The 230686-nt window shown below is 51.3% G+C and carries 210 protein-coding genes, 5 tRNA genes, 2 pseudogenes and 1 other annotated feature (2 of these 218 cut by a window edge); of the genes and pseudogenes, 129 read left to right on the top strand and 88 right to left on the bottom strand.

Annotation, left to right across the window (positions count from 1 at the left end; genetic code table 11):
• The 5 genes from modB to H70357_RS05370 form a co-directional block, all read left to right on the top strand.
• Window positions 1–61, top strand: partial view of a molybdate ABC transporter permease subunit gene (gene modB / locus H70357_RS05350; protein ID WP_038586608.1) — the 3' end only. Its footprint begins 602 nt before the window's first position; 61 of the gene's 663 nt are visible here — the last part of the coding sequence; the start codon falls outside the window, past its left edge; the stop codon is at window positions 59–61.
• Window positions 62–241: 180 nt separating this feature from the next.
• Entirely contained in the window at window positions 242–808 is a 567-nt protein-coding gene (locus tag H70357_RS05355; protein ID WP_038586611.1) for an RNA polymerase sigma factor, read from the top strand.
• A complete protein-coding gene (locus H70357_RS05360; RefSeq protein WP_038586614.1) occupies window positions 808–1119 on the top strand; it encodes a hypothetical protein in 312 nt (103 codons plus the stop codon). The genes H70357_RS05355 and H70357_RS05360 overlap by 1 nt, the downstream gene beginning before the upstream one ends.
• A gap of 64 nt (window positions 1120–1183) precedes the next feature.
• A complete protein-coding gene (locus H70357_RS05365; RefSeq protein ID WP_038586617.1) occupies window positions 1184–1567 on the top strand; it encodes a hypothetical protein in 384 nt (127 codons plus the stop codon).
• A gap of 5 nt (window positions 1568–1572) precedes the next feature.
• Window positions 1573–1959 carry a hypothetical protein gene (locus H70357_RS05370; protein ID WP_038586619.1) on the top strand — a complete coding sequence of 129 codons (387 nt, stop codon included), beginning with the start codon at window positions 1573–1575 and terminating at the stop codon, window positions 1957–1959.
• Window positions 1960–1984: 25 nt separating this feature from the next.
• Here the strand turns inward: H70357_RS05370 and H70357_RS05375 are convergent, their stop codons facing one another.
• A complete protein-coding gene (locus tag H70357_RS05375) occupies window positions 1985–2992 on the bottom strand; it encodes a substrate-binding domain-containing protein (protein WP_038586621.1) in 1008 nt (335 codons plus the stop codon).
• 121 nt (window positions 2993–3113) lie between these two features.
• Window positions 3114–3887, bottom strand: coding sequence for a polysaccharide deacetylase family protein (locus H70357_RS05380; RefSeq protein WP_038586623.1), 774 nt, complete (start codon window positions 3885–3887; stop codon window positions 3114–3116).
• A gap of 195 nt (window positions 3888–4082) precedes the next feature.
• Between H70357_RS05380 and H70357_RS05385 the strand changes: the two genes are divergently transcribed.
• The 3 genes from H70357_RS05385 (at window position 4083) to H70357_RS05395 (ending at window position 12249) form a co-directional block, all read left to right on the top strand.
• Window positions 4083–5492: a deoxyguanosinetriphosphate triphosphohydrolase family protein gene (locus tag H70357_RS05385; protein WP_038586625.1), complete on the top strand. Its 1410-nt coding sequence runs from the start codon at window positions 4083–4085 to the stop codon at window positions 5490–5492.
• Between the two features lie 418 nt (window positions 5493–5910).
• Window positions 5911–10203, top strand: coding sequence for a glycosyl hydrolase (locus tag H70357_RS05390; protein ID WP_052091839.1), 4293 nt, complete (start codon window positions 5911–5913; stop codon window positions 10201–10203).
• A gap of 270 nt (window positions 10204–10473) precedes the next feature.
• Entirely contained in the window at window positions 10474–12249 is a 1776-nt protein-coding gene (locus H70357_RS05395) for a methyl-accepting chemotaxis protein (protein WP_038586627.1), read from the top strand.
• Between the two features lie 140 nt (window positions 12250–12389).
• Here the strand turns inward: H70357_RS05395 and H70357_RS05400 are convergent, their stop codons facing one another.
• Window positions 12390–13346: a D-2-hydroxyacid dehydrogenase gene (locus H70357_RS05400; RefSeq protein ID WP_038586632.1), complete on the bottom strand. Its 957-nt coding sequence runs from the start codon at window positions 13344–13346 to the stop codon at window positions 12390–12392.
• Window positions 13347–13472: 126 nt separating this feature from the next.
• Between H70357_RS05400 and thpR the strand changes: the two genes are divergently transcribed.
• From thpR to H70357_RS05415, 3 genes are all read left to right on the top strand, one after another.
• Complete coding sequence (gene thpR / locus H70357_RS05405) at window positions 13473–14042, top strand: RNA 2',3'-cyclic phosphodiesterase (RefSeq protein ID WP_197073654.1); 570 nt, start codon at window positions 13473–13475, stop codon at window positions 14040–14042.
• 82 nt (window positions 14043–14124) lie between these two features.
• A complete protein-coding gene (locus H70357_RS05410) occupies window positions 14125–15015 on the top strand; it encodes a cell wall hydrolase (protein ID WP_038586635.1) in 891 nt (296 codons plus the stop codon).
• A 121-nt stretch (window positions 15016–15136) separates the two neighbouring features.
• The gene (locus H70357_RS05415) at window positions 15137–15820 is read left to right on the top strand and encodes a metal-dependent hydrolase (protein WP_038586637.1); all 684 of its coding nucleotides are present in this window, start codon (window positions 15137–15139) and stop codon (window positions 15818–15820) included.
• Between the two features lie 105 nt (window positions 15821–15925).
• Here H70357_RS05415 and H70357_RS05420 read toward each other — a convergent pair whose 3' ends face one another.
• Window positions 15926–17113 (bottom strand): UDP-N-acetylglucosamine--LPS N-acetylglucosamine transferase, encoded by a 1188-nt coding sequence (locus H70357_RS05420; RefSeq protein ID WP_038586640.1) that lies wholly within the window; start codon window positions 17111–17113, stop codon window positions 15926–15928.
• A 394-nt stretch (window positions 17114–17507) separates the two neighbouring features.
• Between H70357_RS05420 and H70357_RS05425 the strand changes: the two genes are divergently transcribed.
• From H70357_RS05425 to H70357_RS05445, 5 genes are all read left to right on the top strand, one after another.
• A complete protein-coding gene (locus H70357_RS05425; RefSeq protein WP_038586643.1) occupies window positions 17508–18089 on the top strand; it encodes a TetR/AcrR family transcriptional regulator in 582 nt (193 codons plus the stop codon).
• Window positions 18090–18316: 227 nt separating this feature from the next.
• A complete protein-coding gene (locus tag H70357_RS05430; protein ID WP_038586645.1) occupies window positions 18317–20671 on the top strand; it encodes a YhgE/Pip domain-containing protein in 2355 nt (784 codons plus the stop codon).
• A 472-nt stretch (window positions 20672–21143) separates the two neighbouring features.
• Window positions 21144–25739, top strand: a complete 4596-nt coding sequence (gene gltB / locus H70357_RS05435; RefSeq protein WP_038586647.1) for a glutamate synthase large subunit — start codon at window positions 21144–21146, stop codon at window positions 25737–25739.
• 159 nt (window positions 25740–25898) lie between these two features.
• Complete coding sequence (locus H70357_RS05440; RefSeq protein ID WP_038598699.1) at window positions 25899–26816, top strand: ABC transporter ATP-binding protein; 918 nt, start codon at window positions 25899–25901, stop codon at window positions 26814–26816.
• Window positions 26809–27591, top strand: a complete 783-nt coding sequence (locus H70357_RS05445; protein ID WP_038586650.1) for an ABC transporter permease — start codon at window positions 26809–26811, stop codon at window positions 27589–27591. Before H70357_RS05440 ends, H70357_RS05445 begins: the two co-directional genes overlap by 8 nt.
• A 75-nt stretch (window positions 27592–27666) precedes the next feature.
• On the opposite strand, the gene H70357_RS05450 is transcribed toward H70357_RS05445, so the two are convergent.
• Window positions 27667–28116 carry a bactofilin family protein gene (locus H70357_RS05450; protein ID WP_038586653.1) on the bottom strand — a complete coding sequence of 150 codons (450 nt, stop codon included), beginning with the start codon at window positions 28114–28116 and terminating at the stop codon, window positions 27667–27669.
• A 13-nt stretch (window positions 28117–28129) separates the two neighbouring features.
• The gene (locus tag H70357_RS36865) at window positions 28130–29368 is read right to left on the bottom strand and encodes a M23 family metallopeptidase (protein ID WP_052091841.1); all 1239 of its coding nucleotides are present in this window, start codon (window positions 29366–29368) and stop codon (window positions 28130–28132) included.
• 315 nt (window positions 29369–29683) lie between these two features.
• Between H70357_RS36865 and cls the strand changes: the two genes are divergently transcribed.
• Together cls and H70357_RS05465 are read left to right on the top strand one after the other, a co-directional pair.
• Window positions 29684–31114, top strand: a complete 1431-nt coding sequence (gene cls, locus H70357_RS05460; RefSeq protein ID WP_038586656.1) for a cardiolipin synthase — start codon at window positions 29684–29686, stop codon at window positions 31112–31114.
• A gap of 167 nt (window positions 31115–31281) precedes the next feature.
• Window positions 31282–32190: a YitT family protein gene (locus H70357_RS05465; protein WP_038586659.1), complete on the top strand. Its 909-nt coding sequence runs from the start codon at window positions 31282–31284 to the stop codon at window positions 32188–32190.
• Between the two features lie 181 nt (window positions 32191–32371).
• Here the strand turns inward: H70357_RS05465 and ligD are convergent, their stop codons facing one another.
• Genes ligD through ku form a run of 3 tightly spaced genes read right to left on the bottom strand, consistent with a single transcriptional unit; the run spans window position 32372 to window position 35283 of the window.
• Entirely contained in the window at window positions 32372–33256 is an 885-nt protein-coding gene (ligD, locus tag H70357_RS05470; protein ID WP_038586661.1) for a non-homologous end-joining DNA ligase, read from the bottom strand.
• A 56-nt stretch (window positions 33257–33312) separates the two neighbouring features.
• A complete protein-coding gene (locus tag H70357_RS05475; protein ID WP_038586664.1) occupies window positions 33313–34278 on the bottom strand; it encodes an ATP-dependent DNA ligase in 966 nt (321 codons plus the stop codon).
• A gap of 36 nt (window positions 34279–34314) precedes the next feature.
• Complete coding sequence (gene ku, locus H70357_RS05480; RefSeq protein ID WP_038586667.1) at window positions 34315–35283, bottom strand: non-homologous end joining protein Ku; 969 nt, start codon at window positions 35281–35283, stop codon at window positions 34315–34317.
• A 152-nt stretch (window positions 35284–35435) separates the two neighbouring features.
• Here ku and H70357_RS05485 point away from each other — a divergent pair, with 152 nt between their 5' ends.
• The 7 genes from H70357_RS05485 (at window position 35436) to H70357_RS05515 (ending at window position 42094) form a co-directional block, all read left to right on the top strand.
• Complete coding sequence (locus tag H70357_RS05485) at window positions 35436–35624, top strand: hypothetical protein (RefSeq protein WP_038586670.1); 189 nt, start codon at window positions 35436–35438, stop codon at window positions 35622–35624.
• 357 nt (window positions 35625–35981) lie between these two features.
• Window positions 35982–36167 (top strand): H-type small acid-soluble spore protein, encoded by a 186-nt coding sequence (locus H70357_RS05490; RefSeq protein WP_038586673.1) that lies wholly within the window; start codon window positions 35982–35984, stop codon window positions 36165–36167.
• Window positions 36168–36471: 304 nt separating this feature from the next.
• On the top strand, window positions 36472–36963 hold the full coding sequence (tsaE, locus tag H70357_RS05495; protein WP_038586676.1) for a tRNA (adenosine(37)-N6)-threonylcarbamoyltransferase complex ATPase subunit type 1 TsaE: 492 nt from the start codon (window positions 36472–36474) through the stop codon (window positions 36961–36963).
• Complete coding sequence (gene tsaB / locus H70357_RS05500) at window positions 36960–37793, top strand: tRNA (adenosine(37)-N6)-threonylcarbamoyltransferase complex dimerization subunit type 1 TsaB (RefSeq protein WP_038586679.1); 834 nt, start codon at window positions 36960–36962, stop codon at window positions 37791–37793. Before tsaE ends, tsaB begins: the two co-directional genes overlap by 4 nt.
• A complete protein-coding gene (gene rimI, locus H70357_RS05505; protein WP_038586681.1) occupies window positions 37790–38314 on the top strand; it encodes a ribosomal protein S18-alanine N-acetyltransferase in 525 nt (174 codons plus the stop codon). The genes tsaB and rimI overlap by 4 nt, the downstream gene beginning before the upstream one ends.
• On the top strand, window positions 38311–39360 hold the full coding sequence (tsaD, locus tag H70357_RS05510) for a tRNA (adenosine(37)-N6)-threonylcarbamoyltransferase complex transferase subunit TsaD (protein WP_038586684.1): 1050 nt from the start codon (window positions 38311–38313) through the stop codon (window positions 39358–39360). Before rimI ends, tsaD begins: the two co-directional genes overlap by 4 nt.
• Window positions 39361–39807: 447 nt before the next feature.
• Window positions 39808–40100 (top strand) — a binding site (T-box leader).
• Window positions 40101–40519: 419 nt separating this feature from the next.
• Complete coding sequence (locus H70357_RS05515) at window positions 40520–42094, top strand: 2-isopropylmalate synthase (RefSeq protein ID WP_038586686.1); 1575 nt, start codon at window positions 40520–40522, stop codon at window positions 42092–42094.
• A 478-nt stretch (window positions 42095–42572) separates the two neighbouring features.
• Here H70357_RS05515 and H70357_RS05520 read toward each other — a convergent pair whose 3' ends face one another.
• Complete coding sequence (locus tag H70357_RS05520; RefSeq protein WP_038586689.1) at window positions 42573–44528, bottom strand: ABC-F family ATP-binding cassette domain-containing protein; 1956 nt, start codon at window positions 44526–44528, stop codon at window positions 42573–42575.
• Window positions 44529–44806: 278 nt separating this feature from the next.
• Here H70357_RS05520 and H70357_RS05525 point away from each other — a divergent pair, with 278 nt between their 5' ends.
• From H70357_RS05525 to H70357_RS05565, 10 genes are all read left to right on the top strand, one after another.
• Window positions 44807–45448: a 5-formyltetrahydrofolate cyclo-ligase gene (locus H70357_RS05525; RefSeq protein WP_052091842.1), complete on the top strand. Its 642-nt coding sequence runs from the start codon at window positions 44807–44809 to the stop codon at window positions 45446–45448.
• Window positions 45439–45912 (top strand): cyclic pyranopterin monophosphate synthase MoaC, encoded by a 474-nt coding sequence (moaC, locus tag H70357_RS05530; protein ID WP_038586692.1) that lies wholly within the window; start codon window positions 45439–45441, stop codon window positions 45910–45912. Before H70357_RS05525 ends, moaC begins: the two co-directional genes overlap by 10 nt.
• A 175-nt stretch (window positions 45913–46087) precedes the next feature.
• Window positions 46088–46573, top strand: coding sequence for a MogA/MoaB family molybdenum cofactor biosynthesis protein (locus tag H70357_RS05535; RefSeq protein WP_038586695.1), 486 nt, complete (start codon window positions 46088–46090; stop codon window positions 46571–46573).
• Between the two features lie 128 nt (window positions 46574–46701).
• A complete protein-coding gene (gene tatA, locus H70357_RS05540) occupies window positions 46702–46944 on the top strand; it encodes a twin-arginine translocase TatA/TatE family subunit (protein WP_038586698.1) in 243 nt (80 codons plus the stop codon).
• 111 nt (window positions 46945–47055) lie between these two features.
• Window positions 47056–47820: a twin-arginine translocase subunit TatC gene (gene tatC, locus H70357_RS05545; protein ID WP_038586700.1), complete on the top strand. Its 765-nt coding sequence runs from the start codon at window positions 47056–47058 to the stop codon at window positions 47818–47820.
• A 495-nt stretch (window positions 47821–48315) separates the two neighbouring features.
• Window positions 48316–48597, top strand: a complete 282-nt coding sequence (groES, locus tag H70357_RS05550) for a co-chaperone GroES (RefSeq protein WP_038586703.1) — start codon at window positions 48316–48318, stop codon at window positions 48595–48597.
• Between the two features lie 189 nt (window positions 48598–48786).
• Complete coding sequence (gene groL, locus H70357_RS05555) at window positions 48787–50418, top strand: chaperonin GroEL (RefSeq protein WP_038586705.1); 1632 nt, start codon at window positions 48787–48789, stop codon at window positions 50416–50418.
• Between the two features lie 233 nt (window positions 50419–50651).
• Complete coding sequence (locus H70357_RS05560; RefSeq protein ID WP_156130816.1) at window positions 50652–50960, top strand: hypothetical protein; 309 nt, start codon at window positions 50652–50654, stop codon at window positions 50958–50960.
• Window positions 50957–51133 (top strand): hypothetical protein, encoded by a 177-nt coding sequence (locus tag H70357_RS35690; protein ID WP_156130817.1) that lies wholly within the window; start codon window positions 50957–50959, stop codon window positions 51131–51133. Before H70357_RS05560 ends, H70357_RS35690 begins: the two co-directional genes overlap by 4 nt.
• Window positions 51120–51449, top strand: a complete 330-nt coding sequence (locus H70357_RS05565) for a hypothetical protein (protein ID WP_038586712.1) — start codon at window positions 51120–51122, stop codon at window positions 51447–51449. The genes H70357_RS35690 and H70357_RS05565 overlap by 14 nt, the downstream gene beginning before the upstream one ends.
• Before the next feature lie 29 nt (window positions 51450–51478).
• Here the strand turns inward: H70357_RS05565 and H70357_RS36225 are convergent, their stop codons facing one another.
• From H70357_RS36225 to H70357_RS05580, 3 genes are all read right to left on the bottom strand, one after another.
• A complete protein-coding gene (locus H70357_RS36225; RefSeq protein WP_038586715.1) occupies window positions 51479–51670 on the bottom strand; it encodes a hypothetical protein in 192 nt (63 codons plus the stop codon).
• Window positions 51671–51884: 214 nt separating this feature from the next.
• Window positions 51885–53171, bottom strand: a complete 1287-nt coding sequence (locus H70357_RS05575) for an ATP-binding protein (RefSeq protein ID WP_038586719.1) — start codon at window positions 53169–53171, stop codon at window positions 51885–51887.
• The gene (locus H70357_RS05580; protein ID WP_197073655.1) at window positions 53168–53902 is read right to left on the bottom strand and encodes a LytR/AlgR family response regulator transcription factor; all 735 of its coding nucleotides are present in this window, start codon (window positions 53900–53902) and stop codon (window positions 53168–53170) included. The genes H70357_RS05575 and H70357_RS05580 overlap by 4 nt, the downstream gene beginning before the upstream one ends.
• A gap of 185 nt (window positions 53903–54087) precedes the next feature.
• Between H70357_RS05580 and H70357_RS05585 the strand changes: the two genes are divergently transcribed.
• The 3 genes from H70357_RS05585 (at window position 54088) to msrA (ending at window position 56830) form a co-directional block, all read left to right on the top strand.
• Window positions 54088–55008: an ATP-binding cassette domain-containing protein gene (locus H70357_RS05585; protein WP_038586724.1), complete on the top strand. Its 921-nt coding sequence runs from the start codon at window positions 54088–54090 to the stop codon at window positions 55006–55008.
• Window positions 55005–55802, top strand: a complete 798-nt coding sequence (locus H70357_RS05590) for an ABC transporter permease (RefSeq protein WP_038586727.1) — start codon at window positions 55005–55007, stop codon at window positions 55800–55802. The genes H70357_RS05585 and H70357_RS05590 overlap by 4 nt, the downstream gene beginning before the upstream one ends.
• A gap of 62 nt (window positions 55803–55864) precedes the next feature.
• Window positions 55865–56830 (top strand): peptide-methionine (S)-S-oxide reductase MsrA, encoded by a 966-nt coding sequence (msrA, locus tag H70357_RS05595; RefSeq protein ID WP_038586730.1) that lies wholly within the window; start codon window positions 55865–55867, stop codon window positions 56828–56830.
• Between the two features lie 734 nt (window positions 56831–57564).
• Here the strand turns inward: msrA and H70357_RS05600 are convergent.
• On the bottom strand, window positions 57565–60537 hold the full coding sequence (locus tag H70357_RS05600) for an S-layer homology domain-containing protein (RefSeq protein WP_052091843.1): 2973 nt from the start codon (window positions 60535–60537) through the stop codon (window positions 57565–57567).
• Window positions 60538–60889: 352 nt separating this feature from the next.
• Here H70357_RS05600 and H70357_RS05605 point away from each other — a divergent pair, with 352 nt between their 5' ends.
• Window positions 60890–61405, top strand: coding sequence for a GNAT family N-acetyltransferase (locus H70357_RS05605; protein ID WP_038586734.1), 516 nt, complete (start codon window positions 60890–60892; stop codon window positions 61403–61405).
• Between the two features lie 85 nt (window positions 61406–61490).
• Entirely contained in the window at window positions 61491–62222 is a 732-nt protein-coding gene (locus H70357_RS05610; RefSeq protein ID WP_038586738.1) for a ZIP family metal transporter, read from the top strand.
• A gap of 107 nt (window positions 62223–62329) precedes the next feature.
• On the opposite strand, the gene H70357_RS05615 is transcribed toward H70357_RS05610, so the two are convergent.
• The 4 genes from H70357_RS05615 to H70357_RS05630 form a co-directional block, all read right to left on the bottom strand.
• Window positions 62330–63238, bottom strand: coding sequence for an aldo/keto reductase (locus H70357_RS05615; RefSeq protein ID WP_038586740.1), 909 nt, complete (start codon window positions 63236–63238; stop codon window positions 62330–62332).
• A 127-nt stretch (window positions 63239–63365) separates the two neighbouring features.
• A complete protein-coding gene (locus H70357_RS05620) occupies window positions 63366–64322 on the bottom strand; it encodes an aldo/keto reductase (RefSeq protein WP_052092451.1) in 957 nt (318 codons plus the stop codon).
• Window positions 64323–64629: 307 nt separating this feature from the next.
• The gene (locus H70357_RS05625; RefSeq protein ID WP_052091844.1) at window positions 64630–65478 is read right to left on the bottom strand and encodes an AraC family transcriptional regulator; all 849 of its coding nucleotides are present in this window, start codon (window positions 65476–65478) and stop codon (window positions 64630–64632) included.
• Between the two features lie 143 nt (window positions 65479–65621).
• Window positions 65622–65933, bottom strand: coding sequence for a (2Fe-2S) ferredoxin domain-containing protein (locus tag H70357_RS05630; protein WP_052091845.1), 312 nt, complete (start codon window positions 65931–65933; stop codon window positions 65622–65624).
• A gap of 344 nt (window positions 65934–66277) precedes the next feature.
• Here H70357_RS05630 and H70357_RS05635 point away from each other — a divergent pair, with 344 nt between their 5' ends.
• Complete coding sequence (locus H70357_RS05635) at window positions 66278–67453, top strand: YsnF/AvaK domain-containing protein (RefSeq protein WP_038586747.1); 1176 nt, start codon at window positions 66278–66280, stop codon at window positions 67451–67453.
• Window positions 67454–67583: 130 nt separating this feature from the next.
• Here H70357_RS05635 and glpX read toward each other — a convergent pair whose 3' ends face one another.
• The 4 genes from glpX to H70357_RS05655 all read right to left on the bottom strand — a co-directional run bounded on the left by glpX (window position 67584) and on the right by H70357_RS05655 (window position 71361).
• Window positions 67584–68579, bottom strand: coding sequence for a class II fructose-bisphosphatase (glpX, locus tag H70357_RS05640; RefSeq protein ID WP_038586750.1), 996 nt, complete (start codon window positions 68577–68579; stop codon window positions 67584–67586).
• A 14-nt stretch (window positions 68580–68593) separates the two neighbouring features.
• Window positions 68594–69436: a pyruvate, water dikinase regulatory protein gene (locus H70357_RS05645; RefSeq protein WP_038586753.1), complete on the bottom strand. Its 843-nt coding sequence runs from the start codon at window positions 69434–69436 to the stop codon at window positions 68594–68596.
• Between the two features lie 17 nt (window positions 69437–69453).
• The gene (locus tag H70357_RS05650) at window positions 69454–70074 is read right to left on the bottom strand and encodes a helix-turn-helix transcriptional regulator (RefSeq protein ID WP_052092453.1); all 621 of its coding nucleotides are present in this window, start codon (window positions 70072–70074) and stop codon (window positions 69454–69456) included.
• A 336-nt stretch (window positions 70075–70410) separates the two neighbouring features.
• Window positions 70411–71361 (bottom strand): DMT family transporter, encoded by a 951-nt coding sequence (locus H70357_RS05655; protein ID WP_038586760.1) that lies wholly within the window; start codon window positions 71359–71361, stop codon window positions 70411–70413.
• Window positions 71362–71547: 186 nt separating this feature from the next.
• Here H70357_RS05655 and H70357_RS05660 point away from each other — a divergent pair, with 186 nt between their 5' ends.
• Window positions 71548–72984, top strand: a complete 1437-nt coding sequence (locus H70357_RS05660) for an aminotransferase-like domain-containing protein (RefSeq protein ID WP_038586764.1) — start codon at window positions 71548–71550, stop codon at window positions 72982–72984.
• Between the two features lie 271 nt (window positions 72985–73255).
• Here the strand turns inward: H70357_RS05660 and H70357_RS36870 are convergent, their stop codons facing one another.
• The 22 genes from H70357_RS36870 to H70357_RS05770 all read right to left on the bottom strand — a co-directional run bounded on the left by H70357_RS36870 (window position 73256) and on the right by H70357_RS05770 (window position 96018).
• Window positions 73256–73390: a hypothetical protein gene (locus H70357_RS36870; protein ID WP_269322466.1), complete on the bottom strand. Its 135-nt coding sequence runs from the start codon at window positions 73388–73390 to the stop codon at window positions 73256–73258.
• Window positions 73391–74125: 735 nt separating this feature from the next.
• A complete protein-coding gene (gene cysC / locus H70357_RS05670) occupies window positions 74126–74851 on the bottom strand; it encodes an adenylyl-sulfate kinase (RefSeq protein ID WP_231578378.1) in 726 nt (241 codons plus the stop codon).
• Window positions 74848–75720 carry an STM4011 family radical SAM protein gene (locus H70357_RS05675; protein WP_038586769.1) on the bottom strand — a complete coding sequence of 291 codons (873 nt, stop codon included), beginning with the start codon at window positions 75718–75720 and terminating at the stop codon, window positions 74848–74850. Before H70357_RS05675 ends, cysC begins: the two co-directional genes overlap by 4 nt.
• Window positions 75717–77108 (bottom strand): STM4012 family radical SAM protein, encoded by a 1392-nt coding sequence (locus tag H70357_RS05680; RefSeq protein ID WP_038586771.1) that lies wholly within the window; start codon window positions 77106–77108, stop codon window positions 75717–75719. Before H70357_RS05680 ends, H70357_RS05675 begins: the two co-directional genes overlap by 4 nt.
• A gap of 39 nt (window positions 77109–77147) precedes the next feature.
• Complete coding sequence (locus tag H70357_RS05685) at window positions 77148–77933, bottom strand: STM4013/SEN3800 family hydrolase (protein ID WP_038586773.1); 786 nt, start codon at window positions 77931–77933, stop codon at window positions 77148–77150.
• Window positions 77934–77995: 62 nt separating this feature from the next.
• The gene (locus H70357_RS05690) at window positions 77996–79300 is read right to left on the bottom strand and encodes an STM4014 family protein (protein ID WP_231578379.1); all 1305 of its coding nucleotides are present in this window, start codon (window positions 79298–79300) and stop codon (window positions 77996–77998) included.
• Window positions 79273–80118: an STM4015 family protein gene (locus tag H70357_RS05695; protein ID WP_038586775.1), complete on the bottom strand. Its 846-nt coding sequence runs from the start codon at window positions 80116–80118 to the stop codon at window positions 79273–79275. The genes H70357_RS05690 and H70357_RS05695 overlap by 28 nt, the downstream gene beginning before the upstream one ends.
• 220 nt (window positions 80119–80338) lie before the next feature.
• Window positions 80339–81748, bottom strand: coding sequence for a nucleoside recognition domain-containing protein (locus tag H70357_RS05700; RefSeq protein ID WP_038586777.1), 1410 nt, complete (start codon window positions 81746–81748; stop codon window positions 80339–80341).
• Window positions 81726–82457 carry a FeoB small GTPase domain-containing protein gene (locus tag H70357_RS05705; protein ID WP_038586779.1) on the bottom strand — a complete coding sequence of 244 codons (732 nt, stop codon included), beginning with the start codon at window positions 82455–82457 and terminating at the stop codon, window positions 81726–81728. The genes H70357_RS05700 and H70357_RS05705 overlap by 23 nt, the downstream gene beginning before the upstream one ends.
• Entirely contained in the window at window positions 82454–82708 is a 255-nt protein-coding gene (locus H70357_RS05710) for a FeoA family protein (protein ID WP_038586782.1), read from the bottom strand. Before H70357_RS05710 ends, H70357_RS05705 begins: the two co-directional genes overlap by 4 nt.
• A 259-nt stretch (window positions 82709–82967) precedes the next feature.
• Window positions 82968–83426 (bottom strand): SRPBCC domain-containing protein, encoded by a 459-nt coding sequence (locus H70357_RS05715; protein ID WP_038586786.1) that lies wholly within the window; start codon window positions 83424–83426, stop codon window positions 82968–82970.
• 127 nt (window positions 83427–83553) lie between these two features.
• A complete protein-coding gene (locus H70357_RS05720) occupies window positions 83554–84510 on the bottom strand; it encodes a helix-turn-helix transcriptional regulator (RefSeq protein WP_038586789.1) in 957 nt (318 codons plus the stop codon).
• 112 nt (window positions 84511–84622) lie between these two features.
• Entirely contained in the window at window positions 84623–86569 is a 1947-nt protein-coding gene (locus H70357_RS05725) for an FtsX-like permease family protein (RefSeq protein ID WP_038586792.1), read from the bottom strand.
• Entirely contained in the window at window positions 86544–87314 is a 771-nt protein-coding gene (locus H70357_RS05730; protein WP_038586795.1) for an ABC transporter ATP-binding protein, read from the bottom strand. The genes H70357_RS05725 and H70357_RS05730 overlap by 26 nt, the downstream gene beginning before the upstream one ends.
• A gap of 157 nt (window positions 87315–87471) precedes the next feature.
• Window positions 87472–88569, bottom strand: a complete 1098-nt coding sequence (locus H70357_RS05735; protein WP_038586798.1) for a GerAB/ArcD/ProY family transporter — start codon at window positions 88567–88569, stop codon at window positions 87472–87474.
• Between the two features lie 10 nt (window positions 88570–88579).
• Entirely contained in the window at window positions 88580–88813 is a 234-nt protein-coding gene (locus H70357_RS05740) for a hypothetical protein (RefSeq protein ID WP_038586801.1), read from the bottom strand.
• 12 nt (window positions 88814–88825) lie between these two features.
• Window positions 88826–90109, bottom strand: coding sequence for a Ger(x)C family spore germination protein (locus H70357_RS05745; RefSeq protein ID WP_081965700.1), 1284 nt, complete (start codon window positions 90107–90109; stop codon window positions 88826–88828).
• Window positions 90106–91209, bottom strand: a complete 1104-nt coding sequence (locus tag H70357_RS05750) for a GerAB/ArcD/ProY family transporter (protein ID WP_038586804.1) — start codon at window positions 91207–91209, stop codon at window positions 90106–90108. The genes H70357_RS05745 and H70357_RS05750 overlap by 4 nt, the downstream gene beginning before the upstream one ends.
• Window positions 91206–92825, bottom strand: a complete 1620-nt coding sequence (locus H70357_RS05755; protein WP_052091846.1) for a spore germination protein — start codon at window positions 92823–92825, stop codon at window positions 91206–91208. Before H70357_RS05755 ends, H70357_RS05750 begins: the two co-directional genes overlap by 4 nt.
• Window positions 92826–93032: 207 nt before the next feature.
• Window positions 93033–94034 (bottom strand): sensor histidine kinase, encoded by a 1002-nt coding sequence (locus H70357_RS05760; RefSeq protein ID WP_038586806.1) that lies wholly within the window; start codon window positions 94032–94034, stop codon window positions 93033–93035.
• On the bottom strand, window positions 94031–94729 hold the full coding sequence (locus tag H70357_RS05765; protein WP_038586809.1) for a response regulator transcription factor: 699 nt from the start codon (window positions 94727–94729) through the stop codon (window positions 94031–94033). The genes H70357_RS05760 and H70357_RS05765 overlap by 4 nt, the downstream gene beginning before the upstream one ends.
• 140 nt (window positions 94730–94869) lie before the next feature.
• The gene (locus H70357_RS05770) at window positions 94870–96018 is read right to left on the bottom strand and encodes a phosphodiester glycosidase family protein (protein WP_038586811.1); all 1149 of its coding nucleotides are present in this window, start codon (window positions 96016–96018) and stop codon (window positions 94870–94872) included.
• A 251-nt stretch (window positions 96019–96269) separates the two neighbouring features.
• Here H70357_RS05770 and H70357_RS05775 point away from each other — a divergent pair, with 251 nt between their 5' ends.
• Window positions 96270–96848 carry a histidine phosphatase family protein gene (locus H70357_RS05775; RefSeq protein WP_038586815.1) on the top strand — a complete coding sequence of 193 codons (579 nt, stop codon included), beginning with the start codon at window positions 96270–96272 and terminating at the stop codon, window positions 96846–96848.
• A gap of 122 nt (window positions 96849–96970) precedes the next feature.
• Window positions 96971–97825: a GGDEF domain-containing protein gene (locus H70357_RS05780; RefSeq protein ID WP_052091847.1), complete on the top strand. Its 855-nt coding sequence runs from the start codon at window positions 96971–96973 to the stop codon at window positions 97823–97825.
• On the opposite strand, the gene H70357_RS05785 is transcribed toward H70357_RS05780, so the two are convergent.
• Both H70357_RS05785 and H70357_RS05790 read right to left on the bottom strand, forming a co-directional pair.
• Complete coding sequence (locus H70357_RS05785) at window positions 97822–99054, bottom strand: SLC45 family MFS transporter (protein ID WP_038586818.1); 1233 nt, start codon at window positions 99052–99054, stop codon at window positions 97822–97824. The two genes, H70357_RS05780 and H70357_RS05785, sit on opposite strands and share 4 nt — an antisense overlap.
• Window positions 99055–99058: 4 nt before the next feature.
• Window positions 99059–99796: a glycerophosphodiester phosphodiesterase gene (locus tag H70357_RS05790; RefSeq protein WP_038586821.1), complete on the bottom strand. Its 738-nt coding sequence runs from the start codon at window positions 99794–99796 to the stop codon at window positions 99059–99061.
• Window positions 99797–99994: 198 nt separating this feature from the next.
• Here H70357_RS05790 and H70357_RS05795 point away from each other — a divergent pair, with 198 nt between their 5' ends.
• Window positions 99995–100519, top strand: a complete 525-nt coding sequence (locus H70357_RS05795) for an NUDIX domain-containing protein (protein WP_038586824.1) — start codon at window positions 99995–99997, stop codon at window positions 100517–100519.
• A gap of 152 nt (window positions 100520–100671) precedes the next feature.
• Here the strand turns inward: H70357_RS05795 and H70357_RS05800 are convergent, their stop codons facing one another.
• The 3 genes from H70357_RS05800 to H70357_RS05810 form a co-directional block, all read right to left on the bottom strand.
• Window positions 100672–102276 (bottom strand): type 2 periplasmic-binding domain-containing protein, encoded by a 1605-nt coding sequence (locus H70357_RS05800; RefSeq protein WP_052091848.1) that lies wholly within the window; start codon window positions 102274–102276, stop codon window positions 100672–100674.
• A gap of 209 nt (window positions 102277–102485) precedes the next feature.
• Window positions 102486–103379 carry a carbohydrate ABC transporter permease gene (locus H70357_RS05805; protein ID WP_038586830.1) on the bottom strand — a complete coding sequence of 298 codons (894 nt, stop codon included), beginning with the start codon at window positions 103377–103379 and terminating at the stop codon, window positions 102486–102488.
• Between the two features lie 44 nt (window positions 103380–103423).
• Entirely contained in the window at window positions 103424–104287 is an 864-nt protein-coding gene (locus H70357_RS05810) for an ABC transporter permease (RefSeq protein WP_038598724.1), read from the bottom strand.
• Window positions 104288–104600: 313 nt separating this feature from the next.
• Between H70357_RS05810 and H70357_RS05815 the strand changes: the two genes are divergently transcribed.
• The 3 genes from H70357_RS05815 (at window position 104601) to H70357_RS05825 (ending at window position 109207) form a co-directional block, all read left to right on the top strand.
• Window positions 104601–106181 carry a response regulator gene (locus H70357_RS05815; protein ID WP_038586833.1) on the top strand — a complete coding sequence of 527 codons (1581 nt, stop codon included), beginning with the start codon at window positions 104601–104603 and terminating at the stop codon, window positions 106179–106181.
• A gap of 20 nt (window positions 106182–106201) precedes the next feature.
• Window positions 106202–107974, top strand: coding sequence for a sensor histidine kinase (locus tag H70357_RS05820; RefSeq protein ID WP_038586836.1), 1773 nt, complete (start codon window positions 106202–106204; stop codon window positions 107972–107974).
• Between the two features lie 105 nt (window positions 107975–108079).
• Entirely contained in the window at window positions 108080–109207 is a 1128-nt protein-coding gene (locus tag H70357_RS05825) for a family 10 glycosylhydrolase (RefSeq protein WP_038586839.1), read from the top strand.
• A 193-nt stretch (window positions 109208–109400) separates the two neighbouring features.
• On the opposite strand, the gene H70357_RS05830 is transcribed toward H70357_RS05825, so the two are convergent.
• Window positions 109401–109988 (bottom strand): hypothetical protein, encoded by a 588-nt coding sequence (locus H70357_RS05830; RefSeq protein WP_156130818.1) that lies wholly within the window; start codon window positions 109986–109988, stop codon window positions 109401–109403.
• A gap of 296 nt (window positions 109989–110284) precedes the next feature.
• Here H70357_RS05830 and H70357_RS05835 point away from each other — a divergent pair, with 296 nt between their 5' ends.
• The 5 genes from H70357_RS05835 (at window position 110285) to H70357_RS05855 (ending at window position 114963) form a co-directional block, all read left to right on the top strand.
• Window positions 110285–110737 (top strand): NanQ anomerase/TabA/YiaL family protein, encoded by a 453-nt coding sequence (locus tag H70357_RS05835; RefSeq protein ID WP_038586844.1) that lies wholly within the window; start codon window positions 110285–110287, stop codon window positions 110735–110737.
• Window positions 110738–110885: 148 nt separating this feature from the next.
• Complete coding sequence (locus H70357_RS05840) at window positions 110886–111803, top strand: AraC family transcriptional regulator (protein WP_038586847.1); 918 nt, start codon at window positions 110886–110888, stop codon at window positions 111801–111803.
• A 39-nt stretch (window positions 111804–111842) separates the two neighbouring features.
• On the top strand, window positions 111843–112919 hold the full coding sequence (locus H70357_RS05845; protein WP_038586849.1) for a Gfo/Idh/MocA family protein: 1077 nt from the start codon (window positions 111843–111845) through the stop codon (window positions 112917–112919).
• 343 nt (window positions 112920–113262) lie between these two features.
• Window positions 113263–113994, top strand: coding sequence for a ThuA domain-containing protein (locus H70357_RS05850; RefSeq protein ID WP_038586852.1), 732 nt, complete (start codon window positions 113263–113265; stop codon window positions 113992–113994).
• A complete protein-coding gene (locus H70357_RS05855; protein ID WP_038586855.1) occupies window positions 113995–114963 on the top strand; it encodes a sugar phosphate isomerase/epimerase family protein in 969 nt (322 codons plus the stop codon).
• Between the two features lie 392 nt (window positions 114964–115355).
• Here the strand turns inward: H70357_RS05855 and H70357_RS05860 are convergent, their stop codons facing one another.
• Window positions 115356–115865 carry a GNAT family N-acetyltransferase gene (locus H70357_RS05860; RefSeq protein ID WP_038586857.1) on the bottom strand — a complete coding sequence of 170 codons (510 nt, stop codon included), beginning with the start codon at window positions 115863–115865 and terminating at the stop codon, window positions 115356–115358.
• A 144-nt stretch (window positions 115866–116009) separates the two neighbouring features.
• Between H70357_RS05860 and H70357_RS05865 the strand changes: the two genes are divergently transcribed.
• Complete coding sequence (locus H70357_RS05865) at window positions 116010–116705, top strand: copper homeostasis protein CutC (protein WP_038586860.1); 696 nt, start codon at window positions 116010–116012, stop codon at window positions 116703–116705.
• A 24-nt stretch (window positions 116706–116729) separates the two neighbouring features.
• Here H70357_RS05865 and H70357_RS05870 read toward each other — a convergent pair whose 3' ends face one another.
• Window positions 116730–118391 carry an AraC family transcriptional regulator gene (locus H70357_RS05870; RefSeq protein ID WP_052091850.1) on the bottom strand — a complete coding sequence of 554 codons (1662 nt, stop codon included), beginning with the start codon at window positions 118389–118391 and terminating at the stop codon, window positions 116730–116732.
• A 144-nt stretch (window positions 118392–118535) separates the two neighbouring features.
• A complete protein-coding gene (locus H70357_RS05875; RefSeq protein ID WP_038586862.1) occupies window positions 118536–119564 on the bottom strand; it encodes an ABC transporter substrate-binding protein in 1029 nt (342 codons plus the stop codon).
• Between the two features lie 281 nt (window positions 119565–119845).
• On the opposite strand from H70357_RS05875, the gene H70357_RS05880 reads away from it, so the two are divergent.
• Together H70357_RS05880 and H70357_RS05885 are read left to right on the top strand one after the other, a co-directional pair.
• On the top strand, window positions 119846–120901 hold the full coding sequence (locus H70357_RS05880) for an SPFH domain-containing protein (protein ID WP_038586865.1): 1056 nt from the start codon (window positions 119846–119848) through the stop codon (window positions 120899–120901).
• Complete coding sequence (locus tag H70357_RS05885; protein ID WP_038586868.1) at window positions 120898–121866, top strand: diacylglycerol kinase catalytic domain-containing protein; 969 nt, start codon at window positions 120898–120900, stop codon at window positions 121864–121866. Before H70357_RS05880 ends, H70357_RS05885 begins: the two co-directional genes overlap by 4 nt.
• Window positions 121867–121966: 100 nt before the next feature.
• Here the strand turns inward: H70357_RS05885 and H70357_RS36490 are convergent, their stop codons facing one another.
• On the bottom strand, window positions 121967–122428 hold the full coding sequence (locus H70357_RS36490) for a hypothetical protein (RefSeq protein WP_063848017.1): 462 nt from the start codon (window positions 122426–122428) through the stop codon (window positions 121967–121969).
• A 206-nt stretch (window positions 122429–122634) separates the two neighbouring features.
• On the opposite strand from H70357_RS36490, the gene H70357_RS05895 reads away from it, so the two are divergent.
• From H70357_RS05895 to abc-f, 4 genes are all read left to right on the top strand, one after another.
• Complete coding sequence (locus tag H70357_RS05895; protein WP_038586871.1) at window positions 122635–123546, top strand: L,D-transpeptidase family protein; 912 nt, start codon at window positions 122635–122637, stop codon at window positions 123544–123546.
• 329 nt (window positions 123547–123875) lie between these two features.
• Window positions 123876–124325, top strand: coding sequence for a DUF4362 domain-containing protein (locus tag H70357_RS05900; protein ID WP_038586874.1), 450 nt, complete (start codon window positions 123876–123878; stop codon window positions 124323–124325).
• A 5-nt stretch (window positions 124326–124330) separates the two neighbouring features.
• Window positions 124331–124822, top strand: coding sequence for a GNAT family N-acetyltransferase (locus tag H70357_RS05905; RefSeq protein WP_231578380.1), 492 nt, complete (start codon window positions 124331–124333; stop codon window positions 124820–124822).
• A 467-nt stretch (window positions 124823–125289) separates the two neighbouring features.
• Complete coding sequence (gene abc-f, locus H70357_RS05910) at window positions 125290–127131, top strand: ribosomal protection-like ABC-F family protein (RefSeq protein WP_038586877.1); 1842 nt, start codon at window positions 125290–125292, stop codon at window positions 127129–127131.
• 144 nt (window positions 127132–127275) lie between these two features.
• Here the strand turns inward: abc-f and H70357_RS05915 are convergent, their stop codons facing one another.
• From H70357_RS05915 to H70357_RS05925, 3 genes are read right to left on the bottom strand one after another with little or no spacing between them, the layout of a single operon-like run.
• On the bottom strand, window positions 127276–129600 hold the full coding sequence (locus H70357_RS05915) for a carboxypeptidase-like regulatory domain-containing protein (RefSeq protein ID WP_038586880.1): 2325 nt from the start codon (window positions 129598–129600) through the stop codon (window positions 127276–127278).
• Window positions 129590–129928, bottom strand: a complete 339-nt coding sequence (locus H70357_RS05920; RefSeq protein ID WP_038586882.1) for a hypothetical protein — start codon at window positions 129926–129928, stop codon at window positions 129590–129592. The genes H70357_RS05915 and H70357_RS05920 overlap by 11 nt, the downstream gene beginning before the upstream one ends.
• Window positions 129912–130586, bottom strand: a complete 675-nt coding sequence (locus H70357_RS05925) for an RNA polymerase sigma factor (protein ID WP_379144298.1) — start codon at window positions 130584–130586, stop codon at window positions 129912–129914. The genes H70357_RS05920 and H70357_RS05925 overlap by 17 nt, the downstream gene beginning before the upstream one ends.
• A gap of 159 nt (window positions 130587–130745) precedes the next feature.
• Between H70357_RS05925 and H70357_RS05930 the strand changes: the two genes are divergently transcribed.
• From H70357_RS05930 to H70357_RS05950, 5 genes are all read left to right on the top strand, one after another.
• The gene (locus H70357_RS05930) at window positions 130746–138584 is read left to right on the top strand and encodes a chitobiase/beta-hexosaminidase C-terminal domain-containing protein (RefSeq protein ID WP_038586885.1); all 7839 of its coding nucleotides are present in this window, start codon (window positions 130746–130748) and stop codon (window positions 138582–138584) included.
• A gap of 160 nt (window positions 138585–138744) precedes the next feature.
• A complete protein-coding gene (locus tag H70357_RS05935) occupies window positions 138745–139422 on the top strand; it encodes a YjgB family protein (protein WP_038586888.1) in 678 nt (225 codons plus the stop codon).
• 170 nt (window positions 139423–139592) lie between these two features.
• Window positions 139593–140744, top strand: coding sequence for a winged helix-turn-helix domain-containing protein (locus tag H70357_RS36875; protein ID WP_038586891.1), 1152 nt, complete (start codon window positions 139593–139595; stop codon window positions 140742–140744).
• Window positions 140745–140827: 83 nt separating this feature from the next.
• Window positions 140828–142102: an MFS transporter gene (locus H70357_RS05945; protein WP_052091852.1), complete on the top strand. Its 1275-nt coding sequence runs from the start codon at window positions 140828–140830 to the stop codon at window positions 142100–142102.
• A 636-nt stretch (window positions 142103–142738) separates the two neighbouring features.
• Window positions 142739–143308, top strand: coding sequence for a histidine phosphatase family protein (locus H70357_RS05950; protein ID WP_038586894.1), 570 nt, complete (start codon window positions 142739–142741; stop codon window positions 143306–143308).
• Between the two features lie 61 nt (window positions 143309–143369).
• Here H70357_RS05950 and H70357_RS05955 read toward each other — a convergent pair whose 3' ends face one another.
• A complete protein-coding gene (locus tag H70357_RS05955) occupies window positions 143370–144149 on the bottom strand; it encodes a TatD family hydrolase (protein ID WP_038586897.1) in 780 nt (259 codons plus the stop codon).
• A gap of 53 nt (window positions 144150–144202) precedes the next feature.
• On the bottom strand, window positions 144203–145336 hold the full coding sequence (locus tag H70357_RS05960) for a stalk domain-containing protein (protein WP_038586899.1): 1134 nt from the start codon (window positions 145334–145336) through the stop codon (window positions 144203–144205).
• A gap of 270 nt (window positions 145337–145606) precedes the next feature.
• Between H70357_RS05960 and H70357_RS05965 the strand changes: the two genes are divergently transcribed.
• The 4 genes from H70357_RS05965 (at window position 145607) to H70357_RS34985 (ending at window position 147985) form a co-directional block, all read left to right on the top strand.
• Window positions 145607–146023, top strand: a complete 417-nt coding sequence (locus H70357_RS05965; protein ID WP_038586901.1) for a MarR family winged helix-turn-helix transcriptional regulator — start codon at window positions 145607–145609, stop codon at window positions 146021–146023.
• Window positions 146024–146266: 243 nt separating this feature from the next.
• Complete coding sequence (locus H70357_RS05970) at window positions 146267–146851, top strand: sigma-70 family RNA polymerase sigma factor (protein WP_038586903.1); 585 nt, start codon at window positions 146267–146269, stop codon at window positions 146849–146851.
• Window positions 146841–147590, top strand: a complete 750-nt coding sequence (locus tag H70357_RS05975; RefSeq protein WP_052091853.1) for a DUF3600 domain-containing protein — start codon at window positions 146841–146843, stop codon at window positions 147588–147590. The genes H70357_RS05970 and H70357_RS05975 overlap by 11 nt, the downstream gene beginning before the upstream one ends.
• A gap of 233 nt (window positions 147591–147823) precedes the next feature.
• Entirely contained in the window at window positions 147824–147985 is a 162-nt protein-coding gene (locus tag H70357_RS34985; protein ID WP_081965701.1) for an aspartyl-phosphate phosphatase Spo0E family protein, read from the top strand.
• Window positions 147986–148021: 36 nt separating this feature from the next.
• Here the strand turns inward: H70357_RS34985 and H70357_RS05980 are convergent, their stop codons facing one another.
• Window positions 148022–148201, bottom strand: a complete 180-nt coding sequence (locus H70357_RS05980; RefSeq protein ID WP_052091854.1) for a hypothetical protein — start codon at window positions 148199–148201, stop codon at window positions 148022–148024.
• 152 nt (window positions 148202–148353) lie between these two features.
• On the opposite strand from H70357_RS05980, the gene H70357_RS05985 reads away from it, so the two are divergent.
• The 4 genes from H70357_RS05985 to H70357_RS06000 all read left to right on the top strand — a co-directional run bounded on the left by H70357_RS05985 (window position 148354) and on the right by H70357_RS06000 (window position 151765).
• A complete protein-coding gene (locus tag H70357_RS05985) occupies window positions 148354–148920 on the top strand; it encodes a sigma-70 family RNA polymerase sigma factor (RefSeq protein WP_052091855.1) in 567 nt (188 codons plus the stop codon).
• Entirely contained in the window at window positions 148917–149885 is a 969-nt protein-coding gene (locus tag H70357_RS05990) for a DUF4367 domain-containing protein (protein ID WP_038586905.1), read from the top strand. The genes H70357_RS05985 and H70357_RS05990 overlap by 4 nt, the downstream gene beginning before the upstream one ends.
• Before the next feature lie 37 nt (window positions 149886–149922).
• Window positions 149923–150900: a helix-turn-helix domain-containing protein gene (locus H70357_RS34190; protein ID WP_081965702.1), complete on the top strand. Its 978-nt coding sequence runs from the start codon at window positions 149923–149925 to the stop codon at window positions 150898–150900.
• Window positions 150901–151300: 400 nt separating this feature from the next.
• The gene (locus tag H70357_RS06000) at window positions 151301–151765 is read left to right on the top strand and encodes a GNAT family N-acetyltransferase (protein WP_038586908.1); all 465 of its coding nucleotides are present in this window, start codon (window positions 151301–151303) and stop codon (window positions 151763–151765) included.
• A gap of 91 nt (window positions 151766–151856) precedes the next feature.
• Here the strand turns inward: H70357_RS06000 and H70357_RS06005 are convergent, their stop codons facing one another.
• The 6 genes from H70357_RS06005 to H70357_RS36500 all read right to left on the bottom strand — a co-directional run bounded on the left by H70357_RS06005 (window position 151857) and on the right by H70357_RS36500 (window position 156416).
• Window positions 151857–152525 (bottom strand): hypothetical protein, encoded by a 669-nt coding sequence (locus H70357_RS06005; RefSeq protein ID WP_038586911.1) that lies wholly within the window; start codon window positions 152523–152525, stop codon window positions 151857–151859.
• A gap of 140 nt (window positions 152526–152665) precedes the next feature.
• Window positions 152666–153085 (bottom strand): MarR family winged helix-turn-helix transcriptional regulator, encoded by a 420-nt coding sequence (locus tag H70357_RS06010; RefSeq protein ID WP_052091857.1) that lies wholly within the window; start codon window positions 153083–153085, stop codon window positions 152666–152668.
• A gap of 76 nt (window positions 153086–153161) precedes the next feature.
• Window positions 153162–154130: a hypothetical protein gene (locus H70357_RS06015; protein ID WP_038586914.1), complete on the bottom strand. Its 969-nt coding sequence runs from the start codon at window positions 154128–154130 to the stop codon at window positions 153162–153164.
• A 50-nt stretch (window positions 154131–154180) separates the two neighbouring features.
• Window positions 154181–155173, bottom strand: a complete 993-nt coding sequence (locus H70357_RS06020) for a hypothetical protein (protein ID WP_231578382.1) — start codon at window positions 155171–155173, stop codon at window positions 154181–154183.
• Window positions 155163–156071 carry a helix-turn-helix transcriptional regulator gene (locus H70357_RS06025; RefSeq protein WP_038586920.1) on the bottom strand — a complete coding sequence of 303 codons (909 nt, stop codon included), beginning with the start codon at window positions 156069–156071 and terminating at the stop codon, window positions 155163–155165. The genes H70357_RS06020 and H70357_RS06025 overlap by 11 nt, the downstream gene beginning before the upstream one ends.
• A gap of 156 nt (window positions 156072–156227) precedes the next feature.
• On the bottom strand, window positions 156228–156416 hold the full coding sequence (locus tag H70357_RS36500) for a hypothetical protein (RefSeq protein ID WP_076111252.1): 189 nt from the start codon (window positions 156414–156416) through the stop codon (window positions 156228–156230).
• A gap of 195 nt (window positions 156417–156611) precedes the next feature.
• Between H70357_RS36500 and H70357_RS35695 the strand changes: the two genes are divergently transcribed.
• The 5 genes from H70357_RS35695 (at window position 156612) to H70357_RS06045 (ending at window position 161912) form a co-directional block, all read left to right on the top strand.
• Window positions 156612–156776, top strand: coding sequence for a hypothetical protein (locus H70357_RS35695; RefSeq protein WP_156130819.1), 165 nt, complete (start codon window positions 156612–156614; stop codon window positions 156774–156776).
• A 276-nt stretch (window positions 156777–157052) separates the two neighbouring features.
• Window positions 157053–158366 carry an ABC transporter substrate-binding protein gene (locus H70357_RS06030; RefSeq protein ID WP_038586923.1) on the top strand — a complete coding sequence of 438 codons (1314 nt, stop codon included), beginning with the start codon at window positions 157053–157055 and terminating at the stop codon, window positions 158364–158366.
• Window positions 158363–160060 carry a methyl-accepting chemotaxis protein gene (locus tag H70357_RS06035; protein WP_038586926.1) on the top strand — a complete coding sequence of 566 codons (1698 nt, stop codon included), beginning with the start codon at window positions 158363–158365 and terminating at the stop codon, window positions 160058–160060. Before H70357_RS06030 ends, H70357_RS06035 begins: the two co-directional genes overlap by 4 nt.
• A 171-nt stretch (window positions 160061–160231) precedes the next feature.
• Window positions 160232–161074 (top strand): methyl-accepting chemotaxis protein, encoded by an 843-nt coding sequence (locus H70357_RS06040; protein WP_038586928.1) that lies wholly within the window; start codon window positions 160232–160234, stop codon window positions 161072–161074.
• A gap of 184 nt (window positions 161075–161258) precedes the next feature.
• Window positions 161259–161912: a M48 family metallopeptidase gene (locus H70357_RS06045; RefSeq protein ID WP_038598751.1), complete on the top strand. Its 654-nt coding sequence runs from the start codon at window positions 161259–161261 to the stop codon at window positions 161910–161912.
• 48 nt (window positions 161913–161960) lie between these two features.
• On the opposite strand, the gene H70357_RS06050 is transcribed toward H70357_RS06045, so the two are convergent.
• Window positions 161961–162836, bottom strand: a complete 876-nt coding sequence (locus H70357_RS06050) for a GNAT family N-acetyltransferase (protein ID WP_038598754.1) — start codon at window positions 162834–162836, stop codon at window positions 161961–161963.
• Between the two features lie 192 nt (window positions 162837–163028).
• On the opposite strand from H70357_RS06050, the gene H70357_RS06055 reads away from it, so the two are divergent.
• The 8 genes from H70357_RS06055 (at window position 163029) to H70357_RS06090 (ending at window position 171743) form a co-directional block, all read left to right on the top strand.
• Entirely contained in the window at window positions 163029–164114 is a 1086-nt protein-coding gene (locus H70357_RS06055) for an outer membrane lipoprotein-sorting protein (protein ID WP_038586931.1), read from the top strand.
• A 228-nt stretch (window positions 164115–164342) separates the two neighbouring features.
• Window positions 164343–165524 (top strand): alanine racemase, encoded by a 1182-nt coding sequence (gene alr, locus H70357_RS06060; protein WP_038586934.1) that lies wholly within the window; start codon window positions 164343–164345, stop codon window positions 165522–165524.
• 212 nt (window positions 165525–165736) lie between these two features.
• Window positions 165737–166018 (top strand): CopG family ribbon-helix-helix protein, encoded by a 282-nt coding sequence (locus H70357_RS06065; protein ID WP_038598756.1) that lies wholly within the window; start codon window positions 165737–165739, stop codon window positions 166016–166018.
• A 3-nt stretch (window positions 166019–166021) separates the two neighbouring features.
• A complete protein-coding gene (locus H70357_RS06070; RefSeq protein ID WP_038586937.1) occupies window positions 166022–166372 on the top strand; it encodes a type II toxin-antitoxin system PemK/MazF family toxin in 351 nt (116 codons plus the stop codon).
• A gap of 166 nt (window positions 166373–166538) precedes the next feature.
• Entirely contained in the window at window positions 166539–167147 is a 609-nt protein-coding gene (locus H70357_RS06075) for a TetR/AcrR family transcriptional regulator (RefSeq protein WP_197073656.1), read from the top strand.
• A 278-nt stretch (window positions 167148–167425) separates the two neighbouring features.
• Window positions 167426–168634 (top strand): MFS transporter, encoded by a 1209-nt coding sequence (locus H70357_RS06080; protein ID WP_038586944.1) that lies wholly within the window; start codon window positions 167426–167428, stop codon window positions 168632–168634.
• Window positions 168635–168819: 185 nt separating this feature from the next.
• The gene (locus tag H70357_RS06085; RefSeq protein ID WP_179091766.1) at window positions 168820–171018 is read left to right on the top strand and encodes a Tex family protein; all 2199 of its coding nucleotides are present in this window, start codon (window positions 168820–168822) and stop codon (window positions 171016–171018) included.
• A 185-nt stretch (window positions 171019–171203) separates the two neighbouring features.
• Window positions 171204–171743, top strand: coding sequence for a hypothetical protein (locus tag H70357_RS06090; protein WP_038586950.1), 540 nt, complete (start codon window positions 171204–171206; stop codon window positions 171741–171743).
• Window positions 171744–171918: 175 nt separating this feature from the next.
• On the opposite strand, the gene H70357_RS06095 is transcribed toward H70357_RS06090, so the two are convergent.
• Complete coding sequence (locus H70357_RS06095; protein WP_038586953.1) at window positions 171919–172842, bottom strand: ketopantoate reductase family protein; 924 nt, start codon at window positions 172840–172842, stop codon at window positions 171919–171921.
• Between the two features lie 148 nt (window positions 172843–172990).
• On the opposite strand from H70357_RS06095, the gene H70357_RS06100 reads away from it, so the two are divergent.
• Window positions 172991–173542, top strand: coding sequence for a TetR/AcrR family transcriptional regulator (locus tag H70357_RS06100; RefSeq protein ID WP_038586956.1), 552 nt, complete (start codon window positions 172991–172993; stop codon window positions 173540–173542).
• 137 nt (window positions 173543–173679) lie between these two features.
• On the opposite strand, the gene H70357_RS06105 is transcribed toward H70357_RS06100, so the two are convergent.
• Window positions 173680–174708, bottom strand: a complete 1029-nt coding sequence (locus H70357_RS06105; protein WP_038586959.1) for a polysaccharide pyruvyl transferase family protein — start codon at window positions 174706–174708, stop codon at window positions 173680–173682.
• Window positions 174709–175052: 344 nt separating this feature from the next.
• On the opposite strand from H70357_RS06105, the gene H70357_RS06110 reads away from it, so the two are divergent.
• The 4 genes from H70357_RS06110 (at window position 175053) to H70357_RS06125 (ending at window position 179469) form a co-directional block, all read left to right on the top strand.
• Window positions 175053–175805 (top strand): TetR/AcrR family transcriptional regulator, encoded by a 753-nt coding sequence (locus tag H70357_RS06110; protein ID WP_038586962.1) that lies wholly within the window; start codon window positions 175053–175055, stop codon window positions 175803–175805.
• Between the two features lie 27 nt (window positions 175806–175832).
• Complete coding sequence (gene map / locus H70357_RS06115) at window positions 175833–176579, top strand: type I methionyl aminopeptidase (RefSeq protein WP_038586964.1); 747 nt, start codon at window positions 175833–175835, stop codon at window positions 176577–176579.
• 430 nt (window positions 176580–177009) lie between these two features.
• Window positions 177010–178305, top strand: a complete 1296-nt coding sequence (locus tag H70357_RS06120) for a GntP family permease (RefSeq protein WP_038586967.1) — start codon at window positions 177010–177012, stop codon at window positions 178303–178305.
• Window positions 178306–178326: 21 nt separating this feature from the next.
• Complete coding sequence (locus tag H70357_RS06125) at window positions 178327–179469, top strand: glycerate kinase family protein (RefSeq protein ID WP_038586970.1); 1143 nt, start codon at window positions 178327–178329, stop codon at window positions 179467–179469.
• A gap of 89 nt (window positions 179470–179558) precedes the next feature.
• Here H70357_RS06125 and H70357_RS06130 read toward each other — a convergent pair whose 3' ends face one another.
• Window positions 179559–180587, bottom strand: a complete 1029-nt coding sequence (locus tag H70357_RS06130) for a CdaR family transcriptional regulator (protein ID WP_038586973.1) — start codon at window positions 180585–180587, stop codon at window positions 179559–179561.
• Between the two features lie 234 nt (window positions 180588–180821).
• Between H70357_RS06130 and H70357_RS06135 the strand changes: the two genes are divergently transcribed.
• Both H70357_RS06135 and H70357_RS06140 read left to right on the top strand, forming a co-directional pair.
• Window positions 180822–181142 carry a carboxymuconolactone decarboxylase family protein gene (locus H70357_RS06135; protein ID WP_038586976.1) on the top strand — a complete coding sequence of 107 codons (321 nt, stop codon included), beginning with the start codon at window positions 180822–180824 and terminating at the stop codon, window positions 181140–181142.
• Between the two features lie 129 nt (window positions 181143–181271).
• Entirely contained in the window at window positions 181272–181994 is a 723-nt protein-coding gene (locus H70357_RS06140; RefSeq protein WP_038586979.1) for a hypothetical protein, read from the top strand.
• 388 nt (window positions 181995–182382) lie between these two features.
• Here H70357_RS06140 and H70357_RS06145 read toward each other — a convergent pair whose 3' ends face one another.
• The 3 genes and pseudogenes from H70357_RS06145 to H70357_RS06155 all read right to left on the bottom strand — a co-directional run.
• Entirely contained in the window at window positions 182383–185982 is a 3600-nt protein-coding gene (locus H70357_RS06145; protein ID WP_052091858.1) for a M14 family metallopeptidase, read from the bottom strand.
• A gap of 551 nt (window positions 185983–186533) precedes the next feature.
• Window positions 186534–187505, bottom strand: a complete 972-nt coding sequence (locus H70357_RS06150; protein ID WP_052091859.1) for an S-layer homology domain-containing protein — start codon at window positions 187503–187505, stop codon at window positions 186534–186536.
• Window positions 187506–187587: 82 nt separating this feature from the next.
• Window positions 187588–187893 (bottom strand): annotated as a pseudogene (locus H70357_RS06155) (SDR family oxidoreductase); the annotation flags it as partial.
• A 236-nt stretch (window positions 187894–188129) separates the two neighbouring features.
• On the opposite strand from H70357_RS06155, the gene H70357_RS06160 reads away from it, so the two are divergent.
• A complete protein-coding gene (locus H70357_RS06160; protein WP_038586981.1) occupies window positions 188130–190109 on the top strand; it encodes an elongation factor G in 1980 nt (659 codons plus the stop codon).
• A gap of 438 nt (window positions 190110–190547) precedes the next feature.
• Window positions 190548–191042 carry an HIT family protein gene (locus tag H70357_RS06165; protein WP_063848018.1) on the top strand — a complete coding sequence of 165 codons (495 nt, stop codon included), beginning with the start codon at window positions 190548–190550 and terminating at the stop codon, window positions 191040–191042.
• Between the two features lie 100 nt (window positions 191043–191142).
• On the opposite strand, the gene H70357_RS06170 is transcribed toward H70357_RS06165, so the two are convergent.
• Both H70357_RS06170 and H70357_RS06175 read right to left on the bottom strand, forming a co-directional pair.
• Window positions 191143–192195: a sensor histidine kinase gene (locus H70357_RS06170; protein ID WP_231578383.1), complete on the bottom strand. Its 1053-nt coding sequence runs from the start codon at window positions 192193–192195 to the stop codon at window positions 191143–191145.
• The gene (locus H70357_RS06175; protein ID WP_038586984.1) at window positions 192192–192920 is read right to left on the bottom strand and encodes a response regulator transcription factor; all 729 of its coding nucleotides are present in this window, start codon (window positions 192918–192920) and stop codon (window positions 192192–192194) included. The genes H70357_RS06170 and H70357_RS06175 overlap by 4 nt, the downstream gene beginning before the upstream one ends.
• A 165-nt stretch (window positions 192921–193085) precedes the next feature.
• Here H70357_RS06175 and H70357_RS06180 point away from each other — a divergent pair, with 165 nt between their 5' ends.
• The 3 genes from H70357_RS06180 (at window position 193086) to H70357_RS06190 (ending at window position 197680) form a co-directional block, all read left to right on the top strand.
• The gene (locus tag H70357_RS06180) at window positions 193086–194984 is read left to right on the top strand and encodes a serine hydrolase (protein WP_052091860.1); all 1899 of its coding nucleotides are present in this window, start codon (window positions 193086–193088) and stop codon (window positions 194982–194984) included.
• A gap of 120 nt (window positions 194985–195104) precedes the next feature.
• Window positions 195105–197210, top strand: coding sequence for a molybdopterin-containing oxidoreductase family protein (locus H70357_RS06185; protein ID WP_052091861.1), 2106 nt, complete (start codon window positions 195105–195107; stop codon window positions 197208–197210).
• A 227-nt stretch (window positions 197211–197437) separates the two neighbouring features.
• Complete coding sequence (locus H70357_RS06190) at window positions 197438–197680, top strand: hypothetical protein (protein ID WP_052091862.1); 243 nt, start codon at window positions 197438–197440, stop codon at window positions 197678–197680.
• 223 nt (window positions 197681–197903) lie between these two features.
• Here H70357_RS06190 and H70357_RS06195 read toward each other — a convergent pair whose 3' ends face one another.
• A complete protein-coding gene (locus H70357_RS06195) occupies window positions 197904–198182 on the bottom strand; it encodes a hypothetical protein (protein ID WP_038586987.1) in 279 nt (92 codons plus the stop codon).
• Between the two features lie 141 nt (window positions 198183–198323).
• Here H70357_RS06195 and H70357_RS06200 point away from each other — a divergent pair, with 141 nt between their 5' ends.
• The gene (locus H70357_RS06200; RefSeq protein ID WP_038598778.1) at window positions 198324–198497 is read left to right on the top strand and encodes a hypothetical protein; all 174 of its coding nucleotides are present in this window, start codon (window positions 198324–198326) and stop codon (window positions 198495–198497) included.
• Window positions 198498–199259: 762 nt separating this feature from the next.
• On the opposite strand, the gene H70357_RS06205 is transcribed toward H70357_RS06200, so the two are convergent.
• Window positions 199260–199841, bottom strand: coding sequence for a CGNR zinc finger domain-containing protein (locus tag H70357_RS06205; RefSeq protein ID WP_038586990.1), 582 nt, complete (start codon window positions 199839–199841; stop codon window positions 199260–199262).
• Between the two features lie 166 nt (window positions 199842–200007).
• On the opposite strand from H70357_RS06205, the gene H70357_RS06210 reads away from it, so the two are divergent.
• Entirely contained in the window at window positions 200008–200499 is a 492-nt protein-coding gene (locus tag H70357_RS06210) for a DinB family protein (RefSeq protein ID WP_038586993.1), read from the top strand.
• 363 nt (window positions 200500–200862) lie between these two features.
• Here the strand turns inward: H70357_RS06210 and cmpA are convergent, their stop codons facing one another.
• Together cmpA and H70357_RS06215 are read right to left on the bottom strand one after the other, a co-directional pair.
• The gene (gene cmpA / locus H70357_RS35700) at window positions 200863–201000 is read right to left on the bottom strand and encodes a cortex morphogenetic protein CmpA (protein WP_144024341.1); all 138 of its coding nucleotides are present in this window, start codon (window positions 200998–201000) and stop codon (window positions 200863–200865) included.
• Window positions 201001–201077: 77 nt separating this feature from the next.
• Entirely contained in the window at window positions 201078–201437 is a 360-nt protein-coding gene (locus tag H70357_RS06215; protein WP_038586996.1) for a hypothetical protein, read from the bottom strand.
• Between the two features lie 119 nt (window positions 201438–201556).
• On the opposite strand from H70357_RS06215, the gene H70357_RS06220 reads away from it, so the two are divergent.
• The gene (locus H70357_RS06220) at window positions 201557–202042 is read left to right on the top strand and encodes a SprT family protein (RefSeq protein ID WP_197073705.1); all 486 of its coding nucleotides are present in this window, start codon (window positions 201557–201559) and stop codon (window positions 202040–202042) included.
• On the opposite strand, the gene H70357_RS06225 is transcribed toward H70357_RS06220, so the two are convergent.
• A complete protein-coding gene (locus tag H70357_RS06225; RefSeq protein WP_038587002.1) occupies window positions 202035–202673 on the bottom strand; it encodes a pentapeptide repeat-containing protein in 639 nt (212 codons plus the stop codon). The genes H70357_RS06220 and H70357_RS06225 overlap by 8 nt on opposite strands.
• A gap of 232 nt (window positions 202674–202905) precedes the next feature.
• On the opposite strand from H70357_RS06225, the gene H70357_RS35705 reads away from it, so the two are divergent.
• Entirely contained in the window at window positions 202906–203094 is a 189-nt protein-coding gene (locus H70357_RS35705) for a hypothetical protein (protein ID WP_156130820.1), read from the top strand.
• Here H70357_RS35705 and H70357_RS06230 read toward each other — a convergent pair.
• A pseudogene (locus H70357_RS06230) lies at window positions 203087–203516 on the bottom strand (Lrp/AsnC family transcriptional regulator). The gene H70357_RS35705 and the pseudogene H70357_RS06230 overlap by 8 nt on opposite strands.
• Window positions 203517–203642: 126 nt before the next feature.
• Here H70357_RS06230 and H70357_RS06235 point away from each other — a divergent pair.
• From H70357_RS06235 to H70357_RS06285, 11 genes are all read left to right on the top strand, one after another.
• Entirely contained in the window at window positions 203643–204407 is a 765-nt protein-coding gene (locus H70357_RS06235; RefSeq protein ID WP_038587005.1) for an MBL fold metallo-hydrolase, read from the top strand.
• 128 nt (window positions 204408–204535) lie between these two features.
• Window positions 204536–204611: transfer RNA gene (locus H70357_RS06240), tRNA-Asn, on the top strand.
• A gap of 7 nt (window positions 204612–204618) precedes the next feature.
• A tRNA-Ser gene (locus H70357_RS06245) sits at window positions 204619–204707 on the top strand.
• Window positions 204708–205159: 452 nt separating this feature from the next.
• Window positions 205160–206065, top strand: a complete 906-nt coding sequence (locus H70357_RS06250; RefSeq protein WP_038598781.1) for a branched-chain amino acid ABC transporter permease — start codon at window positions 205160–205162, stop codon at window positions 206063–206065.
• Window positions 206066–206083: 18 nt separating this feature from the next.
• On the top strand, window positions 206084–207046 hold the full coding sequence (locus H70357_RS06255; RefSeq protein ID WP_052092460.1) for a branched-chain amino acid ABC transporter permease: 963 nt from the start codon (window positions 206084–206086) through the stop codon (window positions 207044–207046).
• A complete protein-coding gene (locus H70357_RS06260; protein ID WP_038587007.1) occupies window positions 207015–207797 on the top strand; it encodes an ABC transporter ATP-binding protein in 783 nt (260 codons plus the stop codon). The genes H70357_RS06255 and H70357_RS06260 overlap by 32 nt, the downstream gene beginning before the upstream one ends.
• 5 nt (window positions 207798–207802) lie before the next feature.
• A complete protein-coding gene (locus H70357_RS06265; RefSeq protein WP_038598786.1) occupies window positions 207803–208504 on the top strand; it encodes an ABC transporter ATP-binding protein in 702 nt (233 codons plus the stop codon).
• Between the two features lie 74 nt (window positions 208505–208578).
• The gene (locus H70357_RS06270) at window positions 208579–209778 is read left to right on the top strand and encodes an ABC transporter substrate-binding protein (protein ID WP_038587010.1); all 1200 of its coding nucleotides are present in this window, start codon (window positions 208579–208581) and stop codon (window positions 209776–209778) included.
• 159 nt (window positions 209779–209937) lie between these two features.
• The gene (gene ald, locus H70357_RS06275; RefSeq protein WP_052091864.1) at window positions 209938–211068 is read left to right on the top strand and encodes an alanine dehydrogenase; all 1131 of its coding nucleotides are present in this window, start codon (window positions 209938–209940) and stop codon (window positions 211066–211068) included.
• Window positions 211069–211239: 171 nt separating this feature from the next.
• A tRNA-Glu gene (locus tag H70357_RS06280) sits at window positions 211240–211311 on the top strand.
• Between the two features lie 5 nt (window positions 211312–211316).
• Window positions 211317–211399: transfer RNA gene (locus H70357_RS06285), tRNA-Leu, on the top strand.
• A 91-nt stretch (window positions 211400–211490) separates the two neighbouring features.
• On the opposite strand, the gene H70357_RS06290 is transcribed toward H70357_RS06285, so the two are convergent.
• A complete protein-coding gene (locus H70357_RS06290) occupies window positions 211491–212126 on the bottom strand; it encodes a nitrogen regulation protein NR(II) (RefSeq protein ID WP_038587013.1) in 636 nt (211 codons plus the stop codon).
• A 36-nt stretch (window positions 212127–212162) separates the two neighbouring features.
• Window positions 212163–212360, bottom strand: a complete 198-nt coding sequence (locus H70357_RS06295) for a transcriptional regulator (RefSeq protein WP_038587016.1) — start codon at window positions 212358–212360, stop codon at window positions 212163–212165.
• A 143-nt stretch (window positions 212361–212503) separates the two neighbouring features.
• Here H70357_RS06295 and H70357_RS06300 point away from each other — a divergent pair, with 143 nt between their 5' ends.
• The 3 genes from H70357_RS06300 (at window position 212504) to H70357_RS06310 (ending at window position 214067) form a co-directional block, all read left to right on the top strand.
• Window positions 212504–212869 (top strand): helix-turn-helix domain-containing protein, encoded by a 366-nt coding sequence (locus tag H70357_RS06300; RefSeq protein WP_038587018.1) that lies wholly within the window; start codon window positions 212504–212506, stop codon window positions 212867–212869.
• 83 nt (window positions 212870–212952) lie between these two features.
• Window positions 212953–213035, top strand: a tRNA-Leu gene (locus H70357_RS06305).
• Window positions 213036–213125: 90 nt separating this feature from the next.
• On the top strand, window positions 213126–214067 hold the full coding sequence (locus H70357_RS06310) for a polysaccharide deacetylase family protein (RefSeq protein WP_052091865.1): 942 nt from the start codon (window positions 213126–213128) through the stop codon (window positions 214065–214067).
• Between the two features lie 21 nt (window positions 214068–214088).
• Here the strand turns inward: H70357_RS06310 and H70357_RS06315 are convergent, their stop codons facing one another.
• The 3 genes from H70357_RS06315 to H70357_RS06325 form a co-directional block, all read right to left on the bottom strand.
• Window positions 214089–214736, bottom strand: a complete 648-nt coding sequence (locus H70357_RS06315) for a GyrI-like domain-containing protein (RefSeq protein ID WP_038587020.1) — start codon at window positions 214734–214736, stop codon at window positions 214089–214091.
• Window positions 214737–214748: 12 nt separating this feature from the next.
• Window positions 214749–216086: a helix-turn-helix domain-containing protein gene (locus H70357_RS06320; RefSeq protein ID WP_038587023.1), complete on the bottom strand. Its 1338-nt coding sequence runs from the start codon at window positions 216084–216086 to the stop codon at window positions 214749–214751.
• Between the two features lie 192 nt (window positions 216087–216278).
• Entirely contained in the window at window positions 216279–216758 is a 480-nt protein-coding gene (locus tag H70357_RS06325) for a glutathione peroxidase (RefSeq protein WP_038587026.1), read from the bottom strand.
• A gap of 172 nt (window positions 216759–216930) precedes the next feature.
• On the opposite strand from H70357_RS06325, the gene H70357_RS06330 reads away from it, so the two are divergent.
• From H70357_RS06330 to H70357_RS06340, 3 genes are all read left to right on the top strand, one after another.
• The gene (locus tag H70357_RS06330) at window positions 216931–217350 is read left to right on the top strand and encodes an organic hydroperoxide resistance protein (RefSeq protein WP_038587029.1); all 420 of its coding nucleotides are present in this window, start codon (window positions 216931–216933) and stop codon (window positions 217348–217350) included.
• Between the two features lie 192 nt (window positions 217351–217542).
• Window positions 217543–217821, top strand: coding sequence for a hypothetical protein (locus tag H70357_RS06335; RefSeq protein ID WP_038587032.1), 279 nt, complete (start codon window positions 217543–217545; stop codon window positions 217819–217821).
• Between the two features lie 87 nt (window positions 217822–217908).
• Window positions 217909–218328: a thiol-disulfide oxidoreductase DCC family protein gene (locus H70357_RS06340; protein WP_038587034.1), complete on the top strand. Its 420-nt coding sequence runs from the start codon at window positions 217909–217911 to the stop codon at window positions 218326–218328.
• A gap of 105 nt (window positions 218329–218433) precedes the next feature.
• Here H70357_RS06340 and H70357_RS06345 read toward each other — a convergent pair whose 3' ends face one another.
• Entirely contained in the window at window positions 218434–219621 is a 1188-nt protein-coding gene (locus H70357_RS06345; RefSeq protein ID WP_038587036.1) for a copper amine oxidase N-terminal domain-containing protein, read from the bottom strand.
• A gap of 312 nt (window positions 219622–219933) precedes the next feature.
• Here H70357_RS06345 and H70357_RS06350 point away from each other — a divergent pair, with 312 nt between their 5' ends.
• From H70357_RS06350 to H70357_RS06395, 10 genes are all read left to right on the top strand, one after another.
• Window positions 219934–221106, top strand: coding sequence for a P-loop NTPase family protein (locus tag H70357_RS06350; protein ID WP_038587039.1), 1173 nt, complete (start codon window positions 219934–219936; stop codon window positions 221104–221106).
• On the top strand, window positions 221099–222364 hold the full coding sequence (locus H70357_RS06355; RefSeq protein WP_038587042.1) for a TadA family conjugal transfer-associated ATPase: 1266 nt from the start codon (window positions 221099–221101) through the stop codon (window positions 222362–222364). The genes H70357_RS06350 and H70357_RS06355 overlap by 8 nt, the downstream gene beginning before the upstream one ends.
• Window positions 222365–222468: 104 nt before the next feature.
• Window positions 222469–223209 (top strand): type II secretion system F family protein, encoded by a 741-nt coding sequence (locus H70357_RS06360; RefSeq protein ID WP_052092462.1) that lies wholly within the window; start codon window positions 222469–222471, stop codon window positions 223207–223209.
• A gap of 13 nt (window positions 223210–223222) precedes the next feature.
• Window positions 223223–224095: a type II secretion system F family protein gene (locus H70357_RS06365; RefSeq protein WP_038587047.1), complete on the top strand. Its 873-nt coding sequence runs from the start codon at window positions 223223–223225 to the stop codon at window positions 224093–224095.
• 13 nt (window positions 224096–224108) lie between these two features.
• The gene (locus tag H70357_RS06370) at window positions 224109–224300 is read left to right on the top strand and encodes a Flp1 family type IVb pilin (RefSeq protein ID WP_038587051.1); all 192 of its coding nucleotides are present in this window, start codon (window positions 224109–224111) and stop codon (window positions 224298–224300) included.
• The gene (locus H70357_RS06375; protein ID WP_038587053.1) at window positions 224297–224959 is read left to right on the top strand and encodes a TadE/TadG family type IV pilus assembly protein; all 663 of its coding nucleotides are present in this window, start codon (window positions 224297–224299) and stop codon (window positions 224957–224959) included. Before H70357_RS06370 ends, H70357_RS06375 begins: the two co-directional genes overlap by 4 nt.
• A 49-nt stretch (window positions 224960–225008) precedes the next feature.
• Window positions 225009–227264 (top strand): hypothetical protein, encoded by a 2256-nt coding sequence (locus H70357_RS06380; RefSeq protein ID WP_052091866.1) that lies wholly within the window; start codon window positions 225009–225011, stop codon window positions 227262–227264.
• A gap of 14 nt (window positions 227265–227278) precedes the next feature.
• Window positions 227279–228337, top strand: coding sequence for a TadE/TadG family type IV pilus assembly protein (locus H70357_RS06385; protein ID WP_038587056.1), 1059 nt, complete (start codon window positions 227279–227281; stop codon window positions 228335–228337).
• Window positions 228338–228362: 25 nt separating this feature from the next.
• Window positions 228363–228875: an A24 family peptidase gene (locus H70357_RS06390; RefSeq protein WP_038587059.1), complete on the top strand. Its 513-nt coding sequence runs from the start codon at window positions 228363–228365 to the stop codon at window positions 228873–228875.
• A gap of 17 nt (window positions 228876–228892) precedes the next feature.
• Window positions 228893–230560 carry a DUF6382 and FHA domain-containing protein gene (locus tag H70357_RS06395; protein ID WP_038587062.1) on the top strand — a complete coding sequence of 556 codons (1668 nt, stop codon included), beginning with the start codon at window positions 228893–228895 and terminating at the stop codon, window positions 230558–230560.
• Window positions 230561–230595: 35 nt separating this feature from the next.
• On the opposite strand, the gene H70357_RS06400 is transcribed toward H70357_RS06395, so the two are convergent.
• On the bottom strand, window positions 230596–230686 hold the 3' end of the coding sequence (locus H70357_RS06400) for a TIGR01777 family oxidoreductase (RefSeq protein ID WP_038587064.1). The gene runs 812 nt beyond the window's last position; the window shows 91 of its 903 coding nt (coding positions 813–903); its start codon lies beyond the right edge, outside the window — the gene reads right to left on this strand; the stop codon is at window positions 230596–230598.

Raw genomic sequence — 230686 nt, forward strand, 5'->3', positions numbered from 1 at the left:
GGTATGCTCGATTATCGTAATCTCAGCCGTTATGCTGATGTTTGTCAATCGCCGTTCTTGAATGTAAGTATGCGGATAACCTCCGGTTTTGCCATCAAGCATCATGGCGAGACCGGAGGTTATTTACTATGATCATAGAGAAAACAGAACATTTGAGGACGGCTAATAAATGATTATGTGAAATTTCGAACAAAGCCTGGAGTTCATTCGTAATGTTAATTGAAAGGGTGGGCGGGGGCACATGATTACCGATAAACAACTCATTGAAGGGTGCCGGTCCGGCCGCCGTGAAATGCTGGGACTGCTCGTCGACAGATACAAGGATGATTTGTACCGGTTTTGCCGCCACCTTACCCTGAATGCCCAGGATGCCGAGGACCTGTTTCAGGAGGTGTGGGTCCGGGTCATCCGCAAGCTGGAGAAATATGATTGTGAGCGTTCCTTTAAAGCCTGGCTGTTTCAGGTTACGGTCAATCTGCATAGGGACCGCTACCGCAGATGGAAAAAATTCCAGCACCGTTTTCTGGGTGAGGCATCTTTCCAGGCGGATTTCCTGAACATCCGGGATTCCTCGCCTCTCACGGAAGAGGCCTTGCTGCGGAATGAACGGAACGCCGAGCTGGAGCAGGGGCTGCGTGCGTTATCCAAGCGGTATTTGGCGCCGCTGGTTCTCTATTATTACAACGAATTCAGCTATGAGGAGATTGCGGAGATGCTTGGCATTCCCGTGGGAACGGTCAAGTCAAGGCTCAATCAAGGGAAGAAGCTGCTGCAAACCTCCATGCAGCATGTAAAGGAGGGAACGTAATGAATGAAGAGGAAGTGCAGGATCAGCTGCTAAGCCAATATTTTAATGAACCGGCCCTGGCTCCTCCCCGGCTTGTTGCGGATACGCTCCGGAAAATAACGGCTGCAGAAAGATTGGGAAGAAGCATTATCGCTGTCGTGGGGATTCAAGTTATTGTGCTAATGCTGCTGGGAGCCTGCGTGCTGACGGGTCCTCTTCCCCTGCTATGGAAGCTGGCCCTGCTGCTGGCCTTCGGTCTCGTTCAGACATCTGCTGCCGCAGCGCTGCTGTTCTGCCTGTCCGGCAGATCGGGTGCAGCAGCCCGGGCATGATTTTTCAGGTATATGGGGCAGGCGGACACCAGACATCCGCATTATTCTCAAAGGAGGACGGCATATGAAGAGACATAAGCCGCTTGGCAAATTGCTTTTTTGGGTGCTTACAACCGGCTTCTTGCTTACTCTGGCCTTAATGGGATATTGGATGTTTCCCTATATGTCGGATGTCCTTAGCGAGGAACGTGGCTGGTTTTTGTTTATGGGGCTGGCCGTGCTGCTGCTCATTGGTTTGAATGGAGCTATAGCCGTATTCATCTACAGGGATGCTTCGCGTATGGGGATGAACACATGGTTGTGGATGACTGCTGTAATCTACATTCCCAATTTAATCGGGCTGCTGATCTACTTTGTGGTCAGACAGCAACACAAAAGAGACGGCGGCGTGAGTGCTAAAGAGGAATATTGCCCGCATTGCGGGCACATGATTAGAACCGGGGAGTGAATGAAATGAACAAAAAGTGGAGCTTGCTGATACTCGCAGTACTGACATCAGCTTTGCTGCTTACGGGCTGCGAAAAAAGGCTGATGTTCGTTGGATCAAGCAGTGGTAAACAAATTAAGGCATCCTATAAGCTGCTGTCAGGTACGGAAACGAAGACGCTGAAGCTCAAAGAAGGGGAAACTTTGCTGCTGGATTATACCTCCAAAGTGGATAAAGGCAAGCTGTCCATGAAGCTGTATGATCCCGATCATGAGCTTGTGAAAGAGCTTCGTACGAATGAGGCTGCAGAAGAGAAGGTGGAGATTGAAAAGGACGGCAAATACAAGCTCGAAATTGTCGGTACCGCGACCAAAGGAAGTTATAAAATCCTATATTCCACTGAAGCCGAGTAGGAAGGGCCGTCTGGCTGCGTTCTAATTAAGTCTCGTAAATGACCCTTCCGGTATCGGTAAGGTCATAGCCGTGAATGGAGCTGAGTTCGTTCTTGAAAGCCGATGACCGTAAAATGTCGATGACTGTCCCGATCCATTGCTCATGCTCCGGCTTCTTGATCATTACAAGATCATAACGCTCCTGAATGAGCGGAATGAATTCAATGCCGTCAATAATCTTGGCGGCTTTTTCTGTGCCGATGCCGACGTCAGCCTCACCCCGTGCCACCATTCCGGCTACAGCCAAATGGCTGTTCTCTATAGTGTCATAACCGCTTAACTGGGCGGGTTGGATACTGTGCAGGCGCAGCTGCTCGTCCAGCAGCACCCGCGCACCGGAGCCGCGCTCGCGGTTAATCAGCCGGAGGCCCTTCTGCTGGAGATCCGACCAGTCACAGATGCCCTTCGGATTGCCCTTTAGCACGTAAAATCCTGCACTTCGCGCCAGCATATGCACCACTACATAGGAGAAGCCGACAAGCAGCTTGCGGATATAGGGCAGGTTATATTCTCCTGTATCTCCGTCTAACAGGTGGGTGCTGACAATGTCAGACTCCCCATGATACATCGCAATCAGGCTGTCCAGACTGCCGGCATAGGAACGAAGCGGCCGGGAAGAGGGCTGGCTGCGCTCCAGGTGGGTAGCCAGAATGTCCAGCGACATATCCTGTCCGGTAATGACCACATTGACTCCGGCGGATTTACCGGTAAACGCAGGCGGCTGGGAAAAGTGCAGCGGTGCTGTAAAAGTGGCTGGCGGCAGCGCAAAGGGAGTATGGGGTAATGCGGTTGCATCACCAGCAGGAGGACCGGCCGAAGCTCCGCTGCGCGAATTCTGCTTGTAGGCCTCCAGATCGGAGAGGTCGACACGCATTTGCTTACCGACACGGTAAGAGGGCAGCTCGCCCTTTTTGATCAAATCATAAACCTTGAGCTTGGATATCTTCAATAACCGGGCGATTTCCTCGGTAGTATAGGAAGTGTTCTCAGACATGGATAAAGCCTCCTAAAGGATGGACTGCAGCAGCGATCATAAAGTCATAATAATAGCTCAAGACTACCTTATTTTGAGGTCAATCGCAATTAAAGAGCCACGGAGAGGCCGGCAAAAGTATTCAAAAAGCAAGATGTTGGCCTTGCTTCACCTGCTGTGCATCGGATAATTCAATCAGTTCGGAAACGGTGACGAACCGGAAGCCCCGTTTTGCAAGCTCGGGCAGGATGATTTTGAGCGCTTCGCCCGTCTGCGACTGTCCGTGTACATAATCATGGAACAGTACGATATCGCCGTTTTTTGCATTGCGGATGACTTTGCTGTAGATACTCCACACGCCAGGACGGTTCCAGTCGCGGGTATCCTGATGCCAGGACCACAGCACCGGCTTGAGGCCCATATTGTTGGAAACATCAATCAGCGTATCATCATACATGCCGCCAGGCGGTCTAAACAGGCTGCTGTGTTTGCCTGAGATCTTTATGATTTCCTTTTCGGTCAACTCCAGCTCCTGCAGAATCTGCTGCTCGGAAATAGGCTTCTTGAAATACACATGGTTGTAAGTATGGTTAGCCAGCTCATGCCCCTCGGCAATCACCTGCTTGGCTACCTCGGGATAGGCGGCGATTTTTTTGCCGATAGCAAAAAAGGTGCATTTGGCATTGTATTTATGCAGTACATCCAGAATCTGAATGGTCTCGGAAGGATCGGGTCCGTCGTCGAAGGTCAGTGCTATTACTTTTTGACTGGTGGGAACTTCCCAGATCATGTCTCCTCGCTGCTCATAATAATAGCGGTTTTTAATATTTGGACTGGCTAGTGCGATGTTAGTAAGCCCAAGCAGAAGCATGAATGCTGTTATTGTGGTATAGGTTATTCTGCGGCCTGTTTTCATAAGATTCACCTTTCACTCCATACATGACCCCTGGCAAAGGTACCGGGTTATTTTGCTTTAGAATGCTCCATGCACCTTACAAACTATTCACTGCGGCCGGGCAGTTGCTTAACTTTCTATTTTAGAGTGAAAGTTCTGCCGAAAATGACTTATAATGAAGTACTAAATACAGATCAATGGATAGGGGCAGCGGATATGACACTTATTGAGAAAAGAGAGCATCGGCAATATCCGGAGATTACCCGACTGGAAACCTCTAGAGCCGCATATGAGCGCGATTATTCGCGCCTGATTCATTCGCCGACTTTTCGCCGGCTGCAAGGCAAATCACAGGTGTTCGGCGCCGGAACCGGCGATTATTACCGCACGCGCCTGACTCATTCCCTGGAAGTAGCACAAATTGCCCGTGAAGCCGCCAAGAGCCTGCTGCGCTCTTACCCGGAGGTGGAAACGGGGCAGGCGGACAACCCGGGTCTTGTAATCGATCCCGAAGTGGTGGAATGTGCAGCCATCGCGCATGATTTCGGCCACCCGCCATTCGGCCACAAAGGGGAAGAAGTGCTCGATAATATTTTGGAGCAGCTTGTGGCCAAAAAGACTGAGGAGGAAGCGCTGAAATCCGGCGCGGGTCCGCTGCAGAGGCAGACGATCCACGAAAATCTGAAACGGCAATATGAGCATTTTGAGGGCAATGCCCATAATTTCCGGCTGATCATGTTTCTGGAGAAGCGCGAGAACATCGACGGCCTGAACCTTTCCGACGCAGTGCTGCTGGGTATCAACAAGTATCCTTTTCCCGGCACGGTACTCAAGAAAGGCATGTATCTTCATGAATGGGATTATATCAGGGAAGTCCGCAAGGAATGGGGGGTGCCGGAAGGCAAGAAGACGCTGGAAGCCCAGCTTATGGACCTCTGCGACGACATCGCCTATTCCGCCCATGATTTGGAGGATGGCATAAAGGCCGGCAAAATCGAGGTCCATGAGCACTTTATGCATGATGCCTATATCCAGCGGCTGATCGTCGAGAAGATTACCACGCTGGAGGATTTGTTCTGGGAAGGCTGGAAGTCAGAGGCTATCCATGCCAAAGTCGAAGAGGTGCTGAGCTCATTCCTGCGGGTATGGATGGAGAAAATGCCGACCTGTGAAAATGATTACTCCCGCACCCGGCGTGAGGTTAAAGCCTACTGGGTCAGCACCTTTGTCGCCAGCTTAGGCGTGATTCACGACGGAGACTGGAAGAAGGTCACCTTTATCAAGGAGGACAAAGAGGATGAGGACATGCTGCGGACGGTCAGTGTGCTCAAAAGCTTCGCCTGGGTCACGATGATTCGCGACCTGCGTGTGCAGCGGCTGCAGAAACGCAGCGAGTGGATTTTGCGGCGGCTTTGGGGCGCATTCCTCGATCCTGAAACGTCGAAGGCGATTATCCCGAGTGACTGGCTGCAGCGTTTTGAGAAGGATCAGCGGTCGCAGAGGCCGATCTGGACGTGGGAGCATATGGTGATTGATTATATTGCCGGAATGACAGATGCTTTTGCCGAGAAAATCTACAATGAGCTTTATGGTCTGAAGGTCGGTTCTATTTACGATCTGGACTAGGACAGGCAAAGCTTGGATAAGAAGACTAAGAAACGCTAAGAATGCTACCTTTTAACATAAACAGGGCTCTCCAGGGAGTCCTGTTTATGCGTTTTCTGGTCTTTGCTTTTGATTTCTGGTCCCTGTTTTAGAATTCTGGTCTTTCGTTGCTGTATGTTGTTATTTTTTTGTTATTATATATTTGGTGATGATATGAATGAGTGTAGTTGATTTTTAATTTCTGGAGTACCTAAATAATCCTTGTTAATTAAGGTTTTTTGTTTATGTGGTGTGAGAAAAAGTTTTGGATTGAAAGAATCAAGATTAAATTTAAAGTATTTATTTAATTTTGTTATTGTTTATTTATTATAATAATGCTAATATTACCGGGGAGTTATCGTTATAATTGAAAGCCCTTACACAAAAGGAGGATGAAGTCTTGAAGAAGTTTAAGAAGAGTTTCCTGCTGTTTCTTACGGCCCTCATGATGTTTTCGATGGCTGTACCTGCACTGGCCGGCAATGCCCGCCAGGAAAAACTTGCAACCCACTGGGCCAAAGAGAGCATCGCGAAATGGCAGGGGAATGGAGTGCTGCAAGGATATCCGGACGGCAGCTTTAAGCCCGATAACAATGTTACCCGCGCTGAGATGACGAGTATTATTAACAAGCTTTTCGGATTTAGTGCCTTGCCCGAATCCAATTTCTCGGATGTGCCGGCAGGCGCATGGTATGCCAAAGATCTGGCTGTAGCGAAGCAGGCCGGTTATTATAAAGGCTTCCCGGACAACAAAGCGAAAGCGGATACAAAGTTGACCCGCCAGGATACTGCTGTATTGCTCGCTTCGGTCTTTTCGCTTACACCGGGCAATGGCGCTGCTGCTCTTGCTTTTACGGACAGTGCCGGCATCAGCCTGTATGCGAATGAGGCGATCCAGGCGCTGCAGGGGACTTTGAATGGTTATCCGGACGGATCCTTCCGGCCTGACCGCCTTATCACAAGAGCAGAATTGCTCAGCATTGTCGACAGGCTGGTCAGCCGCTACTATCACGAGGCTGGAACGGTTGCCGGGGGCGACATTCAGGGCAATGTTCTGATCAACCGCAGCGGAGTACTGCTAAAGGATGCCCGTATCTCGGGGAATCTGTATTTGGCCCCTGGCATTGAGAGCGGAGAAGCCACTCTGGAGAATGTAACTGTTCAAGGCGCGGTTTATATTTCCGGTGGTGAGAATTCGATTCATTTCAACAACTCCAAGCTGGCGTTGGTCAACCTGAATCGTCCGGGCGGGAAAGTCGGCATCATTGCTGAAGGCCATACAACGATTGCTCAGCTGGCTGTTGAAAGCGCTGCAATTCTTGAGGTGGGCGCAGAAGCGGAGATTGCTGAGGTTGTCATCGGCAGCGGTGCTTCCGGTACGGCGGTAACAGGCAAGGGGACAATCAGCAAGCTTGATGTTCGTGCTTCTTCTGTCAGTTTTAACGGGCAAGCATTGACGACTGGAACCTTCTCGGTAATGAATGGCGGATTTACGACCTCTGGCAGTACAACAAACGGAGCCGCCACCGGAACCGTATCCGGCTCTAATGGTTCAGGCAGCACTGGAGGAGGTGGAACTGGGACGCCTGCCGTTACCGTCAACATTGCTGACCCGGCTGCATCCGCCGCAACGAAATCCCTGTTCGCTTATCTGGATGAAACCAGCGGCAAACAGATTATGTTCGGGCATCAGCATGATACGACCGTATCTTTTGCCGGCAAGGATAAAGCGGGGACTGTAATCTCGGATGTGTACAGCTCGGTAGGCGATTATCCGGCTGTGTTTGGCTGGGATACGCTCAGCCTGGACGGATACGAAGCTCCTCCCGGAGTGAGCGGGAATCATGAAGCCAGCAGGCTGGGTCTCACCGCTGCGATGAAGCAGGCACATGAGCTGGGCGGTATCTTGACGCTGAGCACGCATCCTTATAATTTTGTGACTGGCGGAAGCTTTAATGATACGGGCAATTCCCCCGGGGCAGCCTCATCGGTAGTGGCACGTATTCTGCCGGGCGGTGATAAGAACAGCGGATTCAATACCTATCTCGACCGGATTGCCGACTTCGCGAGCAATCTCAAAGATGACGACGGCAACCTGATTCCGGTGTTGTTCCGTCCGTTCCATGAGCAGAATGGAGGCTGGTTCTGGTGGGGGGCGGCAACGACTACAAAAAGCGAATATGCTGAGCTGTACCGATACACCGTTGAATATCTGCGGGACATTAAGGGAGTCCACAACTTCCTGTATGTATTTTCCCCGAATGGTCCGTTTAACGGCAACGAAAGTGAATATTTGACGACTTATCCGGGCGATCAATATGTGGATATTCTCGGTATGGACCAATACGACAACAAGGACAACGCAGGTTCCGAGTCTTTTCTGAATGGCCTTGTGAAAGATTTGAAGATGATTTCCGGCCTGGCTCAGGATAAGGGTAAGATTGTGACCCTCTCGGAATACGGATACAGCGCCGCAGGAATGAAAACAACGGGAAATAATGAGCTGCAGTGGTTTACGAAGTTATTGAACGCCATCAAGGCGGATCCGGATGCGGCGAAGATTTCCTACATGCTGACCTGGGCCAACTTTGGCGAAGGCAATAATCTGTATGTTCCTTACAAGAATGTTCCGAATAAAGCCGATCACGAGCTTCTTCCGGACTTTGTGAATTTCTATAATGATGCTGCTACTGCCTTTGCGGGGGATGTGAAGGATGACAACAAGTATTCCCGTGCGGTCAATGCTGCAGTGAAAGAACCGTTTCTGCATATCGTTACACCGAATAATATCGGTACAGTAACTGAGGGCACGACAGTCATCCGTTCGAAAACGGCTAATTTCACACCGGTTAAGGTCACTTATACAATCGGAAAGTCCACAGTTGAACAAGAAATGACACTGGGAGCGGACGGCTATTGCGCTGCGGTCTGGCAGCCGGATTCCAGCTTGAACGGCAGTTCCACCGACATTACGGTAAAAGCTTATGGACCGGGTGACACGCTGCTTACGCAAAGCATCTCCGTATTTGTGAAGATCGGCGAGGTGCCGGTAAAAGAGATCAAGTTCAACACGGCTGATGATCTGCAGCTCATCCAGAACAATGGCAGCTGGTCCGGTCTAGCTGGAAACGGCGAGACGATCAAGACGGAGTTCAAGCATGCGGTTCTGGACGGAGACGGAAAGCTGAATCTGAATATCTCGGAAGGATTGGCCTCCGGGGATACCTGGCAGGAGCTGAAGCTGCAGCTTACATCTGCGGCACTGGACGGGGTAGACCTGGCCAAAGTGGGCCGTGTGAAATTCAATCTGCTGATTCCTGAATCTGCCCAGAATGAAACCGGAAATGCCGCTATCCGCGGCGTTGTTCAACTTCCGGAAGATTGGAATACCAAGTATGGCATGGATTCCAGTTATAAAACGTTATCCAGCCTGGAAAAAGTAACGGTGGACGGCTCGTCATACTACAGGTTTGCTGCCTCTATTGACTTAGATAATGCCGAGAAGTCTGCAGCGGCAGCCGGTCTGGCCATTTCCATTGTAGGGAGCGGACTGGTCTCTGAAGGAGCTCTGCCTATTTATGTAGATGATATCAGCCTTTACAATACCTACCGTGCGCCGGTAGCAGACCATGCGCTGGTGGATGATTATGAATCCTACGGTGCAAGCGATGATGCACTTGCGGCAAAATATCCTAAAGCCGGCGGCGACGATGTCAGCGTAGCTTTAAGCGCGGAACGCAAAAATACCGGCGGTTATGGATTGAAAATGCACTATAGCATTGATAGTGCCGGTTATACGGGAATCGGTAAGAACCTTGGTTCCCTGGATTGGTCCACTTACAACGCGGTCAGTCTGTGGGTTGCTTCCGACGGCAGCAGCTCTTACGCGGAAAAGGGAGAGCCGCTCAAGCTGGTTGTCCAGCTGGTCATTGACGGCGGATATTTCGAAGCTTATCCCGTGATTACTCCGGATCAGAACGGACAGGTTGTATTAAGCCTGAAGAATTTGACCGAAATGAGCTGGGGCAAAGGCGGTGCGCTCACAGAGGAAAGACTGAAGCAGGTGCAAAACTTCAATCTGTATGTGAACGCTATGGATGGGCAGTCCCATAAAGGTGTTCTATACTTTGATGACATTAAAGCGGTATATGACCCGGCACTTCCGGATATGTCCGGGGAAACTGGCGGACAGCCGGATGCGCATGCGCCTGGAGTTCTGTACCAGTTCAGAAGCGCTGAAGATATCACAGGCTGGGTGACGGCAAATGATGATCAAGCGGGCGCCAAAGCTCCGGAATTTTCGGAGGAGGAGCAGGCGGTTGGCGTTCAGTTCGATCAGGTTGACAACGGCTCCTTTGAACTCGCTGTAGATCCGGTGAAGCTGAATATTGCGGGTCTCCATACGATAAACGCAAAGGTCAAACTGTCGGGCGGCGCGGCTAAAGCGCGCTTGTTCATCAAGACAGGAGCTGGCTGGGTATGGTCGGACAGCGGAGCGCCCCTAACAGTGGACTCCAAAGGGTATACAACTTTGAGTATTTCGTTGCCGTCCGCCGCTGAAGCAGCAGGGGTTGACCTGACTGCCGTAAAGACGATCGGCATCAAGCTTGAAGGGATCACAAACGGCGAAGGAACGGCGGAGTTGTATCTGCAGGAAGTGATGCTTGCCGCAGCCGGGGCAGATATTGATTAACCGGTTTCAAATGAATAAGGCTAAAGACTCAAGGTGAAAGCCAGCAGACTCAGCGGCGTTGCAGAAGACCCGAAGCCCCTATACGGTGCGCTTTGGGTCTTTTGGTATGTTCTAAAGAGACAGCAATGAATATCTTACATTATATAAATTTCTCATTTCAATCTGCCGAAATAAAAGGTAGATCTGTTTGTTTGCCCATTCTTGAAAATGAAATGTAACAGATTGGAATTACATGTAAGGTTTTCGGAAAAGTTTGAGGAGGATGCGCAAATGAGAAAGGATCTGGGACTTAAGGGATCTGTACACAAATTCGTTAATGGGACATTGAAGGGGGTAACATCCAGGGGGAAGCAAAGCATAGGCTTCAAAATAGCTTCCGGGTACGTTGTTTTGGCTTTGCTGGTCTTGATTATCGGAGGAACCTCCCTCTATTTAATGAACGGTATGCAAAAGAATACCGGAAATATTGTTGAACAAATGGTCCCTGCGCTGGAAGAAATACATAATGTCAATTATTACACCGAACATATCATGGCGGTCAGTATGCAGCATATTTTAAGCACCGATGCTGCACAGAAAAAGAAGCTGGAAGCAGAACGTGACCAATTTATCCGTAAAGTGGCCGAATCTATGACCAACTATAGAAATACGCTGCGGGACAAGGATCAGAAGGAGCTGCTGCAGTCGCTGAATCATAAATGGGATGAATTTATGACTATTAACAACCAGGCGATCAAGCAGAGCGGTGCAGGCGACGAAGAACTGGCACTGGAGGTCTCGCAAAAAGGGATTACGGCGTTTAATTCGATGCAGACCGATATGGATGCTCTGGTTGATCTCAGCCAGAAAGCCGCATCTGAAGAGGGCGAGCGTTCCGTTGAGATTTTTCATACTTCCATTATTGTGAATCTGATTACTGTAGTGGTAGTGCTGGTTGTGATCGGTCTGATTAATATGGTTATCCGGCGCACAATCATCAATCCGCTGAAGCAGGTAACCGTTCATTTGCAACAAATATCAGGCGGTGATTTGACGTCAGAGGATACCTTGATCGCAAATCAGGATGAAATCGGTTTGCTTGCCAGGACGGTAAACGATACGAACCGGACATTGCTGGAGATTGTGAGTCAGATCCGTAGTGTTTCCAGTATTATCGCGCGGCAGGGGGATGAGCTGGTCCGCAATATTTCCGATACAAAGGAGGGCAGCCAGCAGATTGCCCTTACCATGGAGGAGTTGGCCAAAGCTTCTGGAAGCCAGGCGGAGGCAGCTGTAGAAGCATCCAAAGCGATAGAGGATCTGAATATGCTGATTGAGGCCTTTGCAGTCAAAGGAATGGATCTGTCGCTTCATTCCGGGCAGGTGCGGACAAAGGGTGACAGAGGCAAGCAATTAATGGAGAGCTCAGTGGCACAAATGGGGCAAATCGCCGAAGCCGTATCACAATCCATGGAAACGGTGGAGGAGCTGAACCGCAAGAATGAGGGGATCTTCCGGCTGGTTGGCTCGATCCGCAGCATTTCCGAACAGACGCATCTCCTGGCAATCAACGCTGCGATTGAAGCAGCCAGAGCCGGAGACAGCGGGCGCGGATTTGCGGTTGTGGCGCAAGAGGTGCGGAAGCTTTCGGAGGAAGTGCAGCGGACGGTATCGGAAATCACCGGGATTACGCAAGGCATTCAGCTGGACTCCAAAGAGGTGGTCGAGCATTTGCGCATGGGGGTCATGAGGACAGAAGAAGGCAGCCGGCAAATTGCTGAGACAGGCGAAGCTTTGGATGACATCAACAAATCGGTGCATGTGATGTCCGGCACCATTGAAGAGATGGGCGGTAATCTTCAGCAGATGACCGCAGCAAGCGAAACGATGAACGAGTTCAGCCAGCATATTTCAGCCCTAGCCCAGCAATCGGCGGCAGGTGTGGAAGAAACCTCAGCTTCGGCCCACGAGCAGCTCAGCGCCACCAATGAAGTTGCAGCTGGCATAGGGCAGTTGAAAACACTGCTGACCGAGCTTAGTGAATCGGTAACTCGTTTTCAGGTATAAGAAGACAGCCCCTCACGGGTTCATTTACGCAAGGAGTAAATGTGCCTGTGAGGGGCTGTTTGTGCTTGTACTTGTTATAAATGTGACGGCAGAAGCTTGCTGCACGTTGTTTGGCCGCCAGTCAATAGAGTGAGCTGCCGTCAGTACTGGCGGCTATAGTCAACCCTATTGCGCGAAGGGGCGCCATCTTGCAGATAGGACTGCAGGTTGTCTGTGAAAATATCAACAACGCGGTCGGCATACCGGTCTGTTGTGCCGGCACAGTGCGGGGTGATTACCACCTGCTCCATTCCCCATAACGGATGATCCTGCGGCAGGGGTTCGGTCTCAAAGACATCCAGCCCCGCTCCGGCCAACTGGCCGCTCTTCAGCGCGGCCATCAAGTCTTCGGTATGGGTGGTGGCTCCCCGGCCGATGTTGATATAATAAGCGCCTTGCTTGCAGTTGGAGAAGATTTCCGCATTAAACAACCCTTGTGTTTCGTCGGTGAGCGGCAGCGTGTTGATCACGAAATCGCCTTGGCGGACTGCGTCAGGCAGCTCGTCAGTGGTGTAGACCTGGTCAAAATCGGCAACCGGTTTACCGGAACGGCTTATGCCGATGGTCTTCATCCGGAAAGCCTTGGCGATTCTTGCCGTTTCACTGCCGATGGAGCCGGTGCCGGCAATGACGGCTGTTTTGCCGGTTAATTCACTTTCATTGCCTTCCGAATGCCAGCGGCGGTTCTGCTGGTTGCGTACGGCTGTATGCAAATTACGGGTGAAGAGCAGCATAAAGCCAAAGATTACAGCTGTGATCGGCTCGGCGTGAACGCCACTGGCGTTCGTGAGCAGGATTCCGCGCTCCTCCAAACGATCAAGCGGGAGTTTCTCTACACCTGCCGACCAGGTCTGAACCCAACGCAGCGGTGAATCCGGCCGCAGCAGCGTGTCGCTGATGCCCTTGCCCCAGCCGATTACAATTTCTGCATTGGCCAGAAGCTCCAAATCCGGATTTTTGGCGTTTCCCAGTGTGAGGGTATAACCTGGGGCGGCATCGAGAATGAGCTTCTGCTGCTGGGATGTAAGGGGCTGTAAACAAACAATGGATTTCGTCATGATGGTTCCCTCCCGTTATACTTTTTTATAGGATTGGCTGATAATGTATAGAATAAGGATAACAAATCTGTCTGGAAAGGTGAAATTTTTATGGAGCGTAATAGGTCTGAGCGAGATATGGAGCGCTTGTTTATTGCCGTAAAAGTCCCTTCAAACCTGAGTGGATTATTGGAAAAAGAGTCTGAAAAATGCTCCGCAAAGCTGAAATTTGCAAAATGGACACATTCTGAAGATTATCATATTACCCTGCAGTTTCTCGGTGACACACCCAGAAAAGAAATTCCTGCACTTCTCAAAGCGCTCGAGGAAATATCCGGAAAGAGCAAGCCGTTTCGATTAAGCTTGGAGAACTGGGGGACCTTTGGTCTTCCGCATGCGCCTAAGGTGCTCTGGGCAGGGGTTTCCGGCGAGCTTGCGAGACTTGCGGAACTGCAGCGGGACGTGGTTAATGCGACTTCTGGCTTGGGTTTTAAAGCCGAGACAAGGGAGTACAATCCCCATATTACCCTGGCCCGGAAATACCGGGGCGAGCAGCCCTTCAGCGCCGAAGAGCTGCCGGATTTACGTGACTGTGGAGGAGAAAAGGAGAACAATTGTTCGGAAAAGGACTGGACGGTAGATGCTTTTGTGGTGTATGCTACTAGAATGCATGCCATTCCTATGTATGAAATGATTGAAAAATTGACATTTTTCTAAATTAAAATCGACAAGAAAGTTTTCAAAGCTTCCATTTTCGGTTACATACAATAGGAATGTGCCGTAAAATAGGAGGTAAAAAATGGTTATTTTTAAACAAAATCGCTGTATTGCGCTGCTCGTTGGCGTTATTCTAGTGTGTTTCTCTTCAATAAGCCTGATGAACTCCGAGCGTGTATCAGAGGGCAAAAATACAGTACCAATGAATAAATTACAGACAACCCATGCATCTGCCGCATCTGTCCTGTCGCATCCTGCCACAACCGGCGCCAAGAGGATAACCGAAACACCCAAACCCATGCTCTACACCACAGTTGCTGGTCTGAGGCTTAACTGGAACAGCAACCCAGCCGTGAATTGGTTCACTCCCGATAAGCTGAAGCCGCAAAGCGCAGCCAAGAAGGTAACCATTCAGACTAAGGCTACTGTGGTGAAGGCACCGCCGGCAACAGCGCAGAAAGCGCTCGGACAGGCGGCAGCCAAGGGGAGCCAGACCGTAAAACAATCGAAAACGGCATCTCAGCAACATCCCCCCGCTAAATTGTTCTTCTCCCGGACGCAGTTATTAAGCCAGGAACAGCAAGCGCAAGCAACCTGGAGCTACGCCGTATCCGATGAAGACCTGCTACTGCTGCAAAAAATCGTTATGGCAGAAGCAGAAGGCGAACCGTACCAGGGCAAGGTGGCAGTTGCCAACGTTGTTCTGAACCGGCTGCGGTCAGCCAATTTTCCCGACACCATTTATAAGGTCATTTATCAGAAAAGCCAGTTCAGTCCTGTGGCAAACGGGCGTCTTAAACGTGTCAAACCTAATAAGGACAGCATTAAAGCGGTAAATGCTGCGCTCTCTGGAGTTAAAGAGGTGACGGATGATACGTATTTCTTCCTGTCGCTGAAGCTGGCACAGGATCTGACGGTCCACCATTCGCAGGAGTACGCCAAGACCATCGGCAATCATACCTTTTATAAATAATTTGATTTCAAAGAACGAGAAGCATAATTCCGCAAAACTTAGCGAATGCTTTCGAAGCCAGTTTTGCTGCACAGCCATTCCAAGAAGTATAATTCCGCAAAACTTTTAGGAGGATCACTCTATGAAAATCACCTATTACGGTCATTCGGCGCTGCTTGTTGAGACGGAGGAAGTCAAGGTTATTATTGATCCTTTTTTGTCGGGAAATCCGAATTCGGGGATCTCACCCGATGAGCTTTCGGTCGATGCTGTTCTGCTCACCCACGGACATTCCGATCATTTTGGAGATGCGCTGGAGATTGCCGCGAAGAATGACTGTCCGATCTTTGCTGTCTATGAACTGGCAGAATATTGCCGCATCAAAGGTGCGCAGGTCAAACACATGAATACCGGCGGCAGCCATACCTATAAAGGAATCACCGTGAAATATACCCAGGCCTTTCATTCCTCCTCCATTACAGAAGGGGATACCTGGATTTATGCCGGACAACCGGCGGGCATTCTGCTCACCATCGGAGGCAAAACCTTATTTCATGCCGGAGACACAGCATTGTTCGGAGATATGCGTCTGATCGGAGAACGAAACGCCATTGATATAGCGGCGCTGCCTATCGGGGACATGCTTACGATGGGGCCTGACGATGCGCTGCTGGCGGCAAGATGGCTTCGTGCGGACAAAGTGATTCCGCTGCATTACAATACATTTCCGGCGATTGCCCAGGATGGCGCAGAGTTCTGTGACCGGCTGCGGCAGGAGGGGATTCAGGGCTATCCGCTGCAAGCAGGGGAAAGTATGGAAATCTAAACTCCCGCTGACGGTATAATAAAAGAACCCCCAATCCATACTTTAACGGATTGGAGGTTCTTTTGGCTTTGCAGTTCAGGCAGAGCTGGCGGCAAACATTCGAGCTTAAGGGGTAACATAGACGGCCTCTTCATTGCGGGCCGGTGTCCGCGCTCCCCGCAAATCGGTTCTTCCATCAGCCGGTTTGCCCAGCAGCTGCAGTACCGTAGAGGCGCAATTATGCGGTTGCTGGCGCTCTGGAGCCAGCCGGCGCTTCCGCAGCTCCTCCAGTCCGGCATATTCACGCAGCAGGAGGGAGAACCATTTGTCCACGACATTCGAATCCAGCACCTCGGCTAAGCCAAGCTCCACGAAATACTGGCAATTCTTCTCTTCCTGGCCGGGAATAGCGCTGTAGAAGAGCATCGGTATTCCTTTGGCCTGGCCTTCCGTGCAGGTCATTCCACCGGGCTTCGTAATCAGCAGATCGGAGGCGTCCATCAGCTTGTTGATTTCACTGCTGTAACCAAGTATCCTCACGTTGGGATGGTTCAGCAGGGGATTGGCCTGCATCTTGGCCACAAGCTTGTCGTTGCTGCCCATGCAGAAGATCAGCTGGATATCATCCATTCGGGCCGTGAGCGAGTCCATAACATCCTTGCCGAACATGAGTCCCCAGCCTCCGCCCATAATGAGCACGGTAGGAATATCGGCGAGCCCGAGTTCCTTGCGGAGCTGCGTCTTGTTGGAACGCTCCCAGAACTTCGGATGCACCGGTATGCCGGTGACCGTCACAAGCTCGGGAGATACCCCGCGGCCGGTCAGAATTGATTTTACCCGTGGAGTAGAGACTAGATACCGGTCAGCTTCAGCGTTGACCCAGGTGGCGTGTGCGTCATAATCCGTTATGAGTGTAAAGAGCGGGACATTCAGCCCTTGCCGCTTCAACCTCGAAATGACGGCTGCGGGAATGGGATGTGTGCAAATAATTAAATCCGGCTTAAGCTGCTCGATAACCTGTAAGGCATGTGTATAAAAAACCCGGTGAAGCGCAAGCTTCGTCAACCGGTTCAGTGATTTATTGTATTGGGTCTTATACATCATGCCAACCAGCTTGGGCTGGCTGCTGACTGTTTTACGGTAAGCGGAAAGAATCCAAGGAGCGACCGTAGGATTCAGGAATTTTCCCAGCTCGATGACCCGGCATTGTACATCCGGATTCAACAGCTTTATTCCTTCGGCGAGAGCATAGGCTGCCCCTGTATGGCCCGTGCCGAAGCCTTCCGAAAACAGCAGTACTCTTTTCTTTCGCATAAGTTCACCTGCTACTTTCCTTCATAGGTAGAATTGCGGGTTCTCTTCTTTGGCGGATTGGAGATACCTCTATATAATCATCTCTTCTATTATACAGCGAAATTAGCTGTTAATCTCATAATATAAGACTATGTGTGTCCGGCCATTCTATTCTTCCATTTCCCGCAGGGAAACCGCCCTTTTTCAAAGACGAGACAGATGTTTCTTCTTACATTATACAGATAAGACGTAAATAGAAAGTTAAATCACTGCAATAAATTAAAAAAATATACATTGGTTAAAGTATTGCAAACGCGGAGGCATCATGTTAAAGTAAGTAATGACCGAATGACCGGATTAGTAAAATGGTCAAAATGCGGTTACAGCGATATTTCCGAGGAAAGGGAGTGTACGGGTGGCTGTGGTAGATCGAAGGCAGCAGGTGCTTAAAGCCGCGACGAAATGTTTTTCATTATTTGGCTATAAGGCAACTACAATGGATCAAGTCGCCAAGATTGCGAATGTGGGAAAAGGAACGATTTATACCTTTTTCACGAATAAGGAGCAGCTGTTCGATGAAATCCTGCGTGATGTCATTGTCGAAATGAAAAAAATCGCCGAGCGGGAAATCAAAAAGGATAAGCCTTTTTTTGATAACCTGCACAGGGTTCTGGATGCTTTGCTGGAATTTCGAAGCGAACACGAGCTGTTCATTAAGCTTTCCCAGGAAAGTCGCGATTTCGGAACGCCGCAGGCTGGTGAAGGACTCGACAAGATCGAGAGTGTTGTGCTTGACTATTTGAAACGGGAGGTGGAACAGGCGATTCGTCAAGGCGAAATCAAACCTTGCGACCCCAAGATCGTATCTGTTGTAATGTTTAGACTTTACATTGTGCTGACTGCTGAACTTAACAAGGTGCATGTGCCCTTGAACAAAGAGCAAATCAAACATTATTTTCACTTGTTCTTGTCCGAAGGGCTGGCAACAGCAAAGTAAGGTTTGGAGCTGGAATAGGGATGGCATCGTCAACCGTCTGCTTTCCCTGGATGTTCTTTTATTTAGGCGGCAGTGGTAACAAAAACCGGAAAGGTTTTTTTTTACCCCGGACTGACCAATTGGGGAAAATAGTCATATGGTATTACTGTAACTTTCAATACAATAGCAAGAATTGAAGATTCATAGCATTTTAAAAGAGAGCAAACGATTATAAGGAGAGAACCAGAATGAAATCTTTATCCGTGTTTTTCAAGGACCTTGGGGCAGTGCTGAAGAATCCTAAAGTGCTGATCCCAATGTTTGTTGTCCTATTCGTTCCGGTGCTGTACAGCGGGTTGTTCCTGAAAGCATTCTGGGATCCCTACGGTAAAATGAATGAACTGCCGGTCGCTGTCGTAAATGAAGATAAAGGTGCCGACTACGAAGGCTCAAAGCTAACTGCCGGGAATGACCTGATAGAAGAACTTAAGAAAACCGACGGGTTCGAATGGAATTTCGTAACCCGTGACCAGGCAGAAGCGGGAATTGACGACAGTACTTATTATATGGCGATCATTGTGCCTGAAGATTTTTCAGCAAATGCAACAACCCTGCTGGGTACTGATCCCCAGCCGGCCAAAATTATTTATGAACCGAACGAAGGCTTCAATTTCCTTGCCGGCCAAATTGGCGGAACTGCGGTAAAGGATATTAAGACAAAAGTATCGGCCAAAATAACAGAAGCTTATACAGAATCCGTATTCGATAAAATTACCAAGATCGCCAGCGGGCTTGGCGACGCCGGAGACGGCGCAACAAAAATTGCCGATGGCGCAAGCAAGCTGGATGACGGCGCGCTGAAGCTGAAGGATAATCTGGTAGTACTGACTGAGGGCACAGGTAAACTGCTCGATGGTGTAGCGCCGCTTACGAAAGGTGTGAGCGATCTGAACACGGGTGCCGCCGCCATACACAACGGCAGCAGCACACTGGCAGGCGGACTCCAGCAATTGTCTGCTGCACACAAGAAACTGCAGGCTGGTGTATCACAGACTGCAGCAGGCAGCAAGCAACTGAGTGAAGGTCTTAAGAAGACGGAAACCGGAGCAGCTTCACTTCAGGCTGGTACAGCATCAGCTGTAGAAGGTACGACTAAGCTTCAAGCTGGCACGAAGTCGGTTGTCGATGGCAGTGCTAAGCTGGAAGCGGGACTTACTTCTTCCGTCGAAGGCAGCGCCAAGCTGGAAGCCGGTCTGAAGGCTTCCAAGGATGGCAGCGCGAAAGTGAGCGCAGGAGCCAAAGCAGTGGCCGATGGCCTGCAGCAGCTGGCCAAATCGAATCCTCAGCTTGCAGCCAGCCCTGAGGTGCAAAAGCTGCTGGCTGCAAGTACGGCAGTCGCTCAAGGCAGCGCGCAGCTGGATCAAAGCCAGCAGCAACTCGTGGAAGGCGCATCAGCGCTCCACAGCGGGCAGGAGCAGCTTGTGCAGGGTGCAGGACAGCTGCATACCGGTTCTGAGCAGCTGGATGCTGGAGTCAGTCAGCTGCATGACGGAGCGCAGCAGCTGAATGCCGGTAGCACGCAGCTGCTGGAAGGACAAAAACAGCTCGTGGCCGGTGCAACGAAGCTGGAAACCGGCGGCACTACACTTGCCGCAGGAATGAAGCAGTTCGGCGCGAAGCTGGATGAAGCTGCAGCTGGCGGTGCGAAGCTGGCCGATGGCGGCAAGGCGCTGGAAGCCGGAACTTCGAAGCTGCTGAACGGAGCCGGACAGCTGAGCAGCGGTCTGACCTCTGTAGCCGATGGCTCGAAGAAGCTAAGCGCTGGAGCAGGCCAGCTGAAGGATGGTCTTGATGATCTGAAGGCCGGTTCAGGAGAACTTGCAACGAAGCTTGGCGATGCCGCATCACAGACCAGTTCGGTGAATAAGACCGACGCGTTGGTATCGATGTTCGCCCAGCCTGTGGAGATTGAAGAAGTTAAAGTGAATGCCGTGCCAAACTACGGCACAGGCTTTGCGCCTTACTTCCTGTCCCTTGGACTGTTTGTAGGTGCACTGATCAGCACGATTATTATTCCAATGCGCGATTCCGAAGTGATCGGTGCCAGCCGGTTCAACCGGTTTGTCAGCCGTACGCTTACATTCACGATGATGAGTGTGCTTCAGGCGCTGCTCGCTGCAGTTATTGTTCTGTACGGATTGGGTCTTGAAGTGCAGAATGTACCGCTCTTCTATGCATTTATCTTCATTACCAGTCTTGCCTTCATGTGGATGATCCAGGCGATTGTAACCTGGCTGGATCAGCCGGGACGTTTTGTGGCTATTGTCATCCTAATCTTCCAATTGACGACAAGTGCAGGTACGTTCCCGCTTGAATTGATTCCGAACTGGATGAAATTCTTCAATCCGCTTCTTCCTATGACCTACAGCGTCAGAGGATTCAAGGCAGTAATTTCCACGGGAGATACGGGTGTAATGTGGAACGATGCAGGACTGCTTGCGATCTACGGCCTTGTATTCCTGGCCCTTACGTTCACCTATTTCATGACCCGCAGTCATGAAAGTGAAGCTGCTATGAAAAGTGAACAAGTTTTGACTGTATAATCGGTTAATAGCAATAATATAACAATAAGCAGAGGACGCTCCTTAAGGGGGCGTTCTTTGCTTATTGCGGAAATGATATGCGACATTAAAATGACATGTTATGGAAAGAAAACGGAATAAGCGTTTTCATTGCATAAGAACTTATTCGGTTTTAATGCATAATTATACATTGTAAAGATTTTTTACGCTTTTATTCACTAAAGCTGTACCGCAAAAGCAATTGTTAATCAAACTCATAAAAAAGTTTAAATTGCGCTCATGTCAGGTCGATGATAAAATAATATAACCAATCTGCCTTGAATAATTATTAAGATTTTTCTCTGAAATATTTTCCTGTAAATATAATGTAAGTAGAGCTTTGCGCTTTGCTTTTTCCTTATATTTTTTGTGAAAGTGATGCCGCCATTATGCAGATCGGCAAGCGGGTTCTTCCGATGATAACTTCTACTTTATTATAGAAAGGTTGCGTACAATGAGACACACTGAACTGCCCGGCAAACAGGGCCTTTATGATCCCCAGTTCGAAAAAGATGCATGCGGCATGGGATTTGTTGCCCATATTAAAGGCACACCGTCCCATGATATTGTAAGTAACGCTTTGACTATGCTCTTCAATATGGAGCATCGGGGGGGCCAGGGTAGCGAGCCGAACTCCGGTGACGGAGCCGGCATCATGCTGCAAATTCCGCACCGTTTCTTTGCAGGGGAAGCCGCTAAGCTTGGCTTTGAACTGCCGGAGCAGGGCCGCTATGGCGTGGGTATGATCTTTCTGTCTCATAACGAGGAGATCCGGGCCCGCCACGAGGCGCTCTTGAGCGACATTATTGCAGAAGAAGGCCAAGAGGTGCTTGGCTATCGCGATGTGCCTACCTTTGACGAAATGCTGGGCAAAACTGCCAAGGCAGCGAAGCCTTATGTCCGTCAGGTATTCATCGGCCGTTCCGCAGGCGTCAAGGATGAATTGGCTTTTGAACGCAAGCTGTATGTAATCCGCAAACGCGCAGAACTTGCAATCCGCTATGGCGGTACCGAAGAGGGTGAGTCCTTCTACGTGCCAAGTATGTCCTGTCGTAAGATCGTATATAAAGGCATGCTCACAACTGAGCAGGTAGGCCAGTTCTATCTGGATCTGCAGAACAAAGAGCTGGAATCCGCGATTGCGCTTGTCCACTCCCGGTTCAGCACCAATACGTTCCCGAGCTGGGAGCGTGCCCATCCCTACCGTTTCATGATCCACAATGGTGAGATCAACACCCTGCGGGGGAATGTGAACTGGATGCACGCCCGCCAGTCTCTGTTCAAGAGTGAAGTATTCGGAGAAGACCTCAGCAAGATCAAGCCGGTTGTTAATCCGGACGGTTCCGATACCGCCATGTTCGACAATACGTTCGAGTTCCTGTATCTCAGCGGACGTTCCTTGCCGCATGTGGCCATGATGATGGTACCTGAGCCTTGGAGCAACCATGACAGCATGGATGAGCAGAAGAAGGCATTCTATGAATACCACAGCACCTTGATGGAGCCGTGGGACGGGCCTGCCGCGATGGGCTTCACCGACGGTGTGCAAATCGGAGCCATTCTTGACCGTAACGGCCTGCGTCCTGCCCGTTATTATGTAACCAAAGACGATATGATTATTTTATCCTCTGAAGCAGGAGTTCTTGATATTCCGGCAGAGAATGTACTATATAAAGACCGCCTGAGACCAGGCCGGATGCTGCTCGTGGATACGAAGCAGGGCCGGATTATTTCTGACGAAGAAGTGAAAGCGTCCATTGCTTCCGAGCAGCCTTACCGCCAATGGCTGGATGAGCATCTGATCGGACTTGACGAGCTTCCGGATGCACCTGAGCTGCCGAACCCGAAACATGACAATGTGCAGCAGCTGCAGCAATCCTTCGGCTATACCTTTGAGGATTTGCGCAAGGTGCTGGAGCCTATGGCTTCAACCGGCGCCGAAGCTGTCGGCTCCATGGGCTATGATGCTCCGCTGGCTGTGCTGTCGGATCGTCCGCAGCGTCTTTACAACTACTTTAAACAAATGTTCGCACAGGTAACCAATCCGCCGATTGATGCAATTCGCGAAGAATTGGTAACGTCAACTGCTACGACAATCGGACCGGAACGCAACCTGCTGAAACCAGAACCGGAGAGCTGTCGACAGATCTCCCTGGAATCGCCGATTTTATCGAATGAGGATTTCGCCAAGATCCGCCATGTCCGCCGTGCGGGCTTCAAATCGATGTCCATTCCGATTCTGTTCCCGGCTGAGCTTGGAGCGGAAGGACTGCGTATCGCACTTGAGCGCATGAATGAGGCTGCAGACCGCGTAATGGCCAAAGGACATAATATTCTTATTCTGTCCGACCGCGGTGTGGACCGCGAGAATGCGGCTATCCCGGCGCTGCTGGCTGTATCCAGCCTGCATCACCATCTGATCCGCTCGGGAACACGTACGAAGGTCAGCATTTTGCTGGAGTCCGGCGAACCCCGTGAAGTCCATCATTATGCGCTTCTTCTGGGCTATGGCGTAAGTGCGGTCAATCCGTATCTGGCCTTCGAAAGTCTGGATGACATGATCAGCCAGGGCCTGCTGCGCGGAATTTCGCATGAGAAGGCTGTGAAGAACTACATTAAGGCTGCGACAAAGAGCGTAGTGAAAATACTGTCCAAAATGGGTATCTCTACTATTCAATCGTACCGTGGCGCACAGATCTTTGAAGCTGTCGGACTGAATTCGGAATTCGTCGACCGTTACTTTACCTGGACGCCTTCCCGTATTGGCGGTATCGGCCTTGAAGAAGTGGCGGCAGAAGCGCTGATTCATCATAACCGCGCCTTCACCGACAAAGACGGCAACGATAAAGTGCTTGATTCCGGCGGCGAGTACCAATGGCGCAGCGACGGGGAAGAGCATCTGTTCAACCCGCAGACCATCCATCTGCTTCAGCACTCTGTGCGGAGCGGCGATTACAATATGTACAAGAAATATGCAGCACTTGTTCAGGGTGAAAGCGAGAAACATCAGACGCTGCGCTCCATGCTGCAATTCAAATCGACAAATCAGCCAGTTCCGCTGGAAGAGGTGGAACCGGCAGAATCAATTATGAAACGGTTCAAGACCGGTGCGATGTCCTTTGGTTCGATCAGTAAGGAAGCACATGAGACGCTGGCAATCGCCATGAACCGCATCGGCGGCAAGAGCAACACCGGTGAGGGCGGCGAAGATCCGGCACGCTTTATTCCGGACAGCAACGGTGATTCCCGCCGCAGTGCAATTAAACAGGTGGCATCGGGACGTTTCGGGGTGACTTCGAACTATCTCGTGAATGCGGATGAAATTCAGATCAAAATGGCACAGGGTGCCAAACCTGGTGAAGGCGGACAGCTGCCGGGCCGCAAGGTATATCCATGGGTTGCAGAAGTGCGCGGCTCCACAGCAGGCGTAGGTCTGATCTCACCGCCGCCGCATCATGATATTTATTCCATTGAGGATTTGGCAGAGCTGATCTACGATCTGAAGAATGCCAATCCGCGTGCCAGCATTAACGTGAAGCTCGTGTCTGAGGTAGGCGTTGGAACCATCGCTGCCGGTGTAGCCAAAGGCCGTGCCGATATCATTCTGATCAGCGGTTATGACGGAGGAACCGGCGCATCGCCGATGAACTCTATCCGCCATGCTGGTCTGCCTTGGGAGCTTGGTCTCGCTGAGACCCATCAGACACTGATGCTGAATAACCTCCGCGACCGTGTCGTGCTCGAGACAGACGGCAAAATGCTTAGTGGCCGTGACCTGGCAGTAGCAGTATTGCTGGGTGCTGAAGAATATGGATTCGCTACTGCGCCGCTTGTAGCTGTAGGCTGCATCATGATGCGGGTGTGCCAGATGGATACCTGTCCGGTCGGTGTAGCAACACAGAATCCGGATCTGCGTAAGAACTTTACAGGCGATCCACAGCATGTTGTTAACTTCATGACGTTCGTGGCGCAGGATCTGCGTGAGATTATGGCTGAGCTTGGTTTCCGCACCATTGAAGAAATGGTTGGACGCACCGATTGCCTCGACGCCGTACGCGCTTCGAGTCATTGGAAGAAGAAAGGCGTCGATCTGAGCAGCCTGCTTCATACTCCGGCAATGCCGGAAGGAAGCACACGTTTCCGCAGCAAACGCCAGAACCATGGTCTTGAAGAAACGCTCGACGTTTCGAAGCTGCTGGAGCTGGCCGCACCTGCATTGGAATTCGGTACGGTGGTTGAAGCTTCACTGCCAATCACGAACGTGAACCGTGCGGTAGGAACGATTCTGGGCAGCGAACTGACGCGCAAATATGGTGCGGCAGGTCTGCCAGATGATACGATCCGCCTGCATTTCAGCGGATCTGCCGGACAAAGTCTGGGCGCGTTCATGCCGAAGGGGATTACGATTACAGTCGAAGGCGACTCCAATGACTATGTGGGCAAAGGGCTGTCCGGCGGCAAGCTGATTATTAAGCCATCGCCGAAGGCAACCTTCGCTGCTGAGGACAATATTATTATCGGGAATACGGCGCTTTACGGAGCGACCGGCGGCGAAGCTTACATCAGCGGCATCGCCGGCGAACGGTTTGCCGTCCGCAACTCCGGTGCGAATGTCGTCGTTGAAGGCGTGGGCGACCATGGCTGTGAATATATGACCGGTGGACGCGTAGTTGTGCTCGGTGAAACCGGCCGCAACTTTGCAGCGGGGATGTCAGGCGGTATCGCTTATGTATACGATCCGAACAACAACTTCATCAAACGCTGCAACCTGGAAATGGTGCTTCTGGAGCGGGTCGAAGAACCGGACGAAATCGCTGAACTGCACAGTCTGATTGCCCGTCATACGGAGCTTACTAACAGTGCTGCGGGAAGACGGATTCTGGATGGCTGGGAAGCGGCTCTGCCGAATTTTGCCCGTGTGATTCCAAAGGATTACAAACGGATGATGGAGCAAATTCGCAAAGTTGAGCAAACCGGCTTGACTGGCGAAGCTGCCCTAATGGCAGCCTTTGAAGCCAACATGCGTGAGCTTGCCCGTGTCGGTGGCTAATCTTTAAGCAATTGTCGAAGAACAAGGGACCGTATCCTTTTGTAATGAAGGGGTACGGTCCTTTATTATGTAATGTATTTTTCTTGATTTTCATGAAAAAGGTAAGTTGTGGTAATATAGTAATGCAAACTAATGAAAGGAAGTGAAATAATGCCAAATATGGCAGAAGTGTCGAAGCCTGTAGCCAGCCTAATGGGCGTCACCAAAAAAATAGGTTCCAAAACGCTGGTCAGCAATTTAACGCTGGACATTCCGTCCGGTCAAATTTTTGGGTTTCTTGGACCGAACGGCGCCGGGAAAACGACGACGATTCGCATGATGGTAGGGCTTATTTCGATCAGCCAGGGAGACATTCTGATCTGCGGCCGCAGCATCAAGGATCATTTCGAAGAAGCGGTAGCCAATATCGGTGCCATTGTTGAGAATCCTGAGATGTATAAGTTCTTGACCGGATACCAGAATTTGCGCCAGTATGCGCGCATGGTGCCGGGTGTAGACAAGCAGCGGATCAATGAGGTTGTGGAGCTCGTCGGGCTTGGACAGAGAATTCATGATAAAGTAAAAACCTATTCTCTGGGCATGCGCCAGCGGCTTGGTGTCGCTCAGGCCCTGCTGCATCGGCCGAAGCTGCTGATTCTGGATGAGCCGACAAACGGGCTTGATCCGCAAGGGATCCGTGAGCTTCGCGATTATTTGCGCCGTCTTTGCCAAGATGAGGGAACAACGGTGTTTGTCTCCAGCCATTTGTTGTCCGAAATGGAGCTGATGTGCGACAGTGTCGCAATTATCCAGAATGGCCGGCTTGTAGATGTGAAACAGCTGAAGACAGTGGGAGACGCAGTGATGCCAGCTGGGGAAACACTGTTTGAGGTGAGCGATCCGGAAGCGGCGTTTAGCCTGATTGGCCGTGGAGTATTGAGAGAAGGCGGTCTGGCCGTCGTGGCGAGCCGTGAGGAAGTGGCCGAACTGAATGCGAAGCTAGTGGCAGGCGGCATCAAGGTCTACAGCATCAAGGCGCTGTCCCGCTCACTGGAAGATCAATTCTTGGAAATTACAGGAGGTGAAGGCATTGGGTGAGTTCGCTGCTCTCATACATAATGAGAATATCAAGATTTACAGCCGTGTTCGTACATGGATTATGTTGTTCATTCTGGCTTTAATGAGTGCGCTGTTTCCGGCACTGTTCTATTTTACCAGCAGTGGTGATATGTCCAGGATGGGACTATGGGAGAGCTTTCAGACGACCGTGAGCGTTGCCTTTTTCCTGAATACGATCTTCACGGTTGTAGTTGCATCCGACTCCGTGGCGGGCGAATTTTCCTGGGGAACAATCAAGCTTTTGCTGATTCGCCCGTGGAGCCGCTCCAAAATACTGCTCTCAAAATATATTTCCATGATCCTCTTTAGTCTGCTCAGCACAGCAATATTAATTGCTTTCGCTTATGGTTCGTCATTGATCTTCTCCTCTTCAGCGGAAGCGTCTAACTTCGGAAATTGGAGTCCGGTTGAATACTCCTTCCTCGATGTGCTCTGCCGCTATGTTGAGCTGTTTCTAACCGCTGCGCTTGCCTTTATGGTATCCAGTGTCTTCCGGGCAAGCGGACTGGCGATCGGTCTGTCTTTGTTTATTATGTTTACCAAAAATTTATTTATCGTCATCTTTAGCCCGGAAAGGTATGAGTGGGCTAAGTATCTGATCTTTACCCACATGGATTTGCGGGGATATATATTGAGCGATGCCGGTCCTGGCGGTGTAACCCTTGGGTTCTCTGCCGCCGTGCTGGCTGTATATTATCTGCTGTTTCTGGCGGTTTCCTGGATCGTGTTCCGTAAAAGGGATGTCGCCGCTTAAGACCGTACGTAGATGGAATGTGAGGCGGGTGCACATGGGAAGCTGCGGGAATGAGCCTAGACAGGTTCAAACCGTTTAGCCGGCTTCCAGCTTGCTCTGCGCCTTGGAGGCACGTTTACCTGCCTTGCCCTTATTCTTATCCTCCTGCAGTCCGCCCGCTTTCTCCGGGGCGGGCTGTTCTGCCATGCCTATGGAACCGTTAAGCACACTTCCCTCCATAATGCTGAGCGTCCCTGCAAGGATGTTGCCGTGGAGTTGTCCGGTTCCAGTCATGGTGAGGCGGCGGTCGGCGGTAACATCGCCGAACACTTTGCCGGCTATAATGATCTCCTGAGCTTTAATGCTGGAACGGACCGTTCCTTGTTCACCTACGGTCACTGTCCCCTGGCACTGAATTTCCCCGCTGAAATTGCCTTCAATCCGCAAGTTGGTATCACACTGCACCTTGCCCTCCAGTGTACCTCCAAGACCGATCAGCGAGTCAGTAGACTTAAAGGATGCCTGCTGCTTTGGTTTATTCCACACTATTAATTCCTCCTTAGGGTTTTACATAATTGAGCGGATTCACCGCCTTGTTCTGTTTTACCACCTGAAAATGAAGATGGGGACCTGTACTGCGCCCCGTATTGCCCAGCATTCCGATTTGCTCGCCTTTGTTCACCTTGTCACCGGCTTTGACGGTCATTCCGTTCAAATGCATATACCAGGTCTCCAGCCCGTTCGGATGCTCGATAATAATGTATTTTCCTCTTGCACCCATCTGATCGGAGGCGGTGACCACACCGGCCATTGCTGCATAGACAGGATCACCGATATCACCGGCAATATCAATGCCGGAATGATAGGCGGAAACGCCCTTGAAAGGGTCGGAGCGGTAGCCGAAGCTTGAGGTGATCACATTGGAATGGGTGGGCCAGATCACGGCCGGTGCCAAGCGGGCTTTTTCGGCGAGCGCTTTTTTGGCCTGAAGGTTGGCTTGAACGCTGTTTGCCCTCTCGGCCTGGGTAATCGTGGTGGAGATGCTGTTCACCATCTCTTCAAGCATGCTGCGGATTTCGGCAAAATCGTCTTTAGTTTGCCGGACCAGCTCCAAGGGATCCTCCTGATAGACCGCGATATATTCACCGCCTACCTGTGGGGTTACCTTACTGCCTAGTACCGATGAAAGCGCACCGATCCGGTAGCTTACACCGGACAGCGAAGAAGGATTGGAAGCCGCTGCAGCAGCCGTGAAATTCACACCTTTTAGCGCTGTTGCAACGGCTGGAGCAGATCCGTCTACGGTATCCAATGAAGCAGTGGCATGAGAGAGCGTCCCTGATGACGCATTGGAGGAGGATGTCTTTTCGGTATCGGAGTCTGTGCCTGTACCTTTACCTGAGTCTGTTCCAGTGGTAGAACTGCTCTCCTTGTCAATCAGCGACTGGAGCTGCGCTTCCAGCTCACTGACACTTTTTAGCTTGTCTTTGATGTTCTCGGCCTCCTCCGACAGCTCAGTCAGCTGACTGCGGAGCTGCTGGAGTGTCTGGTCCTTGTCGGCGACCTTCATTTCCATTCGAAGATTAGTCAGGGATAGCGCTGCTGCTTCCGATTCCAGCTCCGCAATCGAGCGGGAGGCATGAAAATGCATGGAGGTGACCAGACTGGAGATAGACAGGGCGGCTGCGGCCGGGAGGGCCAGGGCAAGCGGCCTCGATAGCTGAAGTTGTCTGACCGGACGTCCGGCTTCGCGGACGACGAGCAGTGTAATCCGGTTATGATCGGGCTGACTCTTCATAGCTACTCCTTTCTGCGGCTTGTGCAGCCGCCTCGTGGTAACTAAAACTCCGTGCCTGCGAGTGTTGGCTATTAAATGGGCTCATCCGAATTGTCCTACTACTCTATGTATTCCAGGCCTTTGGTGAACATGACAACGGTTTGGTTGAATAAAGAAGGAGAGTTACGGCAAAACCTGTACTAGAATTGGCTTGGGTGCAGCTAATTCCCGGTTTTTCATGGTGAACAAAGTGATGCGGGTACCAAAGCCCGAAACCCGGCTTGTACGAAGCTCAGGCAGGAGACAGCTATTATAGACTTTCAGGAGGTGTGCGCCTTGAGAATATTTGCAATTATTTTATGCCTTTTTATTCTGCAGATTGCCGTAATACTGCTGCTGGAGCACCGCCGTCCGCAAAGAGCGCTGGCCTGGCTGTTTATTACATTCTGTTGTCCGCCTGCCGGGCTGTTGTTCTATTATTTTTTGGGCCATGATTATTGGCAGAACCGCAGGATCGGCAAACGCTGCACGCCGCTGCTTCGTGAAATTCGCGCCCATGTCTCCGGCAAAATTCAGATCGTGAAAAATACGTCAGATATCGGCAACCCGGAGTTTGAAGGCTGCGATGAACTGCTGCATCTGCTCTCCGGGCTCTCGGAAAGTCCAGTTACCGGACGCAATAAGTGCCGGATACTTTCCAGCGGCCAAGAAGCCTATGAGGATATGCTGGAAGCGATGGAAACGGCGCGGGAGAATATCCATCTGGAGTTTTATATTTTTCGGGATGATGTCACCGGTGAGCGGTTTCAAGAAGTCATGATCCGTAAGTGCCGCCAGGGGGTTAAAGTGCGTCTGCTATGCGACGGTCTCGGCAGTCATAAGCTGAGCCGCAGATTTATCCGCACCTTAAAAAATGCGGGCGTAGAGGTCCATTTCTTTCTGCCGCCACTGACCTCACTCATGGACCGCCGCTTTAATTACCGCAATCACCGCAAAATTCTGGTTGTTGATGGTCTAATAGGATATACGGGCGGATTGAATGTCGGGGATGATTATCTGGGCAAGGATCCCAAGCTGGGCTACTGGCGGGATACCCACCTGCGGCTAGAAGGAGATGCAGTTTATAATCTGCAATACGTGTTCCTCAAGGATTGGAGATTGGCGGCAGGAGACGCCCTGAGCCATCCCCGCTTTTTTCCAAAGCACAGCTGTGAGGAACAGGAGTCTGTGCTGATTGTGGCAAGCGGGCCGGATGGAGCAATAGATGCCTCACTGGAGATGTATTTTGCCGCATTGTGTGCAGCCAGGCAGCGAATCTGGATTGCTTCACCGTATTTCATTCCCGATCCGACGATTTGCCGGGCCCTTAAGAATGCTGTGCTCAGCGGTGTGGATGTGAGAATTATCATTCCTGCCACACCAGACAACAGGCTGGTTTATAATGCTTCTTTATCCTATCTGGAGAATCTGCAGGATGCCGGGGTGAAATTCTACCGCTACAAGAAGGGATTTATGCATGCCAAAGTCATGATCATAGACGATCTGCTGGCTACTGTGGGCAGTGCCAATCTGGACATGCGCAGCTTCTACTCCAACTTCGAGCTTACCGCGGTGCTGCTCCAGCCGGAGATCATTAATTCGCTTAAGTCAGCGTTCCAGAATGATCTCAAGCATAGCGAATTTATTGACCCTGCAAAATTTAGCAGGAGGGGACGAAATGTCAAGTTGATTCAAGGGCTCTGTCAGCTGCTTTCGCCGCTATTATGACGGAAAAAGGGTCAAAACCCTAACTTTTCGAAGGCGCGAACATGTTCCGTTCCTTATTTTAGCTTCTTTTATGATATAATATAGGTATAAGAAGAAATTTAAGAAAGTATAGCTTAACAATTATGCTTTCGATTATTCTTGTTTATACTTTTTATAGGGGGAGTTCTATGACTGTAAGCCAAAAAGTCTTTACGAGTGAGGAACAGAAGAAACCGCAGAAGTCGGGGGCTTTGAAGACCGCCAGACTGGCCCAGCGGATTATTATGATGGTGCTCGGGGCGGGTATGATGTCTGTTGCACTGGAGATTTTTCTTGTTCCCAATCAGTTGATTGACGGCGGAATTACGGGTATTTCTATTATGCTGTCCGATATTTTTGACATCCCGCTCGGGATTTTGCTGACGCTGCTTAACTTGCCGTTTCTGGTTATAGGTTATAAGCAGATTGGCAAAACCTTTGCCTTATCCACATTATTTTCCGTAGTAGTAATGTCCATCGGTACTCAGCTGCTCCATCCTGTAAATCCCATAACGGTGGAACCGCTGCTTGCCGCAGTGTTTGGGGGCGTCATTCTCGGCGTGGGTGTAGGACTCGTTGTACGTTACGGGGGATCACTTGATGGTACAGAGATTGTCGCCATTCTCGTGTCTAAGAAGCTGCCGTTTTCCGTAGGTGAGGTAGTTATGTTTTTCAACCTGTTTATTCTTTCAAGCGCAGGTTTCGTGTTCGGCTGGAATAATGCGATGTTTTCTCTAATTGCTTACTATATTGCGTTTAAGCTGATTGATATTACGCTTGAGGGGCTTGATCAATCCAAGTCGGTATGGATTATCAGCGATAAATTCCGTGATATCGGCGAAGCGCTGACCGAGCGTCTGGGACGCGGCGTTACCTATCTTGATGGGGAAGGCGGCTTCTCCGGTGAGAACAAGAAAGTGATCTTTGTGGTAATCACCCGTTTGGAAGAAGCCAAACTGAAGTCGATTGTTGAGGATTGGGATTCCGATGCCTTTATCGCAATTGGCAATATCCATGATGTTAAAGGCGGCCGCTTTAAGAAAAAATCAATCCACTAGCGATTCTCACAACCTGAACGCTATCCGAAGGAAGGTATATTTACGAAAGTCAGAGTAATCAATAGGGCGGTTGCGTTTGGCAGCGCCGTATTCTCATATATAATACCTTCCGTCCAAAAGCTGGACGCCTGATAAGCCCGCAGCCTGAAAAGGCAGTTGCGGGCTTATTGCTGTTTCAGAATCAAGGGAGCCGGGAGATAATGTTCTCTACCGGCTGAGGCGGTACACCAACAATTAAATCGCCCATGCGGCTGAGGCGTTCCTCAATATTCAGCAGATGAAAATCTGCAGGGGAGACATTGCGCTGCACCTCTTCCCATAAGAGGGGAGTAGAAACAGTGGCCAGCGGTCTGGCACGCGGTGTATAAGGAGCGGCAAGGGTTTTGCCTCCGTAGTGCTGAAGATAATCAAAATAAATTTTGTCGCCGCGGTGTTTCTTCAGCCGCTCCAGGGTGAACAGATCGGGACGTTTCTCGGTGACATAACGTCCCACAAAATGCCCGATCTTGCGCAAGTCATCGAAAGTAACACCAGGCCGGATAGGAATGATGATCTGCACACCTGTGGCCCCCGAAGTCTTCGGAACGGAAGCCAGTCCCAGCGATTTCAGCACTTCACCGACAGTGGCGGCCGCTTCCATGATCCGCGGCTCCACCTCAAGGGAGGGATCAAGATCAATCATCCATTCACAGGGAAGCCCGCTTCCCGCATAATGCAGGGAAGGGTGAAACTCCAGTGCAGCCAGATTGCCCAGCCAGAGCAGCTCCGGCAAGCCCTGAAGCACGATATAGTTGATTTTGTCCTGTACCGCCGTTCGGACAAAGTCCGGCAGGGGGTCCGGGGCGTTTTTTTGATAAAACGACATGCCGGAAATGCCGTGGGGGTAGCGAATTACCGTCAGCAGCCGGTCCCGGCAATAGCGCAGTAAATAAGGGGAGAGTGCGGCCAGCTTTTCCAGATAGATCCGTTTGGTAATCCCTGCCTCGGGCCATAATGGTTTATCGGGGTTCGTTATCGTAATTTCTTGTCCGGCTACAGTAATGGAGCCTTTGATTGTTGCCGGCATGCCGGATCTCCTCCCTTCCCTTCCTCGTACATAGCTGCAGCGCACACTTTTTGCGCTTAATCCCTTGTTTCTAATTGCCCCTTCTGCTCTATCCGGCAAGACTGCGGCGGCAAATCCACTTGTGCCTGAATGACTGGTTGGCGAAAGGTACCCGAGCTGTTCCATTCCAAAAAATGAAGCTTGAAGACCAGCTCGGGCTTGATCCATACCGCATCCTTGCTGCGCTGGGGCAGGGCTGCAAAAGGCATCTTCGGGACGGTGAGGCGGTGGGCTGCCGCAGTCACGTTCCGCCAATCCGCCGCCGTCATTCTGCCCGCACCGGCATGACCGATGTAATGCAGCTTACCTTCGTCGTCGTACAGGCCGAAGAGCAGCGCATTTACAATCCCGTCACGAAAGGTTACCCCGCCGGCGACAGCAGTTACATCGGAAATGATTTTCCGCTTCTGCCAGCGTTTGTCCTTCCCTCCCGGCGCGTAAGTACTATTCACGTCCTTGCATACGATGCCTTCCAGACTGCCGCTTTGGGCTGCGGAGAACAGCTCCGCCGGATTGGCATAGCTCGGCACATTCTGGACATGGGGATGGGGCAGCAGCATTTCATTTAAGTACTGCTGCCTCCGGGATAGGGGCTGATCAAGCAGCCATAGTCCGTTGCAATATAGGATGTCAAACACCATATATAGAACCGGAACCTGCGGTCTAACCGCCCGGATGGCAGCTTCATTCTTCAGGCTGTCGCGGCGCATGACCTCATGAAAGGAAGGTTTGCCGGCACTGAGCGCAATGACTTCTCCGTCCAGGATAAAAGAGCCGGCCCGGCAATAGCTGCGGGGCTCGGCCAGCTCGGGATACTGCGGCGTGCGGCGGTTGCCCCGGCGGTTAATGAGCTCTGCATGGCTGCCATCGTAATAAGAAAGCATGCGCACACCGTCCCATTTGATTTGTGCGATCCACTCGCCGCCGGACGGAAGCTGCGCGGCCAGTACAGGCTCAAATGGAATGACTGGCTGCAGCTTCATAGCAACCCCTCCTAAAGGAAATATAGGCTAATAAGCTTAGGAAACTGTGTCTTTGCTCTTGGCGCTGCGGCGTTTCGGCTTAGGTGAAATGACCGGAATCGGTCCGGTTGCTTCGTTAAGCACAGCGGCTGCAGGAGCGGCGGCTGTTGTTTTGGCCTTGGCGGTTTTTTTCCTGGCAGCGGCTGTTTTCGGTTTGGCCGCAGCACCGGACGGGGAGGGTCCGGGGTCTGTCGGGATATGCTGAACCGCTTCGATACTGGCCTGCAGCGCGGCCATCAGGTCGATTACATTGCTCTCCTGCCGCGCCGGAGCAATATGGAATTCTTCACCGGCAATTTTATGGGAGATCAGATCCAGCATCCGCTGGCGGTAATCATCGGTGTATTTTGCCGGCTCGAAGGGTGTAGACAGCTGGGATATGAGCAGTTTGGCCATATCCAGCTCCTTGTCATTGACCATGCCGGCTTCCGGCAGGCCTGGAACCTGGGAGACGGGCCGCACCTCGTCGGGATAATAGATGGTTTCAATCGCCAGGCAGTCCGACAAGACGCGGATGGCGGCGAGACTGCTTTTAGAGCGGATGGAAATTTTGGCAATGCCGATCTTTCCGGTCTGGCGCATTGCTTCCATCAGCAGCCGGTAGGCGTTCATCCCGGCTTGATCGGGAGAAAGATAATAGGTCTTTTGAAAATAAATCGGGTCGATCTCCGTTAAATCCACAAAGTCTAAAATGGTGATGCTTTTGCTGCTCTCCTCGGTAAGCTGATCCAGCTCCTCTTTGTCGAAGAGGACAAACTTTCCCTTCTCATACTCATAGCCTTTGCCGATTTCTTCCCAGGCTACTTCCTTGTCACACACGGGACATTTGCGCACGTATGACAGCGGACTGCCGCATTCCTTGTGGATATAACGCAGGGAAATGTCCTTATCCTCCGTGGCGGAGAACATTTTGACCGGAACATGTACAAGCCCGAAGCTGATGGCTCCTTTCCAAACGGTATGCATGGATATCGCCTCCTGATAATAAGTGCTTTGGCTTAGTATGGAGCGGCGGGGCTTTTTCTAGCCGGATGCATTTTTTGCGAAGCATGGGAAAAAATAAAGTCAGCAAACCTTGAAGGATGAAAAAAGAATCAGGAACGCAGCGGAGGTATTATATGGGGCGTGGACCAAATGATTGGATTGACAGCTTATCGGAGCAGGATATCCCGGCAGAGGTTGTGGACTGGGAGAATATTATTGCGGTACGGGAGGACAATGGGTTAAGTGATGAGTCAGAGCACCTCGATGCCGTGGCGACGATTGGTGAACCGCCTACTGCCGAGGAGGAGACAGAGGAACATTGACGTGTGATGTTGTGAAGGAATGGAATCAAGCTAGGGTGCAAAAAAGCGTATATTTACAAAAATAAAGCGCAAGCTTCCCGAAGCTATATTAGTTGAACTAAAGAACTACCTAGAGGCAAAAGCAGCGGAGGGGAATTTTGGAACTGTAGGAGCGATAGCGACCGCCTTTGTCTACGGATTTCAACCGCAAATAGCGGTAAAAATCAAGAAATCTGTAGACAACAGCGGCCGGAAGTCCAAATATTCACCGCAGTTGCGTTCTATGCCGGCTCGGTAAATCTAAAGTTCAACTTATATAGTTGTGTACGATGATAATCAATGGAGCATATGCTCACAAAACTTTAAGGAGCCAAAAAAATGGATGTACAACGGGCGAAGGCTATTTATGCCTCCAAAGATATGATCTCCGTGCATTTGGATGGAGAGCCGGTATGGATTGAGCATGTTGATGCGGACAATGGCATGGCTACGGTGCAGGTCGGCTCTCGTCCGACCAATACGCATACCGTCGGTGTGGAACGGCTGGAGGAGCAGGGAAGTTAGAATTAATGACAGGCAATGAACCCAACCGGTTGAAGGGATAACCCCCTATTCAATCGGTTTTTTGTATTTGCCAATTGTCGCTGCATTCGGATTATGAAACCGTTAGAATAAGTGGACTCGCATAACCTGCTCTCCCTGCGCCCGGGAAAGGATAACTGCACTTGCAGCATAGGAAAGACCGGCAACGGGGGCTTTGCTGCCGAGGGAAAGGAGTAGAGCGGGTTGTTGCGGTAGCAGTACCATACCGATATAATTAAGAGTATTGTTACCGGCAAGGTATATTCTAAAAGGTGGTAGTTGCAGCTTGGACAATAATGTTGAAACGGTGTTTACTTACCGTTCTTACAGCTTGCAGGATACGGAGCTGCTCGCTGCCGCTGTCGCTGCTGCTTCAACGGCGGGGATGGTTATCGGCCTGGACGGCGATTTGGGTGCGGGCAAAACGGCATTCTCGCAGAGGTATGCCCGCCATTTGGGCGTACAAGGGATTGTAAACAGTCCTACTTTTACAATTATTAAAGAATATGAAGGCAGATTGCCGCTGTATCATATGGATGTATACCGGATTTCGCTTCAGGAAGCGGACGAGCTGGGGCTGGATGAATATTTTTACGGACAGGGCGTTTGCCTGGTGGAATGGAGCAGCATTATACAAGAGTTGATGCCGCCGCGGCATCTGCATATATACATGGAAACAGCCGGGCCGGACGAACGACTGATCACGGTTACCGGAATCGGAGAGCCTTACGGCGAGGTCTGCCGGGCTCTGATCCAGAAGTGGGGTAAAGAAAGATGACGAATGAAAATAAAGAGCCGCGCAAGCGGTTTTTGTCGCTGGATACATCAACGGCTGTCCTGGGTGTGGCTATCACCGGAGACGGCAGGCTTTTGCATGAAATTAATGCATCCGGGGAGCGGAACCATTCGGTTCATCTGCTGCCGATTATTCAGGAGGCGCTGCAGGCTTCGGGGACTACCTCAGATATGCTGGCTGGAGTCTCCGTCGGAGTCGGGCCCGGTTCGTATACGGGAACGCGCATTGCGGTTACAGCAGCGAAGACGCTGGCCTGGGCCTGGAAGGTTCCGGTAGCGGGCGTGTCGAGCCTGCATGCACTGGCCTGGGGAGGCCTGGGCGCCGCTCTTGCGCAGCAGCACCCGGAAGCCGGAGGACAGATGCCGGAGAAGGCCGGGACCGGCCCGGACTGGATTATTCCGCTGCTCGACGCGCGCCGGGGCCAAGCCTATACGGCGTTGTTTGCCGCCAATGGCGATGAGGCCCCGAAGCGGCTTGAGCCCGATGCGATCCGCCTTATGGCAGACTGGGTGCTGCAGCTGGAAGTACGGCTTAAGCAGGCAGCGGCAGAGGGTGTAAAGCCGCGTATCCTGTGGTTTGTCGGGGAGACCGAGCTGCACGGCAGTGAGGACAGCCTTCGTACATTGATGGAAGAAGGTTGTGTGCGGGCCGTGCCTTATGAGCTGGAAGGCCGCTGGACAGGCTACCTCGGTGAGGAACGGCTGCTGGCGGGAAGTGATGATATTCACGGGTTAATCCCGAACTATACCCAGCTTTCCGAAGCGGAAGAGAATCTGCGCCGGAGCAGTGAAGGGAGCCTGAACAAAAGATGACGGAATCGGAGCCAATTAGAGACCAGGGTAGCGAGCTAATTTTCCGCCTGATGAAGCTGGAGGATATTCCCGAAATTCTTGTAATTGAGCGGGAAGCCTTCACTATGCCATGGACCGAGGAAGCGTTCCGCAACGAGCTGACGCATAATCATTTCGCTAAATATATGGTTATGGAGCTGGAGAGCCATATTATCGGGTACGCCGGAATGTGGGCAATTGTGGACGAAGCCCATGTGACAAACATCGCCCTGCTCGAGGCCTACCGGGGACGCAAATGGGGGGACAGGCTGCTGGATGAACTGATGAAGACAGCTGCTTATTTAGGCATGAAGTCGATTACGCTGGAGGTGCGGGTCTCCAACGAGGTAGCCCAGAATTTATATCGAAAAAAAGGCTTCCGGCCCGCGGGTACCCGCAAGGGCTACTATTCGGACAACCGTGAGGATGCACTTATTATGTGGGCGGATCTGCCGGAGTACGAGGAGCATGGAATGATGGAAGGAAGCGTGGATCTGAAATGAAGACAGAAACGGGCGGAGCTCAGCCTGTACTTATATTAGCCATTGAAACCAGCTGTGACGAGACATCGGTCGCGGTCATCAAGGACGGCAGCGAGGTGTTGTCGAATATTATTTCAAGCCAGATTGAGACACACCGCGCGTTCGGCGGGGTAGTTCCTGAGGTGGCTTCACGCAAGCATGTCGAGGTTATAACGCTGGTCATCGAAGAAGCGCTGGCAGCGGCGGGTGTTGAGCCGCAACAGCTGACCGCAGTTGCCGTAACGCAGGGTCCTGGGCTGGTCGGCGCGCTGCTGGTTGGCGTAGTTGCGGCCAAGAGTCTTGCGCTGGCCTGGGGCAAGCCGCTGATCGGTACGCATCATATTGCCGGGCATATTTATGCCAACCGGCTGGTCAAGGAATTGCAATATCCCTGCATGACTCTTGTTGTGTCCGGGGGACACACTGAACTCGTGAACATGGAACGGGAAGGGGAATTCCGGATTATTGGACGCACCCGGGACGATGCAGTAGGCGAGGCTTATGACAAAGTGGCGCGGGCGCTTGGTTTTCCTTATCCCGGCGGCCCCCATGTAGACCGGCTGGCCCGGGAGGCGGAGGAAGCTGTGCCGCTGCCGCGGGTCTGGCTGGAGCCGGATTCCTATGATTTCAGCTTTAGCGGTCTGAAGTCGGCTGTGCTGAATGTAGTCAACCAGAGCAAGATGAAGGGGCTCACACCGGATGTTGCCGGCATCGCCCGCGGTTTCCAAGAGTCGGTTGTCGAGGTGCTTGTAGAGAAAGCCGTCCGTGCCGTAAAAGCCTGCGAGGCCAAACAGCTGCTGCTGTGCGGCGGGGTTGCCGCGAACAAGGGCTTGCGTGAAGCGCTGATTGCCCGTTGTGACAGGGAAAAGATCGAACTGATCATCCCGCCGCCGGTGTACTGCACCGACAATGCGGCGATGATCGGCGCCGCGGCCTATGTCAAATGGGTGCATGATGGAGACACACCGCTGGACATGGTGGCCGATCCCGGCTTGTCGCTGGAGAAGTGGTCGGTAGCCGCCTATTGACAGCATCTGGAGCCGCGGGTATAATCAAGGGCAATTAAACGAAACAAACGCGATGAATGGAAGCAGTAAGGAAACTCCGGGATAAGAGAGCTGCGGGCAGGTGCGACGCAGTCGAAGGAGCCCTGAACTCGTCCGGGAGCGGAGCGGTGGAAGCAGGGGCCTCCTGTTCACAGGAGTGTTGAACGGCGTGCAGGATTGCCGTACCTTTCGTACACCGTTACGGGTTACCTCCGTGAGAGGGTGGTCGGGTAAGACAGGCGGAATTATTATGAGGCCGGATGATCTTACTTGGCTGTAAAGTGGATATCTTAGGATGGCAGAGGTTTGGCTGATCCGTGATATCAACAAGAGTGGTACCGCGAAGGTTAACAGCCTGTCGTCTCTTGAATGAGATGGCAGGCTTTTTTGTATGGATTTTCAGGGATTCAGAGGTCAAAATCAATATCAATACACGCAATGAACGGGAGCAGTAGATGACGAAGGTGAACAGAGAGCTGCGGGGTGGTGCGACGCAGTCACCGGAAAACATTGAATCTCGCCCGGGAGCGGAGCGGCGGAAAGGCAAGAGGTACGCCGCAACGGTTGTCCCCGTTAACGGACCTTCATGTATCGTGGTCGGTTCCTTATGAAACCGGTACGGGATACATGGGGAAGAGCTGGACGCAGCTGGGCTTGGCATTACCAGGAGCCTATGCGTCAAAAAGAGTGGTACCGCGGAGGGGTGACCCGCCGTCTCTTTATTGAGACGGCGGGTTTTTGCGTTGTTCAGGAGGTGAACGGGGGACCGGACACCTCCGGTAACGGCGTTTGAGAGTGACGGCTTTCCGCATGCTGCGGGAGGTCCACTCTCTACTTGCTGCCGGCAGCAGTGGGCGGGAAATCAGCAGGGCCGCAAGTCGACGTGTGGTTCTGCGCAAGAAGTGCCAGGGAAGAAAACGTAAGACCAGACTGGAAGACAAAGTATGAGACAGACAGGATGACAATGTGTTAGACAGACTGTAATACAAACTGTAATACAAGCGGAAATACAAAAATGTAATCCAAAATGTAATACAAAATGTAATACAAAAGCTCAGACCACTACGCTGACCAACTCAGCAAAATGCATACTCACACTAAGGGGATGCGGTCAATCAACCCACTTTCAGGAGGTTATTCCATGATTATTCCGGTGAAGAAACGTATACAGATTTTTGACACGACACTGCGAGACGGTGAGCAGGCCCCCGGTGCGAGCCTGACTCCCGAGCAAAAGATAATATTGGCCTACAAGCTCGCCGAACTGGGTGTCGATGTGCTGGAGCCGGGTTTCCCGGTCTCGAGTCCGGGTGATTTTGCAGCGGTGGAGACGATTTCCCGCAAGGTGGAGGGCGTAGAGATTTGCGGCTTCGCCCGCGCGGTCAAAGGTGACATCGATGCCGCAGTCCGGGCAACCCGGGACGCGCAGCGCCGGCGGATTCACCTGTTCATCTCCTCTTCCGACATTCACCTGCGCCATCAGCTGCGCAAAAGCAGACCCGAGGTGGTTGCTGCCGCCCGCGAAATGACAGCCTATGCCCGCCAGTTCTGCGATGTCGTGGAATTTACCGCCATGGATGCCGCACGGACAGGGATCGACGATCTGATCGAGATGGTGGAAGCGGTCATTGAAGAAGGGGCGACTATTATTAATCTGCCGGATACAGTCGGCTATGCGCTGCCGCAGGAATACGGAGAGATGTTCCGCCGGGTGCGGCTGGGTGCCAGAGGCGGCGGGAACGTGAGCTACAGTGCCCATTGCCACAACGATTTGGGCCTTGCTGTAGCGAACAGCCTGGCAGCGATCGAGGGCGGCGCGACCCAAATCGAGGTCACGGTCAACGGCGTTGGTGAACGTACTGGCAACTGTGCATTGGAGGAATTGGTTATGGCTCTGGAAACCCGCGGGGACGTCCTTGGCGCAGAGACGGGAATCGTCCTCGAAAAGCTGTACGATACTTCCCTGATCATCAGCGGGGCGATGCATTTTCCGATTGCCTACAATAAGCCGGTTGTCGGCAGAAACGCCTTCCAGCATGAATCGGGGATTCATCAGGACGGCCTGCTGAAGGACCGCAGCACCTATGAGATCATGGACCCTGAACGGCTGGGCATTCCGCGCAGCATGATCATTCTGGGTAAGCACTCCGGCAGACATGCGCTGAAGGACCGGGCAGCGAAGTACGGCATTGCCTTGGATTCGGCAGAGCTTGATGCGCTCTACGAATCCTTCAAGGAGACCGCTGACCGTCAAAAGGCCGTCAGCGACGACGAACTGCTGCGGATGGTCAGCAGCACAACAGGGCAGCAGGCGCAGGTCTACGGGCTGGGCGAGGTTCAGGTGCTGGCCGGCAGTGCGCCGCGCCGTGTAGCTGCCGTTACGGTGCATCACCTGAAAAGCGGCAAGGAGACCTCGCATACCAGCACCGGCAACGGTCCGCTGGAGGCAGTCATTGCAGCGATCGCCCAAGGCATCACTGAAGAGATCCGCTTTGACGGTCTGGAGCTGCATTCGCTCGGCAGCGGTGAGAACGCTCAGGCTGAGGCTGCTGTTATGGTGGAATGGGCAGGCTGCAAATTCCGGGGGACAGCGATCCATCAGGATATTGTAATGGCGGCGGGGATTGCCTACATTGCTGCGTGCAATTCGGCGCTGCTGTCTGCCGGGGAAGAGGCTGATCCGGTGGCAGCGGAATTTCAGGCCGCGGAATCCTAAAGGAGCGCGAAGAATCCTCCTCAGGCCGTTGAGTTTTCTGACTGAAGAGTACATGGAAAGGCCCTCATCCTGTGCACAGCAGGATGAGGGCTTTTTACTGCTGGAGCACCTCTGATTTTTTTGGCGAAAAAGGTAGAAAATTAGCGAATGCATCTTTTGTCAAGATGTGGACAACGTTATCCACATATTCTGTCCGAGTTGTGTAAAAACCGTGTAAAATCAGCAATAACGCCCTTTTTTTGAAGCCTCAAAATGCTGATTTCTCCAGAGGACATTTCTTGTGGAAATTGTGGATAATGTGGATAATTCGGTGGATAAAAAGTCCTTGACAACGAAAATAGCGATTTTACGCCTAAAAAAAGGCCCCAAGGGCCTTTTTGAAGCGTGAGTTATACACGAAATCTGTGGATGAGCTTGTGGATAAGTATTTTTGAACAAATCAGAAACACTTAAAAAATATTTATTTAACGCATTTACATTATTCGTCAGCAAGGTTTTCCCATTCGCTAAATAATTCTGTAAGAGTTGCTTTCTTGCTCTTCAGGTCGCTTTCATGTTCTTGAAGCGCCATATAGTCCTGATAAACTTCAGGTTTGGTCATTTCATTTTCGACACGGGCGATGTCTTCCTCAAGCCGGGCAATGTTCTCTTCCAGCTCGGAAATCCGCCGCTGGCGGTTGCGTTCCTCGCGTTTGGCCTGTTTGTCGGCTTCATAAGAGGAAGCGGTGCCTTTTTCCGCTGCTGAAGCTTCGATGTCAGCATTCCGGGACGCTTTGGCAGAGGCAAGTTCGGCTTCCTCCAGTGCGATGTCTTCAAGCTCCTTTTTCTTCTCGACATAGTCGTCATAATTTCCGAGATATTGGTCAATGCCGCCGGGGTGAAGCTCCAGAACGCGCTCGGCCATTTTATTAAGAAAATAACGGTCATGGGAGATAAAAAGCAGCGTTCCCTCGAAATCGATTAGCGCCGATTCCAGCACTTCACGGCTCACCAGATCCAAATGGTTGGTCGGCTCATCGAGAATGAGCATGTTCGCACCGCGCAGCATGAGCTTCGAGAGTGCTACCCGTGCTTTCTCGCCGCCGCTGAGGGAAGCGACTTTCTTCAGGACATCCTCGCCGCTGAACAGGAAGTTGCCGAGGATAGTGCGGATTCGCGCTTCTTCCAGCATCGGGTACTCGCTCCATAACTCTTCCAGCACCGTATTGCGCGGATTCAACCGGGTCTGTTCCTGGTCGTAGTACGCGATTTTCACTTTTGTTCCCCAGTTGACCGTTCCGGCCGAAGGTTCGCGCGTGCCAGTCAGGCACTGCAGCAGCGTGGATTTACCGATCCCGTTCGGGCCAATCAGCGCCGCAGTTTCGCCGCGCCGCAGCTCGAAGGAAGCGTGCTGAAACAGCGGTGCCGATTTTTCGCTGAAGGCCACAGCGACGTCACGGAGCTGAAGCACCTCTTTGCCCGACATGAAATCAGGCTCGAAGGAGAAGCTGGCCTTCTTGAGATCCCCCAGCGGCTTGTCGAGGCGGTCCATTTTGTCGAGTGCTTTGCGGCGGCTCTGCGCACGCTTGGTGGTGGAGGCGCGCACGATATTACGCTGCACGAAATCCTCCATCCGCGAGATTTCATCCTGCTGTTTCTCATATTGCTTCATGCGGATTTCATACTCTGCAGCTTTCAGCTCCATGTAGCGGCTGTAGTTCCCGGTGTATCTCCGGGACTGATGCCGTTCGATCTCAACGATGGTCGTAACCAGCCGGTCGAGGAAATACCGGTCATGGGAGACGACCAGGATGCCGCCGGCATAGCCGCGCAGGTAATCCTCCAGCCAGGTGAGCGTCTCGATATCCAGATGGTTGGTCGGCTCATCCAGCATAAGCAGATCCGGAGCCTGAAGCAGGATACGGGCCAGTGCCAGCCGAGTCTTCTGGCCGCCGCTTAACGTCGCGATAGGTGTCTCCGGTGCAAATTCACCGAAGCCCATACCATGAAGCACGCTGCGAATCCGCGTATTCATCTCATATCCGCCGTGGTCCTTGAACCAATCCGAGCGTTTAGCATACCGTTCCAGCAGGTCCTCATACCGCTTGGGATCCTCCGCGAGCCGGGGATCGGCGATACTGGCTTCCAGCTGCCGCAGCTCGGCTTCCGCTTCAATCAGCGGAGCAAAGACAGCCAGCATTTCCTCCTGAATGGTCTTGTCCGACTGGAGGCCGCTGTTCTGGGCCAGGTAGCCGATTGTGGTTTCCTTGGATTTATGAATTTGCCCGCTGTCAAAAGACATCTCGCCTGCGAGAATCTGCAGAAAGGTGGATTTGCCGGCGCCGTTGACGCCGACGAGCCCCACTCTTTCCTTCTCGTTTACTTGCAGACTTATGCCGTCCAGCACGCTTTGTATCCCATATGATTTCGTAATTCCTGTCGCTTGAAGAAGCATACCGATGAAACCTCCGCCCTTGCTTATTTCGCCTCGGCTTTGAACGCTTCGGCCATATTACATACTTATTCTATAGTTTACATGAAAAGCGTTTGCGGCGCGAGAGGTGCACCCCAGCGTCCGAAGGGGAAATCAAGGTGCTGGAGCGAAAAATAGTTGGGCATTGGTTCGTTTAACAACGTGATTCAAGCTACCTTGGCGAACCGGGGAGAAGAGTGGTAAACTGAGTTTACAAACTATGATAAGCTAGGTATATGAACAAGAGGAGGCGGCTGCCTATGACGGGCCAAAAGCTCCCGCTAGCTGAGTGGAAGCGGGAGCTTCGCGCGGAGAAAGCCGCCCTCCGTGACAGTCTGTCCTTGGATCAGAGGACGTCCTGGTCTTCTCTGGCCTGCAGTCATGCATCAGAATGGCTCCGGCAGGAAGAAGCATCTTCATTCATGGCCTATGTTTCGTTCCGCTCGGAGCTGGATACACGTCCGCTCATCACCGCGGCTTGGGCGCAAGCGCGTAAGGTATTGCTGCCCCGGGTAATTCAGGCCAGCGGAAGGATGAGCCTGCATGCGGTAGCTTCCTGGGAGGATTTGGCGCCGGGAGCCTACGGGATTCAAGAGCCGATTACCGGCGCTATAGAGCTCCCGTGCCCTGAGGGAGTGCCGGATGTTGTATTCGTGCCGGGGCTGGCCTTCGACTCTCGGGGCGGACGGCTCGGTTACGGGCGCGGCTACTATGACCGCTTGCGGGCAGCTTGGGAAGCGGAGCTTCCGGAATCCGCCAGACCGCCGGTATGGGCCGGACTGGCGTACGGACTGCAGCTGGTGCAGGAAGTGCCGATGGATGACCATGATGCCTATATGGACATGCTGATTACGGAAGACGGCATTATTCATTGCCGGAAGGAGAGAAAGCTGTGGAGTTAACCCATTTCAATGAGCAGGGCAGAGCGCGCATGGTGGATGTCAGCGACAAGGATATTAGCAAGCGGACAGCTGTCGCGCGGAGCAAGGTGCAGATGGACCCGAACACGCTTGCGGCCATTAAAGCGGGCAAGATCGGCAAAGGCGATGTTATGGCTGTTGCCCAGGTTGCCGGAATTATGGCCGCGAAGAACACCTCCAGCTGGATACCAATGTGCCACCCGCTGCCGCTTACCGGTGTTGATATCAGCTTCTCGGATAACAGCGAAGATGAACTCTATATAGAAGCAACCGTCAAGACGACCGGAAAGACCGGAGTGGAGATGGAGGCGCTGACTGCGGTTTCTGCGGCGGCGCTGACTGTATATGACATGTGCAAGGCGCTGCAAAAGGACATGATTATCGGTCCGACGATGCTGGTATCCAAGAGCGGCGGGAAAAATGGAGATTACGCGCTGGAAGCTTAGCAGTGGCAATAGGCTTAGCTCAGTAGCAGATACCTGAGTGACATTCACAGTATCACCCGCAGGCGTAAGCATTTGCTAAAAAGGGCGGCGCAGCCGTTCTTCTTGGCGGAAAGTGCGAGAAGGCAGCACATTGCAGGCCTTCCATACATAATACATAGAGAGGGAGGGACAACCTATGGCGTGGAAAACAGCAATCCTGACGGCCAGCGATAAAGGGGCCAGGGGCGAACGGGAAGACACGAGCGCCCAGGTTATTCGGGAACTGGTGGAAGAGGAGCTTGGCGGTGAGATTATTGAGTACCGGATCGTGCCGGATGAGCAGGATGAGATCATTGCTGCTTTGATTGAACTTACGGATTATTTTCAGGCGGATCTGGTGCTGACTACCGGAGGGACTGATCTGGCGATTCGTGATGTTACGCCGGAAGCTACACGGCGTGTGATTGAGCGGGAGGTGCCCGGCCTCTCTGAGGCCATGCGCAGTACCGTCATGCAGAAGAACCGCGCGGTTATGCTGTTCCGCGGTATTTGCGGCATTCGCGGGAGAACGCTGATCGTTAATTTGCCGGGTACACCGAAGGGTGTCCATGAGAATCTGGCAGCGATTATGGATCAGCTGCCTGAAGCACTGCTCATGGTAACCGGCCAATACCGTCAATAAACTTGTCAATTCCAGTAATGTCACAGGAATCACCCCGGATAACAGATGGATGTGTGACATAAGTTATGGTATTATTAATTTATTGTTAACGATATCATGAACGGACAAAGTGACAAGGAGGAATGACTATGCTAAACGGTATTGGTGCTCCCGGAATTATTTTACTGGTTATTTTAGCGCTATTGCTCTTTGGCCCCAACAAGCTTCCTGAGCTTGGCCGGGCAGTCGGGCGGACCTTCCGCGAATTTAAGGACGGGGCGCGTGAAATTATCAGCGAACCTGAGCCGGCCAAGAAGAGTGAGGCTCCTGTTCCGCCGGCCCCGCACATATTAGCAACAGAACTCCCGCAGGACAGACGCCTGCCGGAGTAATACCATCCATTACGCGGGGGCGTTTCTCTCAGTTCTGTTTCAGACTGGGAAGACGCCCTTTTTTTCTGCCATTAATCATGCTATACATATGTCAATTGGGTGGTGTCTGTCATGACTCTGGAACCGGAAGAAATGTCGGTAGTTGAACATCTCACCGAACTGCGTAGGCGGATTATCTACGTGCTGATTGTTTTTGTAGTCGGTCTCATAGGCGGACTGTTCGTCGCCAAACCGATCTATTTATACCTGATCCATGCGGACCATGCCCAGGGTTTTGTACTGCATGCCTTCTCTTTCTGGGATGGCATTGGCATGTACATGAAGATTGCCATGGCAGTTTCGCTAACGGTATCCCTGCCTTTCATCGTCTATCAGCTGTGGGCTTTCATCAGTCCCGGGCTGCGGCAAGTGGAGCGGAGTGCGGCTTTGCGGTATGTGCCCTATGTGTTTATCCTTTTTCTGCTGGGCATTGCCTTTGCCTATTACATTGTATTTCCCATGGCGCTGTCGTTTACCATCTCGATTACCCGCGGTATGGGACTGGAAGAAACCTACGGAATCGCACAGTATTTCAGCTTTATGTTCAGCCTGGTGATTCCGCTGGCTCTGCTCTTTGAGCTGCCGCTGCTTGTTATGTTCCTGACGAAGCTGAGAATTCTCAATCCGCTGCGGCTGCGTAAGATGCGGAGATACGCCTATTTTGCGCTCGTCTTCATCGCAGTGGTCATCACACCACCCGATTTCATCTCGGACTTTTTGGTGACGATCCCGCTGCTGGTGCTGTATGAGTTCAGCGTGTTTCTGTCTGCGTTCGTTTACCGCAAGCAGCTGGCTATGGACAACGAGCGGGAGGCGCGCTACGTCAGGAAAGAGTAGGCCCGGCGGGGAGAAGACTCCCGCAGGGCTGCTCTGCGGCTGTGGCCGGCTGCTGCAGTTGGGGCTGGCTTCTGCCCAGCGGGATCTAGTGCATATCCTATTGAAACTCCATACTAACAGCAGATTGGCGAGGCTCAGTATCCGAATGGCGGAGAAACGTTCGTTGCCCTGGCAATCCGCAGCATATTTTATTTTCTGCTGGATAGAATGTAAGAGAGTATGTGTCGGACAACCTCTGAAACCATATTTTTCCCAAAAACAGATCACAATTTACGTAAAAGGACTTGAAATCCGTCCTCAAGTTGAGTATCATAAAAATTGTTGTTAGCACTACAGAGGGTTGAGTGCTAATGCTGCTCGAAAATATGGGATTAGCGCTTAAAAGCTGCGCTTAAGACGATATTTTCATAACTGCCGCATGAATCCTTGGGATTCACCGGTACCCTATCTATGTTTTCAAGGTAAACAACATAATTTCAAAGGAGGCTATTTTTCATGATCAAACCACTAGGTGAACGCGTATTGGTAGAACCAAGCGAGCAAGAGGAAACCACTTCTTTCGGGATTGTGCTTCCGGACTCCTCTAAGGAGAAACCGCAAGAGGGTAAAATTATCGCTGTAGGCAGCGGTGTATTGAAAGACGGAGTGCGTGTACCACTCGAAGTTAAAGAAGGCGACCGCGTGATTTTCTCGAAATATGCCGGAACTGAAATCAAATACGAAGGCAAAGAATATTTGATTATGAAAGAAAGCGACATTCACGCGATTCTTGACTAAGAAGACCGTTCATAAGTTATAGCTAAATTACTTACACAAAACTAAGCGATGCTTTCAAACGCCAGTTTTGCACGATACCGATTCAAGAAGTAACGCTCACATAACTTAAGCGTGTGTTTTCGAAGTGATTTTTGTCGAAGCCAATTCAGTGAGGTAACGTTCACAAAAATTTAGGAGGTTAATTACACAATGGCAAAAGAAATTAAATTCAGTGAAGACGCCCGCCGCTCGATGTTGCGTGGTGTTGATGCTTTGGCAAATGCGGTAAAAGTTACACTCGGACCTAAAGGCCGCAACGTGGTGCTTGAGAAGAAATTCGGCAGCCCGCTGATCACCAATGATGGTGTTACCATCGCCAAAGAAATCGAGCTTGAAGATGCATTCGAGAACATGGGCGCACAGCTCGTTAAAGAAGTTGCTACCAAAACCAACGATGTAGCTGGTGACGGTACTACAACTGCAACTGTTCTGGCACAAGCCATGATCCGTGAAGGCCTGAAGAACGTAACTGCAGGCGCTAACCCGATGGTTATCCGCAAAGGGATCGACAAAGCGGTTAAAGCAGCAGTTGCTGAACTGCAGAATATTGCTAAACCAATCGAAGACTCCCAGGCTATCGCTCAAGTAGCTGCTATCTCCGCTGCTGACGATGAAGTGGGCCAACTGATTGCTGAAGCTATGGAAAAAGTCGGCAAAGACGGCGTAATCACCGTTGAAGAATCCCGCGGATTCCTGACTGAGCTTGAAGTGGTTGAAGGCATGCAGTTCGACCGTGGCTATATTTCCCCTTATATGATCACTGATACGGACAAAATGGAAGCTGTTCTGGAGAACCCGTACATCCTGATCACCGACAAAAAAATCAGCAGCACGCAAGAAATTCTTCCGCTGCTTGAAAAGATCGTACAACAGGCGCGTCCGCTCGTAATCATCGCTGAAGATATCGAAGGCGAAGCACAGGCGATGCTGATCGTGAACAAACTGCGCGGAACATTCAACGCTGTTGCTGTTAAAGCTCCTGGCTTTGGCGACCGCCGCGAAGCTATGCTGCAGGACATCGCTGCCCTGACTGGCGGCCAAGTGATCACCGAGAAGCTTGGACTGGACCTGAAAAGCACTTCTATCGAACAACTGGGTAACGCCCGTCAAGTGCGCGTAACCAAAGAAAACACTACAATCGTAGACGGAAGCGGCGACAAAGCGGACATCAATGCACGCGTAAGCCAAATCCGTTCCCAACTGGAAGAAACCACTTCCGAGTTCGACAAGGAAAAACTGCAGGAGCGTCTGGCTAAATTGGCCGGCGGCGTAGCCGTTGTTAAAGTAGGCGCTGCAACTGAAACAGAACTTAAAGAACGCAAGCTTCGCATCGAAGATGCCCTGAACGCAACCCGCGCTGCGGTTGAAGAAGGTATCGTATCCGGTGGGGGTACTGCTCTTGTGAACGTATATGCTGCTGTAGCTGCTGTAAATGCAGTAGGCGACGAAAAAACAGGCGTGAACATTGTACTGCGCGCTCTGGAAGAGCCTGTCCGCACAATCGCAGCAAACGCTGGTCAAGAAGGTTCCGTAATCGTGGACCGTCTGAAAAAAGAAGCTATCGGCATCGGCTACAACGCTGCTACCGATGAGTGGGTGAACATGTTCGAAGCAGGGATCGTTGACCCTGCCAAAGTAACTCGTTACGCGCTGCAAAACGCAGCATCCGTAGCTGCAATGTTCCTGACCACCGAAGCTGTCATCGCTGACAAACCGGAGCCTGAAAAAGGCGGCGGAATGCCAGATATGGGCGGCATGGGCGGTATGGGCGGCATGATGTAATTCGTCTACACAACCTTATTTATCCAAAGAAACGGGACCTTCACAGGTCCCGTTTTTTTTGTTGTCTGAATGCAGCAGGAATGATTAATAGTTCAGGTGGAACGGGAGCTATTCTAACAAAATACTATTTTACCCAATCAAAATCATAGAAAAAGAATAGATTACAATATACGATCTTCCGGCTCGAAGTATGATATGCCTTATGCCGAAAGGTTGGACAGGTTGAGCAGATTATGCTTAGACCCGGAAACAGCAGGAATCTCAAACCAACAACGAACGGGGGGATGATGATGGATTTGAACGCATTGACTGGCCTATTCAACGACAACAGCGGTTCAGTCGTGCTCAATGTCCTTCTCTCTATTGCATTAATCTGGAGCGTTAGGCAGTTAGCCAGTAAGGAAAAGATCATTCAGAACTATCAGAAACGCGATGAGGAGAACGAGAAGCAGCTTAACCAATACAATCGTACACTCGTCAAACTTCTAATAGAAAGAGGGAGCACCGATAAAACCAATGGTGAGGAGGTCGTCGACAAGTGAAGCTCCTCGATATATTCAGAAAGAGCGAGATCAAACCCAGTCGTGTAAAACGGGAGATTGAAAAACTAGGCAGAATCCAGGAAGCCTATGAATCGAATGATATCGAAAGCCTTATTGACCTGCACCGTTCCGGCTTAGGCAAGAGAGGAGATGATCTTCATGGAAATTATTGATTTAACTATATTCACACTGGAAGCCATTGCATTTTTCGTGTTCACCGCCTATGTGATCCGTTACAGTAAATATTTCATCGGACGCGGCCCGCAGCGGAGTTATAATTTGTATCTCCGCAGTGTATGGGTGACCTACATTACCGTCGCGCTGCTCTGCCTCAATCTGATGTGGGGCCGGTTGAATATTGTTTTTGGATACAACATAGAGAGTACTTCCAATAGTCTCAGAGAGTTTGTTATGATTCTGACACTGCTCCTTCTAGTACATGCAGGTTGGACGCATAAGGACATTTGGGAGAGCAATAAAGACAAATAAGCCACCTGGAGGTGGCTTTTTGTGCTGTATTAGCTATGATAGATTGGCTTGGGCGGTATGGGCGGCATGATGTAATAAGCTGGGGCCAGCTTCTTCGGAGCCCCGGTAATCAGCGTGACCCAGAGGCGAGAGAGATTGATGGTCAGCAGCGGAATATCATAGAAGGTTCTGTGCTTATGCATCACCTTCGCCGTTCTCTGCATCATCTCTTTGTAGGTCATGCTGTCAGGGCCGCCTACATCAATCGCACGGCCGTTTTATGCGGCGTTGCCTATACTCTTCTTCAAAGCAAGCAGTACGTCTGACAGGGCAATGGGATGCGTCTGGGTGCGCGTCCATTTCGGCAGTACCATAACCGGCAGACGCCGGACCAGCTTCGCCAGAATGGGGCTGAAGTGAAAGGTTTGTGCTTTCCGTTACCCTTTTTACACGGCTTCAACCGGAAGCGGCAAGCTTTCTTGGGATATGGAACAGAACGACCTCCACTTGAAACAGACCGCTGTTATAGGAAATATCCAACAGGCCGCCCCATTCCTCCACAGTTTTCCGGATGTTTCGCAGTCCGATGCCATGCGACCGTGTATCGGCCTTGGTCGAAGAGATTTCACCATAACGGTTGGTGCTGATTTCATGGGCATACGGATTCTGAATTTTTATGAACAAGCTGTCATTCAGATAATGCATATGGATCAAGACATAACGCTCCTGATTAAAGGTCTCCCGGCAGGCTTCAATTGCATTGTCCAGGGTATTGCCGAGAATGACGCTGATCACCGTAGTGTCCAGCTCAAGCTGCGGCGGAATGTTCAGCTCTAAGCGAAAGGGGGTGTCATAGCTGCCTGCGGTTTGCTCCTTGTAGCTGATCATCGCATCAATGACCGGGTTTCCGGTATCGCAGCTGCCTGCAGGCTGTCCAATCGTGCCCAGCAGACGGTCCAGTTCATGGATGGAAGTTTCTTCATCTTTGGCAAGCCCTGCGCGCAAGCCAAGCAGGATGTTTTTGAAGTCATGCTGAAATTTGAAGGCTTCCTCCTGCTTGTCCCGGGTCATCAGATATTGGTTAACATAGTAGGTGTTCTGCTGTTCCAGCAGCAGACGTTTGCTTCTCTCGGACTGCACGCACAGGATATGGTCGCTGAGCACAAAAATCAGGCAGTTGATCGCCAGCAGCAGGGTAGGTACCACGGGGAACAGGTTGGGATACGCCTGGAAGAAGAAGTTGTCCGACAGCGAGACCAAAGTAATAACGCTCAGAACAGGGCAGACCAGCAGCAGACTCCAGTACCATCCCGCTAAATTACCGCGCCCTTCCCCTTTGGTGATTCGCAGCAGAAGGTATACGAGTGACAATACCAGCAGCTTGGAAAGAAAGAGGTTTGCTATGTATCCGCTATCCGTATACGCAAACGGCATCACGGCTTCGCCAAGAAAGATGAGAGCCGTAACAAAAAAGGCGGAATACCCCCTCCACAGGTTATCCCCCCGGTAGAGCAGTGATAACAAGAAGATCAAGCCGGTATTTGCGGTGAGCAGAACCATGTCCGGAAGCTGGCTGTGATGCAGCGCGAGATGACAAGCCATATAGAGAGCGTAGATCAGGACAAGATAAGGGTTGCTCTTGATCCGGCAGGTGAAGCTGCGGCTGAAGAAATAATGAAGGATTACAGGAATCAGCGGAAAAGTGATCAGATACAGCAGCTCTTCCCGCAGCATGGTATTCATACGAGCGTCCCCCTAAAGCTGAGGTAGGCTTTCCGCACGGATAAGCTGTGCTTCTCACTGACCGGCAGCTCCTTGCCGCTGACTAGCGTAACCCTCTTCGCACTGATTTCTTTAATAAAGAAAAAGTTCACAATGTAAGATTGATGAATCCGCACGAAATGACCGCCGGGCAGCTTGCGCGCCTCATCCTTAAGCATGCCGTAATACTGGATCTCCCTGTCCTTCGTGATAAGGGAAACCCGTCTGATGCTGCTCTCCAAATAGAGGATGTCCCGAAAAGGGATCAGCAGCTCCTTTCCTTTTTGCTGTACCGGCAGGAAGTTGGTTTTGCCCTGCTGGCGGGTACGTATGGCCTTTTGCAAGGCGGGAATAAGCTTATGTATGAATGCTTCCGGTTCAACCGGCTTCTTAATAAAACCCGACGGCCGCACATCGAACAGCTGCAGATGATACTGCTCATGGCTGGAGATATAAATCAATTGTACAAGATCATTTCCGTCATCTTCCCGCAGCACTTGCCCCGCTGTAATTCCATCCATTCCACCCATTTCAATATCCATGAAAATAAGGTCAAAGCGGTCTCCGTCCTGAAGAGCCTGGGCGAAACTTTCCCCGGAGTAATAGAGGGATACCTCCAGCTCTTCCGAACATTGGTGCCGGGCATCTAGAATCAGGTTCTCAATCTGTCCTGCAGCCTGCAGATCGTCGTCACAAACGGCGATATGAATCATGCCTTCACTCCGTTCCGTATTTATCGCTCTATTATACATTTCCAGGGAAAAACGGGCCAGATGTTATGGAGTACTCCTTAAAAACGACAATAACCTGCCTAAAAATAGCAGACGGTGTGGCCGGACCGCTTACCCATGATAAGGTTGCCCAGTATACATATCAGCGAGATGAAGGAGTGTTCTGATTGAAACCGCTTGTGTTCGAAACCAGAGAGCTGACTAAAAAGTATGGCTCCGCGTTTGCGCTTCAGCATTTGAATATGACCATTGAAGAGGGAGATATCTACGGATTTGTCGGGGAGAATGGTGCCGGAAAAAGTACGCTGATGAAAGTGATCGGCGGGCTTGTACACCCGACAAGCGGAGAAGTCTCACTGTTTGGGCAGCGGGAAAAGCAGGAGCTCATCCGTGCCAGGCGGCAGGTTGGGTTTCTGATTGAAACGCCGTCTCTTTATCCGCATATGAACGCCGAGGAGAACCTGGGTTTTTATTGCCGGATCTTCGGAATTCAGGATAAAGCAAGAATCGGGGAGGTGCTGCAGACTGTAGCGTTAACGGATGCCGGAAGCAAAAAAACCTCGCAATATTCCCTCGGCATGCGTCAGCGTCTCGGCCTCGCCATCGCGCTGCTTAATCATCCGAAGTTCCTTGTGCTGGACGAGCCCATCAACGGGCTGGACCCTGTGGGGATTGTGGACATGCGGGGGATTCTGGAGCTGCTGGCGCATGAGCAGGGGGTAACGATATTGATCTCCAGCCATATTCTGGGTGAGCTTCAGCTGCTGGCGACTAAATACGGGTTCATACATCAGGGGCGGCTGATCAAAGAGGTCTCTGCCGGTGAATTACTGCAATCGGCACAGTCAATGATTACAATTTCAACACCTCATCCGGCTGCTGCTATGGCTCTTCTGAAGGAGAAGCTGCAGCTTGAAGACATCTCCATCAATACTGCCGGGGCCATTGAGATTCCCAAGGCAGCAGCAGATTTGGAGCAGCTGATGACGGTTCTCCTGCAGCAGGGAATTCCGGTTGACGGGTTCAACCTGTCCGCGCCTAATCTGGAACACTATTATATGGATCTGATTGGAGGCAAAGGTCAATGAGGAATTTTTTGCAGGCTGAAATTTATTATTTGCGAAAAGATCTGGCGTTCAAAAGCATCAATGCTGTGTTTGTGCTGGGATCGATTCTGCTGGTTGTGATCATCGGGAACCATGGCGGGTATGAATTAAGCAGTCCCATGCAGCCCTTAAAGCTCGCTGGTTCATTCTCCCTGTTTCTATATCTGGTTATCCCGATGCATGCCTGCTTTTTCTCTACAGAAGGTTTTGAATACGGTTCGGTGCAGAATATAATCGCTTCGGGGCAGAGCCGGCCGGGGTATTATATGGGTAAATATATGCTGGAGCTGCTGGCGATTTTTTGGTGGCTGCTGCAATTTTTCGGACTCTTCTCCATCTTATATCTGGCTGCGGCGCTTGTTACCGGATCTCCTATTGGGATGGAGAGCTTAAGAGACGACACCATTCAGGCGGTCAGGACTTTCGGGTTGAATATCTTATATTTGGCGGCTTATTGCGCCGTAATCATGATGCTGGGGGTGCTTATCCGTAAAGCGGCTTCCGCTGTGGTGGCAACCTTTTTCTTTATTTTCGGTAATTTACTTCTTACAGGTTATCTCAAGGATTCGTCTTCGGCATTCTTGAAATGGGTATCGGATCATTCCCTGATGACGCAAATCATGAAATTTTCCGGGATGTATGTAGCGGACTCGGAGCAGATCCTGCTGTCGGGTGCGGGAGATTACATTCAAGCGGTGCTCATTCCGGTTATTGTTATCCTCGTTTGCTTGCCGGTGGCCCTGATTTCTTTGGAGAAGCAGGATATTCATATATAATGGAATTCCAGCATGGACGGATGATGAAGTGCCTGGACTAAATTCGGAGGGAGTTGTTCTGGATGAATGGAGACAAAGCTGTACAACAACTCGCCACCTTCGCCGGCGGCTGCTTCTGGTGTATGGTCAAGCCGTTCGACGAGCTGCCGGGCATTGTTTCGGTGGTGTCTGGCTATACCGGCGGGCATACAGTCAATCCGACTTATGAGGAAGTGGGAACAGAGACGACAGGGCATATTGAGGCAGTGCAGATTACCTATGAGCCGGAGCTATTCCCGTATGAGCGTCTGCTGGAGATATATTGGCAGCTCATAGATCCTACCGATAAGGGCGGGCAATTTATGGATCGGGGCTATTCCTACCGGACGGCGATCTTCGTGCACAGCGAAGAGCAACGGGAGAAGGCGGAAGCCTCGAAGGTGGCGCTGAAGGCAAGCAAGCGGTTCAAAGCTCCGATTGTGACGGAGATTCTGCCTGCGGCCCCGTTTTATCCGGCGGAGGCTTTACATCAGGATTACTATAAGACCCACCCGATGGATTATAAAATGTACCTGAAGGGCTCGGGCCGAGGCGAATTCGCTGAGCAGCACTGGAACAACCGCGAAGACCGGGAGCGGCTGCGTAAGCAGCTGACCGGGCTGCAATACGAAGTCACGCAGAACAAGGGTACGGAGCCGCCGTACCAGAATGAATATTGGGACCATTTCCGTGAAGGGCTGTATGTTGACGTGCTGAGCAGCGATCCGCTGTTCAGCTCAGCCGATAAATTCGATTCCGGCACCGGCTGGCCCGCTTTTACCAGACCTATTGAGGAGGGGCTGATCCGCAGGGAAGCGGACTACAGCAGCGGTCAAGTACGGACGGCGCTGCGGAGCAGGCTGAGCGGAGCCTATGTGGGACATCTGTTCCACGACGGCCCGGAGCCAACGAAGCAGCACTACCGCATCAACTCCGCTGCACTGCGGTTTATTCCCAAGGAGGAGCTGGAGGCAAATAGCCTGGGACGGTATTTGAGTCTATTTGAATAGCGGGTGATTGAGGGACGCAGGAATTGAGTAGGAGTGAGGAAGCGGCGCCGGAGGATTAAAGCATCAGCAGGTGAGCCGGTGATTGGTTGCGAGGTGAAAGCGGCAATAGTAAGGTTAACAGCAGTAGTATAAATTGGAGTGAGTGCAGAAACATTAGCAGTTGAAGTCTGCTAAGTGTACTTCGTACAACTAAATCCAGGGGGTTTTAAGACAAATTACAGATAGTTGCACTCCGTACATTTATTTTTGCGTGATCTAGCGTAAATGACTCGAATTGCGAATTTTAAGTGTACGAAATACATCTAACTCCTGAGAGGGGCGTGATTTGTGCGTTTTAGCTGCACAGAGTACAACTATCCTTCTGAGCATAGCCACAGACCTCATCCTGCCTAGAATCTACTGCAGGAAATGCAGCAGATTCCTTTTTTGGCTGGAGATTGAGCAATTCTGCTGTATTTTCTGCAATCATACAAGAGCAGAAGGCGATGGGTGATACCCGGGAGGCGTAGGGCTCCAGTCTGAACCACTGCTTTTTAATTACATAATCCAGTACTGTCTAGCATTCCGGGATCTCAGGTGCTTGATTACGTTATTCCTCATTGCAGCAAAAGTCGGAAATCATACGCAGAAGCTATAACAAAACGGAGAAGCTATAGCTACACCAAACAGCCAGGCTCCGGGAAGCCTGGCTGTTTGGTGTTAATTTGTACGTATACTTGAATCTGCTTAATGAACTATTCGTTTTCTCTTGCAATCTGATTAAAAATTTCATGAAGAGCTTTTATGGCTTCGAGCCAATCTGCCGCAGTTGCTTCGGTGTTGTTTATAACGGCTTTGGCAGCAGTTACAGCTTCCGCAAGGCCGGGATGAGTTGAGCCATCCAGCAGCATTTTATCGGCTAGTTCAATAGAATCAGGCAGCGCGGTGAATACACTAGGAACCGTAATAATAATTTCTTTGGTAACCGCGGAAAAGTCGCGTTTTAATTCCAGTTTGATGCTATAGTCGACAGGATTTGCGGTGCCGTTGTAATTCATGTACCATACCGCGTAATCTCTTAGGATGTATACATCATCAGTCACTGTGGATGGGCCATCATAATTCAATACAGTTACGCGGAGGTCCCTTGGCAGCGGCTGCTGTGGATCAGGCAGATAAACGACATCTCCCACAGTCATTGTGCCAGGCAGTACTTTATCCTTAAATGAAGCGGCGACCGTTGTTTCCAGTTCAGCATATTGTGCTTCCGAGTAGACAGATATAGGTACAGCATGGCTCTCCGAATGGTTCGGTTTCTTTAAGGAAATATAGACAGTGGTGCTGTCTGCACCGAAATCAAGACCTGTCAGCTTAACGCTGGTTGAGCCTTCGGCCACTGTTGCAGTTTGCAATAACTGGCTGTGGTCAATCTCGTCTGCGTAGACAGAAACCACATCTCCGGGTGCAAGGCTTCTCACATTTACAACGTCATTGGCACCGGCATGATTTTCTACACTCAGGAAGTTTGTATTAACAGTAGGACTCTCAGTATCCTGACCATTGTCTTGATCAAGATCAGACTTTGGAGCCGTGTCTGTCAGCATGTTCTTGTCCACAAAGGTCAATTCGCTGCCGGATATGTTCATATCAAAAACGTACCAGTATAGCATCTTGGTGTCTGTAACAGGAATGTGGTACGTTTTAACAGGCGTAGCATTGTGGCCGTTGTAAATTTCTACTTTGGCACCGGAAGCGGTTAAAGTGTTCGCTTGGGCTGTGCCGTTTCCGCTGAAGTTGTGAACGAAGAAGGTGTACTTTCCATCCACACGTTTACGAATGGTGGTCGTCTCCGGGCCGTAAGAATCTACATCATCATGGTCCAGATCGGCATAAGTTTGATTATTATAACTATATACTCTATCGCCGTACCAGGTATGGAATGACTTATTATTGGGTGCAGCGCCAATCAGATGTGAATCTTCATCCAGCGGAAGCAAGTCCCAAGTGAGTACAATTCGAATTTCGTCGCTGGCTGGGATTTTGATTGCTGTGGCATTCTGGTTAATATTCTTATGAGTGCTCAGCGAAGCACCAACAACGTGAGTAGTAATAAATCCGGATTTCGATAATTCACCGGTGTAAACGCCAGGGGCCAGATTGGCAAAATATTTACCTGCCGCATCCGTAACCACAGTTGCTGCGATTTCGCCTGTAGTTGCTCCGAGGCCTCTACGGAAATGGATTGTCATATCTGCTACGGGCTGATCGTCTACATCCGTAATTATGCCTTCGAAGCCATACACTGTCTCTGTCACAGTGCCTGGATTGCTGCCGTTTGAACCGCCGTTTGAACCGCCGTTTGAACCGCCGTTTGAACCGCCGGATGAACCACCAGATGAACCACCGGACGAACCGCCGGATGAGCCGCCTCCGGAAACAACCGGAGTGCCGATGACAGCTGTAGCATTATTGCCGTAGGTTACATGCTCAGGAGTCTGGGCAAGAGTTGAACCGTTGGCATTGATAGAGGCAGTGCCAATGGAGCCTGTTCCGGTTACTCTGGCAATGGCATTTAGAATTAGAGCATTGATGCGGGCTCCGCCTGTAATGTCAATTCCCGTATTTCCGGCGCCGGGAGCCACTTGAAGCTGGCCGATCGAACCGGAACTCAGGTTTACTTGAATGGAGGTTGCCATAACATCCACCGTCTCGAAGGATCCGGCTAAGGACACCTGTGCATTTGCCGGAATTGCTGCGGAGAGATCGACATTGCCGAAGCCGCTGCCTGTGCCGCTGCCTTCTTCCAGTAGCGCGCCGGATTGCAGCGTGATCTGTTCAACCGAGCTGGCACCTTCAGTAACGATTCGGATACTTCCGTCTTTTTTATTGACAATGACGGTTACCAGGACTGAATCCACTACGTGGATACTGTTTTTACCGCCTCCGGCAATGGTAGTGGTGCCTTTAACAGTGACATTCTTTAGCGTCACATCACCTTTGCCAACGCCTTCACCAATCACCAGATCACCTGTGATAAGCGTGTTGTTCAGTACAACTCCGGGCGCTTCAATATATACCGAACCCTTTACTGTAGTAAGACCTGTCTCCGGGCCATAGTTCCCGGCTTTGTCATAAACGACCTTTTCAGAGGATTTGGCCGCTGCAAACTTCAATGCCCGGTCAAGCACACTGACTGCTTCTGCTCTGGTGGCTGTGTCGAGCGGTCTGAATTTTTGATCATTTCCACTCATAAGGCCGGCTTGAGCAATGGCATTAATCTGGAGCTTGCTCCACTGGTGGCCTACAGCTGTATCCGAAAATGCAGCAGGTGAATCGGTGGCGCTCAGCTTAAGAATAGAGCTCACAATGGCTGCCATTTCTTCACGGGTAAGCGGCTGGTTAGGTCTAAACGTCTGATCAGTGTATCCTTTTATGTATCCTGCGGCAGTTGCCTTTGCAATATCCGCGTAGAACCAATTAGATGCTTTAACATCTTTATAAGCAATTTCCGCTGTGTTTGTATAACCGAAAGATTTGTTAATCAATGCTGCAAATTCCGCGCGGGTAATCTTGTGGTCAGGCTGAAGGGTTCCATCCTGATAGCCTGAAAGTAACCCTTGCTGCTGCCATTCTTTTAAGACGTTCTCTGACCAGTGGCCGGATATGTCCTTTGCTGCAACGGAAGTCCCGGAAGCACCGGATGCGGCAAAAGCTTGACCAAAGGACATTAGATTTAAACAAATACATAATAGTACAATAAGAGTATTTCTGCGTACCTTGTTCTTCCTTCTCAATACGACACCAGCTTTCGTTTAATAGTACTTTTGTAAAGGTGAATAGTTAGGAGACTACCCCTCCTTTGAATAAAATAGGTCTACCTAAGTGATATTAGCTTTTTATTGTAGATAAAAGTAGTTTTTTGTAAAAAAATAGGCGTAATGAACGATAAAATTGCGCAAAGGCGAAGGGGGAAATAGGTTTTTATATTTAAAATATTAAAAAATATATTATGATAATTCAAAGAAATAGCCTATAATCTGGAATAAATATTCCAGTTCAGGCCGAGGAGGGATAACCCCTATGTACATAAGAGTTCTTAATTCTGCCGATGCGGAAATATACCGCGAGATTCGGCTGCAGTCGTTGTTGAACCATCCTGAGGCTTTCCTCAGCTCCTATGAAGCGGAGTCGGGAATGCCGATAGAGACAACCCGGGCCAGGCTTCAGGCGGTGGACGGCAAATTCACACTTGGCGGCTTTAATAGGAGGGAGGAACTGGTTGGTGTAGTCACATTTGTCCGTGAGAGCAGAGACAAGATCAGCCATAAAGGCAATGTATACGCCATGTATGTGAGTCCCTCGGCACGGAAGCAGAAGCTGGGGCATTTGCTGATGACGGAGCTGATTGCGAGGGCCAAGCAGTCTCCGGGACTTGAAATCCTTAATTTGGCAGTGTTCTCAGATAACCTTCCAGCCATCCGGCTGTACCAATTGCTGGGATTCACCTGCTACGGAACGGAGCGGAAAGCGGTGAAGCTGAAAGGCAGTTATCTGGACGAAGACCTGATGACCTTGCCGCTGATCCCATCACCCTAGAGAAAAATCAACAAGCAGACATAATGAAAGCTGCCGCAAGCATAAGCTTGTCTAAAAGGTCCTGTCCATAAAAGGGGTTGAAGACTTGGCGACTGCGCTGCTTGGCAGCTTTTTATCGGCGATGGCGACTGTTCTCGGAGTGGTTCCCATCCTGTTTGTGAAAAAACTTTCCGAGCTGTGGAAGGATGTGCTGGTCGCCTTCACCGCCGGAATTATGGTTTCTGCGTCTACCTTTGGCCTAATGCCGCAGGCGATGAGGGAGTCGGGGATCATCGCTCTGACGCTGGGACTGATTACCGGTGTGCTGCTGCTCGATCTGATCGAGAACAACATCCCGCATATCGACGTGGAGAACAAACCCGGATTCACCAACATGGATTCCAAGGCGCTGCTTGTTTTGATCGCATTGTTCATCCACAACATTCCCGAGGGTCTCAGCACAGGTTTCAGCTATGCCAGCGAGCAGGCCAGCCTGGGTCCTATGGTGGCAATTGCCATTGGTGCGCAAAATATGCCGGAGGGACTGATTTTGGCCATCTTCCTGATGAATTCGCAGGCAACCCGGCGAAAAGCATTATTTATGGCCGGTTTAACCGGGCTTATGGAGATGGTGTCGGCAGTCATTGGTTATTGCACGGCCAGCTATTTGCATAATGCCGTAGGTTACGGACTGGCTTTTGCTGCCGGAGCCATGCTCTTCATCGTCTATAAGGAGCTGATTCCCGAGAGTCATGGTCATGGCTATGAGCGGCCCTCCACCTATTCGTTTATCTTCGGATTGCTCGCAATGCTGTATATTACGCAGTTTTTTGGCTGACGTAGAGGACATTATAGACATTGGCCCAATTCAGCAGAGTTCAATGAAGAAGAGGCTATCCCGGCTGCGGCAACAGTCAAGGGATAGCCTCTTCTTCGTGTATTGAATTAAAGGTGTACAGTGTAGCGGTTTGGTTTGCTTACGCGACGGACGGCCTCAAGCTCCTGCGGAGAGAGCGGGGAGGCCGTGGCGGCTGCAATATTCAGCTGCAGCTGCTCCAGACTGCTCGCGCCGGGGATGATCGCGGCCACAGCGGGATGCGCCAGCGGATAGTGAAGCGCTGTTTGCGTCAGGGTGCGGGAACCGGCGGATTGCTTCATCAAATGCTCCTGCAGCCCAGGCAGTTCCCCGGTTTCATAATCAAGGTACGCCTTGCCTGTCCGGCTGCGACCTTGCTCGGTCAATATGCCTCCGGCCAGCGGCCCCCGGGCGATCAGGCTGATTCCATGCTCCGCCAGTAAAGGCAGGATCTCTTCCTCGGGCCGTCTGTCCAGGATGCTGTATTGGCTCATCACACTAATAATAGCGGAGCGCTGCACGTATTCCCGGATCACATTGGGGCGGATCGAGGAGATCCCGTAATAACGGATGAGGCCTTCCTGCTTCAATTCTTCAAAAGCCTCTATCGTCTCGTCGATGGGGTCCTGGATCGTTCCTCCGTGCAGCTGATAGAGATCGATATAATCTGTCTGCAGCCGGCGAAGGCTCTCTTTTACTGCTGATTTAATATAGGCCTTGGAAGGGTCCCAGCTCCAGCCTTCTTTGCCGGGGATTCTGCGGTTGCCGACCTTCGTAGCCAGGATGACGTCCGCACGCCGATGGCGCACCGCGTTGCCGATGATTTCTTCATTCCGTCCCTCATCATATAGATCCGCAGTATCCAGGAAATTAATGCCCTGCTCCAGCGCTTCGTGAATGATCGCCGCAGCATGAGTCTTATCGGTCCCCAGGGACATGCAGCCAAGGCCCATGGCACTTACATATAAATCGGATTGGCCCAAACGGTTTTTGTTCATTCTGCAACCCTTTCTGTGCTGTTTTTGTGTCCATTATACCATTCCTATGCCAAAAGACGGCCATTGCGCGCCGTCTAGCCAGCTGGCTGTATGGGCGCGATTGCCGTCTTTAGGATTAAGCTCCGGGTTATCCCTGCAAAATCTTTTCGATTTGTTCCAGCTCTTCCGCGCTTAGCTCAGGGGCGTTCAAGGATGCCACGGCATCTTCGATCTGGCTTACCTTGCTTGCGCCAATCAGTGCCGAGGTGACTTTGCCGCCGCGAAGCACCCACGACAAGGCGAGCTGCGACATCTTCTGGCCGCGTGCGGCTGCCAGCTCATTCAGCTTGCGTACCTTAACGATGACCTCTTCGGTAATTTCCTTCTCTGAGAGGAATACGCTGGGGCCAGCTGCGCGGGAATCCGCAGTAATTCCGTTCAGATAACGGTCGGTCAGGATGCCTTTTTGCAGCGGTGAGAAGGCGATGGTGCCGATGCCTTCTTCGGCAAGCACATCCTGCAGGCCGTCTTCAATCCAGCGGGACATCATGGAGTAGTTGGGCTGGTGAATCAGGCAAGGTGTGCCCAGACGGCGGAGGATTTGAGCGGCCTCGCGCGCCTGCTCGGCACTGTAGTTGGAAATGCCGACATACAGCGCTTTGCCTTGGCGCACCAGGAGATCCAGCGCACTCATGGTTTCCTCCAGCGGCGTGTTCGGGTCCGGACGGTGATGATAGTAAATATCCACATAATCAAGGCCCATCCGCTTCAGACTCTGATCAAGACTTGCGACGAGGTTTTTCTTCGAGCCCCATTCGCCATAAGGGCCGGGCCACATATAATATCCGGCTTTGCTGGAGATGATCAGCTCATCACGGTAAGTAGTGAAGTCCTTCTTAAGAATTTGGCCGAAACTCTCCTCGGCAGAACCTGCGGGCGGACCATAGTTGTTGGCGAGGTCAAAATGGGTAATTCCCAGATCGAAGGCCCGCCGGACCATTGCGCGGCCGTTCTCAAAGACGTCATTGCCGCCAAAGTTATGCCACAGCCCGAGTGAAATGGCAGGCAGGAGCAGGCCGCTTCGGCCGGTGCGGTTATATTTCATCTGGTCATAGCGTTCAGGATTCGCGTTGTACAATTTGTTTTCCTCCTAAAAGTTTTGTAAGCATCAGCTTCCTCGTGTCACTTCGTACAAAACTTGCCTCGGAAGCGTAAGCTAAGTTTTATGGAGCATTACTTTCATACATCCTTCGCAATAAAACTCGCTTCGGAAGCATCACTAAGTTTTGTAAGCATCAGCTTCCTTGTGTCACTTCGTACAAAACTCGCTTCGGAAGCGTTTACTACATTGCCGGGTACGTTCCTATTGTAGCGAAAGCACGGCGACAAACGTATGTCAGCAAGGAAGAAGTTTATAGAACAATGTCATTATCGGCATGCTGGAGGCGGTATCCTTTGGGGGAACATCCCTTGACCTTCTTAAACATGCGGGAGAAGAGCAGCGGGTCCTGATAACCGACGGAACGCGAGATCTCACCGATGGTACAATCGGTTTCTGTCAGCAGCTCGCAGGCCTTGGCGATCCGGTAATTTAGCAAATACTGCTGCGGCGGAAGGCCGATGGCCCGTTTAAATAATGCGGATACGTATTTACGGTCCAGCCTAAGGGAAGATGACATCATCTCCATCGTGAAATTTTCACAGTAATGGGCATGCAGGAAATGGAGACATTGCTCGACGTAAATGCTTTTTTGGCGCGGAATCGGGAATATATCCTTGGCCGCCGGTACCTTGCTCAGCAGGAGAGAGAAGAACTCATACATCATCGCTTTGAGCGGCAGATTCAGGCAATCACTGCGGTCCGCTGCCTCTGTCAGCCGATCATACAGTGAGGGCATAAGCAGTTCATCCATCGGAAAGACGGGATGCTCCGGCGACAGCGAGGTTTTGGACAGCAAGTGTTCAATTTCTTCTCCGGTAAAAGCTATCCATGAATAATTCCAAGGCGTATTCAGGTCAGCCGCGTAATAAGTCACGATATGCGGATAGGTCAGAAAGGCCTGACCCGCCTGAAGTGTATGTGTCTCTTCACCGACGGTCACCTTGCCGGTACCTTCGTGGATGAAATGGATTTTGTACAAATCGCGTACACAGGGTCCAACGGTATGACCGGGGGCACACTGCTCCCGTCCCCAATAATGAAGATGCAGATCGGAATTCCCCCGGAACGGACGCTGTGAATTATATTTGAATATGGCCATGCTTCAGCCTCTTTCCTGTATGAGGTTGTCCTGGACAACGCCCGGGATATGCTCCCATTATACAATAGATTCGAAACGGCGGATAAACCGCAAAAAGTCCCAGCCCCCTTTTGGAGGGGGAGGGACTCGCAGAGCAGGCTGGATTAAGCCTCCATTTTCAGCATCACCAGATCTTCCACAGGCTCGCCGTTTACCAGATGCTCTTCCACGATGCGCGGAACATCGTCTGTCGTCACATTGTAGTACCAGATGCCGTCAGGGTAGACGATAACAAACGGTCCGTTGCCGCATAGCCCGAGACAGCTGGTTTTGTTGATTTTAACCGTTTTATGGATGCCTTGCTCTACCAGCTGTTCCTTGAATGCCTGCATAACATCCTCTACCTCCTGATTGTTGCAGTGCTCGCTGCAGCAGAAGAGCAGATGTTTTTTTAACACCTTTAAACGCATATTCATGGTTAAGCCTCCTCGATCTTGTGGGAAATGTGGACGTATCTTTAGGAGGAGTATAGTCTCTTTTGCAAACTCTGTAATGAGGTAGAGAGCATTGTTCTCAAAGGCTACATATATAGGATAAATCCGGGAGATTAGTGTTAGATTAGTTGACTTTCCAAGCAGATGTTTGAACAAAAAGTGTCATTTCCCTTATTTCCCAGAGTATTTCCTGTTTGAGAAATATAATTGAGGACTCTCCTTTGAATTTAAAGTAAAGCAGTTTAGCGCATGATCGATTGGTTAATTAAGAGCTATGAAAGAATGATTATGCAACATCAAACTTTAACTATCAGGAGGGAATCGTTATGAATAAGAAAATAGTAGGTGTATTTTATACCGAGCATGAAGCTTCACGGGCAATTGAAGACTTGAAGAACCAAGGATTTCTGACAGAGGATATCTCCGTGATTGCCAGAAACAAAGATGATGTTGACGCGATTAACAATGAGATGGGCACCAAGGCGCCAGAAGGTATGGCATCCGGTGCGGCTACCGGCGGTTTGCTGGGCGGTGTCACCGGGCTTCTTGCAGGAATCGGGGCGCTGGCCATACCGGGAATTGGACCGATACTCGCCGCAGGACCGATTGCCGCGACATTGGCAGGAGCTGCTGTTGGTGCAGGAACCGGCGGACTGGTCGGTGGACTGATTGGTCTCGGCATTCCTGAGGATGAAGCGGAAAGTTATGATAATTATGTAGATGAAGGTCGTATTCTGGTTATGGTGGATGTGGATAATACACGGGCCGAAGAGGTATATTCTGTGTTCCGCAGCCACAATTCAGCCAATGCCGACCGTTATATGGATGATAATATGGCAGCAGGAGATGTTACGGGGACGGCCCGCAATTCTGTAACAGACACAGTGGATGCTGCATTTAACGGATCAGGGCTGGAGGGACGTCAGGATACGGGGCTGGATACAATGAATTCTGCTCCTGTTCATGATCTTCCTGAAACACGGGCGCTGGATGATGTGAACCGGCCGGGAATGACAGGGGATGTATATTCCGGAACTCCGGATGGCATAGCGAATTTGGATCGAACCGGATCAGATCCATTCACGGATGAGGATGAAGCCCGCAAGCTGCGCCTGCGTGAGGAACAGCTGGATGTGTCCAAGAACAAGGTGCAGACCGGTGAAGTCCAGGTGCGCAAGGAAATTATTGAAGAGCAGAAGACGATCAATGTACCGGTTACCCATGAGGAGATTGTAATTGAGCGAAGATCTGTCAATAATGACTCTACGGATACCCCCATCGGAAAAGATGAGACAATCCGCATTCCTGTAAGTGAAGAGCAAGTCGAGGTCCGCAAGAACACGGTAGTTACCGGTGAAGTGGATATTCATAAGCGTGAAGTCCAGGGCACTGAACAGGTTAAGGATACAGTGAAACGCGAGGAAGCCCGGGTGGACAAAACAGGCAAGGTGAAGCTCGATTCCAGCGATGAACTGCTGAGAGACCACAGCCGGATGCATTAAGCGAAAGTTTCCTGTTTAACTCCGGTCACTATAACTCAAAACAAGGTTTCCCCAAGGTCCTTTTCGGGCCCCGGGGAAACCTTGTTTTGATGTTATGAAGGAATATCCTCTGCGCTACAGGTTAGGCTCTTTACATAAAAGCCGCATTCGGTCTGGCCGAGTAGCCCTGCGGAATCTCCTTGCCGGGCAGGAAGTGGATGCTGCGGATATAACGGATCGTCCGGCTCTGTGACCGCATGATGACAGAATGTGTCTCGGCGCGTTCCTTGCCGATGAAGCGGACTCCGTTCAGGAATTCACCGGAGGTGACCCCGGTAGCGGCAAAGATAACATCGCCCGTCCCGACCATATCCTCCATGGACAGAATGCGTGTCGGATTGTCGATGCCCATATGCAGGCAGCGCTGCATCTCAAAAGGGCCCTCCGGCAGCAGTCTTCCCTGGAGCTCTCCGCCGAGGCATTTCAGCGCGGCGGCAGCAAGCACGCCTTCGGGCGCCCCGCCGGAGCCCATGTACAGATCCACATCGCTGTCCGGCAGCGCGGCGGCGATAGCCCCGGCCACATCGCCGTGGCCGATCAGCTTGATCCGTACGCCCGCTTCGCGCAGGCTGCGGATCAGCTCCTCATGCCGCTTGCGGTCAAGCACCATCACCGTCAGCTCGGAGAGCGATTTGCCGGTGATCATGCTGGCCTTGCGCAGCGTAACCCCGGCAGGATCTGCGAGGCTGAGCCTGCCGGCCAGCTCGGGGCCGCAGGCGAGCTTCTCCATATAAATGTCGGGAGCATGCAGCAGGCTGCCCCGGTCGGCAATGGCAATCACCGACTGGGCGTTGTGCAGTCCGCAGGCTACCACCTCGGTGCCCTCCAGCGGATCAACAGCCACATCAACGGAAGGGCCACTTTTGTTCCCGACCCGTTCTCCGATATAGAGCATCGGTGCCTCATCCATCTCGCCTTCGCCAATGACGACAGTCCCGTCAATGGAGACGGAATCGAACATGGAACGGATAGCAGTCGTAGCAGCATCATCCGCCGCATGTTTATCGCCCCGGCCAATCCAGCGGGCCGAGGATAAAGCGCCCAATTCAGTTACCCGTACAATCTCCAGTGCCAATTCGCGTTCCATATGCTTTCCCTCCATTACATTTTTAGTGTGGATGTTTCCGGTGTTTCCGGAGAATCGGAGATATACCCCATAATAATTCCCGCTGTCTCCTCAATGGCTTTGTTCGTAATATCTATGACGGGGCAGCCCAGCTTGGCAAAAAGCCCTGCTGCATACTCCGTCTCTTCCTGAATGCGTTCAAGGCTGGCATATTGGGAGCCTGCCGGCAACCCCAGCATCTTAAGGCGTTCCGAACGGATCTTCAGCATATATTCCGGCTTCATCGTAAGGCCGATGATCCGGTTCGGCGGCAGACTCATCAACTGCTGCGGCGGGCCAATCTCGGGGACAACAGGGTAATTGACGACCTTCTTGCCCCGGTGGGCCAGAAAAATGCTGAGCGGAGTCTTGGAGGTGCGGGACATGCCGAGCAGCACAATATCGGCCTTAAGCATCGCGCCAAGATCGCGTCCGTCATCACTGGCAACCGTGAATTCGATCGCTTCGATCCGCTGGAAATAATCTTCGTCGAGCTGATGCAGTAGTCCCGGCCGGGCCTGAGGCGCATCGTCGAAAGTGTCGATGAAGGCCTGCATCATCGGGCCCATAATATCGACAATCCTCAGGTCCAGCCGGACAGCCTCTTCACGGATCATCTCCCGGAGCTCCGGCTGGACCAGTGTATAGGCGACAAAACCTTGCAGCTGCGCCGTTTCCTCCATCAGTTTCCGCAGTTCGTCCTCATGTCTTACATTGCCGTATCTTCTGATGGTAACCCGCTGATTCTGAAATTGGTGAATGACAGCCTGCACAACCGCCTCCGCCGTATCTCCTATCGAATCTGAGCAGATCGTAATGAAGTGTGAAGATTGCTCCATGCGTTTAGATTCCTCCGTTATCCTTTGGCTTCTAGATCGAGGAGAAGCTTTACGATGGAGGTTTTGGTCAGGCGCCCTACCACGTCAAGCTTGGGGCCGGTTTCCTCCGTGCCGCTGGGCACAACCACCGGCAGACTGTCTACCTCGTGAACAATCATTTTATGCGCGGCCTCAAGCACCGGGTCATCGGGAGAAACGGTTACTACCTTGGGCTGGCGGGTCATTACCATACTCACCGGCATGGATACTGCGCCGGGATTGCCGAGCGTTACCTTCAGAAAATCTTTGCGTGAGGCGACACCGGCCAGTTTGCCGTCGCCATCGCAAATAATAAGCGTGCCGACATCCTGCAGGAACAGCGTAACCACGGCATCCTGAATGGTTGTCGTCTCGCGGATAATAATCGGGATGCTCTGGATATCCCTGACTCTGGTTTCCTGCAGCAGAGAGCTGCTGCCTTGACGCTGAGCTGCTTTCTTGCCGGGGAAATATCCGACCTTTGGCTTGGCATCAATGTATTCCAGCATGACCAGGATGGACAGGTCGTTGCGGATGGTCGGCCGGCTGAGATTCAGGGTTTCCGCAATTTGGTCGCCGGTAATCGGCGCTCTTTTTTTTACAATGTCAATGATTTGCATTTGACGGGATGTCAGTTCAATCACAGGTTTCCTCCACTTTCCGGATACAATCAGGTGCTCCTCTATAGAAAAGGAGTTCTGTTAAGCAAGATCCCCCTTTCAATTAGACGTCCTAATGGTAATAAAATCCCCTAACTTGGTTATATAATACGCAATAATAATCAATTATGCAACATATAGTATGTCATATATAATATTTTTTTTGAATTTTCATTTCAGCCATGAGGAGCGGTAATGAACTGAGCTGAGAAATAGGGAAGAGAACAACAGAAAAGCCTGGAGCCCATTTTTTTTCAGGGGTCCAGGCTGTTCTCTTGTTTAGGAAATATACAATATTTATTCCTGTGGAAGAGCCTCAATGCTTCCTTTTTGAAGAATCGGGGCAGGCGGTTTTTGTTTGAAAATCAGCTGTTTCAGCGCTCCCGCATTCACAAGCACGGTTCCGGCAATGATGGTGAATACCCCGAGGACGGTTATCCAGCTTACTGCTTCCCCGTAGAATACAAGACCCACACCGACGGCGATCGGCGGAGAAATATACAGCCAAGTCGATGGAAAGACGGGATTAGTCTTGGCGACGAGCCAGTAGAACAAGGTGTGTCCAACCATGGAGCCGATAACGGTCAGGTAGAGCAGTGAGCCAGCGGTTTTGAACGAGAGCAGAAACCCGGGATGCACATTTTCGGTGAAAAGCGACAGGATGAACAGGAGCGCTCCGCCATATATCATTTGTGCTGCATTCAACGCGACGGGTGAAACCTCGGAAAAGGTTGTGGTTACTTTTTTGGAGTAAATTGCCCCCGCCGCATAGCAGCATTCCCCAATCAGCACAGCAGCGCAGCCGATGAGCCACAAGGGGGAGACATCAATCGCCAGACTGGGCAGAACCAGCAGCAGAACGCCGGTGAAGCCGATGATACAGCCGTAGATCGAATACGACGGAGCTTTTTGACGGAACAAAGCGGTCTGCAGCAGCAGAATCATCATCGGTCCGGTAGCTGACAGCACGGCGGCAAGCCCGGAGGATACATGTTGCTCTGCCCAGTACAGCCCGGCGAAGGTTCCGAAGGTCAGTGCGGCGCCGGTGAACAGCATCTCTTTGCGCAGTAGCAGGGAGAAGCTTGCTTTGCCTTTCCAGACCATCCAGAGGAACAATATTGCTCCTGCCATAAAGAAACGGATTCCTGCTGAGAAAAAAGGCGGCGCTCCGGCATCCACACCAATTTTAATCGCTAAAAAGGTAGTGCCGAAGATCAGACAGACAAGAGAGTAAGCCAACAGAATCATATCCAGTTCCCCTTTGTAAAGTTAATATGGCAGCCTAGTAGAATCATTTTGTTAATCATATAGGGGTGGGGACAGAACAGATTGCAGACAGCAGAACAGATGAGAGGAATAATGAGGTACAATACGGGAAAGAGGATTGGCAGAATAGGCTGCAATATGCGGTTATCACAGGGAGGGTGGATTACGATGAAAAAAGCTACGGGAACGGACCAAAGCCATCCCTTGTTCCGCCAGGTCTGCGAATTCATCCTGAACCGGATGGAACGTGGAGAATGGAAGGCGCATGATAAGCTGCCCTCGATCCGTCTGCTGGCGGAAGAGCTGAAGGTGCACCGGCTGACTGTATTCAAGGCCTACCGGGTGCTGACTGAGGACGGCAAGGTCTATGTGAAAGACAAATCCGGTTATTATGTATCTCCGGGCGACAGGGCGCTGGGCGGTGGTTCAAGCGAAGGGGCATCGGTAGCCACTTATTCACTGACGAATCCCTTATCCGATATCCAGCGGATGCCGGTCCAATACCAATTTTCGCAGGCGCTTATTGATCCGAATCTGCTGCCGAACCTGTTCCTGTCCGATTATGTGAAAAAAGTGTTCGACCTTTATCCGAAGGTCATGGGAACCTATTCCTCTGTTCAGGGCGATGAGGAGCTGCGCGAAACGCTGAGCCGCCATTTCCACGATCAGCACCGGCTGCAGCTATCGGCCCAGGAGCTGCTGATCACCTCGGGTGCGCAGCAGGCGATCAATCTGATCGCCGGTATTGTGCTCGGGCCGATGGACAATGTGCTGGTGGAGCGGCCGACGTACAGCGTGGCCATGGATATTTTTCGCCGGGCCGGTGCACGGCTTATACCAGTGGAGATTACACCGCAGGGCTATGATCTGGAGGCGGTGGAGGAGCTGATGCGCAGGCACAAGCCGCGGATGTTCTACATGAATCCGACCCATCACAATCCGACCGGATATACCGTTCCGGCGCGGCAGCGCAAGCTGATGGTTGAACTGGCCGAGCGGTACCGCTGCCTGCTGGTGGAGGATGATCCCTTCCGCGATATGTATTTCGGGGAGAAGCCGCCGCCGCCGTTTTTTGCCTATGATACGGAGGGCTGGGTCATTTATATCAGCAGCTTCAGCAAGTATGTCGCTCCGGGGTTGCGCATCTGTGCGGTTGCCTGCCGTTATCCGTTTATGGAGCGGCTGATTACCGCCAAATCACTGGCTGATAACGGGACTCCGCTGCTTAACCAGAAGATTTTCCTGCACTATTACACCTCGCCGCGGCTGCAGCGGCATCTCGGCAAGCTGCGCATTGCGCTCCAGGTGCATAAGGAAATTGTGGAGGAGGAGCTGGCGTCTGCCGGCTGGGAATGGACAGCGCCGGAGGGCGGGCTGAACCTGTGGGTGAAGCTGCCGGAATCCATCTCTGTGGCAGCGTTGTTTGACCGCAGCATGGAACAGTCGATCTCCTTCATACCGGGAGAAATCTGCGATCCGCTCGGTGAAATGAAATCCTGGCTGCGGCTCAGCTATTCCTTTGCCAGCGAAGGTGTGCTGCGTGAGGGCATCCGGCGTTTGGTGATGCTTGCCGGACAATTAGAAAATGAACAAGATTGTAAATAAAAGCTCATGATGAAGGTGTATGCAGAAGAGTGTGAGCAGGTGCGTAGTAAAGTGTGTATAAGAGAACCATGGAGAAGTGTTTGATAAGGGTACATTGAAGTGCGCGAGGTGTTGCTTGGTGATGTTCACTCGGAGTCGTATTGAGAAATGTGAGAGGATGCACAGAAGTTGGCGTTGGGAGTAAAGCGATTTGTGCCCGCGGGGTTTCAATAGTAGCCTGCTGCTGCCGAGTATGTATAACTCTAGACGGACTCCAGCGGCGCTATTTGTGCTAAAAGCTCCATTTCAGGAGTGTTGCGGACTCCAGCGCCGTTATTCTTCTGATTTCCTGCTGCTGATTGGCTTTTTCCAGCAAATAACGTCGCTCCAGTCCGGAAGGGATGGAAAAAGGCCAAGCCAGGCACAATAGCGGCTTTCCTGTCCGCTTGGAATTGGAAGGGAACAGAAAAGGCAGGATCGTGGGGGAAGGTAACAAAAAATCCACAGTAGCGGAGTCTGACTTAGTTAACACTAAATGCATCAAAGCATCAAAGCATCAAAGCATCAAAGCACCGAAAGCACCGAAAGCACCGAAAGCACCTGTGATCAGTTGAAGAAAGCACAACAGCGGCGATAGCACAGACGTACCATCAAGCAGGCTTCCAGAAGCGCATCAGTGTCTCAACTAAATAGGCCTCCAGAAGAGCGCATCAGCGCCTCAATTAAGTAGGCCACCAGAAGCGCATCAGTGTCCCAACTAAGCAGGCGCCCAGAAGCGTATCAGCGCCTCAACTAAGTAGGCCACCAGAAGCGCATCAGCGACTCAACTAAGCAGGCGCCCAGAAGCGTATCAGCGCCTCAACCAAGCAGGCCACCAGAAGCGCACATCAGCGCCTCAACTAAGTAGGCCACAGAAGCGCATCAGCGACTCAACTAAGTAGGCCACCAGAAGCGCATCAGCGCCTCAACTAAGCAGGCGCCCAGAAGCGCATCAGCGTCTCAATTAAGTAGACCTCGAGAAGCGCAACAGCGCCTCAACTAAGTAGGCCACCAGAAGCGCATCAGTGTCTCAACTAAGCAGGCGCCCAGGCATTAGTGTCTCATCCACAAGCACCCAGACCCAAAGCGCCCTGTCCGAGCAAGCAGACAGGGCGCTTTGGGTCTATTTATTAAGTGTAGGCAGAGTCCCTCTTCGTGTTAGCCAGGACCATATCTCATTCACGCTTTCCTCCGGCGTCTGCTCGGCTGTGCGGAGCGTTAACTCTGGGCTGACAGGCGCCTGGTAAGGATCAGAAATGCCGGTGAAGGAGGGGATTTCGCCCCGGCGGGCCTTGGCATACAGCCCTTTGACATCCCGCGACTCGCAGATTTCTAAAGGGCAATCTACATAGACTTCTGTGAAACCGGGCAGCGACTGGCGGGCATAGTCGCGCATTTCCGCATAAGGGCTGATGACCGAGACCACTGAAATGACGCCATGCCGGTTCAGCATTCCGGCGACGTAGACGGCCCGGCGGATATTCTCGAACCGGTCTTCCCGGCTGAAGCCGAGGCCTTGTCCGAGCGCGCGCCTCAGCTCATCTCCGTCGAGCCATTCGGCAGCCAGACCCTGTTCTCTCAGTCTGTCCGTCAGAAGCGAGGCAATCGTTGATTTGCCCGCCCCGGACAAGCCGGTGAGCCACAGAGTCATACCGCGACCTGAACGAATCCCCGCACTTTTGTGCGCTGCTTCAAATTCGGAGCCTTCGTACTCTGCTCCAATTCCAGCATCTGCTCTATGTCCTGCACCTTCGTGCTCAACTCGAATCCCCGCACTTTTGTGCGCTGCTCCAAACTCGGAACCTTCGTGCTCTGCTCCAATTCCAGCACTTTCCCGATTTGCTCTCATCTCTGCACCTCCGCGATTCCGTAGGGTATTCGTTCCAGCAGGCCGGAGCCATAAATCTGCTCCAGCCGGAGCCCGGGCATGTGGATGTAACCGATATAGCAGTCGCAGAAGTTCATGCGGCAGCTCCGCTCCGCAGCGAGGCCTTCCAGTCCGTCACGGTAGAGGTTGCCGATGATGCCCCTGTCCTTATAGCAGCGTTTTACTATACCGGGTCCCTGCACATAAAACACATTGCTGCCGGCGTTACAGAGTTTGCCCAGGCTTTCATAGTCGACTGTATTGATATGAAAATGCGGATCAATGCTGCCGAGAAAGGCGAGATCTTCTGGTGTGTAATAATCCGGTTTGTCTTTGTAGGCATTCACCCACAGATAGACATCATCCGGCAGGGCGGCCCGCAGCGAGGCAATTGCCGGAAAGGCGCTGCGCAGGCCCACACTGCCGACACTGAAGGGAATGCCCTGCTTATAGACAGCCATACATTGGGCCAGAAACCGTTCCTCCCGCACCTGTCCCGGGTGATAGGTCGCCCAGAAGGCAGCCGTGGCCGGATTCAGCTCCGGGATAAAATCCAGGCTGGCCGACAGGTTGGTCTGGATAGCCACCTTGTCCACATGGGGGAGATGGGAGAGGGTAATCAGCGCTTCTTTATACCAGCGGTGAATCAGTCCTTCACCGTAAGGATTGAAGAAGATCGACAGCCGGTGGCCTGCCGCGCCTTGCTCAGCAGCCCAGCGGACAAAGGTCTCCAGTCCTTCGCGGTCCTTGGCAAGCGTAGCGGCGCTGTCTCTCGTCTTGCCGAACGGACAGTAGGGACAATCATAATTGCAGGAGGTGAGGGCCCCGCGGTAGTAGAGGACGGCATTCATGGCAAAATGAATCCTTCCATACGTTCCCTGATTTCACCCGAGATGAACCAGTCGCCGATGGAGTCCGAGTAGCCTAGACCCTCAGGGGTTAATCGCAGGATACCTTCCTCTACTTCGCCCAGACCACTTTGAAGCAGCAGGTCAAGCTCAGGATAATCATTCCACAGCGATGCCGAGAAACGTCCGCTGTAGTCGGCCAGCTTCAGCCCCTCACTGTGCAGCACAGCTTTTAGAATAAAGCGCCGTTTCTGTTCTTCCCGGCTCAGCATAATGCCGTAATCGGCCGTGTCATAAGACTTGGACGACACATAATCGGCAATGATGCTCTCTGTTGCCTTGCGGCTGACGCCGTAGCGGGAGGCGTAATGCACCTCCCGCGTATAGGAACGGGCTCCGCAGCCGAGGCCGACCATCCCCTCCTCCTGACAGCTGTAGTCGAGGATGGCTTTGCTGGTGCCTGCCGTTTCCTTAGCGAAGCGGCGCATGGAATACTGGCGGTAGCCGTGCTCTGCGAGGAGCTGGCAAGCGGCAGTATAGCAATCATGGCGGAGATCCTGCTGGCGCAGCAGATCTCCCGGCTTCACAATCGTATGCTCGCGGGTGTAGAGCGGATAGAGAAAAATCTCCTCCGGTTCATACAGGAGCGCCTGATTCAGCGAATAGAGCCAGGACTCCACGCTCTGGCCGGGAAGCCCATAGATCAGATCCAGATTCAGGATGGGGAATTGATATTTCCCCAGCAGCTCCAGTGCCCGGTATACCACCTCAGGGTTCTGCGGACGGTAGATGGCCGCCGATTCGGCGGCGACGAAGCTCTGAATGCCCATGCTGACCCGGTCCACGGTATTGTCCTTCAGGATGGCGAGCTTCTCTTCCGTAATCGTCTCGGGTGAGGTTTCGACTGAGATTGAAGCAAGGGCGGTGTCCAGGCCCATGATCTCCCGGGCGATCCGGAACAGCCGGCTTAGCTGCGGTGCGGCCAGCAGGGTTGGCGTACCGCCGCCGATCGCGAACCGGGCATACGGCTTATGGCCGGTAAAGGCCGACCACTGCTTTGCCTGCCGTTCCAGTGCATCCACATAGGCGGCGTGGACATCCGCACGTTTGTCCGGCAGGGTGAAGAGATTGCAGAAGCCGCAGCGTGCGCCGCAGAACGGAATATGCATATAGAGAAAAAAAGAATCCGCAGGCTCTTCCAGCCACAGCTGTTCCAGCGGAATAGGAGGCTGGAATTCACGATAGGCTGTCTTGTGCGGATAGGAATAGAGATAATTGCGGTAAGGGTTAGCGGTAATCTGCTCTTTCCAGCGCTTAAGCTCCTCCGAAGAGAGAGACGGTCTTACGTCGTTGTCATTAGGTTGCTGCAGGAAATTGCCGGTTGACGTCATACGTTTCTCCTTTCTTCCGGGTTGAACCGGGCTGTTGATCTAGAGGAAGAATTCCCGGTAAGGGACATTCCACACGGTCTCATGTGCCAGACGGTGTCCCTGATAGCCATCTTCTCCATAGGCTGTGCCGTGGTCCGAGAAGGCCAGGCAGAAGACCGGATTGCCGCGTTCGCGAAAGCGCTCAAACAGGCGCCCCAGCTCTCCGTCGGCATAACGCAGTGCGGCACGCTGGCTGTCCACGGAATCCTTCCGGGCACCCGGAAGGAAGAAATGGTTCGGCCCGTGGATGGCTGACACATTGAGGAACAGGAACAGCCTTTGATCCAGCGGAGTATCGTTCAGCACCTTCAGGGCGTGGTTCACCTGATGCTCCGTGGAGCGCGGGTTCGTGACACCGAAGGTCATCCGCCAGTAGCTCTGCTGGAAATAACCGGGCAGTACACGGGCAAGCGGGACCTTTTTAGTGAAAAAAATAACCCCGCCAATACATACCGTACGGTAGCCCTCGGCAGCAAGCCCTGATACAAGATCCGGCGTGTCGAACAGCCAGGTGTGCGGATGGGTCTTCATCCCGGTATTTCTGGAATGGAACAGCCTCACATGCGCAGCTTTATCTGTGTCTGCGGGAGTCGGCAGGAAACCGCCGAAGAAGGCATGATGTGCGGCATAAGTGAAGCTGCCGGGCGTATGTCTTTTCTCCCAGGAACCGGTGCCGCACAGATTGGGGCAGTTCTCTTCCTCCAGAACGGCAGCATCGTAGCGCAGGGTATCCAGTGTGATCATCAGGATGTCATGGGTGCCAACAATGGCATTCATATCTGTCATAACCGTTATAAGCGCCCTTTCTTAATAGATATGGATTAAAAATAGCAATACGCTATAAGGTCTCATTCATGATTCGCAATTGCATTCAGCTTTTTCATTTCCCATTCATAGGTGCCGCAGCCGTCATATTCCACATCGTAGAGCAAGTCGCCAAAAGGATTTACGTCCGCAGCATAAGTGCGCCGGGAACTGCCGGAGGATACCAGGATATCAATCCCGGCAACAGCCGAGCGGGGGAAGGCGGCAAGGGCCTGTACGGCTGTACGCCGTACCTGCTCCTGCACCTCTTCCGTGAGCCCGGCTTCTGCCGGAGACATCCGCTGGCTGCGCAGATGCAGGTTCGTAATGGGCGTGGTGCTGACCCGGGCAACGGAATGGCAGGCTTCTCCAAGCACGACAAGCTGGCGGATGTCGAACGAAACTCCGGCTGCGCCCGGCTTGGGAATCCATTGCTCAGCATACGCGCCATGGCTGTAGAGCCAGTTGATGATTCCGGACAGGACAGCGGAGTCGGTATAACGCCGCAGTTTCCCCGAATTATAGTACACGGGTGGGCGAGTGATATACTGTTCAACCCCGATAGTAGTCACAGCGATTTCGGCTCCCGTAGCGGGATTGATCTGATAGGCGATGACGCCGGAAGCGGCAGAGCCGCAGGACAGCTTGATGAATACCCGGTGCATCCGCTCCGTGATCATCAGCTCCCGCAGGGACGCATAGTCTGACGGAGGATGTCCGCCGCCCAGGGGCCGGGGCACCGGAACACCGGACTCAGCCAGAATCTGCTGAGTCCGGCGTTTGTCGGTCATGGCGGCAATATCCCCGGGATGGTTCTGCCAACGGGCTTCAGGCAGCAGCTCTGCGGCCTCGCGCTGAAGCCTGGCCAGCAGCCGGCAGTAGCCGCGGAACCATTGAGATGGATGATGCAGCACGCCGGGCATGTCCTTCAGCCGCCCGGCGGCCTGGAGACTCAGGGGATGGGGATCAGGATGATGCCCGAAGGGGTGCAGCGAGTCATCCTGCTCCCCGGCATCCGGTGCGCCCAAGGCAATGAGGGCCTGCTCAATCTCGAAGCTGCCGCCGGGTGAATCCAGCCGCAGGAGAGGCGGAGCTGTTGCCGGACGTGAACCGGAAGGCTCTGGGCACAGGCCCGCCTGTCCGCTGGTCTGCAAGTGCAGCGCCTTCTCCAGCAGCTCGGCGAGCGAACTTCCCCGCAGCAGCCCCGAATACGGGATGAGCAGGGCCGGAGGCATCACGAGGCGGCTCCGCGCCTGCTGGATACCGTCCGAGCGCCTGTCGCCGGGACAACATAGCAGGATCAGCGGCTGCGGTTCCTGCATCATTCGGTGATGGAAGGATAACGCCAATCTTCCTCGTCATCGCTTTTTTGCTGGTCGCTGACATCGGCCGGCAGGCCGCTTGCCTTCCAGCGGGCAATCATTTCATTCGACATATAATGATAGCTCAGGTTCAGTGCCTGCAGGCCTTTAATCCGCTCACTGGCCAGCAGCGCCTCCGCACCCTTGTCACTAAGCGTTCCAAGCGAAAGGTCCAGCGTATGAAGCTGGTCCAGAATGGGCGCATCGGCCACGGCCGCAGCGATTTCATCCTGAATTTCACTGTTTTTCAGTCCCAGATAGGTAAGCTTAGGGAACCTATCCGGCTGGATCAGCGGGTAGAGATCTTCCAGTCCGCCATCAAAGCCATAGTTGTCCACGCCAAGGTACAGCTCCAGCTTGCGCAGATTCGGCAAATGTCCTGCGGCGATTTCTGCCAGAACGCTTTTGCCAAGTCCGCCGGTAATAATAATCAGTTCCTCCAGCTTGTCATGCTGCAGACTGCTGAGGCTCAGATCATTTCCGCCTTGAATGGTGAGTGACTGAAGCTCCGGATAAGCGGGGAGCAGCGGGGAAAGATCGCTTTGTGTAATCCACGAAATTTCGCATTCTTCATAACCCATCTCCCCGATAAACAGCTTGCGCAGAGCCGGGAAGCTTCCGCTGTATTTCACAAGGGCTGACACAACCTCCTCGGAGCTGTTTTCATAGGCCTGTCCCCAATCCCCAATGATGAGGCTGGTTAGTTGCGCAGCTTCAGGACTTGTGCTCAAGCGTTCAATCTCCGTGCCTATTCTTTGACCTTCTTCAAATTCGTCGTACCCGACAGTAAGCTTTACTTCCGTCATTAACATTCCCTCCCGGAAAAATATGGCTTCAATTTCACCCTAACATCTGAGAAGGGGGGGAGTCAAATCACGGGACAGAACGGGAGCGGAGCATTGAAAGGAGCCTGTCAGGCAGTTGCAGCAGCAGCTGGAATTCCGCATTCTCCGGAAATGTGCGGATACACAAAAACGGCCCGGCCCCTCCCTGTATACGGGAGAAGCCGGGCGCGTAAGAACTCTGTCAGACCCAGCCGAACAAGCGCGCTGCCTGTGCAACCAGGAAAGTAACGGCAATGGCGATGCCCAGCGGTATGACGGCCGAGAGCACTGCCCATTTCATGCTTTTGGTCTCTTTGTAGATGTTGATCAGGGTAGTGCCGCATGGATAGTGGAGCAGGGAGAACAGCATCATATTGAGCGCGGTCAACCACGTCCAGCCATGGCTCAGGAAGATATCCTTGATGCTGCCGATACCTTCGACATCGACCATAGCACCGGAGGACATGTAGCCCATAAGCAGAATCGGCAGTACGATTTCATTGGCCGGAAGCCCCAGGATGAAGGCCATCATAATGAAGCCGTCCATGCCGAGCAGCTGGGCAAAAGGATCAAAAAAAGCGGCCATATGGTTCAGCACGCTGTCTCCGCCAACGAACACATTCGCTAGGATCCAGGTGATAATGCCTGCCGGAGCAGCTACGACGATTGCGCGGGTCAGCACATTCAGCGACTTCTCCTTGGAGGAGCGGACAATCGTCTTCCAGATCTGCGGACGGCGGTACGGCGGGAGTTCGAGCGTGTAGTGGGTGGGAACGCCGCGCAGCGCGGTTTTGGACATGACCCAGGACACCGTTAAGGTTACCGTGATACCGACCATTACGATTCCCATCAGGACAAGGGCTGTCGAGAAGGTCCGCAGCGCACCAGTGGTAGCGGCCCCCACCATAAACATGGAGGACAGCAGAATCAGGGTCGGCCAGCGGCCGTTGCAGGGCACGAAATTATTGGTCAGAATAGCCAGCATCCGTTCACGCGGCGATTCGATAATGCGGGTGGAGAGAATGGCGGCAGCATTGCAGCCGAAGCCCATCGACATCGTTAACGCCTGTTTGCCGTGCCCGCCGGATTTCTTGAACAACCGGTCCATGTTAAAAGCAACGCGCGGCAGATAGCCGAAATTCTCCAGCAGCGCAAATACCGGGAAGAAAATCATCATCGGCGGCAGCATGACGCTGATAACCCAGGAGGTTCCGCGGTACAGGCCAAGCACAAGCACGCCGTGCAGCCAGGCCGGAGCGCTCACTGCTTCGAATCCGGCGGTTAAATAACCTTCGATGAAGCCGAACAGCGAGGCCAGCCAGCTCGAAGGATAGTTCGCGCCGGCAATCGTAATCCAGAAGACGAGTCCGAGCCCGGCGAGCATAATGGGGAATCCCCATATTTTGGAGGTGACAATATTATCAAGCTTATAAGTGCTGCCCAGCTTCTTTTTGTCCTGGTAGGTAACTGCATCTCTGCAGATCCCCGCAGATACACCATATATTCCGCTTACGATTTCATCACGGATTCCGCCCTTGTCTGCGAGATTCTTCGCTGCAGAGAGCAGGGAATCCATCGGATCGGGTCCCTTAATGACATGCGGTGACTCCATGGCTCACTACCCCCTTCGATCCGGAAATATTCCTCTGTCCCATATTGGCTTTGAGCGAAGCGAGCAGGCTTTCGTCACCGTCCAGCAGCCGCAGGGCAATCCAGCGTGCCGGATACCTTGAACCGACCGTCTGCTCTACCATAGGAAGGAGCGCAGCAATGCCCTGTTCAATCTCATCGCTATACGTAATCCGCAGCGGCTCCGCTGTATAAGTACCAGTAGCCACACGCTCAATTTGATCCAGCAGCGCCTCAATGCCGATTTCACTCCGGGCCGAAATTGCGGCTACCGGCACGCCGAGCCGTTTCGAAATGGCCTTCAGGTTAATATCAATGCCCAGCTTCTTCGCTTCATCGATCAGGTTGATGCAGACAACGGCCCGCCCGGTAATTTCCAGCACCTGCAGGGCAAGATTGAGATTGCGCTCCAGCGAAGTGGCGTCCAGCACCACCAGCGTCACATCAGGCTGTTCAAAAATAATGTAGTCCCTTGCGGCCTCCTCGTCAGCTGAGTTGGAGTACAGGGAGTAGGTACCCGGAAGATCTACAGCCAAGTAGGTATTGTTCTTGTGGGTAAACTCGCCTTCGGCGGTGATGACGGTCTTGCCCGCCCAGTTGCCGGTGTGTTGGCGCAGGCCGGTCAATAGATTGAAGAGTGTGCTCTTGCCCGTGTTGGGATTGCCTGCAAAAGCTACAGTGTAACGGTTCATGCTTCATCACCTCCGATTAATTCTCCGTGAATCAGAGCGCTTTCTTCCCGGCGCAGGGCAATGGTTGTATTGCTTACCCGGAAGGCGGTAGGGTCTCCGAGCGGACTGCGCCGCAGTACCTCGACAACATTGCCGACGACAAACCCGAGGTCGAGCAATCTTCTCCTCAGCACACCCTGTACTTCTATGCTGCGGATACGCAGCGTACTGCCGTTCACAGCTTCAGATAATGGAATTACGGCTCCGTCCATAAGATTTTCCCCCGTTCCATCCAGAATGATTGAGCATGTATGATTTATTGATTTATGTTATGCACATGGGTTAGATTCTTGTAGTCTGCCACAATATTAGTATACGTAAATAAATTTGTCCTTGCAACAAAAAAGTTTCCTTAGGGAAAAATAAATAACCCTTAGAGAAAGGCAGCTGTTGCTGCTTTTCTCCAAGGGTTGGGGAGGGCTCAGGAAGGAGCCTATACATTCGATTGGGTGTGGCGGAGACTGGCTGCTTCTACTCCCAGCTACCAAAATCCAGCGTATTGCCTGTCTCTACCAAGGTCTTGATGTTGCTGAGAATCTGCCACCAGGAGCTTTCGCTGGGGCCGTAGGACGGATCATCAGGTTGCCATTGATCATGAATCAGTGTCAGCTTGGTACAGCCGCCAACCGGCTCCAGCAGCCAGGAGATGCGTGATTCATGCGGTTCGCCGCTCTTGAGATAGGAGGGGCCGACCTTGTGGGTAAAGCGGAATGCCTGCTCTGGGGAGAATTCCAGCACTGTGCCGTATACATGCAAGGTGTCGGGGCCATCTGCCCCCGGCCCGATATATTTCAGCGGCTCCCCTGCTGTAAAGCTGGAGTGGATCGTGCTGCCGTAATAGATTTGCTGTACTTTATCCGGTGAGACGAGGCTGTCCCACACCTGTGCTGGTGTTCCGCCGATATAGAATTGATATTTCAGTTCTTTCATGCTGTATTCCTCCTGCCTTTTATGTTCTCATTTGCCTCGGCAAAGTCCTATGAATGTTTGCCTCAGCGATAAGCTCACTATACAAAAGAATCACTGACAGCTGCGGTCAGTGATCCGGAAAAAGATATTATTCTTTATAATAATCCGCTAGGTCCGCAGTGATGGCTGCCAGCTTCTGCCTCAAAGCTGCGGGTTCGAGAATCTTAAGCGCTTTGCCGTAAGGCAGCAGGAAATAGGGGGTGTAGCTGTATAACGAGGCTTCATCCAGCAGGAAGCTGGCTTGCTCCGGGGTTCGCTCCGCAAGCATATGGCCGAACAGCCAATGGCTGCACAGATCATTCAGGACGGCTTCCGCGGACTGGATGATGACAGCCACGAGTGCGGAATCTTTATCCTGGCCGGGAAGCAGGCCGCGCAGCAGAAACTCGCGTGCGGAGAATCCGGCAGGGCGCACAAAGCCATCCCCGGTCCGCCGCAGTCCCCCAATCCGGTCTACCCGGAAGCTGCGGATTTCCTGGCGGTGATGGCAATAGCCGGCCATATACCACTGGCCCTTCCACAGCACCAGCCCGTAAGGGTCTATAGACCGGGCAGAAACATCCGCTCCGTTTCCCTTGCGGTAGTCCATCTGCAGGGTAAGGCTGCCTGCGATGCAAGCCTCCAACTCCTCCAGCAGCGGCTGCAGCGCAGCGCCAGGTGCATGGAGCATCTCCATGCCGGCTTCGTGGCGCTCCATTTGCGACAGCTGCGCCGCATTGCTGTAGCGTTTGAGCTTGGCAATCGCTCCGTCCAGGGCTGCGACATAAGGGTATCCGCTGCCCCGGGCAAAAGCGGAGGCCTGTACGAGCGCCCTCTGTTCCCCGGTGTCGAAGAACAGGGGCGCTGCACTGAAATGCTCAGGCAGGCTGTACCCGCCTCCCGGCCCGGCGTCGGCAATTACGGGAACACCGCTGGCACAGAGCGCGTCAATATAACGGTAGACGGAGCGGATGCTGAGCTCCAGCTCCTCCGCGAGTTCGGCAGCGGTTCTTCTCCGCTGTTGCAGCATCCACAGGATGGACAGCATATGATCGGCTTTGGACATCGGGCAGAACCTCCGGTACGCCTGTTATTCTGCTCTCTGGTTGCAATCAAGCAGCGGCGTTTTATTCTCAATCACTAGGATACAGCATTCATTGTAGCCTAACGCCTCCGGGTTACACCATCATCTTCTTCAGACTATGGATATAGCGGGATCTGACAATGATGAAATACACGGTTTGCACAACCAGGAAAGCTGCTGATGTGATCAGCACAGGAACGGTAACATTCGTGATATCCATCACTTTCAGCACGGGACGGACAACTACAAGAGTCTGCACGGCTGCAATAAGAATAGGGATATAGAACAGCAGTGCAATCTGTCTGGTGGCGGAAGCCGACATTTCTCTGGTGCTGAGTCCGATCTTGGAGAGTGCATGGTACATCCGCATATCTGCGTTCAGCTCCGTATGCAGCTTGAAATAGAGAAAGCTGGCTGAAGAGAGCGAAAAGATCAGGGCGATAAAGATGCCGATAAAGCTGACCATTGAGGTTCCCTGCTTGGTATTCATATAGCTATCAGCCCGTGCACTTATTAACGTGTGCCAGTTGTCAGTCGCATGATTCCTGTCCCGGCTCCATTGCACCAGCTCACTGGAGATGACAGTCTCCGGCTCCCCGGTCTTGGGAAGCAGTGCATCCCACGCCGGGATTTTATAAAAGTAATTTATTTCACGATCATTAGCTCTAGCCGTACCGGCAGCTTTTGCATACAGACTGTCGCTGACAATCATCACGGACGGGTTGTATTGGCCAAAAGGCATGACCGGGGGATTGATAAGATGATTCAGGACGAGTTCCACATTTACTTGATCTGCCAGCAGAATCTTCTCTCCTGCGTTATATTCGAAAATGGCATTCTGGGGGTTAAGCAGCAGCACAGCTTCTCCGTCAGACAAAGGAGGGATTCCGGTGACATCCATTTGTCCTGCCAGTTGATTGAATACGGACACCGTCAGCAATTGAACGTTGTCAAACTGGTCCACATCGTTAAGGCCTCGGATAGAAACGCGGATGAATTCCACTTTGTTCTCTGTGTACTGCAATCCGGCGTTTTCCAGGGCATCATGAATGGTGGTCAGTCCGGGTTCGGGATCGTGTCCATTGTCAACGGAATAGTCGATAGCGAATGGACTGTTCAAATACGTCGTATTGTTCGAAGAACTGATGGATAGAAGAAGACTTGCAGCCATGCAGGCCAATGAAGTGACAACCGTTACCAGAAACAGCATCCGCGCATTGTCTTTAACCTTGTAGCTCATTTCGTTGATCCAGAGCAGATTGGTTCCGCGCCATAGCCGTTTGCGGCTCAGCTTCAGCAGGCGGATGCCCAGCACCGACAGCTGGGAGTAGAAGAAATAAGTGCCGGCGATGCCTGTGACGGCAGCGATCAGCAGCGTGTTTGGAGACAGCTCCTGCCCGATGGAAATAGCTCCTGTTGTCAGCAGTGCAAGTCCGAGAAGCGAGAGCAGCCAGGATACTTTGGGCTCCTTCTTCGGTTTCACGCTTCCCTTGAGCAGCTCAAGCACCTGGTTCTTGCGGATGAACAGCAGGGTGAAGATTGAATTTGTCAGGAATAGCGCCAGAAAGGAAACGGAAGTGATAACAAGTGCCTTTACCGGCCAATAAAACGGCATATCTGCCACCCCGATAATATTCGTGCTGAGCAGCAGGAACAGCTTGGACAGCAGCATCCCGGCGGCCATGCCGCTCAGGATCGACAGCAGGCCGATGATCATATTTTCCAGCAGAATCAGTCTGTTGATCTGCCCGGGACGCGCGCCCAGGATCATCAGGATGCCGAATTCAAGATTCCGCAGCTTGAGGAAAGCGCTGATCGAGTACAGGACAAAGAAGAAGGCGAAGATGAAGACAATATAGGAAGCAATTTTCATCCCGGTAGCCGAATTTTTCCCAAGCTCAATAGAGGTCACGTCAGGATGATAGATGAACACCGAATAGGAAAAGAAGATCATGACCATAAAGGCGCTGCTGAGGAAAAAGGCCATATATGCCCGGGAGTTGCGCCGCACATTATTAAACGCGAATTGAGGAAAGCTCATGACTATTCCCTCCCCAGAATGAAAGTGTATCAATGATCTTCTGGAAGAAGGCCTGGCGGTTGTCGCCGCGGTGGAGTTCCGCAGCCAGCTTGCCGTCCTTGATGAAGACGATGCGGTTGCAATAGCTTGCTGCCAGCGGATCATGCGTAACCAGCATCAGCGTCGTACCTTCCTTGCGGTTGATGTCCTCCAGCGACTCCATTACGATCCGGGAGGAGTTCGAATCGAGCGCTCCCGTCGGCTCATCGGCGAGCAGAATGGCAGGCGAAGTTATAATTGCCCGGGCAATGGCCGTCCGCTGGCGTTGTCCGCCGGAAATTTCATAGGTCCGCTTATTGAGGATGTCCGTGATATTCAGTCGCCCGGCCACCCGCTGCAGCAGCGCGTCCATCTCGGCCAGCTTGCGGTTGTCCAGAGTCAGGGGAAGAACGATATTTTCCCCTACGGTCAATGTCTCCAGCAGGTTGAAATCCTGGAACACAAAGCCAAGCTTCCTGCGGCGGAACAGGGCCAGCTCTTTTTTGTTCATCTGATAGGGATTGCTGCCGCCGATCTTCACTTCACCCGAGGAGGGCTGGTCAATGGTTGAGACCATGTTGAGCAGGGTGGTTTTGCCGCTGCCCGAAGGGCCCATAATTCCCACAAATTCACCTTGTTCGATACTAAGATGAATATCGGTAAGAGCCTGCGTAAGCACTTTTCCCGGATATACTTTATTCATTGCCGTGACTTCGAGCACATTCATGGAATTCATTCCTTTCTAACCGAAAACGTGAGTGTCACCCGTTGTTGCCCCTTGGGTGCTTATCTTCTGATTTCGAGTGTACAGGATGAGCTTCCGGCATGCTATGGTTTTACCTTAACGTTACCTTACAGCGCGGTTAAGGTTATGTTCGCTTTTGTCAGGAGGATGTTCGTTTGAACCATCCCCGCAGCAGAATGGATATTGAGAGCAGCAGCGGGATACCGATTTGGAACAGCGGGTCAATCTTGAGGCTTGGCCCCAGGCCGATGGCAATATGCTGAGTATAATCCCTCGCCAGAAAGGAAGTGCCATAGATTGCCGCTCCTACGGGAAATACCCACCATTTGGCTGGTTTGCCGCTCAGTTCACTGATGCCTTTAACCGCGCAAAAGTAGAAGAGCATCATCTTGATCAGCAGCCCGATAAAAAGCTGGGTCGTTACCAGAATATCGAGCCGTTCCACAAATTTGAGGTTTGATAAAGTACGGACTGTCTTTAAAAAAGGCAGCTGGCTGATCCCTGCAATCGTTGGCCCGAGGACAGCCACATTCAGCGCGTTCATGAAGATGAGAAAGATGCTGATGGCAATATAGGCGGTCACTGTATTTTTTACCGGCACACCGGGTTTTTCCCAGAGGGACCACAACATCAGGAATACAATCATTTGACCGAAGGGAAAGGAGACAAGATCCGGCAGTGCAGCTTCTACAATCGGCATGAACCCACCCTCGTTGACTGGACTTAGCCGGTAGAAATCAATGGAGCCCATAATGCCAAGCAGCAGCACAATCAGGAAATAAAAGAAGAGAACCAGAGGGAGCAGCACCTCGGGCAGCCGGAAGACAACCTCTGCACCCTTCCAAATGGCATAGAGTGCAATCATTACAAAAATGAACATCGTGAGTGGCAGCGGAGATCGCGGCAGCAAAGTCAAAGCCGTCAGCTCGCCGAGATCGCGGACATTGCGCATCGACTGATATGCGAAGTAGAAGCAGTAGATCAAGCCGATCACAGAGCCGGCAACACCTCCGAAATGAAATTTAAGCATGCCGATGAGGTCCAGCTTGGGCGAGCGGTGCTGGATCCACAGCAGGAGCAGCAGGAGGATGAACCCGCCCAGCGAGCCGGTGCACATCGCCAGCCATGAATCCTGCTTGACCTTACCGCCCAGCAGAAAGAGCGGCGTGCTGCCGATCTCGAACAGCATAATCATAAACGCAATTTGCAGGGCAGACACCTGTTCCTTTTTTTGCATAACTCCGAAATCAGCCTCCTAACCACTTGATAATGAATCTGCCGGCGGGTTGAAAGTAAGCAATATATAAGGTAGCCATATTGAAATGCGGCGTTTCTGTAATCCCGCAAATGTTCTCATAAGCACACCAGACCAGAATGCAGCCAAACCACAGCCGGTGCAGCTTCCTTCCTTCTCCGCGCAGGCGGGTGCAGCCCCAGACGAAAGCTAAGGCATAAAGCAGAAGAGTGATCGCTATTTTCATAGAGTAGCCCCTTTACTTATGCTGGATGGATTTAAAGGATTTGTTACTGAGTCCGCTCCGTTCAATTTGGATCGAAACATGCGGTTTGATCTCAATATTCTGGAACATGCGGTCCCAGCTTTTGTCCTTCTCAATCTGCTTCCAGCGCTTGCGGTCACTGCGGTGAATCCTCACAGCAAAGCCCGTGACGTCCGCTCCCAGCCGCTTGACCTCACTCCAGGAGTTGCCCACGAGTTCCAGAATACGCTGTTCAATGGCTTGCTCCATCCCTGTTATTGAAGTCCGTTCATTCAAATCCATGACGCTTCCAAGCTCCTGCAATACGCCGCTTCCTTTGATGTTCACATCCATGATGTAGTGATCTTTATCCCAGACGGGATGAACGGAAGTGGTCGAATTCTGGAGGATGAAGGAAGCGTCCGGTTTGTCGCTGATTTCGGGGCGGGAGGCGAAGGCGATGGTGGCAGAATCAATTTTGTTCGTCAGAAAGGACAAGCCGAAGGCTTGCTTCTGCGTTAGCCATCCCACCAGTTTTTCACCTTTTAAGACACCGAGCCTTCCGAGCGCCAGCCGTGAAGGCAGGTCGGTCCGTCCAGTCTCACTGGTCTCATCCATGATCTGGTCGCCGGTAAGGAAGATTTCCGGCAGCACGGCACTTCCGGATTCGGAGGACAGGGCCATGGCCAGTTCAAACAGCCGGATGCCGGGGTAAAAGGAGAGCAGCTTCGATTCCTGCTCAATCATGAGCTGGATACCGGCTCCCTGATTTTTGGTCAGCTGCATCAGCTGATTCAGAATATCTCCGGCTTCGTCTTTGGATAGAAATACATATACAGTTTCCCGGGCGTCCTGCTTGCGCAGGAACATGTCGATCAGTTGACTGATCCCGTGTTTGGCCAGAGACTCTCCAATTATGGCGATGCGCGAATGAGAAAAAAACATCTCACGCGTACTGGTCAGATTGGTTCTTTCTATCGCGTCCATAATCGTTGGTCCTTTTACCGAGAAGGTGACGAACGGTGGAGAGCTGGTGCTCCCGCCTCCACTGCCTCCCATGCTGCTGGCACCGGAAGAAGGGTTGATGACCTGGTATGTGGCTTTCCATTCGTTATTCTTCCAGTCATATGCCGAACCGGAGGTAATGCCCAGCTCACTCAGTTCCCGGTCATCCCAGCATCCGGTCAGCAAAGTCGACAGGAGGGGGAGGCAGAGACCAATGCAGAGCGTTTTTTTCGCGGCGTAAGCCAGAGGCCTCGCGGGATTTGCTGAATAGGATTCGGTGTGCTGCTGCTTCATGTTTCCCACCCCTTAGGTTTGGATTTTGGCTTCTGGAGCCGGTGAAGCAGGAGCGCAGCCAGCGGAACGAGTACATTGAACAGGAAGAAGACCGAGAAACGCCCTTCCTTGTTGTAGAGATTCAATTGGTCTGCGCTCTGCCAGGTAAAGAGACACTCTAAAGCGATTATCAGACCCAAGGCTCCGATAAAAGGCCGATTGCTGTTTACCCGAAAGGTCTGCTTGAAGCATTCGACCGTCGCAAACAGAAAGATCGAGAATTTCAGATAGATGGACAGGACCCAATAGGAGATGAACAGAATGTCCAGCTTTTCGATAAATCTGCCGATATGAACAACCCCGGCGGTGGAAAAACCCGGATATGTGCTGAGCTTGATGAATTCGGACCCGAACACCATCAGTGTCGTTACGAGCGAAAACATCATCAGCCCAGCAACGAAAAGAAGTCCTGCCCAGCTGGCGATGCGCGCTTTTTGCGGATTCTGCAAATAAGGAGCCAGAAACAGCAGCACCGCGACTTCGGACATCCAGGTAGCCGGTGTTATGCCGGCCAGTGTCAAGGAGGCCAGAGAGTGATCAAAGATCGGCAGCAGCTGATGCACATCCATGTCCCGGTACAGCCCGAACAGATAGAGCGGCACGAAGAAAAAGTACAGCAGCAGCACGAGGGTGTTTACTCTGGCGATGGACTCGAGGCCCTGCCTGACCATATAGATCGTAATTAATAGAATCAGGATGGTCATTACGGTGACCGGGGTGTCGATGAGTACATTGTCTTTGATGAAATTGACGAATTCGCGCAAAATGGTTGCCGATGTGTCCAGGTAGAACTGCAGCATCAATAGGCCCAGAATTGTAGCAGCAACAGGAGAACTCATCTCGCCAATCCAGGTCAGAAACGGTGCGCCATTGCTGTAGCGGATGACGGTCCCGACAATCGCCGCGAACACGAGCCCGGCCAGAGTCGATAACAAAATAGCCAGCGGCGCGTCCTGCTCCGCGTAGTTGCCAATGATGACGGGAAGCACGACGGTGGCTGTCGGCAAGATAGTGTTGACGATCAGCATGGCGGCCTGGGTGGTGCCGATTTTACCGTTCAACTGGGATCCTCCTCCTGCGGCTGCCGGGTTTGCTGGTTGTTCTGCGCCTCTTCTTGCGGCTGCGGCTTTTGATCCGGGCCTTGTCTGCGTGTTTCTTTGCCCAAATTGGTCTTTGGCCGCATGGTCATGCTCCAGAGCGGAACGCGGAAAAAAATATCCTTCAAATATCGCGGAGTCATTGGAGCTACCGGGGACAGGTACGGCACACCAAAGGAACGCAGTCCGGCCAAATGAATCAGCAGCACCATCAAAAAGGACATGATGCCGAACAGGCCAAGGGTAGCGGCGATCAGCATCATGACAAACCGGATCAGGCGGATCGAATTGGCGATAGCCAGGGACGGGATGACAAAGTTAGAGATGGCGGTAAACGACACCACGATAACCATGGCTGCGGAGACGAGTCCGGCTTGAACGGCGGCCTGTCCCAGCACGAGTGCCCCAACGATGGAAATCGCCGGCCCGATGGTGCGCGGCATACGGACCCCGGCCTCGCGCAGCACATCGAAAGTCAGTTCCATCAGCAGCGCTTCCGCCAGTGCCGGAAACGGTACGCCTTCACGCTGGGCGGCCAGGCTGATCAGCAGGGTTGTCGGCAGCATTTCCTGGTGAAAGGTAGTCACGGCGATATACAAGGCCGGCAGCAGCATGGATACAAAAAAAGCGGCATACCGGATTAGCCGCAGGAAAGAAGAAATATCAAAACGCTGATAATAATCTTCACTCGACTGAAAAAAATTGAAGAAAGTGGAGGGGGCAAGCAGTGCAAAGGGAGTCCCGTCAATAATAATTCCGACCTGGCCCTCCAGAATGCCTCCGGCAAGCGCATCCGGACGTTCCGTGTTCTGAATGGTCGGAAAGGGAGTCAGTCCGCCATCCTGAATGAATTCCTCGATGTAATTGCTCTCCAGAATGCTGTCGGTTTCAATCGCGTTTAAGCGCCGGCGGATTTCCGCCACCACCTGTTCGCTGGCGATACCCTCCAGGTAGACAAGCGCCACACCGGTCTGAGTGCGCTGACCGATCTTATACTCTTCTATTCTAAGATCGGAGGTTTTGAGTCTGCGCCGCAGCATGGAGGTGCCTGTCCGCAGGCTCTCCGTGAAGCCTTCTTTGGGTCCGCGGATAACACCTTGGGAGGTTGGCTCGTTGATGCTTCTTTTCTCCCAGCCGGAGGTATCGGCAGCCATTGCCACCTGAAGTCCTTCAAACAGAATGAGGGTATAGCCGTCGAAGAGCATGGGGAGCAGGCTCTCCAGTGTTTTGCCTTCTTTGACGCCCCCGACCGGCAGCATCTGATCTTTAATCAGGCTGAAGGCGTCCTCGGCGGTAATGGCGCCGCTCTTGGGGGCAACCATTTCCATCAGCGGCTGCAGCACCGTCTGGTTGACGGCATCCGCATTAACGAGTCCGTCGATATATATAAAAGCAAGAGAGAGGGAGCTTAAAGATTCATTAGTGAATCTGCGGAAAACAACGTCGGAGCTTTGACCGATCCGCTTAGTAATCTCCTGCAAGGTAATATCAAGTGAGGGGTGAAGAGGCAGCGGTGCAGGAACGGAAGTCGGGGCGGGATCTGTTCCTTTCTTGCGGCGTTGCTGCAGATGGGTTGGCATCGATACTCCTCCTCGTTGCTGGATACTGGATGATTTGCTGTATTATCCCCTGGGAGCGGATTCCTTATTCTGACTGCATTATGAGATTAGCAGACATAAAGAAGAGAGCACTCTACCGGCCATTTGGTCATGGCGGGCGGAATGCTCCCGGTTGTGAAGCTTGTGGCAGCTCCAGCCAGCCTTAGGAAGCTGAGCGGATGCTGCAGTTCAGCCGCGAAGAGGATCAACTGCTCCTCCGAAAGTAATGCGAACCGTGGTCCCCTCGCCGGGCCGGGATTGCAGCTCTACCGTATGCCCGAGCCTTGTGCAGATCTCACGGACCAGATAGAGGCCCATCCCGGTGGATTCATGATACTGGCGGCCGCGTTCTCCGGTGAAATAAGGATTGAACACCCGTTTCAGGTCTTCGGGAGAGATGCCAATGCCCTGATCTTTAATCTGTAAGACGCTCCCGGTTCCCGTCTGCTCCGCGGAAATGGTTACCGTCTTGCCTGTCCCGGCTGTATAATTTACGGCGTTGACGAGAATCTGGGCCAGCATGAATCTCAGCCATTTGGCGTCGCTGTATATAGAGAGTCCATCGTCAACGGTAATGTCTACCCGGACTCCCCTCCGGATGAACAGCCTGCGGTTATCGGCGACGGTCTCGCTTACGGCTTTGCGAAGCAATAGAGGCTGAACATGGAAATCATCCTCAAAGCGTTCCAGCCTGGAGGTGTAGATAACCATCTCCAGTCCCTTGCGGAGCCGCTCCACCTCCTCTTGGATGCTGCTGGCAGCATCCTCCTCCAAATCCTGAAGGGTAAGCTGGATGACGGAAAGCGGCGTCTTCATCTGGTGTACCCAGCGGTTGATGAAATCGATATGCTGATCCATCCGCCGGGTATGGGAATGCAGCTGGTCCAGATAGTAGTGGTGGTTATGCTGCAGCATCTCCGTCACCGCTTCGGGCAGCGGCGCATCGTCAAGGGGAATAAGCTGTTCCCCCGGGGCTCCGCCGGGTCCGCTCAGGCGGGTGTATAGCTTATAGTGCTGAACATACCGGAAGCCCAGATATAGAATGAGAACTGCAAAGCTGAGGGCCATACCGTATAAAACAATCGAGAAGGGTCTGTATTCGCCCGTAACCCAGTAGAGCACGGGGATGAGGATCATCTGGAGCAGATAGAAGAGCAGCAGCGGCCGGTGATCCTTAAGAAACAGCCTCATGGTGTTTCTCCGGAGAGGCTGAGCCGGTAGCCGGCACCTCTTATCGTTTCTACGATGTCGTCAAGATCAAGATCCTTGAGCTTCTTACGTACGCGGGTGATATAGACATTTAGTGTATTATCATCGATGAAGTGCTGATCCTCCCACATCAGGTCCAGCAGCCGTTCACGGGAGACGACGCGCCCTTCCTTCAGCAGGAGCGCTTCCAGCAGGACGGCTTCCTTCTGTGTAAGCTCAGCGGACAGGCCGTTGTGCTGGATCACATAACGCTCCGGATACAGCGTCAGTCCTCCGGCTTGAAGCTTGCGTTCTTCCTGGCTGTGGGCGTAAGAGCCGTAAGCTCTACGCAGATGGCTGCGGATTTTGGCCAGCACGACCTCGTATTGGAACGGCTTGATAATGTAATCGTCGCCGCCGTTCTCCAGCGCCATCACCTGATCCATGCCACTGTCCCGGGCAGATATGAAGAGGATGGGGCAGAGTGAGGATTTGCGAAGCTGGCGGCACCAATAGAACCCGTCATATCTCGGCAGATTGACGTCCAGCAGCACCAGGCTTGGGGCACTGTCCTCAAAGGTTTCCAGCACTCTATTGAAGTCATCTACGATAACGGTATGAAAATCATATTTTGACAAATAACTGCTAAGCAGGTCTGCCAGCTTGGCGTCGTCCTCGACAATCAGAATCGTTTCCATGAATTCACTCCTTTGTCCAGTATTACAGTAACATGCTAAGGGAAATTTATGCAAAACAGGATTCAGACGCAAACAACCTCCCGGGCTGCCGGAAAAAGATCCGGCTGCGGGAGGCTGCTTGTATGTTGCGGAAGGATGGATTAACGGGTTTTGATGACCAGCGCATTGCTGATCAGACGTCCCGGTGTTGTCAAATATTTGCCGTTGTAATACAATCCGCTGGAGGCGCCGCCATCCAGATTCATGGCCTGATAGGCACCGGCCTGCTTCATAATCTGCGCCAGCTGCGAAATGGTAGCCCCGCTGGTGGTCAGAAGAATCAGTTTGTGGTCGCGCGTCAAGCCCAGCGCGCTGCGGGCTCCGCCGCCGGTGCGGATTTTGGGATCCCTGAAGCCTTCGGCGGTCACATCCACCGCTACCTTCCCGTTAACCAGCAGCCGGGGGCCGGCCTGAAGCGCACCTTCGATGGTCCCGCTCTGGAAGCGCGATGCGAATTCAGTGCCAGGAATCAGCTCTGCTAACAGATTGCGGTCATAAGCGAATACGGCCCGCCGTTCTCCAGCGCCGTTCTTGAGCATCTTTCCGCCGCTGATGATATAACCATAAGGGACTTTGTATGCCCCTTTAGTGTAGGCATCAAAGTAGGTCCCGTTGATCGCAACGAGAGCACCGCTGCGTTTGGCAATGCTGCCAAGTGACTCCGTCTTGCCGACCGTGTTGCCGGCAAGCACTACATCCAGTTTGACCGAGGGATGGAGCAGGGAAGCGGTGACTGTCTGCACTGTAAAGGAGCGGCTGCCGACCTTAAAGGTGCGTTTGCCGCTGACTACCGCTGGGGATTCCGCTTTAAGGAGTGCTCCGCTGAGTACGGGCAAGGTGGCGGAAGTTTCGTCCGCTGTCAGCGTGAGCGACGAGGCCTGTGGATTCCACTTCAGCTGAAGGCCCAGTGTTTGGCTGACCAGAGACAGCGGAACATACGTCGTGCCGCTGCCGCTGAAGACCGGCTCACTCAAGGTTACGGCCTTGTCGTTCACGGAAGCCTTCGCCGAGCCCGGAATCAGGTGGAGGGAAGCCTCGCCCTTTGTAATTTCTATCGTTCCGCCAGGAGTGAGGATCGACCGGATGCCGGCAAAATTATTCAGGAAACGCAGCGGAATGAAAGCATGATTCTCCTTGTCCACATAAACTGCGAGCTTGGACGCAGGCGCCGCGGAGGCGCTTGATGATGCTGGAGGAAGAACGTAAAGCGGGAGAAGCAGGGTAAGGATGAGGGCGATGATTTTTTTCATGATGAACAGTATCTCCTTTTAAGTGGCGGCAGCATGATCTGCCATGCAGGATGAATTTGGAACATGCTCCAGAATGAAGCACCGGGTCTTATTATCATATAAGGGCAGTCTAACCGTCAATTACTAGGCTTCAGTGCAGGCAGAATGGTGAACAACTGATGATCCCTATATCCGGTGGCGTATGCATCTTCCAGACTGTTCGTTTATAATCTAGTAAGCTTACTTATTCTTCATAAAGGCGGGTAGCAACAATGACAAGAATCGGCTTGATTCGGCATGGCAGCACAGCTTGGAATAAAGAAGGACGGATACAGGGGCATACGGATAACCCTTTGGACGAGGAAGGACTTCAGCAGGCGGCGGCTATAGCAGAACGTCTCAGCGGAGAACAGTGGGACTATATCTACTCAAGCGACCTGCTGAGAGCAAGACAGACGGCAGAGGTGATCGCAGCGAAGCTGGGTCTGCAGGTAGCGGGAGTGATTCCGGGAATTAGGGAGATGAACGGAGGACTGCTTGAGGGCACCACGGAGCAAGAGCGGGTGGAACGCTGGGGGACGGAATGGAAGTCGCTGGACCTCGGGCTGGAGAGCAATGAATCAGGCAAGCAACGGGGGAGCAAGGCGATTGAAGAGATTGCATTAAAGCATCCCGGCCACAACATCCTGATTGTCAGCCACGGCGCGATTCTGCGGAGCAGCCTGACCGGACTGGTTCCCGGACTGGATGTCAGCGTGCTGCTGAAGAATACCTCTATCACCCGCATCGTTAAAGGGGACAGCGGCTGGACCTGCGAGCTGTATAATTGTGTGAAGCATATGGAGAGCTAGACCTTATCCAGACGGCATCTTCCAAAACATTCCATGCAGGATCCGCCCGCGCCTGCCGATAATAAGCTTATCGCTTATTACTGTTAACCAGATTTATTTTCATGTAAAAGGGAGTGCGCATCATGATGGAAGAAGCCCGTAATTATATATTGGCTCTATTTTCGGTTCTTATTGCAGCGTTGACTGTGTACAGCCTTCTCCGGCTGACCCGGAATTTCACCTATAAAAATCAAAGAGCCCGTGCTGTGCGCACGAGCCTGATAATACTGATCGCCAGCGGCGGATTATACGGAATGCACTGGCTGGGCAAGCAGTCACAATCCGGCTTGAAACAGGCTGAAGGCAGCCTGTTTATCTCCTTGGTACTCTATACATTGACTCTCTTAGCCCTGATGTATCTGTTCTCCAAGCTTCGCCAGATCCTGACCGAAAGAGAGCAATTGAAGGAACTGGCCTACAGGGATACCTTGACAGGCCTCTTGAACAAAAACGGGATGGATCACTTCTGGGACCACTGCAAACCAAACGAGCAGCTTGCGGTGCTGTTCCTTGACCTGGACCGATTCAAGTCAATCAATGACAGACTTGGCCATCATGTGGGCGATTTGCTGCTTCAGGCCGTCGGCGGCAGTCTGAAACAGTTCACCTCCAAAGGCAAACGGCATATCTTCCGGAACGGCGGGGATGAATTCGTAATTGTCGCCAAACGTTGCGGCCGTAAGGAAGCAGAGCAGCTTGCTATGCAGATTCTGGAGCAAACGACCCGCATTTACAGTCTGGAACGGCATGAACTGTTTGTTTCAGTCAGCATCGGCATTACGTTGAGCCATGGCAGGATCGACCCGATGCGGCTGCTGAAGGAAGCCGATTCGGCAATGTACAGCGCCAAGCAGCTCGGAAAGGGCCGATATACCATACACAAGCAGGGAAACACGCTTCAATCTGTCAATTGGGCAGGCAGCTCCAAAGCCAATTAATTAAATTTGCTGCGTCCTTTCATCAGGAACAGGCAGAGCAGGGCTATTGCCATGCTCACCGCTGCCGCATAGAACAGGATGGAATAGTCGGTAAGGTCAATCATCAGCCCAAGCAGCGGTGGGGAGGTGATGGCGGCCAGCGAGGAGACCAGATAATACATTCCGGTGCGTGTACCGATGCTTTCCTCCGTGCCTGTTGCTACTACATAAGGGTATGAATTGATATTAATACAGGCCCAGAACATCCCGCCAACAAGCAGCAGAATCCGCAGCACAAGCAAATTCTCCGCAAATCCCACGAGGGCAAAAACTGCCATTAGTCCGCATACTCCGGTGACAATAATCTTTTTCTTCCCGAACCGCCCGCCCAGCCAGCCGCTGGGAATCGCAAACACTACGAAGGCTAGCGAAAAGAACGTCAGCGAGAAGGAGGCTGCCTGTTCACTGAGGCCAAGGTGATGTTTGCCGTACAATGTGAACAGCGTCTCTACACCTTGATAAGCTACGAACCAGAAGAAGATGGCTGCTAAGAGCCAGACTGTGGTACGGTCGAGCTGTTTTTTTAAGGAGATGCGTGTAGGTTTGACCCGTGGAATGTTACCGCTGCGTTGCGAATCTCCGGATAAACCAGTGACTTCTTCGGTACCCAGTGCTGCTTCTTTGTTCACACCATCCCGTTCCTCCTTGATGAACTGCGACACGATGAACAGGCAGAGCAGCGTGATGAGACCGGCAACAATAAACGGCAATGCTGGGCTGGCCTTGTAGAGGAATGAGCCGACGCCAAACGCCAGAATCGACCCAATCCCTCCCATGAAGTTAATCAGGCCGTTCGCCTTGGTGCGCTGCTTATCCGGCGTAATATCCGGCATCAGCGCGACGGTCGGCGAACGGTACAGGCTCATGGCCAGGTTCATCAGCATCATAAAGAGCAGCAGCGTGAACAGCCCGGTGTGGAACGGAATCAGCATCGTCAGTACGGCAGCCAGCGGCATTCCGATCAGCAGATAAGGCATTCTGCGCCCATAACGGCTCACCGTACGGTCACTGCGGTTGCCAATCCATGGCTGCAGAAACAGGGCGAAATAGTTATCAATGGTCATCATGAAGCTGATCAAGGCTACACTGTGTACATATTTCTCCAGGAAAAAAGGTACAAACGCATTATACAAACTCCATGTAATGCTGATGCTGAAAAAACCGAAACCCAGCAGCCAGACTTTCTTCACCCCATCACTCTCCCTTAGCAGTAAGCAGTCTGTCCAGCACGTCCGGATAATCGGTAATGATTCCTGACACTCCGGCAGCGATTAATTCTTTCATGCGCTCCGGATCATTCACGGTCCAAGGATGATAGGCGATGCCATGCTCCGCCGCCTCGGAGACAAACTCCGGCAACACAGCGAAATGGTAGGCATGCAGTGCATCCGCCTGCAGAGAGGCTGCGTAATCCCACGGGCGGTACAAGCCTTCTCCATATAAAATCCCGGTGCGAATCTCCGGTGCCAGCGATTTGCAGTGAGCCAGGGAGTAATGGTTGAAGCTCGACAATATGACGCGTTCACTCATGTTGAATTCCCGCACGGCGGCAATAACCTTTTCCTCCATCCCCGGGTACATAAAGACCCCGTTCTTAAGTTCAATATTTAGCACCGTATCGCTATCCTTGAGCAGATCCAGAAGATCTTCGAGGGTGGGAAGCAGCTCTCCCTTGAATTCTTCCCCGAACCAGGAGCCCGCGTCCAGGTCAAGCAGTTCCTTAAGCGTGTGGTCTTTCACATTCCCGCTGCCGTTTGTCGTGCGGCCCAGCGTTTCGTCATGAATCAGAATCAGTGCGCCATCCTTTGTCATCTGTACATCGGTTTCAATCCCGGTCGCTCCAAGCGTAAGGCCCTTGCGGAATGCTGACATCGTATTCTCCGGACACACAGCGGATGCGCCGCGATGCGCAAAGTTAATTAGCGGATTCATTATTTGCAGTCCCTCCAAGTTGTTTTTTAATAGAGCCCGACGAATCAGGCTACTCTTCTTATTCCACACCAGATAATAAAAACCTGTCCAAAAATCCCCTCAGAACGCGAATTCCTAAAATTTTACCTAGCGATTACATATCCCTGGACCTGTATAATAGAATAGAATTCAGTGTACTTGGAGAGGAAGAGATGTTTCTTGAAGTATTGTATAGAATGCGGAACTGAGCTGATCTTGAAAGAATGCGGCGGGGAGGGGCTGATCCCTTTTTGCGGGGCATGCGGAATGTTCCGGTTTCCTATTTTTAGCACGGCTATCAGTACCGCAGTGTTGAACAAAGAGATGGACAAGATTCTGCTAATCAAGCAGTATAACCGGCCGGATTACATCCTGCTCGCAGGTTACGTCAACAAAGGGGAGAATGCGGAAGCCACCCTTATCCGCGAGGTAAAGGAAGAGGTAGGGCTGGATATCGTGGCTTATGAATATATGCGCAGCCTTTATTTTGAGCCGTCCAATACGCTGATGCTGAACTTTATAAGCATGGCTGCTTCGGAAGACTTGAGCCGGATGAGTGCCGAAGTGGATCAAGCGATGTGGTTCACATTTGAAGAAGCAGCCCGGGAGATCAAAAAGAACAGTCTGGCAGAGACCTTTCTGCTGGCGATTATTGAGAAGCTGAATGCAGGCAGGGTTGATCTCCTTAAACTCACTGAAGCTTAAACGCGCGGCCCCGGTCCATTCCTTGGACCAATTGTTTCTGACTACAGCCGTATTCATTGATGTGTTTCCATTCTCATCCTGACAAAGCAAAGGGCGTCCCGCGGCCATTTACATGGCAGGGAACACCCTTGTTCTTTTTAAAGCGGGATGGTTTAATTCCCTTTTATCTTTTTGATATTGTCCTGCCACTTCCCGGTTTCAAACTTCAGGAGCTTATCATAACCGGCTTTTTGGGCATCCTGCTCGGCTTTGTCGAGCAGGGCAATCACTTCCTGTTCATCCTTGGCGAACAAGGCTTTAGCCCGCACCTTATCGGCGATATCGGCTACACGCTGCATGATCATGCCCTCTTCTGAATCTGGAAGGGGCTGTATATTGCCGAATTCCGTGGCATCAAAGGAGGTCTTCCAGGCGATTGTAGTTTGGGAGACCGTAGCCCAGTCGCGCTTATCCTCAGGTAGACTCATTTCATTTTCAGCCTTGGCTCCATCAATAAATGCCGTATTTCCTGCCCATTGAAACGTATCCCAGATGGCCATGAGCTTGGAACGCTCCTCGGCTTCATTTTTATATTTTTCTGTATAGATGGGTGCGCCTTTCTCATTGGTGCCCTGCCAGTACATGCCTTCAGGCCCCCAGAAAATAATACGTTCCCCTTCCTCGCCCGTCAGCCAGTCCAGATAGGCAAATATACCTTCTGGATTCTCAGCTTGTGTTGTGATGACACTGACATTCCAGCCAAGAGAATCAAATTCGTTGACCCATACCTTCTTCGGATCTACGCCGGCTTTATGCAAAGGCCAGATCATCGTGTATCCGCCTTCAAGATCTTTGGCGCGCAGCATGCTGTTCGCTTCCGTGCCGATAACGGTGGTATCGAAATCCCCGTAGATTGCTATGCGGCCATTATTCACCTTTTCCTTGACCTGGTCGCGGGTCTGCGTGATGGCATCCTGGGTAATCAGCTTTTCCCGGAATAATTTATTGGCGAACACCATGGTTTCGCGGTAGACCGGATCACTGAAGAGGGATTTCAGCTCATTCCCCTGGGGGACGACACGCAGAGAGACCTGCCCGACATTCCGGTCTTCCGCCATCCCGGCGTAGAGAAAGTCTATCCCTTGACCCAGCATCCCGACCTCGAATGGAATAATGTCAGGATACTTCTCTTTCACCAGCTTCAGATAGGCATACAGGTCATCAAAGGTTTCCAGCTTCGGCGATCCGAGTTCCTTGTAGATCTTATTATTTACAGCGTAGCCACCGTTGCCCATCGGATTTTTCGTGTACCAATTTGGGAATTGGTACAGTTTGCCGTCTTCGGAGCGGAGCATGTTGATTGTTTTTTCTCCTGCCCATTTTTTCAGATTAGGATATTTATCAAGATAGGGGTCCAGCGCAACGAGTTTGCCTGCTTTTCTCAGCTTTTCTACTTCGGCTCCGCGGTCTCCCCAGATGACATCCGGGAACTCGCCGGAGGCGATCATTGTATTGAATTTCTGCAGAGCCGCACCGCCGGACTGGATCGACTGGACCGTTACTTTCTTGTTCTCCTGAATCCATTTAGTCGCCGGATCCTGGCCCCAAGGATTCATCGTATACCAGTCATAATTGCCGAAAAAGGAAAAGGTGAGCGGCGTTTCTCCGAAAACAAAAGGTTGGGATGAATCAGTCCCGGCAGTGTTGTTGCTTGGCTTTGCCCCGTCTTCACCGCTGTTTCCACCGCATGCGGCAAGCATAATACTCATACCCAGCATACATACCGGCAGCAGGAATGATTTTTTGAAATATAAGAGTTTATATGCTTCACGCTATAAATTATCCTTCTATTTCTCGCTGAAACGGATACCGTCCTTTTGAGGACGGCGAAGCCGTTTCCACTTGTAATGGACATCTTCATACCCCCATGGGATTGTTTTTATGAATAAGCCGTGAGCTATGATTGCTACACCGATCTTATCCAAGTTCATTCTTTAATGGAACCGATCATGACGCCCTTGGTAAAATATTTCTGCAAAAATGGATAAACCAGCAAAATAGGTACAGTTGCTACCAGCATAGTGGACATGGTGAGCGATTTGGTTGTGACGCTTTGGAGCCGGGCCATGTGGCCTTGAGCGGCTGCATTGGTCTGCATCATCTGTTCAGACATAATGTTGGAGCTTAGAATTTGCTGAAGCAGCGTTTGAATCGGGAGCAGATGCCCGGAGGTGATGTAAATGCTGGCCGTAAACCAGTCATTCCAGTGCCATACTGCAGCAAATAGAGAGAGCGTGGCGATCACCGGACCCGAAATCGGGATGACAATTTTGAAAAAGATGCCGAAGTGGCCGCAGCCGTCGATTTTCGCCGATTCCTCCAAGCCTTCCGGCAGTTCGAGAAAAAACGTGCGGAAAATGATCATGTTCCAGACGCTGATTATATTCGGAACAATCATGACCCAGAAATTATTCATCAGGCCCAGCTCGCGATTAATCAGAAAGGAAGGAATCAATCCTCCGCTGAAGTACATCGTGATGATGCACAGGATCATATACCCTTTCCGTCCCATGAGCTGTTTCTTGGACATGCCATAGGCAAAGATTGATGTACAGGCAATGGATAGAATTGTGCCAATCCCCGTTCTCAGTACGGAAATAAGGAAGCCTGTCATTAGCCGCTTATCCTGAAACACTACAATGTAATTCTCCAGAGTGAATTGTCTGGGCCAAAAGGTGATCCCCCCACGCGTCGTGTCCAAACCCACGTTGAATGAGATGACGATCGAATTCCAGAACGGATACAACATTACAAAAGCCATGAGAATGAGCATGGAGTAAATGAGACTGAGAAACAAATTGTCAGAAAGACTGTTTTTCATGCCGTGATCACCTGCATTTCAATGTGTAGTTGCGATGCCGAAGACTACCACAGACTGTGTCCCAGTTTACGGGCTATCCGATTGGCAACTGTGAGCAAAAAGACGCTGATTATCGACTTGAATAAACCGACTGCGGCGGCGTAGGAGAAAAGCGAGTTGCGGATACCAACGCGGTAGACGTAAGTATCAATGACATCGGACACGTCCTGAAGTACAGGGTTTTTGGCCAGGAGCAGGATGTCCTCAAAGCCTGCGCTCAAGATATCGCCAACTGCGAGAATCATGAAGATCGTAACTACGCCGGAAATACCGGGCAGGGTAATGTACCAAATTTTCTTCAAGCGGTTTGCTCCGTCGATGGAGGCTGCTTCGTAAATTTCGGGATTGATGCCGGCAATGGCGGCCAGATATACGATGCCGGAGAAACCGATCTCCTTCCAGATTCCTGTTCCGATCAGGATGGCCCAGAAGTAGCCGGGAATGGACAGGAAATTGACAGGCTCGCTGATTAAATGCAGCTTTTGCAGCAGCATGTTCACGCTTCCGTTATCGGTTGCCAGCATGGAGGTCACAAATCCGGACACGATGACCCAGGACAGGAAGTGGGGCAGGTAGCTGATGGTCTGGATCATCCGTTTGAAGCGCGAGTGAATCACTTCGTTCAGGATAAGTGCCAGCAATATAGGTGCCGGAAATCCGATGAGGAGTCTCAGTGCACTAATCACAATCGTATTACGCATGACGGTCCAGAATTCGGGTGCCTCGAAGAACATCTGGAAATACTTGAAGCCTACCCATGGGCTGTGCAGAAATCCTTGAAAAATATCGTAATCCTGAAAAGCCATCAGCACCCCGTACATCGGCAGATAAGAAAAGATCACGATAAGAATCATTGCCGGGATGACCATCAGTTGAAGATCCAGCTGCCTGGAGAATCTGAACCAGAAGGATTTGCGGCTGGCTTCCGGTCGTACGCCCGGAGGGACTCCCGGTGGTGAAGACGTGACGATGCTTTTTTTCATCTGAACACTTCCTTTGCAAATTTCTCTGCTGAATTTCATAGTATAGGAACCGTTCCGGCAAAAACACTGATAAGAACAACGATTTGTAGACTTCTGCAATGAGGATGAAGGTTTTGCAACACGGTAAAATTGAAATGTTATATGATGTGATCAATAGAAAGTGTTGGCTTTGATCACACGGCCGGATTGGAGGTCAAACATGTATAACGTATTGCTGTCAGATGATGAAGTGCTGGATTTAAGAGGGATGCAGCACTTTATACCCTGGAAGGATCTGCAGATGAATGTGGCAGCGGTGGTGAGCAGCGGTTTCGCTGCGCTGGATTATATCCGGAATCATCATGTTGATATTCTGATCACCGATATCCGGATGCCGATTATGTCCGGTCTGGAGCTGTCCCGTGAAGCATTGCAGCTGCTCCCACAGCTGAAAATCATATTTGTAAGCGGTTACGAAGACTTCCACTATGCCAAGCAGGCGATGGAGCTGAATGTGCAGAGTTATGTCCTGAAGCCTGTAGAGGATGAAGAAATGATCGAGGTGCTGCAGAAGGTGAAGGCCCAATTGGATCATGAGGCCCAGCAGTCCAGACTGGAATCGGATTACTATAAGACCTTGCCTGTACTTAAGAACAACAGGCTGCTTGGCCTGCTGGATGGTCAGCAAGACGGAGCAGAAACCATAGATGATCTAGTCCTTGCACAATGCGGGATTAGCCCATCTGCTCCGCAGCGGGTCGCCGTGATTGAGATTGATGATGTGGCCTGGAAGCTGAATGCATACAGCGAGCTGGAAGCGAGGCAGATCGTCAATCAGCTGTATCAAACGGTACTGGATTATTGCACAGAGTGCCGGATCTGGTCGCTGTGCAGGCTTTCCAGCCGTGAATGTGCGCTTGTACTGCAGATGGAGGAACTGGCGGAATGTGAAGCGCTGCTCAGCGGTTTAATTGAACTTATTGGGGTCAGGTTTCCGGTCACCATCACAATAGGCCTGAGCAGCACAGCAGCTTCCACCGCTTCAATTCACACCTCTTATCAGCAGGCGAAGCAGGCGCTTGATTATAAAATGCTTGCGGGCAAAAGCCGTCTGATCCAATTTTCCGAGCTGGAGTCAGGCAGCGTGGAGGATGTGCAGAGTCTCGAAATGACGCTGGATGCCCTGTTTGCCGCAATGTCGAATTACAGGCTTGTCCAGCTGCACGATGAACTTGAGAATGTATTCACCTTGGTCCGCCGGATGAAGTCCAAATCTACCGTCTACAACTTTGCCATTCAGATTATCTCCCGGCTGGATGCCTATCTGGCAGGACTAAACGAGAATCTGTTCCAGATGCTGGGCATGCGAATGGAGAACCTGGACATTTTGTTCAAATTCGAAACCATGGATGATATCCAGTCCTGGCTGCGCCGGAGGGTATTTGAAATCTCTGAAACACTGCATGTAAAGAAGCAAAAGAAAAATAATAAGCTGCTTGAATCGGTCTGCGCCTATGTGGAGAAGCATCTGGACCGGAATATCGCACTCCGGGATGTGAGCAATCTGTTTAGCTTTTCCCCGAATCATCTCGGTGTGCTGTTCAAGCAGGGAACGGGCATTAATTTCAGCGATTACGTGGTGGAGAAGCGGCTGGAGAGAGCCTGCACTTTACTGCAGAATCCCCAATATAAAATTTTCGAGGTGGCCGGAAGGGTTGGCTATAAAAACCTGACTTATTTCAGCAGGCAGTTTAAAGACAAATATGGGATGACACCGGGAGATTACCGTAAGCAGTGCTGAACAAAGGAGAACAGTGGCCTATGAAGCAAAAGAAACGGTTTCTGTCATTCGGCTACAAGCTGATGATTTCTTATATTGTACTGCTGATTGTCCCGGTTGCTTTTGTCGGTGCCTTTGCTTATAACACGGCGGTTGAATCCATCCGAACACAGACAAAGGCCAATATCCGGGGCACGCTTCAGCAGATTCAGGATAATATCCGTTATAAGGTGGAGGATACCAAGCGGCTGACGGACTCACTGTATTATGACCGCACACTGGCGGATTCCTTAAGGCGCTACGATGACGGCTGGTACAGCTTTGAGACGCTGCAGAGCTATTTGATCCCGATGCTGCAAAATACGGTTCATTCCTCTAACCGCAACATTGCACTGTCCCTGTATATTCAGAATGAGACCATACCCGAGGTTTACTATTCTTACGAAGGGATGGATCCGCTGCGGAAGGGGAGGTTCTACCAGCTGTTTCACCAAAAGCGGATTCTGGGCAAGCCCTGGTTCAGCGGTTTTCCCCGGGAACAATACGGGGTAACGATGCAGTGGCGCCAGATCGAAGATGATGAGTCCTACGGGAATATTTCCTTGCTCCGCAGATTGATGGATACGTATGAGCCCACTGCACCCAAACCATTTGGTTTTGTCCGGATTACCGTCAAGCTTGCCGATCTTCTCGAAAGCGTGAAAGATGATAAGTTCCGCAAGGGCAGTACAGTGTATATAGAAAATGAAAATCATGACATTATCCACCTTTCTTCAAGGGATAAAAATATGAAACCCGAGCAAATTCCACTGCTGGAGAGCAAGGATTATCTGCAAATCAAGGCGCCGGTCGAGGAGCTGAACTGGACGCTTGCGGTCAATATCCCCAATGAAGTTTTGGAGCAGGATATCCAGAAGGTCAAAAGCGTAACCATTCTCGTCTGCCTGATCATGATCGGTTTCTTTTCCGCAGCAGGTATGCTGCTGTCCGGCTATTTTTCCCGGCGTGTCGTCAAAATTGTGTCTGTCCTCCGTTCCTTTCAGGAAGGGGATTTGCATAAAAGGCTTAGTTACCGGGGCAATGACGAATTTAATCAGATCTCCCTGGCACTAAATAATATGGGGGAGAATATGAACCGCCTGATTCAGGAAGTTTACCTCTCCAACCTGCACAAGAAGGAAGCAGAGCTGGAAATTCTTCAGGCACAGATCAATCCCCACTTTTTGTATAACTCGTTCTCTTCCATAAACCGTCTGGCACAGTTTGGTGAGATCAGTAAAATCCGTTTGATGGTCAGCGGCCTTGCGAAATTCTACAGGCTGACACTGAATGAGGGCAGGACGATGATTCCGGTCGAGAAGGAGCTGCAGCATGTACAGACCTATATTGACATCCAGAAAATCAAATATGAGGATCATCTCACCTTTAATTTCGATATTGACCAGAAGGTGCTGGGTTTTGATACTGTAAGGCTGATTTTGCAGCCCTTTGTGGAGAACATTCTTGAGCATGCTTTTTACGGGGAGACCATTCATATCCGCATTACGGCGGAGGCTGGTCAGCAGGGAATTGTGTTCAAGGTGATTGACGACGGCATCGGTATGACTAAGGAAACCATCCGGCAGATTTTCTCTCCAAGCGGGATCAAGATGGGGTATGGCATCCGCAACGTCGACCAGAGAATCAAGCTGCAATTTGGCGATTCATACGGTGTCTTGCTCTACAGCCGGCTTGGAATCGGAACAACTGTTCAAATCACTATCCCTTACTTTCATCATACAGAGCTCACCGGCAACGACGGGACACAGGGATAAGGCAGAAGCTTTCCGAGCTTTCAGTCTGTCTAGGAAAGGAGGAGGAATAGGAATTCGTAACATCTAATCTGCACCCCATCTAATTATAGAAAGGCGGAGAAAACAATGACTAAAGGTAAAAGAAAACGGACTTTGCTGATGGCCCTGCCCGCGCTGCTGCTGAGCTTTATGCTGAGTGTTCCGGCCCAGACAACATCTGCCCAAACAGGACCCTTCGTATCCGAGATCATCGTGCGGACAGGCGCCAATTTTAAAAACCATAATGATGTTGTCAGCTTCGTGAGCAATGCGGCAAAGAACAATATTTCCGTCATCAATTTGAGTGTGAAGCAGGATGAGGATGAGGAGGTTCCGTCCGGCTATGCATTTTATAAGAGCAAGATTGCGCCGGTCGCTTCAGGATACTCCAATTTTGACGCAGTCAAGGATGTTATTGCTGAGGCACATAAAAAGAATATTCAGGTGAGGGCATGGATTCCGCAGTTCCACGACCGTGCGGCCTTTGACAAGAACAGCGAGTGGCAGATGCGCGCGCTTGTGGACGGCAAGGTGAAACCTTTTACAGGCTCCAATGGCACTGAATATTTTGTGAATCCGCTCCATCCTGGTGTGCAAGCCTATGAGCGCTCCATCATCAAAGAAGTTGCGGCAAATTATGATGTTGATGGCATTGTCCTGGACTGGCTCCGCTTTGACGATTACAACATGGATATGGGGGATTACACGAGAACACAGTATAAAAATCAATACGGCTATGATCCAATTACCATTAACTTTGCTTCGGATAATGCGAAACGGGAGGAGTGGAATGACTGGAGAACGACCAAGCTTGGGGAGTATGTGCGTGATGTGAAAAGCGATTTGGACGGGATTACGCCAGGACTCTTTTTCGGGGCTTATATTCTGCCGCCGGAGTTTGTGGAAGTCGGACAGGATTCCGCCAAATTCATGCCATACATGGATTTCGTTTCTCCGATGGCCTATTTCGACGACTGGGAATTTCCGCAAACCTGGGTTTATGACAGCGAAGGTATACTAAGCCAGACCCGGCAAAAAATCGGCAATGCCGAAATCATTGCCGCGTTAGATACCGATTGGACCGATGCCCAGTATAAAAACGTACAACAGGGAATCCGCTCCAACTTCCCCGACATTTCGAATCTGGCTTTTTTCATTTATGGCAAGTGGACGAATACGGATATGAAGAATATTAATAAGCGCGCAAACTGGTAGCTATATATGTTGAACTTTAGCTTTACCCCGCCGGCATAGAACGCAACTGCGGTGAATGTTTGGACTTCCGGCCGCTGTTGTCGTAAGAATTTCTTGATTTAACCCGCTATTTGCGGTTGAAATCCGTAGAACGGCGGGGATATTGGCAAGTTAAGCATGTAGGATGGAAAGCAATACGATGACTGCACAGTAACTATGCTGAGACAATATCCCGGATCATCTCATGTACATGCTGCACTTCCATAAGGGCCTGGGAGTATTCCAGGTCCGATTTTTTGGCCGGTATCTGCCTTGGAAGAAAGGGAATCGACAGTACGGGCGTATCCTTGCTGCTGAGGTAGATTTTAAGCGTAAGCTCAATGATTTCCTCGGGTTTTCCGTCTTCCTGTCTGTTTGCGGTTCCGTAGACTGCGGCAGCATCCAGCACTTTACCTGTGCCGGCCTTTGCGCCGCTGCTGGTAATCCGGCTGGTTTTGCTGGCTTTGGTCAGGGTGAGGGCGTTCTCAACAATTTCAGAGCCTAAGATCACATCAAAGGTGTAAAGGACAGCTGAGGGCGTTGCATGGTTGTCAGGGGAATACATGCCGATAGCGAGCTGCTTGCCTCCTTCATCAAGGGCAATGATATGAGATTTGTCTGGAGTGATGAACCGCTTAGTGAATTTAAGGTTGAAATCAGCCAGTGTATGGATCAGCTTGTTCAAGTCAGACGAAGGATCGGACAGTTTATGCCGCAGCACCGCTGCCGCCAGCAGCAAGCCAACACCCAGTGCGGCGAACATGTACATCAGGATAATGAGGATTATACCGCCTCCTAAAAGTTTTGCGAGCTTAGCCTCATTGAATCCACTTCGAACAAAACTCACTTCGAAAGCATAGACTTAAGTTTTGCGAGCTTAGCCTCATTGAATCCACTTCGAACAAAACTCACTTCGAAAGCATAGACTTAAGTTTTGCGAGCTTATTAAGAATCTATGCCAGGGGTACGTGAACAAATACATATACCTGCTGCGGGGAATCAACTATTCTTTTTCTATTCCGCGAGACGGGGATATATGATTATAGGAGGATTTCGGGCATGATAGTGGATACATTGGGGCATTTGCTGGAAAATGAGGCTGCTTACGGAGAGAAAATTCAGCGTGGACTGCAGTTCCTGCGGGATACGGACTTTGCAGGACTGGCTGCAGGCCGCCATGATGTGAATGAAGAAATGTTCTATTTCATCAATGAATACGAGACCAAGGACGCCGGAGACTGCTTCTGGGAAGCCCACCGGATCAATCTTGATCTGCATTATATTCTTGAAGGTACGGAGCGCATCGGTTATTCCGCTATTGAGCAGCTCAAGGTTAGAGATGAATACAGCGCCGAGAAAGATGCGGTGTTCTTTACGGGCGAGCTGGAGTCGGCGGTAACCGCAGGTCCGGGAGCGCTTGTCGTCTGCTATCCGCAGGACGGGCATATGACAGGGATTGAAGCGGGGAAGAAGGAAGCGGTGCGGAAGGTTGTTTTGAAGATTAAACTCTGATTTGTTTTCGATATAAATATGCTGTAAAAGAGAGCCCCGCGGGGCTCTTTTTTGCGCCTCTTGATGTGTCCTCTGCCGGGGGATAAGATAAAGTGGGGTTCAATTAAATTTTAATTACAGCTAATTACCCGGACAAGGAGCCGCGCTAATGAATATTTATCTCGAACTTCCGGATGTGGATAAGCATTTCCCCTTCCGCAGTTTAGTCTGCGGAGGTGACGATCTCACATATCCGCATTGGCATAAAGAAATCGAAATTATTTACGTCACCAAAGGAAGACTAAATCTGGGAATAAATGATACCCCGATCCGGATGGAACAGGGTGAAATACAGTTCATCAATGGCGGAGATGTGCACTATTTCCTCGCCTCGCCTGAAAGTGAACGGTTTGTGATCCAGTTTGATCTCGGACTGTTTCAGGAGGTTACTGCGCTCGGCGGCAATGAATATTCGCTTCGCGATCTGTTCACAGAGATGGAGCAATCCAGTTCAAGCTGGCCGGAAGCGGTAGCAACGAAGGTGATTGGCCTTCTGGAGAGCATTTACGAGGAGGACACGCAGCGGCGTGAAGGCTATGCCTTTCTCATCAAGGCGAGACTGTTCGAGCTGCTGACGGTTATTATGCGGGAAGTGCCGAAGAATAGCAGCAACAGAGGGCCCAAGTTCTCGGAGGATACTCAGATCCAGTCGCGGGAAACGCTGGAACGGCTGGAGCGGATTTTCATCTATGTCGAGCAGCATTACCAGGAACCGATTACGCTAAACGAAGTAGCCGGACATATGGGCTTCAGTCCGTATTATTTTACTAAGCTGTTCAAGAAGAATACGGGCATGACCTTTGTTGCCTTTCTCAATGAATACCGGCTGAATAAAGCCAAGTGGATTCTGCTCAATGAGAACCTGCCCATGTCTGCCGTGGCGGAAGCGGCGGGGTTTGGCAGCGTGAAGACTTTCCATCATTTTTTCAAGGAAGCGACGGGAATATCGCCCCTGAAATACCATAAGACAATATTCAGGAATAACAGGGCAAGATTGCAGGAAGAAAGCCCTTCCGCGGATTTGTAAGATAGAGATATTACATCAACAAGTGGAGGTTAAGAGAGAATGACTTTAAAAGTTGGAATTATCGGCTGCGGCGGCATCGCGAACGGCAAACATATGCCTGCGCTTAAAAAAGTGGAAGGTGCGGTGATGGTAGCTTTCTGCGATATCGTTCCTGAACGTGCCGAGCAGGCCAAAGCGGATTACGGAGATGCCAACGCTGCGGTATACAGCGATTATAGAGAGCTGCTTAAGGATGCAAACATAGATGTGATTCACGTGTGTACGCCGAACATTTCCCATGCGGAGATTTCGATTGCGTCCATGGAGGCCGGCAAGCATGTAATGTGCGAGAAGCCAATGGCCAAGACGACTGCGGAAGCACAGGCGATGATTGATGCTGCGAAGCGCACCGGCAAGAAGCTGACGATCGGATATCAGAACCGGTTCAGAGCCGATTCAGCTTATCTGCATGCCGTATGCGAGAACAACGAGCTTGGAGAAATTTATTATGCCAAAGCGAAGGCCATCCGCCGCCGTGCGGTTCCGACCTGGGGCGTGTTTCTCGATGAAGAAGCGCAAGGCGGCGGTCCGCTGATCGATATCGGCACCCATGCTCTTGATTTGACCCTCTGGATGATGGACAACTACAAGCCGAAGTATGCCGTGGGCAATGCCTACCACAAGCTGTCCGGCCGCAAAAATGCCGCAAACGCCTGGGGGCCGTGGGACCCGGAGAAATTCACCGTTGAAGACTCCGCCATCGGCTTCATTACGATGGAGAATGGCGCAACGATCGTGCTTGAAGCCAGCTGGGCGCTGAACACGCTGGATGTCGGCGAAGCCAAGACTGCGCTCTGCGGCACGGAAGGCGGAGCGGATATGGAGAAGGGGCTGCGCATTAACGGAGAGGCTTATGGCAAGACGTTTGAGAAGTATATCGGACTTGATGCGGCTGGCGTTGACTTCTACGACGGTGCCGGAGATGACCCCGCAGTGGTTGAAGCCGAGCAGTGGATCCGCAGCATTGTGAACGACACCGAGCCAGTGGTGAAACCGGAGCAGGCGCTGGTGGTTACACGCATTCTGGAGGCGATCTACAAATCGTCAGAGACCGGAATGCCGGTGTTTTTTGACTAAAGAATTTTGAGTAATAATGAGAGATACCCTGTCTCATGCCTCATACATTAACAGGAAAACGGCCCGCTAATTGAGAGTCTGGCAGATCCAGATGACAAGTAAGGGGAATTGAGCACGCTAATTTTCAAGGATCTTTCAAATTCACCGAACCCGGCAGAATTAAAGGGCCAATTTCCCTTTAAGTGTCGAGAAATGAACATAGCCATGTATTTAGCGGGTGATTTTCCCGCTTTAAGAAACTTAGGACATTAAAGTCCCACATGTATTTTATGCTTATCGATTTTGCATTAACGGAAAACTCAGCATATCCCTGAATTTATCTCAAATTAGGAGTGTGTCCAAAGTGACCAGAGTAACCATATGGAATGAATACCGTCATGAATTGCAGGAGGAACGAATCCGCCGGGTGTATCCGCAGGGAATTCACGGACAACTGGCCGGATTCCTGCAGGAAGCAGGCTTTGATACAGCAACAGCAACCCTGGACGAGCCGGAGCATGGCTTGACGGAAGAGGTGCTGGAGAATACGGATGTGCTGGTCTGGTGGGGGCATGTTGCCCATCAGGAGGTCAGCGACGAGATTGTAAGCCGCGTGTACAACCGGGTTCTGAAGGGAATGGGGCTGATTGTGCTTCACTCCGGCCACATGTCCAAAATCTTCATGAAGCTGATGGGCACCAGCTGCGACCTGAAATGGCGCGAAGCAGAAGAGAAGGAACGTCTCTGGGTAATGGACCCGAGCCACCCGATTGCCGAAGGCATCGGCGAATACATCGACCTGGAGCAGGAAGAGATGTACGGGGCGCATTTTGATGTACCGGCACCGGAGAGCCTCATCTTTGTAGGCTGGTTCGAGGGGGGCAATGTGTTCCCGAGCGGTTCGACTTATCGGCGTGGAAGCGGGAAGATTTTTTATTTCCAACCGGGCCATGAATCATATCCAACCTATTACAACAAGGAAATTCAAAAAGTGATTATCAATGGCGTCAATTGGTGTGCACCAACCAAACGTGATTATCCGGTGTACGGCCATTCCGAAGCTTTGGAGCCAATCAGAGAAAAGGTGGGAATATAAATGAAGTTAGGTGTATTTGATCCGGTATTCGGAAGCTTAACACTCGAAGAGATGCTCGATAAAATTGCTGCCGCTGGCCTGAACGCCGTGGAAATCGGCTCGGGAGGCAATCCGGGCAATGCCCACTGTCCGACCGACGAGCTGCTGGCCAGCGAATCGGCCCGCGAGGTTTATCTCGAACAATTCACCAAACGCGGGATTATCATCAGCGCTTTCAGCTGCCACAATAACCCGATTTCACCGGATAAGGAAGAAGCCCGTCAAGGTGACGAAATTCTGCGCAAGTCGATCAAGCTGGCTTCGCTCATGGGCGTACCGGTTGTCAATACGTTCTCAGGTACTGCCGGGGACAGTGACGACGCCAAAGCACCTAACTGGCCGGTAACTCCTTGGCCTACCGTATACAGCGATATTTTGACCTGGCAGTGGGAACAGAAGCTGATTCCGTACTGGAAGGAAATCGGCAAGCTGGCCGAAGAGCATGGAGTCAAGATCGGTATCGAGCTGCACGGCGGCTTCCTGTGCCATACGCCATATACGATCCTCAAGCTGAGAGAAGCTACCTGCGATGCCATTGGTGCGAATCTCGATCCGAGCCATCTGTGGTGGCAGGGTATTGATCCGGTAGGCGCGATCAAGATTCTCGGCAAGGCAGGCGCGATCCATCATTTTCACGCCAAGGATACCTATCTTGACCAGGACAACATCAACATGTACGGCTTGACCGATATGCAGCCTTATGGGGATGTACAGACCCGGGCCTGGACCTTCCGCTCCGTAGGCTGCGGGCACAGCATCTCCGAATGGTCGGATATTATGAGCGCGCTGCGCACTTACGGCTACGACTATGTAGTAAGCATTGAGCATGAAGATCCGCTGATGTCGGTGGATGAAGGATTCTACCGGGCTGTCACCAATCTGCAGTCCATTCTCATCCGCGACCAGCCACTGGATATGTGGTGGGCGTAAAGGGATTTTAGTTCTGTCTATAGCAAAAGCCGGTGTTTCTGCGAATCGCAGAAACACCGGCTTTTATTTTAACCGCACGCGAGCTGCAAGGCGGAATGAAGGGTAAAAGTGCACTTGATTCCGTCGTACGCGCGCAACATGTTGGAAGTTGTCCGATCGCTTCAGGCTAGTGAAAATACTGCACGTTATACAATAATGCAGGTTCTTTTTTATCCAGCCTTAAGTGAGCAAGCTTATTTACTATATAGAGTGAACTTAATAATCTAACTTACTGTATTGGTGAAACCATTGACCCGCATTTCATCAGTAAGCATGCCATCATTCTTTAGTTCAGCTTATATAGCTTCTATTTCGACTTGTGCCCTGGCAAAGATGAGTGTGCCTTTTTTTGTTCAAATTAACTTATAATATAATACCGTAGCATCCAGTTGCCCGTTGGCTGACCGGCAATAATTCGGGATTCGGCCTGCCTCGATGTATCCCCGTGATTGATAGAGCAGGTTGGAGGGATCGCCTTCCCGCGTATCCAGTACAAGCAGTGTTCTGTCTGCTGCTGCTGCGGCTTGTTCGGCGGTATCGAGCAGCAGTCCGGCGATGCCCTTGCGGCGGTGCTCTGGGTGAACCATCAGTTTGGCAATTTCCGCGCGGTGCCGGGCATTGGCTTTGGCGGCTAAATGGAGCTGCACTGTACCCGCAATTTTGTCGCCCTCCATTGCTGTCCAGAGCAGCACATGCGGATCAGGGACGCTTTTCCAATAGGCTGAAGCTTCCTCAGCTGTGACCGGAGGGAGAAATCCGATCGAGGCGCCATCTTCCACTACTTCTGTCAACAGCCCGCTCAATTCAAGCTCTGTCTCCGGCAGTAATGTTTCCAATAGTACAACATTGATTTTAGAGTTCATCGGATTTAGTTCCTTTCACCAATAAAATGTAACAGCTAAATACAATAGAATGAATTCTGTATTATTCTCATTATACTTATGGGAGGTAAATTAACAAAAGATAAAAGGCATGGATGAATATAATCAAGGAGAGGAAGTGGAGCAATGCTGTTAGAGGTCATTGCAACGACCGTAAATGATGCCGTCCTTGCCGAACGGCATGGAGCAGACCGGATTGAGCTGATTTCAGGCATCCTGGAGGGGGGACTGACTCCCAGCCTGGGGCTGATGGAAGGCGTGCGCGAAGCCGTGGGCATCCCGGTCAGAGTCATGGTGCGGCCGCATGCCCGGTCATTCCGTTATGATAAGGCGGATGCGGAGACGATGCTGCGAGACATCCGCCATATTGCCGCCATAGGAGGGCTGTCGGTGGTCATGGGAATGCTCCGCCGCGACCGGACGGTGGATGAAGAGCTGCTCAAGCAGCTGCTTCAGGCTGCAGACGGCATGGAGGTGACCTTCCACCGGGCCTTTGATGAGGCTGCAGATCAGCTCGAAGCCCTGGAGGTTCTGTCACGCTACCCTCAGGTGACGGATATTCTGACCTCCGGAGGGCAGCGGACTGCGCCCGAAGGCGCGGAAAGGATTGCGGTGCTTGAGCGTTTATCCTCCGCGAAATCCGTCTCCATTCTGGCCGGAAGCGGCCTCAAAGCTTCTGGCCTGAGGGAGTTTCTGGGTGAAACAGCTGTGGAACGGGTGCATTTCGGGTCCGCGGTAAGAGAAGACGGCGATCCGCTGCGGCCGATTGATCCCGGGCGGCTGCAGGAAGTCCGTTCGATTCTGGATCTATGGGGAAAGTGAACTGAATGTAGGCAGCTCCTTCGTTCATACCGGCTGACCGCCTAGCAGCTTGGGCAGCAGATTGAGCAGCTTCTCCCGGGTTAACGCGTCTGCAGAGTTCCATTTCGCGTTCTCTAGCAGATAGACTTGGCCTTTCTGCACGGCGGGAAGGCTGTTCCAGAGCGGGCTCCGCATCAGCTGCTCCATGGCCTCCCGCGAGTCCTTGCGCTCCGGAATGAGCATGAAGATCCGGTCTCCCGCATAGGTATGCAGCTGCGCCGGATCGACCTCGGCGAATCCGAGCTCTTGATCCAGAATGCCCCGGATCACCTCAGGCGGCTGCAGGCCGCCAGGGGCATATAGGGCACTGGAAAGCCCGGTCCTTCCCATGGCGAACAGATGGTTTCCGTGGTCGTATATCAGCGCGGAGGCCGTCTCTCCGGGCTGGAGTGTTTCCTCGTAAAGACGCTGCCACATGGCGGCGTTTTTGGCATGGAAGGATGCCAGCCAAGCCTCGGCTTCACGCTGCTTGCCCAGCCAGCTTCCCAGTATCCGCATCCGCTGTTCGAGAGGTGCGAAAGAATCGAAGGTCAGTGCCGGAGCTATGCTTGAGACGACCCGGTAAGCCCGCTCATCCGCGTTGGCGAAAATAATCAGATCGGGATTTAATGAGGCAGTCAGCTGCGGGTCCAGCGGAAAACCGACATTGGCCAGCTTCTTGAGCCGGTGCTTATAAACGCTGTTCCGCGCAAAAGCCTCATCTCCGCCGACAGGCTTCACGCCCAGCGCGAGCAGATCGCCCAGCGTTTCTCCGTGATAGACAATACGTCGTGGCCGTTCAGGGATCTCCACCTGATGGCCGGTCCAATCCTTGACCGTCGGCTTCCGGCGCTGCGTATAGGCGTATTGTCCAGGGGTGACCCCGGTCTTCTGGCGGAAGCGGCGGCTGAAATAATATTCATCAGAGAAGCCAACCTGCCGGGCGATTTCCCGCAGGGGTTCAGCGGAGTCCAGTAAAAATTGCTTCGAATGGTGAATGCGCAGCTCGGTCAGATAATCGAGCGGTTTTGAGCCGGTAAGCTTTTGGAAGAGCGGAGTATACTGCCAGAGCGAGATGCCTGCAAGTTCTGCCAGCTGCTTCACCGTGATGCTCTCCATATAGTGCTTCTGCATATAATCCACAGTTCTTTCCACGGATTCCGCAGGACTTGGCAGCTGTCCGGAAGGATAATTGTGCTCGAAGAGCAGCAGCAGCAGTTCCTGAAATTTCAATTGCTGCTTGTAGTGCTGCACATCGTCGCCGCTGTTTTCCTTCATCACCAGTTCTTCCGCCAGACGGATGACTCTGGTGAACGGATGAACGATTAATTCCCGTCTGCCCGGCAGCAACTTCCCGGCATAACGCTCCGGACGTTCGGCCGCATGAATGGCTGTAAAAGAGATAAGGTAATAATACAGAGTCATCTCCGGATTGTCCGCGCTATAGGAGGTTCCGGGAGACAACAGGTAACACTTATCGGCACTCAGCGGCGCAATCTGGCCGTCAATATGCAGCACTCCGCTGCCGCCCGTAAAGACAAGAAGCGTATGACAGAGTGGTGTCTGCTGTACTGGGCAGGAGTCGGCAGGCTGAATAATCAGTTCGGCGTTGGACAGCTGAAACAATAGCGAGCGAAGAGGGAGAGGTGGCAATGAGGGATGCTGCAAGGTACGGTCTCCCTTCAATAGTGAGAATGATTATCAATAAATACATTGTATATAAAACAAAGAAGCTTATCAACTGGCGTTGACAAGCTTCTTCGTGTCAGATATGTCTCCGTTTAAACACCGGGACCCTAAGAAAGGGATGGATTATTTATTATTCAGCAATTTAGGGATTTCTCCCAGCAGCCATTCACGGGTAGTTGCATCGCTTGATGTCTTCATAATGTCTTGTGTGTAGACATAGCCGTTCTTGACAGCGGGAAGACTCTTCCACACCTGACTTTTCAGCATTGCTTCTGTGGATTGCTTGGCTTCATCGGCAACAGGAGTCAGCAGGAAAATCCGGTCTCCGGAATATTGTTCAATCGCCTCCATAGATACTTCCTGGAATCCCATACCTTCGTCAAGCACCTTCTGGATCGCGGGGGTTGGCTTGAAGCCATTCTCACCATACAGCACCTGCGAAAGTCCGGTGGTGGCCATTACGAACAGCCGGTCACCGGGATAATAGGTGAAGACAGCTGCGGTTTCTCCCTCTTTCATCAGACCGTCGCTTTTCAATTGCTCCCACATGGCGGTTTCCTTTGACTTGTACTGGGCCAGCCAGGCTTCCGCTTCAGCCGATTTATCAAGAAGTCCGCCGATTTCCGCCATCCGTTCCTGCAGCGGGGCGAAAGTATCGAAGATTACAGTGGGTGCAATTTTGGACAATGCCTCGAAATCCGCTTCGTCCGTTCCTGCATAGATGATCAAGTCGGGTTGAAGCGACAAAGTCTTCTCCAGGTTAATCGGGAATCCTACATCCTCGACACCCTTCAACTGGTCTTCGAACACCTGGCCATCGCCCATCGAAAGCGGATAACCGACTGCTTGCACACCCAATGCCAGTAAGTCACCATAGGTTTCTCCGGAGTAAACTACACGTTTCGGTGTAACCGGAATCTCCATAGTATGGCCTTTGTAATCTGTATACGAGCGGGTTTTTGCTGCAGCTTCACCAGTGTCAGCGTCGGATGCCTCCGGAGCAGGTGATGCGCTCGCGGCGGTATTGCTGCCAGCAGAGCTAGCCGCAGCATTGCCGGCAGGTGGTTCCTCAGAGTTTCCGCACGCGAGCAGAAGAGTGCTCATCACGAAGATGACACATAACGCGGCGAAGGGTTGTCTTGCCTTTTTCATAGAATCTTGCCTCCCCAGAAATATATAACGATTAACAATAATGATAATCATTCTCGTTAGAAACCAATCTTAAAGGAAACCCGTTCTTTACTCAATGGACAAAATTCAAACTGTCCTTTCATTTTGTACAAATCTGTTGCTCCCGGATGGGAAGAAGTAGTTGCGTTGCTTCAAAAAAAATTAGTTGCAGTGTGTTATTAACAACTTGATAATATCAAATATTCATGCTAAACTGTTGTTAATAACAAAATGTTAATAACATAAACCAGGAGGTTTTGTCCATGTTCGGATTCCGATTCGTGAAATTCCAGCCCAGTGATTATGTACTCAAGGTGAAGAACGGCAAAGTCGTCCGTGAAGGCATCGGTCTTTCTTTTCATTATTACGTGCCGACTACGTCGGTTGTTGTAGTGCCGGTATCCTCGATTGATGTCCCGTTTATGTTCGAAGAGATTACGAGCGATTACCAGACGGTGACCGTCCAGGGCCAGCTGACCTACCGGATCGTCGATTACCGCAAGACCACACAAATTCTCAATTATACCTACAATTTGAAAAAGAACACGTACCTGTCCGATGATCCCGGCAAGCTGGCCCAGCGGGTCATCAACATCGCCAAGGTGCTGACCAAGAAGCAGCTGGAGCAGCTGCCCCTGCGGGAAGCCATCCAGTCAAGCGAACGTCTGGCCAAGACCATTACCGGGGAGATTGAACGGAACGCGGAAATTGAGAAGCTGGGGATCGAGCTGATGGGGCTGTCGATTCTGGCGATTGTTCCGAACAAGGAGACCCTTCGTGCACTGGAGGCGCAGGCCAGAGAAGAAATTCTCCGCAGCGCAGACAATGCGCTGTATGAACGGCGCAATGCCTCCATTGAGCAGGAGCGGCGGGTGAAGGAAAACGAGCTGAATACGGAGATTGCTGTTGAGACGAAGAAGAAGCAGATCCGTGAGACCCAGCTGGATGCAGAGCGTTCAGTAAAGCAAAAGCAGAACGAAATGAAGGAAGAGCAGCTCAGCTTCGATACCGCACTGGAAGAGAAGAAGCAGGAGCTGATCGAACTCACTGTGGCCAACCAAAGAGCGGAAGCGGATGCCAAAGCCTACGAGCTGTCGGCGGTGATGAATTCGCTGCAGGGGGTATCGCCAAATGTGCTGCAGGCACTGACCAATGTCGGCATGAAGCCGGATAAGCTGATCGCCATCGCCTTCCAGGAGCTGGCTGAGAATGCCGGGAAGATCGGCCAGCTGAACATTACGCCGGATCTTCTGCAGGGAATTATGGCCGGATCGGCCGGAAACGGGGCAGGTGCGGCGAGAGGAGCGGGAGGGCGATGAGCGGCCGGATGTCCGAGAATAAAATCATTCTGATCAAACGCAAAACACGGCTGGAAGAGCTGGTGGTCCGCTACAATACGATCCAGCAGGCCCAGTTCTATATTGAGCGGCTGGGTGCGGATTTCAGCGACTATATCAGCGAGGATCATCATTACCGCAAGGCGGTGGAGACGGCAGTGATTGAGCTGAGCGCCATAGGCAGAGTTCAGCTGCTGGAGCGGCAGCATGTCCCGAATTTCATCTTCGGTGATGAGGATACAGTGGTTGTGCTTGGGCAGGACGGACTTGTAGCCAATACACTGAAATACTTGCGGGAGCAGCCGTTGATTGGTGTTAATCCCGATCCGCTGCGCTGGGATGGAGTGCTGCTGCCGTTCACCGTCAAGGATCTGCGGCTCCTTCTGCCTGAGGTGTTCCGGGGCCAGCGCCAGGTGCGCGAAGTGACCCTTGCCCGGGCGGAGCTTAATGACGGCCAGAGCCTGTACGGTGTCAATGATTTGTTCATCGGCCGCAAAACCCATGTGTCTGCACGTTACCAGCTTCAACTGAATGATGTAACCGAGCAGCAGTCCTCCAGCGGCATCATTGTCTCCACCGGGATGGGTTCGACCGGCTGGCTCAAGAGCGTCCTCGCCGGAGCGACGGGCATTGTCCGCAGCGCAGCCGGGCTGCAAGTGGATGCGGAAGCGGAGGCAGTACTTGGCTTGGCCGGTTCCGGGCAGCGGCTGGCCTGGGATCATCCGCATCTTTATTTCACGGTGCGGGAACCTTTCCCCAGCCGTACGACCTCCGCCGGAGTTGTCTTCGGGCAGATCGGCGCTCAGCAGCCGCTGCGGATTACCTCGCAGATGCCGGAGGACGGAGTCATTTTCAGCGATGGAGTTGAAAGCGACTTTCTGGAGTTCAATTCCGGGGTGGAGGCCACCATCAGTCTGGCTGAGAAAAGAGGGAGACTGGTAGTGTGAAGCTATGGTCAACAGCCGATTTGCCGTATGGATAAGCACAAAAGGCTGTCTCAAGCAGAATAATCTGCCGGAGACAGCCTTTTCGAAAGATAAGCAAGTCCTATTGAAAGTTCCGTCCTTGATTCATCAATGAGCCATAGTTTTGGCCGGTAGGAGAACCGGTATGTGATGGCATCGGATTGAACGACGGGTTCAGCGGGGTATGCACCGAATGCATAGGCTGCTGTTGACCATAGGAAGGGTTAAAGGATGGGTTGAAGGACGGGTTAAAGCTTTGAGCGCCTGTAGTATTTCCGGCAAATTGAGAGGACTGCTCAAGCTGTCTAAGCGTCTGTGTAACCTGCTGCAGCTGCTGAATGGCTGTGTTATGGCCCTGCAGCGCATTTTGAATAATTTGACTCGCCTTGTGCTCACGTTGGGCCAGTTCTTCCAGTCTTACCGCATTCTGCTGCTCCTGCTGGAGAAGCTGCTGATAATTCTGGCTGGCTTGCTGTGTCTGGCTCACAAGCTGTTGAATGATTTGTTCGCAATGACTGATCTGGCTGGAAAGGTTTGAATTCAAAGTGATTTGCCTCCTTGGGCGTTTGAGTTTGAACTTGCGGATTTATTATCTCTGAGGGGTCGGCGGAATATTCATGCAAATTCAGTTTTCGGGAGTATGGGACAAACAAGAACGAATAGGTACAGGCAGCGGTGCAACTAATGAACTCTGATTTCGTCTATGTAGATGAGTTACCATAATCACCCATAACCTGGAGGTGGGGCAACATGAATCTGCATGATACGGCCGGCTGGTGCAAGGCTTATTGGGCACGCAGTCTCAAGCTGGCGCTAATGTTTGTGCTGCTGTTTACGGCTTGCTTTACCGGAGCGGCGGCAGCAAAGGCAGCGTCGTCAGAGCTGATCATTGTCAACAAGAAGACAAACAAACTTGGTTATTTCAGCGGCGGCAAGCTGGAGAAGATTTTTCCGGTTGCAACGGGCAAAACGAAAAGCCTGACCCCTGAAGGCAGCTTTCCGATTGTGGTCAAGGTCAAGAACAGACCTTACTACAAGGAGAAAATTCCCGGCGGAGATCCGGCCAATCCGCTCGGTGACCGCTGGCTCGGACTGAAAGTGAACGGCACGATGGGCACAACCTATGCCATTCACGGCAACAATAATGAATCCTCCATCGGCAAATATGTCAGCGCCGGCTGCATCCGGATGCATAATGACGATATCCACTGGCTGTATCCGCGGGTGGCCAAGAATACAACCGTTATTATTACGTCCTCCTCATCGGATATGGAAACCATTGCTACCAAAGCAGGTTATACACTCGGCCATAAAGTGTTCGCCGGGACGTTCATCATTCACGGTGAAAGTGTAAAGCTAGAGGATCCTTTTGTAGTGGAGGACTCCAAAGTCTTTATACCTCTCAGAGAATCCGTCGCCCTCTGGGGCGGAACATTGAAACTTCAGCCAGGGACCGGTGCACTTATTATTACCGTCGGGGATCGCACCGTGATTCATAAACCTCAGACTGCTCAAGCGGTAGTTAATGGAAAAGTGGTTGCAATAACAGCTTCACGGCTGGAGAGCAGCAGGCTGCTCATTCCGCTGGACAATGTCACCGGGCTATTCGGATTGCAGTTCACCTGGAAGCCGAAAGAGCAGACAGTGACTTTCGCGGACTAATGTAACGTTCATCGTAATTGTATGACCGCAGACGGGAGGGCATCCGGCTGTGGTCTTTTTAACATATATATAGATTCAACTTGAAAACTTGAGATAAGGGAAAGGAGCAGCGAAGGGGAATTTTGGAACTGGAGGAACGGTAGTGTCCGCCTTTGTCTTCGGATTTCTACCGCTAATTGTGGTTAAAATCAAGAAATTCGAAGACAGCAGCGGCCGGAAGTCCAAATATTCCCCGTAGTTGCGACGTTGTTCGCTTCATCGGGAATAGAGCAGGATTTACAGGATAAATATTGAAGTTATAGGTAGGTAAGTGCAAAAGGAGGTTTTCGATGAAAGCTTTGTTTACAACCCTTTATGTTATAATCTGCACAGCTATGCTGCTGGCCTGCAGCCGTTCCTATGATCCTGACGAAGCTGCGGAACGCGGGGATGTTGTAGACCTTCATGGGATGATTACCAATGCAGAGCGACTGGATGAGTTTCTTGGCAATATAGAGGAGAACCACTCCGATAAGGTCAGGGTTACACAGTACACGGAGGAAGCAGACCCGATCTATATTGATCTTGCCTATAATGGAGAAACGGTGAAATTTAAATATGACAATACCCACGATGAGTACGCAAAAGGTAAAGTCAGGACCAGTGTCTGCAAAGGAATCAGTAAAGAGGTCACCGATAAGAAGATTGAATATAAGCTGACTGGATGCTCCGGCAAAAATAGTGATCTGGCGGATTCTTTCAGTCTGAGGATACAAGGAAAACAACTGAGTGAGGAGTGAGCCGTATGATGCTGAATTTGACCAGCCGGGCTTTAGCACAGGAGGATCTGGAATCGATCTGTGCGTTTGTCCAGAACGCCGAAGAAGTTTTTTGTGTAAGCCCGAAATTCCGGTATCCGCTGACAGCGGAGCAAATCCTGAAGAGGCTGGAGAACAGATATAGTCCGACAGTCATTGTATCCGGGGATGCGCCGGAGCCGCTTGCCTATGCCAATCTTTATGATAAGGATGAGAAGAGCCATACGATTTGGCTGGGCAATGTGATTGTAAGTCCAAGCTACCGGGGCACAGGGGCTGCGGCTTACCTGATCCAAACCATGATGGACATCGCCAAGCAGGAGCTTGGAGTCCGGACGATGAAGTTATACTGCCACAATACGAATACAAGAGCGCTGCTGTTCTATTGCAAGCAGGGGTTCAGCCCCTGCGGAAGTAAGGTGCTGGTCAAACCGGATGGCGAGAAGCTTGTAGGGATCGCAATGCAAAAAGAGCTATGACCCTGCGAGACTGAGACTGCTATGATTTCCTATGAGGAGATCCCACTCGGAGTTGATGCTGATCACAGGTAGCTCTTAACTATAATTATTCTTGACCTTGCTTATCGTGGGCAGGCTTTATATACTGTAACCAATAATAAATTCGGACAATTACGGAGGTTCACCCGACTGATGAATAACTAACACGTTTCCCAGCAACAGACCAGTTAACTTGTGATGTGCTTATGCACAAGCCACGGGACGCCCTTGTAGGGTGTACGGTCAGGGATACGTGTGTCGTTCGGGGCCTATACGATGCTAATAGAGGATAGAAGCTGGTGTTGACGGCTTGCCCTTCAATTAAACAGGGGGAGGCTTCGTCCGCACCACTGTTTCCTGGCATCTCTCCCCCTTCATACACAACTCTACCGCAGGCCGCTGGCTGCGGTTTTTTTAGTTTCGGTATTTGATGAAGCGGAGGAATGAACATGACCAAGACCTTAATAAAAGCCAAAAATATACGCAAAGAGTGGAATGGCATTGCCCTATTTGAAGGTGTGTCGTTTGAAATCACAGAAGGGGAACGCGTGCTGTTATTCGGGCGCAACGGGATCGGCAAGACGACGCTGCTGCAAGGACTGCTCGGCCGTCTGGCCTTTGAGGAGGGCAGTGTCTCTTACGGGTTGCCCGCGGAGGAATGGGGTGTGCTGGACCAGCAGCTGGAGATTTCAGTTGAAATGTCCGTGCTGGAGTATGTTTTCTCCGGCTGGAAAGAGCTAGCTGCGCTTAAAGGCAGGCTGGAGACACTGGGCAAGCAGCTTCAGGATACGGAAGGTGCCGATGCGGAGGCGGTGGCCAAATATGGAGAAATCTATGAGAGCTATCTGCAGTTGGACGGCTATGGCTGGGAAGCCAAGGTGGAGAAATGCCTCAGACAGCTGAAGCTTGATCCTGCGCTATGGGGCCAGCCGTACCGCCTGCTCAGCGGCGGCCAGAAGACACGGGTTCAGCTCGCTGCGCTGCTCGCCCGGCAGCCCAAGCTGCTGGTCCTGGATGAGCCGACGAATCATCTGGACAATGAGACGATGGAGTGGCTGGAGGAATGGGTACGGAGCTATCCCGGTACGGTATTGTACGTTTCCCATGACCGTACTTTCATTGACCGGACAGCTACTGCTGTGCTGGAGCTGACTCCACAGGGCTGCCGCCGTTATCCTGGCGCCTATAGGGAATACCGCGAGCAGAAAGCGCTGGAGGCCCGCACGCTTGAAGGGAAATACAAAAAGCAGGAGCAGGAGAAAGAGCAATTGCTGGAGAGTATCCGCCGTTACGCGGAATGGTTCCAGCAGGCGCACCGCGCCGCCGGACAGAACGATTTCCTGCGCTCGAAATCGAAGAAAAATGTTTCCCGCCTTCATGCCAAGGAGGCCAGCCTGGCAAGGCTGGAGAAAAACCGCGTGGAGCTGCCGAAAGCAGCACCCAAGCTGAGCATGAAGCTGGAGAGTGAAGCTTTCCAGGGAGATGCGCTGCTGAGCTTACACAATATCCGCTGTGCCTATGGAGACAACCCGGCGCTGCTGGAGGACTTCAATCTCTCCTTGCGGCGGGGCGACCGGCTTGCCGTTCTGGGACCGAACGGTGCCGGGAAGTCCACGCTGCTGAAGCTGATCGCAGGAGTTACACAGCCCTCCGGCGGTGAAGTGACCCAACATCCGCGTACTCAAATCGGGTATTTTGCTCAAGAGCTGGATCACCTCGATCCTGAATCAACCTTACTTGACAGCCTGCTGGAATTGCCGGGGATGACGCAGACGGAGGCGCGGACGATTCTGGGCTGCTTTTTATTCCCCCGGGAAGATGTCTTTAAGCACATTGGCGACCTTAGTATGGGCGAGAAATGCCGGGTCGCGTTCCTCAGGCTCTACTTCGGCAGAGGCAATCTGCTGGTGCTGGATGAACCGACCAATTACCTGGATATCGACACCCGGGAACGGGTGGAAGAGGCACTTGCGGCCTATCCGGGCGGGCTGGTTATCGTCTCCCATGACCGTTATCTGCACACTAAGGTCGCCAACCGGCTGCTGCTGCTGGAGCATGGGCGGAGACCGCAGTTCTTCCCGGGCACTTATGAGGAATATACTGCAAAGGAACGCGGCCGGGTGCTGACTCCTGAGGAGCAGACGCGTGAAGGAGAATTGCAGTTGCTGGAGATGAGCCTGGCCCGGCTTATGCGGAGCGATGCCCTGGAGACAGAGGAAGAGAACCGGGAACTGATGGCGGAGATTGTGAATCTGCGGAAAGCCATCGGGACGCTGCTGGAGGAAAATTGAATATATTGGCGAATAATTTCTTGCCGGAACATATGTAGTAAATAAAGCCGCACTGGATGAACTGAAGTAAAACAAAAGGGGATAGAAACGGGTTGTTCAACTACCCGATTCTATCCCTTTACTTGTCTCCGGGAAAAGTGCCCCTTAACTAACTTCAAGTACGGCCTTCATGAAGTTTTTCAGTGCTGAAGGCTCCCCCTCCGTAGTCCATTGTTGCAATGCCTCCGATTCCCCTGCGGCATAAGAAGCAAGCTTCTCTTGCAGCAGTTTGTCAAAAACCTCCGGCTGTTTTTCCCGCTCAGATTGAAGCTTCAAGATCAGCAGAGGCCAGCGGTATCCGCTTGTTCGGTATCCGTGCTCAGGATAACGTTTCGCTAGCTCCAGCACGGAGGTGAGCGGCTGGCCGGCGGCTAGTTCCGCCGCCAGATAGCTGCCGATAAAGCGGTGGCTGAGGTCTTCCTCCAGCGCAACGGCGAACTGCTTACGGGCCTCTGCCAATTGCCCCTGAAACATAAGTGCGGTGGCATGGATGGCCATCTCATAAGAGCTTGGTTTTTCCTGAATAAGCTCATTATACATGGAGTAATATTTGTTATAGTTCACCCAGTCGGCGTGGTCAAAGTAATGATCTACAAGTGAAAAGGTAAAATTGGCATCCGGACGCAGCTGAACGAGCTGGATTAACAAGGGGATTGTCGCATCCTCCGCTTGTTTATCTTTTGCATAGGAGGCTTTGGCTGTCAGGAGATGAGTCAGCATTTTCAGGGCATGGGCATCCTGCGGATTTGCGGCGTAGTCCCGGCGATAGGCCTGCAGTGCCTGTTCGAGCTTCTTGTCCTTAACAAGCTTGTCTGCGGCAGTAAGTGTACGCGACTTGTAATAGAAGAAAGGCAGATTGCCCACGGTATCATCGTTCAGCCGGTAGCCGTTGCTGCGGGTGAGCAGCTTGCCTTGCTCATCAAAAGCATCGATGGTCCACGAGAACCGGCCTTCAGGGTCTGCGAACCCAAGCAGGGAGGACGGTTCAATAGTTTTCCAGTCATCTGCACCGCCGCTGATCGAGAAGCCGCCGGCATCGTATAACTCTTCCGCCGGGATGGATACCTTGTTGTCCTTAATGTTCTGCCGAACTATGGTAGTGAATGAGCCGTCTTCTATATTAACGGTGCCGCTCAGGTTGTAATATGCTGCAGTTTTGACCGGCTCCCATTCAAATTTAACGGAGGAACCGGTAACCACTTGTGAATTGACAGGAGATTTCAGTTCAAGCAGCGGCTGCAGAACGATATTTTCGGTTAAATCGTCCCCCGGCTTGATTTCAATCCAGTCATCAGACTGTACAGGCCAGGCCCAACCGTCGATCTGGGCAAAGCTGACGCCGATCTGAAGCTGATAGAAGCCGGGAATGACCCCGCTGAATTGATAATGTCCGCTCTCATCAGTAACGATTTGATAGGGTTCGGTATTGCGCATAACACTATGATGGACCTCACTTTCTGCACGGAGAAAGATGCCGGCCCGCGACACCGGGGTTCCATCGCTTTTGGAGAGTGTACCCTGTAGGGTCGCCGGTGTATGGATACCCATATCTAGAGCAGATTGCAGTGCCGTCCGGAGGGCAATAAGTCTGATGTCGCTGTCAGTAGTTCCCTGCTCGAAGGCTTCAGCGCTGCTGCCATTGCCGCTTTCTCCTGAATGGATTGACTGTAGTTCGTCCCCGCCATATTCCTTTTTCAGTTCTTTCCATCCCACCCGGTATTGTTCCAGCGCGGTTGTAACCAGAGTTAATGCCTCACGGCTTTTCCCCTGGGCAAAAAGCAGTCGTCCGCCAAGCCAGGCCGTACGGGCATCCATTTCCAGATCGTTGTTCTGGACAGGGGAATCCGCTTGTTTCAGCAGGTCGTCCGCCGCTGTGAAATTACCGCTGTTCAGTGCCCGTTCTGCCCGGATCAGCGTTAGTTCCTTTGCCAAGGAAGAGGGGCTGCTAATCCGCTCCACCGCAGCTGCCAGTGCCTGGTCAGCCTCATCATCCATTGTGCCAATCACGTCGTACTCATAGAGCAGCTGCTTGACCGCATTCAGCATAGAATAGTCAGCAGGGCCTTGCATAATATACTCCTGCAGGAATTTGATCCTGTCTCCGGGCAGCAGAGGGGAATGAGTTTCTTCGTTTTCACTTTGTGATGACTGAGTCATCGAAGCTCCGATATACACATTGAAGCTGTACGAAGTATCTAGATTGCCGGGTTCAATGATCTTTGTGCGGATCAGCTCCATCCGTTTGCTGCCGGTGCTGCCATTTAGAGTACTGAGAAGTTTTATTCGATCATCCTTGGCTGTGGAAGCCGTTAAGGCGGGGGTTCCTGTTCCGGATCGTGAGAAAGGCAGTACAACAGCTACTATAGCCAACAGAGAGAGGGGCAGCAGCACAAACAGCACCAGGTGTTTGACCTTTAATTTAATTTTCATACCGTTTCACCGCCCGCTCATAGATGTCTTTCCAGTACATATTGCCTCCGGCTTTGATTAATTCACGTTGTCCCGGCTGCTGAACTGCTTGCTGGGTTTCAGTACCGGTATGCGGTGAATATAACAGCAGTGCTCCTGTTACGAGGATTGCCGTGAATGCGCCAACAGCTTTGAGCGGAATTTCCAGCTCCTTGTTCCACAGTGCCAGCAGACGGGCCCGGCCCGTAGGAGGGTGGGTTTGCCGCAGTACCTGTTCATGACCTGTGAAAGTGACGGGACGGAGCTCCTCATCAAGCCGCTGTTTGATTTGTTCACGATCCGTATTCATAGGAAATGCCCTCCTTCTCCAAAGTCTGCTTAAGCAGCATCCGGCCTCTGGCCAGACGGGATTTAACCGTATTCTCCGCTGTATTCAGCTCCGCGGATATTTCGCGGATGCTCATTTCATGGAAATAGTACAAGGTCAGACTTTCACGATAGATGTAATCCAGGCTTCGGACGGCTTCAACCAACCGCACATGATGCCATTCCACCATAAAATGTTCTTCCGCTCCAGCGGAGGCACCGGACTCTTCCATCCATTGTCCGCTCTCTGCCGCAGGAAAAATGCTCCGCCAGCTCCACGTCCGCTGCTTCATCCGGCAGCGGTTGACAACAATGGAAACCAGCCAGGCCTTTAACCGCTGCGGATCCTGAAGCTGGGCCATTTTGGCGTAAGCCTGAATGAAGGTATCCTGCACGGCTTCTTCGGCAGATTGCTGGTCTTTAAGCAGCAGGCAGGCGGTTCTGAGCAGCATATCACCATAAAGCTCCATCAACAGGCGGAGAGCCGACTCATCCCTAGCAATAATTCTTTCTATAATATCCAGATGAAGCTCCCCTCCCTTTACTATTAAGATGCGTGCTGGTGGGTTATGGTTGCGTAAGCAGGCGATTTTTTCCTGAGATGCTAAATAAGAGTTGAATAGTAGAACGAAATAACTCAAAAGTAACTATGCGGAGTTGTCCAAATAGCTGCTTTTTTATTTATTTTTTAAATGATTAATTTTTAGAGGATTTAGGCGTAGGATGTCGAATTATGGGATATTAAGTTTGTTCACAAAATTGTCAGTTTCATAGACGAGATCACATAATGGAGGCAGCTAATGATGAAAAGAGGTTTGAGTTATTTTTCTGTTGGAACGATGTTGCTTGGAGTTTTAACGCTGTTCTTGTTTCACCCGCAGGCTGTAAATGCTGCTAATCCGGCACCGGATTCTTTTACGCTGAAAAGCTACGACAATTTACCATCCAGTGCAATGTCGGATCTTGCCTATGGCAATAATACGTATATCGCAGTAGGTTACTACGGGGCGATTATTAAATCTGCGGATGCAGAGACCTGGGTGAACGTAAAAACAAAAGCAGACATCACCTACACTGGAGTGGCAGATCCGAGCTCATTCACTTTTAACGGGGTAGCCTATGGAAACGGATTATTCGTCGTAGGCGGGAGCGCGGGAGTCATTCTGACCTCACCCGACGGCACAACATGGACGCAGCGTACCTCCAATGTGAGCAAGGGGATAGGGAATGTTGAGTTTCTTCAATTTAACGGGAACAGTGCATTCTACGCCACAACAGAGGGGAAATATTTAACGTCGGCAGACGGAATTACTTGGACCTCAGTCGTCCCTACTGGCCTTGCTTCTAGCGATTATGTAACGAGAATAACGGTAGGAAATAATGGATCCAGACTGGCTATTGGCGCCGGGAACGGGAAAATATATTCCACTACAAATGGCACAACCTGGACTGTAGCACAGCCGTCAGGCCCTTCAGGACCATCTATCGGTACAAACATGATCACATGGATGAAGGACCGCTATTATATTTCAGATCCTTTGGCATATATTTGGACCTCTACAGACCTCTCAACTTTCACTTTGCTGGGTTCCCCCTTTAAGCAGAATTCCTCTCAATATAATAATCAGATGTTTAATGGATTTTATGATGGCACGAAATACTACTTGTTCGGCTATGAAGCTCCTAATTATGGTGCTGTGTATACCTCGACGAACGGAACTACGTGGACGATGCAGCCGTTTAAGAATTATTTTGTGACTCAGAGCTCGATGTTCGTGAACGGAAAGTATTTCCGTCTGGGAAATGAAGGAATGATGGTATCCCCTAACGGCTCGGATTGGAGCTATAAATGGGGGGGAGCTTTTTATGAAGTTATCCATGACGGATCCCAATATGTCGCTGTTGGCAAAGAGGGTGGAGATGGGGCCATATGGACTTCGGGTGATTTGACCTCCTGGAGTAAAGCCGCTTTACCCTCAAGAACAGGAACCTTTACAGCCGCAGCATATGGCAACAACAAATACGTGGCTATCGGCGATGTGAGTCAAACGACAGCAGCACTGGCCACCTCAACCGATGGTTCAGCGTGGACTGTGCGGAGCAGTATAAATGATTCCACATCTTTGACGGACATCGCTTTTGGCAACGGGAAATTTGTTGCAGTTGGGGCAGGCTCCGGTTCGGTGCCCAAAATAAAAACGTCGGTTGACGGGGTGGTCTGGAATGAGCCCGTGCTGCCTGTGCAATCCATTGATGCCCTATATACCGTAACCTATGATAATAATCAATTTATTGCTTTAGGCTATGGCTATGACAGCAGCGGCAATGTAGACCAGGCAAGTATCTGGACCTCAACGGATGGGGACACCTGGGTAAATCACTCCAGTGCTTATCCTAATCACACAGAAGCTTTTAATAATATTGTTTATGACGGAAGTAAATATGTCCTGACCGGGTATAATTCAACAACCTATGAAGTATTCTCCCGCACGAGTGTGGACCTCTCGGCATGGAGCGCCCCAACTTTAACTGGTACTTATAGTTTCTATGGGGCTTCTACGATGATGGGACAAAAGGGAAACAATATTTATATGGTAGCAATCGACAGCAACAATGTTCCGGGGATTTACTACACAGGAGACCAGGGCTCTACCTGGCAGGATGCTGGAGTTGATTTGTCGGACATTGATATCAATGCGATTTATGCCCTGATGGAGCTGAATGGTGGAATTGTTATCTCCGGGAATTCGCAATTAGTGATGTCGGCAACCGGATCCCTAGCGCAAGTGGATGCGCCAACAGCGAACCCAACCGGAGCCGGAGGCGCAGTGGCGTCGGGCACGGCGGTGACATTGAGCAGCGCCACTAGCGGCGCGGTGATCTACTATACGACGGATGGCACAACGCCAACCAGCAGCAGTACGCTCTACAGCGGAGCGATCACCCTGACGAGCGCGAAGACGATTAAAGCCATCGCGGTGAAACCGGGGATGACGGACAGCGCGGTGCTGAGCGAGAGTTACACGATTATGGCGCAAGTAGACGCGCCAACAGCCAGCCCAGCCGGAGGCGAGGTAGCGTCCGGCACGGCGGTGACGTTGAGCAGCGCCACCAGCGGCGCGGTGATCTACTACACGACGGATGGCACAACGCCAACCATCAGCAGTACGCTCTACAGTGGAGCGATTACGCTAACGAGCGCGAAGACAATTAAAGCCATCGCGGTGAAACCGGGGATGACAGACAGCTCGGTGCTGAGCGAGAGCTACACGATCATGGCGCAAGTAGACGCGCCAACAGCCAGCCCAGCCGGAGGCGAGGTTGCGTCGGGCACGGCGGTGACATTGAGCAGCGCCACTAGCGGCGCGGTGATCTACTACACGACGGATGGCACAACGCCAACCAGCAGCAGTACGCTCTACAGCGGAGCGATTACGCTAACGAGCGCGACGACGATTAAAGCCATCGCGGTGAAACCGGGGATGACAGACAGCTCGGTGCTGAGCGAGAGCTACACGATCATGGCGCAAGTAGACGCGCCAACAGCCAGCCCAGCCAGAGGCGAGGTAGCGTCCGGCACGGCGGTGACGTTGAGCAGCGCCACCAGCGGCGCGGTGATCTACTACACGACGGATGGCACAACGCCAACCATCAGCAGTACGCTCTACAGTGGAGCGATTACGCTAACGAGCGCGAAGACAATTAAAGCCATCGCGGTGAAACCGGGGATGACGGACAGCACGGTGCTGAGCGAGAGCTACACGATCATGGCGCAAGTGGACGCGCCGACAGCAAATCCAGCCGGAGGCGAGGTTGCGTCCGGCACGGCGGTGACATTGAGCAGCGCAACTAGCGGCGCAGTGATCTACTATACAGCGGATGGCACAACGCCAACCAGCAGCAGTACGCTCTACAGTGGAGCGATTACGCTAACGAGCGCGAAGACAATTAAAGCCATCGCGGTGAAACCGGGGATGACAGACAGCTCGGTGCTGAGCGAGGGCTACACCATTATGGCGCAAGTGGACGCGCCAACAGCCAGCCCAGCCGGAGGCGAGGTAGCGTCCGGCACGGCGGTGACGTTGAGCAGCGCCACCAGCGGCGCGGTGATCTACTACACGACGGATGGCACAACGCCAACCATCAGCAGTACGCTTTATAGCGGAGCGATTACGCTAACGAGCGCGAAGACGATTAAGGCCATCGCGGTGAAACCGGGGATGACAGACAGCGCGGTGCTGAGCGAGAGCTACACGATCATGGCGCAAGTAGACGCGCCAACAGCCAGCCCAGCTGGAGGCGAGGTAGCGTCCGGCACGGCAGTAACACTGAGCAGCGCCACCAGCGGCGCGGTGATCTACTACACGACGGATGGCACAACGCCAACCAGCAGCAGTACGCTCTACAGCGGAGCGATCACCCTGACGAGCGCGAAGACGATTAAGGCCATCGCGGTGAAACCGGGGATGACGGACAGCTCGGTGCTGAGTGAGAGCTACACCATTATGGCGCAGGTTGCAGCGCCGACAGCAAATCCAGCCGGAGGCGAGGTTGCGTCGGGCACGGCGGTGACATTGAGCAGCGCCACTAGCGGCGCGGTGATCTACTACACGACGGATGGCACAACGCCAACCAGCAGCAGTACACTCTACAGCGGAGCGATCACCCTGACGAGCGCGAAGACGATTAAAGCCATCGCGGTGAAACCGGGGATGACAGACAGCACGGTGCTGAGTGAGAGCTACACGATCATGGCGCAAGTGGACGCGCCAACAGCCAGCCCAGCCGGAGGCGCAGTGGCGTCGGGCACGGAGGTGACGCTGAGCAGCGCCACCAGTGGAGCGTTGATCTACTACACGACGGATGGCACAACGCCAACCAGCAGCAGTACGCTCTACAGCGGAGCGATTACGCTAACGAGCGCGAAGACGATTAAAGCCATCGCGGTGAAACCAGGGATGACGGACAGCTCGGTGCTGAGTGAGAGTTACACCATTATGGCGCAGGTTGCAGCGCCGACAGCAAATCCAGCCGGAGGCGAGGTTGCGTCGGGCACGGCGGTGACATTGAGCAGCGCCACTAGCGGCGCGTTGATCTACTACACGACGGATGGCACAACGCCAACCATCAGCAGTACGCTCTACAATGGAGCGATCACCCTGACGAGCGCGAAGACGATTAAAGCGATCGCCGTGAAACCGGGGATGACAGACAGCACGGTGCTGAGCGAGAGCTACACGATCATGGTGCAAGTGGACGCGCCAACAGCCAGCCCAGCCGGAGGCGAGGTAGCGTCCGGCACGGCAGTAACACTGAGCAGCGCCACCAGCGGCGCGGTGATCTACTACACGACGGATGGCACAACGCCAACCATCAGCAGTACGCTATACAATGGAGCAATTACGCTAACGAGCGCGAAGACGATTAAGGCCATCGCGGTGAAACCGGGGATGACAGACAGCGCGGTGCTGAGCGAGAGCTATACCATTACGGCGCAGCAGGTTGCAGCGCCGACAGCAAATCCAGCCGGAGGCGAGGTAGCGTCCGGCACGGCAGTAACACTGAGCAGCGCCACTAGCGGCGCGGTGATCTACTATACGACGGATGGCACAACGCCAACCAGCAGCAGTACGCTCTACAGTGGAGCGATTACGCTGACGAGCGCGAAGACGATTAAGGCCATCGCGGTGAAACCGGGGATGACGGATAGCTCGGTACTGAGCGAGAGCTACACCATTACGGCGCAGCAGGTTGCAGCGCCGACAGCAAATCCAGCCGGAGGCGAGGTAGCGTCCGGCACGGAGGTAACGCTTAGCAGCGCCACTAGCGGTGCGTTGATTTACTACACAACGGATGGCACAACGCCAAGCAGCAGCAGCACGCTCTACAATGGACCGATCACCCTGACGAGCGCGAAGACGATTAAGGCCATTGCGGTGAAACCGGGGATGACGGACAGCACCGTGTTGAGTGAGAGCTACACCATTACGGCGCAGCAGGTTGCAGCGCCGACAGCAAATCCAGCCGGAGGCGAGGTAGCGTCCGGCACGGCAGTAACACTGAGCAGCGCCACTAGCGGCGCGGTGATCTACTATACGACGGATGGCACAACGCCAACCAGCAGCAGTACGCTCTACAGTGGAGCGATTACGCTGACGAGCGCGAAGACGATTAAGGCCATCGCGGTGAAACCGGGGATGACGGATAGCTCGGTACTGAGCGAGAGCTACACCATTACGGCGCAGCAGGTTGCAGCGCCGACAGCAAATCCAGCCGGAGGCGAGGTAGCGTCCGGCACGGAGGTAACGCTTAGCAGCGCCACTAGCGGTGCGTTGATTTACTACACAACGGATGGCACAACGCCAAGCAGCAGCAGCACGCTCTACAATGGACCGATCACCCTGACGAGCGCGAAGACGATTAAGGCCATTGCGGTGAAACCGGGGATGACGGACAGCACCGTGTTGAGTGAGAGCTACACGATTTCAACAGCCAATAACAGTTCAATCAGTCCGAAGACTGCAAGCTTCGACAAGAATACGGGTAAACAGGCGGATGTTGTAATAACGATGATGCTGAATGGCAATAATCTCACCAGCATCTCAAACGGTGTGGCATATCTTGCCGCAGGAAGTGATTACACCGTGTCAGGCAACACAGTAACCCTCCAGAAGGATTACTTGGCTACGCTGGCAGAAGGCACGACGAGCTTAACGTTCAACTTTACAGCGGGCGCAGTGCAGACACTTGTTATTACAGTAACCGATACGTCGGTGCCTATCCCGGGAGTGCCGTTCCTGCAATCCGCTTTTGCCGGTAATGGCGAGATTAACCTGATCTGGAGTCCGGTTACGGGTTCAATAGGATACAAGATATTCCAGAGACTTTCTTCCTCTGAATATGGCAATGAAATAGCTACAGTCAGCGGTTCGGTATACAGCTATAAGGCGGCAGGATTGAATAATGGAACAGCCTATTATTTTGTGGTCAAAGCAGCCAATGAAGTAGGGGATAGCGCGGCTTCGAACGAATTGAATGCTACTCCAAAAACGGTCCCTGGCGCGCCAACGGATATAACCGCAGTAGCCGGAAATGGACAAGCGGTGGTAAGCTTTACGGCCCCGGCAGAGACCGGAGGCAGTACAATTACCGGTTATGAGGTTACGGCTTCGCCGGGCAACATTGTGGGGGTTGGAACAACGGGTCCCATTACAATTACAGGACTGACAAACGGCACGGCCTATACTTTTACGGTAAAAGCGATTAACGGCGCAGGCAGCAGTGCCTCATCCGCTCTATCGAACGAAGTTACGCCAATCGCGCCATCCGTGCCATCTGGTGGAGGAGGGAATGAGACCCCGCCTGTAATCACGACTCCAGTGACAAACGACGGTGTTGATGTTTTTGTTAATGGCAAGGTGGAAAGAGCAGGAACAGCAACAACCTCCATCGTGAACGGGCAGAGTGTTACAACTGTCATAATTGATCAGAAGAAGCTGGAAGAAAGGCTGGCAGCCGAAGGCCAAGGAGCTCTGATAACGATTCCGGTGATCAGCAGTTCTAATATTGTCATAGGCGAGTTAAGCGGCCAAATGATCAAAAGCATGGAACAAAAGCAGGCGGTGCTTGAGTTTAAAAGCGGAAATGCCACTTACACACTTCCTGCGGCGCAAATCAACATTGAGTCTATTTCAACACAGCTTGGAGCATCAGTTGCCCTTGAAGATATCAAAATTCAAATTGAGATCGCTAAGCCGACAGCGGATACGCTGAGAATAGTGGAGAATTCGGCGGCTGCAGGGGAGTTTACGCTTGCTGCTCCACCACTTAATTTTGTAATCCGGGCTCAATACGGGGATACCACGGTTGAAATAACGAAGTTCAACGCTTATGTAGAGCGGATGATTGCTCTTCCGGATGGAGTGGACCCGAACAGAATTACAACCGGGGTTGTGGTTGAGCCGGACGGATCGGTGAGACATGTGCCGACAAAAGTGGCTAAGATTGATCAACAATATTTTGCCATCGTCAATAGCTTGACCAACAGCACCTACTCGATTATCTGGCATCCGCTGGAATTCAAGGATATGGACGGTCATTGGGCAAAAGATATCGTCAACAACATGGGCTCACGCATGATTATTGACGGCGTTGGGAACGGAGCGTTTAATCCTGCTGCAGAGATTACGCGGGCCGAATTCGCCGCAATCGTTGTACGGGGGTTAGGTCTGAAACTGGAGAACGGTACGGGTGCTTTCTCGGATGTGAAGGCTTCGGATTGGTACAGCAGTTCAGTGCAGACAGCGTATGCCTACAAACTAATTAACGGGTTTGAAGACGGCAACTTCCGTCCGCTGGACAAGATCACCCGTGAACAAGCAATGACGATGATTGCAAAAGCAATGGAAATCACCGCGTTGAAAGATAAGCTCCAGAATAAAGAGGCTTCTGAGCTGCTAAGTTCCTTTACGGATGCAGGCAGCGTTTCGAAATGGGCAGTGAGCAGTGCTGCAGATAGTGTTGCCGCCGGAATTGTTTCCGGCAGAACTTCTACACGATTAGATCCGCAGGCATCTATCACAAGAGCCGAAGTTGCCGCAATGATTCAGCGGTTGCTGCAACGGTCGGATTTAATCTAGACAAGCGGATAAAACATTCCGAATTGCGCCACTTGGCTGCTAAGGCAGCTAAGTGGCGTTTTTTCTTGTGCCTAAAGTTGTCTTAGTACTCTGGTAGTTCCTGCAACCTTTCCCTATTTCCCTCCGTCAGTACTAGCAGTTCAGTCAAGGAGATGACAAGATGACAACAACATTTAGAGCAATAGCTGGCATCTTTATATTGGCAGGGGTGATCGGGCTCACGGCTTGTGATTCCTCTGACCAACAGGCGGCGGCATCTGCATCGCCGGCAACGGCGGCTGGTACGGATGTACCGGCAACCTCACAGCCGGAAGCGAGCGCTTCATCTTCTCCAACCGAGGAGCCGGCAGCGGCAGCCTCACCAAGCTCTGGAGCTGGAGGGTCTTCTGCCGCAGCTCCGCAGGATAGCAGCAAGCAGCTGGAAGAACTGCTCCAGCTTGCCAAGCAGGGCAAAGTGCCGGGTGTAGAATATGCTGCGCACAGCGGATTAATAGATGAGGTCGAAGCAGCATGGGGAGAGCCGGACACGAAGGATTCGGCGGGTAAAGGGATGTATTCAGTCTACAGCGACAAACATGTCGTATTTGGCTTCAATAAAGGCAGCCGGATTTTCGATGTCCGCTCAAGCGCTGCTGAGCTGCAGAGGTTGACTCTGAAGCAGATTGAAGAAGTACTCGGCAAGCCGGGCAGCACTGCGGTGAACGGCAGCGATAAGATTTACATTTACCAAGCCGGCAAGGAATACCAGCTCAAATTCATTATTCCGGAGTCCTCCGGCACCGTGGATCATATCTCTGTATTTTCTGAACAGGATGCAGTTAACAATATGGCAGGATAATCTGCGGATAAGAGATACTGCTGCTGCAAAGCGCAATAGGTAGAGTGGAATAAAGAGCAAACTGCAGGAAGTTGCGTGTTTGCTCTTTTTGCCTTTTTCCCGCTGGAGCTGGGTGAAGGCTGGCTGTTATAATAAAGTGATAGATTCATCCGTGGAAAAGAGGTTCAGCTATGCATCTGGAATTAAACGGGAGCGAATATAAAGTGTCAGCTGAAGGAATGACGATCGAGCTGCTGCCTAAGGAATTTGCGCTCCTGCAGTTTTTATACCATAACAGGGGGCGTACTTTCAGCCGGGAGCAGCTTCTGGATAAAGTATGGCCGCTGGAGTATCCGGTGGAACGGACAGTGGATGATCATATCTACCGGCTGCGCAAAAAGCTCCGCGGACTTAAAGGTCTTGATATCAAGACGGTACGGGGCTTTGGTTATAGTCTGGCAGTGCCGGGTTTGGGCAGTGTGATGATTACACCGACCACGCATGATCCGGAGCTGCGCGATACGATGCGTGACGTGTTCGGCAAGTTTCATGTATACGGCCAGGGCAAATCGATGCTCACCCTCGCGCGTCAGCAGGACATACTCGGCTATGAGCTGGACCCGCATTATTCCATGGTTATTCACTTTGTGCAAGGGGATTTGGAGTGGCTGCTGTATACGAAAGAGGTGCCTTTAAAGGACCGGCTTTTTTACCTTCTGCTGTTCTACTTTTTCTCCGGCGACCCCAAGGCGAAGCTGGCGTACTGTGAGCAGGTGATCCGGAAAAAACTGCTGCCTCCGCCTGATCAGGTGGAATTGGAGATCCTCACAATTCTGGATTTGTTCACCTTAGCGGGGCAGCCGGAGAGGGCGCTGGAACGTCTGGAAAGGTCCTATCAAGTGATTGCTGAACCCGGTTATGAAAATTTTATTCCGGTTACGATGATTGTGGAGCTGTTTGTGCATCTGGTGGCGGGAACCGGAGATGCAGAGCTGGAACGGCTGGACGAGGCTATAGGGAAAGTATTGTTGGACAAGCCCTTTTTGCGGGAGATTGGCAGCTATAAAATAGTAAAAGGACTATGGCGTTTGCGCAACAAGCAGTGGCGTGAAGCAGAGAACCTGCTGGATGAAGGGCTGCAGGTGCTGGAAATGACTGGATTCGTTCCTCTGCCTCTTCATGCGTTGTACCGGATATATCACTTCTGCCGGATGTTCCCTCCTCCTCAAGCGTTGCAGCACAAATATGATAATCAATTTGCAGCCAAGCTTGAGGAATTGGGGTTTGACCGGCTTGCCCAGTCTTTGGAGGATGTGTTGCAGCAGATATTGAAAGCTCTCTGATAATTCTCTGACAATTCTCCGTTACAGTAGGATCATGAATTACACAATTCTAAGATTCTAAATGTGACCTGGAGGAATGACAGATGGAGGCTTCAACTAAGCAGGGAACCAGCCTGCTGCATAACAAAGTATACATGCGTGTATACAGCGCCTTCGCCACGGCAACCTTTGGCGATTGGTTCGATACACTAGCCATTCAAGTGCTTGTCGGCTACCGCTGGCAGGCCAGCCCGCTGATGCTGGCGCTGATTCCGGTAGCCATAGCACTGCCGAGCGTATTGCTCGGCTCCGTGGCAGGGGTGGCCGCCGACCGGATGAACAAGCTGAAGCTGATGCGGTTATGCGATCTGCTCACCGCGGTTCTGACCGTGCTGGTATTATTTGCTCCCAGCATGGTCTGGCTGCTGCCTTTGCTGTCGCTGCGCGCAGCAGTTTCTACGTTAAATGTGCCTGCACAGCAGTCCATGACCCGGAGTATTGTCAGGGAGGACCAGCTGCTTCAGGCAACCTCGCTTAACGGCATTGTGAATCAAGGCTCCAAAATTGCCGGCCCGCTGCTGGGCGGATTAGCCTTGTCAGTGCTCACGCCGCAGTGGTGCATTTTACTGAATGCCATTTTTCGTGTCTGCTCCTATCTGCTGCTGCTTTCGGTAAGAAACATTCCTGCGGGGGAGGCAAATCTTGTTTCCGAGTCACCGGAGGAACGGGTTCCGCTTCGCACCATGTGGAAGGAAGGCTGGAGCTTTATGCTGCACAGCCGAGTGTTGCTGAATACGATGCTGTTCGGACTTACCGGGGCATTGGCGATCCAGATGATTGATTTTCAATTTACCAGCTTGTTCCGGATGGTTTCGCCGACCAATGAATCCCTGCTGGGCTGGATGGTTGCCGCTTCCGGTGCGGGGGCTGTGCTCATCATCCTCGTCATGAACAAGCTGAAGCTGGGAACGGGGTATGGCTGGAGACTTGGCACTGGTTATGTGCTGATCGGCGGCTCAGTTCTCGGCCTGGGACTGCTCCAGCCTGGAGCTTCTGTAATCTGGGTGCTGCTGCTGGGATTTGTACTGGGCATCGGGAACGGAATGTTTATTGTGGCCTTTAATTATTGCCTGCAGAAAGAAACGCCTCCACATATGACAGGCCGGGTATTCGGTATTCAGAGCACGATTCTCGGTGCCGTGATGATTGTTGCCCCGCTGCTGGGAGGTCTGCTGGTCGAACTTGCCGGTCCTGGTCAAATCTTCGTCAACTTCGGCATCGTCCAAGCTGTTCTGGGTCTGACCGGTATAGTGTTCGGACGTGTGCTTTGGCCAGTTGCAAAACAGGAGAGAGTAACTTCTGTAGAACAGGTCAGCTAGTGAGCTGGATATTAGTGTGCTCGATAGAAGTGTGCTGGATAGAAGTGTGCTCAATAGAAGTGGTAGTGGCTCTAAATGACGTGACAGCGTAGTTAAGCTGGTTCTGCGGACGAATTGGGTAGTAGGGGGCAGCGGTGCCTGGAGTTATTTTAGTTTGGTTTTGGTAAGCTGGACCTCTCCCTTTGCCTCATCTGCCGGGTGGCAGATTTATAGTTGTATTTCGTACAGCTAAAGTGACTCTCCAGGGCCTGATTTTACTTTTAATTGTATTTCGTACAGCTAAAATTAGCTGATTGCCCGATATTCGGTGGATAGCCGATTTCTAGCTGTACAGAATACAACTAACTCTCCCATATGTGCAAATATCCCTGATATAACTGTACAAAGTGCACTTAGGGCTTCCCCTGTAGAGCTTCCCATATTCAACTTAAACATCCAACAAGCCCGCGTGGCTCTTTATTAGTATTAGGTCAGCCAGAAACCTTTGGTTGGTCTATTTTTCTTGTTGAAGGAGGACATGGGATTCTCCCGGCGAAAGTGTTAGGAGAAGCGTATGCTTCAGCCGCAGGCTTGTATGCACTTACAGTTATTGTAAGAATTCAATGCCGCAATACAATTTCAGGAGGATTATTTGAAATGAGTACTTTCATTTACATGGTACGGCACGGAGAGTCTCCCAAAACCGGAGGAGATGAGAGGGAACGCGGGTTATCTCCCAAAGGTGAAGCAGATGCCCGTTACGTGACGGCAAAATTGCGGAGTGAAGGGATCCATGCATTTTACAGCAGTCCTTATGTCCGTGCGGTACAGACGATAGCAGATTTAGCAGAAGAACTGGGCCAGGAGATTGTTCCTGATGAAGCGCTGAAAGAAAAAATCTGGATGGAAGGCAACCGCCCGTTGCCAGAAGATGAATTATATCCAGCGCTAAGGAAGATGTATGCAGACGCGGATTTTGCCTTACCGGGCGGAGAATCCAATAACGAATGCCAAGATCGGGCGGTCCAAGTCCTTAAGGATATCCTGCGGAAGCACCCGGGAGAAAATATAGTCATCGGCACTCATGGTCTGGTAATGGCCTTAATGATGGGGTATTTCTCCGAGGACTATGAACTGGAATTTCTGATGCAGACTACGAAGCCGGATATTTACCGGATGGAATTCACCGGTGAGAAATTGTCAGGTGTAGAAAGAATCCCGCTGTAGGGCTAGCTCTGACTTGTTGGCAATTACACAGCCGTCTTCTCCGGCGGCAGCGTGTCTCTATCTAGAAATCATAGAACCTCGCCGTATTCGCAGTCAGCATGGCCGCCGCCTGGGAGGCGGAATAACCATGCAGCGCCCCCCAGGCGGCTGCAACTTCACGGATCATGGCCGGATGGGTGGGCTTCCCGGCAAAAGGACCTTCGAACGGCCAAGGTCCATCTGTCTCCGCCATTACCAGCTTCGGCGGATAGCGGAGGGCGAGTTCGCGGATCTCCGGTTCGTAGAGAATATCCGGGGTGAAGGAAATATGATATCCGCGTTCGATCATGCGGACAATAACTTCTTCCGGGCCTTTGAACCAATGAAAGTGCGCGCGGGTAATACCGTGCTTCTCCAGAAGATCGCAAGCGGTCAGAGCATCTTCGTATACGGCATGCAGTACAACGGGCTTGTTCAGGCGGGCAGCAAGACCAAGCAGGGTATCCAGCAGCCTGATATACGGCTCCATCTCAAAGGCTTCGCCCCGCTCCAGCGCTTCTGCCCGTGTATAGTAGGGCAATCCGATTTCACCTACGGCAGTCATTTCTCCGGCATGGCGTTCAATCCAGTCCAGCAGTGCGTAAAGCTCGGTTTCCTGAGGCAGTGGCTGCTCGGGGTGGAAGCCATAGGCCGGTTTTACCTGGACTGGATATAATGCGGCGATTTTCTGCGTGCGGATGCAGGAATCCAGGTTCATCGAGACTGCGATCAGCGATTCGATATCGAGTCCCGGCAGCTCAAGCAACATGGACTCCAGCTCCGTGTCATTATATTGCTCTAGATGGATATGGGCATCTATCATTGGTTTCTTGAACCTCCTTCTGTTGTCTCCGGCAGACTCTTGATTTTGTTCAATTACCCCTGCTTAGGCTCCATATTCGGCTTGATGGCAGCATCCGGCTCAAATTTGATTGAACCCAGTTCCATTCCCTTCCCGCCTGCCTTGTACTCCAGCATGAGTGTTCCTATACTCTCCTGCATTCCGACCATTACACTGGTCTCTGCCTTCAGTTTGCCGCCCTCCACTTGGTAATAGGTAACAGCGCCGATTCCTGCCTCCTTGCCGAAATAATCCAAACCGTTATCCGTTGCACGGCCGGGAAGCCGTAGTGTTAGCTTGGCCGGTTCCGCTCCTTTGACCTCAAGGCGGATCAGCACATCCTTTTGATCGATGGCCAGACTGGAGGTAACGGCAGCTGCAGCAGCCTTATCTGCTGCAGGGAGGGTTAGCTCTTTCCACAGTTCAGGCTTTACGACATGGACCTCCTGCGCAACAATTCCGGTTCCGGTACCCCGCGTCAGAATGACGATTGCTTCCGGCTTCCCGTCGTTATCGACATCGGCATAGTGAAGCTCGGGCGGAGAGTTATAGATTCTTGGAGCCGACCAATTGAAGTTATGTTTCCGGCCATTCACTTCAAGTATGAATCCTTTATAAGTGTCGCCGTTCTTAAGTGCGGTATATAGCTTGACCTTGGAGTTGTTCGCTGCAACGGCAAGCGGCTCCTTGGGAACCCGAACCGTCGTGCTGACACTTCCGGGCACAATGGATACTGTATTCCCTGTGTTCTCAAGCTTACTTTCAGCTCCGGTAAGATCATACAATGTATCAGCCGGGATATAGTTATGTCCGTCCTTCACGATGACGGGTCCTTCCTGCATTTCTTCAGTGCTGCCGTCTGTTTGTGTATAGGTGATTTGCATGGCTGCGCTGCCGGGTGTAAGGACTGTATTGGAGCTGATATCGCTGAGGGTCAGTTGTTTGCGGACATTGTCCCAGATCAATTGGCAGGGATAATATTCGAGCAAGACTCTTGCGGGTACATACAAGACTCCTCCGGAATAGAAGGGATGAAGCGGTGTGAGAGCAGGTTGTCCATCCACAGCAAGGAGTAAGGGGGAAGCGGCGTGAGCAGTATCTATAGGAGACGCAGCCGTACATCCTGCAATAAACAGGGCGATCGCGGCAGCGCCGAATAATTTTTTCATAGGTTAACCTCCAGAGTGTAAAAGTTCCAGTCTATTTTATTATATATTAAAACGCCTGCTTTCAGATCACGATCTGTTAACAAAGCAAAAACAAGGCTGTTACGAATGAGTCAGGTGCCAGCGGTCAACGTAGTGAAGGTACCCAGAATCACACCCCGATCGACAGGAATTCACCGGCTGGAAGCGGAATATTGAAGAAATCTACGCCGGGAAGTGCGGCTTTACGGGGAAAGGCTTGACACATATTTTGCTTAAAATTAACATGGGATTATGAATGAAAATAATGTACTCGCGGTCATTGGCCGCATTCACCGGCGTGGCAATAAGTTCATCGAACGGGAATTGAAAAAACACAATCTTCAAGGTATCGCCCCCTCGCACGGAGATATTCTATACCAGCTGTTTGTCCAGGAATACATAACGATGCATCAGTTGTCTTGCTACATTGATAAGGACAAGTCTACAATTACAGCTTTGGTGGATAAACTGGTGCGCATGGAATACGTCCAGCGGGAGCAGGATCAAAGAGATGGGAGGATCTTTCGATTGTCTCTTACGGCGAAAGGCCGGGAGCTTCAGCCGATATTTGAAGCCGTATCGGAGTCGCTGCTGGCAGCGGTCTATGAGGACTTCGCACCGGAAGAGAAGCAGCTGCTGCTGGGCTTATTAGAAAAAATTAAACTGTGAAGCATGGCTGGAACCGGACCGAGGCGGTACAAGAATAGTTATCTTGTACCGCCTCGGTCTGTTTACGGTGCTGAATTGCGATGACTTTATGTGATTTTTGTAGTAGAAGAATAGTGCTGTCGTCCGAATAATTAATGGCCTCAGGCGGAGCGTTGTTATGTGGAGTATCCCAGATATAATAAACCGAACGAAATATACACCGCCACCCAATATATAGTGTAAGCCTGAAGGGGGAATGGCGGAATGAAGAACAGAGCAGAATATTCGCAGCTTATCGAGCTCACGCTAGCCGGCAGCCGTGATGCATACGGTGAGTTATACGAAGCGACCATCAGTGATGTCTACAGGACCGTACGTTTCCTCGTATCCGAACCTTCCGATGCAGACGATGTGGTGCAGGAGATTTATATGGAAGTCTATCGGTCGCTTGGACAATTTGACACATCCCGGCCGTTCCGTCCCTGGCTTATGGGAGTGTGCATGCGGCAGATTCATGCTTACCGGAGAAAGGGATGGAGACAGCTTCGTATTTTGAAGAAAGCGGAGCAGAGAGGCCAGTCTATGGAATATGATTTTGCAGGAGATGTCTTGGACCGATTATTGAATCGCGGGCTGCTCGAGTCAGTGAACCGGTTGCCGTTCAAGCTGAAGCAGGTTATTATCCTGCATTATCTCCAAGAGTATTCCCAGGAAGAGATCGCCGCCATATTGGCCATTCCTCTGGGAACAGTCAAATCACGTATCCATGCCGCTCTGCAGAGGCTGCGCCGGAATCGAAAGGCTGACACTATTAAAATAGGGAAGGTGGAGGAGCTACATGAGTCTTGAACATAACCTGCGGCAAGTACTTCAGGAGAAAGCCGAAGGCTGGATCGCTCCACCGGAACTGAAGGGGAGGATCCTTAACGGGATCATTCCTGGACAAGGGGGAAGACGCATGAAAAAATGGTTTGTAGCCACAATTGTGGCTGCCGCACTGTTAATTCCAACTGGTGCTTACGCAGGGTACAACTATCTGGCCGACTCGATTTATGGTTCGTCTGACAATTTAATTCAAATAGGCGGAACCCAGCAGAAATATGATGAGCTGGAGGCCAAGCTGCAGCAGGCAAAGGCAAGCTTAAGCGAGAAAAACTTCACGGAATTTACTTCGTTACTGAAAGAAATCGGCCGATTTAACCTGGAGATTGCTGCTGCTGACGGGGTGCTTCATCCCGAGTTGCTGAGCAGCACAGATCAGAAAAGGTATGAGCTGCTGACCGCACAGCTTGCACCTTATTTTAAGCAATTAAAAGTAGAGACGCCCGGCAAGATAGCAGAAACTGGTGACAACAATGCATTTTGGGATCAGATGATTGCCAAAGCGGAGCAGGAGCTAAGCGGTGACGAGTTTGCCGAAGTCCGGCAATTGATCGGAGAGCTGAAGTCCTATGAAGCCAAGGCGACTGCTCAGGAACATTCAGTCCAGCTATCGGAAGATGAACTTGCGCAATATGAACAATTGCTGGAACAGCTCAATCCGTATTTACAGAAGCTGGGTGTGAAGCTGAAGCCAGCTCATAAATAACAGAAAGGGCCTGCTGACCTAGAACGTCGGCAAGCCCTTTCTGCTCGAATACAAGGATTTATATGTCCACTCAATAATTCCGTTTCCGCCTCTGAAATTTATATTTGTCGACTCTTTACCGCCGCTTAACGGGAACTAAACCGCAAGCGGCGTTTTTTTATACGTTGATGCATTGTACAACTTCACCTATATTTTGACATAAACCTCTAGAATATTTACGGGAGGTAGTGCTAATGAACGAGATAGAAGTCATCCAGAAACAGATTGAAGTGGAGCGGGCCAGACTAAATCAGATGGAACAGCAGTTTGGCCTGCTGCACCCGAGTGTAATTAAACAATCTATGTTATTGGATGAGTTGATCAATAAATATACTAAATTAGATAATAATGTATAATTAATAGTTGTTGGAAAAGAAACGGTCCGCTGGGAACTACACAGTGCCCGTTTCTTTTTTGTGAAAAATTCCTGTAAGCAGAACGATCAATCCGGCCAGGCAAAAAAGCGGAATCAACAGCAGCAGCAGCGCAATCCCTGCAAATGCATCATGTGCAACAAAGTCCGCATAGAGCAAAGAAATCATCCATGATGCCAAGGGAGAGACAGGCACCATGAGGGTGATCCCCAAATGATTAATTTTCGCTTTCGGGATTTCCCGTTTCGTAATAATTTCCCAATCCTGTAATGAAACTGCGCTTACACACGTATTAGCTGGAGTAAATTACTTGGCCAAGTGAAATTTTGCAGGAAGGGAGAGCTTAAGGGATGCAAGAGCGCGCATTGTTACAGCCTTTTATTCTAGAGAGAATGCAGGGGAATACAGAGACAGACCAGCAGTTTACAACGATTTTTGAAACCTACTATAAGCGGATATATAACTATATAGCTTACAGGGTCAGCTGCCGTTATACGGCTGAGGATCTGACGAGCCTGGTATTTGAGAAAACGTTGTCTAAGCTGGACAGCTTTTCCGGTGAGAAAGCGCCCTTTGAAGTGTGGCTGTTTGCCATCGCCAGAAATGTTGTGAACGATTATTACAGAAGCCGGAAGAGAACCCGTCTGTTCTCACTGGATACAGTTATGGAGCTGGTGTCCGGCAAAAAAGCCCCCGAGGATTTGCTGCTGGAGGAAGAACGAAATACGAGGCTGAATCATGCGCTGGACAAGCTGGCTGTCAAGGAGCGGAATGTCGTAGCGCTTAAATTCGGTGCCGGTTTGAAAAATAAAGAGATCGCTCTGCTCACAGGGATTTCCGAGAGTAATGTAGGCGTAATTCTCTACCGGAGTATGAGAAAACTCAAATCTGAAATAGGGAGTGTCGATGAACTGTGAAAAACAAGGATACCGCGCAACGTTTTGCGAGGGATATGGATAACGGTGTTCATAATGCAGGCTCTGGTGAATGGAAGGGATCCGGGGAATACCGTGAGCTGCTTGAGCTTGGACAAGTGTTGGCCGAACATGATTTCAGCCGCAATACGGATCAGCAGGCAGTTTGGTCCAAGGTTAGAAGCCGGGCAGGCAAAGTGCAGGCCGGTTCCAGAAGGAACTCTTCCCGCAGCTTCAAGCGGCCGGTAATGATTGCGGCTTCGCTGCTTGTAGCATTTGCGGTAAGCGGAGCCGTGGTCAAGCCATCCTTTGCCCAGGAGGTTCTGAGCCGGGTGCTTCAGACCATTAATCTGGGACATATCATCGCGAATGAGATGGATCCGGACCAGATCCCTGAAATTCCGGAAGAGATGAAAGGCAAGATTTATGATAAGGACGGTCATCCGGTAGTCTCCTTTGCCCAGGAGATAGAGAGGGGGCAGATCTTTACGGCGGACGGCGAGCCGATTGTGGATTTTGTAGACGGCAAACCTGTCACACAGCAGGAGCAGGATGTGCTGGATAAGGAAAAAGCCGCAGGTATTTTCAGCGTCAAGACACTTGCAGAGCTGAATAAATACGCTGCTTTTGAAGTGAAGCTGCCTGAATATTTACCTGAAGGGATTGCCTTTGACCACGGAGAGCTTTACACGGGAAAGGACGGGATCAGCAGCAAATATGTCGACTTGATCTTCACCAGTGAGAAGAAGGGTATAAAGTTCTGGATGCAGCAGTCTTATGCTGATCATGAAACGGCCTATGAGATGTCGACCGACGGCAAGATCGAGCAGGTGAAGGTGAACGGGATCGACGCAGTGTTAATGAATAGCAAAAGCTTGGATTGGGAAGCAGACGGCGTATTATACAGCTTGAGCACCCAAGGTTTAGACCGCGAAGAAATCATGCGGATTGCTGAATCAATCCGCTGAGCAGCGGAACAGGGGATCTCCTTAACGGGGGATCTTTTTGTTTAAATATAGAATTTATATGCTTCTCGCTATAAATGGACTTAGCAATAAATGTCCGGTAGTCCGTTTGCCTGGTGATTATAATGAAGGTAATCGTTGCAACGAGGATGTGAACGGCTTGGGATATACGGAGTATATGCAGAAAGCAATTGATTACATTGAAGAGAATCTGCAAGGACCGATTACGATTGAGGATTGTGCGCGCGTATCCGGATTCTCGAAATTTCATTTCCACAGGTTGTTTAGTATTCATCTGGATGTCACCTTAATGGAGTATATCCGCAGGAGACGGCTTTGCCATGCGATGAATGAGCTGATTCGTGGAAGAAGGATTTTAGATATTGCCATGGATTACGGATATAGCTCCGAGCGTGCGTTCAGCAGGGCATTTCTGCAGGAGTTTGGCCAAGTTCCAAGCAGATGCCGGAGTGCTAACTACTCCCTCCCTCCCAAACCGTTGTTAGAGGAAAGCTTAAACCACAGTACAGGAGGCATTCCAATGGATTATTTAAGTGAGGTCAGAATTGACAGTCTCCACACGATGAATACCGCCAGCGGCGTAAGAATCAGCAAGGATCCTGAGGCGGAGGTCATCACATTTATGAGTGAGTGGTCAGCGAAAACAGGAATCGGCGCCGGGACAAGAAGGTTTGGTTTTGATGTTCCTGTGTCTGAAGAGCAGCAGCAGGAAGGCCTGCGGGGGTATGAATATTGGGTTGTACTGGGTCAGGATATTCCGGCACTGGCTGAAGGTATAACGTGTAAGCATGTGGAGGGCTGCAGGTACGCAATATTGCGGATTACGGAGCCCTTTGCCGATCCCTTTGAGCGTATCCCCCTCGGCTGGAAGAAGCTCGCGGCTTGGGTGAACAGCAGGGGATACCAAACAGCCTGTGACAAAGAGCGTTACTGGCTGGAGGAAGTACAGGAGCTCGGCCAATCTGTGGTGATGGATCTCTATTTTCCCATTGAGTAATCAGAAACGTTGAACACAAAATTTGGATACTTAGAGTTGCAAGTGTTCAACATTAGCACCGGGAAAAACGTCCGCTAATATTTAGGGAATCAGCATTTTTTCGCAATGAACGGGAAAGCTGCCCGCTATTTCTGTGGATCCAGTCGTATGTGGGGTTTGTGATGGGTTTATAGGGCATAATTCCCTATAAAATACAATAAAGAGGCTGTTGCCACAATATTCCGGGCATATTTCCCTTTAATCCAAGAGTGTCGTCCAGTCAGCTGAATCTCTGACTATGAACCTCGAATACAGTAACCGAAGGAACAAAACATCACCCATTTTTTTTGCAGCGGTACAGCAGTTACTCCTTTCACAACTAAACTAATAAGATGAATAATTCAAAGGAGCCAGAACATTTATGATTACGATTCAACTAGCCGAACCGCAGGACGCCAAGACCTTAGCCGAAATACAGAAGAAAACCTTCAACGAGGACGCGCGGCAGTTCCAAAATAAAGAAGAAGACGGGCCACCGGGCTATGATTCCAGCGCCTGGCAGGCAGAGATGATGCAGAAGGGCCACTATTACAAGCTGCTTGCCGATGATGCGATCATTGGCGGAATGATCGTCTTTCCTGCTCCCGGCGGAGAGGAATGTCATCTTGGCCGGATTTATATGGACCCGCATTATCAGAATAAAGGCTACGGCCAGGAAGCCTTCCGCTTCCTGTTTGACACTTATCCCTCAGCACAGAAATGGACATTGGACACGCCCTCTTGGGCAGTCAGAAATCATTATCTCTATCAGAAGCTGGGGTTCATCCGGATCGGAGAGATTCAGGATGCCTCAAGCGGAGAAACCATAGTTGAGTATGAAAGATGACCCCCAGGATTTAGGAGTTCACATACCGTAGGCAGCTTCGGAGGCATCGAGGAGGGCTGCATTGGGTCGGGGATCCATGCGGCTGCTCTGCTCATGATACAGGCCCTCCAGATCCGTTCGTATGCACAGCTCTGCCCACTTTCGACTTCGGGTCAACATGCAGACTTCCGCTGTAGCGGATTTCCTGAATATCGCAACCGGGTCCAACCCGGATCTGCTCCCCGCACACAAGCTCAGCTGTGGTGTACTCCAGCTCAATGGCTGTCCCTTGAATCAAGCGGGCAGTCAATTTGCGGAACGGTCCCATCAGGCGCTTTAGCAGCAGAGAGGAGCGCCTGACTATCAGGGTTCCGTCCGTTCTGACCTGATCCGCAGTACAGGAAGAACCGAGCAGAACCGTAATGGATTCCTTCGCGGTAAGGCTGTTCACCCGCATAGCGCCCTCCCCCAGAAAGGTCAGCGTATGGATTGCTTCCGATGCCGCAACATATCCGGAGGAACGGATATGTTCGGCTTGCAGGCTGTGTAAACGCAGGCTTCCGAAATTCTCAACCTTCGCGGCAAGACAGGCACCTGTTATAGAGCATTCTCCAGACACTTTCAGCCGTCCCGTCGTAACCCTGCCCAGCGCCTTCAAGTGCCCGAATACATCTACGGAGGCTGAGGTGATATCCTCCCGGCGGATGAGAGACCCTCTTACTTTAAGCGGAGGATGATTCAACGCATCTGTTACTGAAGTGTGTTTGTCCAGATGTATCATGAGTAGAGCCCCCTTTTGCCGGATATTATTTTAATAATTAAAATATATAGATATAATAATATATAGTCAATGAAATAATAATCCATTCAAAAAGCACCGCCTTTCAGTTGCCTGAGGCGGTGCTTGCGCAGATAAGAGAGCTATTCAATAATTTCGTCCATCAGTATTTGAATTTTGGAGAGTGTATCCGCAATCTTGTCCAGCTCTGCGGTAGCGAAGCGGTCAAACAGATCAAGAATCCGCCGTTCCCCTTGCTCCGTAAGTATGATATTGACCACTCTGCGGTCTTCCTTGGTGCGTACCCGTTCAATTAGAGCTGCATCTTCCAATCTATCGCACATGGAGGAAGCGGCTCCCGGTGTAATGACGAATCGTTCAGAGATATCGGTGATATTCAGCTTTCCCGTAAGCCGCAGTTGGAACAACAGCATAATTTGGTTCTGGGTCAAGGATTCCTGCCTGTTAATTCTGTCAACGAAGGCCTGGGATTTATGCTGGACGGCTGCCATTCTATCCATCACCTGATGGATAGCTAATGTTTTCTCTTCTTCTGCGCTCATAGGCACGCTCCAATTTGTTATAGTTCTTAAAATATATAGAAGCTATAACTTTGTTGTCAAGCGTACCTGCTTCTGCTCAGCGTAGTCCAATATCGTGAAAACGGTTGGCAATGGGTTCACGCAGCAAGTGACGGATCGACTGAATGGCGGCGGTTTCGGCTGCCTTGGCAACGCCGAATAAGGTTATTAGTTCTTCTAACCTGGAAGGCGGGAGAGGTTGCGTATGGAGTTCAACCTGTGTGATCGCCTCGAATATTTCCGACAACCGGGTATAATGTGCGGCGATCTCTTTTGCAGCTGGCCAGTACGCCAGAACTTCCTGTGCATACTTTGCCGCATCTTGTTTGGCCGCAGTGTAGACAAAAAATGTTTCGGCGGCTCCTTCAGCGTCATAGCCGCCGGAACGAAGTGCTTCTACAATGGCATCATAAGCCGCAAGCCCGCATGCATAACCGGACTCCGGCAGCATGATGTCATGGGTTTCCGCTTTGAAGACCGCTTGTATGAAAGATTCTTTAATGGCCTGCAGCACATCTATCTCGATCTGCTTCTCGTAGACCTGATAGTAGGCATAAGGAGAGAGGTTCCGCCCTAATGCTAAGAAGGGGAGTTCCTGGCAGGAATCTGCTATCCCGTCCAAATAATAAAATAGCTGCTCTTGTTCATGGTATCCGTTCACAATAACAAACCGTTCTTTCCATACCACTGCGCCCGTTCCGCGGTCAATGCATGCTTTGATATCAGAGATGGCCTGCTGCTGGTAGAGAGGAAAGGTAGGTGTGAAATTAAATCCGCCCATTTGGGAGGCGGTTACTCCAATCAGGTCACAAGCTACAAGATGCTCCGCCATCCAATTGTAGGCCGTGGCCGAATCGGAATGGAGCTGCCTGTGAACGGAGAAGCGGAAACAGGCCGCCGTCATTCCGGACAACATACATTTCGGCAAAGTGAACCAGCCTTTCTCTGTCAAAATACCGTATAGGGCATCTGTAAACGAATGCGATTCCTGGCGGTATTGAAGCGAATGGAGAATGACTTTACTCATGAATAAATTCCTTCTTTCCGCCGTTCTTGTTCATAGCACGCGCTTAAATATTACCTTGCCGAATGTGCGCCCCATCTGGGCACAATAGAACGTTTGCGGTCAGGGTAACGTTCGGACACAATCCGGACCCGTTCCATTGCGCGTTCTTCGAGGGCCTCAGCTTTGGCCAGCGCTGCACATAATGAGGCTTGACGGTGCTCAGCCAGTTGACCTGTTCCATGAAAGGAAGGCAGAGATACTGCAAGTTCTTCCGTCATTAGGTCTGCCAATTCACTGTATATGTGATGAACTTCATCCAGTCCCGGGATCAGCTGATGTACTTCCTGCAAATAATCCCTGATCTCCCTTCGTGCGTATACGTAGGAATCCAGAATATATGCGGCACCCGAAGAATCAAAGTCTCCCAGCTTCAAGGCTTGAATCAGGTATGAATAGGCGAGCCGGCCTGAGGCGATTTCCTTATCCGGCCATGTTTTGTAAGGTGTCTCCCAGTCATAGAGTGCCAGACGGAGAGATTCGAGCACCGCATCCTTCAAGGGAACCTCTACCTGATTGCCGAACACCTGGCAGTACCAGAAGGAGGTGAAGTTGATGCCGAAATTGTCATACAACACCACTTGGCTCTCCCCGGACCAGCCGTCCTGCAGATAAAATACCTTATCCGCATCATTATAGCCGTGAATTACCCCGAACTCCGGAATCCAATACAACGCTCCCACACCGGCATCTATGCTTTGTTTGATCCAAGCGATGGCATCCTGCTGATACACTTCGAACGAGCTGTGCCTTGTGCGTCCGCCGTCATAGGCTGTGTGAATCCCCAGATTATCAATGGCAGGTGCATGCTCATTTCCCCACTGCCCGTATGCCGTAACCGACATAGGTAGAAGCCTGCGGTGCACCGAGAATTTGAAGGCCATGCCGCTAAGCCCGGAAAGCATATACTTTGGTCCTTCAAACTGCTGCGCGGCTGTCAGGATGGCATATAAGGCGTCTGTAAAAGACTTCGATTCACGTTTCATCTGAATATTATTAAGGTTCACTTGGATTCTCCTGTGGATTCAGCAAATCAAGCATCGCTTGGCATCTGCTGCTTATTTTGACTTGCAGCCATTGGGGGGCCAAAATTTGCAGCCATTCTGTAGTGAGCAGATGCTGCACGAACATCTCCGGATCGAAAAAATCCACTTCGTAAATGTCTTTATCTATAAGATGTACCGGAAATCCGAGCCATGATTCTCCTTTGGGTGTAGCAGCCAGGCGGATCTGTGCCGTAAAAGGCTTGAGCTTTCGGACCTGTTCCTGCCGCAGTCCGCCGTCGGCTTCTCCATTGAACCGCCGCTCAGTCAGCTTCAAAGAACGGATGGAGGATAGCCGGAAGTGCTGGGGCGGACTATGTTCTGCCGTCTTGGCAATGACATGGTCATCATCGTAGTGGTTAACAAGCTTCAACGGGCAGATTTCCTGTTCACCCTCCTGCCCATCATGAACAATTCTTACAACTATACATTCTTTGATGGCATGCTCCAGCAGCTCAATATACTGCAGCACATGTACATTTACCGTAAAAATCGGCAGCTGTGCCTCTGCACCCGGCTCCTGATCATCGGTAAGCCGCTCCAGCAGGCTGCCAATCCGCCGTACTGCCGCTCCATTCTCGTAATTATAGCGGCTGTACCGGTAAGCCAAATATTTCAGAATCTGCTTTTCCTGATCGGTCATATAGAGATAGGGAAGCATGAAGCTGTCATCCTCATAGCAATACCCGCGTTGCTTCGCCACATATTGCAGCGGAGCCCGGAGGGAAGAGGCCATGTATTCGATATCCCGCTGAGCCTGGCGCTTGGAGATTTCGAACTGCCCGGCCAGATGATTGCTGTTCGGATAACGCCTCGCCTTAATCTGCTGGTCGAACCATTGAATACGGTGGATATGGCTCAAGTAAGACGCTCCCTTTCATGATTATGGGAATCAGAGCTTGGCCCTGTGTTTGTTTATTTCGAGTATAAGGAACCCGGCGGAATGAAACAAGGATGCCTGCACCTGTCTTATGCAGATGCGCATAAAAGAGAGAGGCATCCCCGACTAAGGATACGCTTAGCCTGTTATAGCATCAACTTTGACTTGCGGCGCTTTACTGCACCGCTTGCATACCTTAATTCCGGTTCCATCGCTCTTCACTTTTGGATAGAGCAGTTTAATGCGCGTAGTTTCACAGATCGGGCATGTCCCCCGGCCCCGTGACGGCAAGTTCCAAAGTACGCGGCCCCGTTTTGTTTTCGGCATAATCTTGAACCTCATTTCACAGTTTGAATGGTACCTTCGTAGTATAAAACAAGAGGTACGACATAAAATGTCGCACCTCTTATAAATCTCAATCCAAATAAATGAAATAAAATACAATATTTATGCTCTTTTTTATATAAATGAATTGATTTTCCCTATATACTTAGCAGAATCTACTGTAAAGGAGAGTTTGCGATGAGCAATATCATCACGATTCTGAGCGTTGCTGCAATAGCTGTCATTATGCTTTTGATGAATAAATATGTGAAGAACAAAAGCCGGATGCGCCTCGTGCTGGCCATTATGTTTGTGCTCTATATTTCTACGTTTATCATCATAGGAATGTTAAAGGGTTCATGAAGATGTCCCCAAAACTGGATACATATTAAGATGAGGAGTCCGTGCAGAGTGCGGGCTTTTTTTGTTAAAAGATAAGAATTTATATGCTTCACGTTATAATTTATCCTTCTATTTCTCGCTGAAACGGATACCGTCCTTTTGAGGACGGTATCCGTTTCCACTTGTCTGTTCATAAAGCAGAATCACTTTCCGATAAAGAAAACAGTTGTTGAATGTGCAAAATACTACATTTTGTTTGTTTATTCGACATCACTAGATAGATAGGGCGGTGGCTTTATGAGGGGAAACAAAGTATGGGGGTTATTGAAGGTGTGGGGGGCCCTCCTGGTCCTAACAGGAATTGTAGGTTGCAGCAACTCCGGTGACGGAAACAAGGAAGAGGCAGCAGCTCAGGAGGTTACACTAAAGTTTGTGTGGTGGGGGAAAGAGCAACGCAAAGAGGACACGCAGAAGGTAGTTGATTTGTATATGAAGGAGCATCCGGGCGTCAAGATTGTGACGGAGGATTTCTCAGGTACAGATGCGCTGTCTTCTCGTCTGGCTATGGATACGGCGGATCAGAAGGCTGCTGATATTATTCAGGGGGATTATGGATTTATATTCAATTATATTAATCGGGATCTCATTGAACCGCTTGGCCCTTATATTAAGAATAAGAGTCTTTCCATATCGGATGTTCCCCCGGAGTACCTGGCTCCAGGCATGAAAAATGATGAATTATATGCGGTCAATATCGGCATTAATTCAGAAGCTCTGATCTATGATCCGGCATTCCTTCAGGAGGCGGGCATTAAGGCACCTTCCCAGGATTATACAATAGATGAGCTGTACAAGACACTTGTAGAACTAAAAGAAACTATAGATGATCCCGATTTCTATCCGATGGGGAATATGTTTGCTGTGAGTTATTTTCTGAGAACCAGAGGCGTATCCATGTACAATGCGGAGGGAACGGCTCTTGGATATGATGATGACAAAGATCTGGCGGATTATTTCACCCTCTATAAAAAATGGACAGAGGAAGGGTTGATAGGCTCATTTAAGGGAGTCAGCAATGATGAGAATCATCCGGTAATAACCGGGAAGACGGCCTTCTTCTCCGTTTCCAGCAATGCATCGACAATCTTGAGCAGCAAGGCAGGAAGAACCATCAAGCTGCTGCCGCTGCCGAAGGCCGGGGACAAAGAAGGGCGCTTTATCAAACCCTCCATGTTCCTCGCGGTGTCATCCTATTCTAAATATCCGGAAGAAGCAGCCAAATTCATTGATTTCTTCATTAATAATGCGGCAGCCAATGACATTCTGAAGGGAGAACGGGGAGTTCCTGTTTCCACTGTGATTGCTGCACAGCTCTCCGGCAAGCTGGGAGAAGGGGGAAAACAACAGTACGAGCTGCTTGACTATCTCAAGACTCATTCATCCCCAATCGATCCTCCTGCTCCAAGCAGCGCCTTGATTGCTGACAATGCCTATAAAATCATCCTGGAACGTGTGCTGGACGGCAGCATAACCCCGGAACAAGCAGCTAAGAGTTATCGGGCAGAAGCCACCTCAATTCTGGACACAACAGATAAGGGGGCAACGAAATGAGCAGACTCAGAAACATGACGATTAAAAATAAATTATACGGCGGGTTCGGCCTGATTCTGATCCTCCTGCTGGTTGTAGCCTTCACCAGCTACTTTTACCTTTCCAAGGTCAATGATACCTACACACAATTGCTGACGAACAAATCCCAATCGGTTCAACTGATCAAGGATTTGCGAATTGCCGTGGAGCAGGAAAGGGCAAGCATCAGCGGTTTCCTGATTGATGGAGATGAGTCCAAAGTAGCTGATTTTGAGGGAGCGAAGAATCAGTTCCGCACTGCTCTTGGTCAGCTGAAATCACTCACTACCGATCGTGATGACAAACAAATCCTCGCCGGACTCGATCTCCTGCAGGAGCATTACAGCGGTACTGCTATGCAAGTTATCGACAGTAAAAAGCGGAATAACAGCGATTATCTGGAGATCCTGCAAACGCAGGGACCTGTTCTAAGTAAATTCAGCAGTACGGCAGAACGGTTTGTTAAGCTTCAGGAGGAGGAACTGGAGCTGGAAGCTAATACAACCTTCAGTGATGTATCGGCTACTAAGAAGCTGGTCATTGCATTGACAGGCGCAGCCTTGCTTCTGGGAACTCTGGCCGCGGCTCTGATCAGCAGGGCGATCTCGAACCCGATCCAGAAGCTCCAGAAGATGGCGGTTCAAATTGCCGGAGGGGATCTGCGGAATACTCTGGTGGAGATCAAGAATAAGGACGAGATTGGGCAATTGGCTGAGGCCTTCAATAACATGGGCAACCACTTGCGTGATCTGATCCGGGAAGTGGGCACGAATGCGGAGCATGTTGCCGCCTCATCGGAAGAGCTGACAGCCAGCGCGGAACAAACGGGACAGGCTACGGAGCATGTTGCGTCCATTACGGAGAAATTAGCGGAAGGAGCGCAGACGCAGGTAAACAGTATCGAAGCCAGCGTTGCGCTTGTTCAGAAGATGGACGGAGAGGCCGCGCAAATTGCGGAGCGTTCTATTCATGTCAAGGAATCGGTGGATGTAGCATCCGACCTGGCCACCAAAGGGATTCAGGCGGTTGAATCAGCAATTCACCAAATATCGGCTGTATCAAAAAATGTAAGTGAGGTTTCAGGAGTGGTCAGCGCCTTGGCCGAAAGCTCCAGAGAAATCGGCGAAATCATTGCAATTATTACGGATATAGCGAATCAGACGAACCTGCTGTCGCTAAATGCGGCGATTGAAGCAGCGAGAGCAGGAGAGCATGGCCGGGGTTTTGCTGTAGTAGCCAGTGAGGTGCGCAAGCTTGCGGAGAAGACTGCAGAATCCGGGAAACGCGTCTCTGAGGTAATTCATTCGATTCAATCGGAGACAAGCCGGACCCTCACAATGGTCAGTCAAGGGGAGAAGGAAGTGGAGGCCGGCATTTATGCCGTCCAAACCGCCGGGCAATCCTTTGCCGAAATCGAAGCCTCCATACAAGAAATTAACGAACAGATTGGAGGCGTCTCCGATGCTTCCCAAGAAATGTCGCATGAAACTCATGAGCTGGTAGTTGCCTTTGAGCAGATCAACAGGATCACGTTGGCCTCCTCCGAGGGGACCTATGACGTATCCGCCTCGGCGCAAGAGCAGTTGGCCAGTGTGGAGGAAATTGCAGTGGCCTCAAGAATGCTGTCCGAGCTTGCTCAGGAGCTTCAGGAAAGTATTTCGAAGTTTTCAGTCTAATCAATCTATTGTTAAGAGGGGAACGTTTCTTCCTGGTTTCATAGTTTTATCTAGTTATGACAGGATAAATACGCAATAGACCAACCCAAAAGCAAGGACTAAATGCCTTGTCGGGTGCGTTTTCCTCCGTGCTATAATGATCTAAAATCCTTTATTAGGAGCTGTTGTGTCGTGAAGGGTCAAAATGAAACGGAGATTGAACAATTACTGGATGCTTTGAGAATATCGTTGCCGCTTGTGCAGCGTTTGTTTCCGCTGGATGTCATGTTCGCATTAGCCGATTCGGACAAGTTCATCTATTATCTGCCGGGGAATGAGCTGGACATCCGCATTCAAGAGGGAATGCCGGTTCCGCAGAATGGCGGGATCCGAAGATCCCTGGACACCGGCGAGACGGTTAGTGCAAATATTCCGAAGGAAATCTACGGATTGCCCTTCAAATCTTCGTCTATGCCGATTCAGGGGCAAGACGGGAAGGTTATCGGTGTTTTTACCATTGGGATCAGCCTGCACAATCAAGAAACGTTAAGCGATGCGGCCAATACTCTGGCAACAACCTCTGAAGAGATAAGCTCCACCTCCGGGGAGATAGCCGGAACTGCTTCTGATTTGGCGAATACCGTAGGCGATCTTAAGCTGCTCGGCCAGAAGGTTGTCGAAGAGCTGCATAGTACGGATGAGATTTTGGATTTCATCAAAAAGGTGGCGGACAACTCCAATCTGCTGGGCCTGAACGCTGCAATCGAAGCTGCACATGCCGCCGAGCATGGCCGGGGATTTGGGATAGTAGCGCAGGAGATTCGAAAGATGTCGGTCTCCAGCGCCTCCTCTGCCAAAGAAATCGCCAGCATCCTGCAGGCGATCAAGAAGAACATTACCCTGATGGATGCAACCCTGCTGGATTGTCTGGCACAAAGCGAGCGCCAGGCTGCGGCAACGGAGCAAATCACCGCGTCCATGCAGCAGTTAGCCGCTTCTGCAGTGGAGATCGAAAAGATTGCCCGTCTGATCTAACCCGGTCATTGGCGTTTCATACCAGTGATCTGAGGAGAACTGAATAATATATTAGTGTGAAGAGTCCCCGGTGGACTCTTTTTTATTGTGGTGTGTGAAGAGATGCGCACTATGAAACTCTGTATGCTATGCTAGCAAACATGTTACAGTGGAGGAAAGAATATTTATAGAAGCGATGGTGGCTATGCAGATTCAGTTACAGGATGAAATGATTCAAATCCATGTACAGTACGCGAAGCGGAAGAAGATTTCCCTTCATATAGATGCAATTGGGCTGATTACGGTAAAAGCCCCCAAGGGGACAAGCGACGAAATGATTTTGGGCGCAGTGGAGCGGCACGGCGAATGGATTCTGGACAAGCTGCGCAAGGGCCGGGAGGCACGGCAGGCACCCAAGGCGAAGGAATATCAGGAGGAAGGGAAGTTTCTTTACCTTGGGAAGGAATACCCGCTGCATGAATTGATTAACGTCGGTGAATGGGATGCGGAGAAGCTGAAGCTGGAACTCAAAAAGTTCTATTTTGCCAGCCTGAAGAAGATTGTCGCGGAACGGATCACCGTTTATCAGAATCAGCTCCGCGTAAAACCGAAGACGATCGAAATCGTTGAATCCAGAACCAAGTGGGGGAGCTGCAGTGCGGACAAGAAACTGACGTTTAATTACCGCCTGGCGATGGCCCCCGCCCAGGTTATTGATTATGTGATTATCCATGAGCTATGCCATCTGCTGCATATGAATCATGACCGGTCTTTTTGGCGCCGCCTCGGGAGTGTCATGCCGGATTACAAAGAGAAGGAAGAGTTTCTGGCCCGGTTTGGGCAATTCATGACTCTCTAAACATAGCAGATCCCGGGGTTGCGGCTGACTTGCCCTAACTTCCGGTTTCTAGGCGATAGACGTAGCTGGATGCTTCATGTGGGCCGGAAATGAAGAGTTGCCGCAGGTTCTCACAAATAAGCCGCCCGGGTAAGGAGTGCTTTCCGCTTCAATCCCTATGTAATCCGGAGTGAAATGAAAAACTATTTTTTCAGTTTCACTGCTGGCCAGCTTAGCCAAAACAGCTTGAATATCAATGGCTTTCGTAAACACAATGTCGAAAATATTCAGCTCCTTGCCTTCCTGCTTGCAAATAGCTATTACGTCCTCGTTCTCCAGGTAATAGAGGTCGTCGCTGAAGACGTTCAGGCAGTAGAACATCAGCAGCCCGAGCGTGCCGTCTGTTCCAAAACGCCGGGATACCGGCAATCGCTGTGCTGCGAATGTGCGGATAAAGTTTAGATCATCCGGCTGAGTCCCGTTTAATTTCCGGATCCCCGCGGAGTCGGTGCTGCCTGAAGTACAGTCGATAGAGAAGAGCTGCTCCTGCGCCGGGATAAAGCCAAACCTCGGATAGAAATCGAGCACCGTATCATTGGCAAAAAGGTACATAAAATCAACCTGATTCGCATACTCCTCCACTACCCTATTCATCAGACTGGCAGACAAGCCCTTATGCCGGTAATCCGGATGCGTCATTACGGTTCCGATCTGGATCGCCTTTTTCTGCTGGCCGTCCATGATCAAGTCCAGCACATTGACTGAAACATTCGCAATCACCTGCTCATCCTCGATATAAGAAAAAGGAATATACCGTTCATTCCAGAACCCTTCCTGATACCACTGTTCGAAGCTTATTCCAAAGCTGCTGGCGGCAAGCCCGGACAGGCTCTTTCGGAGCACCTCATTTTCTTTGTAATCTTTCCTGAAAATAAATCCCTGCATAACTTGTACCCCTTTCAAAAAGCGTTGCTTAAAACAATTCTGCACGTCCCCAGCCAGTTCCTTTGTTGAATCGTCCATACGGCTAATTCGAACCTCTTGTCATGCTTGTCATGCCCGTCTGCATATTGCGGTGTTGTCCCTCATAGACATGTACTAATCAATGCATTCAAAACAGGTTAAGGGGATGATGTCATGCGCCGGATAACATGGGTACTCGCGATCATAATGAGCGTGGCCCTGGTGCTCGCGGGGTGCGGGAAGAAGGATGCCGCTTCCGTAGTCAAAGATTTGAACAATGTGTCTGACAAGCTGGAGAGCAAGCAGGGGGCCTACCAAGGTGCCGGCACGATGACCCTGTACACCGGCGAACAGCCGCAGGAGTACAAGGTGGAGGTGTGGTACAAAAATCCTTCCTACTACCGGATTAGCCTCTCCAATGTCCAGAAGGATGTAACGCAGATTGTTCTGCGCAATGATGAAGGGGTGTTCGTGCTGACACCGAGTCTGGGCAAGAGCTTCCGCTTCCAGAGCGATTGGCCGGATAGCCAAGGCCAGGTGTATTTGTACCAGACACTGCTCAACAGTATTGTCTCTGATAACAACCGCCAGTTTACGGTGGATGGGGACAACTATGTGTTTGAAGTCGCGGCAAATTACCAGAGCAGCGCACTGGTACGCCAAAAAATATGGCTGACCAAAAAGACCTATGAACCGAAACAGGTGCAGGTCTCCGACTCCGAGGCCAAGGTTGTGGTCGATGTGAAGTTCGACAGCTTCAAGTTTGATCCGGAGCTCAATAAGGATTCTTTTGATATGCAAAGAAATATGGCGAACGGTACTCCTTCCGAAAGCACGGTAGCCGAGGTTGATGAGAACGGCAATCCGGTGGCTGCACCGGAGGACAAGGAACAGGCAGATCAGCCGGTTGCTGCGGAGCTTGGCGATTTCGGCATCATTGAACCGGAGTATATTCCTGCCGGTGTAGAATTTAAGGACAGCCACAAAATCGAGGATAGCAAGGATCATTCAGCAATCCTCCGTTATGACGGAATTTACCAGTATACGATTATGGAAGCCCGTCCGCTGGACCACACGGTATCGCTGGTTCCGGGAAAGGTAATCGATCTTGGCTTTACCGCAGGGCTTCTGAGCGGCGATGAACAGCTGACTCTGACCTGGATGAACGACGGCGTGGAATTCCGCATTACCAGTGCGAACCTTCCGAAGTCCGAAATGATGCAAATTGCCGCTTCTATGGCGGAACAATCGGGTAAGTAATATTCAGTAGGCGGATACTGCGCATTGTGGGAGCCCATTCCTCTACAAGCCGTATCCGCTTTTTACTTATTTTTGCCGTTAACCGCCCCTTTGGAGGACCAATCAGCAAGATAGCTGTACTTACATTGACAGCCGCCTTCCATTAGCATTACCATTGGCAGTAAGACTTGTGGTTCCATACGACAATCACAGAGATGTTTTACTACAATGTAAGAAGGTGACCCTGAAGTGCAAGTAAGCTATCGACCTACAGTAGCCGAGATTAATCTGGATGATCTGCGTGCCAATTACGAAGCCTTTCGTGCGGCCTTGCTGCCGGAGACTAAGTTTATGGGATGCGTCAAAGGAAATGCGTACGGCCATGGAGCAGTGGAAGTGACGCGGGAGCTTGAACGACTCGGAGCGGATTATGTTAGTGTAGCCTTTTTGGATGAGGCATTGGAGCTGCGTCAGGCGGGAATACTAATTCCTATTCTGGTGCTCGGCTACACCTCGCCGGAAGGAATAGCCGTTGCCTGGGAGTACAATATAACCGTAACACTGTTCACACCGGATGTACTGGAGGCAATAAGAAGGCTTCCTATAGATCCGGAGCACCGGCTGAAGGTGCATATCAAGATTGACAGCGGGATGGGAAGGCTGGGATTGCTGCCGGCTGACGCGCCCGGTTTCATCGCTGAAGTGCATTCTGTAGCGCAGGCGGAGCTGGAGGGTATGTTTACCCATTTTGCCAAGGCAGACGAAGAAAACAAAAGCTATACACTGATGCAGTACCGGCGGTTCATGAGCGTGGCGGAAACGCTTCGGGACAGAGAGATTGAAATCCCGATCATACATACGGGCAATAGCGCTACGGCCATTGATACACCTCTTCTATCCAGTAACATGGTGCGTGTAGGCATAAGCTTGTACGGATTTTATCCATCGACTGAGGTTAGCCGTACAAAGGTGGCTTTACACCCGGTAATGACGCTGAAGACGCAGGCAGTTTTTGTCAAGACCCTGCCGCCCGATTGGGGCATCAGCTACGGCACCCGTTACTTCACAGACAGCGAAGAGATCATTGCTACGCTGCCAGTGGGGTACGCAGACGGATATTCCCGCATGCTGACAGGCAAAGCGGAGGTGCTAATACGTGGACGTCGCGTTCCTGTCGTCGGAACGATCTGCATGGACCAGTGTATGGTATCGCTCAAATCTTTCGCTGAAGAAGCGGAACAAATCAAAGCTGGCGAAGAGGTTGTACTCATCGGAAGCCAGGCTGGCGTGTCCATCACGGCAGACGAACTGGCGCTCCATTTGGGAACGATTCACTACGAGGTAATCTGTATGCTGGCCCACCGGGTGCCCCGCGTATATGTGCGTGAGGGTGCTACTCCGAACCTGGTGAATCCCCTGCTGCAGGCTTGATGTTCTTACTGTGTAACTTTTACAGGAATCGATAAAGGAAGCTGAACCGTAAAGACCTATGTGACTTATGGTCTATACGAACCGCCATTTCTAGTTTATAATGGGATGCAGCATACTTGATATACTGGTTGCATATATTCCTTGTATAAAATTCCTTGTATATTGTAACACTGAAACACAAGGGCAGAAGGTTTGTGGGGGTGGAAGAGAAGGTGGCCAATTTGCAGAACACCAAAAGAATTATGATCAGCTTGCCCGATCATCTCTTACAGGAAGTGGATGGGATCGCTCAATTGGAGAACTCTAACCGGAGTGAATTGATTAGGCAGGCCATGAAGCTGTATTTAAGCGAACGGAGGAAACGCATCATTCGTGAGTCCATGCAGCGGGGCTATATGGAAATGGCCAAGATCAATTTGACGATGGCATGCGAGGCCTTTCTCGCTGAGGAAGATGCAGACAGTACTCTTGGCCGCTTAGTAAGCGGGGTGTAGATATTGATCGTTAAACGCGGCGACGTTTTTTTTGCCGACCTTTCGCCTGTTGTAGGTTCAGAACAAGGCGGAGTACGGCCGGTACTGATTATTCAGAACGATATTGGCAACCGTTTCAGCCCGACGGTGATTGTGGCAGCCATCACTGCCCAGATCCAGAAGGCCAAACTGCCGACGCACGTGGAAATTGATGCGGCAGCCCACGGCTTTGACCGGGATTCCGTTATTCTCCTCGAGCAGGTTCGGACAATTGACAAGCAACGCTTGACCGATAAGATCACCCACCTTGACGATGATACAATGAAGAAAGTGGATGATTCGCTGCAAATCAGTCTGGGCCTGATCGATTTCTAAATCAGGCAGGGCTACATAGTATAGAATGTGTAATGGAGGCACGTCCGGTGTATAATCCGGCGTGCCTTTTTAATTGTATGGAAACTGTATACGAATCTGTGGCTTAAATGTCTTCACTTTAAACAATAGCTATGCTACAATTGGACCGGACGGTCGGGTTAAGGAGGTGGTCGGAATTAAAGGACGTTCTGACGGAGAAGAAACGAAAAAGCGGATAGTGCTAAAGGCAACACAGTTATTTGTTCAGAAAGGTTTTGCAGCGGTGACCATGAACGAAGTCTGTACGGCGGCCAAGGTGAGCAAAGGGAGTTTATATCACCATTTTCCGAGTAAAGATGAACTGTTTCTATATGTAGTAGAAGACGATACCGAGCAGTGGCTCAGCGATTGGGAGCAGAAACGGAACGGAATCAGCGGCATCGAGGAACGTTTCTATGCATTAGGCGAGCATTATGCGAAAGATTTTCAGAATCCGCTGATCCGCGCGCTTGAGGAATACGCCAGATCCCGGCCTCATTCAGAAGAGGTTCAACAGCGTCTCTCCCGGCTCTACGAATCGGCATCACAAGCCTGCCGTAATCTGCTGCAGGAGGGTATGGACACTGGGTACCTGGTCAAGGGCAACCTGGACAATTACGTAATTATTGTAAGTGGCTTGCTGGAGGGAATCAGCAGAGTCAGCGAGATTACAGTTCTGGCCAGCGCGCCGGAGGATATCATGGAGTATTACCGGGATGCCATACGGCTGCTGCTGCAGGGGATACGTACCGGATAGGCATTGAGAATAAGCGTGCCTGTGAAGACAGAGCACTGCTATACGCAGGGGCCGGTTTTATTTTATTGCAGGATTGAGCCCAAAAAATTAGTTTGAGGAAGTTGTTTTTTATTTACCCTTAATTAGACCGGATGGTCGGTCTTGTGTGTCTTATTTAAGGTTTTTCATTTGTAGAATAAAAGGTATGGCAACTGACGGATAAGCGGATATTTAACTATAAGATAAATAGAACCACCCCTACTTGAGGATTTGGTTGCGGGAATACGGAGGTTATTGCAATGTCATTACTGCTAAGAAACCGGGGCGCTATGCTGCTCCTTATGCTGAATATTTTTCTGGCGTTTACAGGCATCGGACTGGTTGTTCCGATAATGCCTACTTATATGAATGAGCTGCAGATCGGAGGCAGTGTTGTCGGGTTGCTGGTGGCCGCCTTCTCTGTAACCCAGTTGATTGTGTCACCGTTTGCCGGCAGACTGTCGGACCGGATGGGCCGGAAAAAAATTATCGTCGCCGGCTTGATTGTTTTTTCACTCTCGGAGCTGCTGTTTGGGTTGGCAAATGCGCCCTGGCTGCTGTTTGTATCCCGAATGCTAGGAGGTGTCGGAGCAGCGCTGATTATGCCTGCGGTTATGGCTTACGTGGCGGATACGACCTCTACAGAGGAACGGGCTAAAGGAATGGGACTGATCAATGCGGCCATCACCACCGGTTTTATTATCGGACCGGGAATTGGCGGGTATCTGGCAGAGTTTGGTATCCGTGTGCCGTTCTTCGCGGCAGCAGTAGCAGCGGCTTTGGTGGCTGTGATAAGTACATTTGTATTGCCGGAATCGCGCACCGCAGCCCAGCGTGAAGCTGTGAAGACAGCACAGAACGATAAAGAGAGCCTTGTATCTCAACTGGTGCGTTCCTACCGTGAACCCTATTTCTTCGGGTTGGTTATTGTATTTGTACTCTCCTTCGGATTGGCGAATTATGAAACAGTATTCGGGTTGTTTGTGGATCATAAATTTGGATTCACCCCTAAGGATATTGCCTTTGTCCTAACCTTTGGCTCCATCTCGGGGGCTGTGATTCAAGTTACGGCGTTCAGCTGGATATTGAATCGTTTTGGTGAAAATAAGGTCATTTCGTTCTCTTTACTTGTCGCGGGCCTGTTCATCTTCCTCACACTGTTTGTACACGGCTACTGGGCCATCGTTGCAGTGACGTTCATTGTGTTTCTTTCGATGGATATCCTGCGCCCTGCTGTCGGAACACAGCTCTCTAAATTGGCGGTGGAATCGCAGCAGGGCTTCGTGATGGGCATGAATTCTGCCTATACCAGTCTTGGCAATATTGCCGGTCCGATTGTGGCCGGAGTCCTGTTTGACCTGGATATCAACTTCCCGTATGCCGTGGCTGCACTAGTGCTTGTTCTGTGCTTTGGGCTATCGCTAGCATCCGCTAAGCGGATGAACCGGCGGGGCCTGCAAATGAAATGATCTGTGGTTCCTGTATAGGAATGATAATATACTTCGCAGCAAGCCAGCTTTTTCCGGGTCAATGAATCCCTAAACTTTGGTAGATAGCCAATTTGTGATACTATTTCAGGTAGGGATTATAAGAACGCAGAACGTGTGCGGAAAGAGGGATTCAATTGGCTGCAGAAAATACGAATGCCGGTACTGTGCCGGATGAAGCTGCTGCACGGCAGGAGCAGGAACTGATTACCGCGGCGATTGCCAAAGAGCTGGGCATTAGCCTGAAACAGGTGCGTACGACGGTAGGCCTTCTGGATGAGGGGAATACAATTCCGTTTATTGCGAGATACCGTAAGGAAATGACCGGTGAGCTGGACGAGAACGCTCTGCGTGATATTGAGGAAAGGCTGGCCTATCTGCGCAATCTGGGTGACCGCAAGAAAGATGTCATCCGCAGCATCGAGGAGCAGGGCAAGCTGACAAAGGAGCTGCATGAGCAGATCCTGAAGGCAGTCAAGCTGCAGGAAGTGGAGGATCTGTATCGTCCCTTCCGGCAGAAGCGCAAGACGCGGGCAAGTGTGGCCAAGGAGAAGGGGCTGGAGCCGCTGGCGAACTGGGTCATGGAACAGCGCCGGCAGGGGCTTCCGCTGGAAGAGGCCGCTAAATATATTGATGCGGACAAAGGCGTGGAGAGTGCTGAGCTGGCGCTGCAGGGCGCGATGGATATCATCGCTGAGAACATTGCCGATGATCCGGTCATCCGTTCCTGGATACGCCAGTACACCGCAAGTCAAGGGGTGCTGGTCTCCGAAGCCAAGGATGCTGAGCAGGAGAGCGTATACGAGAACTATTACAGTTACCGTGAACCGGTACATAAAATGCCGCCGCACCGGATTCTCGCCATCAACCGCGGAGAACGGGAGAACGTGCTAAAGGTAGGCATTGAGGTGACTACTGACAAGATTCATGCCTTTATCTCGCGGAAGCTGATCAAGGGGCCGTCCCCGGTTAAGGAATTGCTGGAGACTGTGACGGAGGATTCCTACAAGCGGCTGATCGCTCCGTCTGTTGAGCGCGAGGTGCGCGGAGAGATGACGGAGAAAGGAGAGAATCAGGCGATCTCGATCTTCTCCGGGAATCTGCGCAGCCTGCTGCTGCAGCCGCCGGTCAAAGGCCGGAACGTGCTTGGCGTTGACCCGGCTTACCGTACCGGGTGCAAGCTGGCCGTTGTGGACGATACCGGCAAGCTGCTGGAGGTAGCGGTCACTTATCCGACGCCGCCGAACAACAAGAAGAAGGAGGCGGCGGCGAAGTTCAAGGAGCTGATTGCCAAATACGGCATTCAGCTGATCGTAATCGGCAACGGCACCGGCTCGCGGGAGACGGAGCAGTTCACCGCCGAGGTCATCGCAGAGATCGGCAATCCTGAGCTGGCGTACCTGATCGTTAATGAAGCGGGAGCCAGTGTCTATTCCGCCTCCAAGCTTGCGCAGGAGGAGTTCCCGGATCTGGATGTGGCCGAGCGCAGCGCCGCATCCATTGCCCGCCGCGTGCAGGACCCGCTGGCGGAGCTGGTGAAGATCGATCCGAAGGCGATCGGAGTCGGGCAGTACCAGCATGACGTCTCCCAGAAGCATCTGGAGGAGAGCCTGAAGGGCGTTGTGGAATCCGCGGTTAACCACGTCGGTGTCGATGTGAATACAGCATCCGCATCCCTGCTGTCCTATGTTGCGGGCGTGAATGCCACAATCGCCAAGAATATTGTGAAGTTCCGCGAGGAGAACGGCAAGTTCGTGACCCGCAAGGCGCTGCAGAAGGTGCCGCGCCTCGGTGCCAAATCCTACGAGCAATGCATCGGCTTCCTGCGGATTCCCGGCGGGGACAATACGCTGGACCGCACGCCGATCCATCCGGAGTCCTATCCGGTGGTGGACCGCCTGTTCCGTGAGCTGGGGCTGGAGGTAGCCCGGCTCGGCAGCAAGGAGGTCGCTGAGGAGCTGCAGGCACAGAACGCCGAAGAGCTGGCTGCGAAGCTGGATGTCGGCGTGCCTACACTGCGCGACATCCTTGAAAGTCTGCAGCGCCCGGGCCGCGATCCGCGCGAGGAGCTGCCGCTGCCGATCTTCCGCACCGATGTGCTGAAGATCGAGGATCTGGTTCCCGGCATGGAGATGCAGGGAACCGTCCGAAACGTAATCGATTTCGGCGCCTTCGTCGATATCGGAATCAAGAACGACGGGCTGGTGCATATCTCCCAGCTTAGCGGCAGCTTCGTGAAGCACCCGATGGACGTCGTCTCAGTAGGAGACAATGTCACCGTGTGGGTCATGGGCGTTGACCTCAAGAAAGGCCGGGTCAGCCTGACCATGCGTCCGCCGCGCAGCGAAGCAGGCAGCGCCAAGTAAATCTAACAGTAAGCCCTCTGCAGATTGCGGGACTGACCCCGTAACGCCGGCAGGGGGCTTTTTTTCATCACCAATGGCTGACTGTTGGCTTGCACCCCGAACTAGCCGATTGCAAAGTAAGTATTGTGCTGCCGTATAACATTATTTATATTAAGAGTATTATACTAAGGGGGAATAGTGGGAGAATGAAAAAAGCGATGATATTGTTGTTGCTATTGGTGGTTGTATTACCATCACAGGCGTTTGCCGCTACATATTCTAATGCGTACGTAGACAAGTATTATTTTGAATCCTACAAAGACAGGGTGAAAGAGGTTAAGGATGCGCAGAAGAACTTAAGTAAAGTCTTGGGCACCGAGGTTACAGCCTTAGCGCAGAAATCCAAGGTATCTGCAGCTAACTATAGCAATGCGGTCAAAAACAAGCTGAGCAAGGAGGCTGTCGCCAAGGCTAGAAATGAAATGACACAGGATAAAAAAACGCTCGCGGCAGCAAAAGCCAAGTTGTCAAAAACCGTAAAGAGCGCCAAAAAGGAAAGCGATACATCCCTTAAAGAGATCGCAAATCATAAAGCATCTCTGGTCAAGATGATCAAGACTCATTTGGAAGGCAAAGACCAACAAAGCGATGCAGCTTTTAATAAGACGCTATCCTCGGAGCTTTCCCAAATAGACTCCAGTTTTAATGCGGCACTGGAATATTTGCAGAACATTGAGCTTGATTAATCCGCGAAGCGGGCAGCGTCAAGTAAGTTTAATCAATAACAGGAAGAGGTCCGGTTTACTCCCGCTCTCAACTAACTGTTCTCATAACCATGATAGCGGCTGTGTGTGCCCATATTTACTGGACGCGGCAGCCGCTTTTTGCTTTTATATTCAATGAACCTGGGCGTTAACAACGTTACTGAACATGTATTTCCGACTTGATATCATTTTGACTTAAAAATTTCATTAGATCATTACTCAGCTGCACAATCTCATTGTTAGCATTATTCGCATAATCCGGCAACATCATATCCCTAACCATTTTAGTTCGTAGCCATGTCATAAAGAAAAGATCCAAAAATAAGTTTGGAAATTTAAGCACCATTTTAAGCATTGGAGGATCAATTGAAACGCCAGCTTTTTGTATTGCCCTTAGATTCGCTTTTAAAGTGACTGTTATTTTGCGTGCCGTCTTTCTGGTTCTGGCTGTTTTTTTGTCAATTATCTTATTCTCAGAATGCAAAATGCTCAACATGGCAATGTCTGATACGGAATGTGTGATTAGATACGCTTGCATATCCTTTTTAATAACGTAGGGAAGCTTTGCTGTTTTAAATAATTTTGCGAGGTTTTCTATGCGTTCTGTCACTACACCATTAATTTCTCCAAATGCAGTTGCCACTAAAATCTTTGGTAGAAATCGAGCATGCAATACTCCATCTTTAATCTGTCCGCCGAAGCCGGGAAAAGCTGGTAAAAGTCTATCCCCTACGATATCCAGCCACGAAGAAAATCCAATTGAATTACTAGTCATCGTGACTATATTTTTGCTTTGATTATCTTTTAGCGCTAACAACGCTGATTCGGACCGATCATAACGAACGGTAACGAAAATAAAATCGTATACATCGTCATTTTCGAGCGTATCAATGACATTTACTTGTATCGATCTAACTGTACCTTTTTCTTTATATTGCAGGCCATTTTCTCTTAATGATTTAAATCTATTAGAATGTGCAAACAGGCTAACGTCAAACCCTGCTTCAATAAGCTTAATTGCGTACATGCTCCCGATAACACCTGCACCAAAAATTAAAATTCTATCTTGTTTTGCTGACATGAATACCACCCCTACTTATTAACATTTCCTTTTGATTATCAGACAACATGTTGTATGATGTGATTATAAATCTTCATTATTCCTTGATCAACCGTCAGTTTTTTATTATTTGTCGGATGATATTCTTATTCGCTAGTAGGAGGGAAACATGAAAAAGCAACCCCAAATAACGGAGAAAACAAGACAAAAGGTTGTAGAAGTTTTTTGTGAGTTATATAGCCAAAAGCCGATTGAGAAAATTTCGGTTCAGGAAATTGCGAATAAGTCAGGATATAACCGCAGCACCTTTTATCAATACTTTACTGACATTTACGAATTGTTAGACTCTGTTGAAAATGACTTATTGAATGACATTAAAAAAGAAATGGCGAATAAAGAGCTATCGATGCATACGGTTCAAGATACGCTCTATTGTCTGGACAAAAGAGAACATCTCCTGGTTCTTAATGCCCTTTTGGGTGATTATGGAAGTGCCCGTTTTTTAAAACGCTTAAAAAAAGAAATCACTTTGGATCAATTAGAATTAAACGTTCCGCAAAACCATTCCTTAACGCCATACTTCATTGAGTTTTACCTGACAACTTCCCTTTCTTTATTTCGTCTTTGGCTCCAGCGTCAAAAGGATTTATCGTCAGAAGAATTTTTCAAGATAGTGGAGAACCTATATTCAAGAGGGATTACGCCCTATTTTAAAGAATGAGTCTGTCATTCAAACCAAATCCATATGTTGTATAACAATAAAAAAGCGCGCATAAGCTTGTTTACACAATATACTCCATAAAGACCATCCGCATTTGTAGAATGCCCTTGCCTAGCGCACACATGCTTTGGTTTATTTTAAGATTCCAAAGCATCTTTAAGAAATTGAAGTGAATTATGACGAAATGCACTTGTTTTTGATTCGTCTATATGATGAAAAGTAACATCATCAATATTTGGAATATTTGATGTATCATAAACATAGCAAGAAGATAAGCCAAACGTATCCAGCAGAGCTATCAGTCTTGAATCCATTGATTTGGGGTCTTGTGGATTATCAGATACCGGGAAAACCAAAAATGGAACCTTATATAAAATGGCAAAAGCAGCCCCATGAAAAGCACTAGTAATAAAATACTTAGCGTGTTTTATGTACCCTACAAATTCCTTCGGACCAACCGTAGCTGCTCCAGCAGTTGCAAGAGATATAATCTCGTATCCGTACTTTTTTGAAAGTGCTTCAGCGTATTCCTGAACCCCTGTAATATCTCGTAAATCATAAGTGAGTATATAGGCTTTTTCTGGCGGAGTAGCAGATATATCATCCCATCCGGATTTATCAAGAAGCATTACTGGATCCAATACATGAGTAATATCTCCATTTTTCATCGTTTTCACAAAAGGGATTGCACTTTTTTCACGAACAGAAACAAAGTCTAAGGAATTAACGTGTGGAGCAAGGATATTTTTTCGATCGGGCTCTATTTCTGCTCCTCCCATGCTTGCTGCGTATGCAATTTTCGTTTTTGATGCTGGAACAAAAGAAAGTGCCATACAGGGTAAAATGTCATCGGAAATAACCCATGGTAAACCCCATATTTGGTCGCTACCGCAAACAAAAATATCGTAATCATCAACACATTCTGCAATATCAGATACTGTATATAAGCGTTCGCTGTGGGGAATGCTTTCGGAAAAAGTCCTGAAATGTTCAGCACCTTTAGCACTTTCATATGCTTGTAAGGTGTATTCGTTTTGCCACTTGAATGTAATTTGCTCACAATGAAATCCTAACTTAGCTATAGCTTTTTGCAGTGCATAAGCTCCAAGCTGGCCACCGTAATTATAGTTTTTGTAGTAAAGAGTAATAATTCCAACTTTTTTCATAATAATCTCCATTCCGAACTAAGTCGGCACAAACAGGAAGGAAAGAAAAGTGCCGAAAAGTCTACATAAATTTGAATCCTAAAATGATTTCTTTGACTATCCAATTAGCTCAAAAACCGCCGTTTTTGCATCCATCTCACTAAGCATGGTCAGTCTAATACTTTATTTTCTCAGTCTACAACTTTATTTGCTGAGTCTAGCATTTTATTTTTCAGTCTAGCATTGGTCAAGCACCGATTTCTAGGTTGAGCCGGAAATCCTCCAGCTAATCTCTTGTAATTCGCAAGCCGATGTTTTATATTGACATAAGAGCAGGTCAATAATAAAAGAGGTGAACGGACGAGATGACTCCACGCACGAAGGAACAAAACGAAGAGATCCGGCTGCGGCGTCTGGCGCAAATTCGTAAAGCCGCTGCCGATGTGTTTTTGAATAAAGGGCCATTACTGGAAATCCGCGATGTGGCCGCGCAGGCGGGACTCGGCTATGGCACGGTATACCATTATTACAGCAATAAGGGCGATTTGCTCTACGATCTGTTATGGGACGCGGTGGAGCGGGCTGGGGGATGGCTAGAGGCTCCGCTTGAGTTCCCGCTGGAGGCTCCGCTAGAGGCACGGCTGAAGGTCCCGCTGGAGGTCCCACGCGCTTCGGCTTCGGGGGAGACGCCGGCGGACACTGGGAACTTGGCTGCCGCGGATTCCCGAAGCGGAAGCCGCGGAACGGCCGCTGCCGCAGAGCTTGGCCCCGTCGCCGCCGCCGGCGTCCGGCTGCTGCAGCTTTGGGCAGAGGACCACGCCCTGTACCTGCTGCATAAGCAGGCCAGTGAGGACTTTGCCTCGCTGCCTGAAGCGCGCTCGGCCCTGCTCTCGGCCGCCTTTCGCCGGGAGGTGCTCGCGCCGTTTGCCGCACTGCTGGAAACCGGGCGTGCGGCGGACGGGGCTGCCGCTTCCGGCGGAAACGCGGCGGAGCCGCCGTATCGGCTACAGCATGCTGAAATGCTGCTGGCCGCCTTGGTCGGCTGCGCCTCGCTTTCGCTTCGCCGCGGAAAGCTGCACGAGGAGGCCAGGGATATCGCCCTGTTTTTAAAATTATAGAATGGATAAGGAGCGAATAAGCAAAAGATGATCATTTTAAAATCACCCAGGGAAATCGAAGAGATGAAGCCGGCGAGCCAAATCATTGCGGACTGCTACCGCGAGGTGGCCAAACTGATCGAGCCTGGGATCACCACCCGGGAAATCAATGACTTTGTTGCCAGACACATCACCAAGCTGGGCGGCAAGCAGTTTACGAAAGGGTACAACGGTTTTCCCGCCGAAACCTGCATTTCGGTCAACGATGTGGTGGCCCACGGCATTCCTTCGAACCAGGTGCTTATGGACGGCGACTTGCTAAAGCTCGACATCGTCGTGGAATACGGCGGATGGTTCGGCGATTCGTGCTGGTGCTATGCGGTGGGCAATATCCCGCCGGAGGCGCAAAAATTAATGAAGGTGACAAAGGAATGCTTGGATCTGGGGATCGCCCGGGCACTCCCCGGGGGCCGGCTCGGCGACATAACGTCGGCGATTCAACAGCATGCGGAAGCGAACGGGTTTTCGGTCGTACGCGATCTGCTGGCGCATGGGATCGGGCGGAGCCTGCACGAGGAACCGAGCTACGAGCATATCGGCGTAGCCGGCAAAGGCATTCGGTTAAAGGAAGGCATGGTGTTTACGATTGAACCGATGATCAACGAAGGTACGTTCCGCATCACGATCGACGACGATGAGTGGACGGCGAGAACGGCCGACGGCAAGCTGTCGGCGCAATATGAGCATACGATCGCAGTCACGCCGGACGGACCGCTGATTTTAACGGCCCAGTAAGAATAGAGGCGAACGGACGGGAAAGCGTCATTTTAGGAAATAAGTCGCCAACCCGGCCTGCTTGGACCAAACGACGAAAAAGCGCTGAGCTCAGCCTAGGACCAGGGAAGCTTTTGTTAACATGGTTTGTAACTATACCGATTTACGAAAAACCGCGTTATATGCGGTTTTTTATTATGACTAGGGTATAAATCTTATAAATTTCAAGGAAAATAGTGTACATATCGAACGAAACTTAGTGCATAATTTGTGCGCGCTCAAGCCGTCGGAATTCTTCTTTACGCGAACTACAGCATGTAATCCTCCAGCTAGTTATTGGGAAAATCGTTGTTCAACTGCACAATGCATTTCGTCCGATCATCAATATTTTTTGGCGATGTTAAGCGTTACAATGAAAGCGTGTTCAACAAGAGCAATGGGAGGCATAACAATGGAAGGATTAATGATTGGCTGGTATGGCGCCTTGGCGGGGTTGGCAATTGCTATTATTCTGATATTAAGAAAACTGAATCCCGTATATGCGCTGTTTCTGGGGGCCATTGCAGGCTCGCTAATCGGCGGCGCCAATCTGGAGCAGACGGTAACTGTTCTTGTAAGCGGTACGCAAAGTGTAATGGGCACGGTGCTGCGTGTGCTCGCCGCCGGTGTCCTGGCAGGGGTAATGATGGAATCGGGGGCGGCCGAGACCATTGCCCAGGCGATTGTCAAAAAATTCGGCGGCAGCAAAGCCATTCTGGCCTTGGCCCTGGCAACGATGATTATTACCGCAGTGGGTGTCTTCATTCCCGTAGCGGTGCTGATTGTGGCTCCTATTGCTTTGTCGGTAGGCAATAAGATGGGGATTTCCAAGATGGCGCTGCTGCTTGCCCTGTCGGGCGGAGGTAAAGCGGGGAACATTATCTCCCCCAATCCGAATACGATAGCTGCGGCCCGCGGGTTCGATCTGGATCTGAGCCACGTGATGCTGGCCGGCTTGATTCCGGCAGTGTGCGGCCTGATCGTAACCGTTATTGTCGCTTCACTTCTGAAGAAAAAAGGGATTATGGTCACAGACCAGGAGGCGGTGAACAACACCGCCGACACCTCCAAATATCCGCCGCTTCATCAGGCGATTGTTGCACCGCTCGTTGCGGTCATTCTGCTGATGATCAATCCGATTGGCTCGCTATCCGGAATTGAGGCATTGTCCAACTTCAAGGTGGATGCATTATACATCCTGCCGATTGCAGGGATTATCGGCATGCTGGCTATGGGCCAAGGCAAGAAGATCCTGCAGTACAGCTCGTCCGGCTTGAACAAAATGACAGCAACTGTTCTGATCCTGATCGGTGCAGGAGGCATAGCTGGTTTGATTGCAGCTTCTGATCTGTCGACCCAGGTGGTCCAGTTGATTCAGGCCTCGGGTATATCCGGCACCTTCCTGGCACCGATTTCCGGTATCCTGATGGCGGCGGCTACCGCCTCAACCTCAACGGGTGTTATTCTGGCTACAGGCTCCTTCGGGCAAGCCATTCTCGATATGGGCACCGCTCCGCTGGCAGCGGCAGTAATGGTCCATACCGGTGCCACTGTCATTGACTCTCTTCCGCAGGGGAACTACTTCCATGTAACGGCGGATAGTATGAAAATGACGATCAAGCAGCGGTTAGGGCTGGTCCCTTACGAGGCGATTGTCGGCGGAACGATGACGCTTGTGGCGACGATTATTTACGGATTTTTATTCTAATATCAAACATGGGGTGAGGAAATGAGAGAGAAAACCTTTGTACTGGCACCGGACTCCTTTAAAGAGAGCATGAGCGCTAAGGAAGTCTGCATTGCGATGGAAAAGGGGCTGCGAAAGGTTTATCCCAAGGCTGAATATATACATGTTCCTATGGCGGATGGAGGGGAAGGAACGGTCCAATCGCTTGTCGATGCCTCCGGAGGGCAAATTTATACCAAAGAGGTTATGGGACCGCTGGGGCAACCTGTTACAGCGAAGTACGGCATCCTCGGCGACGGCCGTACGGCGGCCATTGAGATGGCTTCGGCAAGCGGTATTCATCTGGTGGACAAGGCGGACAGAAACCCGCTTATCACCACCACCTATGGCACCGGCGAACTGATTAGGGAATGTCTTGACCGGGACATCCGCAATATCATTATCGGCATCGGGGGCAGCGCGACCAATGACGGCGGCACAGGGATGGCCGAGGCGCTCGGGGCCAGATTCCTCGATGAAGCGGGGAATGAGCTTCCGCGCGGCGGCGGCAGTCTGGACCGGCTGGCAAGTATTGATATTGCTTCTCTTGACGAACGGCTGAAGCAGGTTCAGCTGATCGTGGCCTGTGACGTCACCAACCCGCTGTGCGGGGAGCAAGGCGCATCCCGGGTGTTCGGCCCGCAAAAGGGGGCTACACCCGAGATGGTCCTCCAGCTCGATGAGAATCTTGCCCATTATGCGGAAATCGTAAACAAACAGCTGGATAAGGATATCCGCGACTTGCCGGGTGCCGGAGCTGCCGGAGGACTTGGCGCGGGACTGCTGATATTTACACAGGCAGTTCTGCAGAAAGGAATCGAAATCGTTATTGAATATACCGGCCTCAAGCACAAGCTGGCCGCTGCCGATATTGTGTTCACCGGCGAGGGCGGCATTGACTTCCAGACCAAATTCGGTAAAACACCGTACGGGGTGGCCCGCACCGCCAAAGCAGGCGGCAAGAAGGTCATTGCCTTAGCCGGCTACATCGGTGAAGGGATTGAGACGCTCTATGCGGAAGGCATAGATGCCATCTTCGGAATCGTTCCGGGAGCGGCTGAACTGGAAAAGCTGCTAAACGACGGTCCGGCCAATGTCGAACGGACCTGTGAGAATATTGCGAGAGTGCTGAAGTTAAGCGAATAACGAAATTAGACGGCCCCGAAGAAGAAATTCTTCGGGGCCGTCTGCAGTTAGGTGCCGGAAGATGAGCGGCAGCAGCTCTGAAGTTTAGGTTACTTGTACAAGGCCAGCAATCCGTAGGTGAGCTCGAACAGCTGCAGCAGATTCCGCGGATCTTTGCCGGTGAGGCTCTCAATCCGTTTCAGCCGGTACTGCAGTGTATTCCGGTGAATGTTCAGCGCCTCCGACGTATGCGAGACACTGCAGTTGTGGTTGATGAAGCTCCTTAGTGTCTCCAGTAAATCGGCGGTATCCTCCAGCTTGATGGTGGTATTCAGAGTGTCCGTCAGCTCCGCATGGCTCAGCTTCACCAGAAATTCGGCCTCCCCGAAATGGATGGTCTGGGCAGAGGGCTTCAGCGCCAGCAGAATTCCCATGGCCGACTTCGCCTGCCGGTAGCTCTCCGCGATACTGGCCTCCTGCTTGCCGGAAGCCAGCAGCACCTGCGGCTGGTTATGAAGAATTTGCCGGATCAGCAGATTGCAGTCCTGCTGGTTCTGGACCAGCATAAGCCAGATGTCCTCTTGGATCCGAAATGAAGGCTGCAGCAGCAGAATCTTGGCATTCTGCTCTGCCGGTGTAAAATTCTTGATATACAGGACCGTTGTTTTGAGCAGCAGATCAATATGATAAGCGGCTGCTTCTTTTCGTAATTTCTGCGAATATGCTCCCTCATGGGCCAGCAGCAGTTCCAGAAATGCCTTCTTGCGGCTCGCTTCATTGGCAAGATCCTCCAGCGTATTTCTTTGTTCAATCAGAAGAGAGACTGTTGTTCTTACGATATTGCAAAAGGGACGGACTTCATCCGGGTTGCCCGAAATTCCAATCACACCCACAGGCGCATCGCCTATAACAATCGGCTCATTGGTGCCCTTTTTTTCATAACGTCCATCCTCCCAGACCTCGACCATTTTTCCGGTGGACAGTGCTTTGACTGCCCCCTGGTGAATGGTGCCGACCCGTTCCTTTTTCCCGCTGCCGATAATGACCCCTTTCCCGTTCATAATGTTGATGTTATAGGGGATGTCCATCATCATTTTATCTACAATTTCCTGTGCCTGCTTCTCGGAAAGCTCAAACAATCGGGTTCCTCCTTTGCCAAGCCGGTTATGCTCAGTTGTGGTCTTTGGATTATAGCTTGTGCATTTGAACAAAATTATAGATGATCTTCTGTATTTATAAAAGCAGGAAGTGCTGTTCTGACAGCATGAGGCCTGAAGGAAAGAGACTGGCGGTTTCGCTGGTGACATTTCTGATAGCTCTTAGATCAGGTAATGGAGTAATTTAACATTAAATACTAGGATGGGGTGAAAGAGATGAATGACAAATCTTCAATCAGCAACGCTTTTCAAATGTTCAGCAAGGAAGCTCCGGCACATCAGGAGGCATGGATGCAGGCCGTAAAGGGACTGGGGGCTGCAAGCAAGCTGGATTCCAGAACGGAAGCGCTGGCTTACATTGCGGTACTTGCAGTGGCCAGACTTGAGAGCGGACTTCCTTTTCACGTGAAGCAGGCCAAGGCTCTGGGTGTCAGCAGAGAAGAAATCATCAGCGCTGTTCTGCTGGGGCTTCCGGCAGTAGGGAATACTGTGGTTCAATCGCTTCCTGCGGCACTTGCGGCATATGATGAAGAGTAGCCTATAATTCTATATCAAATGAACCGGCTGCATGCCTCTTAAGGGGTGTGCAGCCGGTTCTTTAATTTGCAACTTTAACAAGTTGTGAAGTGTCTAATTAAGAACGACAGCAGAATAAGGAGGGAATTCATGTACTCGGCAAGAATTTTTGGAAGGTTCGCACTGGTGGCTGCAATGCTGCTCCTTGCAGCCTGCAGCACGACACCAGCAGAACCGGAGGCCACATTGGCACCGCAGCAGTCACAGGAACAAGCTCAAGCCGGTCCAACATCAAGCCCGGAGGCAAGCGCTGCACCGGAAGAATCGGCTGATCCGACAGCACCGGCAGAACCTGAGGAAGGGATGCCTCCAACGGCACTGGAAGCTGCCGCAACGGTGATGAAGGCGCTGAAGAACAGTGATATGGAGTCGCTCGCGGCCTGGGTTCACCCGGATAAAGGCGTCCGCTTCTCACCCTATGCATATGTCGATCCCAAGAAGGATCTGGTCTTTACCCGTGATAAGCTAGAGGGGGTAATGAAAGACAACACGAAATATGAGTGGCGGGAGTTCGCCGGTTCAGGTGAACTGATTGAGCTGACCTTTGCAGAATACTTTAAGCAGTTTGTATATGATGCAGACTTTGCCGGTGATGCCGAAATCGCCCTGAATAAGGGATTGGGGCAAGGAACGACAGTCAACAATATCAACGAAGTTTATCCGAAGGAAACTCACGACTTCGTGGAGTACCATATCGACGGTATCGATCCTTCCGTCGAAGGCATGGACTGGCGCAGCCTGCGGCTGGTCTTCGAGAAGATGGGCGAAGATCGTGCGCTTGTAGGCATCGTTCACGATCAGTGGACGCCATAAAAGCCTTGGATGAACTTAACATCAGAAGAGAAGAACAGAGATTCCCCATCATTGGAGAATCTCTGTTCTGTATTGCGGAGAGGACAACGGTTACGATCGAGGTAAGAGCCGACAGCCAAACACGGCCGGCCTGGATGGCAAAGATCAAAATGGACAGCAGTATAATGGCTACGCCCAGCTGCTTGCTGAATGTTTCGAGCTTGCGTTGCAGCGGCATCTGCTTGGCTTCGGCGCTTTCAAAACGTCAATTGGAGAACGCGGAACTTTCGCTTACAGTAATCTCATTTACCCGGGTGATACGTAACTACTCTACGACAAACAGGGATGCCCCTCAGCCATTGCGGCCGGGGGCATCCCTGTTCACATTCACGGCAATCATCCCTTCGGACTATTGCAGGTTGATGATGTTGCTGATAATGACAGCGGCTTGCGCGCGGTTGGCAATACCTTTTGGCGCAAATGTGTCGGCTGTCATGCCTTTCACAATGCCTTCCCGGGTAAGCAGAGCAACTGCGTTTTTACCATAGGAAGCAATGCTCGATTTGTCTTTGAAGTTCGCAAGCAGCGCATCAGCACCGGTAACCGACTTGCCTTTGAACTTCGTCAGTGCGTTCGCGGCGATGATCGCCATCTCTTCACGCGTGATGGAGCGGTTAGGCTCGAACTTGCCTCCGCCAACACCGTTGATCAGACCACTGTTGACACCGGCGGCAACATAGCTGTAAGACCAACTCGAAGTTGCTACATCACTGAAGTCAGCCGAAACGTTCTCCAGCGGCAGGTTAAAGGCGCGGACGATCATGGTGATGAATTCAGCACGGGTCACTTCTTTGAGTGGTGCGAATGAGTTGCTGCCTACACCGTTAATGATGCCTTTAGCCGTCAATTCTTTGATAGCAGCTTCTGCCCAGGCTACTGTGCCCAGATCCGTGAAATTGACCGCCGGAACTGGTGCAGCTGTCGGCTGTGGTGTAGCCGGAACTACAGTTGGAGCCGGTGTTGCGGTTGGCGTTGCAGTTGGCGTTGCAGTTGGCGTTGCAGTTGGAGCTGGCACACTAGTATCCGGGTAAGCCGGTGTAGCCGGAACCGGCTCAAGCGCACCATTATCCATACCGTCTGCTTCCGTAGCTGCCGGAGCGGAGGCATAGATCGCATTCGCCAGTAATCTGAACTGGTTCTGCGGATGATATTTGTTCAGCAGATCGTTCGCGAACAAGGTCACATGGATGCTGTCCGTTTGATAATCCAGTGCCATTACCTGACCCTTGGCAGAATCGCTTTTCGGCCACCAGCCGGCTTTGAAGAAATCATCGCCCGTTCCGTACTTCGCCAGCACTTCAGCGCCTTCCGGAACAGCCGTGATATAAGCGGCAGATACGGTATACAGGTATTCATTGTCTGCATAAGGAGCAGTAATTACGCTGTTTTGCGAGACGGTTGCTTTGAACAAGCCTTCATGTGCTGCGGATCTGTTCGATTGGTTCACCGGATTGGAGTAATCCAGGCCCGGTAAGATATTCAGAGATTTAAGGCTGTTGAGCATTGTACGTCCATATCCGATGAACGGCTTGCCGCTGGCAATCAGGTTTGTACCTGTATTAACGAGGACGTCTGCCGCAGCAGCATCGGAAGTTACCTTAAATCCAAGATCGGCCACGATAAAGGAAGGTGCTGCGGCAATGCCAACATTCACTGGCTTGAGCAGTTTGCCTGTCTTGTCACCTGATTCGCTGAATGGCACTAGGTCGAGCAAGTATTTGGATGCTACTGTTCTCAGGTTTGATCTGGAGACCAGGAAGCTGCCTTTTTCATAGCCGGGTCCATCGTTCGAGAGCAGGGTTACTGCTTTTCGGTTCGCAAGCAAATCGTTAACCGCTTTGATCGCATCGTTGTTGCTGTTGCGGATGACGTAATTTTGCTCAAAACGATATTGATTCAGATCTGTCGCTGGAATGACGATGCTGCTAACTTGCTGTGTCTTGCCGGAGAATGCACCAGCGCTGCGGCTGATGTACCGGTCGAATCCCCGCATGTCCGCAAAATTCTGTACGGTGTCGGAATACATCGCATCGAAGTCGGATACATCCAGTCCGTCATACAGAACCAGGTTGGCATAGCCTCGTTTGGCCTGATGCATGTTCACCACATAGGTTCCTGCCGGATAAGTGACGCCATCCACGTTTACCGGAGTAATTGTCTGCTCTACCTTCACTCCATTACGAAGCAGGTATTTCACCATTTTGTATGTTTCCAGCTCGTTCTTTTGCAGATCTTTGGCTACTGGAAGCACATAATATTCAGGGAAAAAGTTACTTTCTTCCGTTTCACGCTCACGGCCGACCGATTCATATTTAGCATTTACCAAATACGGGTCAACTGCTTTGTTGTCTTCATTGTTCAAGCCGCGTTTGAAGATTTCGAGCTGGTTCAGGAACAGCTTCTCTTTGTTGTCCTGCACATAGTTAGTGGCAGCCAGAGTTGCATAATAGAAGGCGTTCAGGGAATCCTCATTCAGCTCCGGCACTTCAATGGTATGTCCAAGGGCACCTTGGTGCATCGCATAGACAGCAGTGTAAGCCGGTGAAGCATCATCCCATCCGGTAGCATTGCCATAAGGATCGGCATAATCCGGGTCATTCTTTAATTTCTCAGCTTCCAGATAAGGAATGTGGTACTCCTCATATTTGGTGTTGGCGATCCCGGCATTCCCCATTGCTGTGGCCTGCTCAATCAAATTGTCCATGACCAGATCGTATTCGACGTTCGGATCATGTGGTGGTGTGCATGGCTCGATCAGGAAGCCGCTCACGAACCCGTGCATATCCAGGAAGCTCAGCGGGGTCCACTTGGCGATTTGTGCTGTAACAGCCTGAGTCTCCGGTTGGGTCTGGTAGGAGTTGTCGCGGTTCGGGTCAAGCAGCGTTGAAGTCGCACGTGTGTTCAAAGCACGGCCATCCGGATTCTCCACATAGTCGAGCAGGAAAATCACATTGTCCAGCGCCTTGTCAATGTCCAGTGTAACCGGAACGACATTGCCGTCAGCATTGGTCGTATCATAGTTTACGATTTTCTCGGTCATCAGCGTATCCAAAAACTTAATAATAACGTCTACGCCATTGGCTTCATCCGCATGGATATTGTTCAGCCAGATGGGCACTTTATAGTCCTGCAACTGGCCGTTTTTGATCATCTCCTGCAATGCAGCAGGATCATTGTTCATCAGCGGCAGTGTTTCATTCAAATATTGGTCTACGGACGCTTTGTCCTTGGCTACGATGGAGAAGTGGATCGCCCGTCCTTGTGTGGACGTTCCGATCTGCTGATACTCCACATAACGGCCATATTTATTGTTGCTGTCGGCAGTAATGGTATCAATCGCCGGTTTGATCTCATCATATGTATGATAGGTATCATACGGGTTCAGCTTCACTTGCTGCTGTACCAGCGCTTCACCGTCAGGAGTGGTCGCCGTCAGGTTGTATACACCTGCAAGCTTCACATACTCGGCCCGGATGCCGCTAAGTGACAGGTTGGAGCCGAATGGCATATCGAAGTATACCAGAGCGGTTACCGTAGAAGGTGAGACAGTCTCATAGCTTACTTTTACGAACGGATCACCCGTATATGCTCTAACGTTAGAAGCGTTGTTCCATTTTTTCCACTGTGTTAGCGGCTTCATCTCTTCCGCCGTTCTGCCAAAATTCCAGGTGATTTGGTCTGCTGTCAGACCATCGGGAAGGGTCAATGTTATCGGCAGTGTTCTGGCCTCGGTCATTGAGGCTTGGTAGACTGCTGTCGATACTGAAGGAACAGAAGTTTGATAGACTTCCGAGGAAACCGTAGATGATAAGCCGGAATCCGTGGATGCCGGTGTAGTTAGAACCTGAGGCTGTGCCTCAGCGGCAACTTCACCGGCATAGGCTGCCGGAAGGATTCCGGACAACGTCAGGGTTAACGCGATTAATAAGGATAATAATTTCTTAGACATCATTTACCTCCCAGTAGTTCTCTCTATTTGTAGGCTTTCTAGTAAAACGGACTACTCCAGCGTCTGCAGGTTTATGCATCCCTCCAATAGATTCGCACGGCAATGCTACCATGATTATGTCATAATCACATCGCGTGTGATGAATTAATATACATAATATATTTTTAATATACATTTAATTTTATATAATATAGTATTTTATTCAAAAGCGGAAGCTTTTTCATAGATTAGTTGCCGGGGATCGCTCAAGGGGGTTTATCAATGAGTCTGACAGTGAAAGAGAACGAACAGGATAAGCTTAACGAAAGGGATCTGCGGGAGCCATGGGAGGAAGAGCCTGAGATATGGATTGACTATGACTGCGTATGATGTGGGATGGTAGATTCTGTAGGTGAGAAAAGAAAAGCCAGCGGATAAATAACCGCTGGCTAGAAAGCTATTCACCCGTTAGGGTGATTTTGTTCAAATATAAGAATTTATATTTCTCGCTGAAACGGATACCGTCCTGTTGAGGACGGCGAAGCCGTTTCCACTTGTTCAGTAGCGGCAAATTATTGAACGCTGCTGGAGGATACTGAGGAACCGGCAGTGCCGGTTACAGGCTGGGCTGTCGCCGTATAGCCTTCCGGCAAGTAGGTGACTACGGAAGCTGCCGAGATCACCTGCGCGTAACTTTTGCCGGGATCCGGCTGGGTTACGCTGTAATAGATGACGGCTGTCTTGTTCTTGCCAAATTCGATCCGGTCGATGCTTAGGCCATAGCCCGGATGCGGCAGGTTGCTGACGGTCACTGTAACTTTGTTTACTCCGTCAGCGGCTTTTTCCAGCTTCACTGCCGTTTCATAATTATAAGAAGGAGCTGTTGTTCCGCCATCCGGCTCAATGACTTCCTTGGCGAATTTAACTGCATCGAAGAGCCATACTGCTGCTTCCCCGCGGGTAACGGCTTCTGATGGGCGGAACGTGTTGTTCTTCTCCAGGGTAACGATATGTGTGTTAACCAGAATCTGCAGGCTGTTCATTTCCGCCGTGGATAGCTTGCTGCCATCGGAAATATTGGCAAACATCATCGTTACCGGGAAGTTGCCCTTGCTCTGCAAAGCCTGGGTCAGCAAATGAGCGAACTGGGCGCGTGTCATCGTGCTGTTCGGATCAACGGTTTTATTCAAGGACAGGCCGTTCTGCTTGGCGGCTACGAATGCGGAAGCATACCAGGCTTTGTCCTTTACTTTGTCAAAGTAATCACTAGCTTTACCAGCGGTTTGCGGGGACAGCTGCAGTCCGCTTACGATAAACTGAATGCCCTGGGCGAAGGTTACCTTTGATTTCGGTGCGAACTTGTCGCTGGTTACTCCGTTGATAATCCCGTCCTTATGCAAAGTATTAATTTTGGATTCGGCGGAATGGCCTTTCAAATCGGAAAATGCAAATGCCGATGTTCCCAAAGACAAGCTTGCCGCCAGAATGCTGCACGCTATGGTTAGTTTTTTAGCGTTCATCTGGAATGATTGTTTCTTCTTCATTGTGCCTCACCTCTTATTCCCTTAGATGGCAGAATGCCGCAAAATGTTGCAGGGTGGCTCAAATTAAATGTAATTTAAGCTTTTATCCGCGGAGCAGCGACTCAGCACCATCCACAAATATTTCCGTCCCCGTGACATGAAAGGACTCGTCCGAGGCAAGGAACAGCACCAGATTGGCTACCTGCTCCGGCTTGCCGGGAGCTTGCTCCAGCGGATGACTGCTGTCCGGAAACTCCACGGGGATTTTCACTTCCTCAATTGCATCGCTTTTGTACGTATTATCACCAATATTGGTATCAATTGATCCGGGGCAGACGGCATTTACGCGGATGGCGTATTGCGCCAGCTCCAGTGCAGCCATTTTCATAAAAGCGACCTGGCCTGCCTTAATAATTTCTCCTAAAAGTTGCTCTGTCAGTAACTACATACCCCTCTCATTGGGGATGAACCAGTCTGGAAGCGGGGATGCCGGAAGGTGCAGCGACGCTTCAGATCCCTTCACCAGCGCTGTTAGCAACTCATACCGCTATGTCTCTTGCAATTGAACAAAAGAGCCATTTCGCAGTACACTTAAGGATGATAGCGCTATATTTACTACTTTCAGACCATGACAGGAGAACATAGATGATTCAGCAGCAGGGAATGGAACGGATTAACGTCGGGATCTTTGCCCATGTCGATGCGGGAAAGACGACCACGACGGAGCATATTTTATATGAAAGCGGGCGGATTCGTGCGCTCGGCAGTGTGGATAGCGGAACGGCTATGACAGATTCGATGGAGGTCGAGCGGCAACGGGGAATATCGGTGCGGGCGGCGCTGGCTTCATTTGCCTGGAAAGGGGTGCAGGTTAATCTGGTGGATACTCCGGGCCACGTCGATTTTCTGTCCGAGGTGGAGCGGAGTCTGCGCGTGATGGACTGCGCGGTGCTGATCCTCTCGGCGGTGGAAGGTGTGCAGGCTCAGAGCGAGATGATCTGGAATGCGCTGCGCAAGCTGGGGATTCCAACCTTGATTTTTGTGAACAAAATGGACCGCGTCGGCGCTGATCCGGGGGCTGTGCTGGCGCAGGCACGCACCTACCTGTCCGGCGATATTATTCCGGTCCAGCAGCCAGTCGGCAAAGAGCAGGAATACACGGGTGCCTCAGATTTATGGCAGGCAGGTGCAGATGCGGCGGCACGGACGGAGCTGCTGGAGGCGCTGGCCGAACGAGATGAGCGGCTGCTGGAGCTCTACATGTCAGGCGGTGCCTCTGATCTTGCGGTATGGAAAAAACATCTGCAGGCGGAAGCGGCTTCGGGGCGGATGTTCCCGCTTGTCTACGGCGTCGCGGCCAAAGGCCTTGGCATTACGGAGCTGCTGGACGCGATGATCGATTATTATCCCCGGGCTGGAGGGGATGCGGAGCAGCCGGTGTCCGGCATCGTGTACAACATTCAGCGCGATAAAAGCATGGGCCGGATGGCCTTTGTCAGGCTGTATGATGGAACGATACGTAACCGTGATACGGTAAAGAACTACTCAAAGAATGTAGAGGCCAAAGTGACGCAGATCCGCAAGGTGGAGGGTGGACGGACGGAGGATGTCGGGGCGCTCGAGGCCGGAGATATCGCCGTAGTATACGGGCTCTCCGGCGTGCGGATCGGTGATGTGCTTGGCCGGCCGGATGCCATTCCGCAGGAAGCGAAGCTGGCTGTGCCGCTGCTGACTGTACGTGTCTTCTGGGGAGCGGAATTCGATGACCACAAGGTGATCGGCGCGCTTCAGGAGCTGGCGGACGAAGATCCGCTGCTGGATGCCCAGTGGCTGCAGGAGGAGCGGGAGCTGCATATCAAGGTCATGGGCCCGATCCAGCTGGAGGTGCTGGACAGCGTAATGGAGAGCCGTTACGGCCTGAAGGTTACCTTCGGCCAGCCGTCGGTGATTTACAAAGAGACGCCAAGCCGCGCGGGTGAAGGCTTCATCGCCTATACGATGCCGAAGCCGTGCTGGGCGATTCTGCGCTTCCTCATTGAGCCGGGGCCACCGGGCAGCGGTCTGGTGTATGAATCGCTGGTGCGCAGCTCGGATCTGCTCCCGCAGTACCAGAACGAGACAACCCGCCGGGTGCCGGAGGCGCTGCAGCAAGGCCTCTACGGCTGGGAGGTGACCGACCTGAAGGTGACGCTGGTGGAGGGGAACCATCATGTGTGGCATACCCATCCGCTGGATTTTGCCGTAGCTACGCCGATGGGCATTATGGACGGGCTCAACCGAATCGGCACCACGCTGCTGGAGCCGATTCTCCAGGTACGCATTGTAGTGCCGGAGGAGAACGGCGGCCGTGTAATGAACGACCTCGTGCAGATGCGCGGCACCTTCGAGCCGCCGGTGCTGCAGGGCGAGCGGATGATCATCGAGGGCCGGCTGCCGCTGGCGACATCGCTCGATTACCCGGTGACCCTGAGCTCCTACACGAAGGGGCGCAGCACGTTCACGTCTTTTTTTGCCGGCTACGAGGAATGCCCGCCTGACGTCACCGCCGAGCGTACCCGCCGGGGTGTGAATCCGCTCGACCAAGCCAAATATATCCTCAGTGTGCGCAAGGCGCTGCAAGGATGAAACGGATGAGGCTGGTGGAGAGGATTAGTTGGAGTGAAGCTGGATGAAGGAGAACGGGGGCGGAGGATTATGCCGGCCGTATGCGAGTGAGTACGTCTCCCAGCGGGCAAAGCGCTGGATGGGCTAAAGCTAGAAGTCGAGAGGCTGGTGCTGAAGGGATTCTATTGTAAAAGATGCAGCAGATGGCTGATTTTTGAGCTGGAAATGGCAATCTGCTGCACTTCCTGCAGTTGAATTTCTCAATTTGCCAATAATAAGGGGGTTCCGCTGATTTCTACTGCACAAACTGCAGCAGAACACGAATCTCAGGTTATGGCAGGCATTTCTATTGTAGAGAATGCAGTAGATTATTGATGATTGCATGATGCATGGTGGTGCGCAGGGATGTCACATGGGGGATGCAGTAACCTAGTAGAATGGATAGAATGGAGAATCGGTATGGAATGCCTGGGATGCAGAATCGCTAACCGGCTGGAGCCGGGGGTGCAAATTGTTTATGAAGATCAGTATGTGGCCTGTGTGCTGGACATCGCCCCGTTTAATGACGGACATTTGCTGATTATGCCTAAGGAGCATTATCTGGATGTTGAAGAGATGGATGAAGCTACCTCAACGCACATTATGCGTGTCTCTGTCACCATGTCACAGCTGCTTAAGCGCGCCTTCCGGCCGGATGGAATTACAATCTGCCAGAACGGCGGAGTGTTTAATGACCTGGGACATTATCACATGCATGTGATCCCCCGGTATGAGGGAGACGGATTTGCCTGGTCCGAGCCGAAGGAGGGCTTTCTGAGCGGAAGACCCCTAAATGAGGTCAAGGAAAAGCTGGTCAGAGCATTGGAAGCACCAGAGCCAGCAACAGCTCCAGAGTCGGCATCAGCAACTGCATCAGAGTTGTTATCAGCGCCTGGGGAGCCTCCAAAAGAGTGAACACCGGCGTAGGCCGCAAGGATAATCTTATCCGCAGGCTGGCAGGAAGATGAAGCCGTGGGTTTTTCACCGATCCCCTGTCATTGATCGAAGACCTTGTTTACCGGTACAGCACCAGCTCAAACGCAGTCCGGCCTGGGCGGTTGTCCAGGTTCAACTCGCCCCCCTGCCGCACCATCATTTGCTTGGCAATCGACAGTCCCAGTCCGCTGCCCCCGTCCCGTTTTCTGGAGGCGTCGCCCCGTACAAAAGGGTCAAAGATCACAGCCTTCAGTTCATCGGAAATGCCTACGCCATTGTCTATTACAGCTAGCCGCACGACATCCTCCGACTGCTCAAGCCGGAGCGTAACCTCTGTGCCGGGGGGATTGTAGCGCAGCGCATTCGATAAAAGATTGGCGATGGCCCGCCGCATCAGATTGGTGTCGTAAGATACCAGCACTTCACGGGACGGGATTTCAACATGCAGCATAAACTGCTTGTCCTCGAACTGCTGATAATAATCCGCCGCTGCTTCCCTCAGCAGCTCGGCGATATCGCCGGGCTCGACGGATACAGGAAAGTCGGGACTGTCCAGCTTCGACAAATGGAAGATATCGTCGATGAGCGAGGTAACAAGCTGGGATTTGTTATAGATAAGCTGCAAATACTGCTCTCTTTTCTCCTCGTTGTCCGCCATTCCGAGCTGCAGCGCTTTGGCGTAGCCCTGAATAGTAGTAATCGGGGTCTTGAGGTCATGCGACAGATCGACAAGCATCCGCTGCTTACTCAGTTGCAGCCTGCGGTTTTCGGCTTCTGTCCGCTGCAGCGACTCGGCCAGATCATTGAAGTACATCTGCACCTGGGCGAATTCATCGCTATCGCCAGTTTGAATATCCAGCCGCTTATGAAATTTACGCAGCCGCATCTCCCGGATGGCTCCGGCAATCTGCTCCAGGGGTCTGGTGATCCGCCGGGCTGTCCAAACACTGTAGATTAAGACGTTTAGGCCAAATAATACAAGCAGGAGCAGCAGCCACTGCACGGAGACCGTAATGGTTTCCTGCTCCACATCAATAGCCATAATTAGAAAGGCTATGCCGACAACAGCCAGTGTACATGCGAACAAGATATAGGATTTGACCAGCCTGGACAAAAGCGTGTTTTTCTTCACCGGAAATCATCCTTCCTTGCGAACTTGTAGCCCAGTCCGCGGATGGTCCGGATATACACCGGCTGTCTGGCGTTGTCCTCAATCTTCTCTCTCAGCCGCGAGATATGTACCATAATGGTGTTGGCATCTTCATAATAAGGATCAGACCAGGCCTGTTCGAATAGCTGTTTTTTGGTCCATACCCGGCCCGGAGAGTCCATGAAGGTGGTGAGCAGCTTGTATTCGATCGCCGTCAGCGGTATGTCTTGGCCCTCTTTGTACAGGACACAATCCAGGTGATCCAGCTCGAGCTGCCCGATGACTGTGCGTTCCTGCGGAGCCGGTGGCTCAGGGTCCTCCTGGCCGGTAGGTTCGTTAAATTCATAGGTCCGTCTCAGCATCGCCTGAATGCGGGCCATAACCTCCAGCGGATTGAAGGGCTTCGCAATGAAATCATCCGCACCCAGCTGCAGTCCCAGAATTTTATCACTGTCCTCATTTTTGGCGGAAATAATAATAACGGGAATTTTGTAATCCGTCCGGAGCAGCTTCAGCAGCTGAATACCGTCAAGCTCAGGCATCATAATATCAATTACAGCCAGATCAACCCGCTGCTCCCGTATAAAACTCCATGCCTCGATGCCATTCAGTGCCTCCAGCACCTTCAGATTCTCCCGCTCCAGAAACAGCCTCAGTAATTCCAGAATATCCGGGTCATCATCCGCCAGCAAAACAGTTCTGCTCATCTGCTGCTCCGCTCCTCTCAAGTTGTCCTATTTTCATCAGTCTATCATTTTTTGAAGCGTATTTTATGATCTTAAGATGAATTTAAGATTGAGGGAAGATTCAGGACAGAAACGGACGGTATGCTAAAAGCAGAACGAACCATTATAGTGCTGGAGGTTGCAAGAATGAAAAACAAATTACAGCGATTGCTCGCAGTGCCGCTTGTCTTCTTGGGGATGAACGTCTTCATGGGCCATGAAGCAGAAGCGGCCGCCACACCTGCTGTGCCTGCCGCTTTATCGGCGAGCCAGCTTGAACAGAGTATAGACCCTATTATGCAAGAGGAGCTTGAGAAGCGGCATGTTCCCGGATCGGCCGTAGTCGTGACTCAGGGAGACCGGATTATTTTCAGCAAAGGTTATGGTTATGCCGATGTTGAACAGAGCATTCCTGTAGACCCTGCAAAAACGATCATGCGGTTAGGTTCGATTACCAAAACGGTAACAGCCGTCTCAGCTATGCAATTGGTAGAGCAAGGGAAGCTGACGCTGCATGATGACCTTAATACTTTTTTGCACGCGTATCAATTGCCTTCCTTCGGAAAGCAGCCCATTACGCTGCATCACCTGCTGACCCATACTGCCGGGCTGGACGAGTCCATCTACAAGATTCAGGCCCACTCCCGGGAGAAGTCTCTTTCGGCAGAGCAATATCTGCGGCAATATTTCCGCCAGCAGCCTCCCGTGAGGGAGCCGGGACAGGAATACGAATACAGCAACGCGGGACTGGGATTGGTTGGCAACTTGATAGAGCAGACTGCCGGTACTGATCTAGGGGCCTATATGTTCCAGAATGTGTTTACTCCCCTGAAGATGCCCAGCGCAAGTCTGACGGTTCCCGAAAGCAGCCCGGATATGGCAAAATCCTATGTGTATTCCAATAAAAAGTACACTGCTGTGTCGTCGACTTACCCCCACATCCCTGGGGCCGGGGCCCTGAGTGTGATTCCCGATGAATTTGCCCATTTTATGATCGCTTTACTGAACCAAGGGGTTTATCAAGGGACAGCATTGTTGAAGCCTGACAGCGTTGAAATGATGCAGCAGTCTCAATTTGCTGAGCACCCGAAGGTTGACGGTGTAGGATATGGCCTGTATCGGGGACATCTTGCAGATGGTAGCACTGTGCTGACGCATACCGGAGAGATCGAAGGATTCGCCGCCAAAATGGAGCTTATCCCTTCGCAGAAGCTTGGCATTCTAATTGTCAGCAATGGTGAAGAGGGTGGGATAACTTACAACAAGGTCACGGATGCGGTTGCCGGGCTGTTAACCAAAAAGACGGAAGCTGTGACGCCATTGCCGTATTCCTTGGAGGATTTGCAGCAATACGAGCGGACTTATACCTTTGCCAAGGTTCCGCAGCATGGCTGGGGCAAATGGCTGTATTTCCTGGGCGGCAGAAATTACAAGGTTACAGCAGCCGAAGGAAAACTGGTTGTGAGCGGAGTATTCCCGGATGGGAGCGGAGAAACGGCGGAGAAGAGCTTCGTGCCGATTGCCGATGGATTGTTTCAGGAACAGGAGGGTGGGATGCAGCTGTTGATCGACAAGCAGCATCATTGGAAAATGACCATCATCCAGGAGACGACCTTCTCACCGGAGCCGGGCTTCTGGAAACGTCCTTCCACCTTGCTCATCGTGTACATTGTCCCTGGATTACTGTTCCTTGCGCTGCTGGCAGTCACGCTGATCCGTTATGTCGTGCGGTTATTTCGTAAGCCGCGCAGAACTGTATCGCTGCATATTACTGCAATCTCGCTGCTCATGTCCGTCTTTCTGCTGCTTCAGCTGACTTACAGCAATGGGTCCATTACCTTCGGCTACCCGGCGTGGTATGCGTGGGGTGTCTCTTCACTGCCTTTGGTGGCTGTCCTGTTTGCTCTTCATTTGCTCTGGCGGAATGCCAGTCAGGCTGTTAAAGGAAAAGTCGTTGCCCTGACGCGCTGCTTCGTTGCGATTGCCTGCATCGGTTATACAGGATTTATGTACTATTGGAATATGTTATCAATCCATTTCTCGTAGCCCGGGAAAGCTCACTTTTCCAATGGGGATTTATTTAGGCACTCTGTTCATGCCCGGAGCCCTAGTGTATGATTAAGCTATGATCTTAACGTTTGCTATAAGCGATGGGAGAGAGCTGACATGAAGAACATACAGGACGGAGTCTTTCCCGCAGTATGCCCGCTCGATTGTCCGGATACCTGCGGGCTGCTGCTGCACAAAAAGGACGGGAAGCTCGTCAAGATAGAGGGCAACCCGGAGCATCCGGTGACCAAAGGAGCGATTTGCAACAAGGTGCGGCATGCAGGCGAATGGATGCAGCATCCGGATCGGCTGACACAGCCGCTGAAGCGGGTTGGCCCTAAAGGGGAGGGAGCTTTTGTACCGATCAGCTGGGATGAGGCCATTGCCGAAATTGCCCGGAAGCTTCGCTCGGTGAGTGAAGAGTTCGGCTCCGAGAGCATCCTCCCTTATAACTATTACGGCAATATGGGCTTCCTCAGTGTGGAGGGGATGAACCGCCGTTTCTTTAATGCGCTTGGCGCGAGCCGGTTGGAGCTGACCATATGTGCATCCGCCGGAAATGAAGGCTGGAAGCATACGATGGGCTTCAAGGGCGGATTAAATCCGGAGGATACGGTGAATGCCGACCTGATTATTATCTGGGGGGCCAACATCGTCAGTACGAATATGCACCAGGTGGTGCTGGCGGAACAAGCGCGCAAGCGCGGGGCGAAGGTCATTGTTATTGATGTTCACCGCAACCGTACGGCCCAGTGGGGCGACTGGTTTATCCAGCTCCATCCGGGAACGGACAGTGCGCTGGCGCTGGGGATTATGCACATCCTGTTCCGTGACAAGCTGGTGGATGAAGATTTTCTGGCCCGTTATACGGTGGGGCATGAGGAACTGCGCCAGCAGGCGCAGCTGTATCCTCCGCAGACTGTCTCGGATATTACCGGCGTCCCTGTGGACGACCTGGAGCAGCTTGCACGGATGTACGGCGAAGCCAATGTGTCTTACATCCGGATCGGCAACGGCCTGCAGCATCATGATAACGGCGGGATGAATGTGCGCAGCATCAGCTGCCTGCCCGCCCTGACCGGCCAATGGCTGAAAAAAGGCGGCGGTGCGCTGAAGTACAACGGCGCTTATAACGCGCTTAATGCCCGGGCGCTGGAACGGCCAAAGCTGCGCCCTAATCCGCGGGCGCGGAGCATCAACATGAACCGGCTGGCCCAGGCGCTGGAGATGACCGAGCAGCCGGTGAAGGCGTTGTTTGTGTTCTGCAGCAACCCTGTGGTAGTGGCGCCGGAAGCGGACCGGGTGCGCGCCGGCATGCAGCGGGAGGATCTGTTCACCGTGGTGCATGAGCTGTTCATGACCGACACCGCGAAGTATGCCGATATCGTGCTGCCGTCAACAGCTTCGTTCGAAAATACCGATCTGTATGCCTCCTACTGGCATCACTATATGCAGCTCCAGGAGCCAGTTCTTGAGGCACCGGGAGAGTGCAAAAGCAACTTTGAGCTGTTTTCGCTGCTGGGCCGTGCGATGGGGTTTGACGAGGAGGCCTTCAGTCAGAGCGAGGACGAAATGATCCGCGAAGCGCTGGACAATCCGGCTAATCCGTACCTGAACGGTGTCACGCTGGAGCGGCTGCAGGCCGAGCGCCATGTGAAGCTGGATCTGACGGCGCGGGAGAACTTTCTGGATAAGCTGCCTACGCCATCAGGCAAAATCGAGCTGTATTCTTCCACACTTAAGGCGGAGGGCCTCTCGCCCCTGCCTGTTTACGAACCGCTGAAGGAAGGATATGACGGTGTACGCCGTCCCCGTGCAGATGATCCGTATCCGTTGAACTTCATCTCCCCGCCGAACCACAATTTCCTGAACGGCACCTTTGCCAATGTGGAGAAACATCAGCGGATGGAGAAGGGGCCGATGCTGCAGATCCACCCGCTGGATGCCGAAGCCCGCTCCATCCGTGACGGCGACAGAGTGAAGGTCTATAACGGCCGGGGCGAAATCGTGCTGAAAGCCGTTGTGACCGACAAAATGCTGCCCGGCACCGCGATCAGCCAAGGCCTCTGGTGGGAAGGGGAAGACGGCCCGCAGCGGGTCAATGTTCTGACACCGGACCGGCTCAGTGACATGGGCCGCGGCGCCACCTTTTTCTCGACCACGATTCAGGTGGAGAAGCTGAAGCTAGAGGAGCAACCGGAGACGGTGGTTCAAGAGTCGTAATATTGCAAATAAATGAGCCGCCCTTGCAAGTGAAGGGCGGCTGTTTTGATTATTGACGCTATAGCTGATGTTTTTTGAGTATAGGGAAATCTGCGTTGCTGAGGTTGAGAAAGCAATGTTAAAATTCCCATAAATAAACAAGGTTCAGGGTGAATAAATATGATTGAACGGGAGGTTGAAGCGGAAAACAGGCAGAGCCGAAATGAAGCTGAAGGGGATAGCTGAACATGATGATAGTTGGAACGATACTCGCGATTTTGGCTGCTGTGGTATTAACCATTTTTTTGGGCCCATACGGGATACTGGTATTGTTTGCAGTAGGGTTTGGTTTATTGCTCAGCATACACGTCAGAACGAAAGAAATTCATGACGACATGCAGAAAATCAAGGAGAAGCTTGGCCTTACAGCCGGCGATGATTATGTCAGCGATCAGGAAATTGAGGCGGAGCTGGAGCAGGACAGAGTGTAGGAAGAGCATTAGGACGAGGAAACGGTAAGGATAAGGTAAGGATAAGGTAAGGATAAGGTAAGGATAAGGTTAGGACAAAGATAAGGACAAAGATAAGGGTTAGACAAAAAACTGATGAAAACTGAGTGCTTTTATATGAATTATTAGGAGGAGTGTATCTCCCCATGCAGGATTGATATTATGTACTGTGGTATCTTGAAAAAGAAAATAACACTCTATAAAACTAGGTATCGGCTGAAAGTCGATTAAGACTAATGCCATCATGTAATCCTTGTTTGTACATTAATACTTCTGCAATCCCTTGAAGGAGGGTGGTGGCTGTATCATAATTTTGAAGAGTATCTTTACAATCTTCAGGCAACTTGGTTAGTAAATCTAAAAAAATCCGGTTGCAATCACCAATTAGGTGCTTATATTCATCGGACTGAGACAAAATTGACTTATCGATGTAGTCCATACGTATGGATAGAAATTGATTAAAAGCGTGCTCTATATCAGCCATGATTGTTCCTCCGACAAAAAAATGAAATGGAATGTATATATCTAATTATATAGTGACATCACTTAGGTGTCAATGTGAATGTATGAGTGCGAATTTCACAATGATACAATAATGACATCACTTTTAGGGAGTAATAAATATATGGCTACGGATAAAAGAGTGTTTACTTTACGGTTAAAGGATGAAAATTTCAGTAAAATCAAATATATCGCAGACCGAAACAAGCGGTCCATTGCTATGCAGATAGAGTATCTAATCGAACAACAAATAGAACAGTTCGAAAAAGAAAAAGGAATTATAGAAATTGAAGAATGAAGCGTCAGTTTTTTTGTATGTCTTCGTTTTGTACCCTCGTACAATCCATTTCCTGTCTTAGCATGGTCCTCTTCTTAAATCAATTCTTCTCTGATAGTCTGAAAAGTGCGAACCTGAAGCGCACATGGAATCTCTGGGAGATTCGCACCCTTGGTGTTAGAAGGTAATTCGTAAATTTTGCAGAATATACTTGTGATGTAGTATCTATATTTTGAGTGGTTCGCACTTTTAGCTGTTTGAACCCTTACGTAGTAAGGGGTTTCGGGTGAACTGTCGCTCCCCGTGCGGGAGCGTGGATTGAAACACGGTCCCTGACCTTATAGATCGGGCAGACCGGAAGTCGCTCCCCGTGTGGGAGCGTGGATTGAAACTTGTCCGTCTTCCCGGTTGTGTTTGGGCGATTTTGTCGCTCCCCGTGCGGGAGCGTGGATTGAAACCTGAGCAACCCATCCGAAGAGTTAATACTGGTATCGTCGCTCCCCATGCGGGAACGTTGATTGAAACACGTTTGGCTGAAAGACAACCACGCGCGCATAACCTTCGCTCCCTACGGGAAGCGTAAACCGAAATCCAAATAAACCAACACGGTTTGCCCAAATAGCGCTTAGCCCCCTATACGCATGGTCACTTCAGCAAACTTTTTAGGCTAGATTAACCTTGTTTATGTGTGCCTTTTCAGGCGGCTACTTTCTTTATTCTCTATCATGGGATTATTGGCTTAAGTATGATTGGAGCGGATTCGATCTGGTGACCATCCTCCTATCAGTTAACATGGTCTCCGGCATCCCCGGCGTCTTCTGCTTTTTTTCGTGCCCGGAAGCGGCGTACCTTCATCAGATTGCCGCAGAGCTTGTCATCGCAGTAGCGCTTGGAGCGGTTGCGGGTATCGTCGAAGTAGACCCAGAGGCAGTCAGGATTGTCGCAGATGCGGAAACGGGCGGTTTCCTTCTCCAGCAGGGCAGCAGCAAAAGAAGCGGCAATCTCGGCCATAACCTGTTCCCAGTCGTTGCGTTGCGGCAGAAGAGAGAGCTCCGCCCGGCCGTCCGGCTTCCAGACTACTTGTCTAATCGCTGGCCCTTTGCCCATATACATATTCAGTTGCTCCAGCAGCTTAGGATCTGCGCTATTGCCTTGCACGAGCTTCTGCACTTCGCCCCACAACAGGCCGCGCAGCTGCTTCAATTGCTCCAGTTCATCAGGCTCCGGCGGCGATGTTACCTGCAACGATTGCTGCTCCAGCCACTTCTCCAGCCATTCCTGATCCTCCAGCCTGTCCCGGTCCTTGCTGCGGTCGCCTGTCCGCCAATCCCGCCAATAGCTGTTAATGAAATCCTCCCACAGCACGGTTCATCCATCCTTCCGCAGCCTTCTCTTTCTCTTGATTGTAACAGTTAAAAATCATGTTTGCTAGTTACTTGAATCCTCCGCTTGAATATGCTACATTTCTTGTGTAACGGTTATCGGAGCTTTGAGTGGTTACATTGCTCACAATACTTTGAGGAGGTAAAACATGCAGAATAAGATTAGCGATGTTTTGCTGCAAAACTGGGATTATGCCATGGATGTCGAGGATTGGGCGCCGCCGCTTAGTGATGCGCTGCAGGGTGTGGATAGCATTCAGGCCAGCTGGAAGCCGGGGGAAGCGGGCAACTCCATCTGGGAGACGGTCAACCATCTGACCTATTACAAGGAACGTTTGCTGAATAAGCTCAAAGGTCTGCCGCAGCTGCCGGATGCAGAGAGCAACGACGCCACTTTTGCCGTAACAGCAAGTGGGGAAGAAGCGTGGGAACAGGCGGTTGCCAAGCTGAAGACCATCCATGCTTCACTGCGGGAAGTGATTGAGGCGCTGGAGGAAGGCATCTACGACTGGGGCGGCTCGGGCCATGCTCCGGGTGAAGAAGTGATGAGCCTGATTCTGCATGATTCCTACCACACTGGACAGATTGTGCTGGTCCGCAAGCTGCAAGGCTCCTGGCCTTCCCACCGCAGTTTTAACTGATTAATTAATGTCTAAAAATGAAGCCGCATCTCCGCTGACCGGGTATATCCTGGCTTTGTGGGGATGCGGCTATTTGTTTCAAGCAGGAAAAGCCGGGGTTAATGGGTGCTATACACAAGAAATCGGATTCCAGCGTTGTCGCATCCACCTTTATTAAATACGCGGCGTATATTATTATCATTTTCGGAATCCTGTTCTTCCTGGTGAGATACGTTTTCCCGATGTTCTAAAATCATAGACGACGAGGCAGCGAGCTTGCGGCAAATGTAAGCGCCTGAGGATCTTCACAAACCAAAAGCCACGGCTACCCTGACGGTAATCGTGGCTTTTGATCTTCACACACACCTGAATTGCAATATAACTCTATACTTCTCTAGGTACAGAATCACGGGATTCGGCGGAATTGCGGTAAAAAAACCAGCATTCGTTCAGCAGCTTGATCTGACGGCGGTCCTTTTTGAAATAAGCCTTCATGAGCTGATGGCAGAGCCACTGTGGCAAGTGTACCCCTCCTCTGGCATGCTTCCTATGTACAGCATATGGGAAGGAGTGCCCAAAGGTGCGGCGAAGGCTACAATTTAATGAATACCTTCTTCTTCCTCTTCGTACCACTGTTCCAGCTGTGCCTGCAGCGCACGGATTTCCGTCAGCAGCGAGATCAGCGGATAATTATTCTCCTGAATAGAGGAAAAAGCGCTCTCCAGCCGGTTGATGTACGCAAGCCCCGACTCCAGCGTATACCCCTCGCGCAGAAGATCCAGCGAATCACATTCCGCGATGGCCAGCGGCAGGTTCGGCACATTGTCCGCCGTCAGCTTGTCGATCTCTTTATTGAGGCGGAGATTAAGCGCACTCAGCTGGTACGCATATTCCTCCGGCATTTCCACAAACTGCAATTCCTGTTTCTGCTGCAAAATTACATACCGCATTTTCGGCATACGTCATTCTCCCTCCGGACTTGTCTTCCTTCTTGACAGTTTAGCCTATGGGCAAGTTACAATTCAAGTAGAGATCTTATTTCCTGTGGAGAGGACCTGTGAGAAACGCTATGACGACTATGAGTAACGAAGAGCTGCAGCTGTGGATCGAGCAGGTGTCGCTGGGCAGCTTTGGCGTGCCATTCCGGCACAAAGCAAGCTTTAACAACAGACTTACGACAACAGGCGGACGATATTTTACCAAAAGCCATAATATAGAGATTAACCCGCAGCAGCTGGCGATGTATGGGCGTGAAGAGACGGAGAAGATCATCAAGCACGAGCTCTGCCACTACCATCTGCATCTGGCGAAGCGGGGATATATGCACCGGGATGCCGATTTCAAAAGCCTGCTGGCCCAGGTCGGCGGAAGCCGTTACTGCGGAGCGCTGCCGGGGGCCAAGGCCCGCAAGCCGCAGCCTTACCGGTATAAGCTCGTGTGCACCGATTGTGCCATGGAATATCCGCGCAAGCGCAAGGCTGACCCGAAGCGCTACCGCTGCGGCAAATGTGCCGGCAAGCTGAAGCTGGTAGCACTTGAACTAGGGAATGGCCAGTCTACTTAATGACGAGGCCCAGCAGCCCGGCAAAAGAAGCCGCCTGATCTGCGGAAATAATACAGCCCGGCAGATCTTCAATATCCACATTCAGGCCGCTGAATTCGCAGTCGCTTAAGTCGATATCTCTTAATTTGGAGCCTGCCATTACCGCCTGATCGATTTTGCAGACTGAGAACGACATTTTATTGAAAGTCGATTGATAGAAGTCGGCGCTGTTGAGTGAACTGTTCTCGAAGGCCGTTTGTTTGAAGTTTCCGAACCGGAAGCTGGCGAAGTCCCCTATGCAGTCCGTCACACGGACATTCTGGAATCTTGCTCTGGTAAAGTCGGTTCCGATCATTTTGCACAGCTTGAACTCAGTCCGGTGAATGAAGGCTTCGCTGAAATCCACGTTGGACAGATCGCAGTTTTCAAAGATCACATCCGTCAGCTCGACAGCACGGAGTGTGGACTCGGTAATCGTGACATTTTTGAACAGTACTTTATCGAAGGATACCTTGGACGCTTCCTGGTATTCAATGAAGGTATCGCTGATGGCGCAGAGGCTGAACTCCTCTTTGGACTCCAGGGAGAACACTTGCTGCACTGGCAGAGAGAGCGGGTCGGCGATTTTGGGCGGATCAATTTTATAGTTCATGCTGGCCTCCAATAATGATAATGAATAGGGTGGGTTCCGTCGCCGAAGCGGCGGGTGGATGAGTTAACTATCCTGCGCGGCAGGTGTTTTGTCAATGTTCCGGTAGTCTGCTGGAGGCTAGCTCAGAACAGGGATAACAGCCTAGTTATAACGGGAACCCAAAGGCTTTCTATTGCAAAAGATACAGCAGATTTCTTACTTTTGGCCTGCAAATAGCAATCTATTGTATAGAATGCAGCAGATTGAGGTAGGGGTAGAGGTAGAGACCTTTCACAGAGTCACTCTATTGATGTTCAGCGGAGGGCGGCTGGTATTCGTGAAAAATATGCAGCAAAAACAGCTGTTTGGCGTTATTGCCAATCAGCTGTTTTTGCTATTCACCTATTCTGCTGTCCATCTGGTGATACTGCGGTTTATTTGAGCTGTTTCATGCCCAGATTAATCCGATAATTGCCATACTCCAGCAGATCATCGAGAAAACCATTCAGCTCCGCCTGATCCCCTGTACGCACGCGCATCCAGTAGCAGCCTTCCCCGCTGAACCCGGTGCAGTTCCACTACGCTGCTGTGGTTTAGGGCAAACTTTTGAAAGGGAGGATGGGCGGCGTTGGAGCTTAAGAACACGGTGATAAAGGCGTGGATGCTCTGTCCGATTTTGAGCGGATTCCAGCGGACGGTATAACCTTCAATAATCTCTAATTCCCGCATTCTGCGGATTCGTGCGCCTACCGCCTGCCCCGTCATATGAACATATTCTCCGATGTCCTTATGGCTGAGCGTGGAGTCTTCTATAAGATATTGAAGGATGCGGTAATCCGTATCGTCGATGAGGTAGGGGGTCATAAGTTAAATTCCTTTCCAGATGAAAATAGAACAGGCCAATCTCTTTCACGGCACAATGTATTCCGCACGCAGGTCCATTTATAATTAATTGTAGCAGAAGACAGCTGGAAAGAAGAGGTGTTTAGAATGAAAATTCAATTGATCCGCAATGCGGCCTTATGGCTGGAATACGGCGGTGTTACCTTCCTGATCGACCCGATGCTCAGCGAACAGGGAGCCAATCCGCCGATTGTGAATACGGAGAATGACCGCAGAAATCCGCTCGTTCCTTTGCCGGGGCCGGTTCAGCAGTGGCTTTCACCGGATGCTGTACTGGTTACACATCTGCATCAGGATCACTGGGATGCGGCGGCGGTGTCACTTTTGCCGCATGAGATCCCGCTGTTATGCCAGGATGGGGATCAGGATACAATCGCTGCCCAAGGGTTCGGTAATATCACCGTGGTACAAGACAATGCTGCATTAACGTTCCGTGGGGTGACCCTGACACGAACCGCAGGCCGGCATGGAACAGGAGAGATCGGAGAGCGGATGGGCAAGGTATCCGGTTTTGTCTTTAAGGCTGAAGGTGAGCCTGTGCTGTATCTGGCCGGAGACACCATCTGGTGCGCGGAGGTCAAACAAGCCTTGGACGAGTATAGTCCGGAAGTGGTCATTGTCAATGCCGGAGGCGCGCAGTTCATAACGGGAGGCCATATTACAATGAATGATCAGGATGTCGTTGATTTATGCCATTATGCCCCTGAAGCATCCGTCATCACCGTCCATATGGATGCCATTAATCATTGCCTGGTTACACGTGACTTGCTTAAAGCACGCTTGCAGCAGGAGGGGCTGCTGAACCGTGTTGCCCTTCCGCTGGATGGAGAATGGATTCAGATCGATGCCTAAATCTAAGCTTCGTGTATAGTGTTGTGCCCGTCAAATTCATGAGCTGATTGTAAACGATCTCAGAGTGGCTTTTGTCCGCTTGACTAGATCACGAAATCATGATAAATTATTCCTTGTTCATGTAATGTTCCCTGATAGCTCAGTTGGTAGAGCACTCGACTGTTAATCGAGTTGTCACAGGTTCGAGTCCTGTTCGGGGAGCCATTTACTTGGAGAGATACCCAAGTGGCTATAAGGGGACCCTCTGCTAAGGGGTTAGACTGCGTAAGCGGTGCGAGGGTTCGAATCCCTCTCTCTCCGTATCGATACTTTCAGACAGTAAGAGCTCCCGAGCGGGGCTCTTTTTTTGTGCTGTATACTCATGCTTTTCCAGCCGGACTACCAGTGCAACCCGTTACCTCTTTAATAAATTGAAGGATTGAAGCTGTAAAGAGACAAATGTTATATTATTTACAGAAAAACAAAGCATTGTAACAGAAAAGGGAATAAATACAAAAACAATCGACCTTTAAAATCCTCTGCTTTACTCCGGTTTTCATCGATTTTTGCGAATAATACACAAAACACTCCATTCAATTCACTCATAATGTCAATAAACCTAACGTATAATTCCGAATTTTATATTAAAACCACTCATATATTAGTGACGGAGAAATAACTGTATGTTAATATAAATGACATCTTGAGGGATTGAACAGAATGTAAGGCGTAGAAAGGGGAATTTTGATTATTATGGAGAGAAGGGGATGGCGATGGAGTACTTCATTCAGCAGTTAATTAACGGTATTTCCGTAGGCAGTATTTACGCTCTAATCGCCCTTGGTTACACCATGGTGTACGGAATTATTAAGCTGATCAACTTTGCGCATGGGGATGTGTTTATGGTCGGTTCGTTTATCGGACTGTACAGCGCAAAATATTTGGCGAACGCAGGGCTCCCTCCTGTGTTTGTGTTGATCTTGTCGCTTATAATTTCGATGACCATCAGCGCACTGCTGGGCATCACGATTGAACGCTTCGCCTACAAGCCGCTGCGCAAATCGACCCGGATTGCCGCACTTATTACGGCCATTGGCGTATCGTTCCTGCTGGAATACACCGGAGTGCTTATTCTCGGGCCTCAGGCGAAAGGCTTCCCGGACATAATGGACAAGAAACAGTACCAGTTGTTCGGCACATCCATTCAAGTGGAATCCAATCAAGTCATGATTCTTCTAACAACCATAATTCTTATGATTCTCTTGCAATATATCGTACGTTACACCAAAACCGGTAAAGCGATGCGGGCGGTATCGTTCGATGTGGAGGCGGCCCGTTTGATGGGGATCAACGTAGACCGCACCATTTCGGCAACTTTTGCTATCGGTTCGGCGCTGGCCGCTGCTGCCGGAGTGATTTTCGGCATGACTTACAACTCCGTCGATCCGCTGATGGGCGTTATGCCGGGGCTTAAAGCTTTTGTAGCCGCAGTGCTTGGAGGCATTGGAAGTATTCCCGGGGCGCTTGTTGGCGGATTGCTGCTGGGAACGGTAGAGACGGAGATTTCTTCGCTCGGATTTTCCTCCTGGCGTGATGGAGTGGCTTTTGCAGTATTGATCCTGATCCTTATCTTTAAACCATCCGGGCTGTTCGGCAAGAATGTCCGGGAGAAAGTGTAGGAGGGAACCGGCGTGAAGATGATAAGCAAAAAGTTCTGGAGGGGCATTATTGTTGCCCTGGCGTTTTATGGAGTCGTTCAAGTTCTTCTAACAACGGGAATATTCAGTGATGTTACAAGGTCGATGCTTCTCTTGATCGGTGTCAACATCATGCTGGCGGTATCGCTTAACCTCATTACCGGGATTACCGGACAATTCTCCATCGGTCATGCAGGCTTTATGTCTGTAGGTGCGTACACTTCGGCGATTCTGACACTGGATTATAACGTTCCATTCGTTCCGGTGATTATTGCCGGCGGTTTGCTCGCTGCTGTGTTTGGGGTCCTGATCGGAATGCCTACACTCCGGCTGAATGGTGACTATCTGGCCATCGCCACACTGGGGTTCGGCGAGATTATCCGGATCATCATGCTGAACACGGAATTCGTCGGCGGCGCCTCCGGGCTCAGCGGCATCCCTGCCAAAACGACCTGGACCCTGCTATTTCTCTTTACCTTAATTACAGTGGTTGTGATCAATAACTTTATAAGATCCACACATGGCCGGGCCTGCCTTGCCATCCGCGAGAATGAAATCGCCGCAGAGGCGATGGGGATTAACACGACGCGCTATAAGATTATTGCCTTTACGATCGGTGCATTGTTCGCCGGTATAGCGGGCGGATTGTCTGCGCATACGTTCTACGTGATTACTCCGGGCAGCTTTAACTTTCTGAAATCGTTCGAGATTATCGTTATGGTTGTTCTCGGGGGACTCGGCAGTACAGCCGGCTCCATTGTGGGTGCTGTCTTTGTAACCTTGCTCTACACCTATCTGCGTGAATTCCCGGAATGGCGGATGATTATTTATTCGATCGTTCTGATCCTGATGATGATATTCCGTCCAAGCGGGCTGCTGGGTACAACGAAATTTTCATTCGGCAAGCTTGGCAAAAAGGAGGTGAAGGCAGATGACAGCATCACAGGCAGCAGTGCTTCTTGACGTTAAAGAGGCCAGCCGTTCCTTTGGAGGGCTTAAGGCGCTCAGCGAAGTTTCTCTTCACATTAACAAAGGTGAACTGATCGGTCTGATTGGGCCGAATGGTGCCGGCAAAACGACGCTTTTCAACCTGTTAACCGGCGTATACCCGCCCTCTACAGGCAGCATTCTTCTTAACAATGAGTCCATTGGCGGGATGAAGCCCTACAAGATCAACCATAAGGGCGCTGCGCGCACCTTCCAGAATATCCGGCTGTTTACGGCCATGACAGTATTGGAGAATGTCAAAATCGCCTTTCACCAGCATGCCAGACATTCCTTATTCACCTCCATGCTGCGGCTGCCGAAGCATTTCAAGGGAGAGGACGAAATTACACGGAAGGCGATGGATATTCTCAAAATATTCAATCTCGCGGACCAGAGTGAAGAGGTTGCCAGCAATCTCAGCTATGGTAACCAGCGGCGTCTGGAAATTGCACGGGCGCTGGCGGCAGGGCCGAAGCTGCTGCTGCTGGATGAACCGGCGGCGGGCATGAACCCGAACGAGACGCGGGACTTAATGAATCTGATCGCCTGGATACGCGAGGAATTTGACCTCACCATTCTGTTGATCGAGCATGATATGTCGCTTGTTATGGGCGTCTGCAACCGGATTTATGTCTTGGATCGCGGGATACTGATTGCTGATGGAACTCCGGCGGAGATTCGGAATAATCCCAAGGTTATCGAAGCGTATTTGGGACAGGAGGCGTAATGGCAATGCTTAAAGTACAGGGGATCAATGTTTATTATGGAGCCATTCATGCTCTGAAGGACCTTAGCATCCATGTCGAGCAAGGGGAAATTGTAACACTGATCGGAGCCAATGGTGCAGGCAAATCAACGCTCCTGAAGACTCTGTCAGGTCTGCTTAAACCCAAGACAGGCAGCATTGAATTTCTGGATAAATCAATAACCAGCCAGAGTGTTCAGGCGATCGTCAAGCAGGGCTTGATCCATTGTCCTGAAGGACGCCGCGTGTTCGCCAATATGTCTGTTGAAGAGAACCTTGAGCTTGGCGCTTACCTGCAGGAATCCGGAAGTCTGGCGGCTGATTTCGAGAAGGTGTACGACATCTTTCCGAGGCTCCGGGAACGCAAGAAGCAGCAGGCAGGTACTTTGTCCGGTGGCGAACAGCAGATGCTTGCCATGGGGCGGGCCATTATGGGGCATCCCCAGCTGCTGCTGCTGGATGAGCCATCCATGGGGCTTGCACCGCTGCTGGTACAGGATATTTTCAAGATTATTAAAGATGTGAACGAAGCCGGAACTACTGTGCTGCTGGTGGAGCAAAATGCGCATCAGGCGCTCAAAATCGCCCACCGCGCCTACGTGCTGGAAACGGGCAGGGTTGTTCTTGAAGGGGATGCCAAGGAATTGGCAGATTCCGAAGAAATCAAAATGGCCTATCTCGGGCACTAAGAGGTTAGCCTCACTAAGGGCATCATAGAAACAACATATATACAATTCTATTATCCGGGAGGCTGGGAGAAACTATGAAGAAAATTGGGGCCATTATTTTGTCAACAGTACTGACTGCAGTATTGGCATCGGGCTGCGGCAACGACAACACAGAGAACAGCGGAAACTCTGCAAGCGGCGGCAATTCTGGCGGGGGCACTATCAAAATCGGCGCGAACCTTGAGCTCACGGGCGGCCAGGCCTCTTTCGGCGATTCCGTATCCAAAGGCGCGAAGCTGGCGGTACAGCAGATCAATGACGCAGGCGGCATACTCGGCAAGAAACTGGAATTAATCGTAGCCGATAACGCCTCGAAATCCGAGGAAGCCACGCAAGCCGCGCAAAAACTGATTACCAATGATAAGGTTGTTACCATCATTGGTGCTTCGACCTCGACCAACACGCTGGGGATTGTCCCGGTGGCTACCGAGAAGAAAATACCGCTGGTATCCGTAGGTGCCACCAACCCTAAAGTGACGGTGGATGAGCGCAGTGGCAAAGTGAACGAATGGGTGTTCCGCACTGCCTTTATCGATCCTTTCCAAGGAGAAGTTATGGCTAACTTTGCTGTAGATTCGCTGAAAGCCAAAACAGCTGTAATTTACACAGACACGTCGAGTGACTATTCCAAGGGTCTGCAAAAGTTCTTTGAAGAAACCTTTAAGGCAAAAGGCGGAGAGGTGCTGAGCCAGGAATCCTATCAGCAAAAAGACTCCGACTTCAAAGCCGTGCTGACACGGATCAAAGAGCAAAACCCGGATGTAATCTATCTGCCGGGCTATTATGAAGAAGTTGGCAAAATCGTAAAGCAAGCCCGCGAGATGGGCATTACAGTTCCATTCCTTGGCGGTGACGGCTGGGATTCTCCGCAACTCGCTGAAATCGCCGGCAAAGAGGCTCTGGACAACACTTATATGTCCAACCATTACTCACCGGAAGATACAGCTACTGAAGTTACATCCTTCGTTGATGCCTACAAAGCTGCCAATGGGGGCGCAGTACCGGACGGGATGGCCGCTCTTGGTTATGATTCCCTGAAGCTGGTTGCTGACGCCATTACCCGTGCAGGTGAGGCCGATCCTGCCAAGATTAAAGATGCTTTGGCAGCAACCAAAGATCTGCAGCTGGCTACCGGTAAAATCACGCTCAACGAAACACATGACCCAGTTAAAGCAGCTGTCGTTCTGAAATTCGTTGACGGCACACAAACTTTCGAAACAAAGGTAAATCCGTAAGAGGTTCAAATGCATATAATAACGGGTAGGAACGATTAAGAACCGCAATCAAATTTGTTTATCATCGGGGTGTCCAGTGCGCCCCGAATCACCTTAGCTGTGAAGAGAAGGGCTCAACATTGGGCCTTTCTTTTCGCATAACATTAAGGAGGAGAATAAATGATTGTCGGAGTACCCAAAGAGATCAAAAATAATGAGAACCGTGTAGCGATTACTCCAGCCGGAGTGGGGGCGCTCCGCAAAGCAGGTCATGAGGTGCTGGTCGAGCAATCGGCAGGCGCGGGCAGTGGATTCACGGACAGTGAATATCTGGAGAAGGGTGCAGAGGTGCTTGACGCTGCGGCCGGGGTCTGGAGCAAAGCAGCGATGATCATTAAAGTGAAGGAACCGCTGCCGGAAGAGTATGGCTACTTTCGCAAGGGGCTAATCCTGTTCACGTATCTGCACCTCGCTCCTGAGGCCGGCCTTACCCAAGCGCTTGTGGAGAGCGGAGTAACTGCGGTCGGCTACGAGACGATACAGCTTGAAGACGGATCGTTGCCGCTGCTTATCCCGATGAGCGAGGTAGCCGGACGGATGGCTGTACAGATTGGCGCTCGGCTGCTGGAGAAGCCGCATGGCGGCAAAGGTATCTTGCTTAGCGGAGTTCCGGGCGTGCAGGCCGGTGAAGTGGTCATCATTGGCGGAGGGATCGTCGGCACAAATGCGGCGAGGATTGCGCTGGGAATGGGTGCACGCGTGACGGTGCTTGATTTAAATGCCAGCCGGCTTCGTGAGCTGGATGATATTTTTGACGGGCGAGTGGCTACCCTTATGTCTGATTCTTATCACATTGAACAAGCTGTACGCAAAGCCGACCTGTTGATCGGTGCAGTGCTTATACCAGGTGCCCGTGCACCGAAGCTGGTAAAAGAGTACATGGTGCGGCAAATGGCAGAAGGTTCTGTAATTGTAGATGTGGCGATTGACCAAGGGGGTTCGATTGAGACAATCGACCGGATTACTACACATGAGAGCCCGACCTATGTAAAGTTTGGTGTTGTGCACTATGCTGTGGCCAACATGCCGGGCGCGGTTGCCCGGACTTCAACGCTAGCGCTGACCAATGTAACCATTCCTTATGCCCTGCAAATTGCCGATTTGGGTATTCATGGAGCAGGGGTGAAGAACGCGGCGCTTGCCCGCGGACTTAATGTCGTGGCCGGACAGGTGACCAATTTGGCTGTTGCACAAAGTCTGGGATATGAGGCGGCGGATGGGCTGGAGGTACTGGCTGCTCAAGGGGTGTGACGGACATAGAAAAGTTGGAGGGTCTCTGCGGGAAGGCGGAGATTTAGCGGGGATGAACGGCTGATTGCTGCAGCTGTGAATGTCCGTTATTTTTTTGAGAAAAGTTCTTGTCAAATCAGCCTGGGTTTGATATACTCATTTTTGTTGTGACAAAGACAACTTATCAAGCATGGCCCGTTGGTCAAGGGGTTAAGACACCTCCCTTTCACGGAGGTAACATGGGTTCGAATCCCATACGGGTCATATATGCGGTAGTGGTGGAATGGCAGACACGCTATCTTGAGGGGGTAGTGGGTGTATACCCGTGGAGGTTCGAGTCCTCTCTACCGCATACGATGTTTAGAAGAGAAAGTCCTTGATATTCAAGGGCTTTTTTCTTTGCATTCACAGGTTGCGGATTTCTGGTACTTGGACAGGAGAAATCACCATTTCAGAGCTGCGGCGTATTTCGGGTACAGCTCACGGATGCAATCCGGACAAATATCATGGGTGAATTGCAAAGACAGCTGCTGCAGCAGGAAACGTTCAATGGTCACCCACTCCTCGCTGCTGTTGCGGATGGATTTGCAGGAGGCGCAGATAGGAACAAGAGGTTGAGGATTCTTCTGGTGCAAACGCAACGGCTGGATCGTTCGGACAGGCTGAACAGGCTGACTTGTGACAACAGGACCAACATCCTGCAGAGAGAGAATGATAGCCTGGTTTGCTGCCGGATTCTCGTGGATAAGCGGAAAGGCATCTACACGGAATCTTCTGCTGCCTTTGGCCGCAGTCTGTAGAATAAACTCGGAACTGGATATTAAAGACTCGCCGCGAAGGATGTGATGCAGCGCCTCCTTAAGTGCAGTGATCTGGGAAGGGGTGGACATCGATTGTTCGAATAACTCCAGAGCATCAGCGCCAGTCCAATCGGCATGCGGGGAGAGTCCATAATGGTTGTTGTATTCCTTCCAGGAGTCGTTGGTGAACAGGATGATCCCCTGACTGTCGATAACCAGTGCATTATGCGGCAGAGCATTAAGGGAACGGATGAGGGAAATGGATATGCTGAATGGCAAAGGTTATCTCTCCTTGATAGTTTACAGGATGGAAAGCTAGGATGGAGGCAGGTTAAGCAGCTCTGCGACTTGGCGCCTGTAGCGCTCGGCCCTGCGGGTGCCGTGAATCAGATTGGATAGGCGATAAGGCGGAATTCCGTACAGCTCACAGAATTTCTTCTGATCCATGTGCATTTCCGTCAGCCGCTGTTTGATTGCCCAGCCAAAAGGAGTAACAGGACGTTTGCTGTTCAAAACACTTCACCTCTTATCGACTATCCAGTCGTGTGATATAATGAATGGGAATAATAATAGTTAATTATATACTTTTTTACGTCATTTTACAATAAAAATTACGTAAATAAGTATATTTAAATAGTGCGGAAGGCGGATTGCTGATGGCGTCGATATACGAGCGGATAGAATATTTGATCAAACAAAAAGGACTGACAAAAAAGTCCTTCTGCGAACAGCTGAATATCAGTACCGGCAACATGGGGGATTGGAAGCGGGGCAAGTCGACGCCCGGAACACATAAGCTGATCGAGATCGGTGCTTTTTTTCATGTGAGTCTGGATTGGCTGATTCTGGGCAAGACTACAACGGAGATTCTTCGCGAAGGCGGGGAGGATTATTTTTCTGGCCAAATACGGCAACTGAATTGCCAAAGTGAGGAATTGCTGCAGAAGGAGCAAGAATTTATTAAGGAATATATCGAGTTTGCCCGATACCGCAGGCTTAAAGAAAATGACGAAAATTCTTAAAGTGGTGTCTTTACATTTTGCTGAAATGGATTTATAATATTGAATGTTGGCCTCAAACATTGCTTTAACGTTTTACTCACCGCGCGGTAGTGGTGGAATGGCAGACACGCTATCTTGAGGGGGTAGTGGGTGTATACCCGTGGAGGTTCGAGTCCTCTCTACCGCATACATGAAGAAACCTGAAATACCTTGTTGCTCAAGGGATTTCAGGTTTTTTTGTTTTGTTTTATAGACTGATCCAATGGAGGGAAAAAGAGTGCCGAATAAAATTCACAACTCTAATGAGCGGTTCCTGATCGTTACCGCCGACGATTTCGGAATGTGCCATTCCATGAATGAGGCTATTATGAACCTGTACCAAGCAGATGCAATCAATTCCAGCATGATTATGATGCCGGGGCCCTGGGCGAAAGAGGCTGCTGAGTATGCCAAAAATCATCACAATGTTAATGTGGGAATTCATCTTACGCTTACTTCGAGTCTCCCGGCCTATAAGTGGGGCCCGGTTACCAGGAGTTCCAGGATACAGTCGTTAATTACTGCAGAGGGATATTTTTGGGAACATGCAGCTCATGTGGAAGAGCGGGCTACTGCTGAAGCCATCCGAACTGAAATCCGAAGTCAGATCGAGATGGCTCTAACACTGGGGATTGAACCGACACACTTGGACAGTCATGAAGGCAGTTTATTGGGATTGTCGAGAGGCCGGGATTTTCTGGAGATCGTATTTGATCTGTGCCAGGAGTACCGGCTGCCTTTTAAGCTGCCTGTTAATATAGTAAATCAATCATTTCTGGATTTAGAGATGAGGGAATTAATGACGGAGAGGATTGAATCGGCGCGGAAAAGAGGGATCTTGTTAATTGATGACTTGATTAATCTTCCTTATCACTTGGAGCAGGGGGAGGACTATGACATTGCTAAGGTTAAAATGATGGAAGCTATAAAAGGTGTGGGAGGAGGGATAACAGAAGTTGTCATCCATCCTGCGCTGAATACTTATGAAATGCGGGCAATTACTCCACACTGGAAGAAAAGGGAGATCGAGTACCTGTTATTTATGGATGAGGATATTCACAGATTACTGCAAACCGAAAAGATTCAGCTCACTTCATGGAAAGACATACGCGATAGACAACGTCAGGCCAGTGGCGGTGACACGACGGGAAACCCGGACTACAAAGGTTGCCGTTCGTAGGATGCAAACGGCGGATCGCCGCTATTTTCCCACCACAGGTACACACAGATGGGCCTCGAATCTTTCGTCATCAGGTCCTGACTTCTCTGTATAGTTGATGAAGAAAACCCCGGCTTCGTTGAACTTGAATTCACCTGATGGCAGCCATTCCTGATGGATATAATCCCATGTGCTCTGAAACGCAGCTGTGGGCACACCCTTGGCGATAAAAATAGCATATTTGGATGCGGGGTAATCCTTATGCACAAGACCTTCGGGAACTGTACCGTGATCTCCTACCTCAACGCCTAAAAAATAGCCGGTATCCCAGGCGGATTGCTCCCACAGCTTGGGAACCGAATCGCGGCCTTCGAAGATGCCCAGGTAACAGCCGCTGCTCTGGACTTTTGACGGAATGGAATCAAATTTGCTGTCGATATCGATTTCTCCGAAGACATGTCCCCAGATATCGGCATAAGGCTCGCCTGCTTGATTGAGGTTCTGCCAGCCGATGACTTGAAGCTCCGGTAAATCTAGCACATAAGGCTTTTCTCCGCCAATGGAGTCGGTGCGCTGAGGGGCTTCTTTTTCCAGCTGCTGGCGGATCAGTTCGATTACCCGCGGTTTGAATTTAGGGGCGTATCCCTCGGTAGTTCCATCATAGCTGCTCTGGCGTAACGGCTCTGTCATGCATAATTCCTCCTAGTTCATTTGTTCTTCGTCTTCATTATAAATGGGATTTGAAGGGATGGATTGTCCGTTTATAACAGAATGTTCGCCAATAGCAATACACACCTTCATGGAGACCTCTTCATAGGTTTCATTTACGGTATAGAGGGCAAAAGGGCTGCCGGCCCGCCTATAGCAGCAGTTTTCCTCCAGCCAGCGGGTCATAATATCCGCAAGTCCGGTGAAATCCCCGAAACTATCTGCGGTTAATACCGCATAAAGCCCTGCTTCTAGGGTAACAACACTCAGACCGTCTTCGGCTGATAATTCGCCCGTTTCTGTCTGCTCGACACCGCACAAGTATCCATTGCTGGTAATCTCCACATAAAACGACGATGGAAGGAATCCGCGTTGATTGATCTGCGATAAAAGCTTGGCCGAAGCTTCATCTTCCGCATGACTGCCCACGGCATGGGCGACGATATAGTGCTGCTGCGCAAATGGGGTTACTTCAATGATGTAGCTGCTTTGCTTGCGGATAATGGGCAGGGATAGACGAAGCTCTTTGATGGTCCCTGTCTTTTGAATGATGAATTCCTCACGGCAATGATCACCTGCCAGGGTGAACACGCTTTTAGCCAGCCAATGGCTGTAAAGGTAGTCCCAGGCCTGGTTGATGCTTCCGGTAAAAGGTACGGATAAGACGGCAAACTCACCGCCGCATAACGTAGCTGGCTCTATGGAGTGATAACCGGCCTCCCCCAGGGCGGAAATCCAGTACTCATGATTCCGGGTATCTATGAATAGGTTGTACGATTGTCTGGACCGTCCAACCTGCACGGGGGTTAATCCGAAGAGTCTAAAACTCATGTCCGTACGCTTGGCTGTGAAGACCGCTTGTTTCAGTGCGTTGATGGCTTGCTGTTCGATGTCTGTGTCTCCTGCGGCGAGGTAAACGGCGGTCAGGCCATGCAGCGGTTGCCCGGACTGGATCTTAATGGCTGTCTCCGCCAAGTGGAGGGGGAACTGCCCGGGGAGGAAGGTATAGAACACGCTGCTCCGTTTGTATTCCATTGGCGTAAGCCCGACGATTTTTTTGAAGACCTTGGAGAAGGAAGGCAGGGAGTCAAAGCCGTTGCCCAGCGCAATTCCGGTAATGGATAACCCGCAGTTCTTGATCTGGGCGCATGCGTTGCTGATTCTTCTTTTGCGGATATAGTCTTTAATGGAATGGCCGGATACGCAGTAGAATTCCCGGTACAGCTGCATCAAAGAAACATATCCCGTCCGGGCGAGGTTGTCGAGGCTGATCTCCTCATTCAGATGATCTTCGATATAATCGAAAACCCGCTTCAAAACATCCTGCTTCATAGCCAACCTGCTTTCCGGGGAATTAAACGGTGTTACGTTTCAAGCATCGAGTGCTATATTCTCTGTATACCATAATTAGGGAGGATGGAAATGACAATTAGCATAATGATTGTGGTATAGCGAACACAAAGATACTCTTCACAGGAGCCGCGGGCTTTTGTGAAGAGTATCTTTTCATATTATAGGGGAGGATTAGTCCAGCAGTTTGGCAATATCGGCTTCGATCTGGTCCGGAGTAGTTTGTGGTGCAAACCGCTTCAGGACACGGCCTTCCTGATCGACCAGAAACTTGGTGAAATTCCACTTGACGCTCTTAGAGCCCAGGACGCCCGGCGCTTCCTTGGACAGGTATTTGAATAACGGATGCGCTTCGTCGCCCTTCACGTCAACCTTCTCGTACATCGGGAAGGTTACTCCGTAATTGATTTCGCAGAATTCGGCGATGTCTTCGCTTTCACCCGGTTCCTGTCCGGCAAACTGGTTGCTCGGAAAACCAAGCACCTCAAAACCACGGTCCTTGAATTTATCGTACACTTCCTGGAGACCCTTATATTGCGGGGTGAATCCGCATTTGCTGGCTGTGTTCACGACAAGCAGCACCTTACCTTTGTACTTGGACAGGGATTCTTCTTCCCCGCGCAGCGTGTTGGCTTCGAAATCATAAATACTCATGAATAACGCCTCCCGAACTTTGATTTATCACAATTTAATTTTACACTATTTATCGTAAGAAGCAACCCGTCAGAATTGTGACAACATTGTATATTCGTTTCAAAATATCTCTGTTGTTTAAATGTAGGGTATGCGGCGGTACAAATACATTTTGATAAAGGAGTAGATACAGATGAAAGCATTATATACGGCTACAGCAACGGTTCACGGCGGACGGGAGGGCTCTGTGAAGTCCTCGGATGGTGTACTTGAACATGATTTGAAAATGCCAAAGGAGCTTGGCGGCCCCGGGGGTTCCGGCACGAATCCTGAGCAGCTGTTCGCGGCAGGCTACGGTGCCTGCTATGAAAGTGCCTTGGCCAATATCGCCCGTAAAGAGGGCGTTAAGCTGCAGGATGTGGAGGTCACCGCCAACGTATCCATCGGCAAGGATGACAGCGACGGCGGCTTCAGACTGGCTGTAAGAATGGATGTGAAGCTGCCCGGCATTGACCGTGCGCAGGCGGAGGATTTGGCAGAAAAGGCTCATGCGTTCTGTCCGTATTCCAAGGCAACGCGGGGCAACATCGAAGTTGAACTGAATGTGTTGTAACGAGCATCCGGTATTTAGAAGGATTTCTGGAAATAATGGCTAAATAGAGACGGTGAGGCAGGAAACAGCCGGGAATAGCGGTCTAAAGGGCGGCTTTGGTTGACATCACCCCTAAAATTCTTTAATATGTCTAAGTATCTGTTATGCACGTGTGCTACTAAGTACCAAAAATATAAATAATGGGTGATGAAGATGTCTTACAGACCGCATATTACGAATGTGACCAAAGCCAGCAGCAATGATAAGGAAGGATTGTACGAGTTCATTATCAAGCTTGCTGACGGAACGGAGTGCCGCGCGTTCTATCATCGGTTTCCGGAATGGAAAATGACGAACATCAGCCGCCTGCTTAAGACACCATGTCCGGTTTGCCGCAAAGATTTCATCTGCAAATGTATGGAATCCTTCACTGCTGATTTCGAAGGGCAAATGCTCGGCGACGAGTGGATCGACAAGGCTATTGCTGAATAATTAAATGGACGGATGATGAGGCGCGGGAGCTATCCCGCGTTTTTGTTTATTTCCGGGGGAGATACTATGAAGAGGGGGTGTGGCAAGATGGAGGAAGAGCAAAACAAGACGGGCGGTAAGTCTATTGTGCTGATCGACGGCGTATGCCATCTTTGTCAGGGGCTGGTGCGGTTTATTATTCCGCGCGATCCCAAGGCCAGATTTCTGTTCGCCCCCTTGCAGAGTGAGACAGCGGGCGGAATGCTGAGTGCAGGCGGGCTTGGATCAGACCAGCTGAATACGGTCGTGCTGGTGGAGAAAGGGACCTGCTATACAGAGTCGGCTGCAGTGCTGCGGATCGCCCGTGGCTTGCGTTTTCCGTGGCCTGCCGCATATATCTTCATACTTGTGCCGCGGCCTCTGAGAGATGCCCTGTACAGGCTTGTGGCAAGGAACCGGTACCGCTGGTTTGGGCGTGACGAGCAATGTCTGCTTCCCACACCGGAAATCCGCAAGAGATTTCTGTAAGGTGCACAGCCGATGTGCACAACCTCAAAAAAGCAGCAGGTGGCTATGTCACCTTGCTGCTTTTTGGGCTGGCTTAAACCCCTATTCGGTTTGGGAATAGAGGATTTATTGATTAAGAGCTGTCGTCGTGAGGATATAGGTTTGCGTAAGCTTCCATTTGCCGTCTGCCGTTTTTTTCAGTATATTGACCGATACGGCCCGGCTGTCCTGAAACTCCGGACCTTTTACTTTCTTGGACGTCTGCACTGTGTATACCGCAGCAGTATCCCCGGTATAATCAATAATTTTAGAAGAATCAAGCGTAATGGCTAAATCATAGGCTTTAAACATTTGCATATAAAGTTCTTTGCTTTGCTCGTATGCAGGGGAAGTTTCGTCAATGGTGGATAATGCCCCATCCAGATCCTCTTTGTTAGAGTAATCCACATTGGCCTGAACAACAGCTTTAATTTGATCTTCATCCGTTTTGGGTACATTGACCTTAGCCTCCAGCACATCTGCCGGAAGAATGTACTGTAGCGCAGCGATTTGGATACCGCTGATTTGCCAAGCAGAACCGCCGGCTTTTCTGGTGAGGGAGTATACATACTCCGCTTGGCTATCCAGCATGAAGGGACCGTTTACTTTCTCGGAGGTTTCAATCGTGTGTACGGTTGCTTCATTCCCTTTGGAATCAATAATTTCCATCTGGAGGAGGGTAGTTTTGGCATCAAAGATTTCGTACTGCTCTTTGATTCCTGGGCCGATCCCTGCCAGTGGGGATTCCGGATCAATAAGGTTCATGAACCCGTCATAGTTCTCTGTATTGGAATACGTCACATATTTATCAAATAATGCGGAGATTCCCTTGACATCAGCGGTGTTCTCCTTGCTTGTAATTGCAACAGTTCTGGAAGCTGCTTTCCACTCCACACTGTTTCCGGTGGCTTCGCTTACAAAGCGCAGGGGAACATAAGTGACTTTGTCAATTGTTTTGGGTGCGGAGGCCAGCTGTTTAACGGTTCCGTTTATAGTTGCTTTTTTGCTTCCGGTCTGCAGCTTGATGCTGAGACCTTCCTTGGTGGCTGTGATCGTGTTACTCTTGGCATCCCAGACCAGCTTCATGCCGAGCTTTTCAAAAATGGGCCGCATAGGGATGAGCACGGAATTGCCCTCCTGAATCGGGGCGGCGCTGGTCAAATTAAGCTTCTGCTGGTCAACGAGTACAGTGATAGGTTTGGTTGCTGCGGCTGCTGACAAGCTGATGGATCCGGATAAGACGAGGGCTGCGAGTAAACTGGGCACTAATTTCATGTTGAATGATCTCCTTTAGTTGTAATCTGGCCGTGCTGAAAGCTGACTGACTAACAGTATAGGGCAGTGGAATAATGAGGTAAATATCCAACTCAGGATATGGTGCGGGCTCAGGATTTGGAGTACAGAAGAGGTATTCGTAAAAAAGATATTGCCGCTCTACTGCATATATGCTACTATAGCTGTAAATTAAAGGATAGTAACGGAAGCACCGTTCAATGACCGTATACCACGGTTATTGGCGGTGCTTTTTTTGCTGTCTTTTTTGTTGTCTTTTTTAAAGGTACGCATTACAGGAAGGAGAGTGATTTCATGGCGGCGAGGATCGTACTGGCAGTTCGTGAGAGTCAATACATTGAGCCGTTGCTGCATTACCTGCATCACAGTGAGTATGGGGAGATGCTGCGGATCACAGCTTTCAGCCGGCTGGATACCTTTATGGAATTCATGAAGGGAGAAGGGCTGCCGGACGCCGTTGTAGGCGATCCCATTTTCGTTGAGGCCTGGCTGGTGGAAGGCAGAAATACTGTTCCTTGGGGTGTTCTAAGCGAGGCCGGAAAGTATTCCGGCAGTAATGCGGGGAGTCTGGCCGGGGGTATGATGATTGAGAAATATCAGTCGCTGCCCTCACTTCTGGAGTCCATCCTCCGGATAGGCGATGTGAAACGCATGAGGACAGCTTCGGCTGCCAAGGAGGAGACGCTGCTGCTCGGGATAGTTTCAGCCAGCGGCAGCAGCGGCAAAACAACGATTGCGCTCAATTTGGCCAAGCAGCTTGGCGGGATCGGGCTGTCTGTATTTTATCTGAACCTGGAAAGTGTGGACAGCAGCGGGTTGTTCCTGCGGATGCCTCCGGGTAATGCTTCCGGCCTGGAACTTCTGTTGTATGAGCTCAAGGCAAGCGGCAGCGAAGGAAGCAAGGGGAATGCAGGAAAGCCTGAACTCGGGAGATACGCCGTAAGACATGACAGCCTCCGCTGTGACGCCTTCAGACCGATCGGTAATTTCAAGGAAATGCTGCAGATGACCCGGCAGGATACGCTGGATTTATTGGAGCTGCTGGCCGGCGATGCTGGCTATGATGTTGTGATTGTAGATACAGGCAGCATTGAGGAAGAGCGGGCCCAGGCAGTACTGCAGCGGTGCGGCATTCTGCTATGGGCGCTGAAGAGTGACGAGGCAAGTATGTATAAGACGCTCAGGTGGCTGGAGCATTGCGGAGATCCGCATTCCGGTCTGCCGCCGGAGGTGACGGGCAAGAGCAGGTTTGTGATGAATTTTGCCGGGGATTCAGCCGCGGGCCGGCCAGGGCGGGAAGAACTCAGAATAGATGGTGCGCTTCCTTTTATCCCTTCCTGGGCACTTCAGCATCATGTGGAGCTCTGCTTGAATTCTCCGCAGTTTACGGCTGGGGTGCAGCAGCTCTGCACCGGTATCATTGAGCCGGCGCTGCCGCGGGTATTCACCGGGGGCTTACATGAATGAAGCCATGTTCAGGAAGCTGCGCAGCGACATACGCGCAGGGCTTGATGTCACTTCGGCTGTCGGAAACCGTGAGCTTAACAGCTATATTGAACGAACCATTCTGGAGATGGACAGCCTGCGTTATTTAACTGCCCAGGAAAAGCATGAACTGGTCAAAAAGCTGTTCGATTCCTTCCGGGGCCTGGATGTGCTGCAGCCGCTGGTGGATAACCCGAATATCACCGAGATTATGATCAACAGTCATGAGGAGATATTTATTGAAGAGGAAGGGCAGATCCGCCGCCTGCCGCTGGCTTTCGAATCCAGGAGCAGACTGGAGGATATTATCCAGACCGTAGTTTCCGGTGTGAACCGGGTGGTTAACGATTCCACCCCGATTGTGGATGCGCGGCTGAAGGATGGTTCCCGCGTCAATATCGTACTGCCGCCAGTGGCCTTGAAGGGTCCGGCGATGACGATCCGCAAATTTCCGGAAACGCCGATGTCGATGAGCGAGCTGGTGTATCGTGGGGCGCTGAGCGGAGAAGCGGCGGAGCTGCTGCAGATTCTGGTAGCTGCCGGATACAACATCTTTATAAGCGGCGGCACGGGCTCCGGCAAGACCACCTTTCTGAATGCTTTGTCTCAATTTATTCCGCCGCAGGAGCGGGTGATCACGATTGAGGACTCCGCCGAGCTGCAGATTGTCACCGTGCCGAATCTGGTCTCGCTGGAGACCCGCAACGCCAATACAGAAGGCCGCGGGGAGATCACGATCCGCGACCTGATCCGCTCCTCCCTGCGGATGCGCCCGAACCGTATCGTGGTCGGCGAGGTGCGGGGGGCCGAGTGTCTGGATATGCTGCAGGCTATGAACACGGGCCACTCTGGTTCGCTCTCAACTGGACATTCCAACAGTGCACAGGATATGGTCAGCCGTCTGGAGACGATGGTGCTCAGTGCAGCTGATTTGCCGGTATCAGTGGTCCGCCAGCAAATCGGTTCTGCGATTGATATCTTTGTCCATCTCTCCAGGCTGCGGGACCGCTCGCGGCGGGTGATGGAAATCTCCGAGGTCATCGGGCTGCGGGATGGGGAGGTGGCGCTGAATCCGTTATATGCGTTTCAAGAAACGGGGGAACGTGAGGGCAGAGTGGAGGGAGGCCTGGTTCCTTGCGGGAATCCTCTGCTGCATTCCAGCAAGCTGAAGATGGCCGGGGTACAACGTTATCCATTATCGCAATACAGTAGGGGAACTGAGAAGGAGGTGGTCTTCTGATTCATTTGGGGAAGAAGCCGGTCTCTTCACCGGGCAAGCGGAGGGGGTCCTCCGCAGAGAAGGGAGGGACGTCTGCGGAGGCTGAAGCCGGGGGCAGTCCGCAGCTGCCAGATTATACCGTCTATGTATTGACTCCTTTGTCTAGAATGCTGGCTATGCTGGCAGGCGGGCTCCTGCTGTTCGGCATCGGGTACCTGTTCTACCATAACCTGTTGCTGTCTTTGCTGCTTGTGCCGGGGGGAGCTTATGCACCGCGGCTGTTGCGTGATTACCTGCGGCAGCGCCGCCGGTCTGCGCTTAACCTGCAATTCAAGCAAACCTTATTTTCGCTCTCTTCTTCGCTGTCCGCCGGACGTTCCGTAGAGAATGCATTTCGCGAGGCCGTGCAGGATCTGCGGATGCTTGACCCGGAAGGGGGCAGCGATATGATCTTTGAGCTGAATATTATATGTGCCCGGATGGAGTATGGACAGCCTGTGGAAGAAGCGCTGCAGGATTTCAGCAGACGGGCAGGCATGGAGGATGTGGAACGGTTCGCTGATGTATTCTCTGTCTGCAAGCGGACAGGGGGCGACCTTGTGGAGATTGTGCGCCGCACCTCCACAATCATCGGGGAGAAGCTGGATATCCAGCAGGACATTGCCGTCAGCATCGCCCAGAAGAAATTCGAGGCGAAGGCGCTGCTGGCTTCCCCGCTTGCGATGGTGCTGTTCATGAGCCTGACCGCCGGAGATTACATGGAGCCAATGTATACAGGTGCCGGAATTGCAATTTCCACACTTGCGCTGGGCGGGCTGTTTCTGTGTTATCTCTGGACCTCCAAGATTATGGATATCCCGCTGTGAAGGAGGTGAAAGAATGATTTGGCTTTGCGGTTCGGCCGTTCTGATGTTAGGGCTGGGATGGATATTCCTGCGCCTGAAATGCGGCAGCCATTATGCCGGGCTTCGCAGTTTGCCTATGGACGGGCTGCGGCTGCGCGGATTGGGCGAGCCCTTCCTGCTGCTGATTGAGCGGTGGGGAATAGGCAGTCATATTCCTTCGGTGATGTTCCGAATTCAGCGATCCTTGCAGCGCAGTTACGGCATGCGCTACAGCGCAGAACGGACGCTGCTCTTTATGGGTGAAATGTTCAGCTACAGCTGGCTGCTGCTTATCGGTGGAAGCGCGCTGACACTGTTCAGCGGCGAGAAGGCGGGAATTCTCCTGGGGGCTGGTCTGGCAGTTATTCTACCCGTTGCACTGGTCAGTGATCTGCACAAGAAGGTAAGGCTGCGGGAGCAGAATATTATGCTGGAGCTGCCCGAGCTGCTGAACAGCATTGTCCTGCTGGTCGGCGCCGGGGAGAATGTGCAGCGGGCGATTATCCGCTGCGTGGAGAGCCGGAAGGGAGATTACAGCCATCCGCTCTATAAAGAGCTGTCGATTATGACTGGGGAGTGGGAGAGCGGCTACTCCTTTCAGCAGGCGTTTGAGAATTTCAGCAAACGCTGCGCCGTACAGGAGGTATCGCTATTTACAACCACGGTGCTGCTGAATTACCGCAGAGGCGGAGCCGACTTTGTCTTGTCGCTGCGCGATCTTTCGCGGATGCTCTGGGAGAAGCGGAAGGCGATCAGCCGGACGCGGGGGGAGCAGGCTTCTTCGAAGCTGGTGTTCCCGATGGTGGTTATCTTTTTAATTGTAATCATTCTGGTGGGTACACCGGCATTTATGATGATGAAAATGTAGGAGGATGAGACGAATGATGACATTCATAACAGAAGGCGCTAAGAACTTGTGGAAGGACGAGGAAGGGCTGGGCACGCTGGAGATGATCCTGATTATCGCTGTACTGATCGCTGTAGTTTTGGTGTTCCGCAAGGAGATTGTCAAAGTGGTAGAAGACTTGATCAGCACTGCAGGAAGCAAGAGCCAGGAAGTATTCGAATCATGAAACTGGAGGATGACGAAGGCAGCTTTACTATCGAAGCTTCACTTTTGCTGCCTATCATCATGTGTATTACGATGCTGCTGCTATTCTTCTGCCTGTACAGTTACCAGAAGTCGATGCTGCTGCAGGTCGCTTCCGCTGCGACTGAACGTGCGGCCTACAATTGGGACAACAGCCATAAAGAGACGGAAGGATCATTTGTTATTGGCGAGTATGACTCGCTGTATTGGCGGATCGGCGAGGATGGAATGCTAGCTTCTTTATTCGGGCTTAGTGCCGGGAACGGCGGGGCTTCTGTTACACTGCCGAATGCTGCCGAGGGTACTGGTACCTTGCCTGTAATTAAGCTTCAGCAATCTTCCGGCATAGTTCCGGCAAATTTAAGTGGCCAGATGAATTATACCTACAGTTTAACCGGCCGGAAGATCAGTGCGGAATTGAAGCAAATGCTGAATCTGCCCGTGCTGGATGAGATGCTGGCGGACGAGGCCAATCCTCAAGTGAAAGCCCAGTCCGTTGTTTCTGAGCCTGTTGAGTTTATCCGAACAGTGGATCTGATGCGTTATTATGGTGCGAAGTTCAAGGGAGGCTCGGAGAGTGGCAATACCGGAACAAGCATGGAAAAGAAAGACGCGTCCCAGATGCTGAAGAAGCTGCGCTGATCCGGTTTGTGGAGTTCGGAACCCAAAAGAGGCCAAGGGAGGGGCGCGGATGAGGAGTAGAAAGGGGACGGCCTGCAGTCCAAGAAAAGCGTTCAATTCGTGGCGAAAGAAAGGAACAGAGGGATCGGTTTCTATTTTCCTGATTATGATACTGGCCTTCGTGTTCCTGTTCACCGCTGTGCTGATAGATTATGCACGGATTGCCGCCGTTAATGTGCAGCAGGAACGTTTGGCGAGAGCCGCAGTCCGTTCGGTAATGTCTTCTTATGATATTCAGCTGCGCGAGAGCTATGGCCTGTTCGCCTTTGGCGGCAGTGACGGCAATCAGCTGCTGTCCGGGGTGCTGAACGACAATCTATACGAGAGCGGGCGGGGGGATGCTTTTAATTTATTGCCCTTAGGACTGGATTCTTCGGTCTTGAATTGGAGTCGCCCTCTTGGAAGCTACGATGTTTTTCAAAGGCAGATTGCTGAGGAGATGAAATATAAAGCACCGATCGATTTTGCCCTGGAGCTGGCCGGAAAGTTTAAGCCGCTCTCGGCGGCTATGGGTGAGGCTTCACGCTCAACCAAATTATTCGGCAAGCTGCAGCCCTTGTACGATGAACGCGAGGCTGCACTGGATCTTATGATGGAGCGGCGAAAGCAGGCTGCGGAAAGCGTAAGATCCCTTCAAGAACTGATTATGAATCCGCCGGGAGACCATATTGAGTACCGTTTTCTGGGGGAGATCACTTCTGCGGCTGACATTGCAGCGATGTATGACGACTATGTCGGCAAATACTATGCGGATTTTTACCGTGAAGAGGATGAATATTCCAGATACAGCAGTCAGATCAGCGAGTATTTAAGACAAACTACGGAGTTTCTTCCGAGGATTCCGTCAGCACTGACTCTTTTTCGTACGGAGCATACCCGGCTTATCGCTGATGCCGGGAATGCGCTGCAAAGAGTCAGGGAGCTGAATGAAGAGATGAGGTACATACTTGAACAGTCCAGAACTAACGGGGCGGGGAGTGCCGAAGATAGTGCGCGGAATTGGGACATACCGGGAAGTGCCGGTGAACTGAGTGCAGAGCCGCTAAAAAAAATGCGGGAGCAGGAGGATTCGCTTATTCTCGTACCGGCAGAGATCAGCGCCATGGAGCATGACTTAAATGTTCAGGAAACTGCCTCTCAGACAGCGGAGCAGGCAGCTTCCGGATTGCCGGGCGCATTGAATGGAGCCACGGGGCTGGATGCGGATTTTGGCAGCATGAATATGGCAGTTTTGAACGCTTTACAGGCCGTCACCAGTTACCTCCAGCACTATGGTGAACATGGAGATATCATTGCTGCTGAAGCCGGGAAGATTGAAGCCCACCGAACTTCGGACAGAGAGCGCAAGCAAATCGAACGGCAGGCAAAAGCCAAGCTGAACGATGCGATGAAGCTGTTGGATCAGATTCGTCAGCTTGGCGACAGCGCCGGAGCAGCGAGGGAACGTTATCAGACGCTGAGCCAATATTATCAGGACAACATTCAGCTGAACAGTGGATCGGACCAGGAAGCCTCGAATGCGCAGAACACATCGGATCCTTATGCAGCCGGAAGTTCTTCGATGGCAAAGACAGACGATATTTATGCCGCAATGGGCAGCATTATGGAGGGTGCCAGAGACCGGCTGTTCCGAACAGAATATTCTGCAATGTATTTTCCGCATTTCGATCTTTCAAAGTTGACTCCGGTAGCTTCCGGCTCCGCAGGTGCCGCCGCAGTGCCGCTTGCGGACCAGCTTGATCCCCATACCCAGGAGCTTGAATATATTCTCTACGGCTTCCATAACCCAGCGGGTAATGTGGCGGCAGCGTACGGTGAAATCTTTGCGCTGCGGCTGGCCATCCGCACCATGGAGGGCTTTATAGAAAGTTCCCGTCTCGGCAATCCGCTGGCGATTCTAGCTGCAGCGCTGCTGTACGGAATCGAGCAGGCTGTTCAGGATATGCTGCTGCTATGCAGGGCAGGGGAAATCCCGTTGTCCAAATACATGCCTGCAAAGCTGTCCTACCGTGATTATTTGCGGTTGTTCATGCTCCTGCATGGAGGGGGCGATGTGCAGCTCTCCCGCATGCTCGCCTTGATCCGGCTGAACACCGGAATTAATCCGGCCGAGAAATTCACCTATGCCTCGGCGGAGATTAAGATGGCGATGCCGCTTTGGTTTTTGCCAGGCGTAGTGAAGCTGGTGGACTACAGCGCCGGTCTTCCCGGGGATGTTCAGGGCAGATTGTATTACAGAGGGGTAAAGGCTGATTTTTCATATTAGCGGGAGGTTGCAGAATGAAGCAATGGCAGAGCCTAACCAGACAGCGGGATGAAGGCAGCATGGTTGTTGAGGCGGCTATGGTTCTCCCCATGTTTCTGCTGTTTGTCCTGTTCCTGATTTTTATCGTGCAGATGACCTTGTACTCTACAGCCTTGCAGAGCACAGCTTCGGATACGGTCAAGGTGATATCGGCCCACATGTATCCGGCGGCACTGGCTGCGCAGAAGTGGGGGGAAGAACAAGGAGCAGATAGCGGAACAGCAGGTCAGCCGGCTGCAGCAGGAAGCACTGGTGGAAGCATAGGAAGGGAAGCTGACACAGCTGCGCCAATCAATGCTGGCGTAGCAGGAGGCACATCCCCGTTATCATCCGGGACTTGGAGTATCCCGCGCCTGTCGCTTGAGCAATGGGGTGAAAGCTTCGCCGCAGACCTGCCTGAGCCCTTGAACGAGTGGGTCAACGCTGCGATACAGCGGGGTGAAGGCCCGCTTCAGGAGCTTCAGGCTGAGGCGTCGCAGTCGGTGCTGGATCTTGCGCTGAAGCCAATAATGAAGCCTTATCTCTCATCTGACTGGCTGGATTATGAACGGGTTCATGTCTCCAATGCCATTATTCCGGAGCTGAAGAAAGGCGCACGTCCTTATTTTGGTCTCGTTGTCAGCTACGAGCTGCCGATGAAGGTCCCCTTTCTGAACCGGAGCATTGTATTGGAGGCAAGTGCGGTGGAGCGGCTGTGGATTGGCGATACCGGAGAAACAGGGACAGAGGGAGACGGCGGTGCCGGAGAAGAGCAGCATTCCATTGTAGTCCTGGCGAAGCCGAATCCGGGGGTGGCAAATCACCAGGGCAAGATCCGGGTTAAAGTTCCGCCAAATGCTTCGGCAAACTTGTCGATATTTTATAAAAGCGGCCAGAGCACGGCCAAATATCTGGGCTGGAAGCAAGCGGATGAAGGCGGGTATATCGAATGGGAATGGAAAATCGGCGTGAATACAACACCGGGTTCCTGGCCTTTTGTAGTCCGTCTGGATGACGGTACATTCCTAGAGGCGGCATTTACGGTTGTGAAATGAACATGGCGGAAGAAGGATGTTATGTATGACGGAATGGGCATTTTGGGGTTGTCTGCCGTTTCTAACGGCGGCGTTAATAACCGATATCCGGTGGATGAGAATACCGAACTGGATTTCAGTCTCTGCACTGACGACAGGCCTCCTTGTGCAAGGCATAATGAATGGCTGGCACGGATTGCTGTTCGCTGCCTGCGGTGCGGGGGTTGGCTTTACATTGCTGCTGATCCTGTATGTTATGGGCGCTGTCGGCGCTGGAGACGTTAAGCTTTTTGCAGGAATAGGTGCATGGACGGGTGTGCTGTTCACGCTGCAGGTCATGATGTATTCTATTTTATTCGGTGCTGTAATCGGCTGGATGATTGTCTTGTGCAGACGGGAGGCAGGAAGGCGGATTCGCGGTATTGTCAGCAGGACTGCCGGATTTCTGCTGCTGCGTAATCCGAAAATATTAAAGGCTGGGAACGGCAAGGAAATGCTCAGGTTTCCCTTTATGCTGGCTGTAGTTCCGGGGTTCATTTGTACATATCTCTACTTATAGATTGGAGGTGAAGCTTGATGTTCGGATTGAGCCGCGATTTTGTGCAGCAGGACGGTATCTCTTTGCTGCTCGGCAAGCCGGATGGATTGTCTGCGGGCGAGCTTAATATGGTTCAGGCCCGGATGCTGATGAACAGCGGCATTCCGTATCACCTGCGGCTACTGCTCAGAGAAATTGATTTGCAGGTGACCTTGGAATATTCCCTGTCCCGCCGCAAAATGCTCAGTCATTTGCTGAAAAGCGACAGGCTCAGCATGAACGATTTCTTCGGGCTGCTGCTGCAAATTGCCCAGGGAATGGAGGAAGGCCGGCTGTACATGCTGCGGGCGGAGCAATATGCGCTGCATGAGGATTACATTTTTGTAGAAGGTCCGCTGAACGGAGGAAGAGTCTACTTGACCTGCATTCCTTTGCAGCAGCCTGCAGCAACCACGAAGCCGGGAGAATGTCTGAGGTCTTTGATTATGGTGATGATGGCTTCGGTAACAGAGCTTGCCGGAAGCGGTGTGCAGAGACTGCTGCAATATTGTGGAGGAGAGGATTTTACTCCTGCAGGCTTAAGGGATTTGCTCTCGGAGCTGCTGACCGCTGCGGACCCTGTCATTAGACCTGTGAATAATACAGAGCTGCCGCCAGAAATCCAAATATCTCAGGCAGCAGTGCCGCCGGGTGCAGAGAGACATATTCAGGAGAAGGCAAGTGCACGTGAAGCAGGTAAACTGTCCGCTCTGCCAAGGCGTTCGGTATATGGGGTAACCGAGAATGCACAACCTGCAGACAATACCCAGCAGTATGAGCCTCCATGGAACAATGACTTGCCAAAACTTAAGCGGAAGGACGAGGAGGAGGAGACAAAGCCGGATAAAGCGGGCAGTGAGCATCGTCTTTCTTCCCAGTCCTCTGCTAACAGAACCTATGTTGTACTCGGCGGTGTTTTGGCCGGCGCGTTGTTATGGAAGTTCCTCTATTTAAATAGTCCCAAGCCGTTATGGCTGGCAGTTTGCGCAATAGCAACGTTAGTATTGGGTGGATTTTGCTGGTTGGTCTGGAGTGAAAGGCTTGTGCTCGGAGGGAGCAAACTAGAGGAGGCGGAAGAGGGCGAAGAAGATGCTGCGGACAAAAGCTGGAGGTCCAAGCGGGAACTGGAATGGGATTTTGGCAGAAATCCGGTAACTCCAGTCCGTACTGAAGCTCCTGTCAGAGCTAGTCCGCAGCTGTCTACAGCTGCAAATGCTGGTGTTCCTGCGGGCATACAAAGAACTGAAGTGGAGATGGAGGGGCGCAGCATGATTAAGCCGCCGGTGGCTGTAGCCGCGACGGCGCTGCTCTCCCGGGAGAATCTTTCAGAGATGAGGCCGGAGGTAAAGCCGCTATCTGCCTCTCCTTATCTGGAAAGATGCGGTGAGGATGAAAGCGGACCAGCAGAAATCATTGAACTGAACCGAGCCAGCTTCATTATCGGCCGCTCGCCGGAGGTAGCCCAGTATGTAGAGAAATCAGAAGGCGCATCGAGAGTGCATGCTGAAATTTCCAAGAGTGCTGAGGGGTACATCCTGAAGGATCTGGACTCCAGGAACGGCACCCTTTATCAGGGAGAAGCCATGATTCCTTATAAGGAGTACCCGCTGAATGAAGGATCTGTTTTTACCATTGTAAAAGGGTCTTATACGTTTCATTCGCTCTAACCTTGGCAGAAGCGGGTTGATAGCAGATCTATACACTATTCTGATTTCAGCTGTTCCAGAGCCGGCTGCAAGGTCGGATAAGTAAACGTGAAACCATGCTGAATGGCTTTGGCAGGGAGTACGCGC

The organism is Paenibacillus sp. FSL H7-0357 (assembly GCF_000758525.1).
Taxonomy (GTDB): Bacteria; Bacillota; Bacilli; order Paenibacillales; family Paenibacillaceae; genus Paenibacillus_AQ.

What these genes read in the sequence shown, in the direction of transcription:
- H70357_RS05695 (WP_038586775.1), bottom strand. Translation starts at nt 80,118, where the DNA reads ATGACGGAAGTAAAGCTTACTGTCGGGTACGACGAATTTGAAGAAGGT.
- H70357_RS05375 (WP_038586621.1), bottom strand. Translation starts at nt 2,992, where the DNA reads ATGTCTGAGAACACTTCCTATACTACCGAGGAAATCGCCCGGTTATTG.
- H70357_RS05765 (WP_038586809.1), bottom strand. Translation starts at nt 94,729, where the DNA reads ATGGAAACGATTCTGATTGTCGAGGACGACGCCAAGCTGGCAGACCTG.
- H70357_RS05395 (WP_038586627.1), top strand. Translation starts at nt 10,474, where the DNA reads ATGAGAAAGGATCTGGGACTTAAGGGATCTGTACACAAATTCGTTAAT.
- H70357_RS05705 (WP_038586779.1), bottom strand. Translation starts at nt 82,457, where the DNA reads ATGAACCGTTACACTGTAGCTTTTGCAGGCAATCCCAACACGGGCAAG.
- H70357_RS05790 (WP_038586821.1), bottom strand. Translation starts at nt 99,796, where the DNA reads ATGAATCCGCTAATTAACTTTGCGCATCGCGGCGCATCCGCTGTGTGT.
- H70357_RS05475 (WP_038586664.1), bottom strand. Translation starts at nt 34,278, where the DNA reads ATGAAGCTGCAGCCAGTCATTCCATTTGAGCCTGTACTGGCCGCGCAG.
- H70357_RS06315 (WP_038587020.1), bottom strand. Translation starts at nt 214,736, where the DNA reads ATGACAGAGCCGTTACGCCAGAGCAGCTATGATGGAACTACCGAGGGA.
- H70357_RS06195 (WP_038586987.1), bottom strand. Translation starts at nt 198,182, where the DNA reads ATGGCTGATATAGAGCACGCTTTTAATCAATTTCTATCCATACGTATG.
- H70357_RS05380 (WP_038586623.1), bottom strand. Translation starts at nt 3,887, where the DNA reads ATGAAAACAGGCCGCAGAATAACCTATACCACAATAACAGCATTCATG.
- H70357_RS06100 (WP_038586956.1), top strand. Translation starts at nt 172,991, where the DNA reads ATGAAAAAGCAACCCCAAATAACGGAGAAAACAAGACAAAAGGTTGTA.
- H70357_RS06330 (WP_038587029.1), top strand. Translation starts at nt 216,931, where the DNA reads ATGAAAGCATTATATACGGCTACAGCAACGGTTCACGGCGGACGGGAG.
- H70357_RS05965 (WP_038586901.1), top strand. Translation starts at nt 145,607, where the DNA reads ATGAATGAAAATAATGTACTCGCGGTCATTGGCCGCATTCACCGGCGT.
- map (WP_038586964.1), top strand. Translation starts at nt 175,833, where the DNA reads ATGATCATTTTAAAATCACCCAGGGAAATCGAAGAGATGAAGCCGGCG.
- H70357_RS05355 (WP_038586611.1), top strand. Translation starts at nt 242, where the DNA reads ATGATTACCGATAAACAACTCATTGAAGGGTGCCGGTCCGGCCGCCGT.
- groES (WP_038586703.1), top strand. Translation starts at nt 48,316, where the DNA reads ATGATCAAACCACTAGGTGAACGCGTATTGGTAGAACCAAGCGAGCAA.
- H70357_RS06340 (WP_038587034.1), top strand. Translation starts at nt 217,909, where the DNA reads ATGGAGGAAGAGCAAAACAAGACGGGCGGTAAGTCTATTGTGCTGATC.
- H70357_RS06175 (WP_038586984.1), bottom strand. Translation starts at nt 192,920, where the DNA reads ATGAGCAGAACTGTTTTGCTGGCGGATGATGACCCGGATATTCTGGAA.
- H70357_RS05625 (WP_052091844.1), bottom strand. Translation starts at nt 65,478, where the DNA reads ATGGCCATATTCAAATATAATTCACAGCGTCCGTTCCGGGGGAATTCC.
- H70357_RS05820 (WP_038586836.1), top strand. Translation starts at nt 106,202, where the DNA reads ATGAAGCAAAAGAAACGGTTTCTGTCATTCGGCTACAAGCTGATGATT.
- H70357_RS35705 (WP_156130820.1), top strand. Translation starts at nt 202,906, where the DNA reads ATGCAGCAGATTGAGGTAGGGGTAGAGGTAGAGACCTTTCACAGAGTC.
- H70357_RS05960 (WP_038586899.1), bottom strand. Translation starts at nt 145,336, where the DNA reads ATGAAAAAATTATTCGGCGCTGCCGCGATCGCCCTGTTTATTGCAGGA.
- H70357_RS35695 (WP_156130819.1), top strand. Translation starts at nt 156,612, where the DNA reads ATGAGCAATATCATCACGATTCTGAGCGTTGCTGCAATAGCTGTCATT.
- H70357_RS06375 (WP_038587053.1), top strand. Translation starts at nt 224,297, where the DNA reads ATGAAACTGGAGGATGACGAAGGCAGCTTTACTATCGAAGCTTCACTT.
- H70357_RS06215 (WP_038586996.1), bottom strand. Translation starts at nt 201,437, where the DNA reads ATGCCGAAAATGCGGTATGTAATTTTGCAGCAGAAACAGGAATTGCAG.
- glpX (WP_038586750.1), bottom strand. Translation starts at nt 68,579, where the DNA reads ATGGAACGCGAATTGGCACTGGAGATTGTACGGGTAACTGAATTGGGC.
- H70357_RS05675 (WP_038586769.1), bottom strand. Translation starts at nt 75,720, where the DNA reads ATGAATGCCGTCCTCTACTACCGCGGGGCCCTCACCTCCTGCAATTAT.
- H70357_RS05775 (WP_038586815.1), top strand. Translation starts at nt 96,270, where the DNA reads ATGACAAGAATCGGCTTGATTCGGCATGGCAGCACAGCTTGGAATAAA.
- H70357_RS06380 (WP_052091866.1), top strand. Translation starts at nt 225,009, where the DNA reads ATGAGGAGTAGAAAGGGGACGGCCTGCAGTCCAAGAAAAGCGTTCAAT.
- H70357_RS05935 (WP_038586888.1), top strand. Translation starts at nt 138,745, where the DNA reads ATGACAACAACATTTAGAGCAATAGCTGGCATCTTTATATTGGCAGGG.
- H70357_RS05465 (WP_038586659.1), top strand. Translation starts at nt 31,282, where the DNA reads ATGACTGTAAGCCAAAAAGTCTTTACGAGTGAGGAACAGAAGAAACCG.
- H70357_RS06185 (WP_052091861.1), top strand. Translation starts at nt 195,105, where the DNA reads ATGAAGAACATACAGGACGGAGTCTTTCCCGCAGTATGCCCGCTCGAT.
- H70357_RS06180 (WP_052091860.1), top strand. Translation starts at nt 193,086, where the DNA reads ATGAAAAACAAATTACAGCGATTGCTCGCAGTGCCGCTTGTCTTCTTG.
- tsaB (WP_038586679.1), top strand. Translation starts at nt 36,960, where the DNA reads ATGACGAATGAAAATAAAGAGCCGCGCAAGCGGTTTTTGTCGCTGGAT.
- H70357_RS06345 (WP_038587036.1), bottom strand. Translation starts at nt 219,621, where the DNA reads ATGAAATTAGTGCCCAGTTTACTCGCAGCCCTCGTCTTATCCGGATCC.
- H70357_RS06090 (WP_038586950.1), top strand. Translation starts at nt 171,204, where the DNA reads ATGAAAAAAGCGATGATATTGTTGTTGCTATTGGTGGTTGTATTACCA.
- H70357_RS06390 (WP_038587059.1), top strand. Translation starts at nt 228,363, where the DNA reads ATGACGGAATGGGCATTTTGGGGTTGTCTGCCGTTTCTAACGGCGGCG.
- H70357_RS05360 (WP_038586614.1), top strand. Translation starts at nt 808, where the DNA reads ATGAATGAAGAGGAAGTGCAGGATCAGCTGCTAAGCCAATATTTTAAT.
- tatC (WP_038586700.1), top strand. Translation starts at nt 47,056, where the DNA reads ATGACTCTGGAACCGGAAGAAATGTCGGTAGTTGAACATCTCACCGAA.
- H70357_RS05685 (WP_038586773.1), bottom strand. Translation starts at nt 77,933, where the DNA reads ATGACAGATATGAATGCCATTGTTGGCACCCATGACATCCTGATGATC.
- H70357_RS06260 (WP_038587007.1), top strand. Translation starts at nt 207,015, where the DNA reads ATGACAGCATCACAGGCAGCAGTGCTTCTTGACGTTAAAGAGGCCAGC.
- H70357_RS05430 (WP_038586645.1), top strand. Translation starts at nt 18,317, where the DNA reads ATGAAATCTTTATCCGTGTTTTTCAAGGACCTTGGGGCAGTGCTGAAG.
- H70357_RS05755 (WP_052091846.1), bottom strand. Translation starts at nt 92,825, where the DNA reads ATGCCAACCCATCTGCAGCAACGCCGCAAGAAAGGAACAGATCCCGCC.
- H70357_RS06080 (WP_038586944.1), top strand. Translation starts at nt 167,426, where the DNA reads ATGTCATTACTGCTAAGAAACCGGGGCGCTATGCTGCTCCTTATGCTG.
- H70357_RS06320 (WP_038587023.1), bottom strand. Translation starts at nt 216,086, where the DNA reads ATGAAGCAGGATGTTTTGAAGCGGGTTTTCGATTATATCGAAGATCAT.
- H70357_RS06050 (WP_038598754.1), bottom strand. Translation starts at nt 162,836, where the DNA reads ATGCAGGGATTTATTTTCAGGAAAGATTACAAAGAAAATGAGGTGCTC.
- H70357_RS05655 (WP_038586760.1), bottom strand. Translation starts at nt 71,361, where the DNA reads ATGATTCTGTTGGCTTACTCTCTTGTCTGTCTGATCTTCGGCACTACC.
- H70357_RS06160 (WP_038586981.1), top strand. Translation starts at nt 188,130, where the DNA reads ATGATTCAGCAGCAGGGAATGGAACGGATTAACGTCGGGATCTTTGCC.
- H70357_RS05580 (WP_197073655.1), bottom strand. Translation starts at nt 53,902, where the DNA reads ATGATTCATATCGCCGTTTGTGACGACGATCTGCAGGCTGCAGGACAG.
- H70357_RS05770 (WP_038586811.1), bottom strand. Translation starts at nt 96,018, where the DNA reads ATGAAAAAAATCATCGCCCTCATCCTTACCCTGCTTCTCCCGCTTTAC.
- H70357_RS06385 (WP_038587056.1), top strand. Translation starts at nt 227,279, where the DNA reads ATGAAGCAATGGCAGAGCCTAACCAGACAGCGGGATGAAGGCAGCATG.
- H70357_RS05955 (WP_038586897.1), bottom strand. Translation starts at nt 144,149, where the DNA reads ATGATAGATGCCCATATCCATCTAGAGCAATATAATGACACGGAGCTG.
- H70357_RS05760 (WP_038586806.1), bottom strand. Translation starts at nt 94,034, where the DNA reads ATGAGGCTGTTTCTTAAGGATCACCGGCCGCTGCTGCTCTTCTATCTG.
- H70357_RS05915 (WP_038586880.1), bottom strand. Translation starts at nt 129,600, where the DNA reads ATGAAAATTAAATTAAAGGTCAAACACCTGGTGCTGTTTGTGCTGCTG.
- H70357_RS05865 (WP_038586860.1), top strand. Translation starts at nt 116,010, where the DNA reads ATGCTGTTAGAGGTCATTGCAACGACCGTAAATGATGCCGTCCTTGCC.
- H70357_RS05420 (WP_038586640.1), bottom strand. Translation starts at nt 17,113, where the DNA reads ATGCGAAAGAAAAGAGTACTGCTGTTTTCGGAAGGCTTCGGCACGGGC.
- gltB (WP_038586647.1), top strand. Translation starts at nt 21,144, where the DNA reads ATGAGACACACTGAACTGCCCGGCAAACAGGGCCTTTATGATCCCCAG.
- H70357_RS05855 (WP_038586855.1), top strand. Translation starts at nt 113,995, where the DNA reads ATGAAGTTAGGTGTATTTGATCCGGTATTCGGAAGCTTAACACTCGAA.
- H70357_RS06255 (WP_052092460.1), top strand. Translation starts at nt 206,084, where the DNA reads ATGATAAGCAAAAAGTTCTGGAGGGGCATTATTGTTGCCCTGGCGTTT.
- H70357_RS36875 (WP_038586891.1), top strand. Translation starts at nt 139,593, where the DNA reads ATGCATCTGGAATTAAACGGGAGCGAATATAAAGTGTCAGCTGAAGGA.
- H70357_RS05950 (WP_038586894.1), top strand. Translation starts at nt 142,739, where the DNA reads ATGAGTACTTTCATTTACATGGTACGGCACGGAGAGTCTCCCAAAACC.
- H70357_RS05830 (WP_156130818.1), bottom strand. Translation starts at nt 109,988, where the DNA reads ATGTTCGCCGCACTGGGTGTTGGCTTGCTGCTGGCGGCAGCGGTGCTG.
- H70357_RS05710 (WP_038586782.1), bottom strand. Translation starts at nt 82,708, where the DNA reads ATGGACGGAGCCGTAATTCCATTATCTGAAGCTGTGAACGGCAGTACG.
- H70357_RS05745 (WP_081965700.1), bottom strand. Translation starts at nt 90,109, where the DNA reads ATGAAGCAGCAGCACACCGAATCCTATTCAGCAAATCCCGCGAGGCCT.
- H70357_RS06225 (WP_038587002.1), bottom strand. Translation starts at nt 202,673, where the DNA reads ATGAACTATAAAATTGATCCGCCCAAAATCGCCGACCCGCTCTCTCTG.
- H70357_RS06010 (WP_052091857.1), bottom strand. Translation starts at nt 153,085, where the DNA reads ATGAGCGCAGAAGAAGAGAAAACATTAGCTATCCATCAGGTGATGGAT.
- H70357_RS05630 (WP_052091845.1), bottom strand. Translation starts at nt 65,933, where the DNA reads ATGAATATGCGTTTAAAGGTGTTAAAAAAACATCTGCTCTTCTGCTGC.
- H70357_RS06015 (WP_038586914.1), bottom strand. Translation starts at nt 154,130, where the DNA reads ATGAGTAAAGTCATTCTCCATTCGCTTCAATACCGCCAGGAATCGCAT.
- H70357_RS05975 (WP_052091853.1), top strand. Translation starts at nt 146,841, where the DNA reads ATGAGTCTTGAACATAACCTGCGGCAAGTACTTCAGGAGAAAGCCGAA.
- abc-f (WP_038586877.1), top strand. Translation starts at nt 125,290, where the DNA reads ATGACCAAGACCTTAATAAAAGCCAAAAATATACGCAAAGAGTGGAAT.
- msrA (WP_038586730.1), top strand. Translation starts at nt 55,865, where the DNA reads ATGAATGGAGACAAAGCTGTACAACAACTCGCCACCTTCGCCGGCGGC.
- H70357_RS05635 (WP_038586747.1), top strand. Translation starts at nt 66,278, where the DNA reads ATGAATAAGAAAATAGTAGGTGTATTTTATACCGAGCATGAAGCTTCA.
- H70357_RS06125 (WP_038586970.1), top strand. Translation starts at nt 178,327, where the DNA reads ATGAGAGAGAAAACCTTTGTACTGGCACCGGACTCCTTTAAAGAGAGC.
- H70357_RS05970 (WP_038586903.1), top strand. Translation starts at nt 146,267, where the DNA reads ATGAAGAACAGAGCAGAATATTCGCAGCTTATCGAGCTCACGCTAGCC.
- ligD (WP_038586661.1), bottom strand. Translation starts at nt 33,256, where the DNA reads ATGCCGGCAACAATCAAAGGCTCCATTACTGTAGCCGGACAAGAAATT.
- H70357_RS06395 (WP_038587062.1), top strand. Translation starts at nt 228,893, where the DNA reads ATGTTCGGATTGAGCCGCGATTTTGTGCAGCAGGACGGTATCTCTTTG.
- H70357_RS06120 (WP_038586967.1), top strand. Translation starts at nt 177,010, where the DNA reads ATGGAAGGATTAATGATTGGCTGGTATGGCGCCTTGGCGGGGTTGGCA.
- H70357_RS36500 (WP_076111252.1), bottom strand. Translation starts at nt 156,416, where the DNA reads ATGCCGAAAACAAAACGGGGCCGCGTACTTTGGAACTTGCCGTCACGG.
- H70357_RS06095 (WP_038586953.1), bottom strand. Translation starts at nt 172,842, where the DNA reads ATGTCAGCAAAACAAGATAGAATTTTAATTTTTGGTGCAGGTGTTATC.
- H70357_RS05520 (WP_038586689.1), bottom strand. Translation starts at nt 44,528, where the DNA reads ATGCTTCTTCAAGCGACAGGAATTACGAAATCATATGGGATACAAAGC.
- H70357_RS05620 (WP_052092451.1), bottom strand. Translation starts at nt 64,322, where the DNA reads ATGAAATATAACCGCACCGGCCGAAGCGGCCTGCTCCTGCCTGCCATT.
- H70357_RS05410 (WP_038586635.1), top strand. Translation starts at nt 14,125, where the DNA reads ATGGTTATTTTTAAACAAAATCGCTGTATTGCGCTGCTCGTTGGCGTT.
- H70357_RS05825 (WP_038586839.1), top strand. Translation starts at nt 108,080, where the DNA reads ATGACTAAAGGTAAAAGAAAACGGACTTTGCTGATGGCCCTGCCCGCG.
- H70357_RS05905 (WP_231578380.1), top strand. Translation starts at nt 124,331, where the DNA reads ATGATGCTGAATTTGACCAGCCGGGCTTTAGCACAGGAGGATCTGGAA.
- H70357_RS05565 (WP_038586712.1), top strand. Translation starts at nt 51,120, where the DNA reads ATGGAAATTATTGATTTAACTATATTCACACTGGAAGCCATTGCATTT.
- H70357_RS05725 (WP_038586792.1), bottom strand. Translation starts at nt 86,569, where the DNA reads ATGAGCTTTCCTCAATTCGCGTTTAATAATGTGCGGCGCAACTCCCGG.
- H70357_RS06250 (WP_038598781.1), top strand. Translation starts at nt 205,160, where the DNA reads ATGGAGTACTTCATTCAGCAGTTAATTAACGGTATTTCCGTAGGCAGT.
- H70357_RS06150 (WP_052091859.1), bottom strand. Translation starts at nt 187,505, where the DNA reads ATGAAGAAGAAACAATCATTCCAGATGAACGCTAAAAAACTAACCATA.
- H70357_RS05535 (WP_038586695.1), top strand. Translation starts at nt 46,088, where the DNA reads ATGGCGTGGAAAACAGCAATCCTGACGGCCAGCGATAAAGGGGCCAGG.
- rimI (WP_038586681.1), top strand. Translation starts at nt 37,790, where the DNA reads ATGACGGAATCGGAGCCAATTAGAGACCAGGGTAGCGAGCTAATTTTC.
- H70357_RS06210 (WP_038586993.1), top strand. Translation starts at nt 200,008, where the DNA reads ATGCAGAATAAGATTAGCGATGTTTTGCTGCAAAACTGGGATTATGCC.
- H70357_RS05920 (WP_038586882.1), bottom strand. Translation starts at nt 129,928, where the DNA reads ATGAATACGGATCGTGAACAAATCAAACAGCGGCTTGATGAGGAGCTC.
- H70357_RS06370 (WP_038587051.1), top strand. Translation starts at nt 224,109, where the DNA reads ATGATGACATTCATAACAGAAGGCGCTAAGAACTTGTGGAAGGACGAG.
- H70357_RS06140 (WP_038586979.1), top strand. Translation starts at nt 181,272, where the DNA reads ATGTACTCGGCAAGAATTTTTGGAAGGTTCGCACTGGTGGCTGCAATG.
- H70357_RS05385 (WP_038586625.1), top strand. Translation starts at nt 4,083, where the DNA reads ATGACACTTATTGAGAAAAGAGAGCATCGGCAATATCCGGAGATTACC.
- H70357_RS36225 (WP_038586715.1), bottom strand. Translation starts at nt 51,670, where the DNA reads ATGACCTACAAAGAGATGATGCAGAGAACGGCGAAGGTGATGCATAAG.
- H70357_RS05810 (WP_038598724.1), bottom strand. Translation starts at nt 104,287, where the DNA reads ATGGTCATCCCGGCAATGATTCTTATCGTGATCTTTTCTTATCTGCCG.
- H70357_RS05660 (WP_038586764.1), top strand. Translation starts at nt 71,548, where the DNA reads ATGAAAAAAGCTACGGGAACGGACCAAAGCCATCCCTTGTTCCGCCAG.
- H70357_RS06265 (WP_038598786.1), top strand. Translation starts at nt 207,803, where the DNA reads ATGCTTAAAGTACAGGGGATCAATGTTTATTATGGAGCCATTCATGCT.
- H70357_RS05735 (WP_038586798.1), bottom strand. Translation starts at nt 88,569, where the DNA reads ATGCAAAAAAAGGAACAGGTGTCTGCCCTGCAAATTGCGTTTATGATT.
- H70357_RS06300 (WP_038587018.1), top strand. Translation starts at nt 212,504, where the DNA reads ATGGCGTCGATATACGAGCGGATAGAATATTTGATCAAACAAAAAGGA.
- H70357_RS06350 (WP_038587039.1), top strand. Translation starts at nt 219,934, where the DNA reads ATGGCGGCGAGGATCGTACTGGCAGTTCGTGAGAGTCAATACATTGAG.
- H70357_RS05560 (WP_156130816.1), top strand. Translation starts at nt 50,652, where the DNA reads ATGCTTAGACCCGGAAACAGCAGGAATCTCAAACCAACAACGAACGGG.
- H70357_RS06220 (WP_197073705.1), top strand. Translation starts at nt 201,557, where the DNA reads ATGAGTAACGAAGAGCTGCAGCTGTGGATCGAGCAGGTGTCGCTGGGC.
- H70357_RS05575 (WP_038586719.1), bottom strand. Translation starts at nt 53,171, where the DNA reads ATGAATACCATGCTGCGGGAAGAGCTGCTGTATCTGATCACTTTTCCG.
- H70357_RS06365 (WP_038587047.1), top strand. Translation starts at nt 223,223, where the DNA reads ATGATTTGGCTTTGCGGTTCGGCCGTTCTGATGTTAGGGCTGGGATGG.
- H70357_RS06045 (WP_038598751.1), top strand. Translation starts at nt 161,259, where the DNA reads ATGCAGATTCAGTTACAGGATGAAATGATTCAAATCCATGTACAGTAC.
- H70357_RS05720 (WP_038586789.1), bottom strand. Translation starts at nt 84,510, where the DNA reads ATGTCCAAAGCCGATCATATGCTGTCCATCCTGTGGATGCTGCAACAG.
- H70357_RS05730 (WP_038586795.1), bottom strand. Translation starts at nt 87,314, where the DNA reads ATGAATGTGCTCGAAGTCACGGCAATGAATAAAGTATATCCGGGAAAA.
- H70357_RS05680 (WP_038586771.1), bottom strand. Translation starts at nt 77,108, where the DNA reads ATGACGTCAACCGGCAATTTCCTGCAGCAACCTAATGACAACGACGTA.
- H70357_RS05370 (WP_038586619.1), top strand. Translation starts at nt 1,573, where the DNA reads ATGAACAAAAAGTGGAGCTTGCTGATACTCGCAGTACTGACATCAGCT.
- H70357_RS05615 (WP_038586740.1), bottom strand. Translation starts at nt 63,238, where the DNA reads ATGAACAAAAACCGTTTGGGCCAATCCGATTTATATGTAAGTGCCATG.
- H70357_RS05715 (WP_038586786.1), bottom strand. Translation starts at nt 83,426, where the DNA reads ATGAAAGAACTGAAATATCAATTCTATATCGGCGGAACACCAGCACAG.
- H70357_RS05515 (WP_038586686.1), top strand. Translation starts at nt 40,520, where the DNA reads ATGATTATTCCGGTGAAGAAACGTATACAGATTTTTGACACGACACTG.
- H70357_RS05860 (WP_038586857.1), bottom strand. Translation starts at nt 115,865, where the DNA reads ATGAACTCTAAAATCAATGTTGTACTATTGGAAACATTACTGCCGGAG.
- H70357_RS05980 (WP_052091854.1), bottom strand. Translation starts at nt 148,201, where the DNA reads ATGGTGCCTGTCTCTCCCTTGGCATCATGGATGATTTCTTTGCTCTAT.
- H70357_RS06270 (WP_038587010.1), top strand. Translation starts at nt 208,579, where the DNA reads ATGAAGAAAATTGGGGCCATTATTTTGTCAACAGTACTGACTGCAGTA.
- ald (WP_052091864.1), top strand. Translation starts at nt 209,938, where the DNA reads ATGATTGTCGGAGTACCCAAAGAGATCAAAAATAATGAGAACCGTGTA.
- H70357_RS06145 (WP_052091858.1), bottom strand. Translation starts at nt 185,982, where the DNA reads ATGTCTAAGAAATTATTATCCTTATTAATCGCGTTAACCCTGACGTTG.
- cysC (WP_231578378.1), bottom strand. Translation starts at nt 74,851, where the DNA reads ATGAGAGCAAATCGGGAAAGTGCTGGAATTGGAGCAGAGCACGAAGGT.
- H70357_RS05605 (WP_038586734.1), top strand. Translation starts at nt 60,890, where the DNA reads ATGTACATAAGAGTTCTTAATTCTGCCGATGCGGAAATATACCGCGAG.
- H70357_RS05840 (WP_038586847.1), top strand. Translation starts at nt 110,886, where the DNA reads ATGAATATTTATCTCGAACTTCCGGATGTGGATAAGCATTTCCCCTTC.
- H70357_RS05700 (WP_038586777.1), bottom strand. Translation starts at nt 81,748, where the DNA reads ATGGAGTCACCGCATGTCATTAAGGGACCCGATCCGATGGATTCCCTG.
- H70357_RS05415 (WP_038586637.1), top strand. Translation starts at nt 15,137, where the DNA reads ATGAAAATCACCTATTACGGTCATTCGGCGCTGCTTGTTGAGACGGAG.
- H70357_RS05885 (WP_038586868.1), top strand. Translation starts at nt 120,898, where the DNA reads ATGAGCGGCCGGATGTCCGAGAATAAAATCATTCTGATCAAACGCAAA.
- H70357_RS05880 (WP_038586865.1), top strand. Translation starts at nt 119,846, where the DNA reads ATGTTCGGATTCCGATTCGTGAAATTCCAGCCCAGTGATTATGTACTC.
- H70357_RS05400 (WP_038586632.1), bottom strand. Translation starts at nt 13,346, where the DNA reads ATGACGAAATCCATTGTTTGTTTACAGCCCCTTACATCCCAGCAGCAG.
- H70357_RS05895 (WP_038586871.1), top strand. Translation starts at nt 122,635, where the DNA reads ATGAATCTGCATGATACGGCCGGCTGGTGCAAGGCTTATTGGGCACGC.
- H70357_RS05805 (WP_038586830.1), bottom strand. Translation starts at nt 103,379, where the DNA reads ATGAAAAACAGTCTTTCTGACAATTTGTTTCTCAGTCTCATTTACTCC.
- H70357_RS05740 (WP_038586801.1), bottom strand. Translation starts at nt 88,813, where the DNA reads ATGAAAATAGCGATCACTCTTCTGCTTTATGCCTTAGCTTTCGTCTGG.
- H70357_RS06190 (WP_052091862.1), top strand. Translation starts at nt 197,438, where the DNA reads ATGATGATAGTTGGAACGATACTCGCGATTTTGGCTGCTGTGGTATTA.
- H70357_RS05440 (WP_038598699.1), top strand. Translation starts at nt 25,899, where the DNA reads ATGGCAGAAGTGTCGAAGCCTGTAGCCAGCCTAATGGGCGTCACCAAA.
- H70357_RS06325 (WP_038587026.1), bottom strand. Translation starts at nt 216,758, where the DNA reads ATGAGTATTTATGATTTCGAAGCCAACACGCTGCGCGGGGAAGAAGAA.
- H70357_RS05815 (WP_038586833.1), top strand. Translation starts at nt 104,601, where the DNA reads ATGTATAACGTATTGCTGTCAGATGATGAAGTGCTGGATTTAAGAGGG.
- ku (WP_038586667.1), bottom strand. Translation starts at nt 35,283, where the DNA reads ATGCATACCGTTTGGAAAGGAGCCATCAGCTTCGGGCTTGTACATGTT.
- H70357_RS34985 (WP_081965701.1), top strand. Translation starts at nt 147,824, where the DNA reads ATGAACGAGATAGAAGTCATCCAGAAACAGATTGAAGTGGAGCGGGCC.
- H70357_RS05845 (WP_038586849.1), top strand. Translation starts at nt 111,843, where the DNA reads ATGACTTTAAAAGTTGGAATTATCGGCTGCGGCGGCATCGCGAACGGC.
- H70357_RS05985 (WP_052091855.1), top strand. Translation starts at nt 148,354, where the DNA reads ATGCAAGAGCGCGCATTGTTACAGCCTTTTATTCTAGAGAGAATGCAG.
- H70357_RS05780 (WP_052091847.1), top strand. Translation starts at nt 96,971, where the DNA reads ATGATGGAAGAAGCCCGTAATTATATATTGGCTCTATTTTCGGTTCTT.
- H70357_RS05650 (WP_052092453.1), bottom strand. Translation starts at nt 70,074, where the DNA reads ATGCAAATCATTGACATTGTAAAAAAAAGAGCGCCGATTACCGGCGAC.
- tatA (WP_038586698.1), top strand. Translation starts at nt 46,702, where the DNA reads ATGCTAAACGGTATTGGTGCTCCCGGAATTATTTTACTGGTTATTTTA.
- H70357_RS05645 (WP_038586753.1), bottom strand. Translation starts at nt 69,436, where the DNA reads ATGGAGCAATCTTCACACTTCATTACGATCTGCTCAGATTCGATAGGA.
- groL (WP_038586705.1), top strand. Translation starts at nt 48,787, where the DNA reads ATGGCAAAAGAAATTAAATTCAGTGAAGACGCCCGCCGCTCGATGTTG.
- H70357_RS06355 (WP_038587042.1), top strand. Translation starts at nt 221,099, where the DNA reads ATGAATGAAGCCATGTTCAGGAAGCTGCGCAGCGACATACGCGCAGGG.
- H70357_RS05835 (WP_038586844.1), top strand. Translation starts at nt 110,285, where the DNA reads ATGATAGTGGATACATTGGGGCATTTGCTGGAAAATGAGGCTGCTTAC.
- H70357_RS05930 (WP_038586885.1), top strand. Translation starts at nt 130,746, where the DNA reads ATGATGAAAAGAGGTTTGAGTTATTTTTCTGTTGGAACGATGTTGCTT.
- H70357_RS06000 (WP_038586908.1), top strand. Translation starts at nt 151,301, where the DNA reads ATGATTACGATTCAACTAGCCGAACCGCAGGACGCCAAGACCTTAGCC.
- H70357_RS06055 (WP_038586931.1), top strand. Translation starts at nt 163,029, where the DNA reads ATGCGCCGGATAACATGGGTACTCGCGATCATAATGAGCGTGGCCCTG.
- tsaD (WP_038586684.1), top strand. Translation starts at nt 38,311, where the DNA reads ATGAAGACAGAAACGGGCGGAGCTCAGCCTGTACTTATATTAGCCATT.
- H70357_RS06165 (WP_063848018.1), top strand. Translation starts at nt 190,548, where the DNA reads ATGGAATGCCTGGGATGCAGAATCGCTAACCGGCTGGAGCCGGGGGTG.
- H70357_RS06105 (WP_038586959.1), bottom strand. Translation starts at nt 174,708, where the DNA reads ATGAAAAAAGTTGGAATTATTACTCTTTACTACAAAAACTATAATTAC.
- H70357_RS06035 (WP_038586926.1), top strand. Translation starts at nt 158,363, where the DNA reads ATGAGCAGACTCAGAAACATGACGATTAAAAATAAATTATACGGCGGG.
- H70357_RS06005 (WP_038586911.1), bottom strand. Translation starts at nt 152,525, where the DNA reads ATGATACATCTGGACAAACACACTTCAGTAACAGATGCGTTGAATCAT.
- H70357_RS05365 (WP_038586617.1), top strand. Translation starts at nt 1,184, where the DNA reads ATGAAGAGACATAAGCCGCTTGGCAAATTGCTTTTTTGGGTGCTTACA.
- H70357_RS05945 (WP_052091852.1), top strand. Translation starts at nt 140,828, where the DNA reads ATGGAGGCTTCAACTAAGCAGGGAACCAGCCTGCTGCATAACAAAGTA.
- H70357_RS06135 (WP_038586976.1), top strand. Translation starts at nt 180,822, where the DNA reads ATGAATGACAAATCTTCAATCAGCAACGCTTTTCAAATGTTCAGCAAG.
- H70357_RS05600 (WP_052091843.1), bottom strand. Translation starts at nt 60,537, where the DNA reads ATGTCCTTTGGTCAAGCTTTTGCCGCATCCGGTGCTTCCGGGACTTCC.
- H70357_RS06030 (WP_038586923.1), top strand. Translation starts at nt 157,053, where the DNA reads ATGAGGGGAAACAAAGTATGGGGGTTATTGAAGGTGTGGGGGGCCCTC.
- H70357_RS06235 (WP_038587005.1), top strand. Translation starts at nt 203,643, where the DNA reads ATGAAAATTCAATTGATCCGCAATGCGGCCTTATGGCTGGAATACGGC.
- H70357_RS05525 (WP_052091842.1), top strand. Translation starts at nt 44,807, where the DNA reads ATGACGGGCCAAAAGCTCCCGCTAGCTGAGTGGAAGCGGGAGCTTCGC.
- H70357_RS36865 (WP_052091841.1), bottom strand. Translation starts at nt 29,368, where the DNA reads ATGAAGAGTCAGCCCGATCATAACCGGATTACACTGCTCGTCGTCCGC.
- H70357_RS05485 (WP_038586670.1), top strand. Translation starts at nt 35,436, where the DNA reads ATGGGGCGTGGACCAAATGATTGGATTGACAGCTTATCGGAGCAGGAT.
- H70357_RS06335 (WP_038587032.1), top strand. Translation starts at nt 217,543, where the DNA reads ATGTCTTACAGACCGCATATTACGAATGTGACCAAAGCCAGCAGCAAT.
- H70357_RS05900 (WP_038586874.1), top strand. Translation starts at nt 123,876, where the DNA reads ATGAAAGCTTTGTTTACAACCCTTTATGTTATAATCTGCACAGCTATG.
- H70357_RS06200 (WP_038598778.1), top strand. Translation starts at nt 198,324, where the DNA reads ATGGCTACGGATAAAAGAGTGTTTACTTTACGGTTAAAGGATGAAAAT.
- H70357_RS06110 (WP_038586962.1), top strand. Translation starts at nt 175,053, where the DNA reads ATGACTCCACGCACGAAGGAACAAAACGAAGAGATCCGGCTGCGGCGT.
- H70357_RS05875 (WP_038586862.1), bottom strand. Translation starts at nt 119,564, where the DNA reads ATGAAAAAGGCAAGACAACCCTTCGCCGCGTTATGTGTCATCTTCGTG.
- H70357_RS05490 (WP_038586673.1), top strand. Translation starts at nt 35,982, where the DNA reads ATGGATGTACAACGGGCGAAGGCTATTTATGCCTCCAAAGATATGATC.
- H70357_RS05590 (WP_038586727.1), top strand. Translation starts at nt 55,005, where the DNA reads ATGAGGAATTTTTTGCAGGCTGAAATTTATTATTTGCGAAAAGATCTG.
- H70357_RS05800 (WP_052091848.1), bottom strand. Translation starts at nt 102,276, where the DNA reads ATGCTGGGTATGAGTATTATGCTTGCCGCATGCGGTGGAAACAGCGGT.